The organism is Streptomyces fungicidicus (assembly GCF_003665435.1).
GTDB lineage: Bacteria > Actinomycetota > Actinomycetes > Streptomycetales > Streptomycetaceae > Streptomyces > Streptomyces fungicidicus.
On sequence record NZ_CP023407.1, the window covers coordinates 3566961 to 3797646 of the forward strand.

General features: G+C 71.5%; 203 protein-coding genes, 14 tRNA genes, 3 rRNA genes, 1 other RNA gene, 1 pseudogene and 1 riboswitch (2 of these 223 only partly in view). Of the genes and pseudogenes, 113 read left to right on the top strand and 109 right to left on the bottom strand.

The genetic code is table 11. From position 1 onward, the window contains the following. The 3 genes in view from CNQ36_RS16145 to CNQ36_RS16155 are tightly spaced (at most 41 nt apart) and all read right to left on the bottom strand, a layout consistent with a single transcriptional unit that may run on beyond the window. Positions 1-170: the 5' end (the start) of a hypothetical protein gene (locus tag CNQ36_RS16145; RefSeq protein ID WP_121546531.1), read on the bottom strand. It extends 835 nt beyond the left edge of the window; 170 of the gene's 1005 nt are visible here — the first part of the coding sequence; the start codon lies at positions 168-170; the stop codon falls past the left edge of the window. Between the two features lie 3 nt (positions 171-173). Beyond that, a complete protein-coding gene (locus tag CNQ36_RS16150; RefSeq protein ID WP_004929770.1) occupies positions 174-434 on the bottom strand; it encodes a MoaD/ThiS family protein in 261 nt (86 codons plus the stop codon). Between the two features lie 41 nt (positions 435-475). Further along, on the bottom strand, positions 476-1366 hold the full coding sequence (locus CNQ36_RS16155; protein ID WP_206278464.1) for an alpha/beta hydrolase: 891 nt from the start codon (positions 1364-1366) through the stop codon (positions 476-478). Positions 1367-1595: 229 nt separating this feature from the next. On the opposite strand from CNQ36_RS16155, the gene CNQ36_RS16160 reads away from it, so the two are divergent. The 7 genes from CNQ36_RS16160 (at position 1596) to CNQ36_RS16190 (ending at position 10996) form a co-directional block, all read left to right on the top strand. After that, positions 1596-2360 (top strand): response regulator transcription factor, encoded by a 765-nt coding sequence (locus tag CNQ36_RS16160; protein WP_004929768.1) that lies wholly within the window; start codon positions 1596-1598, stop codon positions 2358-2360. Between the two features lie 43 nt (positions 2361-2403). Beyond that, entirely contained in the window at positions 2404-3432 is a 1029-nt protein-coding gene (locus CNQ36_RS16165) for a LacI family DNA-binding transcriptional regulator (RefSeq protein WP_121546533.1), read from the top strand. 125 nt (positions 3433-3557) lie between these two features. Continuing rightward, positions 3558-4550: a S1C family serine protease gene (locus tag CNQ36_RS16170; protein ID WP_163013277.1), complete on the top strand. Its 993-nt coding sequence runs from the start codon at positions 3558-3560 to the stop codon at positions 4548-4550. 70 nt (positions 4551-4620) lie between these two features. After that, a complete protein-coding gene (locus tag CNQ36_RS16175) occupies positions 4621-5355 on the top strand; it encodes a response regulator transcription factor (protein ID WP_121546535.1) in 735 nt (244 codons plus the stop codon). Next, a complete protein-coding gene (locus CNQ36_RS16180; protein WP_004929761.1) occupies positions 5352-6773 on the top strand; it encodes a sensor histidine kinase in 1422 nt (473 codons plus the stop codon). The genes CNQ36_RS16175 and CNQ36_RS16180 overlap by 4 nt, the downstream gene beginning before the upstream one ends. A 69-nt stretch (positions 6774-6842) precedes the next feature. Then, complete coding sequence (locus tag CNQ36_RS16185) at positions 6843-8912, top strand: pectinesterase family protein (protein WP_121546536.1); 2070 nt, start codon at positions 6843-6845, stop codon at positions 8910-8912. Between the two features lie 176 nt (positions 8913-9088). Continuing rightward, the gene (locus CNQ36_RS16190) at positions 9089-10996 is read left to right on the top strand and encodes an FG-GAP-like repeat-containing protein (RefSeq protein ID WP_121546537.1); all 1908 of its coding nucleotides are present in this window, start codon (positions 9089-9091) and stop codon (positions 10994-10996) included. 52 nt (positions 10997-11048) lie between these two features. On the opposite strand, the gene CNQ36_RS16195 is transcribed toward CNQ36_RS16190, so the two are convergent. The 3 genes from CNQ36_RS16195 to CNQ36_RS16205 all read right to left on the bottom strand — a co-directional run bounded on the left by CNQ36_RS16195 (position 11049) and on the right by CNQ36_RS16205 (position 12963). Then, positions 11049-11849 carry a tetratricopeptide repeat protein gene (locus CNQ36_RS16195; protein WP_228312983.1) on the bottom strand — a complete coding sequence of 267 codons (801 nt, stop codon included), beginning with the start codon at positions 11847-11849 and terminating at the stop codon, positions 11049-11051. A gap of 83 nt (positions 11850-11932) precedes the next feature. Further along, on the bottom strand, positions 11933-12139 hold the full coding sequence (locus CNQ36_RS16200) for a DUF397 domain-containing protein (RefSeq protein WP_121546538.1): 207 nt from the start codon (positions 12137-12139) through the stop codon (positions 11933-11935). Continuing rightward, the gene (locus tag CNQ36_RS16205) at positions 12136-12963 is read right to left on the bottom strand and encodes a helix-turn-helix domain-containing protein (RefSeq protein WP_121546539.1); all 828 of its coding nucleotides are present in this window, start codon (positions 12961-12963) and stop codon (positions 12136-12138) included. Before CNQ36_RS16205 ends, CNQ36_RS16200 begins: the two co-directional genes overlap by 4 nt. A gap of 122 nt (positions 12964-13085) precedes the next feature. Between CNQ36_RS16205 and CNQ36_RS16210 the strand changes: the two genes are divergently transcribed. Both CNQ36_RS16210 and CNQ36_RS16215 read left to right on the top strand, forming a co-directional pair. Next, positions 13086-13367, top strand: coding sequence for a hypothetical protein (locus CNQ36_RS16210; RefSeq protein ID WP_121546540.1), 282 nt, complete (start codon positions 13086-13088; stop codon positions 13365-13367). A 21-nt stretch (positions 13368-13388) separates the two neighbouring features. Further along, positions 13389-13577: a DUF1737 domain-containing protein gene (locus CNQ36_RS16215; protein ID WP_121546541.1), complete on the top strand. Its 189-nt coding sequence runs from the start codon at positions 13389-13391 to the stop codon at positions 13575-13577. Positions 13578-13642: 65 nt separating this feature from the next. On the opposite strand, the gene CNQ36_RS16220 is transcribed toward CNQ36_RS16215, so the two are convergent. Continuing rightward, complete coding sequence (locus tag CNQ36_RS16220; protein WP_121546542.1) at positions 13643-15466, bottom strand: bifunctional metallophosphatase/5'-nucleotidase; 1824 nt, start codon at positions 15464-15466, stop codon at positions 13643-13645. 159 nt (positions 15467-15625) lie between these two features. On the opposite strand from CNQ36_RS16220, the gene mshD reads away from it, so the two are divergent. Further along, on the top strand, positions 15626-16558 hold the full coding sequence (mshD, locus tag CNQ36_RS16225) for a mycothiol synthase (protein WP_121546543.1): 933 nt from the start codon (positions 15626-15628) through the stop codon (positions 16556-16558). Here mshD and CNQ36_RS16230 read toward each other — a convergent pair. From CNQ36_RS16230 to CNQ36_RS16250, 5 genes are all read right to left on the bottom strand, one after another. After that, entirely contained in the window at positions 16518-17201 is a 684-nt protein-coding gene (locus CNQ36_RS16230) for an ABC transporter (protein WP_228312984.1), read from the bottom strand. The two genes, mshD and CNQ36_RS16230, sit on opposite strands and share 41 nt — an antisense overlap. Beyond that, complete coding sequence (locus CNQ36_RS16235) at positions 17192-18706, bottom strand: ABC transporter permease (protein ID WP_121546544.1); 1515 nt, start codon at positions 18704-18706, stop codon at positions 17192-17194. Before CNQ36_RS16235 ends, CNQ36_RS16230 begins: the two co-directional genes overlap by 10 nt. Further along, complete coding sequence (locus tag CNQ36_RS16240) at positions 18703-19563, bottom strand: ABC transporter ATP-binding protein (RefSeq protein ID WP_121546545.1); 861 nt, start codon at positions 19561-19563, stop codon at positions 18703-18705. The genes CNQ36_RS16235 and CNQ36_RS16240 overlap by 4 nt, the downstream gene beginning before the upstream one ends. 79 nt (positions 19564-19642) lie before the next feature. Continuing rightward, positions 19643-20491 carry a cupin domain-containing protein gene (locus CNQ36_RS16245; protein ID WP_121546546.1) on the bottom strand — a complete coding sequence of 283 codons (849 nt, stop codon included), beginning with the start codon at positions 20489-20491 and terminating at the stop codon, positions 19643-19645. After that, positions 20488-21039 carry an RNA polymerase sigma factor gene (locus CNQ36_RS16250; protein WP_004929746.1) on the bottom strand — a complete coding sequence of 184 codons (552 nt, stop codon included), beginning with the start codon at positions 21037-21039 and terminating at the stop codon, positions 20488-20490. Before CNQ36_RS16250 ends, CNQ36_RS16245 begins: the two co-directional genes overlap by 4 nt. A gap of 607 nt (positions 21040-21646) precedes the next feature. Here CNQ36_RS16250 and CNQ36_RS35275 point away from each other — a divergent pair. The 8 genes from CNQ36_RS35275 to pstB all read left to right on the top strand — a co-directional run bounded on the left by CNQ36_RS35275 (position 21647) and on the right by pstB (position 30734). Beyond that, positions 21647-22057 carry a hypothetical protein gene (locus CNQ36_RS35275; RefSeq protein ID WP_228312985.1) on the top strand — a complete coding sequence of 137 codons (411 nt, stop codon included), beginning with the start codon at positions 21647-21649 and terminating at the stop codon, positions 22055-22057. 147 nt (positions 22058-22204) lie between these two features. Then, positions 22205-24574 (top strand): RNA degradosome polyphosphate kinase, encoded by a 2370-nt coding sequence (locus tag CNQ36_RS16270; RefSeq protein ID WP_121546547.1) that lies wholly within the window; start codon positions 22205-22207, stop codon positions 24572-24574. 223 nt (positions 24575-24797) lie between these two features. Then, positions 24798-25913: a CHAD domain-containing protein gene (locus CNQ36_RS16275; RefSeq protein ID WP_410177133.1), complete on the top strand. Its 1116-nt coding sequence runs from the start codon at positions 24798-24800 to the stop codon at positions 25911-25913. An 11-nt stretch (positions 25914-25924) separates the two neighbouring features. Next, entirely contained in the window at positions 25925-26365 is a 441-nt protein-coding gene (locus CNQ36_RS16280) for an NUDIX hydrolase (protein ID WP_121546549.1), read from the top strand. Between the two features lie 230 nt (positions 26366-26595). Then, on the top strand, positions 26596-27726 hold the full coding sequence (gene pstS / locus CNQ36_RS16285; RefSeq protein WP_004929741.1) for a phosphate ABC transporter substrate-binding protein PstS: 1131 nt from the start codon (positions 26596-26598) through the stop codon (positions 27724-27726). A gap of 133 nt (positions 27727-27859) precedes the next feature. Further along, a complete protein-coding gene (gene pstC / locus CNQ36_RS16290) occupies positions 27860-28864 on the top strand; it encodes a phosphate ABC transporter permease subunit PstC (RefSeq protein WP_004929739.1) in 1005 nt (334 codons plus the stop codon). Beyond that, a complete protein-coding gene (gene pstA / locus CNQ36_RS16295; RefSeq protein WP_004929738.1) occupies positions 28861-29922 on the top strand; it encodes a phosphate ABC transporter permease PstA in 1062 nt (353 codons plus the stop codon). The genes pstC and pstA overlap by 4 nt, the downstream gene beginning before the upstream one ends. 35 nt (positions 29923-29957) lie before the next feature. After that, positions 29958-30734, top strand: coding sequence for a phosphate ABC transporter ATP-binding protein PstB (gene pstB, locus CNQ36_RS16300; RefSeq protein WP_004929737.1), 777 nt, complete (start codon positions 29958-29960; stop codon positions 30732-30734). A 205-nt stretch (positions 30735-30939) separates the two neighbouring features. Here the strand turns inward: pstB and pitH are convergent, their stop codons facing one another. Next, complete coding sequence (gene pitH / locus CNQ36_RS16305; protein ID WP_121546550.1) at positions 30940-31938, bottom strand: low-affinity phosphate transporter PitH; 999 nt, start codon at positions 31936-31938, stop codon at positions 30940-30942. 7 nt (positions 31939-31945) lie between these two features. Further along, positions 31946-32566, bottom strand: a complete 621-nt coding sequence (locus tag CNQ36_RS16310; RefSeq protein ID WP_004929735.1) for a DUF47 domain-containing protein — start codon at positions 32564-32566, stop codon at positions 31946-31948. Positions 32567-32805: 239 nt separating this feature from the next. Here CNQ36_RS16310 and CNQ36_RS16315 point away from each other — a divergent pair, with 239 nt between their 5' ends. Next, complete coding sequence (locus CNQ36_RS16315) at positions 32806-33219, top strand: metal-sensitive transcriptional regulator (RefSeq protein WP_004929733.1); 414 nt, start codon at positions 32806-32808, stop codon at positions 33217-33219. Between the two features lie 6 nt (positions 33220-33225). Here CNQ36_RS16315 and CNQ36_RS16320 read toward each other — a convergent pair whose 3' ends face one another. After that, positions 33226-33411 carry a hypothetical protein gene (locus CNQ36_RS16320; RefSeq protein ID WP_084828185.1) on the bottom strand — a complete coding sequence of 62 codons (186 nt, stop codon included), beginning with the start codon at positions 33409-33411 and terminating at the stop codon, positions 33226-33228. Between the two features lie 129 nt (positions 33412-33540). Continuing rightward, positions 33541-34365, bottom strand: coding sequence for a hypothetical protein (locus CNQ36_RS16325; protein WP_121546551.1), 825 nt, complete (start codon positions 34363-34365; stop codon positions 33541-33543). Positions 34366-34468: 103 nt separating this feature from the next. On the opposite strand from CNQ36_RS16325, the gene CNQ36_RS34720 reads away from it, so the two are divergent. After that, the gene (locus CNQ36_RS34720; RefSeq protein ID WP_163013278.1) at positions 34469-34630 is read left to right on the top strand and encodes a hypothetical protein; all 162 of its coding nucleotides are present in this window, start codon (positions 34469-34471) and stop codon (positions 34628-34630) included. Positions 34631-34687: 57 nt separating this feature from the next. Here CNQ36_RS34720 and CNQ36_RS16330 read toward each other — a convergent pair whose 3' ends face one another. From CNQ36_RS16330 to CNQ36_RS16340, 3 genes are all read right to left on the bottom strand, one after another. Further along, entirely contained in the window at positions 34688-35398 is a 711-nt protein-coding gene (locus CNQ36_RS16330; RefSeq protein ID WP_004929728.1) for a phosphatase PAP2 family protein, read from the bottom strand. 211 nt (positions 35399-35609) lie between these two features. Beyond that, entirely contained in the window at positions 35610-36554 is a 945-nt protein-coding gene (locus CNQ36_RS16335) for a C40 family peptidase (protein ID WP_121548481.1), read from the bottom strand. Positions 36555-36679: 125 nt separating this feature from the next. Further along, complete coding sequence (locus CNQ36_RS16340) at positions 36680-38410, bottom strand: serine/threonine-protein kinase (protein WP_163013279.1); 1731 nt, start codon at positions 38408-38410, stop codon at positions 36680-36682. Between the two features lie 297 nt (positions 38411-38707). Here CNQ36_RS16340 and CNQ36_RS16345 point away from each other — a divergent pair, with 297 nt between their 5' ends. The 6 genes from CNQ36_RS16345 to CNQ36_RS16370 all read left to right on the top strand — a co-directional run bounded on the left by CNQ36_RS16345 (position 38708) and on the right by CNQ36_RS16370 (position 45832). Further along, entirely contained in the window at positions 38708-39016 is a 309-nt protein-coding gene (locus tag CNQ36_RS16345) for a hypothetical protein (RefSeq protein WP_004929725.1), read from the top strand. Between the two features lie 210 nt (positions 39017-39226). Then, positions 39227-40030 (top strand): DUF8175 domain-containg protein, encoded by an 804-nt coding sequence (locus CNQ36_RS16350; RefSeq protein WP_121546552.1) that lies wholly within the window; start codon positions 39227-39229, stop codon positions 40028-40030. Continuing rightward, on the top strand, positions 40020-41351 hold the full coding sequence (locus tag CNQ36_RS16355; RefSeq protein ID WP_121546553.1) for a hypothetical protein: 1332 nt from the start codon (positions 40020-40022) through the stop codon (positions 41349-41351). The genes CNQ36_RS16350 and CNQ36_RS16355 overlap by 11 nt, the downstream gene beginning before the upstream one ends. Continuing rightward, complete coding sequence (locus CNQ36_RS16360; protein ID WP_040906798.1) at positions 41348-42907, top strand: SCO6880 family protein; 1560 nt, start codon at positions 41348-41350, stop codon at positions 42905-42907. The genes CNQ36_RS16355 and CNQ36_RS16360 overlap by 4 nt, the downstream gene beginning before the upstream one ends. Before the next feature lie 13 nt (positions 42908-42920). Then, positions 42921-44330: an ATP-binding protein gene (locus CNQ36_RS16365; protein ID WP_004929717.1), complete on the top strand. Its 1410-nt coding sequence runs from the start codon at positions 42921-42923 to the stop codon at positions 44328-44330. Positions 44331-44341: 11 nt separating this feature from the next. Then, a complete protein-coding gene (locus CNQ36_RS16370) occupies positions 44342-45832 on the top strand; it encodes a type IV secretory system conjugative DNA transfer family protein (protein WP_121546554.1) in 1491 nt (496 codons plus the stop codon). A gap of 9 nt (positions 45833-45841) precedes the next feature. Here the strand turns inward: CNQ36_RS16370 and CNQ36_RS16375 are convergent, their stop codons facing one another. Next, positions 45842-46408: a GNAT family N-acetyltransferase gene (locus CNQ36_RS16375; protein ID WP_228312986.1), complete on the bottom strand. Its 567-nt coding sequence runs from the start codon at positions 46406-46408 to the stop codon at positions 45842-45844. A 93-nt stretch (positions 46409-46501) separates the two neighbouring features. Between CNQ36_RS16375 and CNQ36_RS16380 the strand changes: the two genes are divergently transcribed. The 4 genes from CNQ36_RS16380 to CNQ36_RS16395 are packed head-to-tail and all read left to right on the top strand — an operon-like array spanning position 46502 to position 50180. Further along, positions 46502-47422, top strand: coding sequence for an ABC transporter ATP-binding protein (locus CNQ36_RS16380; RefSeq protein ID WP_121546555.1), 921 nt, complete (start codon positions 46502-46504; stop codon positions 47420-47422). After that, the gene (locus CNQ36_RS16385) at positions 47419-48186 is read left to right on the top strand and encodes an ABC transporter permease (RefSeq protein WP_121546556.1); all 768 of its coding nucleotides are present in this window, start codon (positions 47419-47421) and stop codon (positions 48184-48186) included. The genes CNQ36_RS16380 and CNQ36_RS16385 overlap by 4 nt, the downstream gene beginning before the upstream one ends. 45 nt (positions 48187-48231) lie before the next feature. Next, a complete protein-coding gene (locus CNQ36_RS16390; protein ID WP_206278564.1) occupies positions 48232-49503 on the top strand; it encodes a sensor histidine kinase in 1272 nt (423 codons plus the stop codon). After that, entirely contained in the window at positions 49500-50180 is a 681-nt protein-coding gene (locus CNQ36_RS16395; RefSeq protein WP_121546558.1) for a response regulator, read from the top strand. The genes CNQ36_RS16390 and CNQ36_RS16395 overlap by 4 nt, the downstream gene beginning before the upstream one ends. A gap of 49 nt (positions 50181-50229) precedes the next feature. On the opposite strand, the gene rrf is transcribed toward CNQ36_RS16395, so the two are convergent. The 4 genes from rrf to CNQ36_RS16420 all read right to left on the bottom strand — a co-directional run bounded on the left by rrf (position 50230) and on the right by CNQ36_RS16420 (position 56466). Beyond that, positions 50230-50346, bottom strand: a 5S ribosomal RNA gene (rrf, locus tag CNQ36_RS16400). An 84-nt stretch (positions 50347-50430) separates the two neighbouring features. Continuing rightward, positions 50431-53553: ribosomal RNA gene (locus tag CNQ36_RS16405) — 23S ribosomal RNA — on the bottom strand. A gap of 302 nt (positions 53554-53855) precedes the next feature. Continuing rightward, positions 53856-55381: ribosomal RNA gene (locus CNQ36_RS16410) — 16S ribosomal RNA — on the bottom strand. Together the 16S, 23S and 5S rRNA genes form the textbook arrangement of a ribosomal RNA operon. 536 nt (positions 55382-55917) lie before the next feature. Then, a complete protein-coding gene (locus CNQ36_RS16420; protein ID WP_004929697.1) occupies positions 55918-56466 on the bottom strand; it encodes a MarR family winged helix-turn-helix transcriptional regulator in 549 nt (182 codons plus the stop codon). A gap of 122 nt (positions 56467-56588) precedes the next feature. Here CNQ36_RS16420 and CNQ36_RS16425 point away from each other — a divergent pair, with 122 nt between their 5' ends. Beyond that, positions 56589-57863: an MFS transporter gene (locus CNQ36_RS16425; protein ID WP_004929696.1), complete on the top strand. Its 1275-nt coding sequence runs from the start codon at positions 56589-56591 to the stop codon at positions 57861-57863. A 38-nt stretch (positions 57864-57901) separates the two neighbouring features. Here CNQ36_RS16425 and CNQ36_RS16430 read toward each other — a convergent pair whose 3' ends face one another. Together CNQ36_RS16430 and CNQ36_RS16435 are read right to left on the bottom strand one after the other, a co-directional pair. After that, positions 57902-59551, bottom strand: coding sequence for an ATP-binding SpoIIE family protein phosphatase (locus CNQ36_RS16430; protein ID WP_121546560.1), 1650 nt, complete (start codon positions 59549-59551; stop codon positions 57902-57904). 174 nt (positions 59552-59725) lie between these two features. Then, the gene (locus CNQ36_RS16435; protein ID WP_004929694.1) at positions 59726-61105 is read right to left on the bottom strand and encodes an NAD(P)/FAD-dependent oxidoreductase; all 1380 of its coding nucleotides are present in this window, start codon (positions 61103-61105) and stop codon (positions 59726-59728) included. A gap of 377 nt (positions 61106-61482) precedes the next feature. Here CNQ36_RS16435 and CNQ36_RS16440 point away from each other — a divergent pair, with 377 nt between their 5' ends. Further along, on the top strand, positions 61483-62226 hold the full coding sequence (locus CNQ36_RS16440; RefSeq protein WP_040906790.1) for a TetR/AcrR family transcriptional regulator: 744 nt from the start codon (positions 61483-61485) through the stop codon (positions 62224-62226). A 597-nt stretch (positions 62227-62823) separates the two neighbouring features. Here CNQ36_RS16440 and CNQ36_RS16445 read toward each other — a convergent pair. Next, complete coding sequence (locus CNQ36_RS16445) at positions 62824-64947, bottom strand: asparagine synthase-related protein (RefSeq protein ID WP_121546561.1); 2124 nt, start codon at positions 64945-64947, stop codon at positions 62824-62826. Between the two features lie 718 nt (positions 64948-65665). Here CNQ36_RS16445 and CNQ36_RS16450 point away from each other — a divergent pair. The 4 genes from CNQ36_RS16450 (at position 65666) to CNQ36_RS16465 (ending at position 70899) form a co-directional block, all read left to right on the top strand. Then, the gene (locus CNQ36_RS16450; protein WP_121546562.1) at positions 65666-67090 is read left to right on the top strand and encodes an NsdA family TPR-like regulatory protein; all 1425 of its coding nucleotides are present in this window, start codon (positions 65666-65668) and stop codon (positions 67088-67090) included. A gap of 48 nt (positions 67091-67138) precedes the next feature. Beyond that, positions 67139-68398 (top strand): L-2-hydroxyglutarate oxidase, encoded by a 1260-nt coding sequence (lhgO, locus tag CNQ36_RS16455; protein ID WP_121546563.1) that lies wholly within the window; start codon positions 67139-67141, stop codon positions 68396-68398. Between the two features lie 260 nt (positions 68399-68658). Then, positions 68659-69513, top strand: coding sequence for a tRNA (guanosine(46)-N7)-methyltransferase TrmB (gene trmB, locus CNQ36_RS16460; RefSeq protein ID WP_004929687.1), 855 nt, complete (start codon positions 68659-68661; stop codon positions 69511-69513). 30 nt (positions 69514-69543) lie between these two features. Beyond that, entirely contained in the window at positions 69544-70899 is a 1356-nt protein-coding gene (locus tag CNQ36_RS16465; protein WP_121546564.1) for a PrsW family intramembrane metalloprotease, read from the top strand. 2 nt (positions 70900-70901) lie between these two features. On the opposite strand, the gene CNQ36_RS16470 is transcribed toward CNQ36_RS16465, so the two are convergent. From CNQ36_RS16470 to CNQ36_RS16490, 5 genes are all read right to left on the bottom strand, one after another. After that, a complete protein-coding gene (locus CNQ36_RS16470; protein WP_121546565.1) occupies positions 70902-71921 on the bottom strand; it encodes a M23 family metallopeptidase in 1020 nt (339 codons plus the stop codon). A gap of 9 nt (positions 71922-71930) precedes the next feature. Then, positions 71931-72087, bottom strand: a riboswitch (cyclic di-AMP (ydaO/yuaA leader). Positions 72088-72393: 306 nt separating this feature from the next. Then, positions 72394-72467: transfer RNA gene (locus CNQ36_RS16475), tRNA-Met, on the bottom strand. Between the two features lie 64 nt (positions 72468-72531). After that, positions 72532-73665, bottom strand: coding sequence for a dihydrofolate reductase family protein (locus CNQ36_RS16480; protein ID WP_121546566.1), 1134 nt, complete (start codon positions 73663-73665; stop codon positions 72532-72534). Between the two features lie 72 nt (positions 73666-73737). Continuing rightward, complete coding sequence (locus tag CNQ36_RS16485; RefSeq protein WP_040906784.1) at positions 73738-74397, bottom strand: response regulator transcription factor; 660 nt, start codon at positions 74395-74397, stop codon at positions 73738-73740. 29 nt (positions 74398-74426) lie between these two features. Continuing rightward, positions 74427-75422, bottom strand: a complete 996-nt coding sequence (locus CNQ36_RS16490) for a sensor histidine kinase (protein ID WP_121546567.1) — start codon at positions 75420-75422, stop codon at positions 74427-74429. Positions 75423-75837: 415 nt separating this feature from the next. Between CNQ36_RS16490 and CNQ36_RS16495 the strand changes: the two genes are divergently transcribed. Continuing rightward, on the top strand, positions 75838-76113 hold the full coding sequence (locus tag CNQ36_RS16495) for a DUF3040 domain-containing protein (RefSeq protein ID WP_121546568.1): 276 nt from the start codon (positions 75838-75840) through the stop codon (positions 76111-76113). A gap of 82 nt (positions 76114-76195) precedes the next feature. On the opposite strand, the gene CNQ36_RS16500 is transcribed toward CNQ36_RS16495, so the two are convergent. From CNQ36_RS16500 to CNQ36_RS16515, 4 genes are all read right to left on the bottom strand, one after another. Further along, positions 76196-76268, bottom strand: a tRNA-Lys gene (locus CNQ36_RS16500). A gap of 154 nt (positions 76269-76422) precedes the next feature. Continuing rightward, a complete protein-coding gene (locus CNQ36_RS16505; protein ID WP_121546569.1) occupies positions 76423-78558 on the bottom strand; it encodes a DEAD/DEAH box helicase in 2136 nt (711 codons plus the stop codon). A gap of 252 nt (positions 78559-78810) precedes the next feature. Beyond that, positions 78811-79344 carry a hypothetical protein gene (locus tag CNQ36_RS16510; protein ID WP_121546570.1) on the bottom strand — a complete coding sequence of 178 codons (534 nt, stop codon included), beginning with the start codon at positions 79342-79344 and terminating at the stop codon, positions 78811-78813. Between the two features lie 73 nt (positions 79345-79417). Then, positions 79418-79768, bottom strand: a complete 351-nt coding sequence (locus tag CNQ36_RS16515; RefSeq protein WP_030820428.1) for a metallopeptidase family protein — start codon at positions 79766-79768, stop codon at positions 79418-79420. A gap of 84 nt (positions 79769-79852) precedes the next feature. On the opposite strand from CNQ36_RS16515, the gene CNQ36_RS16520 reads away from it, so the two are divergent. From CNQ36_RS16520 to CNQ36_RS16545, 6 genes are all read left to right on the top strand, one after another. Continuing rightward, a complete protein-coding gene (locus CNQ36_RS16520; protein WP_121546571.1) occupies positions 79853-81448 on the top strand; it encodes a metallophosphoesterase family protein in 1596 nt (531 codons plus the stop codon). A gap of 80 nt (positions 81449-81528) precedes the next feature. After that, positions 81529-81601, top strand: a tRNA-Glu gene (locus CNQ36_RS16525). Between the two features lie 37 nt (positions 81602-81638). Then, positions 81639-81713: transfer RNA gene (locus CNQ36_RS16530), tRNA-Asp, on the top strand. Between the two features lie 24 nt (positions 81714-81737). Then, a tRNA-Phe gene (locus CNQ36_RS16535) sits at positions 81738-81811 on the top strand. A gap of 94 nt (positions 81812-81905) precedes the next feature. Continuing rightward, positions 81906-85883 (top strand): ATP-dependent RNA helicase HrpA, encoded by a 3978-nt coding sequence (gene hrpA / locus CNQ36_RS16540; protein ID WP_121546572.1) that lies wholly within the window; start codon positions 81906-81908, stop codon positions 85881-85883. 93 nt (positions 85884-85976) lie between these two features. Next, a tRNA-Asp gene (locus CNQ36_RS16545) sits at positions 85977-86051 on the top strand. A gap of 757 nt (positions 86052-86808) precedes the next feature. On the opposite strand, the gene bldC is transcribed toward CNQ36_RS16545, so the two are convergent. Beyond that, positions 86809-87015, bottom strand: coding sequence for a developmental transcriptional regulator BldC (gene bldC / locus CNQ36_RS16550; protein WP_003949541.1), 207 nt, complete (start codon positions 87013-87015; stop codon positions 86809-86811). Between the two features lie 540 nt (positions 87016-87555). Beyond that, positions 87556-88398, bottom strand: coding sequence for a DUF8083 family protein (locus tag CNQ36_RS16555; protein WP_121546573.1), 843 nt, complete (start codon positions 88396-88398; stop codon positions 87556-87558). 222 nt (positions 88399-88620) lie between these two features. Between CNQ36_RS16555 and CNQ36_RS16560 the strand changes: the two genes are divergently transcribed. Both CNQ36_RS16560 and CNQ36_RS16565 read left to right on the top strand, forming a co-directional pair. Next, positions 88621-89709 (top strand): Leu/Phe/Val dehydrogenase, encoded by a 1089-nt coding sequence (locus tag CNQ36_RS16560; protein WP_004929589.1) that lies wholly within the window; start codon positions 88621-88623, stop codon positions 89707-89709. A 326-nt stretch (positions 89710-90035) separates the two neighbouring features. After that, the gene (locus tag CNQ36_RS16565) at positions 90036-90284 is read left to right on the top strand and encodes a DUF3073 domain-containing protein (RefSeq protein ID WP_121546574.1); all 249 of its coding nucleotides are present in this window, start codon (positions 90036-90038) and stop codon (positions 90282-90284) included. A 131-nt stretch (positions 90285-90415) separates the two neighbouring features. Here the strand turns inward: CNQ36_RS16565 and purM are convergent, their stop codons facing one another. The 7 genes from purM to purS all read right to left on the bottom strand — a co-directional run bounded on the left by purM (position 90416) and on the right by purS (position 98025). Further along, the gene (gene purM, locus CNQ36_RS16570) at positions 90416-91483 is read right to left on the bottom strand and encodes a phosphoribosylformylglycinamidine cyclo-ligase (protein ID WP_004929580.1); all 1068 of its coding nucleotides are present in this window, start codon (positions 91481-91483) and stop codon (positions 90416-90418) included. A 33-nt stretch (positions 91484-91516) separates the two neighbouring features. Beyond that, positions 91517-93043, bottom strand: coding sequence for an amidophosphoribosyltransferase (gene purF / locus CNQ36_RS16575; RefSeq protein ID WP_004929577.1), 1527 nt, complete (start codon positions 93041-93043; stop codon positions 91517-91519). A gap of 62 nt (positions 93044-93105) precedes the next feature. Next, positions 93106-93891: an META domain-containing protein gene (locus tag CNQ36_RS16580; protein WP_163013280.1), complete on the bottom strand. Its 786-nt coding sequence runs from the start codon at positions 93889-93891 to the stop codon at positions 93106-93108. 49 nt (positions 93892-93940) lie between these two features. Beyond that, positions 93941-94738 (bottom strand): maleylpyruvate isomerase family mycothiol-dependent enzyme, encoded by a 798-nt coding sequence (locus CNQ36_RS16585; RefSeq protein ID WP_004929568.1) that lies wholly within the window; start codon positions 94736-94738, stop codon positions 93941-93943. Positions 94739-94829: 91 nt separating this feature from the next. Continuing rightward, positions 94830-97088, bottom strand: coding sequence for a phosphoribosylformylglycinamidine synthase subunit PurL (gene purL, locus CNQ36_RS16590; protein ID WP_121546576.1), 2259 nt, complete (start codon positions 97086-97088; stop codon positions 94830-94832). After that, positions 97085-97765 (bottom strand): phosphoribosylformylglycinamidine synthase subunit PurQ, encoded by a 681-nt coding sequence (gene purQ, locus CNQ36_RS16595; RefSeq protein WP_121546577.1) that lies wholly within the window; start codon positions 97763-97765, stop codon positions 97085-97087. Before purQ ends, purL begins: the two co-directional genes overlap by 4 nt. Next, positions 97762-98025, bottom strand: a complete 264-nt coding sequence (gene purS, locus CNQ36_RS16600; protein ID WP_010045045.1) for a phosphoribosylformylglycinamidine synthase subunit PurS — start codon at positions 98023-98025, stop codon at positions 97762-97764. The genes purQ and purS overlap by 4 nt, the downstream gene beginning before the upstream one ends. A 354-nt stretch (positions 98026-98379) precedes the next feature. Between purS and CNQ36_RS16605 the strand changes: the two genes are divergently transcribed. From CNQ36_RS16605 to CNQ36_RS16640, 8 genes are all read left to right on the top strand, one after another. Further along, positions 98380-98697 carry a histone-like nucleoid-structuring protein Lsr2 gene (locus CNQ36_RS16605; RefSeq protein WP_004929562.1) on the top strand — a complete coding sequence of 106 codons (318 nt, stop codon included), beginning with the start codon at positions 98380-98382 and terminating at the stop codon, positions 98695-98697. Between the two features lie 160 nt (positions 98698-98857). Next, positions 98858-98929: transfer RNA gene (locus CNQ36_RS16610), tRNA-Gly, on the top strand. 80 nt (positions 98930-99009) lie between these two features. Further along, positions 99010-99082, top strand: a tRNA-Gly gene (locus CNQ36_RS16615). 133 nt (positions 99083-99215) lie between these two features. Then, on the top strand, positions 99216-100178 hold the full coding sequence (locus tag CNQ36_RS16620) for an ABC transporter ATP-binding protein (protein ID WP_121546578.1): 963 nt from the start codon (positions 99216-99218) through the stop codon (positions 100176-100178). Continuing rightward, on the top strand, positions 100175-100951 hold the full coding sequence (locus CNQ36_RS16625; RefSeq protein ID WP_121546579.1) for an ABC transporter permease: 777 nt from the start codon (positions 100175-100177) through the stop codon (positions 100949-100951). Before CNQ36_RS16620 ends, CNQ36_RS16625 begins: the two co-directional genes overlap by 4 nt. Positions 100952-100979: 28 nt before the next feature. Further along, positions 100980-102239: a sensor histidine kinase gene (locus CNQ36_RS16630; protein WP_121546580.1), complete on the top strand. Its 1260-nt coding sequence runs from the start codon at positions 100980-100982 to the stop codon at positions 102237-102239. Then, positions 102236-102856 (top strand): response regulator transcription factor, encoded by a 621-nt coding sequence (locus CNQ36_RS16635; protein ID WP_121546581.1) that lies wholly within the window; start codon positions 102236-102238, stop codon positions 102854-102856. Before CNQ36_RS16630 ends, CNQ36_RS16635 begins: the two co-directional genes overlap by 4 nt. Positions 102857-102878: 22 nt before the next feature. After that, positions 102879-102954: transfer RNA gene (locus CNQ36_RS16640), tRNA-Gly, on the top strand. A gap of 42 nt (positions 102955-102996) precedes the next feature. Here CNQ36_RS16640 and CNQ36_RS16645 read toward each other — a convergent pair. From CNQ36_RS16645 to ffs, 6 genes are all read right to left on the bottom strand, one after another. After that, the gene (locus tag CNQ36_RS16645; protein ID WP_121546582.1) at positions 102997-103896 is read right to left on the bottom strand and encodes a phosphoribosylaminoimidazolesuccinocarboxamide synthase; all 900 of its coding nucleotides are present in this window, start codon (positions 103894-103896) and stop codon (positions 102997-102999) included. Between the two features lie 134 nt (positions 103897-104030). Next, positions 104031-105554, bottom strand: a complete 1524-nt coding sequence (locus CNQ36_RS16650) for a N,N-dimethylformamidase beta subunit family domain-containing protein (protein WP_121546583.1) — start codon at positions 105552-105554, stop codon at positions 104031-104033. Between the two features lie 231 nt (positions 105555-105785). Beyond that, positions 105786-107537, bottom strand: coding sequence for a M48 family metalloprotease (locus tag CNQ36_RS16655; RefSeq protein ID WP_121546584.1), 1752 nt, complete (start codon positions 107535-107537; stop codon positions 105786-105788). 290 nt (positions 107538-107827) lie between these two features. Then, positions 107828-109081 carry a phosphoribosylamine--glycine ligase gene (gene purD / locus CNQ36_RS16660; protein ID WP_004929546.1) on the bottom strand — a complete coding sequence of 418 codons (1254 nt, stop codon included), beginning with the start codon at positions 109079-109081 and terminating at the stop codon, positions 107828-107830. A 132-nt stretch (positions 109082-109213) separates the two neighbouring features. Next, entirely contained in the window at positions 109214-111463 is a 2250-nt protein-coding gene (locus CNQ36_RS16665) for a DNA polymerase III subunit gamma and tau (protein ID WP_121546585.1), read from the bottom strand. A gap of 48 nt (positions 111464-111511) precedes the next feature. Beyond that, positions 111512-111610: signal recognition particle sRNA small type (gene ffs / locus CNQ36_RS16670), an RNA gene on the bottom strand. Between the two features lie 72 nt (positions 111611-111682). On the opposite strand from ffs, the gene CNQ36_RS16675 reads away from it, so the two are divergent. Both CNQ36_RS16675 and CNQ36_RS16680 read left to right on the top strand, forming a co-directional pair. Then, positions 111683-111770, top strand: a tRNA-Ser gene (locus tag CNQ36_RS16675). A gap of 175 nt (positions 111771-111945) precedes the next feature. Then, complete coding sequence (locus CNQ36_RS16680) at positions 111946-112734, top strand: HNH endonuclease (RefSeq protein ID WP_228312987.1); 789 nt, start codon at positions 111946-111948, stop codon at positions 112732-112734. Positions 112735-112827: 93 nt separating this feature from the next. Here CNQ36_RS16680 and CNQ36_RS16685 read toward each other — a convergent pair. After that, positions 112828-113515, bottom strand: a pseudogene (locus CNQ36_RS16685) (site-specific integrase); the annotation flags it as partial. A 398-nt stretch (positions 113516-113913) separates the two neighbouring features. On the opposite strand from CNQ36_RS16685, the gene CNQ36_RS16690 reads away from it, so the two are divergent. Then, a complete protein-coding gene (locus tag CNQ36_RS16690) occupies positions 113914-114591 on the top strand; it encodes a plasmid mobilization relaxosome protein MobC (protein WP_121546587.1) in 678 nt (225 codons plus the stop codon). Next, positions 114581-116350: a relaxase/mobilization nuclease domain-containing protein gene (locus tag CNQ36_RS16695; RefSeq protein WP_121546588.1), complete on the top strand. Its 1770-nt coding sequence runs from the start codon at positions 114581-114583 to the stop codon at positions 116348-116350. Before CNQ36_RS16690 ends, CNQ36_RS16695 begins: the two co-directional genes overlap by 11 nt. Before the next feature lie 190 nt (positions 116351-116540). On the opposite strand, the gene CNQ36_RS16700 is transcribed toward CNQ36_RS16695, so the two are convergent. Further along, complete coding sequence (locus CNQ36_RS16700) at positions 116541-117068, bottom strand: GNAT family N-acetyltransferase (protein WP_121546589.1); 528 nt, start codon at positions 117066-117068, stop codon at positions 116541-116543. Next, entirely contained in the window at positions 117065-118318 is a 1254-nt protein-coding gene (locus CNQ36_RS16705; protein ID WP_121546590.1) for a helix-turn-helix domain-containing protein, read from the bottom strand. The genes CNQ36_RS16700 and CNQ36_RS16705 overlap by 4 nt, the downstream gene beginning before the upstream one ends. Positions 118319-118556: 238 nt before the next feature. Here CNQ36_RS16705 and CNQ36_RS16710 point away from each other — a divergent pair, with 238 nt between their 5' ends. The 7 genes from CNQ36_RS16710 to CNQ36_RS16740 all read left to right on the top strand — a co-directional run bounded on the left by CNQ36_RS16710 (position 118557) and on the right by CNQ36_RS16740 (position 126471). Further along, positions 118557-118982 (top strand): ATP-binding protein, encoded by a 426-nt coding sequence (locus CNQ36_RS16710; RefSeq protein WP_121548484.1) that lies wholly within the window; start codon positions 118557-118559, stop codon positions 118980-118982. After that, positions 118979-119398: a DUF6415 family natural product biosynthesis protein gene (locus CNQ36_RS16715; protein WP_121546591.1), complete on the top strand. Its 420-nt coding sequence runs from the start codon at positions 118979-118981 to the stop codon at positions 119396-119398. The genes CNQ36_RS16710 and CNQ36_RS16715 overlap by 4 nt, the downstream gene beginning before the upstream one ends. Before the next feature lie 205 nt (positions 119399-119603). After that, positions 119604-120836, top strand: coding sequence for a methyltransferase, FxLD system (gene fxlM / locus CNQ36_RS16720; protein WP_121546592.1), 1233 nt, complete (start codon positions 119604-119606; stop codon positions 120834-120836). A 52-nt stretch (positions 120837-120888) separates the two neighbouring features. Next, a complete protein-coding gene (locus CNQ36_RS16725) occupies positions 120889-121080 on the top strand; it encodes an FxLD family lanthipeptide (RefSeq protein ID WP_012380187.1) in 192 nt (63 codons plus the stop codon). 119 nt (positions 121081-121199) lie between these two features. Then, the gene (locus CNQ36_RS16730; protein ID WP_121546593.1) at positions 121200-124262 is read left to right on the top strand and encodes a lantibiotic dehydratase; all 3063 of its coding nucleotides are present in this window, start codon (positions 121200-121202) and stop codon (positions 124260-124262) included. Then, entirely contained in the window at positions 124259-125491 is a 1233-nt protein-coding gene (locus tag CNQ36_RS16735; protein WP_121546594.1) for a lanthionine synthetase C family protein, read from the top strand. The genes CNQ36_RS16730 and CNQ36_RS16735 overlap by 4 nt, the downstream gene beginning before the upstream one ends. Next, positions 125473-126471: a thiopeptide-type bacteriocin biosynthesis protein gene (locus CNQ36_RS16740; protein WP_121548485.1), complete on the top strand. Its 999-nt coding sequence runs from the start codon at positions 125473-125475 to the stop codon at positions 126469-126471. Before CNQ36_RS16735 ends, CNQ36_RS16740 begins: the two co-directional genes overlap by 19 nt. 54 nt (positions 126472-126525) lie before the next feature. Here CNQ36_RS16740 and CNQ36_RS16745 read toward each other — a convergent pair whose 3' ends face one another. Then, positions 126526-127389, bottom strand: coding sequence for an HIT family protein (locus CNQ36_RS16745; RefSeq protein ID WP_121546595.1), 864 nt, complete (start codon positions 127387-127389; stop codon positions 126526-126528). Next, positions 127383-127871: a TIR domain-containing protein gene (locus CNQ36_RS16750; protein ID WP_121546596.1), complete on the bottom strand. Its 489-nt coding sequence runs from the start codon at positions 127869-127871 to the stop codon at positions 127383-127385. Before CNQ36_RS16750 ends, CNQ36_RS16745 begins: the two co-directional genes overlap by 7 nt. 397 nt (positions 127872-128268) lie before the next feature. On the opposite strand from CNQ36_RS16750, the gene CNQ36_RS16755 reads away from it, so the two are divergent. Beyond that, positions 128269-129723 carry a toll/interleukin-1 receptor domain-containing protein gene (locus CNQ36_RS16755; RefSeq protein WP_121546597.1) on the top strand — a complete coding sequence of 485 codons (1455 nt, stop codon included), beginning with the start codon at positions 128269-128271 and terminating at the stop codon, positions 129721-129723. A gap of 83 nt (positions 129724-129806) precedes the next feature. Here the strand turns inward: CNQ36_RS16755 and CNQ36_RS16760 are convergent, their stop codons facing one another. Together CNQ36_RS16760 and CNQ36_RS16765 are read right to left on the bottom strand one after the other, a co-directional pair. Beyond that, positions 129807-130316, bottom strand: a complete 510-nt coding sequence (locus CNQ36_RS16760; protein ID WP_228312989.1) for a toll/interleukin-1 receptor domain-containing protein — start codon at positions 130314-130316, stop codon at positions 129807-129809. A 94-nt stretch (positions 130317-130410) separates the two neighbouring features. Next, entirely contained in the window at positions 130411-130725 is a 315-nt protein-coding gene (locus tag CNQ36_RS16765) for a type II toxin-antitoxin system RelE family toxin (RefSeq protein WP_121546599.1), read from the bottom strand. A 495-nt stretch (positions 130726-131220) separates the two neighbouring features. Here CNQ36_RS16765 and CNQ36_RS16775 point away from each other — a divergent pair, with 495 nt between their 5' ends. Beyond that, on the top strand, positions 131221-132090 hold the full coding sequence (locus tag CNQ36_RS16775; protein WP_228312990.1) for a calcium-binding protein: 870 nt from the start codon (positions 131221-131223) through the stop codon (positions 132088-132090). A gap of 24 nt (positions 132091-132114) precedes the next feature. Here CNQ36_RS16775 and CNQ36_RS16780 read toward each other — a convergent pair whose 3' ends face one another. The 10 genes from CNQ36_RS16780 to CNQ36_RS16825 all read right to left on the bottom strand — a co-directional run bounded on the left by CNQ36_RS16780 (position 132115) and on the right by CNQ36_RS16825 (position 144629). Then, on the bottom strand, positions 132115-132702 hold the full coding sequence (locus tag CNQ36_RS16780) for a DUF6529 family protein (protein ID WP_387912514.1): 588 nt from the start codon (positions 132700-132702) through the stop codon (positions 132115-132117). A 31-nt stretch (positions 132703-132733) separates the two neighbouring features. Beyond that, positions 132734-133246, bottom strand: coding sequence for a COG4315 family predicted lipoprotein (locus CNQ36_RS16785; RefSeq protein WP_121546600.1), 513 nt, complete (start codon positions 133244-133246; stop codon positions 132734-132736). A 141-nt stretch (positions 133247-133387) separates the two neighbouring features. Next, positions 133388-134524 (bottom strand): FUSC family protein, encoded by a 1137-nt coding sequence (locus CNQ36_RS16790; protein ID WP_228312991.1) that lies wholly within the window; start codon positions 134522-134524, stop codon positions 133388-133390. 146 nt (positions 134525-134670) lie between these two features. Beyond that, the gene (locus CNQ36_RS16795; protein ID WP_121546602.1) at positions 134671-136455 is read right to left on the bottom strand and encodes a stealth family protein; all 1785 of its coding nucleotides are present in this window, start codon (positions 136453-136455) and stop codon (positions 134671-134673) included. Positions 136456-136469: 14 nt separating this feature from the next. After that, a complete protein-coding gene (locus CNQ36_RS16800) occupies positions 136470-138167 on the bottom strand; it encodes a stealth family protein (RefSeq protein WP_121546603.1) in 1698 nt (565 codons plus the stop codon). A gap of 164 nt (positions 138168-138331) precedes the next feature. After that, the gene (locus CNQ36_RS16805; protein WP_410177134.1) at positions 138332-140095 is read right to left on the bottom strand and encodes a copper resistance CopC/CopD family protein; all 1764 of its coding nucleotides are present in this window, start codon (positions 140093-140095) and stop codon (positions 138332-138334) included. Positions 140096-140250: 155 nt separating this feature from the next. Further along, positions 140251-141024 carry an SDR family NAD(P)-dependent oxidoreductase gene (locus tag CNQ36_RS16810; protein ID WP_121546605.1) on the bottom strand — a complete coding sequence of 258 codons (774 nt, stop codon included), beginning with the start codon at positions 141022-141024 and terminating at the stop codon, positions 140251-140253. After that, complete coding sequence (locus CNQ36_RS16815) at positions 141021-141500, bottom strand: cupin domain-containing protein (RefSeq protein ID WP_121546606.1); 480 nt, start codon at positions 141498-141500, stop codon at positions 141021-141023. The genes CNQ36_RS16810 and CNQ36_RS16815 overlap by 4 nt, the downstream gene beginning before the upstream one ends. Continuing rightward, a complete protein-coding gene (locus CNQ36_RS16820; protein ID WP_121546607.1) occupies positions 141497-142105 on the bottom strand; it encodes a GNAT family N-acetyltransferase in 609 nt (202 codons plus the stop codon). Before CNQ36_RS16820 ends, CNQ36_RS16815 begins: the two co-directional genes overlap by 4 nt. Continuing rightward, positions 142098-144629, bottom strand: coding sequence for a penicillin acylase family protein (locus tag CNQ36_RS16825; protein ID WP_121546608.1), 2532 nt, complete (start codon positions 144627-144629; stop codon positions 142098-142100). Before CNQ36_RS16825 ends, CNQ36_RS16820 begins: the two co-directional genes overlap by 8 nt. Before the next feature lie 108 nt (positions 144630-144737). Here CNQ36_RS16825 and CNQ36_RS16830 point away from each other — a divergent pair, with 108 nt between their 5' ends. From CNQ36_RS16830 to CNQ36_RS16840, 3 genes are all read left to right on the top strand, one after another. Continuing rightward, the gene (locus CNQ36_RS16830) at positions 144738-145349 is read left to right on the top strand and encodes an HhH-GPD-type base excision DNA repair protein (RefSeq protein ID WP_121546609.1); all 612 of its coding nucleotides are present in this window, start codon (positions 144738-144740) and stop codon (positions 145347-145349) included. Positions 145350-145461: 112 nt separating this feature from the next. Then, positions 145462-145758, top strand: coding sequence for a type II toxin-antitoxin system VapB family antitoxin (locus tag CNQ36_RS16835; protein ID WP_004929488.1), 297 nt, complete (start codon positions 145462-145464; stop codon positions 145756-145758). A gap of 136 nt (positions 145759-145894) precedes the next feature. Then, positions 145895-146506: a LytR C-terminal domain-containing protein gene (locus CNQ36_RS16840; protein WP_004929483.1), complete on the top strand. Its 612-nt coding sequence runs from the start codon at positions 145895-145897 to the stop codon at positions 146504-146506. A gap of 36 nt (positions 146507-146542) precedes the next feature. On the opposite strand, the gene upp is transcribed toward CNQ36_RS16840, so the two are convergent. Beyond that, on the bottom strand, positions 146543-147178 hold the full coding sequence (upp, locus tag CNQ36_RS16845; RefSeq protein ID WP_004929481.1) for a uracil phosphoribosyltransferase: 636 nt from the start codon (positions 147176-147178) through the stop codon (positions 146543-146545). 137 nt (positions 147179-147315) lie between these two features. Between upp and CNQ36_RS16850 the strand changes: the two genes are divergently transcribed. From CNQ36_RS16850 to CNQ36_RS16870, 5 genes are all read left to right on the top strand, one after another. Beyond that, the gene (locus CNQ36_RS16850) at positions 147316-147519 is read left to right on the top strand and encodes a hypothetical protein (RefSeq protein ID WP_004929478.1); all 204 of its coding nucleotides are present in this window, start codon (positions 147316-147318) and stop codon (positions 147517-147519) included. 321 nt (positions 147520-147840) lie between these two features. Further along, positions 147841-148380 (top strand): tRNA adenosine deaminase-associated protein, encoded by a 540-nt coding sequence (locus CNQ36_RS16855; protein ID WP_121546610.1) that lies wholly within the window; start codon positions 147841-147843, stop codon positions 148378-148380. Between the two features lie 65 nt (positions 148381-148445). Then, entirely contained in the window at positions 148446-148877 is a 432-nt protein-coding gene (tadA, locus tag CNQ36_RS16860; protein ID WP_121548488.1) for a tRNA adenosine(34) deaminase TadA, read from the top strand. A gap of 45 nt (positions 148878-148922) precedes the next feature. Further along, positions 148923-149007: transfer RNA gene (locus CNQ36_RS16865), tRNA-Ser, on the top strand. A gap of 126 nt (positions 149008-149133) precedes the next feature. Next, complete coding sequence (locus CNQ36_RS16870; RefSeq protein WP_163013282.1) at positions 149134-149844, top strand: TIGR02391 family protein; 711 nt, start codon at positions 149134-149136, stop codon at positions 149842-149844. Positions 149845-149880: 36 nt separating this feature from the next. Here CNQ36_RS16870 and CNQ36_RS16875 read toward each other — a convergent pair whose 3' ends face one another. From CNQ36_RS16875 to CNQ36_RS16930, 12 genes are all read right to left on the bottom strand, one after another. Then, complete coding sequence (locus CNQ36_RS16875; RefSeq protein ID WP_121546612.1) at positions 149881-151149, bottom strand: tyrosine-type recombinase/integrase; 1269 nt, start codon at positions 151147-151149, stop codon at positions 149881-149883. 78 nt (positions 151150-151227) lie between these two features. Further along, on the bottom strand, positions 151228-151461 hold the full coding sequence (locus CNQ36_RS16880) for a helix-turn-helix domain-containing protein (protein WP_121546613.1): 234 nt from the start codon (positions 151459-151461) through the stop codon (positions 151228-151230). A 179-nt stretch (positions 151462-151640) separates the two neighbouring features. Continuing rightward, positions 151641-152789 (bottom strand): DUF3631 domain-containing protein, encoded by a 1149-nt coding sequence (locus CNQ36_RS16885; RefSeq protein ID WP_121546614.1) that lies wholly within the window; start codon positions 152787-152789, stop codon positions 151641-151643. Next, on the bottom strand, positions 152786-153211 hold the full coding sequence (locus CNQ36_RS16890) for a hypothetical protein (protein ID WP_410177122.1): 426 nt from the start codon (positions 153209-153211) through the stop codon (positions 152786-152788). The genes CNQ36_RS16885 and CNQ36_RS16890 overlap by 4 nt, the downstream gene beginning before the upstream one ends. Further along, on the bottom strand, positions 153208-154116 hold the full coding sequence (locus tag CNQ36_RS16895; RefSeq protein ID WP_121546616.1) for a bifunctional DNA primase/polymerase: 909 nt from the start codon (positions 154114-154116) through the stop codon (positions 153208-153210). The genes CNQ36_RS16890 and CNQ36_RS16895 overlap by 4 nt, the downstream gene beginning before the upstream one ends. An 89-nt stretch (positions 154117-154205) precedes the next feature. Continuing rightward, positions 154206-154670, bottom strand: coding sequence for a hypothetical protein (locus CNQ36_RS16900; protein ID WP_121546617.1), 465 nt, complete (start codon positions 154668-154670; stop codon positions 154206-154208). A gap of 207 nt (positions 154671-154877) precedes the next feature. Next, on the bottom strand, positions 154878-156992 hold the full coding sequence (locus tag CNQ36_RS16905; RefSeq protein ID WP_121546618.1) for an FtsK/SpoIIIE domain-containing protein: 2115 nt from the start codon (positions 156990-156992) through the stop codon (positions 154878-154880). Positions 156993-157096: 104 nt separating this feature from the next. Then, entirely contained in the window at positions 157097-157414 is a 318-nt protein-coding gene (locus tag CNQ36_RS16910) for a hypothetical protein (protein WP_121546619.1), read from the bottom strand. Beyond that, positions 157401-157760 carry an RRQRL motif-containing zinc-binding protein gene (locus CNQ36_RS16915; RefSeq protein ID WP_121548489.1) on the bottom strand — a complete coding sequence of 120 codons (360 nt, stop codon included), beginning with the start codon at positions 157758-157760 and terminating at the stop codon, positions 157401-157403. Before CNQ36_RS16915 ends, CNQ36_RS16910 begins: the two co-directional genes overlap by 14 nt. After that, the gene (locus CNQ36_RS16920; RefSeq protein ID WP_121546620.1) at positions 157760-158620 is read right to left on the bottom strand and encodes a protein spdB; all 861 of its coding nucleotides are present in this window, start codon (positions 158618-158620) and stop codon (positions 157760-157762) included. Before CNQ36_RS16920 ends, CNQ36_RS16915 begins: the two co-directional genes overlap by 1 nt. Beyond that, positions 158617-158895 carry a DUF6303 family protein gene (locus CNQ36_RS16925; protein ID WP_228312992.1) on the bottom strand — a complete coding sequence of 93 codons (279 nt, stop codon included), beginning with the start codon at positions 158893-158895 and terminating at the stop codon, positions 158617-158619. Before CNQ36_RS16925 ends, CNQ36_RS16920 begins: the two co-directional genes overlap by 4 nt. Continuing rightward, positions 158895-159164, bottom strand: coding sequence for a DUF6284 family protein (locus CNQ36_RS16930; RefSeq protein WP_121546622.1), 270 nt, complete (start codon positions 159162-159164; stop codon positions 158895-158897). Before CNQ36_RS16930 ends, CNQ36_RS16925 begins: the two co-directional genes overlap by 1 nt. 490 nt (positions 159165-159654) lie before the next feature. On the opposite strand from CNQ36_RS16930, the gene CNQ36_RS16935 reads away from it, so the two are divergent. The 6 genes from CNQ36_RS16935 (at position 159655) to CNQ36_RS16955 (ending at position 164097) form a co-directional block, all read left to right on the top strand. Next, positions 159655-160413: a GntR family transcriptional regulator gene (locus tag CNQ36_RS16935; protein ID WP_121546623.1), complete on the top strand. Its 759-nt coding sequence runs from the start codon at positions 159655-159657 to the stop codon at positions 160411-160413. Then, positions 160410-161087, top strand: a complete 678-nt coding sequence (locus CNQ36_RS16940; protein WP_121546624.1) for an AAA family ATPase — start codon at positions 160410-160412, stop codon at positions 161085-161087. The genes CNQ36_RS16935 and CNQ36_RS16940 overlap by 4 nt, the downstream gene beginning before the upstream one ends. 312 nt (positions 161088-161399) lie before the next feature. After that, positions 161400-161576, top strand: a complete 177-nt coding sequence (locus CNQ36_RS34725; RefSeq protein ID WP_040906747.1) for a hypothetical protein — start codon at positions 161400-161402, stop codon at positions 161574-161576. After that, a complete protein-coding gene (locus tag CNQ36_RS16945) occupies positions 161576-161869 on the top strand; it encodes a Dabb family protein (RefSeq protein WP_004929473.1) in 294 nt (97 codons plus the stop codon). Before CNQ36_RS34725 ends, CNQ36_RS16945 begins: the two co-directional genes overlap by 1 nt. Before the next feature lie 177 nt (positions 161870-162046). After that, the gene (locus CNQ36_RS16950) at positions 162047-162943 is read left to right on the top strand and encodes an RNA polymerase sigma factor SigF (RefSeq protein ID WP_121548490.1); all 897 of its coding nucleotides are present in this window, start codon (positions 162047-162049) and stop codon (positions 162941-162943) included. Positions 162944-163191: 248 nt separating this feature from the next. Continuing rightward, positions 163192-164097 (top strand): RNA polymerase sigma factor SigF, encoded by a 906-nt coding sequence (locus CNQ36_RS16955; RefSeq protein ID WP_121546625.1) that lies wholly within the window; start codon positions 163192-163194, stop codon positions 164095-164097. A 128-nt stretch (positions 164098-164225) separates the two neighbouring features. On the opposite strand, the gene CNQ36_RS16960 is transcribed toward CNQ36_RS16955, so the two are convergent. Continuing rightward, positions 164226-164420: a hypothetical protein gene (locus CNQ36_RS16960; RefSeq protein WP_040906745.1), complete on the bottom strand. Its 195-nt coding sequence runs from the start codon at positions 164418-164420 to the stop codon at positions 164226-164228. A gap of 255 nt (positions 164421-164675) precedes the next feature. Here CNQ36_RS16960 and CNQ36_RS16965 point away from each other — a divergent pair, with 255 nt between their 5' ends. From CNQ36_RS16965 to CNQ36_RS16975, 3 genes are all read left to right on the top strand, one after another. Continuing rightward, on the top strand, positions 164676-165167 hold the full coding sequence (locus CNQ36_RS16965; protein WP_121546626.1) for a MarR family winged helix-turn-helix transcriptional regulator: 492 nt from the start codon (positions 164676-164678) through the stop codon (positions 165165-165167). Positions 165168-165252: 85 nt separating this feature from the next. Next, positions 165253-167727, top strand: coding sequence for an MFS transporter (locus CNQ36_RS16970; protein ID WP_476756071.1), 2475 nt, complete (start codon positions 165253-165255; stop codon positions 167725-167727). A gap of 108 nt (positions 167728-167835) precedes the next feature. Then, the gene (locus CNQ36_RS16975) at positions 167836-168657 is read left to right on the top strand and encodes a YceI family protein (RefSeq protein WP_121546628.1); all 822 of its coding nucleotides are present in this window, start codon (positions 167836-167838) and stop codon (positions 168655-168657) included. 7 nt (positions 168658-168664) lie between these two features. Here CNQ36_RS16975 and CNQ36_RS16980 read toward each other — a convergent pair whose 3' ends face one another. Continuing rightward, positions 168665-169387: an ANTAR domain-containing protein gene (locus CNQ36_RS16980; RefSeq protein WP_121546629.1), complete on the bottom strand. Its 723-nt coding sequence runs from the start codon at positions 169385-169387 to the stop codon at positions 168665-168667. A gap of 208 nt (positions 169388-169595) precedes the next feature. Between CNQ36_RS16980 and CNQ36_RS16985 the strand changes: the two genes are divergently transcribed. After that, positions 169596-169991, top strand: coding sequence for an STAS domain-containing protein (locus CNQ36_RS16985; protein ID WP_121546630.1), 396 nt, complete (start codon positions 169596-169598; stop codon positions 169989-169991). A 10-nt stretch (positions 169992-170001) separates the two neighbouring features. Further along, positions 170002-170472, top strand: a complete 471-nt coding sequence (locus CNQ36_RS16990; RefSeq protein ID WP_121546631.1) for a PPOX class F420-dependent oxidoreductase — start codon at positions 170002-170004, stop codon at positions 170470-170472. 61 nt (positions 170473-170533) lie between these two features. Here the strand turns inward: CNQ36_RS16990 and CNQ36_RS16995 are convergent, their stop codons facing one another. The 6 genes from CNQ36_RS16995 to CNQ36_RS17020 all read right to left on the bottom strand — a co-directional run bounded on the left by CNQ36_RS16995 (position 170534) and on the right by CNQ36_RS17020 (position 178365). Beyond that, complete coding sequence (locus tag CNQ36_RS16995) at positions 170534-172735, bottom strand: ArnT family glycosyltransferase (protein ID WP_121546632.1); 2202 nt, start codon at positions 172733-172735, stop codon at positions 170534-170536. Next, positions 172732-174120, bottom strand: coding sequence for a bifunctional glycosyltransferase family 2/GtrA family protein (locus CNQ36_RS17000; RefSeq protein WP_121546633.1), 1389 nt, complete (start codon positions 174118-174120; stop codon positions 172732-172734). Before CNQ36_RS17000 ends, CNQ36_RS16995 begins: the two co-directional genes overlap by 4 nt. A gap of 14 nt (positions 174121-174134) precedes the next feature. Next, on the bottom strand, positions 174135-175706 hold the full coding sequence (locus CNQ36_RS17005) for a sensor histidine kinase (protein WP_121546634.1): 1572 nt from the start codon (positions 175704-175706) through the stop codon (positions 174135-174137). Beyond that, positions 175703-176443 carry a response regulator transcription factor gene (locus CNQ36_RS17010; protein WP_040906737.1) on the bottom strand — a complete coding sequence of 247 codons (741 nt, stop codon included), beginning with the start codon at positions 176441-176443 and terminating at the stop codon, positions 175703-175705. The genes CNQ36_RS17005 and CNQ36_RS17010 overlap by 4 nt, the downstream gene beginning before the upstream one ends. A gap of 82 nt (positions 176444-176525) precedes the next feature. Continuing rightward, the gene (locus tag CNQ36_RS17015) at positions 176526-177428 is read right to left on the bottom strand and encodes an amidohydrolase family protein (RefSeq protein WP_121548491.1); all 903 of its coding nucleotides are present in this window, start codon (positions 177426-177428) and stop codon (positions 176526-176528) included. A gap of 55 nt (positions 177429-177483) precedes the next feature. Further along, the gene (locus CNQ36_RS17020) at positions 177484-178365 is read right to left on the bottom strand and encodes a DUF2797 domain-containing protein (protein WP_121546635.1); all 882 of its coding nucleotides are present in this window, start codon (positions 178363-178365) and stop codon (positions 177484-177486) included. Positions 178366-178503: 138 nt separating this feature from the next. On the opposite strand from CNQ36_RS17020, the gene CNQ36_RS17025 reads away from it, so the two are divergent. Together CNQ36_RS17025 and CNQ36_RS17030 are read left to right on the top strand one after the other, a co-directional pair. Beyond that, positions 178504-178935, top strand: a complete 432-nt coding sequence (locus CNQ36_RS17025) for a DUF7144 family membrane protein (RefSeq protein WP_121546636.1) — start codon at positions 178504-178506, stop codon at positions 178933-178935. A 65-nt stretch (positions 178936-179000) separates the two neighbouring features. After that, positions 179001-179462 (top strand): potassium channel family protein, encoded by a 462-nt coding sequence (locus CNQ36_RS17030; protein WP_163013421.1) that lies wholly within the window; start codon positions 179001-179003, stop codon positions 179460-179462. Between the two features lie 73 nt (positions 179463-179535). Here CNQ36_RS17030 and CNQ36_RS17035 read toward each other — a convergent pair whose 3' ends face one another. Further along, positions 179536-180057: an SRPBCC family protein gene (locus CNQ36_RS17035; RefSeq protein ID WP_163013284.1), complete on the bottom strand. Its 522-nt coding sequence runs from the start codon at positions 180055-180057 to the stop codon at positions 179536-179538. Between the two features lie 55 nt (positions 180058-180112). Here CNQ36_RS17035 and CNQ36_RS17040 point away from each other — a divergent pair, with 55 nt between their 5' ends. Beyond that, positions 180113-180280: a hypothetical protein gene (locus CNQ36_RS17040; RefSeq protein WP_163013285.1), complete on the top strand. Its 168-nt coding sequence runs from the start codon at positions 180113-180115 to the stop codon at positions 180278-180280. A 6-nt stretch (positions 180281-180286) separates the two neighbouring features. Here the strand turns inward: CNQ36_RS17040 and CNQ36_RS17045 are convergent. Both CNQ36_RS17045 and CNQ36_RS17050 read right to left on the bottom strand, forming a co-directional pair. Continuing rightward, positions 180287-180359: transfer RNA gene (locus CNQ36_RS17045), tRNA-Arg, on the bottom strand. Positions 180360-180563: 204 nt separating this feature from the next. Beyond that, a tRNA-Ser gene (locus tag CNQ36_RS17050) sits at positions 180564-180654 on the bottom strand. Between the two features lie 204 nt (positions 180655-180858). Here CNQ36_RS17050 and CNQ36_RS17055 point away from each other — a divergent pair. Together CNQ36_RS17055 and CNQ36_RS17060 are read left to right on the top strand one after the other, a co-directional pair. Next, on the top strand, positions 180859-181332 hold the full coding sequence (locus CNQ36_RS17055; RefSeq protein ID WP_121548493.1) for an SSI family serine proteinase inhibitor: 474 nt from the start codon (positions 180859-180861) through the stop codon (positions 181330-181332). A 276-nt stretch (positions 181333-181608) separates the two neighbouring features. Beyond that, complete coding sequence (locus tag CNQ36_RS17060) at positions 181609-186300, top strand: PAS domain-containing protein (RefSeq protein WP_121546639.1); 4692 nt, start codon at positions 181609-181611, stop codon at positions 186298-186300. Between the two features lie 91 nt (positions 186301-186391). On the opposite strand, the gene CNQ36_RS17065 is transcribed toward CNQ36_RS17060, so the two are convergent. From CNQ36_RS17065 to CNQ36_RS17075, 3 genes are all read right to left on the bottom strand, one after another. Continuing rightward, a complete protein-coding gene (locus tag CNQ36_RS17065; RefSeq protein ID WP_121548494.1) occupies positions 186392-188035 on the bottom strand; it encodes a long-chain fatty acid--CoA ligase in 1644 nt (547 codons plus the stop codon). Between the two features lie 137 nt (positions 188036-188172). Beyond that, positions 188173-188736, bottom strand: a complete 564-nt coding sequence (locus tag CNQ36_RS17070; protein ID WP_004929421.1) for a SigE family RNA polymerase sigma factor — start codon at positions 188734-188736, stop codon at positions 188173-188175. 244 nt (positions 188737-188980) lie between these two features. Then, positions 188981-189304 carry a hypothetical protein gene (locus CNQ36_RS17075; protein WP_121546640.1) on the bottom strand — a complete coding sequence of 108 codons (324 nt, stop codon included), beginning with the start codon at positions 189302-189304 and terminating at the stop codon, positions 188981-188983. Between the two features lie 367 nt (positions 189305-189671). Between CNQ36_RS17075 and CNQ36_RS17080 the strand changes: the two genes are divergently transcribed. The 3 genes from CNQ36_RS17080 to CNQ36_RS17090 are packed head-to-tail and all read left to right on the top strand — an operon-like array spanning position 189672 to position 191576. After that, positions 189672-190544 carry a bifunctional DNA primase/polymerase gene (locus tag CNQ36_RS17080; protein ID WP_121546641.1) on the top strand — a complete coding sequence of 291 codons (873 nt, stop codon included), beginning with the start codon at positions 189672-189674 and terminating at the stop codon, positions 190542-190544. A gap of 58 nt (positions 190545-190602) precedes the next feature. Further along, a complete protein-coding gene (locus CNQ36_RS17085; RefSeq protein ID WP_121546642.1) occupies positions 190603-191034 on the top strand; it encodes a hypothetical protein in 432 nt (143 codons plus the stop codon). A 29-nt stretch (positions 191035-191063) separates the two neighbouring features. Further along, complete coding sequence (locus CNQ36_RS17090; protein ID WP_121546643.1) at positions 191064-191576, top strand: DinB family protein; 513 nt, start codon at positions 191064-191066, stop codon at positions 191574-191576. Between the two features lie 6 nt (positions 191577-191582). Here CNQ36_RS17090 and CNQ36_RS17095 read toward each other — a convergent pair whose 3' ends face one another. Beyond that, positions 191583-192443 (bottom strand): GNAT family N-acetyltransferase, encoded by an 861-nt coding sequence (locus CNQ36_RS17095; protein ID WP_121546644.1) that lies wholly within the window; start codon positions 192441-192443, stop codon positions 191583-191585. Positions 192444-192634: 191 nt separating this feature from the next. Between CNQ36_RS17095 and CNQ36_RS17100 the strand changes: the two genes are divergently transcribed. After that, positions 192635-193210 carry a hypothetical protein gene (locus CNQ36_RS17100; protein WP_121546645.1) on the top strand — a complete coding sequence of 192 codons (576 nt, stop codon included), beginning with the start codon at positions 192635-192637 and terminating at the stop codon, positions 193208-193210. Between the two features lie 906 nt (positions 193211-194116). Here the strand turns inward: CNQ36_RS17100 and CNQ36_RS17110 are convergent. Further along, a tRNA-Ser gene (locus tag CNQ36_RS17110) sits at positions 194117-194203 on the bottom strand. A 64-nt stretch (positions 194204-194267) separates the two neighbouring features. Further along, entirely contained in the window at positions 194268-195800 is a 1533-nt protein-coding gene (locus tag CNQ36_RS17115) for a S1C family serine protease (protein ID WP_121546647.1), read from the bottom strand. A gap of 288 nt (positions 195801-196088) precedes the next feature. On the opposite strand from CNQ36_RS17115, the gene CNQ36_RS17125 reads away from it, so the two are divergent. From CNQ36_RS17125 to CNQ36_RS17135, 3 genes are all read left to right on the top strand, one after another. Further along, positions 196089-196919: a glycerophosphodiester phosphodiesterase gene (locus CNQ36_RS17125; protein WP_121546648.1), complete on the top strand. Its 831-nt coding sequence runs from the start codon at positions 196089-196091 to the stop codon at positions 196917-196919. A gap of 179 nt (positions 196920-197098) precedes the next feature. Further along, positions 197099-197743 carry an ATP-binding protein gene (locus CNQ36_RS17130; protein ID WP_004929375.1) on the top strand — a complete coding sequence of 215 codons (645 nt, stop codon included), beginning with the start codon at positions 197099-197101 and terminating at the stop codon, positions 197741-197743. A 151-nt stretch (positions 197744-197894) separates the two neighbouring features. Next, positions 197895-198860 (top strand): DUF5926 family protein, encoded by a 966-nt coding sequence (locus CNQ36_RS17135; protein ID WP_121546649.1) that lies wholly within the window; start codon positions 197895-197897, stop codon positions 198858-198860. Between the two features lie 294 nt (positions 198861-199154). On the opposite strand, the gene CNQ36_RS17140 is transcribed toward CNQ36_RS17135, so the two are convergent. Continuing rightward, positions 199155-199820 (bottom strand): bifunctional DNA primase/polymerase, encoded by a 666-nt coding sequence (locus CNQ36_RS17140; protein WP_004929371.1) that lies wholly within the window; start codon positions 199818-199820, stop codon positions 199155-199157. A 504-nt stretch (positions 199821-200324) separates the two neighbouring features. Between CNQ36_RS17140 and CNQ36_RS17145 the strand changes: the two genes are divergently transcribed. Both CNQ36_RS17145 and CNQ36_RS17150 read left to right on the top strand, forming a co-directional pair. Next, positions 200325-201839, top strand: coding sequence for a PP2C family protein-serine/threonine phosphatase (locus CNQ36_RS17145; RefSeq protein WP_121546650.1), 1515 nt, complete (start codon positions 200325-200327; stop codon positions 201837-201839). Positions 201840-201964: 125 nt separating this feature from the next. Beyond that, positions 201965-203422 (top strand): aminopeptidase P family protein, encoded by a 1458-nt coding sequence (locus tag CNQ36_RS17150; RefSeq protein WP_121548495.1) that lies wholly within the window; start codon positions 201965-201967, stop codon positions 203420-203422. A gap of 43 nt (positions 203423-203465) precedes the next feature. Here the strand turns inward: CNQ36_RS17150 and CNQ36_RS17155 are convergent, their stop codons facing one another. Beyond that, entirely contained in the window at positions 203466-203930 is a 465-nt protein-coding gene (locus CNQ36_RS17155) for an ATP-binding protein (RefSeq protein ID WP_121546651.1), read from the bottom strand. A 241-nt stretch (positions 203931-204171) separates the two neighbouring features. Between CNQ36_RS17155 and CNQ36_RS17165 the strand changes: the two genes are divergently transcribed. The 9 genes from CNQ36_RS17165 to CNQ36_RS17205 all read left to right on the top strand — a co-directional run bounded on the left by CNQ36_RS17165 (position 204172) and on the right by CNQ36_RS17205 (position 214015). Then, on the top strand, positions 204172-204981 hold the full coding sequence (locus CNQ36_RS17165; RefSeq protein ID WP_121546652.1) for a hypothetical protein: 810 nt from the start codon (positions 204172-204174) through the stop codon (positions 204979-204981). 235 nt (positions 204982-205216) lie between these two features. Then, a complete protein-coding gene (locus tag CNQ36_RS17170) occupies positions 205217-205972 on the top strand; it encodes a YcnI family copper-binding membrane protein (protein WP_121546653.1) in 756 nt (251 codons plus the stop codon). A gap of 90 nt (positions 205973-206062) precedes the next feature. After that, complete coding sequence (locus tag CNQ36_RS17175) at positions 206063-206719, top strand: SCO family protein (RefSeq protein WP_004929358.1); 657 nt, start codon at positions 206063-206065, stop codon at positions 206717-206719. Further along, positions 206716-207168, top strand: a complete 453-nt coding sequence (locus tag CNQ36_RS17180) for a copper chaperone PCu(A)C (protein ID WP_121546654.1) — start codon at positions 206716-206718, stop codon at positions 207166-207168. Before CNQ36_RS17175 ends, CNQ36_RS17180 begins: the two co-directional genes overlap by 4 nt. A gap of 13 nt (positions 207169-207181) precedes the next feature. After that, positions 207182-209080, top strand: coding sequence for a copper resistance CopC/CopD family protein (locus tag CNQ36_RS17185; RefSeq protein ID WP_121546655.1), 1899 nt, complete (start codon positions 207182-207184; stop codon positions 209078-209080). 6 nt (positions 209081-209086) lie between these two features. Next, positions 209087-210373, top strand: a complete 1287-nt coding sequence (gene efeB, locus CNQ36_RS17190) for an iron uptake transporter deferrochelatase/peroxidase subunit (protein WP_121546656.1) — start codon at positions 209087-209089, stop codon at positions 210371-210373. Positions 210374-210444: 71 nt separating this feature from the next. Beyond that, positions 210445-211377, top strand: coding sequence for a prephenate dehydratase (gene pheA / locus CNQ36_RS17195; protein WP_121546657.1), 933 nt, complete (start codon positions 210445-210447; stop codon positions 211375-211377). A 551-nt stretch (positions 211378-211928) separates the two neighbouring features. Beyond that, positions 211929-213206, top strand: coding sequence for a serine--tRNA ligase (serS, locus tag CNQ36_RS17200; RefSeq protein WP_121546658.1), 1278 nt, complete (start codon positions 211929-211931; stop codon positions 213204-213206). Continuing rightward, on the top strand, positions 213203-214015 hold the full coding sequence (locus tag CNQ36_RS17205) for an HAD family hydrolase (RefSeq protein ID WP_121546659.1): 813 nt from the start codon (positions 213203-213205) through the stop codon (positions 214013-214015). The genes serS and CNQ36_RS17205 overlap by 4 nt, the downstream gene beginning before the upstream one ends. A gap of 331 nt (positions 214016-214346) precedes the next feature. Here CNQ36_RS17205 and CNQ36_RS17210 read toward each other — a convergent pair whose 3' ends face one another. The 4 genes from CNQ36_RS17210 to CNQ36_RS17225 are packed head-to-tail and all read right to left on the bottom strand — an operon-like array spanning position 214347 to position 217875. Further along, complete coding sequence (locus CNQ36_RS17210; RefSeq protein ID WP_004929343.1) at positions 214347-215066, bottom strand: ABC transporter permease subunit; 720 nt, start codon at positions 215064-215066, stop codon at positions 214347-214349. Positions 215067-215076: 10 nt separating this feature from the next. Beyond that, positions 215077-215988 (bottom strand): ABC transporter ATP-binding protein, encoded by a 912-nt coding sequence (locus CNQ36_RS17215; protein WP_004929340.1) that lies wholly within the window; start codon positions 215986-215988, stop codon positions 215077-215079. Beyond that, positions 215985-216899, bottom strand: a complete 915-nt coding sequence (locus CNQ36_RS17220) for an ABC transporter permease subunit (RefSeq protein WP_121546660.1) — start codon at positions 216897-216899, stop codon at positions 215985-215987. The genes CNQ36_RS17215 and CNQ36_RS17220 overlap by 4 nt, the downstream gene beginning before the upstream one ends. Next, on the bottom strand, positions 216889-217875 hold the full coding sequence (locus CNQ36_RS17225) for an ABC transporter ATP-binding protein (RefSeq protein ID WP_121546661.1): 987 nt from the start codon (positions 217873-217875) through the stop codon (positions 216889-216891). Before CNQ36_RS17225 ends, CNQ36_RS17220 begins: the two co-directional genes overlap by 11 nt. Positions 217876-218049: 174 nt before the next feature. Here CNQ36_RS17225 and CNQ36_RS17230 point away from each other — a divergent pair, with 174 nt between their 5' ends. From CNQ36_RS17230 to CNQ36_RS17250, 5 genes are all read left to right on the top strand, one after another. Beyond that, positions 218050-219807, top strand: coding sequence for an SDR family oxidoreductase (locus CNQ36_RS17230; RefSeq protein WP_121546662.1), 1758 nt, complete (start codon positions 218050-218052; stop codon positions 219805-219807). Between the two features lie 128 nt (positions 219808-219935). Continuing rightward, positions 219936-220484, top strand: coding sequence for an RNA 2'-phosphotransferase (locus CNQ36_RS17235; RefSeq protein ID WP_004929331.1), 549 nt, complete (start codon positions 219936-219938; stop codon positions 220482-220484). An 18-nt stretch (positions 220485-220502) separates the two neighbouring features. After that, positions 220503-220778 carry a hypothetical protein gene (locus CNQ36_RS17240; RefSeq protein ID WP_410177123.1) on the top strand — a complete coding sequence of 92 codons (276 nt, stop codon included), beginning with the start codon at positions 220503-220505 and terminating at the stop codon, positions 220776-220778. 10 nt (positions 220779-220788) lie between these two features. Continuing rightward, the gene (locus CNQ36_RS17245) at positions 220789-221691 is read left to right on the top strand and encodes an LLM class flavin-dependent oxidoreductase (RefSeq protein ID WP_121546663.1); all 903 of its coding nucleotides are present in this window, start codon (positions 220789-220791) and stop codon (positions 221689-221691) included. A gap of 110 nt (positions 221692-221801) precedes the next feature. Further along, positions 221802-222689, top strand: a complete 888-nt coding sequence (locus CNQ36_RS17250) for a Cof-type HAD-IIB family hydrolase (RefSeq protein ID WP_004929322.1) — start codon at positions 221802-221804, stop codon at positions 222687-222689. A gap of 13 nt (positions 222690-222702) precedes the next feature. On the opposite strand, the gene CNQ36_RS17255 is transcribed toward CNQ36_RS17250, so the two are convergent. From CNQ36_RS17255 to hisC, 5 genes are all read right to left on the bottom strand, one after another. Further along, on the bottom strand, positions 222703-223764 hold the full coding sequence (locus CNQ36_RS17255) for a M23 family metallopeptidase (RefSeq protein ID WP_121546665.1): 1062 nt from the start codon (positions 223762-223764) through the stop codon (positions 222703-222705). 170 nt (positions 223765-223934) lie between these two features. Then, positions 223935-227432: a thiol reductant ABC exporter subunit CydD gene (cydD, locus tag CNQ36_RS17260; RefSeq protein WP_121546666.1), complete on the bottom strand. Its 3498-nt coding sequence runs from the start codon at positions 227430-227432 to the stop codon at positions 223935-223937. 13 nt (positions 227433-227445) lie between these two features. Further along, positions 227446-228450 carry a cytochrome d ubiquinol oxidase subunit II gene (gene cydB / locus CNQ36_RS17265; RefSeq protein WP_121546667.1) on the bottom strand — a complete coding sequence of 335 codons (1005 nt, stop codon included), beginning with the start codon at positions 228448-228450 and terminating at the stop codon, positions 227446-227448. Between the two features lie 20 nt (positions 228451-228470). Next, positions 228471-229976 carry a cytochrome ubiquinol oxidase subunit I gene (locus tag CNQ36_RS17270; protein ID WP_121546668.1) on the bottom strand — a complete coding sequence of 502 codons (1506 nt, stop codon included), beginning with the start codon at positions 229974-229976 and terminating at the stop codon, positions 228471-228473. Positions 229977-230240: 264 nt separating this feature from the next. Next, on the bottom strand, positions 230241-230686 hold the 3' end of the coding sequence (hisC, locus tag CNQ36_RS17275; RefSeq protein ID WP_121546669.1) for a histidinol-phosphate transaminase. Its footprint extends 634 nt past the window's final position; 446 of the gene's 1080 nt are visible here — the last part of the coding sequence; its start codon lies off the right edge, out of view — the gene reads right to left on this strand; it ends in the stop codon at positions 230241-230243.

Below are 230686 nucleotides of genomic sequence, written 5' to 3' on the forward strand. Positions count from 1 at the left end.
CACGTCTGCCCCTGCCACTGCTGCGTGTACTGCTGATCCGCGTACGGATCCACATAAGCCTGGTTCTCAGGCCAAGCCTGCCCCTGCCCCTGCGCAGGCCCCTGACCTTGAGCCTGCGGCTCCTGGTACGGCTCGTACGAGCCGTACCCCCCGTACGGCTGGTTCGTCATCGCTCACCCTCCTGCGAACGGCGGAAGCACCTCGACGGTGCCCCCGTCGGCCAGCCGTACCGTCTCATGCGCGCGGGTCCCCGCGGGATCACCGTCGACGAGGAACGAGCTCCGCTGCAGCACCCGGGCGAGTTCCCCGGACTCCCCGTGCCGCCCGCGCACCGCGCCGAGCGCCTCGGCGAGCGTGGCCGCCTCGTACGGCTCCTCGGCCACCCCGGCCGCGGCCTTGGCTGCGGCCCAGTACCGCACCGTGACCTTTGCCATCTGCTGGTTCCTCATTCGGTTCGACGGTGAACACCGTCAGGCTAGCCCGCCCGGGCGACCGCCCAGTCCCCGATCCGCCCCAGCAACGCGTCAGGCGCCGCGTTCTCCGCGTGCCCCATCCCCTCCTCGACCCACAGCTCCCCGTGCTCCCCGGCGGCGGCCGCCAGCATCCGGGGATGGTCCAGCGGGAAGTACCCGTCCTGGTCCCCGTGCACGATCAGCAGCGGAGTCGGCGCGATCCGCGGCACCGCCTCGACGGGCGACAGCGGCACCGGGTCCCACTGCCGGTGATGGATCCGGGTACGCAGCCCGTACCGCCCCACCAGCCGCCCGGAGGGCCGGGTCACCAGCCAGTGCAGCCGCCGCATGGGCGCGGTCCCCCGGTAGAACCACCGAGCCGGCGCACTGACGGAAACAACGGCGTCCACACCACCCTCACCACCCTCACCGCCCCCACCGACCGCCGCATGCCGAAGCACCACGGACCCGCCCATGGAGAACCCCACGGTCACCACCCGCTCATGCCCCAGCTCCCGCGCCCACGCCACCGCCGCCGCGAGGTCGAGCACCTCCCGGTCCCCCACCGTCGACCGCCCGCCCGACGCCCCGTGCCCCCGGAAGGAGAACGTCACCACGGCCCCGTACCGCGCGAGCACCCGGGCCACCCGCCGTATGTGCGGCCGGTCCGCCTCCCCGGTGAACCCGTGCGCGACGACGAACACCGGTTCCGGCACGGACCGGGCCGCCCCCGAATCCCCGTCGTACACAACCGATCCGCTCTCGTATACGGAATCAATCTCCACCCCGTCCGCGGTGCGCAAAAACGTCCGCAATCGCGTCCCCCCGCTTGCTACATCGCGCGAAACGGAGTGCGTCTCGGAATACGGACGGGAGGTGGATCGCGCCACATGACCTGCCGGACGGGTGCTCATGTCGGCTATTCTGCTGCGAAGAGGACTCGGGCAGCGAAGCCCCCGGGTCCTTTTGTGCTTTCGGAAGCGTTGTATACGACGCGGGAAACCGCCGGTGGTACGGGCCGTCGAACGCACGCAGCAATGCCGTAAACGTCCTCGCAGGGACCGAGGAGGAACCAGACGTTATGGGCGAGCGAACCGTGCACGAGCGAACGACGACGACGACAACCGGGGCAGGTGGGGCGCGATGAGTTCCCTGCTGCTCCTGACCAACGCGCTGCAGCCGTCGACGGAGGTGCTCCCCGCCCTCGGCCTGCTCCTGCACAACGTGCGGGTGGCCCCGGCGGAGGGCCCGGCCCTCGTCGACACCCCCGGCGCCGACGTCATCCTGGTCGACGGCCGGCGTGACCTCCCGCAGGTCCGCAGCCTGTGCCAGCTGCTGCGCTCCACCGGCCCCGGCTGTCCCCTGGTGCTGGTGGTGACCGAGGGCGGCCTGGCCGCCGTCACCGCGGACTGGGGCATCGACGACGTCCTGCTGGACACGGCGGGACCGGCCGAGGTGGAGGCCCGGCTGCGCCTCGCGATGGGCCGCCAGCAGATCGTCAACGACGATTCCCCGATGGAGATCCGCAACGGCGACCTGTCGGTCGACGAGGCGACCTACTCCGCGAAACTCAAGGGCCGGGTCCTCGACCTGACCTTCAAGGAATTCGAGCTGCTGAAATACCTCGCGCAGCACCCCGGCCGCGTCTTCACCCGCGCCCAGCTGCTGCAGGAGGTGTGGGGCTACGACTACTTCGGCGGCACCCGCACGGTCGACGTGCACGTACGGCGGCTGCGCGCCAAGCTCGGCCCCGAGCACGAGTCGCTGATCGGCACCGTCCGCAACGTCGGCTACCGGTTCGTCACTCCCGAGAAGCCCGAGAAGCCGGCCCGCGCCGCGGAGGACGCCAAGTCCGAGAAGTCCGCGGAGAAGGCGGACAGCACGGAAGCGGCGCCGACCAAGGTGTGACACGACCTGCCCGGAGCCGGGTATATCCGCGTAGACTCCGCGCGTGGCCAAGGTAACCAGGGATGATGTGGCGCGGCTGGCGGGCACGTCCACCGCCGTCGTCAGCTATGTCATCAACAACGGACCCCGGCCGGTCGCCCCGGCCACGCGCGAGCGCGTCCTCGCCGCGATCAAGGAGCTGGGGTACCGGCCGGACCGGGTCGCCCAGGCGATGGCCTCGCGGCGCACGGACCTCATAGGCCTGATCATCCCGGACGCCCGCCAGCCCTTCTTCGGGGAAATGGCGCACGCGGTCGAGCAGGCCGCCTCCGAGCGCGGGAAGATGGTCCTGGTCGGCAACACGGACTACATCGCCGAGCGCGAGGTCCACTATCTGCGGGCCTTCCTCGGGATGCGGGTCTCGGGCCTGATCCTGGTCAGCCACGCGCTGAACGACCTGGCCGCCGCGGAGATCGACGCGTGGGACGCCCGGGTCGTCCTGCTGCACGAGCGCCCGGAGGCGATCGACGACGTCGCCGTCGTCACCGACGACCTCGGCGGCGCCCAGCTCGCCGTGCGCCACCTGCTGGAGCACGGCAACGCGTACGTGGCCTGTGTCGGCGGCACCGCGGACACCCCCGCCGTCGGCGACCCGGTCTCCGACCACGTCGAGGGCTGGCGGCGCGCGATGAAGGAGGCCGGCATCCCGACCGAGGGCCGCCTCTTCGAAGCCCCGTACAACCGCTACGACGCGTACCGCGTGGGCCTGGACATCCTCTCCGGCCCGGACCGCCCGCCGGCCATCTTCTGCTCCACCGACGACCAGGCGATCGGCATCCTGCGCGCCGCGCGCGAGCTGCGCATCGACGTGCCGGGCGAGCTCGCGGTCGCCGGGTTCGACGACATCAAGGAGGCGGCGCTCGCCGACCCGCCGATGACCACGGTCGCCTCCGACCGCCCGGCGATGGCCCGCGCGGCGGTCGACCTCGTCCTCGACGACGGCCTGCGGGTGGCGGGCTCCCGCCGGGAGCGCCTGAAGGTGTTCCCGTCCCGCCTGGTGGTCCGCCACTCCTGCGGCTGCGCCCAGCCTTAAGCACACCCGCACCCGCACCCGCACCCGCACCGCACCCGGGCCTTTATATCGGGCATACGAGGTTCTGTCGGGCTTCTCAGCGCGCACTCAGGATGCTCTCATCGTCGGGCGCGAGGCTCATGTTCATGACCGAGAGCCACCGCCCCAGCGGCGAGTACGCGAGCCCCGTCCAGGTGAACCCCGAGTGGCCGCCCCCGCCGGCGTACGCGCCGCCCGCACCCCAGGCGGCCGCGAGGAGGAAGCGCACCCGCGGCCCGGCCGCCCTGCTCGCCGCCGTGGCGATCGTCGCGGCGACCGTGGGCGGCGCCACCGCCTACGGAGTGCAGGAGCTGACCGGCGACGGCACCGTCGCCTCCTCCGCCTCCACCGCGACCAGCGTCGTGCCGGCCGGCCAGAAGGGCACCGTGTCCGGCGTCGCCCGGGCGGTCAGCCCCAGCATCGTCGAGATCAACGCGACCTCGAACTCCGGCTCCTCCACCGGCTCCGGCGTGATCATCACCTCTGACGGGGAGATCGTCACCAACAACCACGTCGTCGCCGGCGCCTCCTCGATCAAGGTGAGCACCGACGACGGCAAGACGTACTCGGCGCGGGTCGTCGGCACCGACAGCTCCAAGGACCTGGCGCTGATCAAGCTGGAGAACGCCTCCGGCCTGCAGGCGGCCTCCCTCGGCGACTCCGACGGCGTCCAGGTCGGCGACCAGGTCGTGGCGATCGGCTCCCCCGAGGGCCTCACCGGCACGGTGACCAGCGGCATCGTCTCCGCCCTCGACCGTGACGTCACCGTCTCCACGGACGAGAGCCAGGGGCAGCAGCAGGGCCAGGGCGGCGGCTGGCCGTTCGAGTACGGCGGCCGGCAGTTCAACGGCGACACCGGCGGCTCCACGACCACCTACAAGGCGATACAGACCGACGCCTCCCTGAACCCGGGCAACTCCGGCGGCGCGCTGATCGACATGAACGGCAACATCATCGGCATCAACTCGGCGATGTACTCGGCGAGCGGCGGCAGCGGCTCGTCCTCGTCCGACGCGGGCAGTGTCGGCCTGGGCTTCGCCATCCCGGTCGACACGGTCAAGGCCGACCTGTCGGCGCTGCGCTCCGGCGCGACGAACTGACCCACCGCCCCGAAGCCGTGCGAGGCTGAAGGCCTGAGACCCGCAGAGAGCCGTGAGGAACCCCGAGCCCATGAGTCCCGCAGATGGCGACCGTGACCCCCAGCGCATCCTGATCGTCGACGACGAGCCGGCGGTGCGTGAGGCGCTGCAGCGCAGCCTGGCCTTCGAGGGGTACGGCACGGAGGTCGCCGTCGACGGCGCGGACGCCCTGGAGAAGGCGGCGGCGTACCGGCCCGACCTGGTCGTCCTCGACATCCAGATGCCGCGCATGGACGGTCTGACCGCCGCCCGCCGCATCCGCGCCACCGGCGACACCACGCCCATCCTGATGCTGACCGCCCGGGACACGGTCGGCGACCGGGTGACCGGGCTGGACGCGGGGGCGGACGACTACCTGGTCAAACCGTTCGAGCTGGACGAGCTGTTCGCCCGGATCCGCGCCCTGCTGCGCCGCAGCTCGTACGCGGCGGCCGTGGCCGGGGCCGCCGAGGAGAACGACGTCCTCGCCTTCGCCGACCTGCGCATGGACCTGGCGACCCGCGAGGTCACCCGGGGCTCCCGGCAGGTGGAGCTGACCCGTACGGAGTTCACGCTCCTGGAGATGTTCATGGCCCACCCGCGTCAGGTGCTCACCCGTGAGCAGATCCTGAAGGCGGTGTGGGGCTTCGACTTCGAGCCGTCCTCCAACTCGCTCGACGTGTACGTCATGTACCTGCGCCGCAAGACCGAGGCGGCCGGCGAGCCGCGCCTGGTGCACACGGTGCGGGGGGTGGGGTACGTACTGCGGCAGGGCGGCGCGGAGTGAGCGGGCTGGTCCGACGCGTCCGCGCCCTGCCCATCCGGGCCCGGCTGTCGCTGCTGGTGGCGGCGGCGGTGGCGTTCGCCGTGGCGGTGGTGGCGGTGGCCTGCTGGTTCGTGGTGAAGAGCGTGCTGGTGAGCTCGCTGGACGAGGCCCTGAAGGCGAACCGCATGGACGGGCAGCAGGTGAGCAGGTACCTCGACCTGCGCACGGGCCTGTGCGCCCACGATCCCGTCACGCACGAGCAGAACCCCTTCGGTTCCTCGGTGCAGCTCGTGGACCGCAAGGGCGGGAGCTGCCTCATCATCGGCACGGAGGAGGTCCCGCTCACCGGCGCCGACCGCGCCGTCGCCGAGGGGGCGTCCACCGACGCGCTGCACGACGCGACGGGCTCCGACGGCGGGCGGTACCGGGTCTTCACCTACTCCGTGCCCGGCCTCTCGGGCGTCGCCGTGTCCGCCGCACGGCCGCTGAGCGAGGTGAACGACTCCCTCAACAACCTGGCGCTGGTCCTGGTCTTCGTCGCGGGCGCGGGGGTCGTGGGCGCCGCCGCCGCCGGCCTCTGGGTGGCCCGGACCGCCCTGCGCCCCGTGGACGAGCTGACCCAAGCCGTGGAGCACGTGGCCCGGACCGAGGACCTCACCGTCCGCATCCCCGTCGACGACGCGGGCGAGGACGAGATCGCCCGTCTCTCCCGCTCCTTCAACTCCATGACGTCCGCCCTGGCCAGCTCCCGTGACCTGCAGCAGCAGCTGATCGCGGACGCCGGCCACGAGCTGCGCACCCCGCTCACCTCGCTGCGCACCAACATCGAACTCCTCACCCGCAGCGAGGAGACGGGCCGCCCGATCCCGGAGGCCGACCGCAGGGCGCTGCTCGCCTCCGTGAAGGCGCAGATGACGGAACTGGCCGCGCTCATCGGCGACCTGCAGGAGCTGTCCCGCCCGGACACCGGCCAGGGCGAGGGGCGGGCGGGGATCGTCGCCTGGCAGGACGTCGTCGAGTCGGCGCTGCGCCGTGCCCGGCTGCGCGGGCCCGAGCTGACCATCACGGCGGACCTCCACCCCTGGTACGTGCGGGCGGAGCCGGCCGCGCTGGAGCGGGCGGTGGTCAACGTCCTGGACAACGCGGTGAAGTTCAGTCCGGAGAGCGGCACGGTCGAGGTGCGCCTGGCCGACGGCGTCCTCACCGTCCGCGACCACGGCCCCGGCATCGCCGCGGACGAACTCCCGCACGTCTTCGACCGGTTCTGGCGCTCGCCGAGCGCCCGCGCGCTGCCCGGCTCGGGCCTCGGCCTGTCGATCGTGGCCCGCACGGTGCAGCAGGCGGGCGGCGAGGTGTCCCTGACCCGGGCGGAGGGCGGCGGCACGACGGCCACGCTCCGCCTGCCGGGCGCCCCGACCCCACCGCCCGGGACACCCTAGGGCGGCAACCTTTCCGTGCCGGGCGGCGACCGATCGGCGTCCCCTCCCCCACACGGATCGGATCGCCGCATGAGCGAGCACCGCAGCACGTCCCGCCACCGCGGGTCCCGGAAGTTCCTGGCCGTCGGCCTCCCCGTGGCCCTGACCACCGCCGGACTCCTGGTCAACGGCGTCGGCCTGGCCCCCCAGCAGGCGTCGGCCGCGACGGCGGCCGCCGCGGCCCCCGCCTGGGCCACCGCCACCGCCGACGGCTTCGCCTCCGTCGACGCGCTCGGCCAGAACGGCACGTACGGCGGCCGGGACGGTCGGATCGTCACCGTGCGGACCCAGGCGGACCTGGAGAAGTACGCCACGGCCGCCGAGCCGTACGTCATCGTCGTGGCCGGGACGATCACGATGAACCCGGTCGGCAAGGAGATCAAGGTCGCCTCCGACAAGACGATCGTGGGGTCCGGCACCTCCGGCCACATCGTCGGCGGGGGCTTCTTCCTCGGCCAGGGCGTGCACAACGTGATCATCCGCAACCTGACGATCCGGGACGCCTACCAGGGCGTCTGGAACGACAAGGAGCACGACTTCGACGCGGTCCAGATGGACGGCGCGCACCACGTCTGGATCGACCACAACGACCTGCGGAACATGGCGGACGGACTGATCGACGTCCGCAAGGACAGCACGTACGTGACGGTCTCCTGGAACGAGCTGAGCCAGAACAACAAGACCTTCGGCATCGGCTGGACCGAGAACGTCACCACGGACATCACGATCCACCACAACTGGTTCCGCGAGACCGAGCAGCGCAACCCGTCCACCGACAACGCCGCCCACGCGCACCTCTACAACAACTTCCTCGAGGACGTCGCGGGCACGAGCATCAACTCCTCGTACGGCAACTACTCGCGCGGCGGCACCCGGATGGTCCTGGAGAACAGCTACTTCCAGGGCATGAAGAACCCGGTCATCAAGGACGCGACGGCGACCCTCGTGCAGCGCGGCAACGTCTTCTCGGGCACGTCGGGCCGCAACGAGAGCGGCGGTACGGCGTTCGACCCCAGGACGTACTACGCGTACACGCTCGACAAGGCGGCGGACGTGCCGGCGCTGCTGAGGTCGGGCACGGGCCCGCGCACGACCATCGGCACGACGGCGGCGACGGACGTCACGGCGAAGGCGGCGGCGGCCACGACGCTCACCGTCGCCAAGGACGGCACCGGCCAGTACAAGACCGTCCAGGCGGCGGTGAACGCGGTCCCCGCGAACAACCCCTCCCGCGTCGTCGTCTCCATCAAGCCGGGCACGTACCGCGAGACGGTCAAAGTCCCGTCCAACAAGCCGCACGTCACCTTCCAGGGCACCGGCGGCAGCCGCAAGGACACGGTGATCGTCTACAACAACGCGGCGGGCACCCGGAAGCCGGACGGCTCGGGCACCTACGGCACCTCGGGCAGCGCGACGGTCGCCGTCGAGGCCGACGACTTCCAGGCCCGCAACCTGACGGTCTCCAACGACTTCGACGAGGGCGCCAACCAGTCCCTCTCCGGCCACCAGGCGGTCGCCCTGCGCACCGCGGCCGACAAGGTCTTCCTGGACGGCGTGATCGTCGAGGGCGACCAGGACACCCTCCTGCTCGACACGGCCGCCAAGGACAGGCTGGGCCGGGTCTACGTCACCAACTCCTACGTCGTCGGCAACGTCGACTTCGTCTTCGGCCGGGCGACCGCGGTGCTCGACCGCTCCGTCATCACCCTGAAGAAGCGCTGGGACGGCTCCTCGGCCGGATACATCACGGCCCCGAGCACGGCCGCGAACCGCAAGGGCTTCCTCATCGCCAACTCGACGGTGAACGGCGACGTCTCCGACCGCACCTTCTACCTCGGCCGCCCCTGGCACGCCGGCGGCGACGCGTCCCTCGACCCGCAGACCACGGTCCGCAACACCACCCTGAGCGCCGCGATCCGCACCACACCGTGGACCGACATGAGCGGCTTCTCCTGGAAGGACGACCGCTTCGCCGAGTACCGGAACACCGGCTCCGGCTCCGGCTCGGCGAGCAGCAACCGCCCCCACCTGACCGACGCCCAGGCGGCCGACCAGGAGGTCGCGGACTGGCTGGCGGGCTGGACGCCCACGGCGTCCTGAACCCTGGAAGGCCGAACGAACCGGTGTTCTAATGAGCGATGGCTCGGCCGGTGTGAAGTGTGCTCGTGGACGGGGGAGTTGAAGACATCCGGGCACCTCGCACGACACAGCGCTGCGCGCCCCTCGCACGAGGGGCGCGCATCTCTCGTTCATGGACAAGGGGTTCGGACAACCGAATGAAGAAACGTTTTGGTCTCATATGCACCACTGTGGTGTGCGCCGTCCTCGGCCTGCACCTGGGCACCGGCAACGCCACCGCCGCGGACGCCCGGACCGTGCGGCACGACTACAACGGCGACGGTCGCAGCGACATCGCCGCCTGGTACGACTACGGCGACGGCCACGACGCCGTGCGCACCTTCCTCGCCGGCACCGACGGCGGTTTCCCGGCGCCGGGCGTGGGCTGGGAGACGGGCGCCGGCAACTTCTGGGCCGACCACATGAAGCGCCTCACCGGCGACTTCGACGGAGACGGCATCGGTGACATCGCCGCGTTCTACGGGTACGACGACGGGCGGGTCACCGCGTTCACCTGGCTCGGCAGGGGCGACGGCACCTTCGCCGGCCACTTCTCCTCGTGGACCGCCGCCCCCGGCAACTGGACCTTCGCGAACATGACCGCCGAGGCGGGCGACTTCAACGGCGACGGCCGCGACGACATCGCCGTCTGGTACGACTACGACAACGGCGACGACAAGCTCTTCACCCTCCTCGCCCGGGCCGACGGCGGCTTCAGCAGCCACTTCTCCTCCTTCGAGCGCACCGAGGCCGACGGCTGGGACGTCAAGCGCATGAAGTTCGCCACCGGCGACTTCGACGGCGACGGCCGCGACGACCTCGCCGCCCTGTACGGCTACGCCTCCGGCACCGTGAAGACGATGGCCTTCACCGCCAAGCCCGACGGCGGCTTCAACGAGCCCGTCCGGGGCTGGGAGTCGGACGGCTGGAACTTCAGCCGGGCGACCGTGCACGCCGGTGACTTCGACGGCGACGGCCGCGACGACCTCGCCGCCTGGTACGACTACGCCGACGGCCACGACGCCGTGATCGGCTTCGAGCTGGACGCGGACGGCAAGTTCGGCAACCGGCGCGAGATCCTGAACCTCACCACGGCCGCCGGGTACGACCGGGACCGCATGAAGATCGTCACCGGTGATTACAACGGTGACGGCCACGACGACCTCGCCACGCTCTACGGCTACAGCGACGGGCGGGTGAAGACCATCACCTTCACCGCCAAGGCCGACGGCAGCCTCAACGGCTCCCTGCACAGCTGGGAGTCGACCGGCGACAACTGGACCTTCGACCGGGTCCACCCGATCGAGCGCTACAGCAGCCACCCCGGACTGCCCCTCTGCCCGACCGTCTTCGGGCACGGCGGCTATCCCACCGGGGCGAACGCCTGGGAACGGGACCAGGTGCGCCAGCCGAACCATCCGGCGGGCCTCGCCCAGCAGAAGAGCTGGGGCGCGGACGGCGTGGAGGCCGACCTCCAGCTCACCAAGGACGGCACCAAGGGGGTGATGTGGCACAACACCACGACCCGCGGGCTGACGGGTACGAGCCGGAACATCACGGACATCTGGTGGGCGTCCGGCTCCGACCAGCTCAAGGGACGCACGATCGACCGCGGCCCGTACACCGGGGAGACCGTCTACACGTTCCGGGAATGGCTCGACAGCGCCAAGGCCCAGAACATGATCCCCCTGGTGGAACTCAAGGGCGAGGCCAAGCAGTCGCTGCTCAACAGCGACTCGTCCATCCGTGAGGCGGCATGGAACGAGGTCATCGCGCCCATCTCGGAGCGCATCGCCTCACAGGAGATCATGATCTCCACGGGTGACGCCACGCTGAAGCCCGAGCTCGAGAAGCGCCTCAAGGCGGCGGGGCTGGGCGCCACGTTCACCGGCCACCCCGTCTGGGTCGACGACATCGGCTGGGAGGAGCCCGCTCCGTCGGCCTCCGGCAACTACGGCGGATGGCAGCAGGACCTGAACCGCTACGGCTCCACCACCAGGTCGGTCCGCATGGCCACCACGTGGACGAAGGACTTCACGTCCTGGCTGAACGGCAAGTGCGCCTGACGCTCGCAACAGGGCGGGAAACTGAGCGATCCGCTTCCCCCCTTCCGGCCGGTCAGCCGTGCGCTGCCTCTTCGTCCGACGGCTCCGGTGGACCGTCCGAGGTGAGGCGGGCCAGCATTGTGCGGACTTCCCGGATGCGGGGGTGGTCGGGGTGCAGGGACTTCTCGCAGTCGGCGAGTGCCTCACGGACCGCTGCCTCCGCCTCGCCGCGCCGTCCCAGACCGTGCAGGGCGACGGCCGTGCCCATGCCCAGGCTCCCGGCCAGGGCCCGGTCCCACCCCGGAGTGAACCGGCGCGCCTCGGCGAGCGCCTCGTCGTACCGCCCCTGCCCGTTCAGGCTGCGCACCAGGCCGCAGTGCAGAGCGGCGACCGTGCCCCCTGCGGCCCGGGGCAGATTCCCCCGGGCGACGGCCTCGGCCTCCTCGTGGCGGGCCTGCCCGCACAGGGCGTCGACCAGGTTGTCCAGCACGCACAACTCGATGTCCCACACCGGTGTCAGATGCTTGAGGCGGGTCAGGTCGCGCAGGACCTCAAGGCCTTCGGCCTCGGCCTCCGCGTAGCGGCCCACGCTGTTGAGGGCCAGCATGTGGTTGCAACGGATCACCAGCAGCAGCCTTCGCCCGGACCCTGCCGTCCCACTCAACTCCGCCGTTAGAGATTCCAGTTCGGCCAGCACCTGCGCCCCGCGCCCATGGGCACAGGCCACCGCCGTGGCCAGCGTCTTGGCGTGCCACGCCACGGAGACGCCCCGGCCTCGCTTGCGCAGACGCCCCGCTTCCGCCTCGAGCGCCCGGGCCCCGGCCTCGGCCTCCTCGAACCTGCCTTCCCACAGCAGCAGATGGAGCTGCTTCAAGGTGGCCGCTTCCCGCGAGCTGCCCCGTATCAACCGTGCGATCCTCACAGCCCGTGAGGTTACGTCGAAGCCCCAGGCCAGGACTACCGTCGGCGGCTGCCGAGCTCCATGACGAAGGACGTCCACGAGGCCGCGCCGAAGACGAGCACGGGGCCGTGCGGGACCTTGCTGTCCCGCACGGGGACGTGGTCGGCGTGGCCGTCGGCCACCTCGACGCAGTTGTTCGCCCCGCCGTCGCTGTAGCTCGACTTGCGCCAGGTCGCCGTGCTGAGGTCGGAGGTGGCCTTCATGATCGGAGCTCCTTGAGTACGTCCCTGATGAACCTCAGTGAGTCTGACGGAGACAGTGCCAGATCGCGGAGCTGATCGTAGGACAAGCGGTGTCTCAGAACGTCCTCCGGATCTTCCATCAGCAGGCCGCTGCTGTCTCCCTCGGTGTAGGCGACGGCACTGCCGTCCCCCTGCCAGAGGAGGGTCAGCGATCCCTTGGCCACGAGGGGGTGGACTCCGGCTGAGAACGGCAGCACCTGAACCACGATATTGGGCCACTGCGCCATGGCCTCGACGTGCACCATCTGGTTCTCCCAGGTCACCGCGCTGGCAGAAGGCCGACGGAGCCCCGACTCGTCGACGATGAAGCGGACGCCAGGCACTGGAGACCTGCCCAACAGAAGCTGCCGTCCCAGACGGGCGGCCACCTGTTCGTCGACGGCTTCGGCTTCCTGTTGCGTTGCCCGAGGTCCTGACAACACCTCCCGGGCGAACTCCTCGGTCTGCAGCAGCCCCGGGACATCCGGTGTGTACACCCACAGGGCCCGAGCCGTCGCCTCAAGTCGCATGTACGCCTGGTACTTGTTCTTGAACGCCTCGTACCGCGCAATCTTCCACAGGCTAACCAGCAGGCCGTCGGATCCGTAGTAGGTGTCCAAGTCCTCCATCACCGTCACCTTGGAGAGTCGTTGGCCCGACTCCAGGCGGCTCAGGTAGCTCTTGTCGTACCCAGTCTCGTCGGCCAGCCGACCGAGGGACCTCCCCTCTTTGTCCCGGAGGAACTTCAGGGTCCGCCCGAGGACGGCGCGTCCCGACTCTCGCTGTCCTTCCGCCGATTCGATCACGTCGCCCCTCCTCGTTGCCCTGGGCCGGGGTCAACGCCAGCCCTCTTCCGCAGAGTACGCGCAGTCAGTGACGACTGAAGCACGTTCCGTAACAGCACCTCGTCACAGGAAGCACCGCCACCATGGATCTCCGTCTCCTGCCCTGGACCACCCCCGAAGGCAACCCCTGCTACCTCAGCACCGACAGCGACGACAGTCGGCTCTCGCGGCTCGCCGACGACATCGAGGCGGCCCAACTGGACTCCGGCCGGCTGGTGCTCGCCGGCTCGCGGGCCGTGCTGGCCGATCCCGAGGCCGGTGAGCGGGCCGTGCGCTTCGCGCTCACCAGGGCGACGGAGTCGCTGGAGGAGATGCTGCGCGTCGCGGTCAGCCGGGGAGCGCGCATTCCCTGCCCGCTCGAGTGAGCCGTGTGGCACGGTGGGCGCATGTCGACACCACCGGACGGGCTGCCCGTCTACCGCGTACTGACCGGGCCCGACGACGCCGCGTTCTGCCGCCGGGTGAGCGAGGCCCTGGCGCTGGGGTACCGCCTGCACGAGGGGCCGTCGGTGACGTTCGACGGGGAGCGGGTGATCGTCGCTCAGGCGGTGGTGTGGGGCGACATGGGGGATTGAGACATGCCTCGGGGCCGGTACGAGGCGGTGAACGCGCCTCGTACCGGCCCCGGCCACTCGGAAGGTCAGCTCACGATCGTGATGCGGTCCGCCTTCGGCGGGGCGATCGGGGAGGTGGCCGTGGAGTTGGCGGTCAGGTACTGCTCGAGGGCCGCCAGGTCGTCGAGTCCGACCAGGTCGTTCGTGCCCTCGCCCAGGGTCGGGAAGCCGTCGCCGCCGCCCGCGAGGAAGCTGTTCGTCGCGACGCGGTAGGTGGCGGCCGGGTCGATCGCGGAGCCGTTCAGCCTGATCGAGTCCGTGACCACGCGGTCCGCGCCCGTCTTCGTCAGATCCAGGGTGTAGGTCAGGCCGGAGGAGATCTGCAGGATCTTCGGGGCCGCCGCGTTCGGGCCGCTGACCTGCTCCTTCAGCGCCTGGATGACCTGCGCGCCGGTGAAGTCCTGGAGGTTGACCGTGTTGGCGAAGGGCTGGACGGTGAAGCCCTCGGCGAAGGTCACCACGCCGTCGCCCTCGCCGGCCGCGGCCGCGTAGGTGAGGGAGGCGCGGATGCCGCCGGGGTTCATCAGCGCCAGGTCGGTCTCCGCGTCCAGCGACCTGCCGTGCGCCAGCTGGGCGTCGGCGATGAGGTCGCCGAGCGGGGACTCCGTGCCGTCGCGGACGATGTCGCCGGAGATGTAGCCGATCGGGCGGCTGCCGATCGGAGCGGCCAGGGTGTTCCACTTGTCGATCAGGCGGGTCATGTCCGGGGCCTTCGGGACGTCCCGGGTGACGACGTGGTTCGCGGACTTCACGGCCGTACGGGCGATGTCACCCGTGGCGCGGTCGTAGGTCAGCGTGGTGTCCGTGTAGAGGCGGCCGAAGGACGCGGCCGAGGTGACCATGCGGGGCTTGCCCGCCGGGTCGGGGATCGTGCACACGTACGCGTTGTGGGTGTGACCGGTGACCAGCGCGTCCACCTGCGGCGAGACGTTCTTCGCGATGTCCGCGATCGGGCCGGAGATGCCGTCGCCGGCGCCCGGGGAGTCGCAGTCGTAGTTGTACGAGGAGGACGCCGGGAAGCCGCCCTCGTGGATCAGCGCGACGATCGACTTCACGCCCTGGCGCTGGAGCTCCTTGGCGTACTTGTTGATCGTCTCGACCTCGTCCTTGAAGGCGAGGCCCCTCACGCCCTCCGCGGAGACGATGTTCGGGGTGCCCTCGAGGGTCACGCCGATGAAGCCGACCTTGACGCCCTGCTTCTTCCACACCCAGTAGGGCTTGAGGACGGGCCTCTTGGTCTTCTCGTCCAGGACGTTCGCCGCGAGGTACGGGAAGTCGGCGCCCTGGAACTCCTCGTCGGTGTAGCAGCCCTCGGTGGGGTGGCAGCCGCCGTTCTGGAGGCGTCCCAGCTCGGCCGCGCCCTCGTCGAACTCGTGGTTGCCGACGCTCGTCACGTCGAGGTCGAGCTTGTTCAGCGCCTCGATGGTGGGCTCGTCGTGGAAGAGGCCCGAGATGAGCGGGGACGCTCCGACCATGTCGCCGCCGGCGGCGGTGACGGAGTAGCGGTTGCCCTCGCGCGCCTCGCGCAGATGGGTGGCGAGGTACTCCACGCCGCCCGCGTCGACGGTCTTCGTCGTGCCGTCGGGCTGGAGTTCGGTGACCCGGCCGGAGGAGCCGGACGGGGGCTCCAGGTTGCCGTGCAGGTCGTTGAAGGACAGCAGTTGCACGTCCTGGTAGCGGCCGGGGTGGTGGGACTTGCCCTTGTCGCCGTGGTTCTCGCCCGCGCTCGCCGACCCGGGCAGGGCGGCGGCGGCCAGCGCGCCGGCGGTGAGCACACCGGCGGCGGTCGCGAGGAGACGGTTGGTGCGGCGTCTGCGGCGCTGGTGGTGCGCCGGGGATGTGGCTGGCATGCGCCCCCCTGAGGGTCCGTGTGGGTACCGGCGCAGCCTAGAGTCAACGCGCGTAGCGCGACAGGGTGTTCCTGGTTACATCCTGGTTTATCTTTCACCGGCGCCACCGGCGTCCGTTTTGCGGCGTCCTCCCCGCGCGGTCCCCTTACCCTCGTACGCATGACCAGCGACGACTTCGCACGGACCGGCCGACCCCGCTCGCTCCAGACCTACGCCGCGCTCGACGAGGAGCAGACCGGGGCGGTCCTCGCCCTGCTCGCCGAGGCCGCCCTGACCGACGGCCAGCAGGCGGTGTCCGAGCAGGGGCGGCTGCAGCTGCGCGGCGGGGAGCGGGAGGGGATCTCGCATCTGCTGCTCTCCGTCGACGACGAGCTCGTCGGGTACGCCCAGTTGGAGGACACCGATCCGGTGGAGCCGCCGGCCGCCGAGCTGGTGGTGCACCCCTCCTACCGGGGGAACGGGCACGGCCGGGCGCTCGGTTCGGCGCTGCTCGCCGCCTCCGGGAAGCGGCTGCGGGTGTGGGCGCACGGCGGCCACTCCGCCGCCCGCCATCTCGCCCAGGTCCTCGGGCTGACGCTGTTCCGGGAACTGCGGCAGATGCGGCGGCCGTTGGAGGGGATGGACCTGCCCGACCCGGTGCTGCCCCAGGGCGTGACCGTACGCACCTTCGTGCCCGGCCGGGACGAGACGGCGTGGCTGGCGCTGAACGCCGCCGCCTTCGCCCACCACCCCGAGCAGGGCTCCCTCAGCCGACGCGACCTCGACGACCGCATGGCCGAGTCGTGGTTCGACCCCGAGGGGTTCTTCCTCGCCGAGGCGGCGGACACCGGCCGGCTCCTCGGCTTCCACTGGACCAAGGAACACGCCGCCGAACGCCTGGGCGAGGTGTACGTCCTCGGGGTGAGCCCCGACGCCCAGGGCGGCGGCCTCGGCAAGTCCCTCACCACGATCGGGCTGCGGCACCTCGCGGGCCGGGGCCTGCCGACGGCCATGCTCTACGTCGACGCCGACAACAAGGCGGCGGTATCCGTCTACGAGCGGCTGGGCTTCGTCACGCACGAGACGGACCTGATGTACCGGACGGAGACCTGAGCCCCCGCCGGCCGAGGCGGCGCCGCGGTTCCGTGGCGCACACCACCGCCACCGCCACCGCCGCGCACAGCAGCACCGCCCAGCGGTCGTGCGCCGCCGCCCACCGCTCGTCGTCCGGGGGGACGAACAGGGCCCAGTGCCCGGGGGCGAACAGGGGACCCAGGACCGCCCCGGCGAGGAGACCTCCGGCGACCGCCCGGCCCGGCCGGGCGCCGTCCCCGCGGTGCACCGCCAGCGCCGCCCCGGCGAGGGCGAGGGCGAGGGCCGTCGCCGCCTCGACGGTGATCCCGGCGACCGGGGGGCGTACGGGGGCGGGCACCAGGAGCAGCGCGGCGGTCCACCACACTGCGGCGACCGGCACCACCAGGAGGACCCGCAGTCCGTGGCGGACGGCCCGCCGGGTGGGCACCGCGGCGGTGGTGTGCCGGGCCGGGTCGTCCAGCGCGAAGGCCGCGCCCAGCGCGAAGGCCAGGGCGGAGGCCCGCAGCACGGTCAGCGCGTACCAGCCGTCCGCCTGATCGCCGGTCAGCCGCGGGGCGGCGGCGAGCAGCAGGCCCAGGACGCCCGCGGCCCCGACGGCTCTCCAGGGCATGGTCCGCGCCACCGGTCGCAGGAGCTCCACGGCCACGGGCCTCACAGACACTCGTCCTTCTCCTCCGGCTCGTCCAGGCCCAGCAGCGCGGCGACCTGGTCCGACGTCACCTTCGGGGCGGTCAGCCCCGCCCACTCGGCCTTCACCTTCGCGGCGACCTCCCGCTCCGGGCGGCGCAGCAGCTCGCGCACCAGTTCCGTCTGGGCGGCGGTCATCTGCAGCGGTTCCGTCTGCGAGAGGACGATCGCCGAGCCCCGGTCGCTGTCGTCCAGCCGCACCCGGCGCAGGTCGGCCACGGGGTCGGGCCGGCCGGCGAGCGCCATCCACATGACGGTGACCATGCGGCCGTCGCACATCGCGCCCGCCTTCGCCTCGGTGCCCGCGACCAGCACCCCGGCCACGGCGGCGGTGAACTCCGGGACGCGGTTGCCGCCCCAGGCCGTGCCGACGGTCACCTGGCCGGGCCGGGTGGCCGGGGCGATCGCCGCGTCGCCGTCCAGGCCGTACCGTGCCTCGATCCGCTGCCGTACGAGGAGCGGCCGGTCCCGCTCGGTGCCGCCCGCGAGGGAGCGCACGCCGGCGACGGCCTCCGCCCAGTCGTCGGTGCGGGCCGTCCACTCCGGGAAGACGCAGTACGTCGTGCCGTCCCGTTCGGCGCACTTCTGCTCCTTCTCGGGGGCGGCGGAGGCCCGGACGCGCGCCTCGGTCGTCTCCCGGGACACGCCCTGGCCCTGCGCCACCGCGCCCACCAGGGTCAGCGCCACCGCGCCGACGACGCCCGCCCGCACGGTCCGCAGACGGGCGCCCCCGGAGACCAGCACCGCGAGCAGGGCGGCGGTCAGCGCCAGGCCGGTGAGGTAGAGGGCGTGCCAGCCGGCGGGGCGGCCCAGCAGGTCGGACGGCAGGGTGGTGGCGGTGTTCTCACCGACCGTCAGCACCAGCCACCGCACGGTCCGCCCGTTGTCGGGGGCCGTGGCCACCGTGTGGAGGAAGAAGAGCAGGACGATCAGCAGCGGGGCCGCGAACGGGGAGGTCAGCAGCCTGGCCAGCAGCACACCGATCGTCCCGAGCACCAGCACGGACAGCGGCCCGGCCAGCAGTTCGCCCGGCGAGCCGTGCCCGACGGCGCCCGGCTTGAGCGCCTCCCAGGTGAACTGGCCCGCCACGCACACCCCGGTGAGCAGCGCCGCCGCGGCGACCGACAGCAGGTGCGCGACCGTGCGTCGCCAGGGCTGGACCACCAGCACGTCGAGGTGCCGGTCGGTGTCGTGCCGCCGGGAGCGCAGCACGGCGTGGTTGGCGCAGAACAGCACCGCGAGGCCGACGAGCAGCGGGCCGCCCTGGGTGGCGCGGTCGGCGTCCTGCAGCGCGGGGAAGCCGTCCCAGGAGGTGCGGGTCCTCCACACCGTCCAGCCGATGTACACGGCGAAGGCGGCGAGCACCGGCGCCCGCAGCAGCAGCCGGCGGGTCTCGAAGCGGGCCAGGGCGATCACGGCCGCCCCTGAGGCGCGGGGCACCGCGGTCACCGCGGCCGGGGTCCCGGTCGTGAGGGTCACGCCGTCACCTCCGTGTCCGCGCCGTCGAGGGTGAGCAGATAGCCGTCCTCCAGGGTGGGTTCGAGCAGGTCCGCGCCGGCGGGCGGGTCGCCCACGTTGCGGAAGGTGCCGAGTCCGGTGCGCCAGCCGGCCTTCGCTCCGGGGTCGCGTTCGGCGCTGCTCCACACCCGCTCCGCGGCCCGTGCGGTGAGCTCGGCGGGGGTGCCGTCGAAGCGGACGGTGCCCTCGGCGAGGACCACCACCCGGTGGCAGAGCATCGCCACGTCCTCGGTCTGGTGGGTGGACAGCAGCACGGTGCGGCCCTCCCCGGCCCGGGCGATCAGCTCCCGGAAGCGCATCCGCTGCTCGGGGTCGAGGCCGACGGTGGGCTCGTCGAGGACGAGGAACGCGGGGTCGCCGACGAGCGCGGCCGCCAGCGCGACCCGCTGGCGCATCCCGCCGGACAGCTTGCGGATCCGCCTGCCGCGCACATCGCCGAGGCCGGCCTCGTCCAGCACCCTGCGCACCTCGCGGTGGCGGGCGGCGCGGTCGGTGTGTTCCTTGAGGATCGCGACGTAGTCCACGAACTCGCAGGCGGTGAAGTCGGGGTGGAAGCCGGGGGTCTGCGGCAGATAGCCGAGGTTGCGCCGCAGTTCCTGCCGCCCGCGCGAGGTGCCCGGGTCGTGGCCGAGCACCGTGAAGGCGCCCCGGTCGGCCGGTACGGCGGTGGCGAGCACCCGCAGCAGCGTGGTCTTGCCCGCGCCGTTGGGCCCGAGCAGCCCGGTGACACCGGTGGACAGCCGCAGCGACACGTCGTCGAGGGCGCGGGTGCCGCCGTAGCGCAGGCTCAGCCCGGAGGCGGAGACGGTGGGGGTCATACGGGACTCCGTACAGGTAGGGAAGGGAGGGCGCCCGGCCGGGAAGGGGCCGGATGCGGGCGGGCGGAAACCGGGCCGGTCAGGCGGTGTCGCCCCGGCTGAGGTCGAAGCGGTCCCGGAGGCGGACGAGCAGTCCGGCGGCGAGCAGGGCGACCGCCGCCGACACGCCCTGCCCCGCCGCGGTGAACGGGGCGAGCGGGTCGTCGCCGGTCCGGGCGGCGTCCGCGGTGAGCAGCAGCGCGATCCAGCCGCCGCCGACCAGGGACGGCGCGCGCACCGGGCCGAGCCGGGCCGTCAGCGCGAGCGCGGACGCGGTGAGCGCGAGGGCGGGCAGCAGCCAGGCCAGGGCGCGCAGTCCGTACCCGGGCAGGGCGAGGGTGGCCAGCCCGTTGAGGCCGAGCCCGGCGGCGAGCACCACCACCGTGCGGATCATCAGCAGCCGGAAGCCGTGCATCGGCGCGACCACCGCCATCTCGTACGTCGGGTCCAGCGCGGGCCCGTAGGACAGCGCGACCCCGGCCAGCGGGAGCAGCGGGGCGAGGGCGAGGAACAGGGTGGGCGTGCCGGTGGCGCCGTGCGCGACGGTGACGGCCGCGGTGAGCAGCAGGACGGCGGTGACCGCGCCCAGCCAGGAGCGGCGCAGCGCCGGGGTGGCCGCCAGCAGCCGCGCGGTGTGGTCGGCGACCCCGCACCGCAGCAGCAGGGACTCCAGGAGTCCCGGACGGGGCGCGTCCAGTTCGGCGTCGAGCCGGTCCCATCCGGCGTCCAGGGCGGCCGGGCCGGCGGCCTCGGCGAGGACGGCCCGGCAGTGGGCGCACGCGGTGAGGTGGGTGTCGGCCGACCACAGCAGGGGCGGCTCCAGTTCGGCGCGCGCGTAGGCCCGCAGATCGGCTTCCGGCACGTGCCAGCCGGTGCTTCCGTTCGTCATGCCAGCGCCTCCCGGAGTTGCTTGCGGGCTCTCATCGCCCGCGTCTTGACCGTGCCCGGCGGTATGCCGAGCAGGACGGCCGCCTCACGGGTGGTCAGCCCGTCGACGACCGTGGCCTGGAGCACCGCGCGCAGCTCCGGTGACAGCCGGACCAGCGCCCCGGCGAGGTCCCCGTGCTCCACCCCCGCGAGCACGCGCTCCTCCGCCGACGCCTCGTCCCGGTGCCGCAGCCGCGCCAGCGCCTGGCGCAGCCGGCCGCGCGCCCCGGCGCCGCGCAGCGCGTCGACCAGCCGGCGCGAGGCGATCCGCCACAGCCAGCCGGCGGCGTCCGCGCCCACCGCGTCCGGCCGGTAGCGGGCCGTGCCGCGCCACACCGCGAGGAACGTCTCCTGGACGACGTCGTCGACGAGCCCGGGGTCGGCGCACCGGCCGCGCATCCGGGCGGTCAGCCAGGGCGCGTACCGCCGGTACAGCTCCTCGAAGGCGCGCCGGTCCTGGTCCGCCGCGACGGCACGCAGCAGTTCCCCGTCGCTTCTCGTTTCGCTCACGCCCCCTCATCGGACGGCCCCGCGCGATCGGTTCACGGGTGCACGGATGACGTGCGGGCAGCCCGGCCCGCGGGTGGTCCGCGCCCCGCCACCTGCTCCGGCTCGGCGGGCCGCTCACCGACGCCGCGGCGGCGGCCTTGAAGCAGTACAACGCCTGCGGCTTCACCCCCGCGCCGCAGGTACGACCAGGGCGCGATCCTGCTCTACAAGGACGTCCACACCTACACGACGATCGCCTGGCCGCTCCAGCCGGCCGGCACCGGCATCCTGCTCCTCGTCGCCGCGCTGTCGGCCCTCGCCGCGTTCCGGCTGCTGCGTCACCGCACCGGGAAGGCCGCCGGATGAGCGGTACGGCCACGGGGGCCCGGGCGCGGCTGTCCCGCACGGTGCTGCGGGTGCACCGCACGGCACTGACCGCCTGGGGCGCCCTCGTGGCGGGACTTCCCCACCTGCTACAGCTTCCTCGCCGTCGCCGCGTTCAGCGGCGGCGCGCTGATCGGCCGCGAGCTGGAGTCCGGCACCGCGAGGCCGGCGTGGACGCAGGGCGTCACCCCGGCCCGCCGGCCGGCCGCCGGGCCGCAGGGGGTGGTCGGCGCACCGGGACCTCATGGGGGACCACTGGGCCTTCGCCGACGTGTTCGTGGCACGCGGGCCGGCGACGGTGGCGTACGGGCTGTGCGCCCTCGCCGTGGGGGCGCTCACCGCGCTGCTCCTGCGGCGCGCGTTGCCCGCGCTCGCCGTGTCGGTCGCCGCGATGTGGCTGCTCAACCTGGTCCTGGAGCGCTGCCGCGCCTCCCTGTGGCCGCCGGTCACCCGGACCTCCGGCACCCGGTTCGAGCTGCCGGAGAGCGCCTGGCAACTGGAGTGGGGCCGCACCGCCTCCGGCGGCCACCGGGCCACGTACCACCCGCCCTCGCACTTCTGGCCCCTGCACCTGGTGGAGACCGGCATCGTCCTCGCCGTCACCGCCCTCGCCACGGCCGCCGCGTTCGCCCTGCTGAACCGCCGCACCGCCTGACGCCCGCCCCGGTACGTCCCTTCCCAGCCGGGGAGGGACGTACCATGCTCCCCGCCCGCGCCGTGTACCCCCGTGGGCCGCCGCCCGATATCCCGGACGTCATGTCTCCGTAACCGGCGATTCAGACGGGCTTGCGACGCTCGGCCAATGAATCCCGCCGTGCCAGAGCCCTCGCCACCCCGCAGGGGGAACGGGGGGAACGGGGACGCCTCAGGGCCACCACCGCTCCCACCCGCTTTTTCCGACGCGCCCGTGACGCTCATGGCGCGGAAGAATGGGGCCATGAGCCAGTCCGACGCCCAGGCACAGGTACAGCACCCGCAGCCCTCCGTGGGCTCCATCGCCGCCCACCGGCCGCATACCGTGGCCGGGGTGGTCTCCGACCTGGAACCCGACATCGACGCGGACCTCGACGGCTACGAGGAGTCGCAGCCGGACGGCGCCGCCCCGCTCCCGCAGGGCCGCTTCCTCGACCGGGAGCGCAGCTGGCTCGCGTTCAACGAACGCGTCCTCGAACTCGCCGAGGACCCGGACACCCCGCTGCTGGAGCGCGCCAACTTCCTCGCGATCTTCGCCAGCAACCTGGACGAGTTCTTCATGGTCCGGGTGGCCGGACTGAAGCGCCGCATCGCCACCGGCGTCGCCACCCGCTCCGCGTCCGGGCTCCAGCCCCGCGAGGTGCTGGAGATGATCTGGGCCCGCTCCCGCGAGCTGATGGCCCGGCACGCCGCCTGCTATCACGAGGACGTCGCCCCCGCGCTGGCGGAGGAGGGCATCCACCTGGTCCGCTGGAGCGAGCTGACGGAGAAGGAGCAGGCCCGCCTGTTCACCCTCTTCCGGCACCAGATCTTCCCGGTCCTCACCCCCCTCGCCGTCGACCCCGCGCACCCCTTCCCGTACATCTCGGGCCTGTCGCTGAACCTGGCCGTCGTCGTGCGCAACCCGGTCACCGGGCACAGGCACTTCGCGCGGGTCAAGGTGCCGCCGCTGCTGTCCCGTTTCCTGGAGAGCTCCCCGGGCCGCTACGTCCCCATCGAGGACGTCATCGCCGCCCACCTGGAGGAGCTGTTCCCGGGCATGGAGGTGCTGGAGCACCACGCCTTCCGCCTCACCCGCAACGAGGACCTCGAGGTCGAGGAGGACGACGCGGAGAACCTGCTCCAGGCCCTGGAGAAGGAGCTCATGCGGCGCCGCTTCGGCCCGCCGGTGCGGCTGGAGGTCGAGGAGTCCATCGACCGCGAGGTGCTGGACCTCCTGGTGCGCGAGCTGAAGATCGGCGAGGCCGAGGTGTACCCGCTGCCGGGCCCGCTCGACCTCACCGGCCTCTTCCGCATCCACGGCCTGGACCGGCCCGAGCTGAAGTACCCGAAGTTCATCGCCGGCACGCACCGCGACCTGGCGGAGGTCGAGACGGCCTCCCAGCCCGACATCTTCGCCGCGCTGCGCAGCCGCGACGTGCTGCTGCACCACCCGTACGACTCGTTCTCCACGTCGGTGCAGGCGTTCCTGCAGCAGGCCGCCGAGGACCCCGACGTCCTCGCCATCAAGCAGACTCTGTACCGGACTTCGGGCGACTCCCCCATAGTCGACGCGCTCATCGACGCAGCCGAGGCCGGCAAGCAGGTCCTGGTGCTGGTCGAGATCAAGGCGCGCTTCGACGAGCACGCGAACATCAAGTGGGCGCGCAAGCTGGAGGAGGCCGGCTGCCACGTCGTGTACGGCCTGGTCGGTCTGAAGACCCACTGCAAGCTGTCCCTGGTGGTCCGTCAGGAGGGCGAGACGCTACGGCGTTACAGCCACGTCGGCACCGGCAACTACCACCCGAAGACGGCCCGCCTCTACGAGGACCTGGGGCTGCTCACCTCGGACCAGCAGGTCGGCGCGGACCTGTCCGACCTGTTCAACCGGCTCTCCGGCTACTCCCGCCGGGAGACCTACCGGCGGCTGCTGGTGGCCCCCAAGTCCCTGCGGGACGGCCTGGTCTCCCGCATCGAGAAGGAGGCCCAGCACCATCGCGCCGGGCGCCCCGCCTTCGTCCGCATCAAGGTCAACTCGATGGTCGACGAGGCCGTCATCGACGCCTGCTACCGGGCGTCGCAGGCGGGCGTCCCGGTGGACATCTGGGTGCGCGGCATCTGCGCGATCCGGCCCGGCGTGACGGGCCTGTCGGAGAACGTCCGGGTACGGTCCGTCCTCGGCCGCTTCCTCGAGCACTCCCGGGTGTTCTCCTTCGGCAACGGCGGTGAGCCCGAGGTGTGGATCGGCAGCGCGGACATGATGCACCGCAACCTCGACCGCCGGATAGAGGCGCTGGTGCGGGTCACCGACCCGGCCCACCGGGCGGCCCTGAACCGGCTGCTGGAGACCGGCATGTCGGACACCACGCAGTCCTGGCACCTCACCGCGGACGGCGAGTGGACCCGGCACGCGACGGACGCGGACGGCCAGCCCCTGCGCAACGTCCAGGAGATGCTCATAGACGCCCGGAGGCGCCGGCGTGGCACAGCGACACCTTGATCCGACGGCCGGTCCGGTGCCGGCGGACGCCCTGGCCGGCTATCTGCGGGCCCAGGCGACCGAATTCCTCCGCGCGCTGCGCCTCCACCGGGAGACCGGTGCGGGCGCGGCCGCGTCGGAGGGCTCCGTCGAGGCGGCCCGTGCGCTGCGCCGCGCGGCGCGCCGCGTCAGCGGCAGCCTGCACACCTTCCAGCCGGTCCTGGACCCCGACTGGTCGGAGGCGATGCGCCCCGAACTGGCCTGGGTCTCGGGCACGCTGGCCCTGGAACACGCCCACGCCTCCCGGCTGCAGCAACTCCTGCTGGCCCTGCACCGCCTGTCGGGCGCGGCACCGTTCCCGCCCCAGGGACCCGCGGCGGGCACCACCGCGCGCACGGCCGCCCCGCCGCTCCCCCGCGACCGCCCCGCCCCCGCCGGGTCCGCCCCGGCGACCGTGCCGGCGGGCGCGACGGGCACGGCCCCCGGACGTACCGGCACCGCGCCCTGCGACACTCCCGCACCGGCCGACGGGACACCCGGGACGACGGACACGGCCGGGCGCGCCACCACGGGCCGCACCACCCCGGCCCGCGCCACCCCCGTGACCGCGGGCGCGGCCGCCGTCCGCACCGGCACCATGACGGACGCCCCCGGCCGTGGGTCCACCGCGACCGCCGCCGCGGGGACCCGCGGCAGCGCGCTCGCCGTCGCCGCCGGTGGGGCGGTGCCCGCGCCGGACCGCGGGAACCTGACCGTCGGGGCCGCCAAGGCCGGGGCCCTGCTGGACCGGCAGCTGACCCTCGCGCGGACCCGGGCGCACTCCACCGCGCTGCAGGCCCTCGGCTCCTCCCGGTTCCACGCGGTCGCCGACAAGGTGGCCGTGCTCGCCAGCGAGGTGCCGCTGTCCCCGGCGGCGGCCGGCGCCGATCTCCGCCCGCTCGCCGACGCCGCCCGCGACCGGCTCACCGACGCCGTCGCCGCGCTGCCGCTGCTCACCGCGGGCAGCCCGTACAACGCCGAGGCGCTGATCCACGGGCTCTCCCCGGACCCCGCCCCGCATCCGCAGGACGCCCCCTGGCACCAGGTCCGTCTCCTGCTGCGCCTGCACCGCTACGCCCTCGAGGTCGTGCACGCCGGCCGGCACCCGGGCAGCCTGCTCGACGCCGGGGAGGCACTGGACCGGCACCGCGACGCCGCCGAGGCGGCGGCCGCCGCGGCGCAGGCCGCCCGCACCCCGCGGATCGCCCCGGCCACGGCGTACGCCCTTGGCGTGCTCCACGCCGACCAGCGGCATGAGGTGGAGGCGGCGCGGTACGCGTTCCAGCGCTGCTGGCAGAAGGAAGTCATCGGCACGTTATAGGGAGGCACCCGGTGAGCACCCCGCGTCCCGCCGAGCACCGCACCCTCACCGTCCAGGCGGCCGGCTGCGTCCTGTGGCGCCGCTCCCCCGTCACCGGCGAACTGGAGCTCTGTCTGGTGCACCGGCCGAAGTACGACGACTGGTCCTGGCCCAAGGGCAAGCTCAAACGGGGCGAGGACCCGCTGGCCGGCGCCCTGCGCGAGGTCGCCGAGGAGACCGGCCACACCGCCGTCCCGGCCGCCGAGCTGCCCAGCGCGCTCTATCCGGCGAACGGCCGCCCGAAGCGGGTCCGCTACTGGGCGGCCGAAGCCGTCTCCGGCGCCTTCGCCCCGAACGACGAGGTCGACCGGATCCTCTGGCTCCGCCCGGAGGCCGCCCGCCTCCGCCTCACCGAGCGCCGCGACGCCGAGCTGGTGGACGCCCTGCTGTCCACCCTCCGCCCGGGGCAGTGAGCACCCCTTCCCGCCCGGTATCGCGCTGTGTCCTCGACGTGAGCGTTCCGTGACCTCACCGCACCGACCACAGGGGTTCACCCCTCGTTCATTTACGGCCATCGGCGGCTTCACCTGTTCTGCCTAATTTCGGCCTTACGCGATGCGGACCGCCCGGAGAACCGGGCAACGCATCACCCACACTTCGCACGCCGCCGAATTCAGGACGGCGGCCACTGGAAGGAACTCAAGTGAAGCTTCAGCGCAAGAACCGGCGGGCCCTCGCTCTCGGTGCTCTCGCCGTCTCCGGCGCCCTGGCCCTCACGGCGTGCGGCTCCGACGACACCGGCGGCAAGTCCGGCGGCGGTGACTCCTCCGCCGCCGCGCAGGCCGGCAACATCGACTGCGGCGACGCCAAGGGCCAGCTCCAGGCCTCCGGCTCTTCCGCCCAGAAGAACGCGATCGACGCCTGGGTCAAGCAGTACTCGGCGGCGTGCAAGGGCGTCCAGGTCAACTACAACCCGACCGGTTCGGGTGCGGGCGTCACCGCGTTCCTGCAGGGCCAGACCGCGTTCGCCGGTTCGGACTCCGCGCTGGAGGCCGAGGAGATCGAGCAGTCCAAGAAGATCTGCTCCGGCGGCCAGGCCATCGACCTGCCCATGGTCGGCGGCCCGATCGCGGTCGGCTACAACGTGCCCGGCGTCGACAACCTCGTCCTGGACGCGCCGACCCTCGCCAAGATCTTCGACAGCAAGATCACCAACTGGAACGACGAGGCGATCGCCAAGCTCAACCCCGACGCCAAGCTTCCCGACCTGAAGATCCAGGCCTTCCACCGCTCGGACGAGTCCGGCACCACGGACAACTTCACCACCTACCTGCAGGCCGCCGCGCCCAAGGACTGGACGTACGAGCCGAGCAAGTCCTGGGAGGCCAAGGGCGGCCAGTCCGCGCAGGGCTCCTCCGGTGTCGCCCAGCAGGTCAAGCAGGTCTCCGGCGCGATCTCCTACATGGAGCTGTCCTACGCGAAGGACGGCATGAGCACCGTCTCCGTCAAGACCGAGGCCGCCGAGCCGGTCGAGGCCACCGTCGAGAACGCCACCGCCGCCATCGGCGCCGCGAAGGTCGTCGGCACCGGCAAGGACCTCGCGCTGGAGCTGGACTACACCCCGTCGGCCGACGGCGCCTACCCGATCGTCCTGGTCACCTACGAGATCGTCTGCGACAAGGGCAACAAGGCCGAGACCCTGCCGGCCGCCAAGTCCTTCCTGAACTACATGGCCTCCGAGGACGGTCAGGGCCAGCTGGCCGAGGCCGGCTACGCCCCGATGCCCGAGGAGATCATCACCAAGGTCCGCGAGACCCTTTCCAGCCTCGCCTGACCCGAGAGTGCGGGCCGGCTCCCACCACGGGGCCGGTCCGCACCGTCCGGTGCACCGCCATCAGGAGCCCCCGGCCCCCGGACGGCTCCGACCGAGCCGCCCGCCCCGGCGGCTCCGCAGACCGGAGAACCCGATGGACACCACCACACAGCAGACCACCGCTCCCCCAGCACCCGCACCGACCACGCCCGAGAGCAAGCGCGCCGCACGCGGCGCCACCCGCCCCGGCGACCGGATCTTCCTGGGACTCTCCCGTGGATCCGGCATCTTCGTGCTGGTCCTCATGGCCGCCATCGCGGCCTTCCTGACGTACCGCGCCTCCATAGCCATCAGCAAGGACGAGGCGAACTTCTTCACCACCTTCGAGTGGAACCCCAGCGGCCTCCCGCCGGAGTTCGGCATCGCGGTCCTGGCCTTCGGCACCATCGTGTCGTCGGTCATCGCCATGGTCATCGCCGTGCCGGTCTCGGTGGGCATCGCGCTGTTCATCACGCACTACGCCCCGCGCCGCCTCGGCGGCCTCATCGGCTACGTGATCGACCTGCTCGCCGCCGTCCCGTCCATCGTCTACGGCCTGTGGGGCGCCCTCTTCCTCGTCCCGCACCTGCAGGGCCTGTACGGCTGGCTGGACGACTACCTCGGCTGGACCGGGATCTTCGAGTGGAACGACGGCGCCCCGCGCTCGCTGTTCACCGTCGGCATCCTGCTCGCCATCATGATCCTGCCGATCATCACCAACGTGAGCCGCGAGGTCTTCCGGCAGGTCCCGCGCATGCACGAGGAGGCGGCCCTCGCCCTCGGCGCCACGCGCTGGGAGGTCATCCGCATGTCGGTGCTGCCCTTCGGCCGCTCCGGCGTCATCTCCGCCTCGATGCTGGGCCTCGGCCGCGCGCTCGGCGAGACGATGGCCGTGGCGATGGTGCTCTCCTCGAGCTTCGACATCAACCTCAGCCTGCTCGACACCGGCGGCGGCACCTTCGCGCAGAACATCGCCAGCAAGTTCAACGAGGCCACCGAGATGGGCCGGGACGCGCTGATCGCCTCCGGTCTCGTCCTCTTCGTCATCACCCTGCTGGTCAACGGCGCGGCCCGGCTGATCATCGCCCGCCGCAAGGAGTACTCGGGGGCCAACGCATGAGCCACGCAACCCTTACCCCCAAGCCCAGCTCGCTGCGCGGCGCGACCCTGCCGAAGTGGTTCCCGTGGGCGGTCGCCGCGGGCGCCGTCGTGCTGGGCCTGGGCATCAGCACCGCGGCCGGCCTGCAGAGCGACATCCAGTGGGCGCTGATCGCGTCCCTGCTGTTCGTCCTCGGCTCGTACGGCATCTCCGCGAAGGTCGAGGGCCGTCGCCAGGCCAGGGACCGCACCGCGACCAGCCTGGTCTGGGTCGCCTTCCTCATGGCCCTGATCCCGCTGGCGTCCCTGATCTGGGAGACGGTCAAGCGCGGTGTGAAGGTGCTCGACGGCTACTTCCTCACCCACTCGATGGGCGTGGTCGCCGACACCGAGCCCGGCGGCGGCATCTACCACGCCATCATCGGCACCCTGGAGCAGGTCGGCCTCGCGACCCTGATCTCCGTGCCGATCGGCGTGCTGACCGCGATCTACCTCGTCGAGTACGGGCGCGGCCGGCTCGCGCAGGCCGTCACCTTCTTCGTCGACGTGATGACGGGCATCCCGTCCATCGTCGCCGGTCTCTTCGTCCTCAGCGTGTGGATCCTGCTGCTGGACATGGGCCCCTCCGGCTTCGCCGGCTCCATGGCCCTGTCCATCCTGATGATCCCGGTGGTCGTGCGCTCCACGGAGGAGATGCTCAAGCTCGTCCCGAACGAGCTGCGCGAGGCGTCCCTCGCCCTGGGCGTGCCGAAGTGGCGCACGATCCTGAAGGTGGTCCTGCCGACCTCCATCGGCGGCATCACCACCGGCGTCATGCTCGCGATCGCCCGCATCACGGGTGAGACCGCCCCCGTCCTGCTGCTGGTCTGGGTCACGAACTTCATCAACACCAACCCGTTCTCCGACCCGCAGGCGTCCCTGCCGATGTACATCTATCTGCAGTTCGCCAACAGCGGCGGCTCCGGCGCGGCCTACGACCGTGCCTGGGCGGCAGCCCTGACGCTCATCGCGTTCATCATGATCCTCAACCTGGTGGCCCGCGGCATCGCCCGCTGGAAGGCCCCGAAGACCGGTCGCTGAAGGCCTCCCCGGACTCGAAAGAAGAAGTGATACCCATGGCCAAGCGCATCGACGTCAGCGGCCTCAACGCCTACTACGGCTCCTTCCTGGCCATCGAGGACATCTCGATGACCGTGGAGCCCCGCTCCGTGACGGCCTTCATCGGCCCCTCCGGCTGCGGCAAGTCCACCTTCCTGCGCACGCTCAACCGCATGCACGAGGTGACCCCGGGCGGCAGGGTCGACGGCAAGGTCATGCTCGACGACGAGAACCTGTACGGCGCGGGCATCGACCCGGTCGCCGTGCGGCGTGAGGTCGGCATGGTCTTCCAGCGCCCGAACCCGTTCCCCACCATGTCGGTCTACGACAACGTGGCGGCGGGCCTGCGCCTGAACGGCAAGTACAAGAAGTCCCAGCTGGACGACGTCGTCGAGAAGTCCCTCAGGGGCGCCAACCTCTGGAACGAGGTCAAGGACCGGCTGAACAAGCCGGGCTCGGGCCTGTCCGGCGGCCAGCAGCAGCGCCTGTGCATCGCCCGCGCCATCGCGGTCGAGCCGAACGTGCTGCTCATGGACGAGCCCTGCTCCGCCCTGGACCCGATCTCCACCCTCGCGATCGAGGACCTGATCGGTGAGCTGAAGGAGCGCTTCACGATCGTCATCGTGACGCACAACATGCAGCAGGCGGCGCGGGTCTCCGACCGTACGGCGTTCTTCAACCTGGCGGCCGTCGGCCAGCCCGGCAAGCTGATCGAGATCGACGACACGGAGCGCATCTTCTCCAACCCGTCGGTCCAGGCCACGGAGGACTACATCTCCGGCCGCTTCGGCTGAGCCGACCGAGCTCCTCGCGGTGCTGCATGGCGGTGCCACCGCGAGGCCGAAGGGCCCGCCCCCAAACTCCCGGGGGCGGGCCCTTCCACATCCACCTACGCAGCTGCGGGCAGTCGTGCCGCGGGGCGGCACGGGTGGGCGCAGCGGCACCTCGCGACGCCGAGCAGCGAAAACACCCCCCGCCCAGCGCAGACACAGGTACCGGCTACAGCACAGCCAGATTCACCAGCCAGAACGACAACGCGGCCACAAGGGCAGCCGCCGGCATGGTGATGAACCACCCGAGAACGATGTTCTTGGCGACCCCCCACCGCACGGCCTTGACCCGCCTCGTCGCCCCCACACCCATGATCGCCGAAGTGATCACATGCGTCGTGGAGATCGGCGCGTGGAACAGGAACGCCGACCCGAACATGATCGACGCCCCCGTCGTCTCCGCCGCGAACCCCTGAGGCGGATCCAGCTCGATGATCTTCCGCCCCAGCGTCCGCATGATGCGCCAGCCGCCCGCGTACGTCCCCGCGGACAGCATCACCGCACAGGCGATCTTCACCCACACCGGGATCGGATCGCCGTAGTCCTCGACATCCGCGATGACCAGCGCCATCACCACGATGCCCATCGTCTTCTGCGCGTCCTGCAGACCGTGCCCCAGCGCCATGCCCGCCGCGGAGACCGTCTGCGCGATCCGGAACCCGCGCTTGGCCTTGTGCGGATTGGCCCGCCGGAAGAGCCACATGATCAGGGTCATCACCAGATAACCGGCCAGCAGACCGACCACCGGCGACACGAACATCGGGATGACGACCTTGTCGACCACCCCGTTCCAGTACACCGTGGTGCCGCCGGCCAGCGCGGCCCCGACCATGCCGCCGAACAGCGCGTGGGACGAGGACGACGGCAGTCCGAAGTACCAGGTGATCAGGTTCCAGACGATCGCGCCCACCAGCGCGGCGAAGAGGATGCCCATCCCCTTCGACCCTTCGGGCGTCTGGATCAGCCCCTCACTGACGGTCTTGGCGACACCGGAGCCCATGAACGCGCCGGCCAGGTTCATCACGGCCGCCATCGCCAGCGCCGCCCGGGGGGTCAGCGCACGCGTCGACACGGACGTGGCGATCGCGTTCGCCGAGTCGTGGAAGCCGTTGGTGTAGGTGAAGAAGAGCGCGACGCCGATGGTCACGACCAGAGCGAAGGTGTCCATAAAAGGCTCAGGACTCCTTGACGGCGATGGTCTCCACCGTGTTCGCCACGTGCTCGAAGGCGTCCGCCGCCTCCTCGAGTACGTCCACGACCTGCTTGAGCTTCAGCACCTCGATCGCGTCGTACTTGCCGTTGAAGAGGTGGGCCAGCAGCTTGCGGTGGATCTGGTCGGCCTGGTTCTCGAGCCGGTTGACCTCGATCCAGTACTCCGTGAGGTTCTCCATGGTCCGCAGGTGCGGCATGGCCTCCGCGGTCAGCTCCGCCGCCCGCGCCAGGACCTCGATCTGCTGCTCGACGCCCTTGGGCAGTTCCTCGATGCTGTAGAGGACGACCAGGTCGACGGCCTCCTCCATGAAGTCCATGATGTCGTCGAGGGACGACGCGAGGGAGTAGATGTCCTCACGGTCGAACGGCGTGATGAACGAGGAGTTCAGCTGGTGGAAGATCGCATGCGTGGCGTCGTCACCGGCGTGTTCCGCGGCCCGCATACGCTCTGCGATCTCGGCCCTGGCGGAGGGGTCCGCCCCGAGCAGTTCCATCAGGAGTTTCGAGCCCGTGACGATGTTGTCCGCGGACGCGGCGAACATGTCGTAGAAGCTCGTCTCCCTGGGGGTCAGACGAAAGCGCACGTGGGGTCCTCGGTATGCATCGGTTTCGGTCAGGCTGATGCTAGGCGCACCACCCGGCCACGACTAACGGGCCGCCCACCAGTGTCGCCCATCGGGCAGAGTGATGGATACGGGGGCGGTCCGCGGTCTGTTTCCGGCCGTCGCGCTCGGCATCGGCCAAGAGGCCTCTACCCAGCAAAGTTCGGTACCATATACCCACCAGGGGTATATGTCGCCCGCCAGTGCACCAGGAGGACGCGATGACGACCACCGAGACCGGCGCGAACGCGCCCTCCACCCCCGACACGACCGATGTAACGGAAGCAACAGGCGCAACCGACGTGCGGGACGTGTCCGACACGACGGACATCGTGACCGATCACGACCGCGGCATCCACGGCTACCACAAGCAGAAGCAGGAACACCTCAAGCGCCTTCGCCGCATCGAGGGACAGATCCGCGGTCTGCAGCGGATGGTCGACGAGGACGTCTACTGCATCGACATACTCACCCAGGTGTCCGCCTCCACCAAGGCCCTGCAGTCGTTCGCGCTGCAGCTGCTGGAGGAGCACCTGCGCCACTGCGTCGCGGACGCGGCCGTCAAGGGCGGCGACGAGATCGACGCGAAGGTCAAGGAAGCCACGCAGGCCATCGCCCGGATGCTGCGGACCTGAGCGGCCTCACGCCCCGGCGGACTCGGCGCGCGTCTCGGCCACCCTCAGCACCTCGTCGATGCTCTCCAGGCTGAGCCGCTCCTCGGCGTTGGACGCGGCGATGATCAACTCGCCGCACAGCTCGATCTCGGCGAGCGCCACGTGATCCTGAACAGGAACCGTCCCACCGCCGAGCGGGGCCACGCGCCTCACCTCACCTCTGTCGTCACCGACTTCCTAGGGTAGGGAGCGCCCCACGCACCGCGCATGGCACGGAAGGGCTAGTTCAGGCCGGTCACTCCGCGCCGCACGCCGGGCTCACCGCTCGGCTCACCGCACGGCTCACTGCTCGGCGATCCGGCCCGCGTAGATGTCCTCGTCCTCGGGAAGCCGCACGTCGGCCGGGGCCCCGAAGCCGTACAGCAGGGTGGTCGAGGAGACCGCGACGGGCTCGTCCTGCCGGCCGTTGACGAAGCTGAAGCGGTGCCGCACCTTGCGCAGCCGCCCCTGGTCGTCGAGGTAGGCGTCGAACGGCACCCGGGCGGTGGCGAACCCTTTCGCCGCCGCGGCCAGCGCCTTCCGGTTCGCGTCCGAGGCCCCCCGCGCGGCCTGCCCCAGGTCGGCGGTCCCCCGGTAGTGGCGCACCGCCGTCCCCCCGACCTCGGTGCGCTCCACGAACGTCGCCGAGCGCGTACCGCGCAGCACCTCGGCGGCGGCGAACGGGTCGGTGGCCCCGCCGGTGACGAGGTTCCCGTCGGACAGCGTCCCGGTGTCCACCCGCACCCACTTGTCGGCGGGCACCCCGGCCCCCCGGTTCTTCATGAACAGCGCCCCGGGAGCGAGCAGTTCGGTGATGGGCAGCCGTGCGGTGTCCCCCGCCGGGTCCTGCGGCAGCAGCACCTCGAGCCGGCCGAGCCGCTTCCGGTAGTCGTACACGCCCTCGCCCCGGATGGTGACCCGGGTGCCGCCGGTGGCCATCTCCAGGGACGTGCGCGCCCGGGACGTCCCGGTCTCCACGAGCGCTTCGGCCGCCTGACGGAGCACCCGCACCGGATCCCCGGCGGGAACTCCCCGGGTCGCGGCGTCGCTCCGCGCGCAGCCCACACTGCCGAATCCCAGACAGCACACGGCCGTGATCCCGGCCACCACGCCACGCATCCGAGCCATGCCTGCTACCCCCGCTCCGTCCGACACGGGCCGCCTGTCGTGTCGGTTAACGACGGGTAAGTGACCCCGTCACGCCGACACGCCGAGCGATACCGTTGTCGGCGTGACCGACCAGGAGGGCCCGGTACTGCCCGGGGACCACACCACGACCACCACCGAACAGGGCCGCTTCTGCACGGCCCGCTGCACCTGTGGCTGGCGGGGCCCGGCCCGGAGGGCCAGAAGTCAGGCGAGAAAGGACGCCCAGAACCACACGGGCGGGTGACGCGCCCCCCTCAGGGGCCGGCGCGAGGGTGTGCGGTGGTGGGGACGGCCCGGCGGCTCAGGCCGCCAGATCCCGTTCCTCGGAGGTCCCCTGCGCACCGTTCCGGGCGCCCGGGGCGACCCGGCCCTCCTCGACGTGGTGCCGCCCCCGGGCCGTGATGAGCCACCCGGCCCGCGGGGACCGCTCGATCGCTCGCGTCAGCGGCGTCAGCAACGCCATGGCGAGCGGCGAGAGCAGCAGCGCGACGGCCGTACCGAGCGCGAGCCCGCCCACCACGTCCGTCGGGTAGTGCACGCCCATGTAGACGCGGCAGAAGCCTTCGAGAAGGGCGATCACGAGCCCGACGAGCCCGAACTTCCGGTTGGCGACGAAGAGCCCGACCGCGAGCGCCATGGTGATCGTCGCGTGGTCACTGACGAACGAGTAGTCGGTCTTGCCCTGCACCAGGACTTCGAGGCCCTGATGGTCGTTGAACGGCCGGGGCCGCTCCACGAACCCCCGGATCGGCACGTTCACCAGCACCGCGACACCGGCCGCGAGCGGCGCCCACGCCAGGGCGGCGACGGACGGCGCCGCGTCCTCTCCGCCCCGCCGGCGCACACCCCACCAGCACCACAGCACCAGCAGCACCATGGCGAAGAGCAGCCCGTACTCGCCGACGAACTCCATGATCCGGTCGAACCACGGCGGCGCGTCCTTGGCGAGGCCATTGATGTCATAGAGCAGGTCGACGTCGGGGTTCGACCCGGAATCGGCGAGTCCAGCCATGGTGCTGCGGCCCCTTCGTCATATCTTCCGGCGCACGGTGCGCACGCCGCTCCTGCCACCCCCGTGGTTTGTAGACCCGCTCGTCCGCTCGGCTACGACAACAGGAACGCACGGCTCCCGTTGATACGTTCCACACTCCACCGAATGATCACGCAGACGTTATCGAAGAGAGATGCATCTCCGCAGCTCAGGGGGAGAGTTAACGCTCCGCTCACACGGTCGTGGGGAGCGCTTTCGCGCCATCTTCGGTCACCCGGGTGGCACCAAAGTAGTCAGGTGTGTCGATCGGGTCGAATCGGATCACGGCACCGGTCCGGGGCGCGTCGATCATGTACCCGCCGCCGACATAAATGCCCACATGCCGGATGGCGCGGGAATTGGTCAGGTCGTCCGAGAAGAACACCAGATCGCCGGGCAGCAGTTCGCTCCGCTCAGGGTGCGGCCCCGCGTTGTACTGGTCGTTCGCCACCCGCGGCAGGGTGATCCCCACACTCTCGTACGCCGCCTTGGTCAGCCCCGAACAGTCGAACCGTCCGCCCTGGTCAGCGGTACCGTTACCGCCCCACAGATACAGCGTCCCGAGCTTCTTCTGCGCAAACGCGATGGCCCCCGCCGCCTGCCGCGAAGGATCCACCCGCCCCACCGGCGCAGCAAAACTCTCCTCCAACGCCCGAATCCGCTCGACGTAGTTCTGGGTCTCGGTGATCGCGGGTACCCCGCCCGACTTGATGACCCGGTATGCACCGGCGTTGTACGCGGCGAGCATGTTGTTCGTTGTGTCCCCGGGTACGTCCTTCACGTACTTCGCGAGTTCGCAGTCGTACGACGCCGCCGATGGAATCGCGTCATTCGGGTCCCAGATGTCACGGTCGCCGTCGCCGTCCCCGTCGATGCCGTGGGCAGCCCAGGTTCCGGGAATGAACTGGGCGATGCCCCGCGCGTCAGCGTGGCTGACGACGTCCGGGTCCCACCCGCTCTCCTGATAGAGCTGCGCGGCGAGCAACGCCGGGTTGATGGCCGGGCAGAGGTTGCCCCACTTCTGAACGAGCGTCTGGTATGCGGCGGGGACCGACCCCTTGGCGAGCGCCTTGCCTGCACCGCCCACCCCGTTGACGAGGTTGCCGGCGACGACGTAGACGCCGACGACGAGCAGCATGACGAAGCTCAGTCCCAACCCGATGGCGGCGCCACCGGCCACCCATACCTTCCGCACGCTCCAACTCTCCCCTATCGCACCCCGGTTTATGGGTCATTTACCAGCCTGATGGGCGTCCGTGTGAGCTACTTCGCGACAAATCCGTGACAGGCGATACTGGCGTACTGCTTGGGCCCCTGGACGTGCAGGAAGAGCACGGTCCAGTCACCGGGGTCGTTCTCGATCGGGATGGCATCGCTGTACTTCTTGCCACGGACGAACTTCTGGAAGTCGTCGGGGTATGTCAGTTCCACGCCCTGGCTGATCTCGTCGCTGCTGTGCCCCTCGTACAGGTCGATCGGCTCGCTCGTGTAGCCCAGGTCCAGGTTCTGCTGCAGGCCGCCCTCGTACGGCCGGCCGGTCTCCGGATCGATCTCGTGCGGCGGTTTGACCGAGACAGCCACGAAGTAGGACTCCCCCGCCTCTGGCGCTGCGTATTTCAGGCGGAAGGAGATACGCCCTTGGCCCGAGGTGTACGGCTCGTTGGAACCCGCTGCCGCGATTCCGAACTGGAAGTGCTCGTTACGCTCCTCCGCGGGCAGCTGGCAGGCGCCTTCGCCGTACTGCGAGTCCGCCTGGCCCGTCCAGTAGTCCCGGGACGGATTCGTCTGCTCCACGTACATCGGCGGCTGGATCTTCGGCTCCTCGCTTCCTGCGTGCGTGGGGGCCTTCGACGTGACACCGGGCTGTGCGGTCCCGCTCGTCTCCTTGCCATCCGTGCCTTGATCGTCCTTGCCCTGACTGGATAGCAGGACGAACGCCGCCGTCACCACGCCGGTCACCAACCCCGCCGCCACGGCAATGAGCCAGGCGGGACGACGCCGCCCCGGTGGAACAAGAGGATTCGCCTGTGTGGGCGTATAGCCGGAAACGTATGGCGACGGGGACGTCGGTAGGGCATGCAGTCCCACCGTCGGCGACTGCGCCGGTTGCGGCGGTAGGCCGACATCGCCGACCGTCGGCACCGCCTCGGCCAAGGTCGTCAGTCCCGCATAGAACACGTCCTCAACGAGTGCAGCCGCGACCCGGCATCGAGCGATCACCTCGTCGAGTCGCGGGCGCGCCGCCGGGTCCTTGGCCACACAGTGCTGGATCAGCCCCGCCAGTTCGGGCTCCACGCCGGAGAGATCGATTGGCTGGTGCACCGCGCGATAGCTGACCGCGGCAGCCTCGCCGACGCCGAAGGGAGGCCTGCCCGTCGCGGCGTACGCGATCGTCGCCCCGAGCGCGAACACATCGGCCGCGGGCCCGACCTCATTGCGCATCAGCACCTCGGGCGCGGTGAAGCCGGGTGTGCCCGGGGCGGATCCCGCCTCGGTGAGTGCCGTCTGCCCGACTCCGCGGGCGATGCCGAAGTCGATCAGCTGCGGCCCCTGCGCGGCGAGCAGTACGTTCTGGGGCTTGAGGTCCCGGTGCGTGACCCCCTGCCCGTGCACGGCCGCGAGCCCTTCCGCCAGCGCCGCGAACAGGCGGCGGCAGGTCTCGGGCGGCATCTGCCCGCGCACCCCCACCGCCTTGCTCAACGTCGGGCCCGACACGTACTCGGTCGCCAGCCAGTGGGGGGACGAGTCCAGCGACGCGTCTATCAGGTTCGCGGTGTACGCACTCCGGACCAGACGCACCGTCTCCACCTCGCGTCTGAACCGGGCGAGCGCCTCCGGATGATCCGTGATCTCGTCACGGATCACCTTGATCGCCACCAGCCGGCCGCCGGGTGACCGCCCGAGATACACCTGCCCCATCCCGCCCGCGCCGAGGCGGGCCAGCACCGTGTACGCGCCTATCCGCGCGGGGTCTTGAGCTCGCAGTGCGTCCACGTCGACCGACCTTGCCACACGAATTGGTCCACGTGGAGGCACCTTTGGAACGGGCGACGCCCGTGCACGTGCCCGCACCCCCCACCCGCGCCCCCTCGCCCTCAAGAAGGAGCCCCGCTTCGTTGCTCGGCGTTACTCCGTGTGATACACAGAGTGACGATACGGCTATTCGTACGAAACCTTCTAACGGATGACGCCAAGTCGACATGCGGCAGCGTCATTTTCAGCGACAATGATGCCTGACCTCTGCACGACCGCAGGGGAAGTGGAACTACCCATACAGGGGCGGTGACTTACATGTTCTTCGCGGCCGACGAGGGAGACATCAACACCATCATCGGCGGGATCGCTCCGGATTGGGGCCCCTTCGGCAGCCTGGGCAACGAGGCCAAGATCATGATCGAGGTGGTCATGGCTGTCGCCATCCTGCTCTGCCTGGGCATCGCCATCTGGGGGGCGGCCAAACAGCGCATCGGCGCCACCGCGTTGAGGGACACGTTCAGTGCCGAACAGGGCAAGGGCCTCATCATCGCGGGGCTCACGGGCGTCTTCATCATCGGATCGCTGGGCACGCTGTTCACCATCGTGTACGGCATGGCCGTATAGCCCCGCTCAGCCCCGCTCCACCGCTCCCGACCGGGCACGCCCGGCACCCCCTCCATCCCACCCGCCCGTCGTGCCCACCGGCTGAGGTTGCGTTTCCCTGATGTCCAGTCACCACACCGCGCCCGCGCGGGGACCAGCACGGCTACCGTCGTACATGGAGTACACGGAGCACGAGGTGTTTCCGCACGACGCTGAGGGGGCGTACGCGGCATGAGTCCCGGAGACGACGCGGGTCAGACCCGCACCCGCCTGCCCGAAGGGGGCGGCGATCCGTACGGCGGTGCGCGCAGAGGCGGCCGTTCGTCGTCGCGCAGCCTCGTGACGGTGGTCGGCGTGGTGGTCCTCCTCATCGCGGCGATCGCCTTCGCGAACCGTGGAGGCGGCGATTCCGCCGCGGAGGAGGGGGGCGGCGACTCCCCCAAGTCGGCGGCGACGGCCCCCTCCGGCGAGAAGCCCGTCAAGGCCGAGTCCGCCGGCATCCCGTCGGGCTACGCCCACGACCGCCAGGGAGCGGAGAGCGCGGCGGCGAATTACGCGGTGGCGCTGGGCTCCGCCGAGATGTTCAGCAAGGCTCGGCGAGACGTCATCCTGCAATCGATCATCGTCCCCGCGCGCGTCGCGGACTTCGAGGAGACCCTGGACAGGGCATACACCCCGGAGTTCAACAAGAACGTAGGCCTGACCGACGACGGCACTGCGCCGAAGGGCTTCACGTTCGTCTCGCGCACCAGTCCGATCGGTACCAAGGTCACCTCGTCATCCGCCGACGCGGCGACAGTGGAGGTCTGGTGCAGCGGCCTTCTGGGGCTGGCGGGCGAGAGTTCCACCAACCCGGTCACCAACAGCTGGTTCACCATCACCATGCAGCTTGAGTGGACCACTGACGACTGGAAGATCGTGACCCACTCGCAGAAGGACGGCCCCACGCCTGTCCCGGGTGACGAGCGGGCCTCCAGCGCCGACGAGATGGCGAAGGCCGTCGAGGAGTACGGAGGGTTCACGTATGCCCGCTAACCGCCGCCTGCTCAAACTGACCGGTGCCGTCGCGGCCGTACAGGCGGCTGCGGTCGTCTTCGCCACGCGGTCCTTCGCCGCGCCCACACCGACGCCTACGCCGACGCCGACACCGTCGGGCAGCAATGACCCCTGTGACCTAATCCACGGCCCCGCCAAGGACTACTGCGAACGCGGCAGAGGAAGCGAAGGCGGAGGGGCCTCCACCCTCAACGACCCCACCTCCACCCTCGACCCCCTCGCCTCCCTCGCCCAGGGCTGTGCCGACGCCGCGTCCTGGACCGTCGACAAGCTCAGTGACGCCGTCAACGAGACGGCGAACGTCGACTTCACCAACGACACGTTCCTCCAGCAGTACGCCGTCGTCTTCGCCGCGTCGACGATCCTCACGCTGCTGCTCTGGCTGCTCGCGGTCGCCAAGCGCGCGGTGCGGGGCGTGCCCCTGTCCACCGCGCTCTCCGAGGCGATCGGGTTCCTCTGGCTCACCGTGCTCGCCTCCGCCTTCACCCCGCTGATCCTGTACACCGTGGTGTCCGCCACCGACGGCGTCACGGAGGTCCTGGCCAAGGCGACGGGCGACCAGACGGACACGTTCTTCGGCACGTTCTCCGCCGCCCTCGAAAAGGGCGACAACATCGGCGGCGGACCGATCATGCTGATCGTCGTCTCCCTCGTGTCGATCCTCGCCGCCGGCGTCCTCTGGCTGGAGCTGGTCATCCGCGCCGCCCTGCTCTACGTCGGCGCCCTCCTCGGCACCGTCGTCTACGCGGGCCTCGTGGACAAGAACCTGTGGGGCCACGTCCGCCGCTGGGCGGGCATCATGATCGCCGTGATCCTCGTGAAGCCCGTCATCGTGATCGTCCTCGGCCTCGCCGGGGCGCTCTCCGCCGAGGACGGGCCCGACGCCTTCTCCGCCGTGGTGTCCGGACTGGCGATCATCCTGCTCGCCATCTTCGCCTCCGCGATGATCTACCGCTTCGTCCCCGGCTTCGGCGACGAGATCGCCGGCTCCCGCAACAACCGCATCATGCAGGGCGCCGAGGGCAAGGCCGCCGCCGTCATCAGCTCCCCGGCGACCCTGGTCGCCCAGGGCATCAAGACCCACAGCACCCGCGCCGACAACCACGGCGGCGGCCAGTCCTCCGGCGCCCGCCCCTCGAACCCCGCCTCCGGCGGTGTCGCCGCGCACAGCTCGCGCGGGTCCAACGGCGGCGGATCCGGCGCCGCCCCCGCGCCCCGCTCGAGCAGCCCGGTGAACACGCCCCACGCCAGCAACAACCGCAACAGCAGTACCAACCGCACGGGAGGTGAAGGGCGTTGACGACCGAGTCCCATCTGTCCCATCCGATCACGCCCCGCCGTACGTATCTGATCGGCCGCGCCCGGCCGAACGCGATCGTCGGCCGCAATCGCGAGACCGGAGAGATCGCGCTGATCGTCGTGGGCGCGTTCCTCGGCATGATGTGCGGGCTCCTCGTCCCCGTCCTGTCCGCGCGGATCGTCCTCCTCGTCGGCTTCCCGATGCTGGCGCTGGCCGCGGTGTACGTGCCGTACAAGCACCGCACGTTCTACAAGTGGTTCGAGATCAACCGCAGCTACAAGCGCACCGTGCGCCGCAACGTCACCTACCGCTCCAGCGCCGTCGAGGCCGGCACCCGGCTGGACGGACGCGAGGTGGAGATCGGGCCGCCGCCCGGCATCGGCAGGATCACCTGGCTCGCCGCGCCGTTCGGCCCCGACGAGATCGCCGTACTGCTGCACGCGGACCGCAAGACCGTCACCGCCGCCATCGAGATCGAGGGCCCCGGCGTCGGTCTGCGCGACAGCGAGGACCAGGAGGCCCTCGTCGACCGCTTCGGCACCCTCCTCAAGCACGTCGCCAACGGCGACGGCTTCGTCACCCGCATCCAGATGCTCGCCCGCACCCTGCCCGCCGACCCCGACGCCCACGCCAAGGACGTCGCCGTCCGCGGGGACGACAAGTCGCCGCCGTGGCTGCAGCAGTCGTACGACCAGCTGCAGTCGATGGTGTCGACCAGCAGCGAGCAGCACCGCGCCTACCTCGTCGCCTGCATGCACTACACGCGCGAGCTCGCCGCCGAGGCCAACACCATGGCCCGCGCCATGCGCAGCCAGGGCGGCGGCAAGGTGGACCGGGACGCGGGACTCGCCGTCGTCATGGCCCGTGAGCTGACCGACATCTGCTCCCGGCTCCAGGAGGCCGACATCCGCGTACGGCAGCCGCTCGGCCAGAGCAGACTGTCCTCGCTGATCCACTCCATGTACGACCCGGACCACCCGATCGACCACATCCAGGCGATGACGCAGCGCAACGCCTGGCCGGCCGAGCTGGACGCCATGGAGCCCACCTACCTCCAGGCCAAGACCCGCGAGTCCGCCACCCGCGCCCCCTGGTGCCACGCCACGGCCTGGGTGAAGGAGTGGCCGATGACCCCGGTGGGCGTCAACTTCCTCGCCCCGCTCCTCGTCCACACCCCGGACGTGATCCGCACCGTCGCCGTCACGATGGACCTCGAACCCACCGAGGTCGCCATCGAGCGGATGCTGACCGAGAAGACCAACGACGAGGCCGAGGCGTCCCGCGCCGCCAAGATGAACCGCACCGTCGACCCGCGCGACATCGCCGCCCACGGCCGCCTCGACCAGCGCGGCGAGGACCTCGCCAGCGGCGCGGCCGGCGTCAACCTGGTCGGCTACATCACCGTCTCCTCCCGCAATCCCGAGGCCCTGGCCCGCGACAAGCGGACCATACGGGCGTCGGCCGGAAAGTCGTACCTGAAGCTGGAGTGGTGCGACCGCGAGCACCACCGCGCGTTCGTGAACACACTCCCGTTCGCCACCGGCATTCGAAGGTAGGGGCTGAGCCGATATGCGGGATCCGCTGTCCGTCGTCACCGACGCCTTCACGTCCTTCCTGTTCGGGAAGGTCGAGACGACACGGCTGCCGGTGCGCACGTCCACGGGCCAGGCACAGGCCGTGTACCTGCCGACCGCCGCGCCCGGCCTCGGCGACTCCGGCGTCATCATCGGCCGCGAGGTCTACTCCGGCAAGGGCTACATCTACGACCCCTTCCAGCTCTACGGCCAGCAGCTCCCCGCCCCCCACTGGCTGGTCCTCGGGGAGTCCGGGAACGGCAAGTCGGCCCTGGAGAAGACGTACGTCCTGCGGCAGCTGCGTTTCCGCGACCGCCAGGTCGTCGTCCTGGACGCCCAGGGCGAGGACGGCGTCGGCGAGTGGAACCTGGTCGCGCAGGAGCTGGGCATCACCCCCATCCGGCTGGACCCGATGGCCGCCCTCGACCACGGCATCCGGCTCAACCCGCTCGACCCGTCGATCACCACGACCGGCCAGCTCGCCCTGCTGCGCACCATCATCGAGGTCGCGCTGGGGCACGGCCTGGACGAGCGTTCCGGCTTCGCCCTCAAGGTCGCGCACGCCTACGTCAACGAGTCCGTCGTCGAGCGCCAGCCGGTCCTCTCCGACATCGTCGAGCGGCTGCGCCACCCCGAACCCGAGTCGGCGGAGGCGATGAACGTCGCCATAGACGACGTCCGGGCGTGGGGCCTGGACGTCGCCCTGGTCCTGGACCGGCTGGTCGACGGCGACCTGCGCGGCATGTTCGACGGCCCGACCACCGTCGGCATCGACCTGGACGCGCCGCTCATCGTCTTCGACCTGTCCCACATCGACCGCAACTCCATCGCGATGCCGATCCTCATGGCGATCGTCGGCGTGTGGCTGGAGCACACCTGGATCCGCCCCGACCGGAAGAAGCGCATCTTCCTGGTCGAGGAGGCCTGGCACATCATCAACAGCCCCTTCGTCGCCCAGCTGTTCCAGCGGCTGCTGAAGTTCGGACGACGGCTCGGTCTGTCGTTCGTCGCGGTCGTCCACCATCTGTCCGACGTGGTGGACGGGGCGGCGGCGAAGGAGGCCGCGGCCATCCTGAAGATGGCGTCGACCCGGACCATCTACGCCCAGAAGGCCGACGAGGCCAGAGCGACCGGCCGGGTCCTCGGCCTGCCCAGGTGGGCGGTGGAGATCATCCCGACGCTCACCCCCGGCATCGCCGTCTGGGACGTCAACGGCAACGTCCAGGTGGTCAAACACCTGGTCACCGAGACGGAACGCCCACTGGTCTTCACCGACCGCGCGATGACCGAGTCCTCCGCCGACCTCTCCGACGACGCCCTGCGCGCCGCCGAACGGGAGGCGGAGGAGCGGGCGGCGGCCTTCGTGGAACAGCACGTCGGCGACTCCGAATCGACGGTGGCGTAGGGGGAGAACGCGTGAGACCGGACGATCACCGTGCGCAGGGCCGGGCCGGCGGCATCCCCGACGGGCTGCTGATCGGCATCCTCGCGTTCCTCCTCGGCATGACCACGATGGTGTGGACGGCCACGGGACTCGCGGGCCTCTTCGCCCACGGCCACTGGCCGTCCGGCGTCGCCTTCACCCGCACCCCCCTGGCCATGCGCCACCTCGCCTCCGACCCCCACGACCTCCCCGGGGCCTGGCCGGAGACCCCTCAGGGCGCCCTCTCCGGCTACGGCCTCTTCTGGGGCCTGCTCATCGGCCAGCTGATGATCCTCGTCGTCCTGACGGTGTTCGCCCTGGGCACGGTGGCCCGCTGGAGAGCGGTACGGGCCCGGCGGCGGGAGGCGCGACCGGCGGACGCACCGAAGCCCCGGCCCGAGCCGGGGCACGAACGGCGTCCGGAACCCGAGCCGAAGCAGCTCCACGAGGTGCCGACGCCGAGGGCGCCCGAGGAGGAGACACCCGAGCGGCAGGAACCCGTGGCCGCACACCCGTCCGGCACCGGGCAGCCGGGCGGCCGGGAAGCACCCCGCGCCGAGGCCGCGGGCCTGCACTACGGCCCCCCGGCCACCCGCCGCACCACCGCCGCCCAGGCCGTACGCGACGCGGAGGGCCCCGCCCTGGTCATCACCTCAAACCCGGCCCTCTGGCACGACACCAAGGACGCCCGGGCCAAGCTGGGCCCCACCCACCTCTACGACCCCACGCACCTCTGCGACACCCCGGCCCGCCTCCACTGGTCGCCGACAGCCGGCTGCGAGGACAAGGACACGGCCAAGGCCAGGGCGGCCGCACTGCTCGCCCCCGTCCGCCCCACCTCCCGCCTCGACCAGGCGGTCAGCGACACCGCCGAGACCCTGCTCCGCAGCTACGTCCACGCCGCCGCCGTCGACGGCCGCACCGTCCGCCACGTCCACCGCTGGTCCCAGGGCATCCAGGTGCACGACGCCGTACGCATCCTCCGCACCAGCCCCAAGGCCGCCCCCGGCGCCGCCGGCGAACTCGAGGCGGCCCTCACGGCGCACCCCGAACGCCGGGACATGGCCCAGCAGCTGACCACCCGTGCCCTGGCCGCGCTCTCCACGGTCAATGTCCGTGAGGCCTGCACTCCCAACCGAACCGATGCCCTCGCCTTGGATTCCTTCGTCCACGAAGGGGGCACGCTTTATGTCGTGGGTGAATCCATCGAGGACCCCCGTACCAGCCCGGGCGCGATGCCCCTGCTGACGGCCCTCGCCTCACACGTGGTCGAGCACGGCCGGCGCATGGCCGCACGGTCATCCTCCGGTCGGCTCGACCCACCACTCACCCTCGTCCTGGACGACGTGGCGGCCGTGGCCCCGCTCCCCCAGCTCCCGGAACTCCTCGCCACCGGCGCGGACCACGGCATGCCCACCCTGGCCCTGCTCCGCTCCCGCGAACAGGGCAGGGCCCGCTGGCCCCACGACGAACTGCCGGTGTGACCGCGGGCGTCACCGCTCCACGGCCATCTCCAGCTCCCGCTCGTCCGGATTGCCCGCGAGCGGCCAGGTCACCCCGCTCTCCTCGAACCCGGCCTTGCGGTAGAACGCCCGCGCCCGCCCGTTGCCGGGGTGCACGATGAGCCGCACCCGCTCCGCCCCGCGGCCCCAAGCCCACTCCAGCCCGACCTCGAACAGCGCCTTCGTCAGCCCGCTGCCCCGGTGCCCGGGCGCCACGTACACCCCCACCAGATGCCCCTGCGGCCGCTCGACGGGGAACCCGGCCCAGTCCGTCGACCCGGCCTCCTCCAGCAGCACGGCCACATTGCCGACCCAGCTCCCGTCCCCCGCCTCGGCGATGAACTGCCGCGCCCCGTCCGCGCCCTCCGCGCCCTTCGCCGTGCGCTCCCGCCACCACGAGTCGGGCCGGGCCACGGCCTCCTCGTAGGTGTCGAGATAGGCGAGGTGTGCCACCGGGTCCCGCAGCGAGCGGAGCCGCAGCTCCTTCGCCGCCTCCCACTCCTCCGCCCGCACCGGCCGGATCACACAGTCCCCGAAGGGCACGACACTGGCACTCATGGCCGCCACGGTAGTACCGGGGTACCACCGCGCTCACCCCGATTACGGCCCCGGTCCGACGCCCGCCGCCGCCCCGCGGACGAGCATCGGAGCATGATTAAGGCTCAGCACCTCACCAAACGCTACGGCGACCGGACCGTCGTCACCGACCTGTCCTTCACCGTCCGCCCCGGCACCGTCACCGGCTTCCTCGGCCCGAACGGCGCCGGCAAGTCCACCACCATGCGGATGATCCTCGGCCTGGACGCCCCCACCCGCGGCCACGCCACCGTCGGCGGCCGCTCCTACGCCGCCCACCCCGCCCCGCTCACCGAGGTCGGCGCGCTGCTGGAGGCCCGCTCCGTCCACCCCGGCCGCACCGCCCGCCACCATCTGCGCGCCCTCGCCCACACCCACGGCATCCCGGGGAGCCGCGTCGCACACGTCCTGGGCCTCACCGGCCTGACCGAGGTGGCGGACCGCCGGGTCAAGGGCTTCTCCCTCGGCATGGGCCAGCGCCTCGGCATCGCCGCCGCCCTCCTCGGCGACCCGGCCGCCGTCATCCTCGACGAGCCGGTCAACGGCCTCGACCCGGAGGGCGTCCTGTGGATCCGCACCCTGCTCAAGTCGCTGGCCGCCGAGGGCCGTACGGTCCTGGTCTCCTCGCACCTGATGAGCGAGATGGCCCTCACCGCCGACCACCTGGTCGTCATCGGCCGCGGCCGGCTCCTCGCCGACACCACGGTCACCGACTTCGTACGCCACGCCGGCACGGGCGCCGTCAAGGTCGTCACCCCGGACGCCTCCGCTCTCGTACACCGGCTCACCGCCCCCGGCGTCACCGTCACCGCCGAGGCCCCCGGCCACCTCACCGTGCGCGGCACCGACGCCGAGCACATCGGCCGCACGGCCGCCGCCCACGGCATCCCGCTCTCCGAGCTCACCCCGAGCGCGGCCTCCCTGGAAGAGGCGTTCATGGACCTCACCCACGACGCCGTCGAGTACCCCGCCACCCTGGAAGGAACAGCCGCGTGACCACCGCCGCCCAGCTCCACCGCGTGACCCCGGCGCGCGTCCTGCGCTCCGAGTGGCACAAGCTGTGGACGCTCCGCTCCACCTGGATCAACCTCGCCGCCACCGCCGCCCTCACCCTCGCCATGGGCGCCGGCATCAGCGCCGCCTACGACGGCACCGGCGAGGGTCACCTCGACACCGTGGTCTTCGTCCTCCTCGGCACCCAGTTCGCCACCGTCAACCTGGCCGTCCTGGGCATCCTGGCCACCGCGGGCGAGTACTCCACCGGTCAGATCCGCGCGACCATGACGGCCGTCCCGCGCCGCCTGCCCGTGCTGTGGTCCAAGGCTGCCGTCCTCGCCGCGGTCGCCTTCCCGCTGTGCCTGTGGACCAACCTGCTCACCTTCCCCGCGGCCCAGGCCTTCCTCGACGGCACCGACCAGTCCGCCGCCCTCGGCGACCCCGGCGTCCTGCGCGGCCTGGTGGGCAACGCGGCCGGGCTCACCCTCCTCGCGGTGACGGCCCTCGGCATCGGCGCCGTGACCCGTTCCGTCCCCCTGGCCATCGGCGCGTACATCGGCCTCGTCATGATCGTGCCGGAACTCCTGAAGATGCTCCCCCACGATGTCGTCCGCGACGCCGTCGACCACTTCCCCGCGCAGGCCCTCCAGTCGCTCACCGCCACCGACAGCGCCTCCCCCGGCACCTCCCTGCTCGCCCTCACCCTGTGGGCGGCGGCCGCCCTCACCGCGGCCGCGGTGACCCTGCGCCGCCGGGACGTCTGACCCATGACACCGACCCTGTTCCGGCCGGACGACGGAGCCACCACCATGGACTCCGTGACGAACGACCAGGTGGCCCGGACCACGGGGGCGCGGACGGCGGAGCCCCTCACCCAGTACACGCAACGCGTCAACCAGCGGGTGCGCGCCTTCGACCGGCGCCACCCGCTGCCGTGGGACCTGCACGTCACCGGTTTCTGGGTGACGGCCGCCCTCATCGACTACGCCGGCGGCGGCTGGCGCAACGTCACCCAGAACCCGGACACCGCCGGATGGCTCGTGCTCGTCCTGAGCCTGGGCCTGTCCGTCCCCCTGCTGTGGCGCCGCACCCACCCCGTGACGGTCCTGCTCGCCATGGCCCCGTTCGCCGTGGTCAACGCCTGGTCCGGCGCCACCCTCCAGGCGGCGCTGCTCCAGCTCCTCGTCATCTACCACATCGCCCTGCGGACCCCGCTGCGCAACCTGTGGTGGGCGGCCGCCCTGATGCTCACCCCGGTGGTGGTCTCCACGGCCCGCCACGGCGAGGGCGAGTGGAACCAGCAGATCGGCTCCCAGCTGACCTCGATCGTGGTGGCCGTCCTCATCGGCGTCACGGTCCGCACCCGGCAGAACTACACCGAGGCCCTGGAGGACCGCGCCCGCCGCCTGGAGGTCGAACGCGACCAGCAGGCCCAGCTGGCGGCGGCCGCCGAACGCGCCCGCATCGCCCGCGAGATGCACGACATCATCGGCCACAACCTCTCCGTCATCACGGGCCTCGCCGACGGCGGCGCCTACGCGGCCGCCAAGTCCCCGGAACGCGCCGCGCAGGCCCTGGACGCCATCGCCACCACCAGCCGCCAGGCCCTCGGCGAGCTCCGCCGCCTGCTGGACGTCCTGAGGGACGAGGGATCGGCGCACCACCCCGCCGAGCTCACCCCGCAGCCCGCCCTCACCGACCTCGACGGGCTCGTCGACGGCGTCCGCAACGCGGGCCTGCCCGTGCACACCACCGTCGAGGGCAGCGCCGACCTCCCCGCGGGCCGCCAGCTCACGGTGTACCGGGTCATCCAGGAGGCCCTCACCAACACCCTCAAGCACGCCGGCCCCGACGCGTCCTGCGAGATCACCCTCGCCTACGGCGACCGGGGCGCCGTCACGGCCACCATCACCGACACCGGACACGGCACCCCGCCCTCCGCCGTGTCCGAGGGCCGCGGCCTTCCCGGTATGCGTGAACGAACAGCCCTGTACGGGGGCACACTTGAGGCCGGCCCACGCCCGCATCCCGAGCAGGGCTGGCGCGTCCGTCTGCGACTCCCGGAGGAATCCCCGCAGTGACCACCGTCCTCATCGCCGACGACCAGCCCCTCCAGCGCTTCGGCTTCCGGATGCTCCTGGAGAGCCAGGACGACCTCACGGTCCTCGGCGAGGCGGCGAACGGCGCGGAAGCGATCCGCATGACGGCGGAGCTGAGCCCCGACGTGGTCCTGATGGACGTCCGCATGCCGGGCCTGGACGGGATCGAGGCCACCCGCCGCATCGTCGCCACGGGCGACCGCACCCGCGTCCTCATCCTCACCACGTTCGACCTCGACGAGTACGCCTACGCCGGCCTCCGTGCGGGCGCCTCCGGCTTCCTGGTCAAGGACGCCCAGCCGGAGGAACTCCTCTCCGGCATCCGCTCCGTGGCGAGCGGGGACGCGGTCGTCGCCCCCAGCCTGACCCGCCGCCTCCTCGACGCGTACGCCCGGCATCTGCCGACGCCCGGCCCCGACTCCGACGCCCCCACGGCCGGCCACACCGATGTCCGCCTGGACGCCCTCACCGAACGCGAACGCGAGATCCTCACGGTCGTCGGCAGGGGCTGGACCAACACCGAGATCGCCACCCGCCTCCATCTGGCCGAGTCCACGGTGAAGACCCATGTGGGCCGGATACTCGCGAAGACCGGTTCACGGGACCGTATCCAGGCGGTGATCCTGGCGTACGACACGAAACTGGTGGAGCCGTCCTGAAACGCAGAAAGCCCCCGTGCCGAATGGCACGGGGGCTTTCTCAATATTTGTTCGGCGGCGTCCTACTCTCCCACAGGGTCCCCCCTGCAGTACCATCGGCGCTGTAAGGCTTAGCTTCCGGGTTCGGAATGTAACCGGGCGTTTCCCCTACGCTATGACCACCGAAACACTATGAAACTGACAACCGCACCATGTGTGGCACATGGGGTTGTTCGTGGTTTCAGAACCAACACAGTGGACGCGAGCAACTGAGGACAAGCCCTCGGCCTATTAGTACCGGTCAACTCCACACGTTACCGTGCTTCCATATCCGGCCTATCAACCCAGTCGTCTACTGGGAGCCTTACCCTCTCTAGGAGGTGGGAGTCCTCATCTCGAAGCAGGCTTCCCGCTTAGATGCTTTCAGCGGTTATCCCTCCCGAACGTAGCCAACCAGCCATGCCCTTGGCAGAACAACTGGCACACCAGAGGTTCGTCCGTCCCGGTCCTCTCGTACTAGGGACAGCCCTTCTCAAGACTCCTACGCGCACAGCGGATAGGGACCGAACTGTCTCACGACGTTCTAAACCCAGCTCGCGTACCGCTTTAATGGGCGAACAGCCCAACCCTTGGGACCGACTCCAGCCCCAGGATGCGACGAGCCGACATCGAGGTGCCAAACCATCCCGTCGATATGGACTCTTGGGGAAGATCAGCCTGTTATCCCCGGGGTACCTTTTATCCGTTGAGCGACGGCGCTTCCACAAGCCACCGCCGGATCACTAGTCCCGACTTTCGTCCCTGCTCGACCCGTCGGTCTCACAGTCAAGCTCCCTTGTGCACTTACACTCAACACCTGATTGCCAACCAGGCTGAGGGAACCTTTGGGCGCCTCCGTTACTCTTTAGGAGGCAACCGCCCCAGTTAAACTACCCATCAGACACTGTCCCTGATCCGGATCACGGACCCAGGTTAGACATCCAGCACGACCAGACTGGTATTTCAACGACGACTCCCCCTGAACTGGCGTCCAGAGTTCAAAGTCTCCCAGCTATCCTACACAAGCCGAACCGAACACCAATATCAAACTGTAGTAAAGGTCCCGGGGTCTTTCCGTCCTGCTGCGCGAAACGAGCATCTTTACTCGTAGTGCAATTTCACCGGGCCTATGGTTGAGACAGTCGAGAAGTCGTTACGCCATTCGTGCAGGTCGGAACTTACCCGACAAGGAATTTCGCTACCTTAGGATGGTTATAGTTACCACCGCCGTTTACTGGCGCTTAAGTTCTCAGCTTCGCCCACCCGAAAGTGAGCTAACCGGTCCCCTTAACGTTCCAGCACCGGGCAGGCGTCAGTCCGTATACATCGCCTTACGGCTTCGCACGGACCTGTGTTTTTAGTAAACAGTCGCTTCTCGCTGGTCTCTGCGGCCACCCCCAGCTCGAGCAGCAAGTGCTCTAACCAGACGTGGCCCCCCTTCTCCCGAAGTTACGGGGGCATTTTGCCGAGTTCCTTAACCATAGTTCACCCGAACGCCTCGGTATTCTCTACCTGACCACCTGAGTCGGTTTAGGGTACGGGCCGCCATGAAACTCGCTAGAGGCTTTTCTCGACAGCATAGGATCATCCACTTCACCACAATCGGCTCGGCATCAGGTCTCAGCCTTAATGAACGGCGGATTTACCTACCGTCCGGCCTACACCCTTACCCCGGGACAACCACCGCCCGGGATGGACTACCTTCCTGCGTCACCCCATCACTCACCTACTACCAGCTCGGGTCACCGGCTCCACCACTCCGACCTCGTCCGAAGACTCAGCCGGCGGCTTCACGGGCTTAGCATCACTGGATTCGATGTTTGACGCTTCACAGCGGGTACCGGAATATCAACCGGTTATCCATCGACTACGCCTGTCGGCCTCGCCTTAGGTCCCGACTTACCCTGGGCAGATCAGCTTGACCCAGGAACCCTTAGTCAATCGGCGCACACGTTTCTCACGTGTGAATCGCTACTCATGCCTGCATTCTCACTCGTGAACCGTCCACAACTGCCTTCCGGCGCTGCTTCACCCGGCACACGACGCTCCCCTACCCATCCACACAGGCGTTGGCCCTATTGTGTGAATGACACGACTTCGGCGGTACGCTTGAGCCCCGCTACATTGTCGGCGCGGAATCACTAGACCAGTGAGCTATTACGCACTCTTTCAAGGGTGGCTGCTTCTAAGCCAACCTCCTGGTTGTCTGTGCGACTCCACATCCTTTCCCACTTAGCGTACGCTTAGGGGCCTTAGTCGATGCTCTGGGCTGTTTCCCTCTCGACCATGGAGCTTATCCCCCACAGTCTCACTGCCGCGCTCTCACTTACCGGCATTCGGAGTTTGGCTAAGGTCAGTAACCCGGTAGGGCCCATCGCCTATCCAGTGCTCTACCTCCGGCAAGAAACACACGACGCTGCACCTAAATGCATTTCGGGGAGAACCAGCTATCACGGAGTTTGATTGGCCTTTCACCCCTAACCACAGGTCATCCCCCAGGTTTTCAACCCTGGTGGGTTCGGTCCTCCACGAAGTCTTACCTCCGCTTCAACCTGCCCATGGCTAGATCACTCCGCTTCGGGTCTTGAGCGTGCTACTGAAACGCCCTATTCGGACTCGCTTTCGCTACGGCTTCCCCACCCGGGTTAACCTCGCAACACACCGCAAACTCGCAGGCTCATTCTTCAAAAGGCACGCAGTCACGAGGTAGGAACAAGTTCCTACCCGACGCTCCCACGGCTTGTAGGCACACGGTTTCAGGTACTATTTCACTCCGCTCCCGCGGTACTTTTCACCATTCCCTCACGGTACTATCCGCTATCGGTCACCAGGGAATATTTAGGCTTAGCGGGTGGTCCCGCCAGATTCACACGGGATTTCTCGGGCCCCGTGCTACTTGGGTGTCTCTCAAACGAGCCGCTGATGTTTCGACTACGGGGGTCTTACCCTCTACGCCGGACCTTTCGCATGTCCTTCGCCTACATCAACGGTTTCTGACTCGCCCTACGGCCGGCAGACCGTAGAAGAGAGATCCCACAACCCCGTATGCGCAACCCCTGCCGGGTCTCACACGCATACGGTTTGGCCTCATCCGGTTTCGCTCGCCACTACTCCCGGAATCACGGTTGTTTTCTCTTCCTGCGGGTACTGAGATGTTTCACTTCCCCGCGTTCCCTCCACTTGCCCTATGTGTTCAGGCAAGGGTGACAGCCCATGACGACTGCCGGGTTTCCCCATTCGGAAACCCCCGGATCAAAGCCTGGTTGACGACTCCCCGGGGACTATCGTGGCCTCCCACGTCCTTCATCGGTTCCTGGTGCCAAGGCATCCACCGTGCGCCCTTAAAAACTTGGCCACAGATGCTCGCGTCCACTGTGCAGTTCTCAAACAACGACCAACCACCCGTCACACACCACTTACGCGATGCTTCACCGGGGTCGGCGACTGAGGAATTTCATTCCCTCAGACACCCAACAGCGTGCCCGACCGTGTCCCGTCCGGAGATCATGCGTTCCACGCCCTTGCGAGCAGTACTAGCAGCCTCCGACCCGTGAATCCGGCCGAATAATCAACGTTCCACCCATGAGCAACCAGCATCAGACATTCGCTGATGTACTGGCCTCTGACCGGGCAAACCCGGTAAGAAGTGCTCCTTAGAAAGGAGGTGATCCAGCCGCACCTTCCGGTACGGCTACCTTGTTACGACTTCGTCCCAATCGCCAGTCCCACCTTCGACAGCTCCCTCCCACAAGGGGTTGGGCCACCGGCTTCGGGTGTTACCAACTTTCGTGACGTGACGGGCGGTGTGTACAAGGCCCGGGAACGTATTCACCGCAGCAATGCTGATCTGCGATTACTAGCAACTCCGACTTCATGGGGTCGAGTTGCAGACCCCAATCCGAACTGAGACCGGCTTTTTGAGATTCGCTCCACCTCACGGTTTCGCAGCTCATTGTACCGGCCATTGTAGCACGTGTGCAGCCCAAGACATAAGGGGCATGATGACTTGACGTCGTCCCCACCTTCCTCCGAGTTGACCCCGGCGGTCTCCTGTGAGTCCCCATCACCCCGAAGGGCATGCTGGCAACACAGGACAAGGGTTGCGCTCGTTGCGGGACTTAACCCAACATCTCACGACACGAGCTGACGACAGCCATGCACCACCTGTACACCGACCACAAGGGGGGCACTATCTCTAATGCTTTCCGGTGTATGTCAAGCCTTGGTAAGGTTCTTCGCGTTGCGTCGAATTAAGCCACATGCTCCGCTGCTTGTGCGGGCCCCCGTCAATTCCTTTGAGTTTTAGCCTTGCGGCCGTACTCCCCAGGCGGGGAACTTAATGCGTTAGCTGCGGCACCGACGACGTGGAATGTCGCCAACACCTAGTTCCCACCGTTTACGGCGTGGACTACCAGGGTATCTAATCCTGTTCGCTCCCCACGCTTTCGCTCCTCAGCGTCAGTAATGGCCCAGAGATCCGCCTTCGCCACCGGTGTTCCTCCTGATATCTGCGCATTTCACCGCTACACCAGGAATTCCGATCTCCCCTACCACACTCTAGCTAGCCCGTATCGAATGCAGACCCGGGGTTAAGCCCCGGGCTTTCACACCCGACGTGACAAGCCGCCTACGAGCTCTTTACGCCCAATAATTCCGGACAACGCTCGCGCCCTACGTATTACCGCGGCTGCTGGCACGTAGTTAGCCGGCGCTTCTTCTGCAGGTACCGTCACTTTCGCTTCTTCCCTGCTGAAAGAGGTTTACAACCCGAAGGCCGTCATCCCTCACGCGGCGTCGCTGCATCAGGCTTTCGCCCATTGTGCAATATTCCCCACTGCTGCCTCCCGTAGGAGTCTGGGCCGTGTCTCAGTCCCAGTGTGGCCGGTCGCCCTCTCAGGCCGGCTACCCGTCGTCGCCTTGGTGAGCCATTACCTCACCAACAAGCTGATAGGCCGCGGGCTCATCCTTCACCGCCGGAGCTTTCAACCCCTACAGATGCCTGCAGGAGTGATATCCGGTATTAGACCCCGTTTCCAGGGCTTGTCCCAGAGTGAAGGGCAGATTGCCCACGTGTTACTCACCCGTTCGCCACTAATCCCCACCGAAGTGGTTCATCGTTCGACTTGCATGTGTTAAGCACGCCGCCAGCGTTCGTCCTGAGCCAGGATCAAACTCTCCGTGAATGTTTACCGGTAATCCGGTGCACACACACGAGAGCGGAACCACCGGAGGAATAGTCCGGCGGTTCACAGCGTCCTCGCTGTGTTTTTTCAAAGGAACCTCGACCATCCGAACCGGATGGACGGGGTATCAACATATCTGGCGTTGATTTTTGGCACGCTGTTGAGTTCTCAAGGAACGGTCGCTTCCTTTGTACTCACCCTCTCGGGCTTTCCTCCGGGCGCTTCCCTTCGGTCTTGCGTTTCCGACTCTATCAGATCCTTTTCTCGACCTGATCCCCAGTCAGCGGGGTTTGTCTTCCCGGCCGTTGGGCCGTTCCGACGTCTCAAACCTTAGCGGCTCTCTCCGTGTTTCCCAAATCGGGGGGTCGGAATGAATTCGGGCACGCCGAAATCTTTCCCACCGGGAGGTCGTGCTGGGGTTTTGAGTGCCGCTCATGCGGCGGAAGTGCTGCCGCAGAACCGTTACGGCCCCGTGGCAACTCGAAGAACCTTACGGATCGGGGAGGTGGCTGTCAACCACCTCGCCCCAAGATCTTTCAGTCCAGGTCGCTGAGGCGTCCGCCGGCGTCCGGCTGGGCGTGCTCCACCCGGCGCAGCAGACGGGTGAGGACCTCGCCGAGCGTCACCCGCTCCTCGGGGGAGAGGTCCTGGAGAAGGTCCTCCTCGAAGACCGACGCGAGCCGCATCGCCTCGAGCCACTTCTCACGGCCGGCGGAGGTCAGCTCCACGATCACGCGGACCCGGTTGTTCTCGTCCCGCTCCCGGTTGACCAGCCCCTCGGCGACCATGCGGTCGATGCGGTGGGTCATGGCGGCCGGGGTCAGGCCCAGCCGCTTGGCGAGGTCGCTGGGACCCATGCGGTACGGGGCGCCCGACAGCACGAGTGCCTTGAGGACCTCCCAGTCGGCGTTGGTGATGCCGAGCTCGGCGGTCTGCCGCCCGTAGGCGACGTTCATGCGGCGGTTCAGCCGGGACAGCGCGTTCACGATCTTCTCGACCTGCGGGTCGAGGTCCTGGAACTCGCGCTGGTACGCGGCGATCTGCTCTTCGAGGGTCGGCTCGCCGAGGCCGGAGGTGTCGCCCATGGCCGCAGTATGGCACGCATTCTCTTTGCCTTGAAGTCCTTCACTGTGTACTCTTCATCATCGAACTTTAGCTTCTAAGTCTTCACTCCTAACTCGTGAGAGAGGTGAACGTGACCAGGGCGATGGGCGCAGCGATGCGCCGGATCCACGTGGGCAACGCACTCAGCGCATTCGGGCTGGGCTTCACGGTCCCGTATCTGTACGTCTATGTGGCGCAGGTGCGAGGACTGGGAGCCATGACGGCGGGTCTCGTGCTCGCCGTCTTCGCCGTGGCGGCGCTGATCGTGCTTCCGTTCGCCGGGCGGGCCATCGTCCGGCGGGGCCCGCTGCCGGTGCTGCTCGTCGCCCTGGTCACGGCCTCGGCGGGCGCACTGAGCCTGGGCCTGTCGAGCGCCGCGGCGACCGTACTGCTGTCGGCGGCCGCCCTGGGCGCCGGCCAGGCGGTGACGCAGCCCGCGCTCGCGACGATGATCGTGGACTGCTCGACCGCGGAGACCCGGTCACGGGCCTTCGCCACCCAGTTCTTCCTGCAGAACCTCGGGCTCGGTGTCGGCGGACTCATCGGCGGCCACCTCGTGGACACCACGAAAGCGGCCTCCTTCACGCTGCTGTTCGCGCTCGAGGCGGCGATGTTCCTGCTGCTGGTCGTGGTGATGGCGACGGTGCGCATGCCGCGCGCGCCGCACATCGGGGGCGCTCCCGCGCAGTCCGCCAAGGGCAGCTGGAAGCAGCTGCTGGGCAACCGGGCCATGGTGCAGCTGTGCGTGCTGGGCTTCGTGCTGTTCTTCGCCTGCTACGGGCAGTTCGAGTCGGGGCTGAGCGCGTACGGCGTCGAGGCGGCCGGGATCTCGACCTCGGCGCTGGGCACGGCGCTGGCGGCGAACACGCTGGTGATCGTGGTCGCGCAGTTCGCGGTGCTGCGGTTCGTCGAGCGCCGCAAGCGCTCGCGGGTGATCGCGTCCGTGGGGCTGATCTGGGCCGTGGCGTGGGCCGTGGCCGGGTACGCGGGGCTGGGCAACGGGAGCCAGACGATGGCGACCGCCGCGTTCATCTCGACGTACGCGCTCTTCGGGCTCGGTGAGGCGATGCTGTCGCCGACGCTCGCGCCGCTGGTCGCCGATCTCGCGCCGACCGGGATGGCGGGGCAGTACAACTCGGCGTTCGCCCTGGTGAAGCAGCTCGCGCTGGCCGTGGGGCCGGCGGTGGGCGGGCCGCTGGGCGCCTCGCTGCACGCGCCGTACGTCGTGATCTTCCTGCTGTTCTCGCTGGGCATCACCGTTCTGGCGGTGCGGCTGGGGCGGCAGCTCACGGATGTGCAGAACCAGCCGTCGGTCGCGCGGAGCCGTGTCGTGGTGCAGGGTGGCGCGTCCGCGGGGCAGGCCCCGGCGCACGCCTGACCCTGCCCGTCCCCTGCCCTTGCCGAAGCCCGCCGGCGCTACGAGCCGGCGGGCTTCGGCAGCAGGAACTCGCACCAGACCGCCTTGCCGCCGCCCGGGGTGCGTCTGCTGCCCCAGCCCGAGGCGATCGTCGCGACGATGGCGATGCCCCGGCCGGACTCGTCGCCGGGCTCCGCGCGGCGGCGTCTGGGCAGGTGGTCGTCGCCGTCGGTGACCTCGATGATCAGCCGGCGGTCGGTGCGGCGCAGCCGCAGGCGCATGGGGGGCGTGCCGTGCTGGAGGGAGTTGGCGACCAGTTCGCTGGTCGCCAGGACGCCCAGGTCGTGCAGTTCGGCCGGGAAGCGCCAGCTGGTCAGCACTCCCGAGGCGAAGGCACGCGCGCGGGGGGCCGCTTCGACACCGCCGAGCAGTTCCAGCGCGGCGTTGCGGAAGAGTTCGCCCTCCGCTCCCTTGCGGGCGGGGTGCTGGAGGACCAGGACGGCGACGTCGTCGTCGTGGTCCGGGGTGACGCCGGCCGAGCGGACCAGTCGGTCGCAGACGACCTGGGGGCCGCCCGTCGCGCCGGCGAGCGCGCGTTCCAGGGCGGCGATGCCCTCGTCCAGGTCCTCGTTCCTCCGTTCGACCAGACCGTCCGTGTAGAGGACGGCGGTGGAACCGGGGCCGAGGGGCACCGATCCCGACGAGTGCATCCAGCCGCCGGTGCCGAGCGGCGGGCCGGTCGGTTCGTCGGCGCGCCGGACGGTGCCGTTCTCGTCGCGGACCAGGATCGGCAGATGGCCCGCGGAGGCGTACACCAGACGGCCCTCGTTGGGGTCGTGGATGGCGTAGGCGCAGGTGGCGATCTGGTTGGCGTCGATCTCCATGGCGAGTCCGTCGAGTAGCTGGAGCACCTCGTGCGGCGGGAGATCGAGCCGCGCGTAGGCCCGTACGGCCGTACGGAGCTGGCCCATCACCGCGGCGGCCCGGACTCCCCTGCCCATGACGTCTCCGATGACCAGGGCGGTGCGGCCGCCGCCCAGGGTGATCACGTCGTACCAGTCGCCGCCGACGGCGGCCTCGGTGCCGCCGGGGTGGTAGGTGGCGGCGACGCGCAGGTCGTCGGGCTCCTCGAGCCCCTGCGGGAGGAGGGAGCGCTGCAGGGTGACGGCGGTCTCGCGCTGGCGGCGCTCGCTGGCGCGCAGGCGTTCGGCGGCCTCGGCGTGGTCGGTGACGTCGGTGGCGAAGACCAGCACTCCCCGGCCCCCGCCCTCGGTGACGGGGGTGCAGGTGAACGTGTAGGAGCGGCCGTCGGGGGCCTTGCGGGACTTCACCGTGCGGGGCTTGCTGCTGCGCAGCACCTGGTCGAGGAGGGGCAGCAGACCGAGTGCCTCGAGCTCGGGGAGGGCCCCGCGGGCGGGGGCGCCGAGCGGGCGGGGGCCGAAGGCGGCCGTGTAGGCGTCGTTGACGTAGGCGATGCGGTGGTCCGGGCCGTGGACCAGGGCGACGAGGCAGGGGACGCGGTCGAGGACCTCGCGCACCGCGAGCTCGTCGACGGCGGGCACGGGCGGCACGTCGTCGGTGAGCCGTTCGGCGCGGGCGGCGGGTACGGAACTCTCTCCCCGCCGGTCCGGGGAGACCGTGTGCTCGGTCCGCGCTGCCGCGCGGCGCTGCGTACCGGGGAGCCGGGCGCTCCAGCGCGTGAAGTTCACGAATCCTTGCCTCGTGTAGTTGTCGGCGGCCGGAAACCGGGACCGGCCGGGGTCCCGAGGGACCGCACCGGGGTGGGCCGGGGCCCGCCCGCGGTGGTGGACCAGTCTGGCAGGGTGCCGACCGGGCCGACATCCGTCAGACGCCGGGCCGGCCGCTGGAGTTCCTGGGTCGGGTCAGGACGACCCCTTCGGGTCGTGCGGGGGGTCCTGGGAAGGCTTTCCACCGGCAGCCAGTTCGAACTCCGCACGGGGGTGTTCGAGTGACCCTAGCGAGACGATCTCCCGTTTGAAGAGCCCCGCGAGCGTCCACTCGGCGGCCACCCGCGCCTTGCGGTTGAAGGTCGGGACCCGGCTGAGGTGATAGGTACGGTGCATGAACCAGGCGGGGAAGCCCTTGAGCCTGCGTCCGTAGACCTGTGCGACGCCCTTGTGCAGTCCCAGTGAGGCGACGCTCCCGGCGTACTTGTGGGCGTACGTCTCCAGCGGTTCGCCGCGCAGGGAGTGGACGACGTTGTCCCCGAGGACCCGCGCCTGGCGGAGGGCGTGCTGCGCGTTGGGGGCGCACTCCCGGCCCGGCTCCCCCGCGGTGAGGTCGGGGACGGCGGCGGCGTCCCCCGCGGCCCACGCGTGCGCGGCGCCGTCGACGGCCAGCTCGGCGGTGCACTTCAACCGCCCCCGCCCGTTCAGCGGGAGGTCGGTGGCCGCCAGCACGGGGTGCGGCTTGACCCCGGCGGTCCACACGACCGTACGGGTGGGGAAGCGGGATCCGTCGCTGAGTACGGCCACCCGGTCGGCGCAGGACTCCAGCCGGGTCTCCAGACGTATGTCGATGTTGCGCCGGCGCAGCTCGCTGACGGTGTACCGCCCCATCTCCTCCCCGACCTCGGGCAGGATCCGGCCCGACGCCTCGACCAGGATCCACTTCATGTCCTCGGGCCGGATGTTGTGGTAGTACCGCGCGGCGTAGCGGGCCATGTCCTCCAGCTCGCCGAGCGCCTCGACGCCCGCGTAGCCGCCGCCGACGAAGACGAAGGTCAGGGCGGCGTCGCGGACGGCGGGATCGCGGGTGGAGGAGGCGATGTCCATCTGTTCGAGGACGTGGTTGCGCAGCCCGATGGCCTCCTCCACCGTCTTGAAGCCGATGGCGTGCTCGGCGAGTCCGGGGATCGGCAGGGTGCGCGCCACGGAACCGGGCGCGAGCACCAGCTCGTCGTAGGCGATCCGCAGCCCTCCGGTGCCCTCCTCCTCGGTGGCGAGGGTGCGGACGGTGGCGGTGCGCGCCGCGTGGTCGACACCGGTGGCCTCGCCGATGACGATGTGGCACCGGTCGAGGACACGACGCAGCGGTACGACGACATGCCGAGGGGAGATGGCACCGGCGGCCGCCTCGGGCAGGAAGGGCTGGTACGTCATGTACGGATCGGGGGTGACGACCATGATCTCGGCCTCGCCCCGCCCGAGTTCCCGTTTCAGCTTCCGCTGGAGGCGCAGGGCCGTGTACATCCCGACGTAGCCGCCGCCGACAACGAGAATGCGCGCACGTTCCTTCACCATCCCATGACGCACCCGTCGCTTCCGTTTGTCCACAGCCCCGACGAATTGTGTGACCGGAAGGCCCACGCGCCCCGGGTTGGCCGATTCACCGGCCCTCCTGGAATTCCCACAGGTCAGCCACGGTGCACCGGCCCCGCCCAGGGGTACATTCAGGACGTATACGACCCGCACTCCGATCGAGGGGCGCTCCGTGCGGAACGTGCCTCTTCCGAATATGACTGCCGCTCAACTATGTTCGTGTGTCGACGGGGTGTAGGGGGATGCGCTCACCGGGACCGCGACGGGCGGAACCGGCGAACCGGGCCCGTCCCCACGCCCCGGCCATCAATGGCGGGGAGAAGTCTCCGGGGGGAGACGTCATTACCGGGGGAAAGCGTATGCATGTTCAGGATTCTCATTGGTCTTCCGCTCTCGCGGCCGGCGCGGCGATGAGCACGCCCACGGGCGGCGGACGCCCGGATGGCGCGCGTTCGACGCCGCTGCGCGTGGACGCCCAGCGCAATCTGGAGCACGTGCTGCGTGCCGCGCGCGAGGTGTTCGGCGAGCTGGGGTACGGCGCGCCGATGGAGGACGTGGCGCGGCGGGCACGGGTCGGTGTGGGCACGGTGTACCGGCGCTTCCCGAGCAAGGACGTCCTGGTCCGGCGGATCGCCGAGGAGGAGACCTCCCGGCTGACCGAACAGGCGCGTGCGGCGCTGGGGCAGGAGGACGAGCCGTGGTCGGCGCTGTCCCGCTTCCTGCGCACGTCGGTCGCCTCCGGCGCGGGGCGGCTGCTGCCGCCGCAGGTGCTGCGGGTGGGGGTGGCGGAGGAGCGCGGGCTGCCGGAGCACGCGCGGTTGCCGCAGCAGCGGACGCAGCCGGCGGGGGAGTTGCGGCTGGTGCCGGAGGCGCCGGTGGCGGTGGCGGATGACGCGGGGGCTGCGGAACTGCTCGAAGTCGTGGGGCAGTTGGTCGAGCGGGCGCGGGACGCGGGGGAGTTGCGGACGGATGTGTCCGTGTCGGACGTGCTGCTGGTGATCGCCACGGCGGCGCCGTCGTTGCCGGATGCGGCGCAGCAGGCTGCGGCGGCTTCGCGGTTGCTGGACATTCTGCTGGAGGGCCTGCGCTCCCGCCCCGCATAGCCCCCGGCACGCTGCCACCCCAGCGGCTTCACAGCCAGGCCCCCCTGCAGGGCGCCCGGCGCGGGCGGACTTGGGGTGGCTTTACAGCGAGGCGCGTCCGCAGGGTGCCCAGCGCGAGCTCACCGGGGGCAGCTTCACAGCTGGGCGCGTCTGCAGAGTGCCCTGCGGGGGTGTGATCCGGGGGTGCCTTTTCGCTAGGCGCGTCTGCAGGGTGCCCGGCGTGAGTGCGGGCCGGGGCGGGGTGTGCGCAACCCGGCGACAGCGGGGTGCCGTCGCGCCCACCCGTGCCGCCCCAGCGGCACGACTGCCCGCGGAGGGCGGGAGGGTGCGGCGGGCCGGCCGCGGAGGGCGGAGAGCGGCGGGGCGGGCTGGCCGCGGAGGGTGCGACGGCTGCCCGCGGAGAGCGGAGGCGCGGCTGCCTGCGGAGGGCACCGGTGCGACGGGGGGTCGCGTACGGCGCGGAGGGGACGGGGCGGGGGTGGTCGCCCGCAGTGGCTGGCGCGTCCGCGCCCCCGACGTATTCCAGCGGGGTCAGTCGCGCCAGTCCGAGGACGGCCACCCCCGACCCGGCCCCGACCCACCCACCACCCCTGGGCGTCAGCGGCCGGCCGCGCCGGCGCCCAGGGCGCCGCGTTGCGGAGCGATCCCGCCCGGCACCGCTCGCTGCCGCGCCGGGGTCCCCGTCCAGCAGGTGCCCCGGCGGGCCAGCAGCCGCCGCAGCCACACCTCCAGCGCCACCAGGTCCGCCAGCCCGTCCAGCGGCAGCGGCTCCCCCTCCGCGGCCCCCCGCAGCGCCTTGCGCACCACCCTCGCCTCGACCAGCCCCGCCTCCGCCAGCAACGGCGTGTCGAACAGCGCCACCAGCGAGTCCGCGGCCACCCGCAACCCCGTCCGCGCCGCACCCCCGGACGTGGCGGCCCCCGGCGCCCCCCACCCCGCCGGCAGCTCCCGCACCCCCGCCCCCTCCAGCACCGACCGCAGGATCGACGCCCGCGCCCCCGGCTGCACCCGCAGTGCCTCCGGCAGCTCCCGGCACGCCCGCACGACCTGGTTGTCGAGGAACGGCGCGTGCAGCCGCTGCGACCGGATCTCCGCCGCCTGCTCCAGCACCCGCAGATCCGCCGCCTGCCGCGCCAGCGCCGCCCGTGCCCGGAAGTCACCGGGCCGCTGCCCGGGACCCACGTCGGACCGCCGCGTCGACGCCTGCAGACGAACCGATACTTCAGCCAACGCCTCCCCGGTCAGCCAGCGCGCCGCCGGCCCGGGTCTGCCCCAGGTCAGCGCCGCCAGCGAGGCATCCGCCGCACCCCCGGGCCCGTCGTCGTCCAGCCGTCGGTGCAGCAGCCGCTCCGCGAGGGACTCCAGCCCCTCCCGGTACGGCGTGCGCGCCAGCCGCCGGGCCGCCGCGTACACCCGCGCGGGAACCATCACGGACCCGTCGGCCTTCGCCAGGGCGGCGACCGGCCGCACCAGGTGCCGCCGCTTGCGGTCCATCAGCAGATCGGCCAGCCGCGCCGGATGCGCGTCCAGCACCTGCTTCGCCCCGTACCCCGTGAAGTGGTCCGCGCTGCCCGCCGCCAGCCGAGCCCGGTGCCGGGCCGCGGACACCAGCGAAGGGCCGGGCTCGTCCGTCAGCGGCCCGTCCAGCTCGACGTACGGCAGCGTCTCCTCCGCACCGGCCACCACCACATGGTGGAACCGCGGGTTCGCCGCCAGCGCCCCGGCCCGTGACAGCTCCTCGTCGTCCCGCCCGCCCGCCGCGCCCCCGCCCGCGAGGTCGTTGAAGGTGACGGCCAGCAGCCGCTCCCCCGCCCCCGTGCCGTGCCCCAGCACGGTCCCCGGCATCCCGGGCAGCCCCGCCGCCAGCAGGGCGAGCGCCCCGGAGGCGGGCCCGCCGGACAGGTCGGCCCCGATGCCCGGCACCGGAGTCCCGCGCGCCGCACGCCGTTCGGCGGGCCCCATGCCCGGCACGGGCCCGGGGTCGATGCCGGTGCCCGGAACGTGCCGGGGCGCGGCCAGGCGCGTGCGCACGGCTTCCACGAGCGCGTCCCGCACGGCGTCCACCGCGTGGCCGGGGTCGGCGGGCGGGGCAGCGACGGCGAGCGAGGCGACGGGTTCGTACCCGGCGATCTCCCGCGCCCCCGCGCGCAGGATCAGCGCGTGCCCCGGCGGCACGCGCTTCACGCCGTCGTACGGCGTGGAGTCGTGCAGCGCGGCCGGTACGCCGGGGGCGGCGAGCAGCGCCGCGAGGTGCCCGAAGTCGAGGTTGGCCTCGATGAGGTCGGCGAGCGGCAGCGCGGCGGTCGCATAGGCCGTGCCGCCCGCCCAGGGGGTGTGGAAGACGGGCCGGGCGCCCGCGAGGTCGCCGCACACGGTGATCCGGCGCCCCACCTGCACGACGGCGGTGTAGCTGCCGGGCCAGGCGGTCAGGTGCCGCAGCGCTCCGCCCCGCGCGGCGAACAGCGAGACGCGCAACTGCTCGTCGGAGGCCCCGCAGGTGCCGAGGACGGCGATCCGGGTCTGTTCGTCGGCGCTGACCACCCGTACCTCGTCGGGGCGCCAGTCGCCGACCGCCCACAGCGGATCGGGGTCGCCCCAGAGCGGCTGGGATCCCACGGGGTGCACGCTCTCACCGTCGACACCGGTGGCGCCGGCGGAGCCGGAGGGGCCGAATCCCCGGGCGCCCGCGGCGGTGCTGCTCCATCCCACCAACCACCGCATCGCCGCCTCCACAGGCTGTGGACAACCAGTGCACCGCATGAACCGGTCCCCATGCTGCCATGAAGGAAGCGCCCAGGAGGGGTGCCGGAGCCGCATGCGCTCCGTCGAACGCGCCCCGGCGGATCCGCCCGCCCGGCCTCGAACGGGCGCCCGCGGCAAAGGAATCACCGTACCGGCGCCCCACAACCGGCCACGCCTCCGCGACGCGAATGCGCCCCCGTCGCGCGCCCCAAAGACCCCTAACGCGCCGTCAACCACCAGGGGAGAAGGGGCGCTACGCCGGAAAGAGCAGGGGTCGATTTTCGGCCAAATCGAAGCGGTGAGGCCACTCTCGAACACGCTCCGTACAGGCTTTGCGCACCGCTGGACGGTCGCGCAGTCCGGGAGACGGAGCACGCCTCCCGGACCGTTCCGCCGCCCGCGGGGATGAAGGCGGCGGTGTCCCCCAGCCCACTGGATCCAGTACAGCGGGCCGACCCACGCACCGCCCATGGAACCGCTCCCCCGGATGGCCGGAGAAGAGCGCACGCACGGGCGCACGGCCACACGCCGGGAGCACGCCGCAACTGCGCGTATGGGAACCGTACTTCAGTACGGACCACAATCCCGCCATCCGGAAGAATGCCCCTTAACGCTTGGGATGCGGCGAACTACGCTGGGTTTACGAATGCCGCGTGGTTATGCCAGCGCGGCAGCCGTCTGTGTCGAGGGGTGGCGCATGTCCAGGGAGCAACGCGGGCCGAACGAAAAGCTCGGCACCGTTCTCGCCCTCGCGGGAATCTCCAACGCGGGTCTCGCACGGCGCGTCAACGATCTTGGCGCCCAGCGAGGTCTGACGCTTCGCTATGACAAGACGTCGGTGGCGCGCTGGGTGTCGAAGGGCATGGTGCCGCAGGGCGCGGCTCCGCACCTGATCGCCGCCGCCATAGGCCAGAAGCTGGGCCGGCCCGTGCCGCTCCACGAGATCGGCCTGGCGGACGCGGACCCCGCACCCGAGGTGGGCCTCGCCTTCCCCCGGGACGTCGGACAGGCGGTGCGCTCCGCGACGGAGCTGTACCGGCTGGACCTCGCCGGCCGCAGAGCCGGATCGGGCGGCATCTGGCAGTCGCTCGCCGGGTCGTTCGCGGTGAGCGCCTACGCCACACCCGCCTCCCGCTGGCTGATAACCCCGGCCGACAGCTCGGTGGCGCGTGACGCGAACCCCGCCGACGGCTCCGGCGCACCGTCCAAAGTCGGCCACAGCGATGTGCGGAAACTGCGGGAGGCCGCCGAGGACGCGAGGCGCTGGGACTCCAAGTACGGCGGAGGGGACTGGCGTTCGTCGATGGTCCCGGAGTGCCTCCGGGTGGAGGCGGCCCCGCTGCTGCTCGGCTCGTACTCGGACGACGTCGGCCGCTCCCTCTTCGGCGCGGCGGCCGAACTCACCCGGCTGGCCGGCTGGATGGCGTTCGACACCGGCCAGCAGGAGGCCGCCCAGCGCTACTACATCCAGGCCCTGCGCCTGGCCCGCGCGGCGGCCGACGTGCCCCTCGGCGGCTATGTGCTGGCCTCCATGTCCCTCCAGGCGACCTACCGCGGCTTCGGCGACGAGGGCGTGGACCTCGCGCAGGCCGCGCTGGAGCGCAACCGGGGCCTGGCCACCGCACGCACCCTGAGCTTCTTCCGACTGGTCGAGGCGCGCGCGCACGCACGCGCCGGGGACGCCCAGGCGGCCGGCGGCGCGCTGAAGGCGGCGGAGAGCTGGCTGGAGCGCTCACGGCCGGGCGACAGCGACCCGTCCTGGCTGGGCTTCTACTCCTACGACCGTTTCGCCGCCGACGCCGCGGAGTGCTACCGCGACCTGAAGGCGCCCCGACAGGTCCGCCGCTTCACCGAGCAGGCGCTGTCGAAACCGACGGAGGAGTTCGTGCGCTCGCACGGACTGCGGCTCGTCGTCTCGGCGGTCGCCGAACTGGAGTCGGGCAACCTGGACGCGGCCTGCGAGCAGGGCGTCCGCGCGGTGGAGGTGGCCGGCCGCATCTCGTCGGCCCGCACCACCGAGTACGTCAGGGACCTCCTGCACCGTCTGGAGCCCTACGGCGACGAGCCCCGCGTGGTCGAACTGCGCGAACGCGCCCGCCCGCTGCTGATGACGACGGCATGACGGCCCGAACCGCCCCCTCCCGGGTTTGAAGGCGCTGTCAGTGGCGCAGTGCACTATCGGAACCGGGAGGTGGTGCGGGTGACGGGGCGTTCCCGTTCCTACGACTGCGACGTGCTGGTGATCGGCGGCGGGATCGTCGGCCTGTCGACGGCGTACGCGCTCACCCGCGCGGCGCCGGGCACGCGGGTCACGGTGCTGGAGAAGGAGTCCGGCCCCGCCCGGCACCAGACGGGCCGCAACAGCGGCGTCATCCACAGCGGCGTCTACTACCGCCCCGGCTCGCTGAAGGCGCGGTACGCGGTGTCGGGCGCCGCGGAGATGGTCAAGTTCTGCGCGGAGTACGACATCCCGCACGCCGTGACCGGCAAGCTGATCGTCGCCACGTCCCGCGACGAGCTCCCCCGGCTGCACGCCCTGGCCCAGCGCGGCCGGGAGAACGGCATCGCGGTCCGCGAGCTGAGCGGCGCGCAGATCGCGGAGTACGAGCAGGAGGTGGACGGCCTGGCGGCCATCCACGTCGGCACCACCGGCATCTGCGACTTCGGCGCGGTCGCCGGCAGGCTCGCGGAGGCCGCGGAGGCGTCGGGTGCGGAGATCCGGTACGGGGCGCGGGTGACCCGGGTGGACCGCCGCCCCGACCGGGGGGTCACCGTCCTCACCGCCGGCGGAGACGTCGTGCGCGGCCGGGTCCTGGTGAACTGCGCGGGTCTGCGCTGCGACGAGATCGCCCGCCTCACCGGTGACGAGCCCGGTGCCCGGATCGTGCCCTTCCGTGGCGAGTACTACGAGCTGGCGCGGCCGGAACTGGTGCGCGGGCTGGTGTACCCGGTGCCCGACCCGGCGTTCCCCTTCCTCGGTGTGCACCTCACCCGGGGCATCGACGGCGGGGTCCACGTCGGCCCCAACGCGGTGCCGGCGCTGGCCCGCGAGGGCTACGACTGGGGCACGGTGCGGCCGCGCGAGCTGGGGGCGACCCTGGCGTGGCCGGGTTCCTGGCGGCTGGCCCGCCGCCACTGGCGGTACGGCACCGGGGAGCTGCACCGCTCGCTGTCGAAGGAGGCCTTCACCCGGGCGGTACGCCGGCTGCTGCCCGCGGTGCGGGAGGACGACCTGGTACCGGCGGCGGCCGGGGTGCGGGCCCAGGCGGTGCTGCGGGACGGCACCCTGGTCGACGACTTCCTCATCCAGGAGACCCCCCGCGCGGTCCACGTACTCAACGCCCCCTCCCCCGCGGCGACGGCATCCCTCCCGATCGGCCGCGAGGTGGCCCGCCGAGCCCTGGAGGCACTGCCCCCACCGACACCCTGACGCCGAGGTGCACCCCCGCGCCACCGACGACGCCGTCCAACCAAGCAGCCGCAGCGGGACGCCACCCCCGCACCCGGACGCTCCCAGGCGGCACCCCGGCCGCTGCGGGGCACTGCCCCGGGGGAACCCCGCCGAACGGCAGCAGGGCCGTCCGGGGCGCCCCGACGCGGCGGGATGCTCGGAGCCGGGGGCAGGGTTGGAGGACCCGGGTGCTGCCCCCGGACGGGTGAGGGGCGGGTCGCCGTAAAATCGGAAGCACTGTGTCTGACACCGTTAACGCCTCCGCAGCCCTTCCCCCCGCTTCCGGCCAGGACGCGCCGCACACGCCCGGGGTGCCCGTCCGCCATACCCGGGCCAAGGGCGAGCCACGGTTCCCGGACGGCCCCAAGGCCGATCCCGCCGGCTCGCACTTCGAGCGGCGGATCCGCAGCTTCCAGCCGCGCCGCAGCCGGGTGACCGCCGGCCAGGCGGACGCCCTGCAGCGGCTCTGGCCCGCCTGGGGCTTCGACATCGACGGCAGCCGGCGCCTCGACCTCGCCGAGTTCTTCGGCAACGGCAACCCCGTCGTCCTGGAGATCGGCTTCGGCATGGGCGAGGCGACCGCGGCCATGGCCGCCGCCGACCCGGCCACCAACATCCTCGCCGTGGACGTCCACACCCCCGGCCAGGGCAATCTGCTCAACCTCGCCGACCAGCGCGGGCTGACCAACGTACGGGTCGGCAACGGCGACGCGATCATCCTCCTGCGGGAGATGCTCGCCCCCGGCTCGCTCGGCGGGCTCCGCGTCTACTTCCCCGACCCCTGGCCGAAGAAGCGGCACCACAAGCGTCGGCTGATCCAGCCGGAGTTCCTCACCCTCGCCGCGACCCGTCTCGCACCGGGGGCGGTACTGCACTGCGCCACCGACTGGGAGCCGTACGCGGAGCAGATGCTGGAGGTGCTCACCGCGCACCCCGGCTTCGAGAACACGCAGGCCGACGGCGGTTTCGCGCCGCGTCCCGGGTTCCGGCCGCTCACCCGTTTCGAGGGCCAGGGACTGGAGAAGGGACATGTGGTGAACGACCTGCTCTTCCGGCGCGTACGGCAGGACGAGCAGGCGGAAGACCGAGCCTGATACAGCCCCCGCCTCGTTAGGGTCGATCCCGTGGCCACCAGCCCTCCGCACCCGGCGCGTCCCGGAGCAGCCTCCGGAGGATCACCGCGGCATGCGCACTGGTGGCGGCGGCCCTGGGTGCGCTACGGCGCGCTGATCACGCTGCTCGCCCTGTCCGGCCTTGTGATCCTGGCGCTGGTGCGGGAGCAGACCGGCACACAGGGGTTCCTGGTCGGGCTCGGCCTCGCCGTGCTGCCGGTGCCGCTGCTCGTCGCCGCCTTCCGGTGGCTGGACCGGGTCGAGCCCGGGCCCTGGCGGAATCTGCTGTTCTCCTTCGCCTGGGGGGCGTGCGCGGCGGCGCTGATCGCGATCGTCGCGAACAGCTTCGCGACCCGCTGGATAGCCACCGCGACCGCGGATCCGACCGGCGCCGACACCCTCGGGGCGACGGTCATAGCGCCGGTGGTGGAGGAGTCCGCGAAGGCCGCCGCCGTGCTGCTGGTCTTCCTGTTCCGCAGACGCGACTTCACCGGGATCCTCGACGGCGTGGTGATAGCCGGGGTCACCGCCACCGGCTTCGCGTTCACCGAGAACATCCTCTACCTCGGCACCGCCTTCGGCACCGACCAGATCACCGGCGACAGCGGAGTCGCCTCGGTCACGGCGGCGACCTTCTTCGTGCGCATCGTGATGTCGCCGTTCGCGCACCCCTTGTTCACCGTGCTCACCGGGATCGGTTTCGGCGCCGCCGCGCTGTCCGCGGGCCGCCGGCGGGTGCGCCGGATGCTGCTGCCGCTGGGCGGGCTGCTCCTCGCGATGGGCATGCACGCACTGTGGAACGGCTCGTCGACGCTCGGCCGGTACGGCTTCTTCGCGGTGTACGCGGCGTTCATGGTGCCGGCGTTCGGGGTGCTGACCTGGCTGATGGTGTGGACGCGGCAGCGTGAGCTGCGGACCGTGCGGGAGGAACTGCCCGCGTACGCGGCCGCCGGGTGGCTCGGCCCGGCGGAGCCGTTCGCGCTGGGCTCGATGCGGGCGCGGCGCGTCGCCCGGCAGTACGCGCGCCGGTACGGCGGGAAGGCGGCGGCACGCTCGGTCGCCGCCTACGAGGCGTACGCGACGTCGCTGGCGTTCCTGCGGCACCGGGGGCGGCTCGGGCGGGCCGGGCCGGACTTCGTCACACGGGAACGGGAGCTGCTGCTGGAGCTGTGGCACCGGCGGGCCCCGGCCCGTCCGGCGCTGGAGCACGCCGCCCGCGCCACCGCGCCACCCGTACCGCTCACGGCGGCGCCGTGGGCGGTGTACGGGGGACACGCGGGGCACGCGGGATACGGGCACGGCTACGGCTACGGCTACGGCCATCCGTACGCGGGGCACGCCCCGCACACACCCGACCGGCAGCCCTGACGTCAGACGGTGAGGCCCTTGCCGCGCAGCCAGGCCAGCGGGTCGATGCCCGAGGAGGAGCCGCCGGGGTGCACCTCGAGGTGGAGGTGGGCGCCGGTGACGTTGCCGGTGGCGCCGACGCGGCCGATCACATCGCCGGTGTTGACCTTCTGGCCGACGCTGACGCTGATGGACGACTGGTGGGCGTACCAGATCTCGGTGCCGTCCTCGAGGGTCAGCACGGTCTTGTAGCCGTAGGAGCCGTCCCAGCCGGCGGAGGTGATCGTGCCGGTGTGGACGGCCTTGAGCAGCGTGCCCGTGGGGGCGGCGAAGTCGAGGCCGGTGTGGTAGCCGGAGGACCAGTAGGCGCCGGCCTGGCCGAAGGTGGAGGAGAGGGTGTACGAGGAGGTCGGCACCGCGTACTGCCTGGCCAGCTCGGCGAGGCGCTCGGCCTCGGCCTTCTTCGCGGCTTCCTCCTCCGCCTTCTTCTTGGCGGCGGCGGCCTTGGCCTTGGCTTCCTTCTCCGCCTTGGCGGCGGCGTCGGCGGCCGCCTTCTCGGCGGCGGCGACGGCCTCGGCCTCGGCCTGGGTCTCGGCCTGGTCCTGCTGCTGCTCGACCTGCGCCATGATCCGGGCGCGCAGCGCCTCACCGGCGTCGGCGGTGCCCTGCTCGTTGTCGGCGGTGGTCATGCCGATGCTGCTGAGGGGGGTGGCCGAGCCCTTGGGGGTTTCCTCGTCGGAGAGGAGGGAACCCACGCTGGGAAGGTCCGGGACGGAGATCGAGACCGGGGGCTTGCCGGTCTGGGCGCTGGCCATGCCGCCGGCGCCGACGGCCGCTATGACACCGACGCCCAGCACGGTGGAGCTGCGGGCGAGTCCTCCGCCGCGCTGCTTGGAGACGCGGTGCCGGCCCCGTACGGGGCGGAGCGTCTCCGCGGTGGGGTTCCACTCCTCGAAGGGGCCCTCGTCGGTGCTTGCCGCGCCGTAGGCGAAGGTGTCGCTCGGCTTGAAGGGGGCCTCGGGGGCAGGCGGGTTGGACGCCACGTGGGCGCACTCCTTTCCTTCCTTCGCCTACCGGGTTAGCTGACGGGTTCGGAGCAGGAAGGTCTCCTACGCGCGTATACGTGCCGTGTCGCCACGGCGGTATCCGCGTGATTCACCCCAAGTGGTGGTTCCCCGGTTCCCTTGCGGGATTCGGCGCGTGCGCACGGAGCCGACTTCTGTGACGGCTGGGACGACCGCGCTGCGTTATCGAACGTTAATAGACGCGAGGGCGTGATTCCAAGCTGTTCCCCTTGATCATTAACGAATCCCGGGGGGACTTAAGCGTCACCGACGGTCAAAAACGGGCGAGTTGACCGCACCTCGAACGACATCGAGAAACTGACGGTGTGTCAGTTGTTATGCGCTGCGAGACGCTCCGCTCACGCTGGGTGAGAGTGAAGGGAAAGGGTGGAGGGGGAGGGGAAAACACCGAGGGCCGGAATCCTTATGGATTCCGGCCCTCGGCCTTCAGTAGCGGGGACAGGATTTGAACCTGCGACCTCTGGGTTATGAGCCCAGCGAGCTACCGAGCTGCTCCACCCCGCGTCGGTAGACACCAGTGTACGCCATGCGCGGGACATGCCGCACACCCATTACCGGCGGGCCCGTCTCAGCGGCCGAGCAGATGGCCGTTGGGCGCCTTGGCGCGGTCCTCGTGCTCGGGCAGCACCACGACGGTGGCGCCCCCGGACTCCAGTACGCCGCTGCCGTCGGCGCCCTCGACGAAGGTGTCCGGCTCCCGCCAGGCCGTGACCACCCGCCGCACCCCCGCGTCCAGGATCAGCCGGACGCAGGACGCGGGGCGGGACGCTCGGCGGGCGCACGGCTCCAGGCTGGAGTACACGGTGGCGGTGGCGAGCCGGGGGTCCGTGGGATCGGCCTTGGCGAGCGCCGCCTCCTCCGCGTGCACCACCGGGTCCCCGCCCTCCCGGGAGTGACCGCGCGCCAGCTCCGTGCCGTCGGCGGCCACGACGACCGCGCCCACGCTGAACGCCGTCGCGGACGGCGGGCACAGGGCGGCCAGCTCGCAGGCCAGGGCCAGCCAGTGGTGGTCGGCGGCGGACGGCAGCGGGCCGGTGCCGGGGGCGGTGGGCTCGTAGCGCATCAGGACGACGTCGCCGACCTGGCGGGTCCCGGTCAGCCGCAGCCTGCCGCCCTGGTAGGCGCCGGGGCCGAAGAGGCGGGGGGCCTCCGGGTCGCCCACGAACAGCGGGGCGACGGCGAGCTGCAGTTCGTCGGCGAGGCCCTGGGTGATCAGCTGGGTGTGGATCAGTCCGCCGCCCTCGACCATGAGCCGCCGGACCCCGCGCGCGGCGTGCAGATGCTCCAGCAGCCGCCGCCAGTCCAGTTCGGCGCCGAGCGGGACGACGTCGGCGGCGATCCCCAGGACGCGGGCCCGCTCGGCGCCCTCGTCGGTGGTGTAGAGGACCTTCTCGCCGCCGGTGTGCCAGAACCGGGCCGCCGGGTCCAGCTCTCCCGAGCCGCTGACGGTGACCTTGAGCGGGTACTCGGTCCGGCCCTCGGCCAGGCGGGCGGCGCGCCGCTCGGGCGAGTTGACCAGCAGCCGCGGGTTGTCGGCGCGCAGGGTGCCGGCGCCGACCAGGATGGCGTCCACGGACGCCCGTACCTCGTCGACCCGGTCGAAGTCGGCCGGGCCGGACAGCAGCAGCCGTTCGGGGCCGGTGTCGTCCAGGTAGCCGTCGAGGGAGACGGCGGCGGACAGCAGGACGTAGGGGTGCGGCATCGGTTCCTACTCCGGGTGGGCGGGCTCGGGGGTGCCCAGTCTGGCAACACTCCCGGCGGGCCCGTGCGCCGGTCAGGGTTCGATGAGCCCCACGCGGATGGCGTAGCGGGTGAGTTCGAGGCGGTCCCGGAGGCCGAGCTTGGCCAGCAGGTTGGCGCGGTGCCGCTCCACCGTCTTGGGGCTGATCACCAGGAGGCCCGCGATCTGCTGCGAGGTGTGGCCCTCGGCGACGAGCTTGAGGATCTCCTCCTCGCGGTCGGTGATCGCCTTGGCCGGCAGGGCGCGGCCCTCCCTCGCCAGGTCGAGGTAGTTGTGGATGAGGGCGTTGACGGCGCCGGGATAGAGGAACGGCTCCCCGCGCATGGTGGCGTGGCATGCCTCGACGAGGTCGCGGTCGGCGACGGACTTCAGGACGTAGCCCGAGGCGCCGGCGGCGAGGGCCTCGAAGAAGAACTGCTCGTTGTCGTACATGGTCAGGATGAGGATGCGGGTCTCCGGCAGGGTGCGGGAGAGCTCACGGGCCGCCTGGAGACCGGTCTGGCGGGGCATCGCGATGTCGAGGATGGCCAGGTCGGGGCGGTGCTCACGGGCCTGCTCGAGGGCTTCGGCACCGTCGGCGGCCTCGGCCACGACGGTCAGATCCGGCTCACCGTCGAGGATGAGGCGAACCCCCCGGCGGACCAGCGCGTGGTCGTCGGCGAGCAGGATGCGGGTGGGGGCCGGGTCTGTCATGTTCAGCGTTTCCGGTCGAGGGGCGTCGGTCACGGTGGCGGAGCGTGCGCGGTCTCCCGTGCGGGGACGAGGGCGTGCGCGGGGAAACGGGCGGGGACGGGGACGGTCAGGCGGACCTCGGTACCGCCGCCGGCGGCCCGGTCCACGGTGAGCCGGGCGCCGACGAGCAGGGCGCGTTCGCGCATCCCGCGGATGCCGGCGCCCTCCGGCGCGGCGCCGGTGCCCCGGCCGTCGTCCCGGACGAGGAGTTCGACCCCGCCGGGCGCGCGGCGCAGGGCCAGCTCGGCGCGACGGGCCCCGGCGTGGCGGGCGGTGTTGGTGAGGCCCTCCTGGGCGACCCGGTAGATGACCAGTTCCGTCTCCTGGTCCAGCTCGGGCAGGTCCGCGGCGGGGGAGTGCTGGACGCTCAGGCCGGAGCCGCCGTACTCGTTGGCGAGGGCCTTGAGCGCGCTGGCCAGTCCCAGCTCGTCCAGCACGCCGGGACGCAGTCGGCGGGCGATGCGCCGGATCTCCTCCAGACTGGCCCGGGTGGTCTCCTGCACCTGGCGCAGCTCCTCGCCCAGTCCGGGCGGGGCGTGGTCGGCGGCGCGCTTGAGCTGGAGCAGTACGGCGGTGAGGGACTGGCCGACCTCGTCGTGCAGTTCCCGGGCGACCCGGCGGCGTTCGGCCTCCTGCGCGGACAGGGCGCGGGCGCTGCTCGTGGCGCGCTCGTCCTCCAGCCGGTCCAGCATCGTGTTGTACGTGGTGATCAGCTCGGCGATCTCGCCGCGCCCGCCGACCGCGGGGCGGTCTCCGGGGCGGAGCAGGTCGGTCGTGGTCATCGCCCGGGTCAGCCGTTGCAGCGGGGCGAGGCCGACGCGGAGCAGCAGGGCGTTGGCGACCAGCATGGCGGCCAGCCCCACGGTGAGGACCGCGGCCTCGGTGAGCAGGACCGGCGTGGATACGGTGACGGGTCCCAGCAGAAGGGCCGTGGCCACGATGAGCACGACGGCGTTCAGCAGGAAGATCCGCCAGAACAGGGGCACCCCGTACCGCCTCCTCGCCGTGGGCCGCTCGCCGCGGGCCCCCGTGTGCGCGGGAGCCCGACGGCCCGCTGTCCGGGGGCGCGGCGCGGGCCGTCATCCCCAGCGTGGGCGCTGAGCGGGCCCCGCGCCATCGGTGACAACCCCCATTTCGCACACCGGGCCCCGGCCGGCCCGGGGGTCCCGTACACGCCGTCCCCCACCGGGGATGGGGGCCGCGACGGATGGCCCCGGCGGGTGCCGGTGGGCGAGGCTGGAGTCTCCGTACCGGGCGGGTGACGAGGTCGGTGCAAGGGCAAACTCCTTTGTACCGGGCCGAGTTCGCGACAGGCCGACGGTCACCCCTGAAGCCCCGGCAGCACGGAGCAAGGGCCGTCCGCGGTGTCACCGGGCGGCCGCCCCCTGGAAAGGAGGAGCCGTGCCCCAGTCCGACGACGAGCGTCCGATCGACCTCGCGGCCCGTGTCGAGCACGAGGATCCCCGTGTCGCCCGCTCCCCGTCCGCCGGACGGCCGGCCGGCCCCCGCGACCACCGGCGCACCGGCGCCTGGTGGGCGCTGGTCATCGGTGTGACGATGCTGATCGCGGGGGTGATCGTCCCCGACGGACTGCTGATCGCCGCGGGCCTGGTCCTCGCCGGGATCGCCGTCCAGCTCCTCGACCCCGCCCGGCGGCAACGCGACGTCCGCCCCTGACATGACGCGGCGCCCGAACCGGCTGAGGCCGGTCCGGGCGCCGTGCGGCAGGCCGGCGACGTCGCGCCGGCGCTACCAGGGGTAGGCCCTGTGGGACTCGAACCCACAACCAATGGATTAAAAGTCCACTGCTCTGCCAATTGAGCTAAGGGCCCCTGGCGATGTTGCCTCCCCGAGCATAGCGGGACGCGGCCGGGACTCCGATCGGGTATCCGGCGGGCGGGTCCGTGCGTGTCCCGGGAGGAAACGCGGGAGGGCCCGCACGACGGGTGTCGTGCGGGCCCTCCCGGCCGGCCGGGTGAGGCCGTGTCAGCCGTTGCGCTTCCAGCGGGGCTTGTCGTCGCGGCGGCCGAAGGAGCCGCCACCGCGGTGGTCGTCACGACGGCCGTTGGGGCGGTCGTGGGAGCCGGAGCGGAAGCCCGGACGGTCGCCCTGGCGGTCGCGGTTGAACGGGCGGTCGCTGCCACGGTGGCCGCCCCGGTCGTCACGGCGGAAGCCGCCGCGGTCCCGGTCGCGGTCGCGGTTGAAGCCGCCACGGTCGTCACGACGCTCGAACGAACGCCCACCGCGGTCACCACGGTCGTCACGACGCTCGAAGGAACGGCCGCCACGGTCGTCACGGCGGTCGTCACGGCGGAAGCCGCCACGGTCGTCACGACGCTCGAACGAACGCCCGCCACGGTCACCACGGTCGTCACGACGCTCGAAGGAACGGCCGCCACGGTCGTCACGGCGGTCGTCACGGCGGAAGCCGCCGCGGTCCCGGTCGCGGTCGCGGTTGAAACCGCCACGGTCGTCACGACGCTCGAACGAACGCCCCCCGCGGTCACCACGGTCGTCACGACGCTCGAAGGAACGGCCGCCACGGTCGTCACGGCGCTCGCGCCGCTCGTACGGCGCCGGGGCGTCCGTACGCTCCACGCGCTCGGTCCGCTCGACGTCCCGCGCGGTCGGCTGCTCGGGCAGCGTGACCTCGGCCTCGTCCGACGCCGCGGCGGCCACCTCGGCCACCACCGTCTCGACGTCCTCGCCGCGCTCCCGCGCGACCCGGGCCACCAGACGGTCGGCCTCGTCACGCAGCTCCGAGGCACGGCGCTGCGCCCGCTCCAGCTCCTTGGCGAGCTGGGCGACCTCGCGCTCGGCCTGCTGCGCCGCGTTGCCCGCGGACTCGGCCTGCACCTCGGTCATCGACCGGGCGCCGGTGATCTCGGCGACCTCCGGGTCGAAGGCGGCACCGCCCTGGATGATGTGGCGCGTGGCGTCGACGCCCGCGTCCTCCATCAGCCGGAAGATCTGGCGGCGCTGGTGCGGCAGCGAAAGGGAGACGACCGTGCCGGTGCGGCCGGCCCGCGCCGTGCGGCCGGCCCGGTGCAGGTAGTCCTTGTGGTCGCCGGCCGGGTCCACGTTCAGGACCAGGTCGATGCCGTCGACGTGGATGCCGCGCGCCGCGACGTCCGTGGCGACGAGGACGTTGACGTAACCGTCCTTGAAGTCGGCCAGCGTGCGGGTACGGGCGCCCTGGGTCATGCCGCCGTGCAGCGCGTCCGCCTTGGCGCCGGCGTCGCGCAGCTGCTCGGCGACGCGGTCGGCGCCCAGCTGGGTGCGGACGAAGATGATGGTGCGGCCCTTGCGGGAGGCGATGGCCGCGGTGACCGGCGCCTTGTCCTTGGGCTTCACGACGAGGATGTGGTGCGACATGGTCGTCACCGCGCCCTGCGCCGCGTCCACCTCGTGGCTGACCGGGTCCTTCAGGTACCGGTCGACGAGGGTCTTGATCTCGTTCTCCATGGTGGCGGAGAACAGCATCCGCTGACCGCCCGGCGGCACCTGGTCGAGCAGTTCGGTGACCTCGGGCATGAAACCGAGGTCGGACATCTGGTCGGCCTCGTCGAGGACGGCGATCTGCACGTTCTCCAGCGAGCAGGCGCCGCGGTTGATGATGTCGCGCAGTCGGCCCGGGGTGGCGACCAGGATGTCGACGCCCCGCTCCAGGGCGTAGATCTGGTTGCCCATGGAGGTGCCGCCGCAGACGACCTTCATCCGCAGGCCGACGACGTCGCCGTAGGGCTGGAGGGCGTCGGCGACCTGCATGGCCAGCTCACGCGTCGGCGTCAGGATGACGGCGCGCGGCTTGTGCTTCTCGGTGCGGCCGCCGGCCAGCGTGGCCAGCGTCGGCAGACCGAAGGAGAGGGTCTTGCCGGAGCCGGTGCGGCCGCGGCCGAGGATGTCCTTGCCGGCCAGGGCGTCCGGGATGGTCGCGGCCTGGATCGGGAAGGGGGTGGTCACGCCGTTCTGCGCGAGCTTGCGCACGACGCCCTCGGGCAGGCCGAGGTCGGCGAAGGTGGTCTCGGGGGCCGCCACCTCGGTGGTGGCGTCGATGTCGGTGTCCGTCACGTTCTCGGCGTTCTCGGGCACGACGACGTGATCAGTACTGGCGATGGGCATACGAATGCGAAACCTTCCGGAGTCTCTTCGGCACGCGCCCGTCAACTCCGTGATTCGCGATTCGCAAAACGACCGCCTCGATGCGGTCCACCACGGTAAGGGAGAGTACGCGCCACACGGCGCGCTCTGCAGTGGCGCCGAGCAAATAGGATCAAACGATCTGCCACCATACGCACCCTGGCACCCCGAAAGCAAACCGGCAGGTGAGCGAGGGGGTCGGTGTGCGAGGAAGCACGTATGCAGTGTAAGGGCTCAGACCGGTGCCCCCGCTTCCGGCGCGGGCTCCCGGTGCGCCAGCTGGGTCTCGGGCGGCTCGTGCGCCGACGAGGACGGCTCCGCCTGTGTCGGCTCCGGCGGGGCCGAGGGCTCGGGCGGCGTCGGCGTGGGCTCCGGCTCCGGGGTCCGCGACGGCTGCGGCGGAACGGGCCGGTCGTCGGGGGTGGGTCCCGCGGGCCCGTCCGGCCCGCCGCCGGCCGGCGTGGAGCGGCTCGCCCCCGCGGACGGCGAGGCCTCGGCGGAGGCGCCCTTCTTCTTCCCGTCCTTCTCCCCCTCGCCGCCGCGCCCGGCGCCGCCCCCGCGCTCCCCGTCGGCCGTCACGGCGCCGTACCCGCCGCCCCCCGACACCGTCGCGCCGCCGTCCGGCGCCTCACCGTGCCGCTTCTCCGTGGAGTGCGACGGTCCGGCGCCCGGGCCCGCACCGTCCTCACCCACGCTCATGCAGCCTGCGGCAGCGGCGACGGCCACGACGGTGGCGGCCAGGCGGACGGTTACGTACAAGCGGCGCACGGAGCCACCTCCGATGGGAGTACGGGGTCAACAACCCCAACTCCCGCCACCCGCAAGAAGACACGCGCACGGCCTACCCGTAGCCGAGCGCGTGCAGCCGGGCGTCGTCGATCCCGAAGTGGTGTGCGATCTCGTGCACCACCGTGATCTCCGTCTCGGCGACGACGTCCTCCCGGGACTCGCACATCCGCAGCGTCGGCCCCCGGTAGATGGTGATCCGGTCCGGCAGCACCCCCGCGTACCACTCGCCCCGCTCCGTCAGCGGAGTGCCCTCGTACAGCCCGAGCAGCTCCGGGTCGTCCGCCGGCGGCTCGTCCTCCACGAACACCGCGACGTTGTCCATCAGTCGGGTCAGCTCCGGCGGGATCCGGTCCAGCGCCTCGGCGACCAGCTCCTCGAACGTCTCGCGCGTCATCTCCAGCACAGAGCCATTGTCGGGCACGAGCCGTCCGTACGAGTCGCGCCCGGCCCCCGCATATCCGGCCGCCGGCTTGGGCATACGGGACCAATGGTCCGCGTCCCCTCCCCCGTGACGAACGTCCTCCACCGCATCCGACGGGTCCCGCGGGCCCTCGCCCGCCCGGGCCGCCGGCCCCCGGCTCCGGCGCTCGGCCTGGCCCCGCAGCCGCGCCCCTGGGTGCGCGCGGCCGGCCTGGTCGCCGTGGTCGTCCTCGGCGCCTGGCTGGGACTGCTGGTCGTGGGGAACGTGCATGTCCCCGTGGGCCCGATGAACACGACCATGACCCTGCGCCCCTCCGTCACCGGCGGCACGAAGATCAACATCTCGCCCCTGGGCGCCCTCCAGCTCGACAGCCACATCGCCCCCGTCCGCCTGGACGTCAACGTCGACCAACTGGACCCCGAGCGCTCCCAGGCGCTGGTCGACCACCCGGAACGCCTCTCCGGCCTGCAGGACGAGGTCACCCAGGACATCGCCCACGGCACCGCCGACCTCGCCGTGCGCTCCTGTGTCGCGGTGGTCACCGGCGCCACCGCGCTCGGCCTCGCCGTCTACCGCCGCCCCCGCAGGGCCCTCGCCGCCGGCGGCCTCGCCCTCGGCCTGCTGGCCGCCTCCGGCGGAACGGCCTACGCCACCTGGAAGCCCGACTCCGTGCTCGAGCCGAAGTTCTCCGGTCTGCTCTCCTCGGCGCCCTCGCTGGTCGGCGACGCCCGCAGCATCGTCACCGAGTTCGACGTCTACCAGAAGGAGCTGGCGCGTCTGGTCACCAACGTGACCAAGCTCTACGACGCCACCTCCACGCTGCCCGCCTACCGGCCCGACCCGACCACCATCCGGGTGCTCCACGTCTCCGACATCCACCTCAATCCGGCCAGCTGGAAGATCATCGCCTCGCTGGTGGAGCAGTACCAGGTGGACGTGATCGTCGACTCGGGCGACACGATGGACCACGGCAGCGCCGCCGAGAACGGCTTCCTGGACCCCATCGAGGACCTGGGCGCCCCCTACGTCTGGGTCCGCGGCAACCACGACTCGCGCGTCACCCAGCGCTATCTCACCGGCCTGAAGAACGTCCACGTCCTCGACGACGGCAGGGCCACGACCATCGCGGGGCTGCGCTTCGCCGGCATCGGCGATCCGCAGTTCACCCCGGACCGCTCGGAGAAGACGGGGGCCGAGCAGTCCCAGGAACTGGCGGGCGCCCGCCTCGCCTCGGCCCTGCGCGACCAGCGGGCCGCGGGCACGCCGGTGGACGTGGCGATCGCGCACGAGCCCTCCGCGGCCCGCGAGGTCGACGGCACAGTGCCGCTGGTCCTGGCGGGCCACATCCACCACGAGAAGACGGAGACGATGAAGTACGGCACCCGGCTCCGCGTCGAGGGCTCCACCGGCGGCAGCGGTCTGCGCGCCATCGAGGGCAAGTACCCGGACCCGATCGAGACGTCGATCCTCTACTTCGACCGCGACACACGCCGGCTCCAGGCCTGGGACTCCATCGAACTGGGCGGCCTCGGCCTGACCACGGCGGAGGTGAGCCGCCACATCCCCAAGGAGAACCAGCCGGGCGCGCCGACCTCGCCGTCGCCCTCCTCCCCCGGCTCCTCCAGGACCCCCTCGGACAGGCCCTCGAGCCCCGCGCCGTAAACCGTTTTGGCGAACGCTCCCGCCATCCCATATGCTTCTCACGTCCCCGACGCGCTGAGAAGCGCGCAGGCGGGCCGATAGCCCTCATCGTCTAGCGGCCTAGGACGCCGCCCTTTCAAGGCGGTAGCACGGGTTCGAATCCCGTTGGGGGCACGCACCACCCTGTGCGACACTGTCGTACGACACGCTTGGTCCTGTGGAGCAGTTTGGAGTGCTCGCCACCCTGTCAAGGTGGAGGCCGCGGGTTCAAATCCCGTCAGGACCGCTGGTGTTTCACGTGAAACACCGCGGCTGGGTAGCTCAGTTGGTACGAGCGATCGCCTGAAAAGCGATAGGTCGCCGGTTCGACCCCGGCCCCAGCCACAGCAAAGGCCCCGATCCTCGATCGGGGCCTTGTTGTGTGCCCCGGCAAAATCATTGGCCGCGAATTTCCGCGGGATGAGATCCTGGAGTCCGTATGTCTACGCACTCTGCCCCCGCTCTCGACTCCCTCGCCCCCCGCCTCGCCGAGCTGTCCCTGCGCGACGCGCACCGGCTCGGCCGACGGCTCGAGGGCGCCCGCAGGATCCGCAAGCCGGAGGCCCGCTCCGCCGTGCTGGCGGAGATCGAGGCCGAGGTCGCCGGGGCCGAGGAGCGGATGGCCGGGCGGCGCGCCCGGGTCCCCGCGGTCACGTATCCCGAGCAGCTGCCGGTCAGCCAGAAGAAGGACGCGATCGCCGAGGCGATCCGTGACCACCAGGTCGTGATCGTCGCCGGTGAGACCGGTTCCGGCAAGACCACCCAGATCCCGAAGATCTGCATGGAGCTGGGCCGGGGCGTGCGGGGCATGATCGGGCACACCCAGCCCCGGCGCATCGCCGCCCGCACGGTGGCCGAGCGGGTCGCCGAGGAGCTGGACACCCCGCTCGGGGAGGCCGTCGGCTGGAAGGTCCGCTTCACCGACCAGGTGAATCCGAACGCGACGTTCGTGAAGCTGATGACCGACGGCATCCTGCTCGCGGAGATCCAGACCGACCGCGAGCTGCGCGCCTACGACACGATCATCATCGACGAGGCCCACGAGCGGTCGCTCAACATCGACTTCCTGCTCGGCTATCTCTCCCAGCTGCTGCCGAAGCGTCCGGACCTCAAGGTCGTCATCACCTCGGCGACCATCGACCCCGAGCGTTTCTCCCGGCATTTCGGCGACGCGCCGATCATCGAGGTCAGCGGGCGCACGTACCCGGTGGAGGTGCGCTACCGGCCGCTGCTGGAGGAGGACTCCGACGAGGCCGACCGCGACCAGATCACCGCGATCACGGACGCCGTCGAGGAGCTGATGGCGGAGGGACCCGGCGACATCCTGGTCTTCCTCTCCGGTGAGCGGGAGATCCGGGACACGGCCGACGCGCTGACCAGGAAGCGGTACCGGTCGACAGAGGTGCTGCCGCTGTACGCCCGGCTGTCGCACGCCGAGCAGCACCGGGTGTTCCAGCAGCACAGCGGCCGCCGCATCGTGCTGGCGACCAACGTCGCCGAGACGTCCCTCACCGTGCCGGGCATCAAGTACGTCATCGATCCCGGGTTCGCCCGGATCTCCCGCTACAGCCACCGCACGAAGGTGCAGCGGCTGCCGATCGAGCCGGTGTCGCAGGCCAGCGCCAACCAGCGCAAGGGCCGCTGCGGCCGTACCTCGGACGGTATCTGCGTCCGGCTGTACAGCGAGGACGACTTCCTGTCCCGTCCGGAGTTCACGGACGCGGAGATCCTGCGGACCAACCTCGCCTCGGTCATCCTGCAGATGACGGCGGCCGGCCTGGGCGAGATCGAGAAGTTCCCGTTCATCGACCCGCCGGACCACCGCAACATCCGCGACGGTGTGCAGCTGCTGCAGGAGCTGGGCGCGCTGGACGCCGCGCAGAAGGACCCCCGCAAGCGGCTGACGCAGACCGGGCGGAAGCTGGCCCAGCTGCCGGTGGACCCGCGGCTGGCCCGCATGGTGCTGGAGGCGGACCGCAACGGCTGTGTCCGCGAGGTGATGGTGATAGCCGCCGCGCTGTCCATCCAGGACCCGCGGGAGCGGCCCGCCGACAAGCAGGCCCAGGCGGACCAGCAGCATGCCCGGTTCCGGGACGAGTCGAGTGACTTCCTCGCGTACCTGAACCTGTGGCGGTACGTCCGCGAGCAGCAGAAGGAGCGCGGTTCCTCGTCGTTCCGGCGGATGTGCAAGCAGGAGTACCTGAACTTCCTGCGGATCCGCGAGTGGCAGGACATCTACACGCAGCTGCGCACGGTCGCCAAGCAGATGGGCATCCATCTGAACGAGGAGGACGCCCCCGAGGACCGTGTCCACGTCTCCCTGCTCGCCGGTCTGCTGTCGCACGTCGGCATGAAGGACGTGAAGGAGTCCAAGGACTCGGGCGCGGCGGGCCGCAAGGACGGCGGGCGGAACGAGTACCTGGGTGCGCGGAACGCCAAGTTCGCGATCTTCCCGGGTTCGGCGCTGTTCAAGAAGCCGCCGCGGTTCGTGATGTCGGCCGAGCTGGTGGAGACGTCCCGGCTCTGGGCGCGGGTCAACGCGAAGATCGAGCCGGAGTGGGTGGAGCCGCTGGCGGAGCACCTGCTCAAGCGGACCTACAGCGAGCCGCACTGGGAGAAGGACCAGGCGGCCGTGATGGCGTACGAGAAGGTGACGCTGTACGGCGTGCCGATCGTGGCGCAGCGCAAGGTGAACTACGGCCGGATCGACCCGGAGGTCTCCCGGGAGCTGTTCATCCGCAACGCGCTGGTCGAGGGCGACTGGCGCACGCACCACAAGTTCTACGCCGACAACCGGCGGCTGCTGACCGAGGTCGAGGAGCTGGAGCACCGGGCGCGGCGCCGGGACATCCTGGTCGACGACGAGACCCTGTTCGACTTCTACGAGCAGCGGATCCCCGAACACGTGGTGTCGGGGGCGCACTTCGACTCGTGGTGGAAGCACAAGCGGCACGAGCAGCCGGACTTCCTCGACTTCGAGCGCGAGATGCTGATCCGTGAGTCGGCGGAGGCGGTCACCAAGGCGGACTATCCGGACTCCTGGCGGCAGGGCCCGCTCAAGTTCCGGGTGACGTACCAGTTCGAGCCGGGCGCGGACGCCGACGGTGTGACGGTCCATGTGCCGCTGCAGGTGCTGAACCAGGTCACGGACGAGGGGTTCGACTGGCAGATCCCGGGGCTGCGGGAGGAGGTCGTCACGGAGCTGATCCGTTCGCTTCCCAAGCCGATCCGGCGGAACTACGTGCCGGCGCCGAACTTCGCCAAGGCGTTCCTGGAGCGTGCGGTGCCGCTGCAGGAGCCGCTGACCGTCACGATGGCCCGTGAGCTGAAGCGGATGGTCGGGGTGCCGTTCGAGGCGGAGGACTTCGACTGGTCCCGGGTGCCCGACCACTTGCGGGTGACGTTCCGGATCGTCGACGAGCGGCGCCGCAAGCTGGCCGAGGACAAGGATCTCGAGGCGCTGAAGCTCCGGCTGCGGCCGAAGGCCCGCCAGGCGCTGTCCCAGGCGGCCGCCGCGACCGCGCAGCGTCAGGGCGGTGAGTCGCTGGAGCGCAAGGGGCTGACGGACTGGACGATCGGTTCACTCACCCAGGTGTTCGAGACCCGGCGTGCCGGTCAGCCGGTGAAGGCGTATCCGGCGCTGGTGGACGACGGCGCGACGGTCTCGGTCCGGCTGTTCGACTCGGAGGTCGAACAGGCGGAGGCGATGTGGAAGGGCACGCGCCGGCTGATCCTGCTCGGGATTCCGGTGAACCCCGCGAAGTTCGCTTCCGAGAAGCTGACGAACGCGCAGAAGCTGGCGCTGTCCGCGAATCCGCACGGTTCGGTGCAGGCCCTGTTCGACGACTGCGCGACGGCCGCGGCGGACAGGCTGATCGCCGACTTCGGCGGTCCGGTGTGGGACGAGGAGTCCTACCGGAAGCTGTACGACAAGGTCCGCGCGGAGATCGTGGACACCACGGTCCGTGCGGTGGGCCAGGTGCAGCAGGTGCTGGCGGCGTGGCAGGCCTGTGAGCGCCGTCTGAAGGGCGTACGGAGCGCCGCGCTGCTCCCGAACCTCCAGGACGTGCGCGGGCAGCTGGACGGGCTCGTACGGCCCGGCTTCGTCACGGAGGCGGGGCTGCGGCGGCTGCCGGACCTGATGCGGTATCTGGTGGCCGCGGACCGGCGGCTGCAGCAGATGCCGGCGAACGTGCAGCGGGACACCACGCGCATGGCGAAGGTCCACGAGATGCGGGACGAGTACGCGTGGCTGCTGGAGCAGATGCCGCAGGGGCGGCCGGTGCCGCAGCCGGTGCGGGACATCCGCTGGATGATCGAGGAGCTGCGGGTCAGCTACTTCGCCCACGCGCTCGGCACGGCGTACCCGGTGTCGGACAAGCGGATCGTGAAGGCGATCGACGCCGCGGCACCGTGACGACCCCTTCACTGAGGGTGAGTTCGACCAGCGGGCTCACCCTCCTGTACAGTCCTTCTCGCAGCGCAACGCAGGAATGGCGCCGCGAAACCTGGTCCTGTGGAGCAGTTTGGAGTGCTCGCCACCCTGTCAAGGTGGAGGCCGCGGGTTCAAATCCCGTCAGGACCGCAACAACCAGAAGGCCCGCTTCCCTTGGGAAGCGGGCCTTCTGCGTGCGAGCCCACCACCCGTCAGAGCCCGCCCGGTGCCCCGCGACACTCAGCGCCGCTGTGCCGCCTTGACGGGCACGCGGCCGCTCGGTACTCCAGGAAGCACGACACGGCCCTCCCGGGCCCCTGGAGGTGGCGTATGGCGGCACAGGCCGGGCACGGGGCGCGGACGCCGCCCCGCGCCCATCCGGCCCGTCACCACCCCGCCCGCCGGCGCCCCCGGCGGCCGGCGGGAGGCAACTCCCTTTCCCTCTAGCGCATATGCCGCAGACTCGACAAGCCGACTGGTATGTGACGGGTGTCACCGCATGAGTTTTGAGAAGTGCCGCCCTTACACCTCTCCTACAACAGATCAATTTAATATGTGCAATTGCACCTCTGGGAGAGGTCCGCACCCGCCGGCGCACAGCTGATCCCACAACCGCCCCCAGAGTCCGACAAGCCCGCGCACAGAGCACCCTCCGGGTGCGTTCGGAGGTCCACCGGGGCCGGGCCGCCACACGTGTCGGCGCACGTGTCGGCGCACAAAAAAGATCGCGCTGGACCCGGCGGAGTCCAGCGCGATCGACGACGCACCCTTGTTCAGTTGCCCGGAAAGCTCTGATCTGCTGGGGCGAGGGGCCTGTTGGGGCAGTCCCCGCGTCGCTTGGAGCAAGGGTTCCCGGGCGCCTCAGCCGGTGGGGGACCGGCCGCTGCCACCCGGATCATGCAGTTGTTCAGGCCTCGCTGCGCTGCTGCGGAATGCCCGCGAGCAGTGCGCGGACCTCGGCTTCGCGGTAGCGGCGGTGCCCGCCGAGCGTGCGGATCGACGTGAGCTTGCCTGCCTTCGCCCAGCGCGTGACCGTCTTCGGGTCGACGCGGAACATGGTGGCAACCTCAGCCGGGGTCAGCAGCGGCTCGGCATCAGGGGTGCGAGCGGTCATGAGCGGCCTCCTCGGGAGAACCGAACCTTCTCGGTTCTTTCCTCTAAATTCTGCACCTTGACCCGCGTTGCCCGAAATGGCGGACGCGAGTCGAGTCGGTTATAGGACGAACGGCTTGTCCTCGGCACTACAACTACACCATCTGTCCAGCCACGTCGGCCAAACCGATGGAATTGCCCTCCCAGGTGTTCATCAGCCGCGGAAGCCGATGGACCATGCCATAGCGGACAGTCACGCTGGTGTGACGATCAGTCACACCAGCGCGCAGGAGTCACCGGACCCCCCAAAGCGTGCAATGCTGAGATTCCGCCCATAGTCGAGCACAGCAGGACGGAGGAGTCCTCCCCGGACTCCTTGTCCTATTTTGGCATGAAGAGGGGCAAGCGGCGCAAGGGCCGCGTAAGTGCGGTCCGTCACGCTTGGCGCTCTTGGGACATACGCCCGGATCGGCGGCTACGTCCGTTGTAGGACCCGCGCTGACAGGACCTCAGAACACCTCAGGGCGATGACAAAACCCCAAGAACGGCGTTTGGTCAAACGTCAGTTCGCCGAACGCAGGTCGCGCACCGCGCGCCAGCGCTCCACGAGGCGCCCGTAGGCGGCCCCGGCGCCCTCCCCGTCGCCCCTGCGCAGCGCCGCGATCCCCTCGGCCACGTCGGCCGCCGAGTGGTCGTCCTGGAGCGTCTCGGCCGGCAGGGCGTGCACCAGTCCGCCGTAGTCCAGCTCGACCAGCGAGCGCGGATGGAACTCCTCCAGCCAGCGCCCGACGTCCACCAGGCCGTCGATCAGCGGGCTCTCGTCCACGGCCTCCCGCAGCGCCCGCAGCCCCCGCGCCACCCGGCGTCGGGCCTGCACCATCGGGGTCCGGTAGCGCAGCACGGTCGCCTCGTCGGCGGAGCCCTTGACGTACTCCCGCTCGTCGTCGGAGAAGAGCACGAACCAGTTGATCGGCACCTGCCAGGTCGAGGTGCGGATCCACGGCCGGGCGTCGGGGTTGTCGGCCAGCCAGCGCTCGTAGTCCTGGGTCGCCCGGCGCCGTACGGCCGGGGGCAGCAGCACGTCCAGGACCGGCAGCGGGAAGTCCTCCGCGAGCTCCCCCAGGGCCTGCCAGCCGCGCAGCCGGGTGCGCCAGGGGCAGACGCAGACCACGCCGTCGTTCTCCAGCACGAACGCGTCGTCGCTCTCGCGCGCCGGCACCGGGGCCGTCGGGGTGGACGCCAGACCGGTCAGCGCCCGGCGGAGTTCGTCCTGGTAGGAGGGGCGGCCGGGGCGGCGGGCGTAACGGGCCCAGTGGCCGCGTTCCGGTTCCGGGAAGGCGGCCAGCGGTTCGTACACGCGCAGGTAGGTCGCGTAGGGGACGATCACCGAGAACACCTTGGGCACGCCTGCTCCCTCCCCCGCGCACCGCCGGGAAAACCTGCAAGGTCCCCGCCCGGACGGGTGGTAAACCCGAGCAAATCGTCGCACGGCGGTACTCCGGTCGGAGGTGATCCGCGACACGGTGCCGCCGACGGACGGGTAAGGATCTACTCTCGTGCCACGCGGCTCCCGCCACCTCTACGGGCGCCGTCCCCACCCGCCGCTACTGACTCAGGAGTCACCACAGTGACCGACGTATCTGACGGCGTCCTGCACACCCTGTTCCACTCGGACCAGGGGGGCCACGAGCAAGTCGTGCTCTGTCAGGACCGCGCCAGCGGCCTCAAGGCCGTCATCGCCCTCCACTCCACCGCGCTGGGCCCCGCCCTCGGCGGCACGCGCTTCTACCCGTACGCCTCCGAGGAGGAGGCCGTCGCGGACGCGCTGAACCTCGCGCGCGGGATGTCGTACAAGAACGCCATGGCCGGGCTCGACCACGGCGGCGGCAAGGCCGTGATCATCGGCGACCCGGAGCGGATCAAGTCCGAGGAGCTGCTGCTGGCCTACGGCCGGTTCGTGGCCTCGCTCGGCGGCCGGTACGTCACCGCCTGCGACGTCGGCACCTATGTCGCCGACATGGACGTGGTGGCCCGCGAGTGCCGCTGGACCACCGGCCGCTCCCCCGAGAACGGCGGCGCGGGCGACTCCTCCGTGCTCACCTCCTTCGGCGTCTACCAGGGCATGCGCGCCGCCGCCCAGCACCTGTGGGGCGACCCCTCGCTGCGCGACCGCAAGGTCGGCGTCGCGGGCGTCGGCAAGGTCGGCCACCACCTGGTGGAGCACCTGCGCGCCGAGGGCGCCGAGGTCGTGATCACCGATGTGCGCGAGGACGCCGTGCGGCGGATCCTCGACCGGCACCCGCAGGGCGTGTCCGCCGTCGCCGACACCGAGGCGCTGATCCGCACCGAGGGCCTGGACGTCTACGCCCCGTGCGCGCTCGGCGGGGCGCTGAACGACGACACCGTGCCGGTGCTCACCGCCAGGGTGGTCTGCGGCGCCGCCAACAACCAGCTCGCCCACCCGGGCGTCGAGAAGGACCTCGCGGACCGCGGCATCCTCTACGCGCCGGACTACGTGGTGAACGCCGGCGGTGTCATCCAGGTCGCCGACGAGCTGCACGGCTTCGACTTCGACCGGTGCAAGGCGAAGGCGTCGAAGATCTTCGACACCACGCTCGCCATATTCGCACGTGCGAAGGAGGACGGGATTCCGCCGGCCGCCGCGGCCGACCGGATCGCCGAGCAGCGGATGGCGGAGGCACGCCCGGCGCGCTGACCGCGACGACAGGAACGGGGCCGCCCCGCCCGGGGCGTTCTCGTACATGTGAGCGGTACCCGTCGGCGGGCACGTGGAGAGAACTCTCACTTCTCCCGGCGGGTCGACCGTCGATAAGTGGTTAAAATCGCGTCTGACCAGCGAGGACAGGGCGCCTCGAGGGTCCTGGGCGCGGGCACGTCATGCGGGCGACGTACCGTATGGGCGCGGGCTCAGGTACCGTGGAAGCCCTACGGACCGGACTCTCCGCGGAGAGTCCGTTCTGGACCATGAACGCGTGTCAAGACTCTGGGGCCGTCGAGCCCCGTCGTTGAGGGGGTCGAGCCATGGGGCGCGGCCGGGCCAAGGCCAAGCAGACGAAGGTCGCCCGCCAGCTGAAGTACAACAGCGGTGGGACTGACCTCTCACGCCTGGCCGAGGAGCTGGGTGCATCGCCTTCGAATCAGCCACCGAACGGTGAGCCTTTGGAGGACGATGAGCAAGACGACGACCTGTACGCACGGTACGCCGACCTCTATGAGGACGACGACGAGGACGACGACGGACCGTCCTCGCAACATCGTCGCGGCGCTTGACCCTGCGCCGACCACCAGCCCGGTAGGTGACCCCGGTCACCTACCGGGTTTAGTGCTGCCCATGCCGGGCGGACCGCCTCCGTGGACGGTGCTGCCCGCCGGTCACCGCGCGGGCAGCACCTTCCGCGTGCTCAGTTCGCGTAGTCACCGACAAGCGCCGCGCCCGTGGTGTGCTCGCCGCGGTCGGTGATCTCACCGGCCACCCAGGCGTCCACCCCGCGGTCGGCCAGCGTCGCCAGCGCCACGTCGACGGACTCCTGCGGCACGATCGCGATCATGCCGACGCCCATGTTCAGGGTCTTCTCCAGCTCCAGCCGCTCGACCGAGCCGGTCCGCCCGACCAGCTCGAACACCGGCGCGGGCGTCCAGCTGGAGCGGTCCACCGTGGCGTGCAGCCCGTCGGGGATCACCCGGGCCAGGTTGGCCGCGAGCCCGCCGCCGGTGACGTGGCTGAACGCGTGCACCTCGGTGGTGCGCATCAGCGCCAGGCAGTCCAGCGAGTAGATCTTGGTGGGCTCCAGCAGCTCCTCGCCGAGGGTGCGGCCCAGTTCGTCGATCCGGGCCTCCAGGGCGAGCCCCGCCCGGTCGAGCAGGACGTGCCGGACGAGGGAGTAGCCGTTCGAGTGCAGGCCGGAGGAGGCCATGGCGATCACCGCGTCACCCGTACGGATGCGCTCCGGGCCGAGCAGCCGGTCAGCCTCCACGACGCCCGTACCGGCCCCGGCGACGTCGAAGTCGTCCGGACCCAGCAGACCGGGGTGTTCGGCCGTCTCGCCGCCGACCAGGGCGCATCCGGCCAGCACACAGCCCTCGGCGATGCCCTTGACGATCGCGGCGACGCGCTCGGGGTGGACCTTGCCGACGCAGATGTAGTCGGTCATGAACAGCGGCTCGGCGCCGCACACCACGATGTCGTCCATGACCATGGCGACCAGGTCGTGGCCGATGGAGTCGTAGACACCCATCCGGCGCGCGACGTCGACCTTGGTGCCGACGCCGTCCGTGGCGGAGGCGAGCAGCGGCCGCTCGTAATTCTTGAGGGCGGAGGCGTCGAAGAGGCCGGCGAACCCGCCGAGGCCGCCGAGGACCTCGGGGCGGCGGGTCTTCCTCACCCATTCCTTCATCAGCTCGACGGCGCGGTCGCCCGCCTCGATGTCGACGCCCGCCGCGGCGTAGCTGGCACCAGTGTTCTGGGACATGACTGTGAGAGCTTTCGTGTCGTCCGTCAGGGCTTACGGGCGGCGGATCGCGTCGACCGCGGCCGGAGCGGCGGTGCCCGCGGCCAGCTCGGTCTCCAGGAGCTGCTTGCCGAGGAGCTCGGGGTCGGGCAGCTCCATCGGGTACTCGCCGTCGAAGCAGGCGCGGCACAGGTTCGGCTTGGCGATGGTGGTCGCCTCGATCATGCCGTCGATGGAGATGTACGAGAGGGAGTCGGCTCCCAGCGAGGTGCCGATCTCGTCGATGGTCATGCCGTTGGCGATCAGCTCGGCGCGGGTCGCGAAGTCGATGCCGAAGAAGCACGGCCACTTCACGGGCGGCGAGGAGATCCGGATGTGGACCTCGGCGGCGCCCGCCTCGCGGAGCATGCGGACCAGGGCGCGCTGGGTGTTGCCGCGGACGATCGAGTCGTCGACCACGACCAGGCGCTTGCCCTTGATGACTTCCTTGAGCGGGTTCAGCTTCAGGCGGATGCCGAGCTGCCGGATGGTCTGCGACGGCTGGATGAACGTACGTCCGACGTACGCGTTCTTGACCAGGCCGGCGCCGAACGGGATGCCGGACGCCTCCGCGTAGCCGATGGCGGCCGGGGTGCCCGATTCCGGGGTCGCTATGACCAGGTCGGCGTCGACCGGGGCTTCCTTCGCCAGCTTGCGGCCCATCTCGACACGCGAGAGGTACACGTTCCGGCCGGCGATGTCGGTGTCCGGGCGGGCCAGGTACACGTACTCGAAGACACAGCCCTTGGGCTTCGCTTCCGCGAATCGGGAGGTGCGAAGACCGTTCTGGTCGATGGCGACGAACTCGCCCGGCTCGATCTCGCGCACATAGCTCGCGCCGCAGATGTCGAGGGCGGCGGACTCGGAGGCGACGACCCAGCCGCGCTCCAGCCGGCCGAGGACCAGCGGGCGGATGCCCTGCGGGTCACGGGCCGCGTACAGGGTGTTCTCGTCCATGAAAACGAGGCTGAAGGCGCCCCTGACCTTGGGCAGGACCGCGTGCGCGGCCTGCTCCACGGTCACCGGCTCGCCGTCGGCGGCGCGCTGGCCGGCCAGCAGGGCGGTGATCAGGTCGGTGTCGTTGGTGGCCGCGACCTTGGGCGCGCGGCCGTTCTCCTTGGGGAGTTCGGCGACCATGTCGGCGAGCTGCGCCGTGTTGACCAGGTTGCCGTTGTGGCCGAGCGCGATGGATCCGTGCGCGGTGGCGCGGAACGTCGGCTGGGCGTTCTCCCAGACGGAGGCGCCGGTGGTCGAGTAGCGGGCGTGTCCGACCGCGATATGACCCTGGAGCGAACCGAGAGAGGTCTCGTCGAAGACCTGGGAAACCAGGCCCATGTCCTTGAAGACGAGGATCTGGGAGCCGTTGCTGACCGCGATTCCCGCGGATTCCTGGCCCCGATGCTGGAGGGCGTAGAGCCCGAAGTACGTGAGCTTGGCGACCTCTTCGCCCGGAGCCCAGACACCGAAGACGCCGCAAGCGTCCTGGGGGCCCTTCTCTCCGGGGAGCAGGTCGTGGTTGAGTCGTCCGTCACCACGTGGCACGCCTCCGAGTGTAGGCGAGGTCGACCACTGGTCCGAATGCGGGATGAGCCCTCAAAGCCGCATCAGCGCTGTGCGACGGCCCGCACACTGGTTCCGTTTCCGCTGGTCAGCGTCAGGGTCCTGCCATCGATCTGGTAGTCCACCGTGCCGTTGAACAGCTTGGTCAGGGCCTTCTCGCCGTCCATGAGTGAGTCTTCGCACATCATGCGGGTCATGCCCGGCACGCCGAGGGTGATATGGCCGTCGCGCACCGTGGCGTCCGCGTTCACCTGGTTGCAGCCGAGGCTGCCGGCGACGGTGCCCTTCTCCTTGTCGAAGGTGAGGTGGGCGCGCTTGCCGAGGGCCGGGGTGGTGACCGTCCAGGTGGTGCCGTACAGCGGGCTGTCCTCGGTCCTGCTCAGACGCACGGTGTCGCCGGACTCGGTGGTGAGGGTGAGGCGGTCCTCGGTCACGTCGGCCGTGAGGGCGCCGTCGCCGAGGGTGCGGGCCACGGTGCTCTCGACCTCCATGACCTGCTCGGAGCAGGCCTTCTTCGTGCTCTCCCGGCCGCCGAACCGCACACGGTCGCCCTCGAAGGTGGCGCGGCCCCTGAACAGGTTGCAGCCGTAGCTGCCCTCGACGCCGCCGCTGTCGTCGACGGTGAGGTTCGCCCCGTCGGGGGCGCGGCGGGTGGTGCCGTCGACGGTGACGCTGTCGAGGGTCCAGCGGACACCCGCGAGGGGTTTCTCCGCCTTCGCGGTGCCGCTGCCGGCGCCCGCCTTCTCGCTGCCACAGGCCGCCGCGAGCGGGACGGCGAGCAGGGCGACTGCCGTCAGGGTCATGCGCTGCTTGTGCTTCTGCCTGTACATGCCCATTCGACGGGGACGGGGAGCAAGTGGTTCCCCTTGTGTTCCCGGCTCACCCCAGCAGTGGCAGCCAGGACCCGAGGTCCGCCCTCTCCCCACGGGCGCTCACCCGGGCGTCGGCCACGGCGTCCGCCCAGGCCGTCCGCCCGGCGGCCAGCCGGATCCAGGTCAGGGGGTCGGTCTCGACGACGTTCGGCGGAGTGCCGCGGGTGTGCCGGGGCCCCTCCACGCACTGCACGACCGCGTACGGCGGGATCCGTACCTCCGTGGAGCCGCCGGGCGCCTTCGCGGCGAGCGCGTCGGCCAGCAGCCGGACGCAGGCGGCGAGCGCCTGGCGGTCGAAGGGGATGCCGAGGCCGGGCACGGCGGCGTTCAGGTCGTCGGTGTGGACGACGAGCTCCACGGTGCGGGTGACCACGTAGTCGGCCAGCGGCAGCGCGCCCGCGCTGGTGGGGAGCAGCCGGCCGCCGGGACGGGTGTCGAGGCGGGCGGTGAAGCGCTGCTCGGCCTCCGCGAGGCGGGCGTCCAGGTCGGGGTGGTCCGCCGCGTGCCGGCGTGCGGTCGCGGCGATGGCGTCCGCGTCGGCGGCGATGGCGGACGGCCAGTCGAGCAGGTGCCCGTCCTGCCGCGCGGGCTCCGGCTCGTCGAGCAGCCGGTCCACCGCCGTGAGCGCCGTCCCGATGTGCGCCACCAGTTCCCGTACGGTCCAGTCGCCGAGCCGGGTGGGCAGGGCGAGCTGCTCCGGGGTGAGGGTGCGCACGGCCGCCCGTACGTTGCCGAACTGCGCCAGTACGGCGGCGCGGGTCCTGCCGGGATCGTAGGAACGGGTGCGCTTCTTGGCCGGTGGCATGGCGGAAGCCTATGCGGCGGCGGGTGCGCCGAAGCCCCCGGCCGGCGGACCGGGCGGGGGCTTCGTCTCCGTGCGGGAGAGGGGCGGGGGATCAGGCCAGCAGCGCCGGGATCGTGCCCTCGTGCACCTCGCGCAGTTCGGCGAGGGAGAGCGCGAACTCGCCCTGGACCTCGACCGTGTCGCCGTCGACGACTCCGACGCGGGTGGCCGGGAGGCCGCGCGCGCCGCACATGTCGTTGAAGCGGAGCTCCTCCGAGCGCGGCACGGCGACGACGGCGCGGCCGGCCGACTCGGAGAACAGGAAGGTGAAGGCGTCGAGCCCGTCCGGTACGACCAGCCGCGCGCCCTTCCGCCCGAGCAGCGCCGACTCGACGACCGCCTGGACCAGACCGCCGTCGGACAGGTCGTGCGCGGAGTCGATCATGCCGTCGCGGGAGGCGGAGATCAGGATCTCGGCGAGCAGCCGCTCCCGCTCGAGGTCGACCTTGGGCGGCAGGCCGCCGAGGTGGTCGTGGACGACCTGGGACCAGGCCGAGCCGCCGAACTCCTCACGGGTGTCGCCGAGGAGGTACAGCAGCTGGCCCTCCTCCTGGAAGGCGACCGGCGTGCGGCGGGCCACGTCGTCGATGACGCCGAGGACCGCGACGACCGGGGTCGGGTGGATGGCGGCCTCGCCCGTCTGGTTGTACAGGGAGACGTTGCCGCCGGTCACCGGGGTGCCGAGCTGCTGACAGCCGTCGGCCAGACCGCGGACGGCCTCGGCGAACTGCCACATGACCGCCGGGTCCTCGGGCGAGCCGAAGTTCAGGCAGTCGGAGACCGCGAGGGGCTTGGCGCCGGTGGTCGCCACGTTGCGGTAGGCCTCGGCGAGGGCCAGCTGGGCGCCCGTGTACGGGTCGAGCTTGGCGTACCGGCCGTTGCCGTCGGTGGCGATCGCGACACCGAGGCCGGACGCCTCGTCGATGCGGATCATGCCGGAGTCCTCCGGCTGCGCGAGCACGGTGTTGCCCTGCACGAAGTGGTCGTACTGCTGGGTGATCCACTGCTTGGACGCCTGGTTGGGCGAGCCCACCAGCTTCAGGACCTGGTCCTTCAGCTCCTCGGACGTCTCCGGGCGCGGCAGCTTGCCCGCGTCGTCCGCCTGGAGCGCGTCCTGCCAGGACGGGCGGGCGTACGGGCGCTCGTAGGTCGGGCCCTCGTGGGCGACGGTGCGCGGGTCCACGTCGACGATCTTGCCGCCGTGCCAGAAGATCTCCAGGCGGTCGCCGTCGGTCACCTCACCGATGACGGTGGCGATGACGTCCCACTTGTCGCAGATCTCGAGGAAGCGGTCGACCTTCTCCGGCTCCACGACCGCGCACATGCGCTCCTGCGACTCGCTCATGAGGATTTCCTCGGGAGACAGGGTCGAGTCGCGCAGCGGGACGTCGTCCAGCGTCACCCGCATGCCGCCGGAGCCGTTGGAGGCCAGCTCGCTGGTCGCGCAGGACAGGCCCGCGGCTCCCAGGTCCTGGATGCCGACGACCAGCTTCTCCCGGAACGCCTCCAGGGTGCACTCGATGAGGAGCTTCTCCTGGAAGGGGTCGCCGACCTGGACGGCCGGGCGCTTGGAGGGCTTGGCGTCGTCGAAGGTCTCGCTGGCCAGGATCGACGCGCCGCCGATGCCGTCGCCGCCGGTGCGGGCCCCGTACAGGATGACCTTGTTGCCCGCGCCGGACGCCTTCGCGAGGTGGATGTCCTCGTGCCGCATGACGCCGATGGCACCGGCGTTGACCAGCGGATTGCCCTGGTAGCAGGCGTCGAAGACGACCTCGCCGCCGATGTTGGGCAGGCCCAGGCAGTTGCCGTAGCCGCCGATGCCGGCGACGACGCCGGGCAGCACGCGCTTGGTGTCGGGGTGGTCGGCCGCGCCGAAGCGGAGCGGGTCGACCACGGCGACCGGGCGGGCGCCCATCGCGATGATGTCGCGGACGATGCCGCCGACACCCGTGGCCGCGCCCTGGTAGGGCTCGACGTACGACGGGTGGTTGTGCGACTCGACCTTGAAGGTGACCGCGTAGCCCTGGCCGACGTCGACCACGCCGGCGTTCTCGCCGATGCCGACGAGCAGGGCGTCGCTCTCCGGGGCCTTCTCGCCGAACTGGCGGAGGTGGACCTTGGAGGACTTGTACGAGCAGTGCTCGGACCACATCACCGAGTACATGGCGAGCTCGGCGCCGGTCGGGCGGCGGCCGAGGATCTCCACCACCCGCTCGTACTCGTCCTTCTTCAGGCCCAGCTCGGCCCAGGGCAGCTCGACGTCGGGGGTCCCGGCCGCGTGCTCGACCGTGTCCAGAGGCGTCCGGCTCATGCGTTGACCAGCTTCTTGAGGATCGAGGTGAAGAACGGGAGGCCGTCGGTGCGACCGGTGCCGATCAGCGACTCGACGGCGTGCTCGGGGTGCGGCATGAGGCCGACGACGTTGCCCGCGGCGTTGGTGATGCCGGCGATGTCGTTGAGCGAGCCGTTGGGGTTGACGTCCAGGTAGCGGAAGGCGACCCGGCCCTCGGCCTCCAGCTCGTCCAGCGTCCGCCGGTCGGCGACGTACCGGCCGTCCATGTTCTTCAGCGGGATGTGGATCTCCTGGCCGGCCGTGTAGTCGGTGGTCCAGGCGGTGTCCGCGTTCTCCACCCGCAGCTTCTGGTCGCGGCAGATGAAGTGCAGGTGGTCGTTGCCCAGCATGCCGCCGGGGAGCAGGTGCGCCTCGGTGAGGATCTGGAAGCCGTTGCAGATGCCGAGGACCGGGAGGCCGGCCTTGGCCTGCTCGATGACGGTGTCCATGACCGGCGAGAAGCGGGCGATGGCGCCGGCGCGCAGATAGTCGCCGTACGAGAAACCACCGCAGAGCACCACGGCGTCGACCTGCTTGAGGTCCTTGTCCTTGTGCCAGAGGGAGACGGGTTCGGCGCCCGCCACGCTGATCGCGCGCTGCGTGTCCCGGTCGTCCAGACTGCCGGGGAAAGTGACGACGCCAATACGAGCGGTCACTTCACGGCCTCCGCGACTTCCTCGACGCGCACGGTGAAGTCCTCGATCACGGTGTTGGCGAGGAAGGATTCCGCAAGATCGTGGATACGGGCGAGCGCGGCCTCGTCGACCGGCCCGTCAACTTCCAGTTCGAATCGCTTTCCCTGGCGGACGTCCGAGATCCCTTCGAAACCCAGTCGCGGCAGTGCGCGCTGCACCGCCTGGCCCTGGGGGTCGAGGATCTCCGGCTTGAGCATGACGTCGACTACGACGCGTGCCACTGGCACTCCCGGTGTGTGGTGCTGAGCAGGTTCCTTCAGACTACCCGTACAAAATTTCTACGCGAGTAGAGTTGTAGGAATCTACGTGAGCGCGGTCACGATCCGGCCTCGCCGGGAGACTCCTGGGAAAAGATCCGGGAAAGATCCGCGTTCACTCGCACATCGCTATTGCGCCCCGGACACGCGGACAGATTTAGTCGGGCTTCACAATGCAATGCCGGGCACTGTACAAATGAATTGTCATTAGCAGATACTTTGCCCGATTACAGGCGGACGGCCGACATCTCGGCGACGTCCCGGCACGTCGTCACGGACGCGCCGGACGACAGGTGCCGCACGAAGGGACCGATATTCGTGGCGCAGAAGGTCGTAGTCACTCTCTTTGACGACATCGACGGCTCGGAAGCGGCGGAAACGATCGCCTTCGGCCTTGACGGCAAGTCGTACGAGATCGACCTCAATGAAACCAACGCGGGCGAACTGCGGAAGGCGCTCGCGCCCTACGTGGACGCCGGACGCAAGCGGTCACGCTCCGGCAAGGCGTACCGGCAGACGGAGGTCGCCCCCGACCCGGCCGCCGTGCGCGCCTGGGCGCAGGCGAACCGGATGGACGTGCCCGCGCGGGGACGGATCCCCAAGAAGGTCTACGAGGCGTTCGCGGCGGCGCAGTGAGCCGGCCGCGCGACGGCCGCCGGGGCCGGTCGGGTGATCCGTGCCGACGGCCGGTCACCCGCCCCTCCCGGCAACCGACTTGCGCAGCACCCCCGCTGATCAGCTAGAGTCTGGAGCACGCCGAGGGGCGAGGCCGAAAGGCCCCGGCTCACGGAGACTTGCGGGTGTAGTTCAGTAGTAGAACATCCCCCTTCCAGGGGGAAGGCGCAGTGTGCAATTCCTGTCACCCGCTCCGCACCGCCGTACCGGGAACCCTTGTGGATCAGGTAGGCTGGTGCCCGCGCCGATCGGTGAGAGCCGGTCGGAGGCAATGCGGACGTAGCTCAGTTGGTAGAGCGCAACCTTGCCAAGGTTGAGGTCGCGAGTTCGAGCCTCGTCGTCCGCTCGGGAAATGAGACCCCGGTCCCTCGGACCGGGGTCTTTTCGTGTGCCGTGCGAGCACCCCGTCTGACATATGTCATGCCCCGCGATGACAGCGCGCACTGCCCCGGCGCCCCGGCCGCCGGGATGCTCGGAGCATGGAAGCGAACGAACACGAACACGTGATTGAGGTCACCGGCCTGCGACGTGTCTACGGGGGCGGGTTCGAGGCGGTGCGCGGGATCGACTTCTCCGTGCGGCGCGGGGAGGTCTTCGCCCTGCTGGGCACCAACGGAGCGGGCAAGACCTCCACCGTCGAACTGCTGGAAGGACTCGCCGCCCCGGCCGGCGGGCAGGTCCGGGTGCTCGGCCACGACCCGTACACCGAACGCGCCGCCATCCGGCCCCGCACCGGCGTCATGCTCCAGGAAGGGGGCTTCCCCTCCGAGTTGACCGTCGCCGAGACCGCCCGGATGTGGGCGGGATGCGTCAGCGGGGCCCGCCCCGAGCGGGAGGTGCTGGCCCTGGTCGGGCTGGAGTCGAAGGCCGGAGTCCGGGTGAAGCAGCTGTCCGGCGGCCAGCGGCGCCGGCTGGACCTGGCGCTCGCGCTGCTCGGCGACCCCGAGGTGCTGTTCCTCGACGAACCCACCACCGGGCTCGACGCCGAGGGCCGCCGGGACACCTGGGAGCTGGTCGGCGCGCTGCGCGACGGCGGGACGACCGTGCTGCTCACCACGCACTACCTGGAGGAGGCCGAGAACCTCGCCGACCGGCTCGCGATCATGCACGAGGGCCGGATCGCGATCACCGGCACCCCCGCCGAGGTGACCGCCACCGAACCGTCCCGGATCACCTTCGAGCTGCCGGACGGCTATTTCGTCGGCGATCTGCCGCCGCTCGCCGAACTGGGCGTGAGCGACCACACGGTGGACGGCAGGACCGTCCGGCTGCGCACCCGTGAACTGCAGCGCGCCGCCACCGGACTGCTGACGTGGGCGCAGGGCGCCGGAGTGGATCTGCGCCGGCTGGACGTGCGGTCGGCGTCACTGGAGGAGGCGTTCCTCGGGATCGCCAAGGACGCGTCGGCGGGCGCGACGACGCCGAAGGAGTACGCGGCATGAGCACCACCACGACCACACCGATGAGCCGGATGACCTCGCTCGCCCGCGCCGAACTGACGCTCCTGGGACGCAGCAAGGGCACGCTCGTCGCCGCCCTGTTCGTGCCGCTGGTGCTGCCGCTCAGCGTGCGGTCGGCGGCCGAGGAGATGGACCTCGCCGAGGCGGGACTGACCCCCGGCACCGTCGTCCTGCCCGCCGCCGTCGGCTTCTCCCTGCTGTTCGCCGTGTACTCCGCGCTCGTCGGCATCTTCGTGGTCCGCCGCGAGGAGCTCGTCCTCAAGCGGCTGCGCACGGGCGAGCTGCGGGACGCCGAGATCCTCGGCGGGTCCGCGCTGCCGGCCGTCCTCACCGGGCTGGCGCAGTGCCTGCTGCTGACGGTGGGCTGCTCCGTGCTGCTCGACCTGCCCGCGCCGTCCGCCCCGCACCTGGCCGTCCTCGGCCTGCTGCTGGGCCTGGTGATGTGCGCCGCGCTCGCGGCGGTCACCGCGAGCCACACCCGGACCGGGGAGAGCGCGCAGGTCACCCCGATGCCGCTGATGTTCGTCTCGATGCTCGGCTCCGGCATGTTCGTCCCGCTGGAGCTGCTCCCCGACCGGCTGGCCTCCTTCTGCGAGCTGCTGCCGCTCACCCCGGTCGTCACCCTGGTGCGCGGCGGCTGGACCGGCGACCTGTCGGCGGCCGAGGCGCTGGGCGCCGTCGCGGCGGCGGTGGCCTGGACCGTTCTGGCGGTGTTTGCTGTACGCCGGTGGTTCCGGTGGGAACCGCGGCGCTGACACGGACGAGGGCAGGGAGACACGGCGGATGAGCGGCCCGGGCGGCTGGTGGCGGCGCAAGAGCACACCGGCGAAGATCGAGACGTACACACGGTGGTCGTTCCACTCGTTCGCGGGGATCGAGTTCGTCTCGGCCGGCGCTCCGGTGTTCGGCCAGGTGGGACCCCGGCTGGCGACCCTGCTGATGTCCCTGGCCGCCGTGCACAGCGTGCTCTGCGCCGTGACCGCCTCCCGCGCCCTGGACTGGCTGCGCGGCGGGCGCGAGCAGCCCGTCCGCACCCTGTGGACGCTCGGCGCCGCCACCACGGTGACCGCCGTCGCCGCCCTCCTCGTCGCCGCGCACGGGCCCGCGGGGGAGAACGTCGACGGGGCGGCCGGCGGGGTCTTCGCCGTGGTGGTGACCTTCGGCGCCGGCGCGGTCGCCATCGGCGTCCGCGGCCGGCGGCGGGTGCTCACCTCCGTGGCGGGGTTCGCGGCGGGCACGCTGGCCGTGGCCGCCGCCCTGGGCATGCCCGTCGTGGTCGCCCTGTTCACCGCCCTGGTCGTGCTGGTCGGCGGCGGGTTCTTCGCCTTCACCTACCTCTTCTCCGGCTGGCTGCTCAACGCCGTCTACGAACTGGACGAGGCCCGGGAGACCCGCGCCCGGCTCGCCGTCGCCGAGGAGCGGCTCCGGTTCGGGCGCGACCTGCACGACGTGGTGGGGCGCAACCTCACCGTGATCGCGCTGAAGAGCGAGCTGGCCGTGCAACTGGCCCAGCGGGGGCGCCCGGAGGCCGTGACGCAGATGGTCGAGGTGCAGCGCCTCGCGCACGAGACCCAGAAGGAGGTGCGCGACGTCGTGCGCGGTTACCGCGAGGCCGACCTGGCCGGCGAGCTCGCGGGCGCCCAGGGCGTGCTGACGGCGGCCGGCATCGAGTGCACGGTCATCGGACCCACGGCCGGGCTGCCGGCCCCCGTGCAGGCGGCCCTCGGCTGGGCGGTGCGGGAGGCGGCCACCAACGTGCTGCGGCACGGGGACGCCCGGCGGTGCACGGTGAGCGTGCGGGTGCTGGCGGGACGGGTGGTGCTGACGGTGGAGAACGACGGGGCTCCGGACGGCGGCGGCACGGGCCGGGGCTCCGGGCTCGTCGGACTGCGGGAGCGGCTGGCGGAGATCGGCGGGACCCTGCGGGCCGGACCCGCCGGGAGCAGGATGTTCCGGCTGACGGCCGAGGTCCCGCTGCCGTCGGACGCCGGCCACGCCGCCGCCGTACCCGCCCCTCGCGAAGCGAACGAGGTCGCCTCATGACGTCATCCGGACCCCTGCGCGTGCTGCTGGCCGACGACGAGCACCTGATCCGGGGCGCGCTGGTCGCACTGTTGTCGCTCGAGGGCGATCTGACGGTCGTCGCCGAGGCGGCCTCCGGACCGGAGGCACTGGCCATGGCGCGGGCGCACACCCCCGACGTCGCCGTACTGGACCTGCAGATGCCCGGCGCGGACGGTGTGAAGGTCGCCACATCCCTGCGGGCGGAGCTGCCCGGCTGCCGGGTGCTGATCGTGACCGGACACGGGCGGCCGGGACATCTGAAGCGGGCGCTCGCGGCGGGTGTGCGCGGGTTCGTCCCCAAGACCGTCAGCGCGCAGCGGCTCGCGGAGATCATCCGCACGGTCCACGCCGGAAACCGCTACGTCGACCCCGAGTTGGCCGCCGACGCGATCGCCGCCGGCGACTCCCCGCTGACCGCGCGGGAGGCCGAAGTGCTGGAGCTGGCGGCGGACGGCGCGCCCGTCGCGGAGATCGCCGAGCGGGCCGCGCTGTCCCAGGGGACCGTGCGGAACTACCTCTCCTCGGCCGTGACGAAGCTCGGGGCGGAGAACCGTCACGCGGCGGTCCGTCTCGCACGGGAGCGAGGTTGGGTATAGTGGTTCTCGCGCCACGGCGCATGCGAACGTAGCTCAGTTGGTAGAGCGCAACCTTGCCAAGGTTGAGGTCGCGAGTTCGAACCTCGTCGTTCGCTCCACATCGGGGCCCCGGTCGATCGACCGGGGCCTTCGTCGTGCGCTCAGCTCCAGCCGGTGCCGGTCAGCAGCTCGTACGCCTCCACGTACTTGGTGCGGGTGGCGTCCACGACGTGCTGCGGCAGCGGCGGCGGGGGCTGCTCGCTGCTGCGGTCCCAGCCGGACTCGGCCGAGGTCAGCCAGTCCCGCACATACTGCTTGTCGTACGACGGCTGGGCGCGGCCCGGCTGCCACTGCCCGGCCGGCCAGAAGCGGGAGGAGTCCGGGGTGAGCACCTCGTCGGCGAGGACCAGGGTGTCGCCGTCGAAGCCGAACTCGAACTTTGTGTCGGCGAGGACGATGCCCCGCTCGCGGGCGATGTCCCGGGCGCGGGAGTAGGCGGCGAGGGTCGCCTGGCGCAGCTGGGCGGCGGTCTCCGCGCCGACCTGGCGGGCGACCTCCTCGTAGGAGACGTTCTCATCGTGCTCGCCGACGGCGGCCTTGGTGGCCGGGGTGAAGATCGGGGCGGGCAGCTCCGAGCCGTCCACCAGGCCCTCGGGCAGGGCGAGGCCGCAGACGGTGCGGGTGTCGTCGTACTCGACGAGGCCCGAGCCGGTGAGGTAGCCGCGGGCCACGCACTCCACCGGGACCATGTTCAGGGACTTGCAGACGAGGGTGCGGCCCTCCCACTCGGCGGGGGCGCCGGCCGGCAGCTCGGTGCTCAGGACGTGGTTGGGGAGCAGGTCGGCGAGCTGGTCGAACCACCACAGGGAGAGCTGGGTGAGGACCCGGCCCTTGTCCGGGATCTCGGTCGGCAGCACCCAGTCGTAGGCGGAGATGCGGTCGCTGGCGACCATCACGAGGTCGCCCGCCTCGTTGCGGTACAGCTCGCGCACCTTGCCTGTGTGCAGATGCACCAGGCCCGGAACCTGCAGCGGTTCGGGCTTTTCGACGAATCCGGACACGGTGCCTCCCCGTGGGGTTGAACAAAGGGTGCGCCCGCAGGGCTCCCACTGGGTGGTGGCGGGAGAGGGCGGGCCGAGTACGTCGATTCTCCCGTATGCGCGGGAAGGTTTCCGTACGGGGTGGCGCGGAGGGGTCAGTCGCGTTTGCAGATGCGGTCCAGGAGGTTGGCGGTGGCCCGCTGGACGCGGGCGTCGACGTGGCCCGGGCGGTCAAGGGCGGGTGACCAGGCGAAGGTGCCGGAGGCGAAGACCCAGGCGCCGGAGGGGGCCCGGTAGAGGGAGGTCTCCTGGTGGCGGCGGGCGCCCTCGCGGTCGGTGTACGGGGAGTGGGCGAGCAGCACCCGCTCCTCGTGCTCGGGCAGCGGGGTGCGCGGGTAGTAGCGGTCGGCCTCGGCCGCGACCAAGCCGTCGATGCCGTCGCCCTCGTGCGCGCCGGTCGCCTCCCACATCCAGTGTCCGGCGTTGCGCACGATCAGCGGATGGGGCTGCGGGACGGGGCCGGCGTACTGGATGCCGAGCAGTTGCTGCTCGGCGCGGTCCTGCTCCCGCCAGAGCGTCGGCCTGCCGGGGCCCTGGCGTTTGCGGCAGGTCAGCAGGCGGCCTGGGCCTGCCGGGGAGGGGGCGAGCTCCACCTGCCAGTACAGGGTGTTGGCGGAGAGGAAGACCAGGGACGTGCCGTGCGCGCGGGCGCGTTCCACGGCGGTGCGCATGGGCGCCGACCAGTACTCGTCGTGGCCGGGAAAGACCAGGCCCCGGTAGCGGGTGGGGTCGATCCGGCCGGCGTGCAGGTCGCGGGCGTCGGCGTAGGCGAGGTCGTAGCCGTAGCGCTCGGCCCAGCGGATGACGTCGTAGGCGTGGCCGACGTGCAGCGGGAGACCGGCGCCCGCGTACGGGCGGTCGAAGGAGACGGTGGTGGCGGCCCCGGACTCGCCGAGCAGCCGGCCCTCCTCGTCCCAGGCGTGGTAGAGGCTCGCGCCGGTGCGGCCGTCCTCCGGGTAGAGGTTGTAGGCCTGCCAGGTCACGTCGGGCAGGACCAGGAGGAGGTCGGCCGGACGGTTGTCGCGGACGGTGAACGGGATGTGCGAGCGGTAGCCGTCGGCGGTGGTGAGGACGGCGACGTACGCGCCGACGCTCCAGTACGACGGGACCGGCAGCCGCCAGGACAGCCACCAGTGGTGGCAGGAGACGGTGCGGTCGGCGGTGAGCGGCGGCGGCTGCACGATGCCGGAGAGACGGGGACTGGAGGTGATCTTGGTGGCGCCGTCGCCCTGGTAGTGGCCGATCCGGTAGACGTCCACGTCGAACGCCTGGGGCGGGTCGACGGTGATGTGGAAGTCGATGGACTCGCCGGGGGCGACCCCTCCGGTGGAGGCGAAGCCCTTGATCTGGCGGCGCACGTCGTCGGCCGCGCGGGGCCCGACGGAGCCGGACGCGCGAGGACCGGGGACCGTGCGCCCGCCCTGCCGCGGGATGCGGACGGCGGACCGCGCCGGGTCCGGGCAGGGATCCGGGTCGACGTACCAGGGGACGACCTGGCCGGTGTCGCCGAAGTACGTCTCGCTGCCGCGCAGCCAGGGGAGGGGGCCGAGCCCGAAGGGATCGTTCACTGCGTGCGCGAGTGCTCCCGACTCCCAGCGGCGGGTCTGCTCCGAACCCATGATCGCTCCCCTCCCTCGCGCCCCCGTCGCGATGCGGTGCGTGGTGCTGCCCGGCAGTCGGCCGGCGGATGACACCTGCCGCCAGTTATGTGTTTGTCGTATGTCGCGCGCTCTTGCCAGGGGGCGCGAACGGTCCCAGCACATCACATTTCGCACGTACTCCGTCACCGTTCGTCGTGAATTGACTGAAAGCGGAAGAGTCAGCTCCGGAGTGCGCGGGCGGGCGTGGGCTCAGACGAGCCGTACGGGCTTCTCCGGGCGTATGCCCTGCCGGGTCAGCCACTGTCCGAGGGCGGACGGGTCGCCGTCCTCGATCAGGGTCATGACCTGCGGGGACAGGTCCGGGACGCGTGCGCCGCCGAGGAGGAGGGCGGGGCCGTCGAGCCAGTCGAGGCCGGGGGTGGCGCCCGCCGTGTCCATCGCGGCGCAGCAGACCATCGCCGCGATGTGGTCGGCGAGCAGGTCACGGCCGGTGCGCGGGGGCTGGAGCGGGAAGAGGGAAAGCTCGCCGCCGTCCCCGGGGAGGGCGGGCTCGGCGCCCTGGGGGGCGGGCCCGGTGGCCGCGGCCTCCTCGCGGGCCAGCTCGGCGGTGAGCCGGGCGGCGAGGGCGGCGCTGCGGTCGGTGGCGACGGCGGCGTCGGCGTCGGCGTCGTCTTCCGCGGCACCGGGCGGGACGGGTCCGGCGGGCGGGGGCGGTGCGCCGGTCAGGTGCGTGAGGACCCGGGAGAGGGTGGGCCCTCCGGGGGGCGCGGTCCCACCGGGGGCCGGGGGCACATGGAGGGCGTCCAGGACCCGGTGGAGGCGGGCGGCGTCGGTGCGCCACTTGCGGTCGACGACCTCGTCCGGGTAGTCGCCCCAGTGGACCGGGGACCAGTCCGGTCCCCGCTCCGCGGGCCCGCCGTGGAAGAGGCGGGCGGCGAGCAGCGAGGCGGCCTCGTCCACCGCGCCGGGCTCCTCCAGCAGGTCGCAGGCGGGGCGCTCGCCGAGGCGGGAGGTGAAGCCCTCCGCCAGCCGGTCCCGGCGGGACAGCTCGGTGAGCGCCGCGACCACCCCCGCGTTGAGCCGCGAGGGCCAGCGGCCCATCCGCCAGGCGGGCAGCGCCACCCGGGTGAGCAGCCGGTCCCAGCCCGCGTACGCCAGCCCCACCTGTTCCTGGGCGACGATCCGCGGCCCGTAGTCCACGGCCTGCGCACGGTCGGCCGCCGCCGCGGCGACCCCGCGCTCCATCTCGGCGGCATGCCCCCGGCAGCCGCGCAGCAACAGCCGGGTGACCCGGCCGACGCCCGCGAGGACACCCCGGGCCACCGGCCCGCGCCCGGGCGCCGAGGTCACGGCCACCGCGGCGTCCAGTCCCCGCATGAAACGCCGGGCGGCGGCTATGTCCGGGTGCGCCGAGGGTCCCGTGCCGGCGACGACCGGGGCGAGCACGGCGCGCAGCTCGCCCACTCGCATCCACCACAGGAACGGGGAGCCGATCACCAGCACGGGGGCGGCGGCGGTCCGCCCGCGCACGGGATGCCCGCCGGCGGCCATGTCGCCGTGCTCCTCGGCGGACGGGGGGCCGTGCGCCGGGTGGGTGCGGTCCTCCAGCCAGCTGTCGCAGTCCGGGGTGAGCGCTATCGCGGAGGGAGCGGGGACGTTGAGCCGGTCGGCGAGGTCACGCACCATCCGGTACAGGTCCGGGGCGGCCTCCTCGGCGACCGGGACGGTGGGGCTCATGGCGGGCCGGGCCCGGGCGACGACCAGGGCGACACCGGCGGCGGCGAGCAGGACGAGCACCGCGACGGGGGTGAGGAACCGGCGGGCGAGGTCCCAGCCGGCGCCCGGCAGATGGCCGGTGGAGCCGCCGACGAGCAGCACCACCGCGACGGCGGCCGGGAGCAGCGCGACCGCCAGTGCCCGGCTGCGGATCCGCAGAACGGCCAGCGCGTGCGACCGCGCGGACCGTGCTCCGGTGTCCGCACCCCTACCGCTTCCGCTCATGGCCCGACCTCACCCTCCCCCCGCTACGGTTCCGACGCTGTCCCGGCGTTGTCCATGCCCCCACTGTGGCAGCCGCCACTGACATCGCAATGCCGGTGGGCCAAGTGCCGGAGCGCTTGCGCGGCACCCTAGTTGGGGCCCCGGTCCACGTCAGCCGGATGGCGCATCGCTCACTCGATGGAATGGCTTTGGGGAAAGGTGGATGACGGACGGCAAGGGTCAGGCCCCGGATCCTGTGACGGATCCGGGGCCCGTGGGTTCGTCGTCGCCGGGCGGGCGCGCCCGTGCGGCTACGCCTCCCGCGCGGCCTTCGCCGCGATGTCCGTGCGGTGCTGGGAGCCGTCGAGGCGGATGCGGGCGACCGCGCGGTAGGCCCGGTCGCGGGCCTCGGTGAGGTCCTTGCCGGTCGCCGTGACGGACAGCACGCGCCCGCCCGCGCTGACGACGGCGTCGCCCTCGCGCCTCGTCCCCGCGTGCAGCACGTACGCGTGCGGGGCGTCCTCGGCGGCGACCTCGTCCAGGCCGGTGATCGGGTCGCCGGTGCGCGGGGTGGCGGGGTAGTTGTGCGAGGCGACGACCACGGTGACCGCGGCCTCGTCGCTCCAGCGGGTCGGCTCCAGATGGGCGAGGTTGCCGGTGGCGGCGGCCATCAGCAGCCCGGCCAGCGGGGTCTTCAGCCGGGCCAGCACCACCTGGGTCTCGGGGTCGCCGAAGCGGGCGTTGAACTCGATCACGCGGACACCGCGCGAGGTGATCGCGAGGCCCGCGTAGAGCAGCCCGGAGAACGGGGTGCCGCGGCGGCGCATCTCGTCCACGGTCGGCTGGAGGACGGTCTGCACGACCTCGTCGACCAGCTTGGGGTCGGCCCACGGCAGCGGGGAGTACGCCCCCATGCCGCCGGTGTTCGGCCCCTCGTCGCCGTCCAGCGCGCGCTTGAAGTCCTGGGCGGGCTGCAGGGGGACCACGGTCTCGCCGTCGGTGATCGCGAAGAGGGAGACCTCGGGGCCGTCGAGGAACTCCTCGACGACCACGCGATCACAGGCGCCCGCGTGCGCGCGGGCCGCCTCGACGTCGTCGGTGACGACGACGCCCTTGCCGGCGGCGAGTCCGTCGTCCTTGACGACGTAGGGCGCGCCGAACGCGCCGAACGCCGCGTCGGCCTCCTCGGGCGTCGTGCAGACGTAACTGCGGGCGGTGGGCACGCCGGCCGCCGCCATCACGTCCTTGGCGAAGGCCTTGGAGCCCTCGAGCCGGGCGGCCTCCTTGGAGGGGCCGAAGACCGGGATGCCCGCGTCGCGCACGGCGTCGGCGACACCGGCGACGAGCGGCGCCTCGGGGCCGACCACCACGAGGTCCGCGCCGAGGCTCCGGGCCAGCGCGGAGACGGCCGCGCCGTCGAGGGCGTCGACCTGGTGCAGCTCGGCGACCCCGGCGATGCCGGCGTTGCCGGGCGCGCAGTGCAGCGCGGTGACGTCGGGATCGAGGGACAGGGAGTGGCACAGGGCGTGTTCGCGGGCGCCGCTGCCGATGACGAGGACCTTCACGGGGGTCAGCCTAACGGCAGACGGCGGCTTCCCCTTGTGCGGGCTTCCGAAGGGGCGGGAGGGGAACCTTTGTGGCTTCCTCCAGACGCCCTCGCCTCCGCCCGGTGCGCCGAGGCCCGGTGGGCGTGCGGCTCACTCGTTGGTGAACTCCTCGACGACCGTCGCGCCGAGCTCCCGCACCAGCAGGTCCTGACCGGAGAGGGCGGACTCGTCCAGGTCCGGGTCGTCGTCCTCCGGGGTGTCGTCCTCGGGCGAGACGGGAGGCGGCGGCTCCGGGGCGGACGGGCGGGGCGCCGGCGCGGAGGCGGGCGCGGGTGCGGAGGGGCCGCCGCCGGCCGGCCGGGCGGGCGCGGCGGGCGGTGCCGCCGGCTGGGGAGCGGGGGGACGCCCGCCGCCACCGGCGCCGGGACCGCCGTACCCGCCGCCACCGCCGTGGCCACCGCCGCCGGACCATCCGCCGGGTGGTCCGGCCGGGGCCGGGGCCGGTGTGCCGCCGCCGGACGGGTCGACGACCGCCTCGATCTTCCACTGCACGCTGAACTGCTCGGCCAGCGCCTGGCGCAGCACGTCCTCGCTGCCGCTGCTGAGGAAGTTGTCCCGCGCGCCGGCGTTGACGAAGCCGATCTGGAGGGTCGTGCCGTCGAAGCCGGTCACCTGGGCGTTCTGGCTGAGCAGGATCCAGGTGAAGCGGCGACGGTTCTTCACCGTCTCCAGGATGTTGGGCCAGAGCATGCGGGGGTCGAGCCCACCGCCGCCGCCACCCGAGGGCGCCGGGGCCGCAGGGACCGTCTGGGGCGCGGGGGTGGGGGTGGGGGTGGGCGTCGGGGCGGCCGCGGGGGACTGGCCGGCGCCCGTCGGGGCGGCCGTGGGCCAGCCGCCGGGCCGGCGGCCGCCGCCCGCGGGGGCCGCGGTGGGCCAGGCGCCGGGGGCGTTCGGCGCGGGCGGCGCGTCGGCCGCCGGGGGCTGCTGGGCCGCCGGAGCGGGAGCGGCCGGAGCGGCCGGAGGTGCCGGAGCGGCGGGTGCGGGCGTGGGCGCGAGGGCAGGCGCGGGGGCGGGCGGTGCCGGGGCGGGAGCCGGGCCGGGTCCCCGAACCGCCGCCCGGGCCGCGGCGGGGCCGCCTCCCGGCTCGACGGGGCCCTGCCCCTGGGCTCCCCCGTGAACCTCCGGAGCGGGCACGTACCCCATGGGGGGCGTGCCCGCGGCGGCGCCGCCCGCGGAGAAGTTGACGCCGCGCTCGACGCGGTCCAGGCGGGCCATGACCGAGCGCTCGTCGCCGTAGGCCGCGGGGAGCAGCACGCGCGCGCAGATCAGTTCGAGCTGGAGGCGGGGCGCGTGGGCGCCGCGCATCTCGGTGAGCCCCTGGTTGACGAGGTCGGCGGCGCGGCTCAGCTCGGCGGCCCCGAAGGTGCCGGCCTGGGCCTGCATCCGCTCGATGACGTCGGCGGGCGCGTCGATGAGCCCCTTCTCGGCGGCGTCCGGCACGGCGGCGAGGATCACCAGGTCCCGCAGCCGCTCCAGCAGATCGGCGACGAACCGGCGGGGGTCGTTGCCCCCCTCGATCACCCGGTCGACGACCTCGAAGGCGGCGGCGCCGTCACCGGTCGCGAAGGCCTCGACGACGGAGTCCAGCAGGGAGCCGTCGGTGTACCCGAGCAGGGAGGTGGCCATGGCGTACGTCACACCCTGCTCGCCCGCACCGGCGAGCAGCTGGTCCATGACGGACATCGAGTCACGCACGGATCCCGCGCCGGCCCGCACGACGAGCGGCAGGACGCCCTCCTCGACGGGGATCTCCTCCTTGCCGCACACCTCGCCGAGGTACTCCCGCAGGGTGCCGGGCGGCACGAGACGGAACGGGTAGTGGTGCGTGCGCGACCGGATGGTCCCGATGACCTTCTCGGGCTCGGTGGTGGCGAAGATGAACTTGAGGTGCTCCGGGGGCTCCTCGACGACCTTGAGCAGCGCGTTGAAACCGGCCGACGTGACCATGTGGGCCTCGTCGATGATGTAGATCTTGTAGCGGCTGCCCGCGGGCCCGAAGAACGCCTTCTCGCGCAGGTCACGGGCGTCGTCCACACCACCGTGCGAGGCCGCGTCGATCTCGATGACGTCGATCGAACCGGGCCCGTTGCGCGCGAGGTCCTGGCAGGACTGGCACTCCCCGCACGGCGTGGGCGTGGGGCCCTTCTCGCAGTTCAGACAGCGCGCGAGGATGCGCGCGCTGGTCGTCTTGCCGCAGCCGCGCGGACCGCTGAACAGGTACGCGTGATTGACCCGGTTGTTCCGCAGCGCCTGCTGCAACGGGTCAGTGACATGCTCCTGCCCGATGACCTCGGCGAAGGACTCCGGGCGGTAACGGCGGTAGAGCGCGAGAGACGACACGCATACGAGGTTATAGGCGCCCACCGACAACCGGACCGGACGCCCGGACACGCAAGCGCCCCCCACGCACCCGCCAGAGCCGACCTACCCTTGCTGCCTTCCGGCCCTGGGGGAGTTCAGTCAGATAGCGCCGCGTGAGGGGCTACGCAGAGGCTACCCCATGTCCGGGGCCGGGAACGAGTTCGCGAGCACTCCTCTCGGTCATGTAATGTTCCCAGCGGAGGATTCGCCTAGAGGCCTAGGGCGCACGCTTGGAAAGCGTGTTGGGGGCAACCCCTCACGAGTTCGAATCTCGTATCCTCCGCCAGTGCCTCACCGGGCACGATGTCGAAGGGCCCCACCGCTTGCGGTGGGGCCCTTCGACGTTGAGGGTTGCAGTTCGGGTTGCAGTTGCCGCGATCCGGCGGTGACGGCTCCCTGCGCGCAGAAGTAGCTGGCCTGGTTCTTCTGCGCCGACCTGAACTTCTGGCAAGGTGCCACGCATGGGGGTCTCCGAGAAGACGCGCAAGATTGTGTGGGCTGAAGCCGGCGGGAGATGTTCAATCTGCCGTGGCGAGGTGATCACCCCAGGGACGGACTGTGATGATCCGTCTGTGTTCGGCGAAGAGGCACACATCGTGGCTCGTTCCAAAGGCGGTCCGCGGGCGGGGGACCTGGACGACGCCTCCAAGCACAGCCATACGAATCTGCTGCTGTTGTGCAGTAGGCACCACAAGCAGGTCGATGATCAACCAGCCCACTTCACGGTTGAGCGACTCAGGGAGATCAAGGAGCAGCATGCCGCTTGGGTCCGGCGCTCACTGGACGACGGTGCCTCAGGCGGCGTGAAGCTCGTTCCCGACCCGGCTTTCCCGCAGCCCCGGGCGTTGGCACTGATCACCCGGGGAAACCCTCTATGGAACATGATCAAGACAAGTGTGGCGTTCGAGTACGCCCTGCCGGACGGTCTTCCTGACGACGAAGAGTCCTTGATCGTGGAGTTCCTGGACCTGCTCCGGGACTACCTGGACATCGCCCCAGAGCTTCACAGTGTGCGTGACAACCGGGACGCGGAGAAGACACTTGAGGGCTACGTCCACGAGCTCGCCGAACGGGATTTCCTCGTGGGCGCCTACGTGCGTCACCTGCTCTACGTCGATGGTCGTGGCGATCCCCTGGCATGGCCCATGCTCCGGGTCGAGGTTCTGCCCACGTCAGTCGCCGTCATCACGGACCAGGCTGGTCGGCCCTACACCACCGAGCGAAGCGAAGAGCAGCTCGCCGAAGAGTAGGACTTCGGTGGGCGTGCACAGCCAGCTCGATGGGGTCGGCCCGAACGCCGATGCGTTCGGGCCGACCCCTTGCCGGCCTGGGACCAGAGCCGGTCAACCAGCAGGAGGCTCCTCAGGCAGCGGCCAGAGGAGGCCGCCGATCTTGTCGGCGGTGTCCGTGAGCACCCGGTTGGTGAGGTGCTGGTAGCGGCGACGCATCCGGGCGGACTTGCCGGGCTCCCAGCCCATGATTGCGTCAACGACCGTGTCCGGTACGCCGAGGATCAGCAGGACGGTCGCCGCCGTGTGACGGGCGTCGTGGAGGCGGCCCGAGCGTAGGCCCGCCGCCTTGAGGAGATCCTTCCACTCATGGTGGTCGGTGTTCGGGTTGAGGGGCTCGCCAGTCGGGGAGGCGAAGACGTACCCCTTCTCCGTCCAGAGGTCGCCGGCCAGTCGCCGTTCGCGCTCCTGCTCACGCCGGTGCTGGAGCAGGAGCTGTACCAGCGGGTCGGGGATGCCGATCGGCCGGCGTCCGGCGCGAGACTTGGTGTCCTTGGTCTCGCGGCGGATGTTGACCTTCTGCGGGCAGAAGCCGGGCTTGCGCCCGCAGCGGTCGCCGCAGCCGTGCTCGTACCGTGGCCGCAGCCGGTTGCGGTGGACCGTCATGACCCGCAGCTCGAAGTCGACGTCCGTCCCACTTGAGACCGAGGACCTCGCCCTGGCGCAGCCCGAGTGCCAGGGATATGACCCAGCGCGCCGGGTGCCGGGTCTTGTTGGCCAGGTCGAGGAGCTTCTGCACTTCCTAAAGCGATGGCCCTGGTGCGGGAGGGCACCGACGCCCGTCCGCACCTGGTCGACTGACCTTCATCGCAAGGCGTTGCCCGGAACCGAACCGATTCCGGGCAACGCCCTCTTCCCGGTCCACTACACGAGATGCCTGGCTGGGCCAAGCCGTCGAGTCCCCGGGCACTCGCCTCGCCCACTCCACACCACACACAGGCAGGAGCCTCCAAACTTCCCGTGAGCCGTAATCCGTTCTCCCGCAAGGCCAAGCCCGCCAAGTCCGCGCCGCCCCGTAGCCTCCTCGCAGCGCACCCGCCCACGCCCGACCAGGGCTTTGACGGGGTCGCCCTCCACCCGACAGCGGAGCGAGCTGGGGCGAAGTCCGCATCGCCTGGGGGCGATGCGGACTTCGCGCTCGTGTCCGCTCCGGCGGGGGCGGAGGCCGGCCCGGCCCACGGGGCCGGGACAGAGACGGGCGGGGAGGCCGAGCGCGGCCTCCACCAGAACACGCAGCCGCCCGCCGAGCCGAGCGAGCCAACCGCCGCCCCTGCCGTACGCATCGCGCCGACCGTGAACACCGACGTGTTCATGCACCACGGTGTCGCCGCCAACGATGTCCCTGCCCCCGCTCACGCCGACACCGCACCCGGCGCCGAGCGCCGCCGGCACCTGAGCGAAGTCCTCTACCGGCCTCGCTCCGGGACCAAACGCACTCTGCAACTGACCTGCTCGGCCGAACCAGCGGAGCGCGCCTTCATCGACCTCGCCGCCCGTAAGGCGAAGCGCTCCCGCTCGGCCTACCTCATGGACTGCGCCCTCACCTTCGCCCACGCCTACCTGTCCGACCGCCGTCCCGAAGGCATCGCCCCGCTCCCGTCCCCACAGGCCACCCAGGACCTGATGATTCTGTTCGGCAGGCTGATCAGGGAGTTCGGCCGCACCGGGAGCAACCTCAACCAGCTCGTCCGGGCTGTCCACCAAGGAGAGCTGCCCGACCGAGCCGAAGAGATCCTCAACGAGCTTCACCAGGTCGCCCAGCGCACCCGTCTGCTGCTGGACCAGACCCTGGCCGGAGGTGGTCACCGTGGTGCCTGACGTCTCCACCGGCGACCGCAGCCGCGGCCTCCTCTCCTACCTCTTCGGCCCCGGCCGCCGTAACGAGCACACCGACCCGCACATCGTCGCCGCGTTCGCGATGCCCGGCATCAACGACCCCGGCCGCATTCCCCTCGACCAACACCACGACGCTCTCAGCGAACTGGCCGACTACCTCGACCAGCCGGTGAAGCTTCGCGAACAGCGGCTGGGCAAGAAGGTGCCGCAGCACATGTGGCACTGCCCCGTCCGCACCGCACCGGGCGACCGCTACCTCACCGACGAAGAGTGGGCCGAGGTCGCCCGCCGCATCGTCCACGCCACTGGCATCGCCGAACACGGTGACGACGCGGCCTGCAGGTGGATCGCCGTACGGCACGCCGAGGACCATATTCACATCATGGCGACCGGTGTCCGAGAAGACGGCCGCCGCCCCCGCAACAAGGGTGACGGCCGACGGGCCCAGGCCGAATGCCGCAGAATCGAGGCAGAACTCGGCCTGCGCCGGCTGAAGTCCGGTGACGCGACAGCGCCGAAGACGCCGACCGGGCCGGAGGTCGCCAAGGCCGAGCGGCAGGGCCACAAGAACACAGCACGGGTCTGGCTTCGCGAGCACGCCTACGCCGCCGCAGCGGCAGCCCGCGACGAGGACGAGTTCTTCGCCGTGCTGACGTCTCTCGGGCTCAAGGTCCGACCCCGTCTCGGTCCCGTCACCGGGGAAGTCACCGGCTACAGCCTCGCCACCGCCGACGACACCGATGCCAAGGGCGAGCCCATCTTCTACAGCGGCTCCGCACTCGCTCCGGACCTGTCCCTGAACCGGCTCCGCGAGCGCTTCGGTCCGGCCGAAGGCGAGGCTGCAGGGCAGGCCACAGCGTTGCACGCGAGCCGGGCAGAGGCAGGCGACTCCTGGCGGCACGCTGATGGGAAGCTGCGCACCGCCTATGCGCTCGTCACCAGGGCCAACGGCGAAACGGCAGGAGGTGAAGTCGATGCCCAAGTGCAGGCTCAGGTTGCGGCATTCGCCAAGCTGCTGCGCAACACCGCAGTCTCGGCGCCGCGCCAGCTCCGGGCTGAACTGCAAGCGGCAGCCATCGCCTTCAACCGCGCCAACCGCTCCGCCATCCGAGCCGAGCACCGGGCCGCCGACGCCCTGCGTCAGGCCGGAAGGACGCTGCTGACCGCACCCACCGGCAAGGACGGCGACTTCGTCGCTGCGGCGCTCGCCTCAGCCGTCTTCCTACTCATCGCCCTCACCGAGTGGCACGCCCAGCGCGGTCACGAGCAGCAGGCGGCAGCCGCCCAGCAGTCCCTCGTCCACCTCCGGGCCGCCCGACAGCAGGTTGCCCGGCCGGCCCTTGCTCAGCTCGCCGCACGCGCCCCGAGTCCCCAAGCACAGGATCGGCTCGCGGCAGCCGTCCGAGCTACGATCCCCGAGCACGCACACCGCATCCTGGCCGACCCGGCTTGGCCCGCGCTGGCCACCGCCCTCGCCCAGGCCGAGTCCGCTGGCACCCCGACCCGCCGGGCCTTGGCCGACCTGTCCGGGCAACGGGAACTCGACACCGCGGACCGACCGGCCGAGATCCTGGTCTGGCGTCTGCGTAACGCCACCGCCGAGCGAGTCAGCCAGCGGGTGCGGAGCGCGGCCACCCGCAGTGCTCGCAGCACCCACCTGCCGCCGGACACGGGTGCACCCGCTGTTCCGGTCGTGCAGCCGCAACCGGCGGACGTGAACCGCCGACGTCCGAGCCGCTGACGTGACCCTTCCCATGCTGGAAGCTGCCGTCGTGCTTCAGCAGGAGCACGACGGCAGCATGTTTCCCGGACACTTCGACCTGCTTCTGGCGAGAGCGCGGCATGCGGGGGTGCTGGCCACGACCTCGCGGAGGACGGTGATAACGAGCCTGGCCGGCACGTAACGCCGTACGTGGGGCAGGCAAGGCCCCTTAGGGGTGCAATCTCTTCACCATGACCGCGTACACCGGGGAGTCGGCGAAGGGCTGCTGCTCGCCCACCTTCTCGTAGCCCCACGTCTCGTACAGGTCCTGCACCTTCGGGTGCGCCACATCGACCAGGAGCACCGCGAGATCTTCACTGCGCTCCTTCAGCAGGGCTTCGTGGAGCCGCTCCGAGATCCCCTGCTTCCGCCACCGAGGGCGCACCATGACCTCGGAGACGGCGTAGGTCGCGGTGTACCCGTTGATCGGCTCGAATGCGGTGGAACGCCACCACTCACGGCCGGGCTGGAGGGGGGCGCCGTACGCGAAGCCGGTCGGCTCGTCGCCGTCGAAGGCGACGACGCAGGTGAAGCCATTCATCCCTGACCAGTGATCGACGAACCACGGAAACCGCTGGTTGAACTCGTCGTCCATCGCATCGGCGTAGGCGTCGGCGTGCACATCGATCAGCATCTGCCTGAAGCCCTCGGGGAGGTTCTCCTGGGCGTAGTGCCGCAGGTCGATCACCCTGGTCACGTTCGACTCCATTCATCTCGCATTCGGTCTGCCCAGTCGCGTGCGTACGTCGTCGACGGCGCCAGCCGGAACAGGTCTCGGTGGAAGTCTCCGATCAGGGTGCGCATGCGCCCCGGTAATGGAGCGCCCTCCATGATCGTGAAGACGGTGGCCGCGGTCGCTGTGGCCTGCTCGGGCTCTCCCTGGCGGAGTTGTGCCAGCGCGAGTTGGCAGGTGGCCAGCGCGCGGTTGCGCTGGAACTCCGCCGGGATTTTCGCCAGGGCTCGGTGCGCCATCGCCTCGGCTTCGGCGGGTTCTCCGTTGCGGTTGAGGATGATCGCCGCGAGGTGGTTGAGTTCGGCGGGCCCGTAGAACGCGGTCCACCGGGGACGCTCGTCCTCGGCCGCCTTCCGAAAGGTCTCTTGCGCTGTGCCCAGGGCCCGCCGAGCGGCTCGCAGGTCCCCCAGTGACGAATGGGCGAGCGCGAGGCGGACGCGGCCCATGGAGCCGAAGAACGGATCCCTGCGGGCGGCGGGGGAGGCGTTGGCCGCCTGCGCTGCCGCGAGCTGTTCCGGCCAGTTCTTCCGCTGGTAGGCGAGCATGGCCATGTTGACCCACATGCGCATGCCCGTGGGCGGGTCCTGGGAGAGGCCGGCGAACGTGGACGACTCGTGCAGGTACGTCTGGGCCGTGTCCAGATCGCGTAGGTCGATGCACGACCAGGCGGCGATGGTGGTGAACTCGGCCGCAAGCGCGTACAGGGCGCGGCGCACGCGTTCGCTGGCGTTCCGTTGCTGAAGCTCCAGCACCTTGGCGCGAGCTTCGAGGGCTGCGGTCGCCAGGGAGACGTGTCCGCCCTGGCGGTCGTCGGCCTCCACCAGCTGGTTCATGCTGGCCGAGGCGCGGGCTACGTCCGCCATGCCTACCGACCGACGTTGCTTGACGACCGGAACGGCTGCGGCTGCCGTTCCGGTGGTGGAAACGATGAAGTCGCGACGCCGCACGGGGCCCTCCGGAGGATGTTGCATGGAGCTGGGTGCGCTGAACCCTAAGTCCGCCACGGGGCAGCCGAACACACGCTCAAGTGCGGCGCAAGTGCGTCCGATTGGACGTCGGCTCGATCCGTTGAGCAGGTTACGGACCGTCCGGGAGGAGATTTCACCGGGCCGACCGGTGATCTCCTGCAGGGCAGCGTTCAGTCGATCCGCCAACTCCTCCTGCGTAAAACCGAGTTGAGCCAATCGACGCTGAAGAACGAGATTCGCTCCCATGTACCGAACGTAGTACCACCGTCACTCTGATGCCCAGACCTCAGGTAATGGGAACGCAAAGTCTTCCGGTTGGTGGGCATGCACGAATCCGGGACCCTTCCTGTTGCGCGCGGCATGTCGCTCGTTGACTGGTCATCGGTCGCCGAGTCGAGTTCGGCACGGCGGCACGGAGGAAAGCCCGGCCCTGCCTCCTCATCAGGGCCGGGCACCCCACGCCGGAGGGAAAGACCTCGTGACCATGACCGTCGCTAAACCGAATGCGATCGGCGCCCCGGGTTACACCACGGAGCTGCCCTGCGTCCGCGAGTCCGTGAGCCGCGCCCGCGCTCTCGTCTCCAATGTACTGGCGGCCTGGGGCATGGACGACGACGTGGCCGACTGCGGAAAGATCATCGTCACCGAACTGCTGGCCAACGCCGTCGAGCACACCGATACCCCGGTGTCGAAGATCCTCATCGAGCGTCCGAGTAACGGTGCCGTCCGCATCGGAGTCTCCGACCGCTCGCACGGCGCGCCCCACCTGAAGACGGCCGACCCGAACGCTGAGAGCGGCCGGGGTCTGAGTCTGGTCGCGACGATGAGTTCGCGGTGGGGCTACGACACACACCCGTGGGGCAAGGTCACCTGGGCTGTGGTCGAGGCTTCGGTGGGGAAAGAGCAGTGAGCACCACAGTGGCTCCGAAACGCCCAGCCGAGGAGTGGAAGCCACCGCTCGACGCAGACGGCTTACGGCTCGTGCTGGACCGATTCCGAGTCTGGAAGCCGCTCGACATCGAAGAGGTCTTCGACGATCTCGACGCGGTGATTGGCGATCACTCCCCGCCCGTTGCGACGACCGTCGCCCTGGTCGACCGCCTCCGCAGCCACCTGAAGCAGCTCAGCGACATCACGGTGGCTGACGACAGGTTTCCGCCCACCGCCGAGATGACCCGACTCGTCGAGCGAGCGCGCCCCCTGCGGGAGGAGTGCACGCCGGCCGCCCATCAGCAGGCTGTCGGACTCGCCCGGCGTTTCGCCTTCGTGACCGCTGACCTGATCGAAGAGTTGATCGAGGCCCGCTACATCAAGGGGACCGAGTGATCCACGCCTCCACCCACCCGCGTGCCGCTCGGCGGGCTGGTCACCACGCACCGGCCCTCTGCGGGCGTGGGCCTCCCAGCTCGCCGTCCAGCACACCGCCCCGTTGGTGAGCTGACAAGAACGGAGAACGTTCGCCCCCAGCCTCCCGGCCCATCCGGCACACGAACCGGCCTGCATCCCCAACACGTACGACCGAAGGAAGCCCATGACGAACACGACCGTCGAGCCCGACGAGGCGACCCGCCTGCGGAACAAGGTGGTGGACGAGCTGTGCGCGGACGGCAACATCTCCTCCCCGGAGGTCGAAGCCGTGATGCGCAAGGTGCCCCGCCACGCGTTCATCCCCGACACCCCGCTCGACAGGGCGTACGAGACGTACGCCGCGGTGATCACCAAGACCGACGAACACGGGGTGCAGCTCAGCTCCGTTTCCGCCCCGCAGATCCAGGCCATGATGCTGGAGCAGGCCCAGGTGGAGTCCGGGATGCGGGTGCTGGAGGTCGGCTCGGGCGGACTGAACGCGGCCTATCTCGCCGAACTCGTCGGCCCGTCCGGCGAAGTCATCACCGTGGACATCGACTCCTCCGTCACCGACCGCGCGTCCCGTCTCCTGGAGGAGAACGGCTACGACAAGGTCCGCGTCGTCACCGCCGACGCGGCCGAACCCCTCCCCATCGGGGAGGTCGATGTCGTCATGGTGACCGCCGGGGCCTGGGACATCGCCCCGGCGTGGATCGCGCAGCTCGAGCAGGGCGGCCGTCTCGTGGTGCCGCTGCGGATGTGCGGCCTGACCCGTTCGATCGCCTTCACCCAGGTCACGGGCGAGCGCGGCCCTTACCTGGAGAGCGAGTCGGCACGGATCTGCGGCTTCGTCCCGATGCAGGGCTCCACCGCCCACCGCGAAGAACTCCTCCTGGTCAACGGAACCCCGGAGATCGGGCTGAAGTTCGATGACGGTCTGCCGGCCGATCCGCACCGGCTGGACAACGCGGTCACGTTCCCGCGCCACGAGCGGTGGACCGGCGTCATCATCGGCCTCTCCGAACTCATCGACACCCTCCAGATGGCCATGGCGATCGGCCTGCCCGGCTTCTGCACCATGGCGGTCGATGACGACCTGGACACGGGTCTGGTCGCACCCGTGAACAAGCGGTTCTCCCTCGCCGCCGTCGACGACGACACCTTCGCCTACCTCGTCACCCGCCGCACTGAGGACAACAAGCACATCGAGTACGGCGTGCACGCCCTCGGCCCGAACGCGAAGCAGCTCGCCGGCAAGGTCGCCGACATGCTGCGCGACTGGGAGGCCAACCGGCGCGGCGGCCCCAGCCCGGTCATCCGGGTCTATCCGGCCGACACCCCCGATGACCAGATCCCGGCCGACCGGATCATCGACAAGGTGCACAGCCGGATCTCGCTCTCCTGGCCTCCGGCGTAACGCCGGGAGCCAGGTCGTCCCGCACCATCCGAACAAGAGGAAGGGCATCACCATGACGAGCGCCACCCTGGCCCCGCCCGCCCCGCTGGCGGGCCTGGACGACGACTTCGCGCCCCTGGACGTGAAGGTCGTCATCGCCGAGCACGCGTACGGCAAGCTCATGTGCTCAACGGGCGACGGCTGCGGCACCACCTGCGCGACCGGCGCCTCCGCCTGCGGCTCCTTCACGGAGGACCCCGCCTGATCCGCGGCTCCTTCACAGAGGACTGGGCCTGATTGCAGGCCGTTCCCTGCCGGTGAGCCGGGCGAAGTGCTTCGCCCGGCTCATCGGCCCCTCACCTGCCCCGCCAGACGGAGGGCACCATGGCTTCCCGAACAGTCGCCGACTACCAGTGGCAGGGCGCCGCTCTGCTGCGCGCCACCACCAGCCCCGGGCCGGCAGACATCCCCCGCATCCTCGACCTGGACATGGCCGTCACCCGCGGGTGGCTGAACCGCATCTGGCAGCGCGAGGACTTCCGCAGCGCGCTGGGGCTGGCCACCCCCGTCCTGTCCGACGCCATCGAGGCAGTCGTCCAGGGCCGGCAGACCGAGCCCCGTCACGTCCGCCGCACCGCCGTATCGACGGTTTCCTACCTCCTGCGGTGGCAGCACCGGCCCACCCCGCTCGGGCTGTTCGCCGGCACCGGTCCCGTGACGGTCGGGCCCCGGGCGACCGCGCGGTGGCGCGACAAGCACCGCGTGCTGATCCGGCCGGACTCCGAGTGGGTCACCGACCTGGTCCTCCGGCTCCAGCGCACCCCCGCGTTACTGAAGCGGCTCCCGCTCGTCGCCAACAATGCCGCCCACACTCGGGGCGATCGGCTCGTGGCGCCGGGCCCGCCCTCCGATGGCTACGCCGTCCTTCTGGCCCCGGTCGAGATATCTGTCCGCAACGCCCGACCGGTGGCCGCCGCGATGAGCGCGGCCCGAACCCCCATCCCCTACGGCAATCTTCACGGCCACCTGCGCGACGGCTTCCCGCAGGCCGCCCCGGAGCAGATCGACGCTCTTCTCACAAGCCTGGTCGAGCAGCAGTTCCTCATCACCAGCCTGTGGGCGCCCATGACCACGGTGGACGCCTTCCAGCACCTGTGCCACGAGCTGGAACGGCACGGCGCGGACGGCATCCCCGAGGTGCGGGACCTGGTCCACGAGCTGTACGCGCTGCGCGACGAAATGTCCGCCCACCAGCCGACGCTCTCCGACACCAACGTGAGCGCCACCGCCGCGCGGATGCGCGCCCTCACCCCCGTCACGCGGACACCGCTGCTCATTGACACCGCCCTCGACTGCGAGACCCAGCTCCCGCAGGCCGTGATTGCGGAAGCGCAGGCAGCCGTGTCGGCCCTCTACCGGACCACCCCACAGCCCTACGGCTACCAGCACTGGCGCGACTACCACCGCCGGTTCCGGGCCCGGTACGGCGTCGGCGCCCTCGTACCGGTGATGGACCTGGTTGCCGACAGCGGCCTCGGGCTCCCCGCCGGATACATCGGCTCCGAACGCGGGGCCGCCCTGAAGGTGCGCACCGAACGCGACGAACTGCTGCTCGCGCTGATGCAGCAAGTCCTCCTCGATGGCCGTGACGAACTGCGGCTGACGGACGACATGGTCAACGCCCTGGAGAAGGCCGCCGGAGCGGACGAGCGGCTGTTCGTGCCCCGGGTGGAGGCCGCCTTCGAGGTCCACGCCCCCAGCACCCGGGCGCTGTCCAACGGCACCTTCGACCTCCTGCTCACCGCGGCACCCCGCCCCGGCAGCAGCATGGCGGGCCGGTTCGCCCACGTCCTGCCGCCCGAGCACCAAGACGCCCTCGCCACCACTTATCGAGGGGCGCCGGATGGCCTCACGGCACAGCTCGTGTTCCCGCCGCGCCGACACCGCAACGAGAACGTCACCCGCACACCGCGGCTGCTGTCGCACGTCATCGAGTTGTCCGGCCACCAAGAGAGCAACGAGACGACGGTCCGGCTCGCCGACATCGCCGTTACCGCTGACCCGCGCAGTTTCCAGCTCGTGCAGCTCTCCACCGGCCGGCGCATCGACGTGCGGGTCCTGCACGCCCTGGAAGGCGGGACCCAGACCCCGCCGCTGGCCCGGTTCCTCGCCGAGGTGGCACACGGGCGGTACGCCGCCTACAAGCCGTTCGATTTCGGCGCCGGCTCCCGGCTCCCGTTCCTCCCCCGGGTCCGCTACCGCCGCACCATCCTCATGCAGGCCCGATGGCTGCTGATGGCCAACGACCTGCCCGGGCGGAAGGCTCCGCGGCAGGAGTGGGAGGACGCCTTCACCGCCTGGCAGGAGCGGCTGCGGGTTCCGATGCAGGTCGCTGTCATCGAGTACGACCAGCGCCTCCCCCTCGACCTGTGCCACCCGGTCCACCTCCGGGTCCTTCGCGCCCATCTCGACAACGCCCGGCGCGTGGAGCTGCGCGAGGTTTCGGACGCAGACGCCCACGGCTGGATCGGGCGGGCGCACGAGATCTGGCTCTCCCTGGGCCGGGCCGAGCCGGACACCCCCTACGTGCCCCGGCCGCTCCCCGCCACAGTGACGGCCACCAGGAGGCACTTCCCGGGGGCCGGCGGCGTCCTTCTCGCGCAGCTCCACGCCCACCCGCGCCGCTACGACGAGATCCTGAGCTACCACCTCCCCCACCTGCTCGCCGCGTTCGGGGAGGAGCCGCCGACCTGGTGGTTCACCCGTCACCGGGAGATGGCCCGGCCGGACGCCGACCAGCACCTCGACCTCACGCTGCACCTGCCACCGGACACACACGGGGCCAGCTCACAGTACGTCCGCGCCTGGGCGGACAACCTGCACAGGATGGGTCTGGCGTCCGGGCTCGTCCTGGGCCCGTACCAGCCGCAGACAGGGCGCTTCGGCCACGGGCCGGTCATGGACGCCGCGCACCAGGTGTTCGCCGCGGACTCTGCCGCCGCCCTTGCGCAGATCCAGCTCACCGAGCGCCCCGACGCCTTCGCCCCGCAGGCCCTCGCCGCCGCCAGCGCCCTGCGCCTCGTCACACCCCTGGCACCGGACGCTGCGGCGGCCGAAGAGTGGCTGGTGCGCAGCCTCCCCCAGGGCACCGGACGGTTAAGCCGGACCCTGCGCAGCCAGGTACTCGAACTCGCCGCGCCGAACGGCACCTCCGCGCTCGCGGCCCTCCCCGGCGGCCCACAGGTCACCGAAGCGTGGCGTGCCCGCGCGACTGCCGTGGACACCTACCGGACGGCCTTGGCCGGTGAGCGTGATCCGCTCGATGTCGCCCGGTCGCTGCTGCACCAGCACCACGTCCGGGCTCTGGGCGTCGATCCGCGCACCGAGGAGACCACGATCCGGCTCGTGCGAACGGCGGCCCTCCAGCACCGGATGGCAGCCCGATGACCACACTGGCCGCCACCGCCGCAGCGATCCTGGAGCAGTACACCGCCCATCTGGCGGAACCCCCTCCCTCGCCCCCGGAGGAGCCCTGGGCGGTGCAGTCGCTCGCCGACGGCGCCGCCGGAATCAGCCTGCTGCACATCGAGACGGCCAGCCGGTACGGCGGCTCCTGGCTTTCCGCCCACCGATGGATCACGAGCGCGGCCTCCGGGCCCATCAGCGCGGCCGACCAGACGGGCCTGTTCCTCGGCGCCCCGGCCGTCGGCTTCCTCCTTAGCGCCGTCCCTCCGGCCTACCAGCATCTGTACGCTTCGGCGCGCACGATCCTGCACCAGCACATCACTGACCTCGCCAACCGCCGCGTGGACGCCGCGCTCGCCCGCATCGACAGGGGAGACCTTCCGACCTTCGCGGAGTACGACCTCTTCTACGGCCTCACGGGGATCGGCGCCTACCTCCTGCGCACCGAGCCCGCGGGCCCAGCCCTGGAGAGGATCTTGCAGTACCTCGTCGCCCTGACCCGGCCGCTCGCCCCCAAAGGGCGAGGGCTCCCCGGCTGGTGGGTCCGCCACGACCCGGCACGCGGCGAGTCCCCCCACTTCCCCGGCGGACACGGCAACTTCGGTGCCGCGCACGGCATCACTGGCCCGCTCCTCCTCCTGGCCCAGGCCCTGCGCCGCGGCATCACCGTCCACGGCCACCAGGACGCCATGTTCACCATCTGCGCCCACCTCGACGCCTGGTGCCAGCACGGTGACTCCGGCCCCTGGTGGCCCGAACACATCTCGCGGCGCGATTTCGACCGCGGACGCCCCCACCACGACGCCCCCGCCCGTCCGAGCTGGTGCTACGGCACGACAGGCATTGCACGGGCCGGCCAGCTCGCCGGGCTCGCCCTGCGCTCGCCCACGCTCCAGAAGTTCCACGAGCACGCCCTGTACCGGGCCTTGTGCGATCCCGCGCAACTCGCCCTGGTCACCGACAACGGCCTCTGCCACGGATGGGCGGGCATCTATCAGACCGCTCACCGCGCGGCCGCAGACGCGCTCGACCCACGGCTGCACGCCCTCCCGGAACGCCTTGGTGACACCCTCACCGCATCCGGCCAGCCCGGCTCCTCACCGGCTCCCGGCCTGATCAACGGTGCCGCCGGCACCGCGCTCGCTCTCACCACCTTCGCCTCGCAGCAGGCGCCGAGCACTGGATGGGACGCATGTCTTTTGATCAACTGACTCAGGCAGCCGAGCCGAGCCCGACGCAGCACGCCGTCCTCGCCGTCCTGACTGGCCTGCCGCTCGCCGACGCAGCACAGCAGTACCGGATGGACCCCGTGGTCCTCTCCGACGCGGTCGCGGTCTACGACCAGGCCGGCCGGGAAGCGCTGGCCTGCCACGCGGCCACCACCGACTGGTGGCAGACGTACCTCCACTTCACCGACTGGCCGAACGCCGACACCACCTTCATCACGCACGTCCTGCCCATCCTGCGCGAAGCGGAGACCGCTGGCGCGATCGACGGTTGGTGGTACACCAGAAAGCACCCCTGCTGGCGTCTGCGCCTCCGGGTCCAGCCTGCGGGCGGCGCCAAGCTGGCAGTCGGGGACGGCTTCGACCGCCTAGTCTCCGACGGGCACCTTCAGCGCTGGTGGCCCGGTATCTACGAGCCTGAGACGCCAGCGTTCGGCGGGAAGACCAGCATGACGGCTGCGCACGCCCTGTTCGTCACCGACAGCCGACAGATCCAGGAGTTGTGCCAGCGCGACGATCTCACCGTCGGGCCCAGGGAGCTGTCCGTCCTGCTGTGCACGATCATGATGCGCGCCGCCCGGTTGGAGTGGTACGAGCAGGGCGATGTCTGGGACCGCGTCATCACGACGGAACACCGCTCGGCCATCAGCGACGTTCCGCCGGACCGTCTCAACGCCCGAGCCCGCGAGATCCGTCCTCTCCTTCTCGCCGACAGCGACGTCCTGCTTCGCTTCGACGGCCCGCTGGAGCCCGTCGCCGAGTGGGCTGGCGCGTTCCGCAGCGCCGGCCAAGCACTCGCCCACGGCGTCCAGGACGGGTCACTGGATCGCGGGCTGCGACAGGTGCTCAGCTATCACATGATCTTCCACTGGAACCGGCTCGGGTTGTCCATGCGAGGGCAGAGCATCCTGGCCTGGGCGGCCAGGACAGCGATCCTGCACGGCGATGGGCACAAGGGAGGCTGACACGCATGGCGATGATGCCTTTCCCAGGTTCGTCGAAGCGGTCAATTCACTACCTCAACGGTAGAGCAGCCAGGCTCCTATACCCATCCCCGCAAGCAGCAAGGGTCCATAAACAGGAGCAACCGCCCACGATCTAATATCGGGCCAATCGGGCCAATAGTTGACTCTGGAACCCGCTGGCGATGCCAGAGCAGGATTCAAGGAGAATGCAGGAATTGAACGACCGGCCGCCACCTCGTCATAGAGCTTTCGAAAGGCACGCTCCTGCTTTAGATAATTAGCATCAAGGACACCAAAGACAAGTACCGCCAAAAGGCCGAGAAGCGCCACGAAAATCGAACTCTTCGTGATCGCGTATCCGTAAGTCGCGGTTACAATCGGAAGCAGCCACGCCTTCGAGGATGACGACGCCTGCGACATGCGCGTAATTATCGCTTGGATAAATGCCAAGTGCTGCCGACGATCCTCTGGCCCAACCACGCTCACTTCGTTGAAAAGCGCAGACTGAATCGCGGCGAGAGTCTGACTTTGGGCTTGACCATCTTCGGCCGCACCCGCGGGCCATCTAAGCACCATGCGATCCCCCGACCATCGGGGCACGAGGTGAAAATGCACGTGAGGTACGGTTTGAGTGGCGGCTGCCCCAGTCGACTGAATCACGTTCAAACCATCCGGAGCTAGGGCCGAGCGGATCGCATGTGCTGCCCTGAGGAGCGCTTCACCCAAATCACGGCCCTCAACAGCGTTGAGATCTGTCAGGTCTGAAACATGACGGTTCGGCACTACCAAAGTGTGGCCGCGAGTGGCTTGTTCCAATGGAAAGAATGCGGTGACCTCTTGGGTGCGATACACCAGCCTCGCACTGGAGTCGCCCCCTGCAACAATCACGCAAAAGGGGCATGCAGATTGATCTACCATGACCGCCTAATCACCCCCTGCTCCGACCAAGACTCCAAGTTGTCACGCAGTTTGTTATAGGTCGCCTTACTGTCGGTCTTTCCCGACCAATCCTGCATCGCGGGATCAAATACCGGCACTACCCCTGCACCAATAGCCTTGGCAAATGGGTCGGAACCCGCACTATCAACGCTCCCCAGTGCCGAGAGTCCATGGATTCGGATCCCTAGCAGCGGCTTCTTGTCAGCCCATGCCTTCTTAATCTCATACATGACCCAGGGTCGACTTGCCGTGCACTTTCCGATCAAGACGATGACGGCCTTCTTGTACGCCATCTGCTTGTGAATCCAATTCTTGATTGCCTCGTCTCCACGCCTACGCACCTGCTCCCAGTCCTGAGAGTTCAACAGTGGCTGCGCTTCGAGCGCGTTAATATTGCGAACCAACTGGACGCGGTGGACATCTTGTTCGTAGTGGAAGCTGTAGAAGACTGTCTTGGCCATGGAAACGTCAATCGAGAGTGCCGATGCGAACGACTGCGACTCTAGCTGCGACCTCCGACAACTTGTACGAGAACGCAAGAAGTCATGCCCTTGTGGGCGAGGTGGTCACGCAAGGCAGCTCTGACGCGGATCGCAACCGCAAGCAGCCGGGCCACCTCCGTCAGCGCCATGGCCCAGAAGTCCAGCACGCGGATCCGGGGCGCCCCCAGGTGCGTGGTCAAGGGTCGCCGACCGCGGCGGGCAGAGCATCACAGTGTGTCCCCCCTCGAAGATCATCCACCCTGGCCGCAGCCGACTGCGTGCATTGACGTCCTGACCTCCGCGATTCTGAGTGATCAGAAGCATGACCCAGCCACCACCCTGACAGAAGGAACGGACGAGGAGGAGCTACACCGCCATGGGGGGCGTCTTCATCAACTACCGCAGGAGTCCGCGTGCCACAGATGCGGTGCACCGGCTGCGTGATCGGCTCAGCCGTCACTTCGGTGACGCACAAGTCTTCCTCGACACGTCGTCGATGCTGCCGGGTAACCGCTACCCAGACGACCTCAGAGGCCGAGTGCATGACTGCGAGGTTCTGCTCGTCACCATTTCGGAAGGCTGGTTGGAGGCGCGGGACCCGTCGGGCGCGCGATCCCTCGACCGCGCGGGCGACTGGGTGCGGCACGAGATCGAACTGGCGCTTGCCGCTGGGAAGACCGTGATCCCCCTGCTCCTTGACGCCGTAGAGCCACCGTCGCCCGAGTTGCTTCCCGCGTCGATCCGCGATCTCTCCCTTCGCCAGGCACATCGGATCCCCGCAGATGGCTGGGACGCGGCCGTTGAGGAGCTGATCGCCACGCTGGAGACCCTGGTGGCACCGGAGTGGGTGCCAGCAGTCCTGTCTGAAGTACGGCCGCCACGACGGCCCGGCCGACTGCTCGGCTGGGCCACCGGTCTCCTCGCCGCCGCACTCTGCGTTCTCGTGCCGTGGGCAGCAACGGCGACCGGGTCGCCTCCAGAGCCGGGCGACGACCCGGTCGCTCTGCTGCTGGCCCTGGCGTCCCTTGGGCTGATGGGCTTCGTTCTAATCGCTGTACTGCTGTCCTGCGGCCTCATGCGCCGCCCCGTTCAGGCGTGGGAACGTGACCTGCAGGACGCCACGCAGGAGAACTACCTTCGGGCAACCTATCCGGTGCCGGCCTTTCTCCTGCTGTTCGCAATAGTGCTCGTGATTCAAGTGTGGGGGCGGAGTCCCGGCTTCGCCGTCGTACTGATGCTGGGCATGTGTACCGCCGTCGGCCCGATGGCCGCCCGTTTCGTGCGCTCCCTCAAGGACGACCGCGAACGGTGGGTGCAGTGGCCGGAGGCGATGCCCTCGGCAGCCCCGATGGCGGTGGTACGGCGGGAGATCGCTCGGCTTGACGTGCGTACACAAGAGTGGGGCGCGCCTATCCGGCGAGAGCAGCGGGACCGAGCACGGTTCGCGCTCGAAGAACTGGCAGGGGCGGTGGCGGCTCAGGGGCGGGCGGCGGAACGTGGGCGGTTGCGATGGCTGTGTGAGGCGCAGCCCTGGATCTTCAGCGGGTACTTCCTGTGGTTGGCGCTCACCGTCGCCCTCACGCTCGCCTGGACTTTGCCCCTCGGAGTCGAAGGCGGGGGTGGGCCGCGGCTCTACGCGGCACCCGTGGCCACTGGGGTCGTGGGGCTCTTGCTGGCCTGGACGACCATGGAGTGCGCTTACCGCTACCAGCGGTGGCAGAGTCGGATGTTTCACGCGGAGGCGGTGCGACGGCTCGCTCTGATAGGGGCGCGGGTCGACACGCTCAGTTTCCCGTCGCGTACGCGGCTGACGACAGCGACGGAACGCTAGGCGGGACGGGTGAAGCGGCACAGGGCCTGAGCTTGACTATTAACCCCACCAAGATCGTTTCTTGGTGGGGTTAATAGTCAAGCTCAGTTCGCCGCGAGCTGGTCGTCCTCAACGGCCACCAGCTCTGCGATCTTGATGGCAACTACTGCCATCGAATCCTCAGCCGTGTCCAACCCGTTTCGGGATGCAAGTAGGGGGCTGACGTCCCGGAGTTCGCTGTAGGTCGTCTCGTGTATGACGGGGAGCAGCAGGTCACGTGCAAGGAGCTCCGAGAGCTCCTTGTCAGAGACGCCACCGCGCTTGAGGCGTGTCAGTAGCGCAGGGGTGACCAGAACGAGACCCGTACGCGACCTCGCCAGCCCTCTGTCGATTTCCCGCATGAACGGCAGGCCGAGCGCGATGTCCTTCTCGCTCAACCAGACCGACACGCCCTCTGCTTCCAGCAGGTCGCACAACTCCGTGGCAGCACCGCGCCGGTCATCCCACGCGTGGCAGAGGAAGACATCGCGAAGGTCAGGCTGTTGACGCGCGCGCAACACGGCGGCGTCGCGAACAGGAGCCAGACCCTTCACCTCGCCAGGCGTGTAGATCACGGAGGAGGTGCTCGGTGACCAAGGCGCCCGCATTTTGCCGCTACTGGAGCTGCCGCTACTGGTCGCACCGCCCCCGCAATTCGTGTGACTACTGTTAGGTGGCGTTATCGCAAGGAAAAGACGGCTGAGTACAGTTCAGCCCGTTTGGGTCGCCAACGTTACCAATGGCCAAGGTCCACGCGACCAGTTGTCCGTCCTCGACGGTGTAGACGACCTGGTAGTCGCCAATCCTCAGCCGCCAACGGGTGCTTTGCCCCTGGAGGGCCTTGATGTCGAACGCCGCGACATCCCCGACGTCCATCGCCTTCTGGAGTTCGGCGATGCGGTACAGAATCCGCAGGGCGTCCGGGCGCTCAACCTTGAGCATGTCCCGCTGGGCATGCGGCGTGAAACGAGTGACGTAGCCCATGGCCGATCAGCCTTGGCCGGCACGGAGCGGGGCAGCCATCTCTTCGAGAGAGACCGACCGCTCAACGCCTTCGGACTCCGCTTCGTCGGCCAGCTCGATCAAGGGATCACCGGGGTTGCAGTTCGGGTTGCATTCACCCCCATTCAGCACCGTCCGCTCCCTGGCGATCGCAGCGACCGGCCGCAGGTCAGGACGGTGGCGGACGACCATGAATCGCCGGACGAACAGTTGGAAAGCGTGTTGGGGGCAACCCCTCACGAGTTCGAATCTCGTATCCTCCGCCAGTGCCTCACCGGGCACGATGTCGAAGGGCCCCCTGGAAACAGGGGGCCCTTCGACGTATCCCGGACCGCGACTCGATCGGCGCGTTGACCGGACGGGGCAACGATCGGGCCGGTTCGGCAGTCGTAGGGGGTGACACACGTCGGTCTCCCGCGATCGCCGCCAACGGCCCGCGCGGTGTGGTCGGTAGGCCTGTCATCCCTGGGAGGACCAATGAGCCGCTTCGCCGCACCACCCGGCACCGGACAAGGAGGCGGGCGCGACACGGCCCCGTCCGTCGCCGCCGCACGCGCCGTACGGCGCAGGCCCGTCGGCCGCGCCACGAGCCGCGGGGTCGTGGTGGGGGCCGTCGCCGTCCTGCTGGCGGGGGCCGGCACCTCGGTCGGGGCCGCGGCCGGAACCGCGTCCGGCGACCCGGTGGTCAGCGGCGCCACCGTCAACTCCGGACGCGACGTCATCGTGGGCATCACGCACGACGTGCGGTTCTCGGTGACGGTCACCGGGTCGGACGACTCCGGTCTGTCCTTCGCCGACGTGGATCTGAAGGGGCCGCACGGCGGTTTCTACACGACCGACGCGTACTGCGAGACCCCGACGGCATGCACGACGGGGTTCACCGTCAACGCTCACCCGGCTCCGGGCAGCGACGACTGGGTGGACCTGGCCAACGCCAACGCGGGGACATGGTCGGTCGACGCCCTGGTCGACGCCGGCGACGGCGATTCCCGCTTCGCCCCCGGCGTGGGGTCCTTCGGCCTCAAACGTGCCGCGCGGCTCACGGTCGACGCCTCACCGGAACCGGTGGCCAAGGGCGCGCGCCTCACCGTCACCGGCAAGCTCGTGCGGGCCAACTGGGACACCTACCGGTACGCGGGATACGTGGGCCAGGCCGTGAAGCTGCAGTTCCGCCCGAAGAACAGCAGCACCTACACCACGGTGGCCATGGTGAACACCAACAGCACCGGCAACCTTCGCACCACGGTCAAGGCGGTCAAGGACGGCTACTGGCGGTGGAACTTCACCGGCACCGCGACGACCGGCCCGGCCAAGGCCGCCGGCGACTACGTCGACGTGCGTCCCTGATCCCGTCTCCGGGCGGGTCCGCCCTCACAGGCCCGGGGCGTCGGATCCGTTGAGGGCCCACAGCGCGCCGGAGTACCAGAGCAGGCCGATGGCCACGAAGAGGGCGCTTCCGGCGGCCGGGAGCGTCCAGCCGGGGAGCCGGCGGCTGCGCACCACCAGCACCTTGGCGACGAACGCCCCGTAGAGCGCGCAGCCCGCGACCGAGTGCAGCTGGACACGGGCGCTGGTGGTCTCGACGCCGTACGTGCGGACGCAGTGGAAGGCGATGGGCACCGACAGCAGGAAGGCGACCCACCCGACCACGCGGTGGGCGACGCGGACCGCGCGGGGCGCGGCCGCGACGCGCGGGAGCCGCCCGTACATCCACAGGGCCAGGCCCAGCTGGACGAGCGCCAGGCCGAACAGGGCGCTGCCCATGCGGGCCTTGAGGGTGACCGCGTCGGCGCCCCGGGCGCCGAACAGGTCCGTCGTGTACTGGGGCGTGTGGTTCCGGCCGATCACCCAGATCGCCACCGCCACGCCCGCCGACAGGGCGGCGATCAGCACCAGCAGTGCGCCCGCCCGCGCGAGAGAGGGCCGCCCGGGGGCGGCGTGGCGTGGAGGTGTCGTCACGTCGGCCGTCCCGTCCCGTGGTCGTCGCCGGTCAGCTCTTGGCGACCTTGTCGCCGGCGGTGTCGAGCACGTACCACTTGGCGCCGAACTGGTTCAGCGCCTGGCCGTTGGTGTCGCCCGGCTTGGAGTCCCCGGCGTATCCGTAGACCGGGTGCCCGTGGTACGTGACCTGCGTCTTGCCGTCGGACCGCTTCGACGTGCCCAGCAGATCCGACTTCACCGAGCCGCCGGCGGTGGGCGCCCCGGAGGTCAGCAGCGGCGGCCAGGCCGAGGCGCACGCCCCGTCGCAGGTCGAGGTCGTCGACTTGTCCGCCTCGAACAGATAGAGGGTGTGGCCCTTCCCGTCGACCAGGATCGTGCCGAGATCGCCGGCCGAGGCGGTCTTCACCATGGCGGGGGCACCGGCCGACGCGCTGCTCGGTGCCTTGCTCGACGGCGTCGAGTAGGAGGACGAGCCGCCGCCGCCGTCATCGGAGCAGCCACTCGCGGCAGCGATCGACACAAGGGCGGCGGTCCACAGGACGGCCTGACGGAGTCGCCTCATCACACGTTCCGTTCGAGGTGAGGGCCCGACATCTGGCGGGGCCGGTGCATCCATGCCTGCCACGGTCGTGTGCGCCGTGCGCCGTGTCGCCCCCGGTTTCACCGGGATGGCAGACCCGCCCCGGACCCGGCGGCCGCCGGCTCAGGACGGAGGGTGCGGTGCTCCGGTGGCGCGCCTGGTGAGCAGGCCCGCGAGCAGCAGGACGAGCAGGGCCAGCCCCGCGCCGCACAGCGTCCACAGCACCCGGTAGCCCTCGGCGGCGTAGTCGGAGGGCTGCGGGAGGCCCACCAGGATGAGCGCTCCCGCGGCGATGGCCGCGGAGTAGAGCGCATAGTTCCAGAACCGGATCACCACCCCGTGCATGAACAGGACGAGCGCGACGACTTCGAGTCCGCGCTCGGTCACCACCAGCCTGAACCCGCTCAACGCGGTGGGCACCAGCAGCAGCAGCGCGGCGGCGACGGCCCCGATCAGCGCGCCGGTGAGGCGCTGCGCGGAGACCAGCGCGGCCTGCCGCAGGCTCGGCTTCATCGCGACGACGGCCGCGATCGGCATCCAGTAGCCGTGCGACAGCTCCAGTCCGAACGCCAGGGCGACGGTCCCGGCGATGGTCAGGGCGCGGATCAGCGCGAACACGGCCAGCGGAGGTGTCAGCCTCTTCCGCGAGGTGTCCCCGGGGATCTCCGCGATCGGCTGGGGGCGTTCGCCGCGCCCGTGGATCAGCCACTCGACGAGGCCCATCACGATCCACAGCGCCGCCCCGCCGGTCCAGGCGAGCACCTGTGCCCAGGTGAGGCTGCTGACGCGGCCGGAGTGATGCAAGCCGAACGCGAGCGCGAGGGCGATGACGAACCAGACGTCGAGCAGCAGCGCGGCGGCGAACCTGCGGGCTCCGAACACGGCGGCCAGGCCCGCGGTCAGCGTCACCGCGAAGACCACGAGCGTCAGCCAGTACCAGGCCACTCCCCCCAGGGCGAACGCCGCCGCGGTCAGCCCCGCGCCGAGGAGCGCGAAGGCGGCCGAGCGGGACACGCGCTGTCCGAGGCCGCCCCCGGGGTCGGCGAGCAACGTGAACAGCAGGCCGAACAGCGCGCTGGGAAGGTACACCTGGTGGCCGACCGCCCAGAAGACGATCAGCGGCACCAGGGCGAGGTCCAGGAACAGCACCCCGCGCGGCCAGCGGAGTCCCTCGGGTGCGAGCGCGAACACCCTCGCCGACAGGCCCCTGGCCTTTCCTCCGTGACCGGCCCGTCCGACTGCTCCGCTCGCACTGGCCATGGCCGCCCTCGCTCGCCCCGGTCGTCGCGTATGCCGCTTCCGGTGCCGCATTCTGCGGTGCCCGCGTGATCAGCGCGGCGCGACCCCGCGAGGCTCCGCCGAAGACGGCGCATCCCTCAGCCGTCCGGCGCAATGGGTGCGGGTGCTCAGTCGCGCAGCTGGGGTTCGGGGCGGGGCGGGCGGGCCGCGGTGAGAGGGGTGACCGGGCGGGGGGCGGCCTCGAAGCGGCTGGGGAACGGGTACTTCTGCTCCAGGAAGCCCTGCAGGGCGCTCCGGGCCCCGGGCCTGGCCGCCTCGGTGGTGTCCACGTCGTTGAGGCAGAAGAAGTCGACGTCCTCGCCGGCCGCGAGGCGGGCCAGGCGGCGCCGCATGTCCGGGGTGCCCAGCTGCACGTAGCGGAAGCGGTAGTCGGCGGGGACGGCCCGGCCGGTCGCGATCGCCCAGTGGTGGTGGAGCGTGGACGCCGGGGCGACGTCCGCGACGGAGCGGAAACGGGAGTACGACGTGCGTTCCAGTTCCGCGATCCCGAGATCCTCCATCTCGCGCATCACCGACAGCAGTTGGGGGTGCGGGGTGTGCAGCGACTTGTGGGTGGGGTACCGGCCGTGGAAGCGGCGGACCACCTCGCGGGCGTTCTTGCCTGCGGAGTTCGGGGCCGGTTCGAGCGGGTGCGGGGCGCCTACGCCGAGCTTCAGCGGGGACAGCGGGATGCGGGCGATGCCGTTGCCGTGGAAGAAGTGCTCGGCGGCCACCGGGCGGTTGATGAAGACGTCGTCGTTGAAGTAGAGGTAGTGCTCCGACAGGCCCGGTATGTGGTGCAGCCGGCTCTCGATCGCGTGCGAGTTGAAGACGGGCAGCGCGTCCGGCGGGAGGATCTCCCGGTGGTCGACGACGGTCAGGCCCTCCGCGTCCGGGTCCAGCCAGGCGGGGACCTGGGAGTCGGTGACGAGGTAGACGCGCCGTACGAACCCGGCGTACATCTCCAGTGAGCGCAGCGCGTACCTGAGCTCGTCGTGGCTGGTGTAGCGGGAGGCGCCGGTCTCGCGCGGGGCGATGAGGCCGCCGGAGAGCGCCCGGTGGGCGCGGCGCTTCGCGGCCAGCGCCGGATCGTCCCCGTCGACCCAGGTGTACACGGCGTCGACCGGGAAGCACACCTCGTCGATGCCCGGCTCAGCGAACGGCTCGAAGGTCGGCACGCTGCGGCGGCGGCGCGTCACCGCGGCCGGCCGCCGCGCCGCCGGCGGGAGCACCTCCGAGACGGGGTTGCGGCGCGGGGCGACGAGTGCCGGACCGAAGACGTCCGGCAGCCGGCCGCCCGGCACGGTGAGCCAGGAGGGGTCGGCGCCGAACTCCCGGCCAGGCCGCCAGAACTCGATGTCGCACCCCGCCTCCAGACCGGTGAGCACCTGCCCGCAGGGGCCGAGGCGGACCGTGCCGGTGCGCAGCACCGCGGCCCGTCCGAGCGCCCGCGGCAGCCTCCCGTCGGCCCACAGCACCGCCGTCGTCACGGCGCCGTCCGGCCCCACGGCGCCGACGTACCCGCAGGTGCCGGCCAGGCGGTGGGCGGCCCGGGCGAGTACCGCGTCGCGGTAGGTCTCCTCGACGCCGACGACCTGGCGGGGCGCGCTGTGCCCGTGGTCGGCGGGGACCAGGAAGTAGGGGACGCCGAGCTCCTCCAGCAGGGAGCACACCCGTTCGAGGTCGGTCTCGACGGCGTCCGCGGCGGTGTAGCCGGTGACCGTGCTCCCGTACAGCCGGGTCGCTCCGAAGGTGACCCGGCGCAGTCCGGGGACTGCGGCCCGCAGCCGCCGCCGGGCCGGGGCCGTGCGCAGCGCCCAGAGCAGGGCCGCCGGCCAGGGCCGCAGACGTGCCAGCAGGTCCCGGGCGGCCCGCACGCCCGCGGGGGCCGGGACGCGATGACGGATGTCCATGCTCCCGGCTCCCTTCACTGCCGCTTCTCGAAGGGGCTCGGGAAGGGGAAGTAGTGCTCCAGGAACTCGTTCATCCGGGCGCCGACCCGCTCCCGCTCCTCGGGCGCCACGTCGACGTCGTTGAGGCAGAAGAAGTCGAAGCGGCGGCTGCGGCGCAGGTCGGCCAGGCGCTCCCCGGCGTCCGGGCGGCTGATGTTGACGTACCGGTAGCTGAACCTCCCGGGTACGCCGCGGCCGGTGGTCAGGGCGTACTGGTAGAGCAGCGGGGCCGTCATCGCGATGTCCTGCGGCGAGCGGAAGCGGGACGCGGTGGTGCGGGCGATGTCCTGCGGGAAGAGCTCCTCCAGCTCCCGCAGGGTGTCCCGCCGCTGCGGCAGCGGGGTGTGCAGGAAGTTGTTCGTGGTCATCCGCCCGAACCGCTCCAGCAGCAGCCGGCGGACGTTCTTGCTCGCGGAGTTGGTGGCCGTCTCCTCGGCGTGCGGTTTTCCGACGCCTATCTTCAGCGGCGAGACCGGGATCTTCATCAGGCCGCTGCCGTGAAAGAAGTGCTCCGCGGTGATCCGGCGTCCGACGAACACGTCGTCGTTGAAGTAGAGGTAGTGCTCGGACAGGCCGGGAATGTGGTGCAGCCGGGTCTCGATGGCGTGCGAGTTGAACACCGGGAGCACGTCCGGCGGGAAGATGTCGCGGTGGTCGACGACCGTGATGCCCGGGGCTCCGTCGTCGAGCCAGTGCGGCTTCTGGCCGTCGGTCACGAGGTAGACGTGCCGGACGAAGTCGGCGTACATCGCGAGCGAGCGCAGCGAGTACTTCAGCTCGTCGTGGCTGGTGTAGCGGGAGGCGTTGGTCTCCTTGTCCAGGATCTCGGCGATGCCGCCGCGCTGGTGCCGGGCCCGCTTGGCGCGCATCTCCGGCTCCTCACCGTCGACCCAGGTGTAGACGACGTCGACGGGGAAGGTCACGTCGTGCAGGGTCGGCAGGGTGAGCGGGGCGAAGGTCGGCAGCTCCCGGTCGCCGACGCGTAACGTGGCCGGTGTCTGCTCGGCCGCCGGGAGGACGTCGGTGATGCCGTTGTTGCGCGGTGCGACGAGGGACTCGGCGAAAACGTCCTCGGACGCCTGCGGCTGCACCTTGGCCAGCCGGCGGGGCCCGTCGGCGGAGGCCAGGAGCTGCGCCCCGTCCTCCCAGAACTCGACGTCACAGGCGAGCTCCGGTCCGGCGAGCAGCTGGCCCGAGGGGCCCAGGTGGTTCTCCCCGATCCGCAGGACGGGGGAGGTGCGCAGCGCGGCCGGCAGCACGCCGTCCATGAACAGCGCGGGGTGCTTCAGCTGCCCGCCGGGCAGCGGCCGTCCGATGAACACCGGCTGCCCGGCGTTGCGGGCCTCCAGGGCGGTGAGGAGGCGCTCCCGGTCCACGGCGTTCACCCCGACCGTGTGGCGGGTGCGCGAGGCCGGCACCAGGAAGTAGGGAATGCCTTCCTGTTCCAGTGCGGCGACGACCAGGCCGAGGTTGGCGGCCGCCGCGTCGGCGGCCCTGAACCGGGTCACGACCCGTCCGTAGAGCCGCTGGCCGCGGACCGCCACCGGGCGGAACCCCGGTTCCGTGACCGCCGCCGTGCGGCGCCGCCGCATCGTACGCAGCTGCCACACCCGTTCGGCGGCCTTCCGCTCGACTCGCGGCCCCACCCGCCGGACGAAAGAACGCATGGTCACGTTTCCGAGCTCCTCTTCATGGACCCCAACACCCCTGCGATCAGCCAGACATGCGCACGCAACGGAAGGTTGTAGAGGAATTCCCGAAGAATTAACGGACCATATTTTTCGATCTTGATTACTTGATCTTGAGTTTTTGATTTCGATCTTGAAAGCCGGTGGAATCAGCGGGTGATCCGCACCTGCCGGACCTCGCTCACCTGGTCCACCTCGGAGACCCGGATCGTGAGTTTCATCGTCCAGGAGCCCTCGAGGGGCAGGTTGAGGTCGTTGGTGGCCCAGTAACCGCCGCGGTCGGTCGCCTTCGCGTCGATGGGGCCGATGTCCTTCGCCTCGAGGGTGAAGGAGATACGGAGCTCCGGTACGAAGGTCAGGCCGCCGTCGGCGCCGAAGACCACCGCCTGGAGGCCGTTCTCACCCACCCGGCCCGGGTCCATCGTGATCTGCACCGTGCCCCGGTCGCCGGGCGTGCCCACGTCGTAGGGGACCGTGAACGCCGACGCACCGGGCAGGCCCGCCACCTGCGGCTCGGGCGCCCTGGCCGCCTCGGCCTCCGCACGGGCCGGGAGGGTGCCGGTCAGCACCGTGGTGACCAGCAGGACGACCACCGCCACGACGACCTCGGCCAGTACGGAACGGCGCAGGGCACGGCGGCGGAGGGCGTCCGGACCGTCCGGCGGCGGGGCGGCCCATCTCGGCGGCGCCGGCGGGGTCCCGGGCGCGCCCACCGGTTCCGGTACCCGCGCCTCGGCCACCGCCGTCGCGGGTCGCGCGAGAAGGGCCGTCCAGCGGCGGGACAGCGCCGCCGCCGCCAGCAGGAAGACGGTGACGGCGAGCTTCACGGTCAGGGTGCGTCCGTACGACGTCTCGGTGAGGGCCGACCAGGAGCCGAGGCCGCGCCACGACTGGTAGACGCCGGTCACGACCAGGACGGTCACCGAGGCGAAGGCCAGCCGGGAGAAGCGGGCGACCGTGGCGGCCGGCGGCGGGGTCCCGGCGCGGTACAGGGTCAGGAGCAGGGCCGTCAGACCGCCGAGCCAGCACGCCGTCGCCAGCAGGTGGAGCACGGACGACGCCATCGCCACCGGGACCTGGATGCCGGCGGAGGCGTGCTCGGCCGCCGCCCAGGTCAGCGCCAGGGCGAGGGCGAGTGCCGCGCCGGCGGCCAGGCGGACCCGGGGGGCGGCGCGCCGGACGGGCGGTGCCAGCAGGGCCGCCGCCGCGAGCAGCAGCAGGGCCAGACGGGTCAGCAGGGCCAGTCCGGGGCGGCCGGTGAGGGCGTCGGCGAACGCCGGGAGGTCGAGGGCGGTCGCGGGCGAGGCGCCCTTCTCGTACGGGGCGCGCAGGACGAGGAGGCCGGTCGTCGCCGTCAGCAGCGTCCACCAGCCGGTGAGCAGCGGCAGCCGCAGCGGGGCCGGGTCCGGCGGCCGGCACAGCGCCGCGAACGCCGCCGTGCCGATGAGCAGCGCGGCGGCGATGTACGCGAGATAGCGGCCGGTGTCGTAGAGGCTCTTGGTGACCGGGTGTTCGGCGTGGTCCGCGGGCGCGGCCGGCGGTGTCGGCGAGGGCTTGCCGACGGAGAAGGTGAAGGCGCCGGAGACCGGGTGGCTGTCGGCGGAGACCACCCGCCACGCCACCGTGTAGGTGCCGTCGGCGAGGCCGCCGGGCAGCTCGGTGCGGGCGGTGTCGGAGCCGCCGTCCGCGTGCCGCGGCTCGCCCAGGTGGACCCGGCGGTTGTCGGGGCCGTAGACGCGGAAGGAGTCGTCGAGCAGCCCTACGGACTCCGTGAACGTCAGGGTGAGGTGCCGGGGCGCGGACTTGACGACGCTTCCGTCCTCGGGGTCGCTGCCGCGGAGGGCGGCGTGGGCGCTCGCCGGGGCCGCGCCGCCGAAGAGGAGCAGGACCAGCACGGCGCCCAGCAGCGCCAGCCCTTGAAGTCGCCGGGTGCGGCGGCCGCCCCGGGCCCCGTCCCCCGCGCCGTCGCCCGTCGCCCCGCTCCCGCGTCCCCGCACGTCGTCCCCGCCTTCCGGCAATCCGGCCCTACGGGAGGGGTACGGACGCGGGGCGCGGTGTGCTCACCGGTTCACCAGGTGGGCCGGGCCGAGGCCCCTCCGTCCACCACGAGGTCGTGGCCCGTCACCCAGGACGCCAGCCGGGAGGCCAGGAACACGCAGGCGTCGCCGACGTCCTCCGGGCGGCCGAGCCGGCCCACGGCGGACGCCCGCCGCCAGCGGCGTACGCCCTCCGGCCAGGCCTCGGCCAGGCCCTCCCGCTCGACGAGGCCGGGCGAGACGGAGTTGACCCGCACGCCCCACGGGCCGTACTCCTGCGCCGCCGAGCGGGCGTGGGTCACCACCGCCGCCTTGGAGGCGCAGTAGTGGGCGTGGGCCGGGGCCGGGTGGCGGGCCTCGACCGAGGCGATGTGGGTGACGGTGCCGCCGCCGTCCTGGCCGCGCATCAGCAGTGCCGCCGCCTGGGTGCAGGCGAAGACGCCGGTGAGGTTGGTGTCCACGACCCGGCGCCACTCGGCCGCGGTCATCCCGGCGAGTTCCTGGACCGGCTGGACGCCCGCGTTGTTGACGAGCGCGGTCAGCCGGCCGCCACCCCACTCGGCCGCCTCGGCGACCAGGCGGTGGCAGTCGTCCTCGTCGGTGAGGTCGGCCCGCAGGACGACGGCCGCGCCGCCCGCCCGCCGGATGCGCCCGGCGGTCTCCCGCGCGGACGCCGTCGACGTACGGCAGTGCAGCGCGACGGCCGCGCCCTCCTCGGCGAACCGCCGCGCGATGCCCCGGCCGATGCCGCCGCCCGCGCCGGTGACCAGGGCGACCTGGCCGTGCAGCAGGCCCGGCCCGCTCATGGGCGGGACAGTTCCGCGATGAGCGCCGCCCGTTCGGGGTGACGTGCGGTCAGTTCCGCCCGGTCGCCGTGCTCGTAGTCCTCGTAGGTGAAGCCGGGGGCCATGGTGCAGCCGAAGAACGACCAGGCGCCGCCGGCCGCCACCCGGGCGCCCATCCAGGTGCCGGCGGGCACCGTGAGCTGGAGGTGCTGGCCGCCGAGGACGTCCGGGCCGAGCACCGGCTCGCGGGCGGTGCCGTCGGGGGCGAGGAGGAGCAGCCGGAGCGGGTCGCCGAGGTAGAAGTGCCAGATCTCGTCGGCGGGCAGCCGGTGCAGGGCGGAGAAGTCGCCGGGGGCGTCGGTGAGCAGCGCGACGATGGCGGTGCCCTCGGGGCGACCGTCGGGGCGTGCGGGACCGGACCAGGTCTGCCGGAACCGGCCGCCCTCGCGGGGGATCGGCTCCAGTCCGTAGTGGGCGACGAGATCGTCGGGGGTCACCCGCCGAAGGCTACCTCCCGGGTGAGGAAGAGGAGCCGCGCCTTCTTCTCGGGCAGGTACACGTCGGGGAGGTCGATCTCCGGCAGTACCACCTCGGGGCCCGCGGTGAAGCCCTGCCGGAGGAAGCGGGCGACGGCCTTCTCGTTGGCCACGTCCGGGTCGGCCACCACGCGGGTGCGGCCCAGTCCGCGCAGGACGAACCCGGCGACGGCGTCCATCAGGGCGGCGGTCCAGCCGGAGCGCGGGCCCCCGGCGCCGGCCGGGGCGAGCAGCAGGTGGATGCCGATGTCGCCGGGCGCCACGGGGTAGCAGTCGCCGACCCGGTCGGCCTCCGGTTCGTACGTCTGGAGCAGCGCGGCGGGCGCGCCGTCCTTGAGGAGGAGGTACGCGTGGTGGGTGCCGAGGGTGTCCATGTGGGCGTAGATCTCGGCGACCTGCCGGCCGGTGAGGCCGTTCATGCCCCAGAAGACTGCGCGTTCCTCACTCACCCAGCGGTGCAGCAGGGGCGCGTCGGCGGCGGGGTCCAGCGGCAGTACGCGTACGGTGCCGAAGCCGTCGTTCCGCTCCTCGTGGACGGACGGGCGGGAGGCGTACGGGTCAGACATCGGTCTCCTTCGTCAGCTGCGCCCAGTCGGTGACGACCGGGACCAGGTCCCCGGCCAGCCACAGGGGCTGCTGGTCGCGGTGATGGGGTGAACCGGGCACTCCGGAGGCGCCCAGCGGCACCACCCAGCGGCTGTCCTCGCGCCGGGCCAGGTCCCAGACGTACCGGGCCGCCGGGCCGCGCGCGGCGAGGTCGGTGAGGCCGGGCACGGGGGAGGTGCACAGCACGCAGTCGTGGTCGCCGGACAGGCCGGGCTCGTCGTACGGCGTCGTCGGCGGCAGCGCCCGCCAGGGGGCCAGGCGGTGGGTGTCGCCCCAGGTGCCGGCGGGCGGCCGGGCGGCCACCTCCTCCAGCGCCTCGCGGACCACCTCCCGGCGGTCGATGCCGAACAGTTCCTCGGCGGACAGCAGGTGCTCGAGCGCGTGGCCGACGCGCGGCACCAGCGCGAGCCAGGGGCGGAAGATCTCCGGGTACGGGGGCGGCACGGCCGCCCCGGCGAAGGCGGGGTGCGCGGCGAGCCGGCGCACGACGGCACCGCGCACCGCCGCGAAGTGCGCCGCGTCGGCGCTCCCGGCATCCATCCGCCGGTCCCACCCCACCAACCGCTCCCGCAGAGCAGCGGCGGCCTCACTGAGCGCGGGCCCGCTCGGCACCGGCCCGTCGGCCCCGGCCGTGGAGCCCGCCGAAGGCGAACCCTCCGGTACGACACCGGAACAGTCGGCCGGTTGGCCGCCGGCCGCGGCAGCGGGCTCCGCCGCGGCGTCGCGCGTCGCGCCGGGGCCGTTCGGCGCCGGGACATCGGGGTCGGCCGTGGGGCCTGCGAGGGGCAAACCCTCGGGCACGACACCCGACCCGCCGGCCGGGTCGCTCGATCCCGCACCGCCGACTGCGGCGGTGGAGCCTGCCGAGGACGAGCCCTCGGGCACGACACCGGGCGCCCGGCCGCCGACACGGTCGCTCGAGACCGCACCGCCGACTGCGGCAGCAGGCTCCGCCACCGCGTCGCGCGTGGCGCCGGGGCGCGGAGCCGGGGTGCCCGGGTTGCCTGGGGTGGTCGGCGGGACGCCGAGGGTGGTCAGGTGGGTGAGGAGGGGGGTGGCGGAGGCCAGGTGGGTGTCCATGTGGATGGCGGGCATGTCGGCGGCGGACCAGCGCTGCCGCCGCGACAGGAGTTCCGTGATGCGGTCGGCCCGGTGCGGCGGGGCGAACTCGACGCCCAGCGGGCTCGCCGGGCCGCGCTGGTTCGCCATCACGGCGACGCCGTCGGCCAGGCCGGCGCGGGGCGGCTCGTGCCAGCCCCGCCACTCGTACCCGGGCTCCCACGCCGGCACCAGACGGGTCCCGTTGGCCGCGGAACGGACCGGGACCCGGCCGGCCACCCGGTGCAGGGTGCCGCCCTCGGTGTCCGCGGCCATGATCACGTTGACCGGCTCGGCCCACCGGTCGACGGCCCGGTCCACGTCGGCCACCCGGCGGGCCCGCAGCAGCGGCAGCAGCGCGCCGAAGCCGAGGTCGCCGGTGACCCGGGGCGGGTACCGGAGGACGACGGCCGACGGCGGCTCGCCGGGCTCGGGCACGCCGTCGTCGAGGCCCTCGGGGCCGCCGATGACGACGGGGCCCCGGTCGGTCTCGACGACCTCGACCTCGACCGGCTCCTCGCCCGCCACCTCGATGGTCTCGGTGTGCCGGGCGGCCCGCCGCCACGTCCCGTCAGGACCGAGCGCCTCCACCCCGGCGCCGGTCCGCCGCAGCCGCTCGCGGTAGAGATCCTGGTAGTCGGCCATGGCGTTGGTGATGGCCCAGGCGACCGAGCCCGTGTGGCCGAAGTGGGCGATGCCGGGGACGCCCGGCACGGCGAGGCCGACCACGTCGAACTCCGGGCAGGACAGACGGATCTGCTGGTACACGCCCGGGTCCTCGATGAAGCGGTGCGGGTCACCGGCGAGGACCGCGTGCCCGGTGACCGTGCGGTCCCCGGCGACCAGCCAGCCGTTGCTGCCCGCGGTGCCGGGGCCGTCCGCGGCGAACAGGCCGACGGCGTCCGCGCCGAGCCGGCTGGTGATGTGCTCGCGCCAGAGCTTGGCGGGGAAGCCGGCGAAGAGGATGTGGGTGGAGAGCCACACCGCGAGCGGGGTCCAGGGCTCCCAGCGGCCGGGGACGAGGCCCGTACGGGTGAATTCGGGGGCGTCGGCGGAGCGCAGCCCTTCGTTCACGCCGGTCACGTACGCCCGTACCCACTCCGCCGTTCCGGGGTCGGTCCGCTCCAGCTCGTCCCAGCAGCGGCGGGCCGTGTCGGACAGGCGGGCGCGGCGGACGAAGCGGTCCCAGGGGAGCGCCTCGGGGCCGAGGAAGGACGCCGAGGTGCCCTGGGCGCGGTGCCGTTCGACCTCGAGCTGCCAGGCCCGGTCGAGCGCGGTGACCCGGCCCTGGACGTGCGCGAGCCCGTTCGCGTCGTCCGCGCGCAGATGGGGAATGCCCCAGGGATCCCGGAAGATCTCGCCGACCACTGCACCCTCATTTCCCATCAGGTTAGGCTCCCCTAAGTAAGCCGTGCCGAGATCCTACGCGAAAGGGGTCCGGGCGCCAGGGGGCACCGGCGCGCGGGCCGGGCCGCGACGCGCGATCATCGGGGCATGGACGTCACTCTGCACCTCGCCCAGGACCCCGACGCCGACGCGCTGCTGGGCCGCAGCCCGCTCGCCGCGCTGACCGGGATGCTGCTGGACCAGCAGATCCCGATGGAGTGGGCGTTCAAGGGACCGGCGACGATCGCCCGGCGGCTCGGCGGGGAGGACCTGGACGCGCACGAGATCGCCGCGTACGACCCCGAGGCGTTCGCCGCGCTGCTCGCCGAGAAGCCGGCCGTGCACCGCTACCCCGGCTCGATGGCGGGCCGCGTCCAGCAGCTGTGCCGTTACCTCGTCGAGCACTACGACGGTGACGCGGAGGCGGTCTGGCGGGGCGTCACCGACGGCGGGGACCTGCTGAAGCGGCTGCGGGAACTCCCCGGCTTCGGCGAGCAGAAGGCCCGGATCTTCCTCGCCCTGCTGGGCAAGCAGCTCGGCGTGCGGCCCACGGGATGGCGGGAGGCCGCGGGCGCCTACGGCGAGGAGAAATCCTTCCGCTCCGTCGCCGACATCACCGGCCCGGAGTCGCTGGCCAAGGTGCGGGCGCACAAGCAGGAGCAGAAGGCGGCGACGAAGGCCGCGAAGTCGGCGAAGGCCGCGGGGGGTTCGGGGAAGTAGGCGGCCCTACCAGAACGGCGTTCCCGTTTCATCCCGTATTCGGGTGCCTTTTCGGTGTCGCACTGCGTCGCCATGGCTGCGCCCGGAACGCGTTGACCGGTAGGCTTTCCGTGTGATCTTCAAGCGCATCGGAAACGGCCGGCCGTACCCCGACCACGGCCGGGAGAGCACCCGGCAGTGGGCGGACGTCGCACCGCGCCCGGTCCGCCTCGATCAGCTCGTGACGACCAAGCAGCAGCTCGACCTCGAGACCCTCCTCGCCGAGGACTCGACCTTCTACGGCGACCTCTTCGCGCACGTCGTGAAGTGGCGGGGCGACCTGTACCTGGAGGACGGACTGCACCGGGCGGTGCGGGCCGCGCTCCAGCAGCGCCAGGTGCTGCACGCCCGCGTCCTCGAACTGGACTGACGCACGTCCGACGGCCCCTTCCGAGGCCCTTCTTGGCCCTTTCGGGTTGGACTGCACCCAGTCGGATGATCATCTGGTAGGCATTGCCGCCGGAGCGCACTACGCTGCGCTCATGAGCATGCTCACTCCTCCCGGCATGGGCGGCCAGTACCGGATCACGGGTGACAGGTACCCGCGGATGCGCAGGCCCCGACGGCGCGGCAGGCTCGTCGTCATGGCCGTCGCCTCCGTCGCCGTGCTCGGCGTGGGCGGCTGGGGAACGCTCCAGCTCATCGACGTGTTCACCGGCGGCGGCGACTCCGCGTCGGCGGCCGGCACCAAGGCGGCCTGCGCCGACAGGGCGAGCCGTACGGCAGCCCCGAAGGCACTGCCCGCGCCCGGGACCATCAAGGTCAACGTCCTCAACGCCACGACCCGCAGCGGCCTCGCGCAGAAGACCGCCGACGAGCTGAAGAAGCGCGGCTTCAAGATCGGCGAGGTCACCAACGCGACCAAGGAGTACGACAAGAAGGTCAAGGGCACCGGTGTGCTGCTCGGCCCCGCCGCCGCCCTCGACACCTCGCTGCCGGTGCTCGGTGCCCAGCTCGCCGGCGCCGAACGCCGTACCGACCCGGCCCGCAAGGGCGGCGAGGTCGACCTGATCATCGGCGACGGCTTCCGGGCCCTGACGAAGAAGGCGGACGCCGACAAGGCCCTGGCCGTACTGGCCGAGCCCAAGCCGGCGCCCACCTCGAAGAAGAACTGCTGAGGGCGGACGAACCGCCGGGACCGCGGGGCGCGGGTCCTACTCCGCCGCCCCGTACATCCGGTCGCCCGCGTCGCCGAGGCCCGGCACGATGTAGCCCTGCTCGTTCAGACGCTCGTCGACCGAGGCCGTCACGACCGTCACCGGCGTGCCGGCCAGCTCGCGCTCCATGACCTCGACGCCCTCGGGCGCGGCCAGCAGCACCACGGCGGTCACGTCGTCGGCGCCGCGCCTGATCAGCTCCTGGATCGCCGCGACCAGCGTGCCGCCGGTGGCGAGCATCGGGTCCAGGACGTACACCTGACGTCCGGAGAGGTCCTCCGGCATCCGGGTGGCGTACGTCGAGGCCTGCAGCGTCTCCTCGTTGCGGATCATGCCGAGGAAGCCCACCTCGGCGGTCGGCAGCAGCCGGACCATGCCGTCCAGCATGCCGAGACCGGCCCGCAGGATCGGCACCACCAGCGGGCGCGGGTGGGAGAGCTTGACCCCCGTGGTCCGCTCCACCGGCGTCTGGATGTCGACCTGCTCCGTGCGCACGTCGCGCGTGGCCTCGTAGGCGAGCAGGGTGACCAGCTCGTCGGCCAGACGGCGGAAGGTCGCGGAATCGGTGCGCTGGTCGCGCAGCGTGGTGAGCTTGTGGGCGACCAGAGGGTGGTCGACGACGTGGAGACGCATGTCGTCAACAGTAACCGGGCCCGGCAGGCCCGGCGTCCCCGCACACGGCAAGCACCCCGCACCCCGGTCACTCCTTCGCTGGCGTCAAACCGCCCGTCCGGGGGAAAGTGGGAGGGACGGACTGGGGTGGTGAACCGATGCCTGAGCAGGACGACCGAGACGCTCCGTCACCGCGCGGAACCCCCGACCCGGCGGAGACGGAGGCCGAGCGGCGACGGCGCCGCGCCCGGTTCCTGCGCGAACTCGCCGAGGCACGGGCACTGCGCGACCGGGTCCAGCCGCGCCGCGCCAAGGCGGCCCGGCTGCGCCACGCGATGCGGATGCGCACGTTCCGCTGGTAGGCGGCACCGGGAAAATCCACCCGGCTGCGGGAAGATCGCGCCACGCGGACGCGTTTGCCGAAGTGCCCTTGCTCAGACGCCGGGTGGCTCCGCGTACGATCCGCACGTGGCGGTGACAGTCGCGCCGGCGGGTCCTTCGTGGGCGCATTCGGCGCACCGCGGTCGAAACTGCCGGACACAGGGAGCCGAAGACGTCCCCTGACGGCATTGTTTCTGCCACGATTCCGAGTGGGTGGGACCCGGAGCACCGTCTCCCCGCCCTCGACACCTCCGCCGGGGGGACCTCCAACCGGCACGCCTATGACCAGTGGGAGAGTCACGGTGTACTTCGCCGCACTGCTCGCGCGCACCGAAGACGGGTGGGAAGCGAGCGACACGGAGCTCGACGATGTGGAGACCCTGTCGGATCTCGCCGACCTGGCACGGGAGGCCTCTCCCGACGAGGACACGGTGCTCGTGCTGATCGAGCAGGACGACGGCTGGTTCGGCGTCGTCCGCGTGGACGGGGAGGAGGACCCCCGGGTCTACATCTCCGACGCCGCCGCAGCCGCCCGCAGCAGCTACGGCGAGATCCTGCTCACCGACGAGCTGCTCGGCCGTGAGCCCGGGGACGACGGCGCCGACCTGGACGCCCTCGACCTCGACGGCACGGAGGACGGCGAACCGGACGACGAGGACGCCGGCGACGGCCCCGCGGTCGCCGGTTCCGCCGACTCCGTGCCGCGCGGACCGGTCGGCGACGCGCGGATCCTGGAGGATCTGGGCGTGGCCGAGAAGGAGCTGCGTTCCATGACCGAGGACGCCGTCAGCGGGATCGCCGAGGTGCTGGGCGCCTCGGAGGTCCTGGAGACCGTCCGCTGACCGTGCCGGCCGCCACCCCGCCCTCCGGGCCGCCGGAACCGGTGCGCGACCCCTGGCGGGCGGCGATGCGGCTCGCCCTGGACGAGGCCGCGGGTGCCGTCCGGGGCGGCGACGTCCCCGTCGGCGCCGTCGTGCTCGCCCCGGACGGCACCACCGTGCTGGCCGCCGCCCACAACGAGCGGGAGGCGGCCGGCGACCCCACGGCGCACGCGGAGGTGCTCGCCCTGCGGCGGGCCGCCGCGGAACTCGGGGAGTGGCGGCTGGCCGGCTGCACCCTGGTGGTGACGCTGGAGCCGTGCACGATGTGCGCGGGCGCGATCCAGCAGTCACGGGTGGACCGGGTCGTCTACGGCGCCCGCGACGAGAAGGCCGGCGCGGTCGGCTCCCTCTGGGACCTCGTCCGCGACCGGCGGCTCAACCACCGGCCCGAAGTGATCGAGGGCGTCCTCTCCGAGGAGTGCGCCCGGCTGCTCACGGAGTTCTTCCGGGAGCGCTGAATACGGATTTCAAACCACGCCCCACCTTGCTGTAAGGTCTCCCTCGGTAGCGTGTCCGAGCGGCCGAAGGAGCTCGCCTCGAAAGCGAGTGTGGCGCAAGTCACCGAGGGTTCAAATCCCTCCGCTACCGCTGGTAGACGAGGGGCCCGGTCCGATGGACCGGGCCCCTCGTTGTACTCCGTCTCAGTTTCCGTCTCACTTGCCCGATCCCCGAAAAGCTGCCCGCCCTCGACACCTCGCGATCTACGCTCGGTGAGTGGATCGCGACTGGATGCGTCGTCGGCTCGTCTCGTTTGACGAAACAGCTAAGCAGTACTGGAGTGTTCGGCAGGCCCAGGACTCCGGTGACATGGAACGAAGATGGCTGTTCGAGGCTGAGCCCACAGTCATGAAGATCTTGAGCATGTTGGGTCTCCCCGCAGGGGAAACCACGGTGCTCACAACAAGCGACTGGGGCGGCCTGGATATCAACCTGGATCCAGTCCAACGCGGCATCGGCATGCTGGCCGATATGGAGGATTGGGCCACTCATCTAGCCCCTGATTCCCCCTCTCTGCTGGCCGACCAGATGCATCCATGGGTCTGGGATGCTGCTCGAACGCTGTGGGAGTCAGCCCACTATCGCGCTGCCGTTCACGCGGCGGCCACTTCGATCAACGCGCACTTGCAGAACAAGCTGAGCCGACGGGACCTCTCGGATGCGAAGTTGATTCAAGAGGCTCTGAGCGACAAGGCGCCGGAGCCGAGTAAGCCCCGATTGCGCATACCTGGGGACCAGTCAGACCCAGGGGTTCAAACACGGCAACGCGGAGCCCTGCAGCTCGGCCAGGGAGCCTACTTTGCGCTCCGCAATCCAGCAGCACACGAAATGGGTGAGCTGTCAGAGCAGGAGGCCCTAGAACAGTTGGCCACGTTCAGCATCGTGGCGCGGTTCATCGATCAGTGCCAGGTAGTGACCGCTGCGTGATGGGGGCAGGACCACACCCTGCCCCCTGCCGTTTCGTCAGATCACGAGCGGTCCTGCCACGCCGTCGTCATCGCCCTGAGCGCCTCCGTCCGGCTTCCAGATAAGTCCGTCGACCTGTCGGGCGACGTCGCTGCGGACGGAGTCCACCATGTGTTGGTACCGCGCGGCCATGGCCGTGGTGGACCAGCCCATGAGCCCCATGACGGCTCGCTCCGACACTCCGAGGATCAGCAGGACCGTAGCGGCGGTGTGTCGGGCGTCGTGCAGCCGGCCGTCTCGGACTTTTGCGTCGTCAAGCAACTGCTTCCAGTCGTCGTAGTCCGTCCGGGGCGATGTGCCTTGCCCAGTCGGCGTAGCGAAGAGCCATCCTTCGTCCGTCCAATCGGCACCAGCCGCCGCACGTTCGACCTGTTGCCTGGCCTGGTGAGTGCGCAGCAGGTCTACGAGCTGTGAGGGCAGCCCCACGGCTCGCCGTCCAGCGCGAGACTTCGTATCGGCCGTCTCCGGGTTGGTTCGCTGGCGCTGCGGGCAGTACCCGGCTTTCCTGCCGCAGGTGTCCCCACAGCCGTGGGCGTAGCGCGGTCGGCGACGGCTCCGCCGGACCATCAGGACACGCCGGTCAAGGTCAACGTCCGCCCACTTGAGACCGAGGGCCTCGCCCTGTCGGAGTCCGAGGGCGAGCGCGACGGCCCACCGTGCGGAGTTCCGGCGGGCGTCAGCCGCCCGCAACAGCCGCTGCACCTCCTCGACGGTGTACGGCTCGATCTCCTCCTCGCTGAGGCGAGGCGCCTTGGCGAGTTGGACGGGGTTCCGGGCGAGGTGGCCGCGCCGTACCGCTTCATTCAGCGCGGTCCGAAACGTGCGGTGAATCTGGTGGATCGTCCCCGCCTTACGGCCGTCGGCCACCATGCGCCCGTAGAAGTTCTCGATGTACTCCGGCTTGAGCTTGTCCAGCCGGTGAGCACCGAGGGCGGGGATCAAGTGCTTCCGCACGGCGACGCCGTACCCGACCATCGTGTTCTCGTTGACGGCGAGCGGGGCGATGTTCTCCACCCAGTGAGTCAGCCACGTCTTGACCGTCCACGGTCGGCCGGCCTTCCGGATGCTCTTGGCGTCACGCTGGCGCTCCAACTCACGAACAGCCGCGGCCACCTCGGCGCGGGTCTTCCGTTCAACGTGACGACGGTCCGGCTTGCCGTCGTCACGGATGCCGACGGTCACGCGGCCGTGCCACTTGCCGTCCTTGCCCAGGTAGATGGAGCTGCGGCCGTTGGGTTGCCGAGTGCGCTTCTTCTCTTCCGCCACAGGCGGGCTCCTTCGGGTTAGGTGAGGAAGCAGCCGGGACGCCACCTCATGGCGAGGTGGCGTCCCGGTGCGAGGTGATCAGGCAGCGCGTTGCTCGGCGCGGCGGCGTGCGAGGTAGGCGGCCGGAGCGTCGGCGGGGACGCGCCGGAGTCCGCCGATGGTCAGGGACTCCAGCTGTCCGGTGCGGATGAGGGCGAAGCAGGTGGTGCGACCGATGCGGAGGCAGCGGGCGGCCTCCTCGACGGTCAGGAGAACGGGGGCCGGGTCGCCGGCCTCAGCGAGCGGTGCGACGTCCACGATGGCGATGCTCATGAAAGGTCTCCTCTAGGACTGTCCGTCGGGGGTCCCTCTGAGGGGCGCTACTTCCGCTACCGCCGCTACCGCGCAGGTCAGGGGCCTGCGGGAGGTAGCGGGAAGGGGTAGCGGTAGCGGATGGGTAGCGGCGGGGTAGCGGCAAGTTTCGGTGCTTGCCGCTACCCCGTTGTGGCTGGTCAGGCAGCGTTTTCAGTGCCCGGTAGCGGAAGTAGCGGACTTTCCGGGGGTGGGGGGCAGTAGCGCTGCCACGCGTCGTGCAGATCGGTGGCGTAGTAGCCCTTCAGCACGCTCCCGGCGGTCTTGATGTTGCGGGATGCGATCGGCTCGTTGTCGGCCGTCATGTACTCCGCGAGCATCCGCGACAGCCGCCGGTTGTCGAGCGGCTTGCCGTTCAGGTCGGCCCATGGGGCATCGTCCAGGGCGTTGAGCCGGTCGAGGATGGCGACGGTGGGAAGGCGGTCGATGCCGACCATGACGTGGTCGCGCAGGTCGGTCAGCAGCCGGACCCCGAGACTGCCTTTGTCGTTGACCTTGGATGCCTTGACCAGGGTCACGCAGGCTTCGCGGGCCCGGTCGGGCCAGTGGCCGCCGATGGCGTCGGCGACGGCGAGCAGGGGTTCCCACACGTCCGCCGGCCGGTCGCTCACCCCGTCGGGCATGTCCGGCCACGCCCCCATGACGCGGTCGCGTGCCTGCTCGGCCCATGTGGCGAGCCGGTCACGCAGGGCGTGTCCCTCGGCCTCGTGGATGCGGGCCCGGAAGGGTTCGACCTTCTCGTTCCTCGCGCGGCGGCGCATGCGGATGACGACCGAGCGGGACAGGATCGTGTCCGGCAGGGAGCCGAGACCGGCGACCGCGACCGCGCAGTACGACGGGAACGCCTGAACGGTCTGCTGTCCGCCGTCGCCGATGCACCGGTAGGTCACCCCGGTCCGGCGGTGCCCGGCGTTGAGGAATCCGCGCAACTCCTCGTTGTCCCCGGCCTTGGGTCCGAAGACGGTGTCGATCTCGTCGAACAGGATGGTCGGCTTGCCGGTACCGGCGGAGACGGACCGGAACAGGGCGGCGGCGGACGCGTTGACGGCCGTCATGGGCTGCGGCACCAGCGTCTCCACGATCTCCAGCGCGCGCGTCTTGCCGGACCCCGGTTCGGGGGACAGGAAGGCGATGCGGGGGGTGGAGTCGAAGCAGTCGAGCAGGTGCGCGTGAGCGTCCCACAGGGCGACGGCGACGAACGCGGCCTCGGTGGGGAAGACGTTGAACCGTCGGTGGAAGGCTTCCACCTCGTCCAGCAGCGCGGCCCCGTCAATGGTGGTGGGGGTCATGCGGCGTTCCTCCGTTCGGTGCCCAGGGCGGGCGTGCCGGTGCAGAAGTGCTTGTGCGCGGCGTACTCGGTGACCAGTGCGGCCACGGCGTCCTGCCCGCGGGCGGTGCCGGTGTGCCCGCAGGGGCAGGCGTAGGCGGCGGTGGGGATGCCGCCGTGCCGTGTGGACCAGCGGGCCCCGTCGTAGTGGTGGCGGTAGACCGGCGGGGCGTAGATGCGGAGACCGGGCCGCTCCGGGGTCGGGTCGGCACTCGGGTGCGCTCCGTCGGCGGGGAACCGGTTCGAGCGAGGAAGAGCAGTGACGACGCCCTGACGGGCGGCGCCTTTCGGCTCGCCCACGGCCGGCCGTGCGCTGCTCGGTTCGGCGGCGCGCGGGCCGGTCGGGGTACGGGTGATGCTCTTAGAGGGGGGAGGGTTGGTCATGCCGCCCGCCCGCGTGCGGGGTTGTGGGCGATGGACCAGTCCAGCCCGCGACGGATCACGTCGTCGTAGTAGTGCTGCGGCTGTGTCGCGTTGCCCGCCGCCGCCTCCCTAAGAGCCTGCTCGACCTGGACGCGGGTGAGGTCGCCGGATGCGATCAGCCGTCCCAGGGCGCGGGCGGCGCGCAGCAGCGTGGCGTTACGGGTCCCGTCGGCGGCGGTGGCCACGTTCCGCACCTCGTTGGCAAGCGCTACGTCCGCGTATCGGCGTGATTGCCCCGTGACGGGGGCCGTGTGGGCCTGTACGGGCTTGGGGGCCGGTCGCAGGATGCTCAGCAGCCATCCGGGCAGCGGAGCGGCCACAGGGGCGCACAGCGCTTCGTACGGTCCGGCGGTCGTGATGCTGCCCGCTGCGACGACGTACCCGCCGCACGCACGGGTGTCGACCAACGGGCCGATGCTCCCTGCCGTGTTGGACAGCCGGACTCCGGCCGGGGCGGTGAAGTACAGGTGTGTTCCGCCGCTCGCGGTCCGGGTCCGGTAGGTACCGGGGACGGTGTGGCCGGCGCGCTCGCAGAGCGCTGCAAAGGTTGCCGCGCCGTCAGGCGCGTCCGAACTGCCCTTGTCCTTGGGCACGTCCAGGTCGACCACGACCAGCCCCGACGGGCCCGTCGCGATACCGACGTTGAACGGGGCCTTCGACCACGCCGACCGGATGCGGTCCGGGTCGGTGGTGGCGCGCTGCTCCCACTTCCGATGGCCGGCCGCGCACGGCCCGGTGCCGGTGCACGTCTTCTCACCGTGCAGGGCGGGCCGCTTGGTGCCGGGGCGTAACGGAAAGACGTGCCAGCCGCGTTCTGCGGCGTCCAGCGCTGCGCGCAGCAGCGCGGATCGGGGGTCTTGGGTCATGCTGGAGGTCTCCAGTTCCTTGACGGGTGCTGGTTGGGCAAGGGCGGCCCCGCGGCTTTGGCGAGACGAGGGGGCCGCCCTTGGCGTAGCTAGCCGTGGAAGTGGTTGCGCTTGAACACCGCGCGGCGGATGTTCACCGTGGTCCCGCCCTTGTGGCCGCCCGCTCCGAGCACCTGGACGGCGATCCAGCCGCCGAAGATGACGGCCGCGAGGGTGATGAGCTGACCGATGAACGCCGTCAGAGCCGCGATGAACGAGGTGAGCAGCAGCAGTCCGCCACACACCGCGAGGAACCCGACGCCTCCGAGGGCGACGTTCACCGCCGTGCAGGAAACGGCCGGCTTCGCGGCGACCGGCTCCGGGCGGACGGCGTCGATGGCGTAGCCGGTGACGATCCGCCCGTCCGGCAGCACGACGCTCGCCACCGCCGGAACGGTGCCCGGCTGCACCGGCATGACCGGTGCCGGGTGGACGGCGGCGGGCTGTATCGGGGTGGGCTGGTAGGTGGTGACGGCCCGTTCGGTGGGCGCGTGGTGGACGGGTTCGGGGTACATGCGGAATCCCTTCCGGCGCATGGTTAGGGAGGCGGAGGCACCCCCTTGGGGGTGCCGTGTGGAGGGGGTGTTCGGGGGTGTGGCCTGCGTGCCTCCCTGCCTCCCTGGACGATCATTCGTGCAGGTCAGATGCAGGGAGGCGGGTCAGGGAGGGGTTCAGGGAGTTCTCCCTGTCTCCCTGACCCGCAGCGGTTCGGCTCCCTGCCGTCATTCGGCGGAAGCGGAACCCTCGCTGTCGCGGCCGGCGAGGGCGCGGGCGACGCGGTCGCGGGCGACGACCATCACGCCGTCGGACTTGTACGGCCCGGCGCCGGCATCGTCCAGGACACGCTTGAGGTCGAGGAACGACCAACCGCCGTAGGCGTCGGCGTTGCGTGCGGCGAGCCGGGCGAGGACGTCCTTGGTGCGGACGCGGGGCGCGTCGCCGATGACGGCGGCGATGTCGGCGAGCGGGTCGTGGTCGGTGTCCCGCTCGATGGCGTGCAGGGTGGTCACCCCGTCGCGCAGTGCCTTGGCCCGGTCGGTGATGGCGGTGGCGGCGTCGTCGTCGATGTAGTGCGTGCGCACCGTGATGGACGACTGTCCGGCCGGGATAGTGATCCCGTCGGACGCGACGACCAGCGTCCCCCGGTCCAGACCCGGCCGGAGCAAGTTCGGCGCGGCGCCGCCGTCGACGGCCTTGTCTCCCAGCGCCATGCGGGCCTGCGACTCCGTGCCGAGGGCGAGGGACGCGCGGGTGTGCGCACCCTCGCGCACGAGCTTGGGCAGGTTCTCGTTGGTGGGGTCCTGGGTGCCCTGCCACATCAGCACGTTCACCGCCCGCCCCTGGTTGTGGATTTTGCGGACGGCCATGAAGTACCGGGAGTTGGCCTTGGAGCCGCCGTAGGGGCGCTTGTCGGCGTCCTTGGCCGGGCACATGAACGCGACCTGCGCTTCGTCGACCAGCACGATGAGCGGCGGGAACGTCGTTCCGGGCGGGGCCTGGATGCGGCGGTTCATCTCGTCCACCGCGCCTTCGACCATCTCGGTCACCTGGATGACGTGCTCATCGGTGGGGCCCTGGATGAGGGTGGTGGCGAGTCCGTCGAACATGGCCCAGTCGCCGACGCCCTTGAGGTCGCCCATGAGGAACTGGACCGACCGGTCCAGCGACAGCCACAGGGCCAGCGAGCGCAGGGCCACGGTCTTGCCCTGATTCGACAACCCCGTGATGAGCAGGTGGCGCTGGTACAGGCTCAGCGCGGCGGCGTCGCCGCGCAGGTCCTGGCCCCATGGGGCGCGGCCCTTGGTGTAGTCGGCGGTCATCGTGTCGTCGGTGACCAGCGGCGACGGGCCGATCGGCTCGTCCAACGCGCCGGAGTCGGCGATCCACAGCCGCACCGTGCGGGCGGCGGTCGGGATGGTGATGAACACCTCGTGCTCGTGCCGGGTCAGGTTCTCGGCGAGCTTGCGCCGCTTGTTCTGCACCTCGTTCGTCGACACCCCCGAGGGCAGCGTGACGTCGACCTCCACGCCGCATCCGGCGATGGTGATCGGCCCGAGCATGGACGCGCCGGCGTCGCCCATCTCCTTGATGGCGCGGGCCAGGGCGGGCACTCCGAGGTCGCGGAGGGCCTTGACGACGATGGACGGGGTGATCGGCTCACCCTCCCCCGTGCGGACGTTCGCGGGCAGCGCCCAGGCGGGGGCGGCGTGCTGCTTGCGGCCCACGGACCACAGGGCCAGCAGGGCGAGGAACGGGCCGATCGTGATCGCGGGGCCCCACACCACCTGGACGATGCGGATGAGCAGGGCGATGAAGTCGACGGTGGCGGACAGCGGGGTGATGACGTGTCCGGCGTCCTCGGTGCTGATGGCCATGACGATGCCGAGGGCGACCAGCAGACCGACGCTCATGCCCGCGCCCACGGCGACGCCCTTGGCGGCGTCGACCGGGGAGTGAAGGAGGTCCATGCGGCGGTGGTGGCGGGCGGCGCGGAAGCGCTGCAACCGCTCCTCCCACTCCTCCGCCGCCTCGAGGTTGCCCGCGGCTTCCGCCGCTCGGATCATCCGCTCGTAGCGGGAGCCGGTGCGGCCGTCCCATGCACGACGGGCCGCGATCCGCCCGCCGTTGAACGTGTAGAGGGTGTGCCGGGCCAGCGAGCGGCCGGCGGACCGGGTGCGCTCGTGCGTGGCGGCGGTCTTCACCGCGTGCCCGGAGCGCACCCACAGCGGCACCGGCCGGGCGGGCGGCGCGTCGGGGACCACGGTGAGGGTGGTCACGGCCGCCGTGTCGGCGGGCGGGTCGGTGTGCTTGTGGAGGGGGACGACGTTCTCAGACATGCTGGGATTGCTCCTGACTGCCCCGTGAGGGGCGGGAGTTTGGGAGTGCCGGGGTGGCCGGGTCCGTGGAAAGAGCGGCCACCCCGGCGCGGTGGGTTGGCTGGTCACCACCAGCCGGAGGACTTCTTGGCGGCCTTGGTGCGGGCGGCTTCGGTGACGATCCGCTGTCGCTCGCCGTGCAGCGCGGTCAGCTCAGCGGTCAGTCGCATCTCGGCGGCGCTGCCGGTGGACTCGATCTGCTGCTCCGCGCGGCCGGTGCTGCGGCCCCGCATGGTGCGGTAGGCACCGCCGGTGACGGCGCGGGCCATGGCGCGGCGCTCGCGGCCGTTCAGCGGCCACAACTCCCCCCGCCGCACGGCCTCCAACTTCTTCGCCGTCAGCCTGATCTCGCGGTCCAGACGGCGCAGGTCAGCACTGCTCACGGATGCTCCCATCGGACCCGTTCGGGCCGGGGTAGGCGCAGGGCACGCACGTGCCCAGCGCGGCGGGGATGACGTAACCGGCATCGCGCCGGCACGCGGGACAGAGCCGGCGGGCGGCGTTGGCCTTGGCGAGCGCCGCCCTGCGGGCCGGGGTCATGGGGCGGACCGGCACGGCCAGGTCGACGCGGTACAGGTAGGCGACCAGCGGCCCCCGCCGCCGGCGGGGGCGCTCCAACTGCGCGGCCACGTCCTGCCCACCGGGCCGCAGCCCTTGGGCGCGCAACTGTCGGCGAGTGGCGTAGCCGTCCGGGGCCAAACGCCACCGGAACACCGGCAGCGCCCCCATCACGCGACGCGCTTCCATGCGGCCCGCAAGCGGACCTCGGAGGCGGAGTGCCCGGCGGCCCGGAAGCGGGCGGCCATCTCCCGGTAGGACAGAGCCGGGGTTTCGCTGGTGCGGATGTCGTCGACGATGACGTCCAGGGCGTCATCGGTGAGCGCCGGAGCAGCCTCCAACGAGCGGCCCGCAACCGGCTCCGTCGGGCCCCACACGGGGAGTTCCCAGCGGGGTGTGACACCGGGTGTGACGCGGGTCGTCACGCTGGTGAGCGCCCTGCCGGTGTCCTCACCCTGGCGGGCCGTCTCCAGCGTCGACCACGCCGACGAGAGGGTCTGCGCGGTGCGTGCCTGGACGCGTGCGACGCGGGCCCCGGCCTCCGTCACGGCCGTCAAACGGGTCTCCTCGGTCGCCGCTTCCGCGCGTAGTCGGGCGCGGGCTACGGCCGCCTCGTCGCGGGCTTCCTGCTGGATACCGCGGATTGCGTCCAGGGCGACCGGGGTGAGCGCGGTGCGCTCCCACATGCCGTGGACCAGCCACAGGGCCTTCGCTGCGAGCGGCAGCCACGCCACGGCCAGCCACGCGCCGGCGGAGTGCTCGACGCTCAGCGCGTGCGCGACCAGAACGGCGGTGGCGAGGACGCCGAACGACCAGCCCACGGCGGTCACCGTGCGGTTGTGGTCACCCTGCGCGGCCAGACGACGCTCATAGGCGAGGGTGGCCAGCCAACCGCCGTCGATCCCGAGACCGACGACCAGCGCGACCAGCCACGGCATCGCCGCGCCCAGCCACATCACCACCACGGCCAGGGTGAGCACCATGGACACCGCCGTCATCGCGACGGCCGGCAAAACGGTCTTGGCCCTCATGCGGTCGCCCCTTCCTGGTCGCGCACCGCGACGGCCGCGATCAGGACGACCGGGGTGGAGTCGTTGTCCGGGTCCCGGCTGTCCTCCGTCCAGGACCACACCGCACCCTTCGCCACCTCGTAGCCGAGGGCGGCCAGCGCCTCCCGGCGCTCCGCCCCGGTGGGCACCGGCCCGGACCGCTCCCAACGGAACGTGGGCCAGTCCGGCACTCCGTACAGCACGACGTACAGGCGCCACGCGCTGCCGTCGCTCGACATCTGCGCGGTCAGCGTCATCACGCCGCACCTCCCGGCAGGCTCACGCCGGCGGTGCGGTTGAGCAGCGCGACGCGGGCGGCCAGCGCGCGGCGGCGGGCCCGACGGATGCGCCGGTTGTCCAGCTCGGTCGGCGTGCGGTCGAGGGTGACGATGTGCGCGTCCAGCAGCTCGACGTCCGCCAGGATGACGGGCATCTCCCGCTCGATCGCGTCCAGCTCAGCGTTCGTCGGCTCCATGAAGTCGGCGAACGCGGTAACAGCTTCCTGAACAGTGACGATGTGGTCCATGGGTCGTGGTCTCCCTAGCAGGTGAAACGGCCCGAACAGCGCCCCCGGTGTTCCAGCACCGGGGGCGCGCGCCGTTGTGGGTGATCAGCCGCGCGAGATGCGCGGCACGGCCACATGGAGCGGCCGGAGTGCCCCGGGCGAGATTCGATCTCGCGCCCTTCACGGCTGATTGCCGGGGCAGCGTGCATGTCTCCTTCGCGGGTGCCGCGCCCGTATCAGGTAGCGCGGCATGACCCCGTTGTAGGCGTATGGAGACGTGACCTTTCGGTCTAAGCCCTCCCGAATGACAAGGGTCGGGTGCGCCCTCGGCCCGCTCTGTCCCGGGCCCCTTGACCCCGAATGAGCCCTGGATCAGGGCGCATTGAGGTCCGGCACCCGCTTGCCGGATGAACCGACCGGCGGGCACATCCCTAAGGTTCCCTAGGGTTCCCTGCGGTGTCAAGCGGTAAGCTAGGGAACCTCAGGGAAGTGACGAAAGGGAGCAAGCGACATGGCAGGCCAGGCCGACAATCGGGCCCCGTACGCGAAGATTGCCGCCCACTACATGGAGCTGATTTCGTCCGGTGAGCTACAGCCGGGGACGCTCCTGCCGAGCATCAAGAACCTGTCGGAAGAGTGGAAGGTCAGCACCGCGACAGCCGAAAAGGCGCTTCGCAAGCTCCGCAACGAGGGGCTTGTGCGCGGCATCCACGGCATCGGCACCGAAGTGCTGGACCGACCGGCCCCGATGTCTTCGGGTGCCCAGCGACAGGACCGGGGACGCCGTACCGGGTCGAGCTGGGGGGCGGGCGAACGATCCGACTCGCACCAAGCCGCCGTGGTGCCGGCACCCGCCGAAGTGGCACAGGCACTGGACATCGAGCCCGGCTCGGACGTTGTCCGGCGTAGCCGGGTGTACAGGGACCGGCACGGCATCGTGGCTCACAGCACCTCTTGGATCCCCGCCCGGTACGGCAAGCTGATCCCGCAGCTAGCAGCGAGCGAGCGCCTGACGGGGGGCACCTCACTTCAGCTCATCGCCCAGGCGACCGGCCACCCGATCAGTCACCGCATCGACACGGCGTCCGCCCGCACACTGACGCCGGAGTACGCACGGCTCTTGGAACTGGACCCTGACAACCCGCCTGCGGAGCCGGTGGTTGTGATGACCGCGAAGTTCGTCGACAGCGAGGGCAGCATCGTGGAGTACGGCGTCGACCTCGGAGGGCCGGGGCGTACATGGCGCACAGAATCGGAGGTCACCCTGTGACAGTCGCGGACGACACGCTCGTGAGCGTGCTCGAAGACCGACTAGATGCACTGCTTGTGGCCAGCCGGACTGGCACAATCACGCCGGAAGCCGAAGCAGAGGTGGCCACCATCTCCCGAGCCATAACGGGTGCCATGTCCCCACGCCCCCCGTTCTGCGTCCTGATGGCCGGACTTCCCGGGTCAGGCAAGACGACGCTTTCCCGCGCCCTCACGGACCGCGGGTTCGTACGCCTGTGCCCGGATGAGGAGATGTACCGCCGGCATGGCGTCTACGGGGTCGACTTTCCCCGGGGCACCTTCCCCACCCTCGAACGGCCGGTCCTGGAAGACGTGGCCGTCGAACTTCGGGAACACCTGAAGGCCGGACACGACGTCGTCGTTGACCACGGCTTTTGGACTCCCGAGGATCGGGCCAAATGGCAGGCGATCGCCACCGACGCTGGGGCAGCCCCCGTACTCGTCTACCTTGCCGCCAGCCATGAGGAACTGTGGGCGAGGATCAGCAAGCGCAACGAGTTCCACGCGGACGATCCGAACGCGATCTACTTCGCGGAGAGCGACCTCCAGCGGTACCGGGGCCGGTTCATACCCCCCACGGCAGAGGAGCCCCACTTGTTGTACGAGGGTGACCCCGCCGTCGTGATCGCGGCCGTAGAAGGGTCCGACCACTGACAGTTCCAGGGGTAGACGCGCAGGTCAGCCGTGCCGCTCTCCGTCTCAGTTTCCGTCTCATTCAACCCCGTTCGACACCGTCCGGAGCCGTTCACGCAACGCGCGAGGAACCGGGAACGGACGGGATTGAACGACGCTGAACAACCCCCTGACCAGCACGAACAGACCTCGAAAGCGAGTGTGGCGCAAGTCACCGAGGGTTCAAATCCCTCCGCTACCGCCGGTGAAGGGCCTCGTCGTCAGACGGGGCCCTTCGTGCGATCATGGGGCTCGCTCGATGCGCGTGTGACACCAGTGACAGGGGAGGCCGCGATGGCGGTGAATGCCAAGAAGGTCGCCGTCTTCGTCGTCGTGGGGTTCGCGCTATATCTGATCATCACGGATCCGGAGAGGTCGACCGAGTACGTTGGGATAGGTTTCGAGGGCGTCTCGGACGCCGCGAAAGCCATCGGCGACTTCATGACCTGGGTCGCCGACGGAGGAAAGTGATGATCCGCCACCTGGTGCTCTTCCGGCTGAACGAGGGCGTCGGACGCGACGACCCGAGGGTCGTGGCGGGCGAGGCGGCCTTCCGCGCGCTCGACGGCAGGATCCCGGAGATCCGCTTCTGGGAGTGCGCTTGGAACATCAGCGACCGCCCCATCGCCTACGACTTCGCCATCAACTCCGCGTTCGAGGACGCCGAGGCGCTGCGCCGGTACGTGGAGCACCCGGAGCACCAGGCGGGCGTCGGACTGTGGCGCGAGTTCGCCACGTGGGTGATCGCCGACTACGAGTTCTGACCCTCCGTCCACCCCGACCCCCTGCCGTGACAGCGGGGGGTTTCGTCGTGTCGTACCCCCTTGTCCGGCGCTCAACACGGAATATGCGGTGCTTGCACACAGTGAGTCAGTCTTGTGATGCTATGACCGCTTTTGACGGATGAGTTGACGGACGATGTGAGCGACGAAGAGGTGGCGTTGACCGTGCCGGCCAGTACTGCGCCGCCCCAGGACGAGGTGTCCCCCGACGCGGCCCAGGCCCCGGCCACCGCCGAGTCCCCTCCCGCCCAGGACTCCCCCGACGCCGACCAGCCGGTGAGCCCGGCCAAGCGGCGCGGCGCCGACACCCGGGCCCTGACCCAGCTGCTCTTCGGACAGCTCAAGGAACTGGTTCCGGGCACGCCGGAGCACGCCCGCGTGCGCGCCGCGCTCATCGAGGCGAACCTGCCCCTGGTGCGCTACGCCGCCGCCCGGTTCCGCTCCCGCAACGAGCCGATGGAGGACGTCGTCCAGGTCGGCACCATCGGGCTGATCAACGCCATCGACCGCTTCGACCCGGAGCGGGGCGTGCAGTTCCCGACGTTCGCGATGCCGACCGTGGTCGGCGAGATCAAGCGGTACTTCCGGGACAACGTCCGCACCGTCCACGTCCCGCGCCGGCTGCACGAGCTGTGGGTGCAGGTAAACAGCGCGACCGAGGACCTGACGACCGCCTTCGGGCGCTCCCCCTCGACCGCCGAGATCGCCGAACGGCTGCGCATCTCCGAGGACGAGGTGCTGTCCTGCATCGAGGCGGGGCGGTCGTACCACGCCACCTCGCTGGAGGCCGCCCAGGAGGGCGACGGCATGCCCGGACTGCTGGACCGGCTGGGTTACGAGGACCCCGCCCTGGACGGCGTCGAGCACCGCGACCTGGTCCGGCACCTGCTCGTCCAGCTGCCCGAGCGGGAGCAGCGCATCCTGCTGCTGCGTTACTACAGCAATCTCACCCAGTCGCAGATCAGTGCCGAGCTCGGCGTCTCGCAGATGCACGTGTCCCGGCTACTGGCGCGCAGCTTCCAGCGGCTGCGGTCCGCAAACAGGATCGAGGCGTAACCGGAAAGAGCGATTCGACCAAGAGTGGCGTTCTGCGCATTTCTAGGCCGAAAGACCGTCAGACCGCTTGTTTCCAGGGCTGATTCGCATCTTGGATGTCGACATGTCACTACAGCGCGTTGCCGACATGTGACATTCTGCCGGAAGCGCGTTTGCCGGAGCCTCGGCGCCGGTATTCCAGGTGATGGCTGCGTTCCTCAAAACGGGGGGCGTCCGCCACGACCGTCCCGCGACCCAAAGGGGGTGGCATGTCCGCAGAACAGGGCAGCTCGAAGGTGCTCACGCTCGCGGAGAGCGACACAGCTCCCCATGCTCTCGACGCACTCGGCCCGATCGACGAAGGGCCGGCCCTCGCGGCCGCACCCGCTCCGGAACTCCCGGACACGGCGGCCCTCGACACCCGCACCCTGTCCCGCTCCCTGTTCCTGCGGCTCGCCGTGCTCGGCGAGGACAGCCCGGAGCGCGCCTACGTCCGGGACACCCTGATCGAGCTCAACCTCCCGCTGGTGCGGTACGCGGCGGCGCGGTTCCGCTCGCGCAACGAGCCGATGGAGGACATCGTCCAGGTCGGCACCATCGGCCTGATCAAGGCGATCGACCGCTTCGACTGCGAACGGGGCGTGGAGTTCCCGACGTTCGCGATGCCGACGGTGGTCGGCGAGATCAAGCGGTTCTTCCGCGACACGTCGTGGTCGGTGCGGGTGCCGCGCCGGCTGCAGGAGCTGCGCCTGGCGCTGACGAAGGCCAGCGACGAGCTCTCCCAGAAGCTGGACCGCTCCCCGACCGTCCCCGAACTCGCCGCCGTGCTGGGCGTGTCGGAGGAGGACGTCGTCGACGGCCTCGCGGTCGGCAACGCGTACACGGCGTCCTCGCTGGACTCCCCCGCCCCCGAGGACGACGGCGGCGAGGGCTCGCTCGCGGACCGCCTCGGCTACGAGGACACGGCGCTGGAGGGCGTGGAGTACCGGGAGTCGCTCAAGCCGCTGCTGGCCAAGCTGCCGCCCCGGGAGCGGCAGATCATCATGCTGCGCTTCTTCGCCAACATGACCCAGTCGCAGATCGGCGAGGAGGTGGGCATCTCCCAGATGCACGTCTCGCGGCTGCTCACGCGGACGCTCGCCCAGCTGCGGGAGGGCCTCATCTCGGAGGACTGAGGCACGGCACGGGGCGTCGGCGGGACGCTCCGTGCGAGGTCAGCGGTTTCGTGGCCGCCGGGGCGCCCAGGGCGCAACGGCGGCCGCCGCCTTTCCGGCCGGCCGGATCCCGGCCGTGCCGGTTCCCGCTACTTCAGCGCGAGCCAGGCCACCGCCGCGACGACCGCCACGGCGACGACGATGCCGACGATCAGGCCGACCCGCGGACCGCCGCCGGTCGTCGCGGCCTGCGGGCTCTGGGGCGCGTCGTCGACGAACGCGCGGAACATCTGGGTGCTGCCGGCGGGGTCGTGGTTGCCCTGCGGGCCCTGGGTGTTAGCCATGGGCCGAGACACTAGCGAATGCCCGGTGGGCGGCCCAAGTGGGGTCCTGGGCAAGGGAGGACGGCGGGACGGCTTCCGGGCCGTCTCCCGCTTGCGATCAGGGCCCTTCCTGCGGGCGATCAGGGCCCTCTCCTGCGGGTTTACTTTCGTGATTACTTGCCTTTGCCAAGTTTTTGAGCCGGAGACCCTCTTCTTGTTTGCCTGTGGCAACCATCGTTTTTTATGGTTGCTCTAAGCAACGAAATGGGAGGTGTCATGGCCGAGCAGGCGCACTACGAGGAGCTGGTGCGACAGTTCAGCGCCTTCGGCGCCGTCAAGCGGGAGATGAACCGGATGATGCCGGCCGACTGCCACAGCGGCTCCGCCGCCGTGCTGACGCTGCTCAGCCGCCACGGCGACATGCGCATGAGCAGACTCGCCGAGCTGCTGTCGGTGGACATGTCGGTCACCAGCCGCCACGTCGCCCATCTCGCCGAGCGCGAGTGGATCGAGCGCTCCCCGGACCCCGCCGACAAACGGTCCCGCATCCTGCGCCTGACCCCGGCCGGCCGGGAACAGCTCGACGAGCTGTTCCGCCGGTCCACCCAGCTCCTCGCCGAGCGCCTGAACGACTGGTCCGACGACGAGGTCGACCGGCTCGCCGAGCTGATGGCCCGGCTCAGGGACAGCTTCGGCGACTCCCGCACGGTGCCCCGACCGGCATCTCCCGCTCTCGAACAGACCACCCGTACACCCGCAAGCACATAAGAGAAGGAAGTCCATGGCAACGACCACACCCAACGGTGTGCGGGCTCATGCCAAGCACGGGGGAGGCTCCTCCGCAGACGCTCCGATGACCCATCGGCAGATCATGGAGGCGCTGTCCGGGCTGCTGCTCGGCATGTTCTGCGCCATCCTGTCGTCCACCATCGTCACCAACGCCCTGCCCGAGATCGTCTCCGACCTCGGCGGCGGACAGAGCGCCTACACCTGGGTCGTCACCGCCTCGCTGCTGACGATGACCGCCTCCACCCCGCTGTGGGGCAAGCTCGCCGACCTGACCAGCAAGAAGGTCCTGGTCCAGTCAGCCCTGATCATCTTCGTCATCGGCTCCGTGGTGGCCGGTCTGGCGCAGAACTCCGCGATGCTGATCACCGCCCGCGCCATCCAGGGCCTCGGCGGCGGCGGTCTGTCCGCGCTGGCGCAGATCATCATGGCCGCGATGATCTCCCCGCGTGAGCGCGGGCGCTACTCCGGCTACCTGGGCGCGACCTTCGCCGTCGCGACAGTCGGCGGTCCGCTGCTCGGCGGCGTCATCACCGACACCAGCTGGCTCGGCTGGCGCTGGTGCCTTTACGTCGGCGTGCCCTTCGCGATCATCGCCCTGATCGTGCTGCAGAAGACGCTGAACCTGCCCGTGGTCAAGCGGAAGGTCAAGGTCGACTGGGCCGGCGCCTTCTTCGTCACCGCGGCCGTCAGCCTGCTGCTGATCTGGGTCACCTTCGCCGACGACAAGTACTCCTGGATGTCGTGGCAGACCGGCGTCATGGTCGGCGGCGCGATCGCCCTGACCCTGGTCTTCCTGCTCGTCGAGTCGAAGGCCAGTGAGCCGATCATCCCGCTGCGGCTGTTCCGCAACCGCACCATCACCCTGGCCTCGCTGGCCTCGCTGTTCGTCGGCATCGCGATGTTCGCGGGCACCGTCTACTTCAGCCAGTACTTCCAGCTGGCCCGGGACAAGTCCCCGACGATGTCCGGCGTCATGACCATTCCGATGATCGGCGGACTGTTCATATCGTCCACGGTCTCCGGCATCATCATCACCAGGACCGGCCGGTGGAAGGGCTGGCTGCTGTCCGGGGGCGTGCTGCTGACGGCGGGCCTGGGCCTGCTCAGCACGATGCGCTACGACACCCCGTACTGGCACATCGGCGTCTTCATGGCCCTGATGGGCCTCGGCGTCGGCATGATGATGCAGAACCTGGTGCTCTGCACGCAGAACCAGGTGGCCCCCGGCGACCTGGGCGCCGCCTCCTCCGTGGTGACCTTCTTCCGGTCCCTCGGCGGCGCGGTGGGCGTCTCCGTGCTCGGCTCGGTGATGTCGAGCCGGATCAGCCACTACGCCTCGGACACCATCGGCTCGCTCAGCCCGCAGGAGCAGGCGGCGGCCGCCAAGTCCTCCGGCAGCGGCACCATCCCCGACATGGACCTGCTGCCCCCGGGCATCCGCACCTGGCTGGAGAGCGCCTACGGGCACGGCATCGCCGACATCTTCCTGTACGTCGCGCCGGTCGCCCTGCTCGCCTTCCTGGTGACGCTGTTCATCAAGGAGGTCCCGCTGCGGACCTCGGGCGCGCTGGCCCAGGCGGCGGAGGCCGCCGCCGAGACCGCCCCGCCGGCCGCACCGGCCCCCGCCGAGGCCGCCCGCGTCGCCGACGAGCCGGTTCCGGCCGGTGCGGTGGCGGCCACGACGGCCACCCCGGACGCCTCGGGAGCCGCGGCGGCCCAGCGGCTCGCCGCCACCGCCACGGCGACCGGCTCCGGTGAACCGGGGGCGCCCGCCTCCGGCTCCGTCCCGGTGCGCGGTCATGTCCGGGGCGCCGACGGCGCGCCGGTCCCGCAGGCGGCCGTCACGCTGATCTCGCTGGGCGGGCGTCAGCTGGGCCGCTCGGTGGCACAGGCCGACGGCGCCTACGCGCTGGACGCCCCGGGTGCCGGGTCGTACGTCCTGATCGCCTCCGCCGACGGCCACCAGCCGCAGGCGTCCACGGTCGTGGTGAACGGCGAACCGCTCGCCCACGACATCCTGCTCAGCGGCACCAGCGGGCTGACCGGACTGGTCCGCAGCGCCGGCACCGGGCTGCCGGTGCCGGACGCGATGGTGATCGTCACCGATGTGCGCGGGGACCTGCTGGCCACCGGGAGCACCGGTGAGCAGGGCGAGTTCTCCTTCACCGAGCTGGTGCCGGGCACGGTGACCGTCGCGGTGAACGCCGCCGGGTACCGGCCGCGCGCCCTGCCCGTCGAGGTCGGCGGCACCGGGGTCACCCGGGTCGAGGCCGAACTCGAGACCGGCGCCCGGGTGCGCGGGGTGATCCGCGCCCCGCACGGGCCGCTGGCCGACGCCCGGGTCACCCTGGTCGACGCGGCGGGCAACGTGGCCGGCACGGCGACGACCGGCGCGGACGGGGCGTACGCCTTCGCCGACCTGGACGGCGGCGAGTACACCGTGATCGCCACGGGTTACCCGCCGGTGGCCACCGCGCTGACGGTCACCGGCGGCGGCGCCGACGACCACGACATCGAGCTCGCTCACCCGGGCGAGTGACCCAACCCCGGCCCGTGGCGGGCCCGCGCGTCCTGTAGCGGAGACGCGCCCCGCCACGGGCCGGTCTTCTCATGACCATTTTGTACGCATGTGCAGGGAGAAAACGGGATGCCACTGACCGCCAGGATCCGTACCCGGGACGGATGGGCCGTGTCGCACGCGGTCGTCACGGTGACCGACGGGACCGGTACGCAGGTGCTGCGCGCCGAGGCGGACGCCGAGGGCGCCGTCCGTGACGCCACCGCGCTGGCACCGGGGGCGTACACCGTCGTCATCACCGCGATCGGGTACGCGCCCGCGGCCGCCAGCGCACTGGTCACGGCGAGCGGACGGGCCGAGGTCGGGACGGTGACGCTGGCCCGGCAGGGCGGCACCGAACTGCCGCCGCCGGGGCCCTGGACCGTCGACCCCGCGCACTCCTCCGTGGCCGCCGTCGCCCAGCACCTGGGCATCTCCAGCGTGCGGGGCCGCTTCACCGAGTTCGCGGCCACCGTGGAGATCGCGCCGGACGACGTCACCAAGTCCAGGGTGGAGGCGGTGATCCGGGCGGCGTCCATCGACACCGGCAACGGGACGCGCGACACCCATCTGCGGTCCGCGGACTTCCTGGACACCGAGCGGCACCCCGAGATCACCTACCGGTCCGGCGGACTGACGGAGAACGGCTCCGACCGCTGGACGGTCCACGGCGAGCTGGCCATGTGCGGGGTGGTCCGCCCCGTCGACCTGGACCTGGCCTACCTCGGCACCGGTGCGGACCCCTGGGGCGGCACCCGCGCGGCGTTCCGCGCCACGGCCGAACTGCGCCGCGAGGACTTCGCGATGAACTACAACCAGGTCGTCCAGGCCGGCATCGCGGCCATCGGCACCACGCTCCGGGTGGAGCTGGACGTTCAGGCCGTCCAGGGGGAGTCGCTGCCGGCCGTGTGAGGCCGTCTCAGGGGGCGCTGTGGGCGTCGACGATGCGGCGGGCGAGGTCGCGCAGTTTCACGTTCTCCCGCTGCGAGGCCCGTACCAGGCTGTCGAAGGCGCCCGCCGCGTCGATGTCCAGGCGTTCCATGAGGATGCCGGTCGCCTGGCCGATCAGGTCCCGGGTGCGCATGGCCTCGGTGAGCTGTTCGCGCACGGTGGCGGAGTCGAGGGCGATGCCGACGTGGGCGGTGAACAGCCGGCCGACCCGCAGCGCCGCCTCGTCGAAGGCGCGCGGCTTGCGCGCGTAGACGGTGAGCACGGTCAGCCGGCGGCGGTCGGCCCGCAGCCGCAGCGACAGCGCGGAGCGCAGGCCCAGTCCGGCCAGCGTGTCCTCGCCCGCGCCGTTCTCGGTGTCCTCGGCCTCGGCCACCGGGGCGGCCCACAGCCGGTGCCAGTACGGCTGGTGCCCCTCCCCGGGCCGGCTCTCCTCGGCGGTGCGGACGACGTCGTCGGTGCAGGCCAGTGTGGAGCGCGCGTTGTCCTTGTCTATGACGCTGATGCCCGCGTGGCCCGCGCCGGGCACGAGGTCCACGGCGAGACGGACCGCGATGTCCAGGGTGCTGTCCGGCGTGGACGTCTCGTGAAGTCGCCGTGCAGCCGCCGTGAGCGCTTCCGCCAGGTCCAACCCATCCGGAAAACGGGGCAAATCAGAAAACCGGGACGCAGCCACTACGAACCTCTTCGGCATGCACGGCGACCACGGCCGTGCGCAGGAGAGCTCCGCAGCACATTCCTGACTGCGAGCACAGGACGCACAGAATCTTATCTGTTCGGTTGCGATGAGGTGACGCCCGGACCTGCGGTGTTCGGGGCGCGGCCCGATCACCCTCCCGGCGGGCGTGCTTCCGCGCCGGCCTCCACCGTGGTTCCATGGGCCTATGGGTCAGGAAGCGGCCTTGCCGGAAATCCGGACGACCGTCTGCCAGGTGAACGCCGTGCCCTTCCCGCCGAACCCCTCCGAGCCGCGAGACCCGTCCGCACACGCACTGCTCAGCTTCCCCACGGAGATCGACTTCTCCAACGCGGGGGACATGCTCGGGCGTGTCATGTCCGAGGCCCGCCCCGGTGACGGCCCGTGGGCCCGGATCGTGGTCCTCGACTTCACCGCGACCGAATTCATGGACTCCCAGGGCGTCCGCCTCATCAACGACGCCCGCCGGCTGCTGCGCCCCGCCACCCGCGTCCACGTGGTGGTCCGCCCGGACGGCGTCGCGAGCCGGGTGCTCGAAGTGACCGGCCTGCGCCGCGACGTGCCCGTGTACGACAACCTTCCGGAGGCCCTGGCCGCCTAGGGTGACGCCCATGGCACCCAACATCGCGACGAACACCCGTGTCTCCCTCGACGAGCTGCTGGACTTCGTACGGCCCCGGCACCGGGCGATCCTGCTGACCCGGCGGGCCGACGGCGGTCCCCAGGGGTCGCCGCTGACCTGCGGGGTCGACGACTCGGGCCGGATCGTGGTCTCCACCTACCCCGAGCGCGCCAAGACGCGGAACGCCAAGCGGGACGACCGGGTGAGCCTGATCGTCCTCAGCGACGAGTGGAACGGGCCGTGGGTGCAGATCGACGGCACCGCCGAGGTGGTGGACGCGCCCGAGTCCGTGGAGCCGCTGGTGGAGTACTACCGGAACATCGCCGGGGAGCACCCTGACTGGGACGAGTACCGCGCGGCCATGGCCAGGCAGGGCAAGTCGCTCATCCGTGTCACCCCGGAGCGCTGGGGGCCGGTGGCGACCGGCGGCTTCCCGGCGCGGCTGGCCGAGGGGGAGTAGGAAGGAGTGAGGGCGGTGGCACCGTGGTGCCACCGCCCTCTCACGCGCCGTCAGGGTGCCGTCAGCCGGTGGCCGTCTTCTGCGTGAGGTCGTAGAAGGTGGCCGAGCCGGCCGTCACCTCCTTGAAGTTCTCCTGCACCCAGGTGGAGATCTGTGCGGAGCTGCCGGAGTCGCCGCCCATGCCACCGCCCATGCCGCCGCCGGCGACGAAGTAGTGGATCTTCCCTTCCTCCACGTACTTCTTGAACTGGTCGAGCGTCGGGGACGGGTCGGTGCCGTTGAAGCCGCCGATCGCCATCACGGGTTCGCCGGTGGCGAGCTGGTAACTCGCGGCGTTCTGGGCGCCGATGGCCGCGGCGGCCCAGGTGTGGTCGCCGGCGCCGGCCTCCAGCAGCTCCTTCGCCTCGGAGTCGACGTCCGCCCCGCCGAGCAGACCGCCCATGCCGCCGCCGGGCATACCGCCCTCGGCGCTGTTGCCGGTGCCGTTCCGCGGGGCGCCCTGGCCGTTCTGGCTCCCCTGGCCGCCCTGACTTCCCTGGCCACCCTGGCCGTTCTGGCCCATGGGCCCGCCGCCGGGGAAGCCGCCGCCGCCGTTGCCGCCCGCGCCGGGCGGGGTCTGGCCCTGCCCCTGACCCTGGCCCTGCTGTCCGGGCCCACCGCCGGGGAAGCCACCGCCGCCGCCTCCCGGACCGCCGCCCATGCTCGCCCCCGCCGGACCGGCGGTGACGATGGAACCGCTGTGCCCCTCCTGCACGGTGCTCAGCGTGTACGCCGTCGGGCCGGCCAGCGCGGCCGCCAGGCCCAGCCCCGCCGCCGCGAGCGCCACCCGGCGCCCCACCCGGCCCGCGAAGACCAGCCCGAGGGCGGCCACCAGCCCGCCCACCAGGACCAGCCACTTCAGCCACGGCAGATAGTCGGGCGTGCGGTCGAGCAGCACATACCCCCAGGCGGCCGTGGCCGTGGCGGCGGCCGCGAGGGCGAGCGAGGCCCAGGGCACGTGCCGCTTCTCCCACAGCGCCGCCGCGCCCATGCCGACCACCGCAGCGAGGTAGGGGGCGAGGGCCACCGTGTAGTACTGGTGGAAGATGCCGGCCATGTAGCTGAAGACCGCCGCGGTCATCAGCAGCGAGCCGCCCCACACCAGGAACGAGGCACGGGCGAGGTCGGTCCGCGCGGCCTTGCGGGTGAGGACCAGACCGGCGGCCAGCAGGATCAGCGCGGCGGGCAGCAGCCAGGAGATCTGACCGCCGATCTCGGAGTTGAACATCCGGTCCCAGCCGGTCTCGCCCCACTGTCCGCCGCCCATGCCGCCGCCACCGCCGCCGACGCTGCCGGTCTCCTCGCCGCTGAGCCGGCCGAGACCGTTGTAGCCGAAGGTCAGCTCCAGGAAGCTGTTGTTCTGCGAGCCGCCGACGTACGGGCGGGACGACGCCGGCCACAGCTCGACGACCGCCACCCACCAGCCGCCGGAGACGACCAGCGCGAGGGCCGCCAGGGCCAGCTGGCCCAGCCGCTTCCGCAGCCGGACCGGCGCGCAGACGCCATAGGCCAGCGCCAGGGGCGGGAGGATCAGGAACGCCTGGAGGGTCTTGGCGAGGAACGCGAAACCGATCACGGCCCCGGCCCACACCAGCCACTTCGTACGGCCGTCCTCCAAGCCCCGGACGACGAGGTAACAGGCGACGGACATCAGCAGTGCCAGCATCGCGTCCGGGTTGTTGAACCGGAACATCAGCGCCGCGACCGGGGTGAGCGCGAGGACCGCGCCGGCGATCAGACCGGCCGCGGGGCCGAACCGCCGGCGTACGGCGGCGTACACCACGGCGACCGTGCCGACGCCCATGAGCACCTCGGGCACGAGGATCGCCCAGGAGTTCAGGCCGAAGATCCGCACCGAGAGCTCCATCGGCCACAGCGAGGCCGGGGGCTTGTCCACGGTGATGGCGTTGGCCGCGTCCAGCGAGCCGAAGAAGAACGCCTTCCAGGACTCGCTGCCCGCCTGGACGGCCGCCGAGTAGAAGGAGTTGGCGTATCCGGAGGCGCTCAGGTCGTACAGATAGAGCAGCCCGGTCGCCAGCAGCAGGCCGAGGAAGGCGGGGCGCACCCAGCGGGGGTCCCCGGGCCGGCCGCGCCACGCTCTGCGGGCGAGGGCCCCCCGGGGTTCGCCCGGCCCGGGGGCGGCGTGGCGGGCCGCCGACGGGGAGGGGGGTTCCCAGGCGGCGGGGCCCGCCGGGGGACTCGTCGGGTCGTACTGCGTGGTCATCGGTGGTCCCTCTGGTCGGGAACGGAAGGGCGGGACGCGCGGGTGGGCAGCGGCGAGCGGACCGGCTGGAGCGGCATGGTCGCGTCCTGCCAGGCGGCGGTGACCGCGGCGTCCTGCCTGGAGGGGACGGCGGCCTCGTGCGGCTGGTCGTGGTCCGGGAACACCCACGCCCGGAAGAGCAGGAACCGCAGCACCGTCGCCGCGAGGTTGGCCGCGACCAGGACCGCCAGCTCGGTGGAGTGCGCGGGGTCGCTGCTGGCCGCGTTCAGGGCGGCCAGCGAGCCGCTGGTCAGGGCGAGCCCGATGCCGAAGACGACGAGGCCCTGCGCCTGGTGCCGTACGGCTCCGCCGCGCCCCCGCACCCCGAAGGTGAGCCGCCGGTTGGCGGCGGTGTTGGCGACGGCCGAGACCAGCAGGGCGAGGCCGTTGGCGGTCTGGGAGCCGGTGAAGGTGCGGAAGCCGCTGTAGAGCAGCAGGTAGAAGAGGGTGGACAGGACGCCGACGACACAGAAGCCGACCAGTTGGCGGGCCAGGCCCTGCGGCACGTCCGTGAGGTTCCGGTCGCGCGGGTCGTCGCCGAAGGGCCGGGCGAGCCGGTCCAGCGGCAGCGAGCCGGTGGCCAGGGCCCTGCCGACCCGCCAGACGCCCTTGAGGTCGTCCGTCGCCGTCCTCACGATGTGCACGGTGGAGTCGGGGTCGTCGACCCAGTCGACCGGCACCTCGTGGATCCGCAGTCCCGCCCGCTCGGAGAGGACCAGCAGCTCGGTGTCGAAGAACCAGCCGCTGTCCTCCACCAGCGGCAGCAGCACCTGCGCCACGTCACGGCGGATCGCCTTGAACCCGCACTGCGCGTCCGAGAAGCGGGCCTGGAGCGAGCCGCGCAGGATCAGGTTGTACGAGCGGCTGATGAACTCCCGTTTGGCGCCCCGCACCACGCGTGAGCTGCGGCTGAGCCGGGAGCCGATGGCGAGGTCGGAGTGGCCGGAGATCAGCGGGGCGACCAGCGGCAGCAGCGCGTTCAGGTCGGTGGACAGGTCCACGTCCATGTAGGCGAGGACGGGGGCGTCCGAGGCGGACCAGACGGTCCGCAGCGCCCGCCCTCGGCCCTTCTGCTCCAGCCGCACGTACCGCACCTCCGGGAACCGCTCCGTCAGCCGGGCCGCCACCTGCGGGGTGCTGTCCGTGGAGGCGTTGTCGGCGATCGTGACGCGGAACGCGTAGGGGAAGGTGCGGCCGAGGTGCTCGTGCAGTCTGCGGACGCACGGCTTGAGGTCCTTCTCCTCGTTGTAGACGGGGATCACTACGTCCAGGACCGGCGTACCGGCTCCGGCGGCCGGGAGGTGCTCCCGCGCCGGCAGGGTGCCGGGAGAAGAATCGCTTCGCATGGCACCGACTCTGCTCAGCCGCCCTGTCGTGCCCATGTGGTGAGGCTGTGCCGTGACTGTGAGTGCGGCTCGGGCAGCAACTCCGGTGCCATCGCGGGGAGATGGAGCGTGAACGCGGTCCGTCCCGGCACGCTGTCGACGGTCACGGCGCCGCCGTGCGCGGCCGCCACGGCCTGCACGATGGCCAGGCCGAGGCCGGTGGATCCGGTGGCACGGGTGCGCGCCGAGTCGCCGCGCGCGAACCGTTCGAAGACGCGCGGGAGCAGTCCGGGCGGGATGCCCGGCCCGTCGTCCAGCACGTCCACGCAGAGCCAGGGGCCGTCGCGGCGGACCCGGGCGGTGACGGTGGTGCCCGGCGGGGTGTGGTTGCGGGCGTTGCCGAGCAGGTTGACGAGCACCTGCTGGAGCCGGGCGGCGTCGGCGCACACCGGCGCGGGTTCGTCGGGCAGTTCGAGGCGCCAGACGTGGTCCTGGCCGGCGGCGCGGGCGTCGCTGATGGTGTCCACGACGAGCGGGACGAGGTCGGTCTCCTCGAACTGCAGGGGCCGCCCGGCGTCCAGGCGGGCGAGCAGCAGCAGGTCCTCCACGAGCAGGGTCATCCGGCCCGCCTCGGACTCGATGCGGCGCAGCGCGTGCCGGGTGTCGGGGCCGACCTGTTCCCGGCCGCGCCGGGTGAGTTCGGCGTAGCCCCGGATGGAGGCGAGCGGCGTCCGCAGCTCGTGGCTGGCGTCCGCGACGAACTGCCGTACCCGGGTCTCGCTCTCCTGGCGTGCGCGCAGCGCCCCGTGGATGTGGTCGAGCATCCGGTTCAGCGCGGCGCCGACCCGGCCGACCTCGGTGTGCGGATCGCACTCGGACTCCGGGACCCGCTCCTCGAGGTTGACCTCGCCGCTGTGCAGGGGCAGTTCGGAGACCCGGGTGGCGGTGGCGGCGACCCTGCGCAGGGGGCGGGTGGCGACGCCGACGATGACGGCCCCGGCGAGGGAGGCGGCGATGAGACCGGCGGCGGTGACGCTGATCTCGACCAGGATCAGCGTGTTGACCGTGTTGTCCGCGTCCGCGGTGGGCAGGGCGACGTAGAACTCGCCGTTGCGGCCGCTCTCGTACTTCACCCGGTACTCGCCCAGGCCCGGGATGTCCACGGTGTGCGGGCGCAGGTCGCGGGGGACGGTGGCGACGGCCGCGAGCTGGGCCGAGCCGAGCGGGGTCGCCTGGGACGTCGGGACCCCGTCCTGCGTCTTGCGCTCGCTGACGATCCCGTCGGTGGCCTCGCCGTCCTCGACGGTGACGCCGATGGTGCCGATGCCCTGCGGGCCCATGGTGACGAAGTCCAGGGGCCCGTCGTCCCCCGGGAACCGGGGGAGCGGCTCGTCCTTGGCGGGGCCGCCCGCCGCGCGCTTGGCCACCTCCGCCACCTGCCCGTCGAGCTGCTCGTACAGGTGCGAGCGCAGCGCCAGGGTGGTCACGGTGCCGATCACCGCGCACACCACCGCGATCAGCGCCACGGACGCGACGACGAGCCGCGTCCGCAGGGTGCGCGGGGAGCCCGCTCGCCGCCGGGGACGCGGTCGCCGCCGTCCGCTCACGAGACCGCGGGCTTGATCAGGTAGCCGGCGCCGCGCCGGGTGTGGATCATCGGTTCCCGGCCCGCGTCGATCTTCCGGCGCAGATACGAGATGTACAGCTCGACCACGTTGGCCTGCCCGCCGAAGTCGTACGACCAGACCCGGTCGAGTATCTGCGCCTTGCTGAGCACGCGCCGCGGGTTGCGCATGAGGAAGCGCAGCAGCTCGAACTCGGTCGCGGTGAGGTGGATGCCGTCGCCGCCCCGGGTGACCTCGTGGCTGTCCTCGTCGAGGGTGAGGTCACCGACGACCAGCATCGACTCGGAGCGGCGGTCGGCCGCGCCGGAGCGCCGGATCAGCCCGCGCAGCCGCGCGACGACCTCCTCCAGGCTGAACGGCTTGGTGACGTAGTCGTCGCCGCCCGCGGTGAGCCCGGCGATACGGTCCTCGACGGCGTCCTTGGCGGTCAGGAACAGCACGGGCACGTCCGGCAGTTCGCGGCGCAGCCGGCCGAGGATGGCCAGGCCGTCCATGTCGGGCAGCATCATGTCCAGGACGACGGCGTCGGGCCGGAACTCGCGCGCGGTCCGCAGGGCGCCCTGGCCGTCCCCCGCGCTGCGGATCTGCCAGCCCTCGTAGCGCAGGGCCATGGAGAGCAGTTCGGTGATCGACTGCTCGTCGTCCACCACAAGCACGCGGACGGGGCTCCCGTCCGGCCTCAGCAGTTCGGTGCGCCCCTGGGGCGAGATCGTGGTCATGCCGTACACGTTGTCCGGCGCCTCTGAGAACGTCCTTTCGGCAACCTGTGTTTTCCCTGAGAAACCCCCGGGCCCTTCCCCGTCAGCCGGGGAGGCCGAAGAGCCGGGCCGCGTTGTCGTGGCAGACCGCCCGCAGCCACTCCTCCCCTAGGTCCAGGCGCTCCAGGGCGTGCAGCTGGTGGAGGTACGGATACGGGATGTTGGGGAAGTCGGTGCCGAGCAGGACGCGGTCGCCGAGGGCGGCCAGCCGGGGCAGGGACTGGCGGGGGAACGGCGCCATGCGTTCGCTGAAGTCGGTGAACGCCATCGTGGTGTCCAGCCGCACCTCCCCGTACCGCTGGGCGAGGTCCAGGAAGTCCTCGTACTCGGGCATCCCCATGTGCGCCACCACCAGCCGCAGCCGGGGGTGCCGGGCCAGCACCCGGGCGACCGGCCCGGGGCCGGTGTGCTTGCCGGGCGCAGGGCCGGACCCGCAGTGGATCACCACCGGGACACCAGCCTCGGCGAGCAGCCCCCAGGCCGCGTCGAGCGCCTCGTCGGCCGGGTCGTACGCGCCCACCTGCACATGCGCCTTGAAGACCCGCGCGCCCGCCTCGACCGCTTCCCGGACGTAACCGGCGACACCGGGTTCGGGGAAGAGCGTCGCGGTGTGCAGAGAGTCGGGGGTGCGGCCCGCGAAGCCGGCCGCCCAGCCGTTCAGCCAGCGTGCCATGCCCGGCTTGTGCGGGTAGAGCATGGCGGTGAACGCCCGCACGCCGAACTCCCGCAACAGCGCGGCCCGCTCGTCCTCCTCCTCGCGGTAGGTGATCGGCCACTCGACGCCGCCGGTCAGCGGTCCGAGCGCGTCGAAGTAGGCCCACACCTTGCGCAGCACCCGCTCCGGCATGAAGTGCGTGTGCACGTCGACGAGCCCGGGCAGCCCGAGCCCCTCCCAGAAGCGGCGTATGCCGTCGGCTTCGGCGCGGGCGCCGGGGTGATCGCTCATGCCGCCCACGATCACCCGCGACCGCGCCCGGGGTCCAGAGGGGGCAGGGCCCCGGTCAGAACAGCCCGTCCTGTGCCGCCGCCGCCCGGTCCCTGACCGCCCGGACCGGCACCGAGAACTCCCCGCCCGCGGCCGGGAGCAGCCCCCACCCCGTCAGCAGCCGGGTGTCCAGCACCACCACGCCCTGCCCGGTCCCCGTCGCCAGATGCAGATCCGGCCCGGCCGCGGCCACCAGCTCCCCGCTGACCGTGCCCCCGGCGACCAGCTCGCGCACCTCCGCCGCGGCGGCCGTCGCCCCCGCCAGCCCGAACACCCCGACGTGGTCGACGGGCCGGAACGGCTCACGGGCGAGCGACTCCGGCCATCCGGTCAGGGCCACCGCCCGCGCGTGCAGGTCGGCGAGCTCCGCGGCCCGCTCCCCGTCCCCCGCGGGGAGGACCGCCCGCACCGCCCGCTTGTCGGCGTAGGGGATCCGGTCGGGCACCCGGAGCGCGGCGCGCAGCAGTTCCTCGGTGCGCCGCGCCGCCATCAGCGGCCCCGTCCCCAGCCAGCTGAAGCAGACCGCCCCCTGCTCCAGCAGCCGCGCCGGCCCGCGCCGCACCGCGGTGATCCCCACCTTGGCCATCCCGGGCCCGAACCACGCCAGATACACGCGGTAGGGCCGCGGGTCGTCCGCGAGGGTGTCGGCCGCCACCGAGTGCGCCCGGTCCAGCCGGGCGCACTCCTCGCAGCGGGCCCCCGTGCTCCGCCCCGGGACCGCCGCCCCCAGCGGACAGGCGTGCCCCCGTGCCCCCACGCATGTCCGCACTCCCCCTTCCGCGACCCCGAACGCCACCCGTTTCCCCCAGGTCAGCGCGGAACAGCGGCCGCCCTCCCAGGCCAGCACGGGGCCGTCGGCCGACCACCGCAGCCCCGAGCATCTCCACGCCTGTGCCATCCCTCACGAGCGTAGGGGCCGCCACTGACAACGGCCTCTGTTCCAGGCGGGGGTGCGGTACCGCCGAGGTGCTGAGCGCGGGCCGGAGTGCCAACCTGGTGAGGGGGCCTGCTCGGGGACAGCCGAAAGGTCGGACACATGGCGAGCAATGTCGGCGGTACCCGCCACCACCAGGCAGGGTGGGAGGCCAAGAGCCCTTGGGCCACCAGCTGGACGGCCGCGGCGGCGGTTCTGATGACGTTCGGCGGCATCATGGCGATCTTCCAGGGCATCTCCGCCATCGCCCAGGACAACGTCTTCGTCACCACTCAGAACTTCACCTACGAGTTCAGCCTGACCGGCTGGGGCTGGATCCACCTGATCCTCGGCGCCCTGGTGACCGCCGCGGGTCTCGCCCTGTTCACGGGGGCCGCCTGGGCACGGGTGGTGGGCATCGTGCTGGCCGGGCTCAGCATGGTCGCCAACTTCGTGTGGCTGCCCCACGCACCGGTCTGGTCGGTCGCCCTCCTCATCATCGACGGCTTCATCATCTGGGCCCTGTGCGCACCGCGTCGCGAGTCCCGCGTCTGACACGCGCGTCCGCGGTCTGGAAGACCTTCTGGCCCGGACTGGTGGGGGCGGCGGGTGTGGCGGCGATGGTCACCGCCTTCTTCCTGCTGCCCCTGGACGGGCTGGGCCCGCACCGGCCGGCCCTGAGCTGGACCCTCTTCATCCTGGCCCTGGTGCTGGTGGCCATCCTGCTGCTGCGGCAGGTGGTGCACGTCATGCTCGGCCTCCCGAACATACGTCCGGGGCTGGTCATCCCCCTGCTGATGACCCTGTCCATCCTGGTGTTCGCGTCCACCTACCTGTCCCTGGCCCAGCTCCCCGGCGAGCTCGTCGGACTCGACACCCGCCTCGACGCCCTGTACTTCACCCTGGTCACCCTCGCCACCATCGGCTACGGCGACATCACCCCGCACGGGCAGACGGCGCGCCTGGTCACCATCCTGCAGATCGTCTACTCCTTCATCTTCCTCACGGCTGCGGCCACCGCCCTGACCAATTACTTCCGCACCACGCTCAGTCACCGCGAGAAGCCCCGCCGTCCCCAGTGACGTCCCATGCCGCGCACGGACATGACCGACGGCACGCACACTTGTGGGCGGCCCGTCGGGACGCGGGACCGAGTCAGGCCTCGCGGGGAGCGCTGCGCTCGGCGGGTAGGCCCCGCTTGACGCGCAGCCGGCGCACCCACGGACTCCACCGTGCGGGCCGCTCCGGGGGCGTGCCCATCAACTCACGGTGGCAGCGGTCCAGCGCGTCCTCGACCACGGCGTCGTGCACCCAGCGGGTGATCAGCGGCCACATCCACACCATCCGCCCGTGGACGCGGGCGGATGCCTCGTGCCGCACCACCGTCCCGGCGTGCCCCCCGCGCGTCTGCGGCTCGACGACGAAGCGGTGGTGGCCGCGCAGGCCCAGTCCGGGAGTGAGCTCGAAGGTGACCATCCGCCCCGGCGTGTAGGCCACGACGGTGTAGGTCATGCTCCCGTGGCCTCCGGTCGCGCCCACCCCGAGGGGCCGGTCGAACGTCATCGGGGGCCAGTCGTCCACCGGCCACAGCCGGTCGTTCTCGGAGGCGAGCGAGTCGAGCAGCGGGGCGACCTTCTCGGGAGCCACCGGCCACCAACGCTCATGAGTGTTACGCACGTTGCATTTCCCCCTCGGCACGAGCGCGCTTGGCCCGGCCTCGCTCCGGCCGGCCATGGCCGTGCACGCTAGCAAGGCGGGGGCCGCCGCCGACCGCACGGCGCAGGAACAGGAACGCAGGCTCGCGGGGCCGAAGCGGAAGTCGACGGACGGGCAGGCGGACGACGCCGATGTCACCCACCGACGCCAGAGGCCCCGCCGGATGATCCGGCGGGGCCTCTGAACTGTGTGCACTCGGCAGGATTCGAACCTGCAACCTTCTGATCCGTAGTCAGATGCTCTATCCGTTAAGCTACGAGTGCTTGTCTCTTCAGTTTTCTCGCCGCTCCCCGGCCTTTCCGGCCCGCTCGCGGCGACAGGAAGAACATTACATGACTGCCGCCGCCATGTGAAATCCGTTTGGCCCACCCCTTGTGACCTGCGCGAACGCGGATTCCTGGCTGGTGGGCGGCCGGGGGCCGCAACGACGAAGCCCCGGCCGCAGGGGCCGGGGCTTCGTGTGGCTGCGGAGGCGGAGGGATTTGAACCCTCGATGGGCTTTAAGACCCAAACCGCATTAGCAGTGCGGCGCCATAGACCGGACTAGGCGACGCCTCCCCGCACAGACCTTCCGCGCGCGAGCGCGGGTCGATCGGTGCGTGCCGATGATGACACAACCGCTTGGGGTGTCACCAATCGACCCCCACGGTACTAGGCGGAGAGCCCGCAGGGCAAAGCACTTCCGGCCGTCGCGTCGGCGTGCCGCAACGTCTCGCGCTCCGGCGCGTTGGTCAGGTCATGTCGCAGGTCATGTCGCAGTTCATGTCACAGGTCGTCCCGCAGGTCGTCTCGCGGATCAGGTCCCGGCTCGTCGCCGGCGCCGCCGCCTCCGCGGCCGCACTCGCCGCACTGTCCGCCGCACCGCCCGCGGCGCACGCCCAGGAACCGTCCCCGTCCGGTGACCGCCTCACCGTCACCGTGCGGGACGCGGGCGGTGGGACGGACGGGACGTTCGAGATCCACTGCCGGCCGAGCGGCGGCAGCCATCCCGACCCGGCCGGGGCGTGCGCGGCCGTCGAGCGGAACACGCGGTGGGGGAAGGACGTCTTCGCCCCCGCGCCCCGGGACGCCGTCTGCACCATGCAGTACGGCGGGGCCGCCACCGCCCGTGTCACCGGCACCTGGGCCGGCCGCCCCGTCGACGCGGCGTACAGCAGGAAGAACGGGTGCGAGATCGCCCGCTGGGACCGGCTCGTGCCGCTGCTGCCCGAAGCGCGCGGCGCGGGGCGCCCCTGAGGAGGAGACGGGGCGCGGTGGGGGGCGCGCGGCGGCGAGTCGGGGCACAGGGGGCGTAAAGGTCCCGCGAAGGTTCCGGACGCGTCGGCGCAGGCAGTCACGGGTTCCGGGAGCACCCGGCGTCACATCGCCGTCACTTCCTCGTGCGATGTCCGTCCCATCCGGCGTCGCGAGCGCAACCCCAGCGCTTAGAATCCCTCGCGTGACACGTTGCGGGCAGGTTGGCAAGATGGCCCGAGCGGTCGGCAGGTCGCGGTAACAGGGAGGAAGCGTCTCGTGAGCAGCAGGCCATCCCGAGGCGCTGCTCGCCTCGCAGCCATACTGGACGCGCTTCCCGACGCCCTGGTGCTGGTCAACGCCAACGGGACCGTCGTCAACGCCAACACCATCGCCCTCGAGGCGTTCGAGACCCCGGGCACGGCCCTGGTGGGCCGGGGGCTGCTGGATCTGCTGCCCGAGTTCGACAGCAAGCTCATCCCGGGGTCGATGCGGCGGCCCGACCACGTCGACCCCGCGCGCACCAAGCCGACCCGGATGACCGCCCGGCGGACCGACGGGACCGAGTTCCCGGTCGAGGTCACCAGTGCGAATCTGGAGAACAGCCAGCAGACGTACGACAGTTACGGCTACACCGGCAACGAGCTGCTGATGCTCGTCGTCCGCGACCTCTCCGGCACGGTGGACACCGAGGCCGAGCTCGCGCGTTCGCAGCGGCAGACGGAGATGATCCTGCGCGCCGCCTCCGAGGGCGTCGTGGGGACCGACACCGACGGACGGATCGTCCTCGTCAACCCGGCCGCCGCCCAGATACTGGGCTACCGGGCCGGCGAACTCGGCGGGCGCGAACTGCACACCCTGGTCCTGCACTCGCGCGCCGACGGCGCCCCCTTCCCGTACGACGAGTCCCCGCTCGCCGACACCCTGCGCTCCGGGCGCAAGCACCGGGTGCGGGGGCAGGTGCTGTACGCCAAGAACGGCGACCAGGTGCCGGTCGACCTGACCACCGCGCCGGTGCGCGACGGCGACCAGCTCGTCGGCGCCGTGATGACCTTCGCCGACCGGCGCACCTACGACGCGCTCGTCGCCGAGAAGGAGGACGCCGAGCGCAAGGGCGCCGAGGAGCTGGAGCGGCTCGCCGAGGAGCACGCCTCCGAGCTCACCGCGCTGCGCCAGAGCCATGTCACGGAGCTGGAGGAGCTGCGGGAGCGGCACGCGGAGGAACTCGCCGCGAACGAGGAGCGGTACGCCGCGCTCGGCGAGCGGGAGAAGGACCGCTACGAGGCCCTCGCCGCCCGGCACGACCAGCTGCTCACCCTGCTGGGGCGGTCCCTGCGGGGCCCGCTGGACGAGCTGCGCCGTGAGCTGTCCGCGCTGGCCGCCGACGACGCCGGACAGCTGTGGCCCGAGGCGAACCAGGTGCTCCATCACCTGTCCGCCGGCTACGCCCGGATCACCACCCTCATCGACAACGTCCTCGGCTACCAGCAGCTCGACGCCGGCGGCGGGCAGGTCGCCCGCACGAAGGTGATGCTCGACGCGGTCGTCGCCGCCGGTGTCGACGGGGCCGTGGAGCTCGTCGGGCCCGGCCGGGTGCAGTTCGCGGTGCACGCGCCGCCCATCGAGGCCGAGGTGGAGCCGCGACTGCTCGCGACCGCCCTCGCGCACCTCGTCGCGGACGTCGCGGGCGTCGACGCCACCGGAAACACACCCGTGGCGGCGGCGGGCGGTTATCTGGACAACACGGTCGTGGTCGCGGCGGCGCAGCGCGGCGAGGTCGTACGCATCGAGGTGCGCGGGCCCTACGGCGGCGGCGACCCGGTGCACCAGCCGATCGTGCGCGGGATCGTCCGGGCGCACGGCGGTGTGCTGCAGACGCACGAGGTGCCGGGGATGAGCGGCAGCGCGTACGTCCTCGAGGTGCCGATCGGGGGCGGGGCGGGCGCCGTGGCGGCCCCGCCGGCCAGCCAGGACGTGGCGGTTCCGGCCGAGGAGGCCGCTCCCGCCGAGCCGGCCACGAGCGGTGGCCGGCGGCGGGCGCGGCGTTCCTCCGTGGACGCCTTCCTGGAGAGCGAGATGCCGGGCGCGGACGACGGCGGCTCCGACGGCACGGACACCGCGCCCACCGGCCGGCGCAGGCGCCGGGCGGCCGAGGCCGCGGCCGCCGCCGAGGCCGCGGTCGCGACGGCCGCCGAGCCGGTTCGGGCACAGCTTCCGGCGCAGGCGTCCGGCGGCACCGGGCGGCGGCGTGGCCGGCCGGCCGAGGACGCGACGGGCGCGGTGGGCGCCGAGGTCGAGCTCGCCGGGGCGGCCGGGGTGTCCGAGGGTGCCGTCGTCACCGCCGCCGAGCACGCGGCGGGGGCCGCCGCGTCGAACACCGGGCTGGGCGGGACCGTACCGCCGCAGGGGGTGCCCGCACCGTCCGGGCGGCGCGCCCGGCACGGGTCCGGTGAGCAGCAGGCGCTGCCGGCGGCGCTGCCCGCGCCGTCCGGCGGGGACGGGGCGGCCGACGCGCCCCAGGCCGGGGTCGCCGTGCACGTTCCCGCCCAGGCTTCGGGGCAGCAGCAGCCGACGGGACGGCGCAGGCGTGCGCTGGCCGCCGCCACCGAGCGGGCGGCGGCGCAGGAGGCCGCGCCTCGCACGGTGTTCGCGCTGCCTCCGGCCGAGGCGGACCAGGAGCAGCCCGCGGGGCAGCAGGCCGAGGCGGTCGGGCACGCCGGCGCCGACGAGAGCCGCCACGACGCCGTCGCGCACGACCAGGCCGAGGACCACACTCCGCCGCAGCCGCACCCCACGACCGCGCCGACCGGCCGCCGCCGGCGGGCCATGGCCCGGCCGGCCCAGCCCGACGGCACGAACGCCCAGGCCCCGGGGGCGCCCGCGCAGTGGGGGACCGCGCCGGTCCCGGCACCGGGCGCCGCGGTCCCGCCGCAGGGTGCCGCCGCCGTGTCCCCGCAGGGGAACCCCGCACCGGCGCAGGGCGCCGCCGCACCGGCCCACGGTGCATCCGTGCCCGCCCAGGGTGCGACCGCTCCGGCACAGGGGGCTCCCGTCCCGCCGCACGGCACTCCGGCACCCGCACAGGGTGCCGCCGTATCCCCGCAAGGGGCTGCCGTCCCGGCGCACGGTGGTCCCGTACCGGCGCAGGGTGCGGCAGTCCCGCCGCACGGCGGTCCCGTACCGGCTCAGAGCACTGCCGCCGTACCTCCGCACGACGGTCCCGCGCCCGCACAGGGCGCTGCCGTGCCGCCGCAAGGAGTTCCCGTCCCCGCGCACGGCGGTCCCGTACCGGCTCAGGGCGCCGCAACCACGCCGCACGGTGCTGCCGCACCGGCACCCGGTGCTTCCGTGCCCGCGCAAGGTGCTGCGGTACCTCCGCACGGTGGTCCCGTGCCGCCGCACGGTGGTCCCGTGTCCGCACAGGGCGCTGCCGTACCCCCGCAAGGGGTCCCCGTCCCCGCGCACGGCGGTCCCGTACCGGCTCAGGGCGCCGCAGCCACGCCGCAGGGTGCAGCCGTAGCCCCGCAGGGCGCTTCCGCACCCGGGCAGGGTGCTGCCCCAGCCCCGCACGGGGCTTCCGTGCCGTCCCAGGGTGTGCCCGCGCACGGTGCCGCCGTGCAGGGGGAGGGTCAGCCCTTGCCCGCTGCCCAGCCGTTGCCCGCCGAGGGCACCCCCGCTCCGCAGCAGTGGCCCGCCGCCGGTGACACCTCCGGAGCCGGGACCGCCGTTCCGGCGGGGCCGACCCCCGCCTCCGGCACCCCGCTGCCGCCCGAGGGCGCTCCGGTCCAGCGGGCCGCCCAGCCGCTGCCCGCGGAGGCCTCGGCGCCGGTGGATCCGAACTCGACGCAGGGCCGGGCGATCAGCGTGCGGACGCTGGGCCAGGGCGTGCCGTTCAACCGGCAGGCCGCCCAGGTCCAGCAGCCACTGGCGTCGGCGACGCCGCCCCCGCACCAGCCGGGCGGCTCCGGCCGCCGCCGCAAGCTCGGTACGCGTCCCGACCCGGCCGCGGGCAGCGAGCAGAACGCCCGCCCGCATCCGTCGGGCGGCGAGCCCACACCCGCCGACGCCCAGGCGCCGGCCCAGGCGCAGTCCCGGCTCGCGCCGGCGGGCGAGGCCGGACGTTCGTACGCCATAGGGGCGCCCTCCGCGGACGCCGCCGAGGGACCCGAGCCGCTGGACGGTCCGGGCGGGGCCGTCGAAGTGGCGGATCCGCCGCGTCCGCAGCCGATGGACGACGAGCTGCCGCCGGAGCCGCTGGACAACCCGCGCCGGCTGCTGGTGTGGCCCGCGCCGGACGTCACGACGCAGCAGGCGCTGAGCGACCGCGGCTACCGGCCGGTGATCGTGCACTCGCGCGAGGAGGTCGACGCGCAGATCGCGGCCTTCCCCGCCGCGCTGTTCGTGGACCCGCTGACCGGTCCGATCACCCGCACGGCGCTCCAGTCGCTGCGGCAGGCGGCGGTGGCCGCCGAGGTGCCGGTGCTCGTCACGGCCGGACTCGGTCAGGCCTCGCGCGACGCCGCGTACGGCGCCGACCCCGCCGTGCTGCTGAAGGCGCTCGCGCCGCGCGACAGCGAACAGCACCCCCCGCGGGTGCTGCTGATCGAGGAGCACGCGGAGATCGCGCTGGCGCTGACCGGCACCCTGGAACGGCGCGGCATGCAGGTCGCGCGGGCCGCGAGCGACGCCGACGCGGTGACGCTCGCGGGGCAGTTCCGGCCGAACCTGGTGGTGATGGACCTGATGCAGGTGCGGCGCCGCCAAGCCGGTTCCGCCGGGATCGTCGACTGGCTGCGGGCGAACGGGCAGCTCACCCGCACCCCGCTGGTCGTCTACACGGCCGCCGTCGACCAGGCGGACCTGCCCCGGCTGGCCTCCGGCGAGACGGTGCTGTTCCTCGCGGAGCGCTCCACCAGCGCCGAGGTGCAGGACCGGATCGTCGACCTGCTGTCACGGATCGGGACCAACTGACGGACGGGCCCCACCGCCCGCGGACGAACGGAGTGCGCCGGCCGGCGAGCGGGATGTTCCGCTCGCCGGCCGGCGCGCTGCCGTACGGGCGTCAGATCTGCGTGATGTCCAGCGAGCCCTCGGCGTACTGCCTGCGCAGCACCTTCTTGTCGAACTTGCCGACGCTGGTCTTCGGCACCGACTCGATCACCGTCCAGCGCTCCGGGAGCTGCCACTTGGCGATCCTGCCCTCCTCCTGGAGGAAGGCGCGCAGGGTGGTGAAGTCGGCGGTGGAGCCCTCCTTGAGGACGACCGTGGCCAGCGGGCGCTCCCCCCACTTGTCGTCCGGGACGGCGACCACGGCGGCCTCGGCGACGTCCGGGTGGGACATCAGCGCGTTCTCCAGCTCGACCGAGGAGATCCACTCGCCGCCGGACTTGATGACGTCCTTGGCCCGGTCGGTGAGGGTGAGGAAGCCGTCGGGGGAGATCGTGCCGACGTCGCCGGTCTTCAGCCAGCCGTCCTCGCTGAACTTGTCGGCGGGGCGCAGCGGCTCGGCGTCGGGGCCGTTGTAGTAGGCCCCTGCGATCCAGGCTCCGCGGACCTCCAGCTCACCCGCCGACTCGCCGTCCCAGGGGAGGCGTTCGCCGCCGGGGCCGGTGAGGCGGGCCTCGACGCCGGCCGGGAAGCGGCCCTGGGTCAGCCGGTAGGCGAATTCGGCGTCGGTGCCGACGGCGCCGGCCGGCGGCCGGGCGATGGTGCCGAGCGGGGAGGTCTCCGTCATGCCCCAGGCGTGGCAGACCCGCATGCCGAGCTGGTCGAACGCCTCCATCAGGGAGGGCGGACAGGCGGAGCCGCCGATGGTGACCTGGGTGAGGGAGGAGACGTCCCGGGGCTTGGCGGTCAGCTCGGCGAGCAGGCCCTGCCAGATGGTGGGGACGGCGGCGGCGTGCGTCGGCTTCTCGCCCTCGATCATCTCGGCGAGCGGGGCGGGCTGCAGGAAGCGGTCCGGCATCAGCATGTTGACGCCGGTCATGAAGGTGGCGTGCGGCAGGCCCCAGGCGTTCACGTGGAACTGCGGGACGACCACCAGGGAGGTGTCCTCGTCGGTCAGGCCCATCGACTGGGCCATGTTGACCTGCATGGAGTGCAGGTAGATCGAGCGGTGGCTGTAGACCACGCCCTTGGGGTCGCCGGTGGTGCCGGAGGTGTAGCACATGGCCGCGGCGGCGCGCTCGTCCAGCTCGGGCCAGTCGTAGGCGACGGGCTGTCCGGCGAGCAGTTCCTCGTACTCGTGCACCCGCGCGGTGGCGTTCGCCAGCGCGGAACGGTCGCCGGGTCCGGAGACGACCACGTGCTCGACGGTCTTCAGATGCGGCAGCAGCGGGGCGAGCAGGGGGATCAGCGAACCGTTGACCAGGATCACCCGGTCGGCCGCGTGGTTGACGATCCACACGAGCTGCTCGGCCGGCAGGCGGAGGTTCAGGGTGTGCAGGACCGCGCCCATGGAGGGGATCGCGAAGTACGCCTCGACGTGCTCGGCGTTGTTCCACATGAGGGTGGCGACGCGTTCGTCGCCGGTGACGCCGAGGTCGTCGCGCAGGGCGTGCGCCAGCTGGGCCGCGCGGGCGCCGATCTCCGCGTAGGAACGGCGGTGCGGTTCGCCCTCGCCGGTCCAGGTGGTCACCTGTGAGGTGCCGTGGATCGCCGACCCGTGGGTCAGGATCCTCGAGATCAGCAGCGGTACGTCCTGCATGGTGCTCAGCACGGCGTCCTCCTGGGCGACATTGCCTGCGGGGCGGTAGGGGCTGCGCTGATTCTGCGCACATACCACGCGGTATGTCACTAGGGGAGCGGATGATCGATCAGTCCGTGCCCGGCGGGCGCCGCGCCTCAGGAGCGGACGAGTCCCAGCTCGGCGTCGTCGCGGAGCTTGCCCAGCGCTCTCGACACGGCGGACTTCACCGTGCCGACCGAGACGCCGAGCACCTCGGCGGTCTGCACCTCGCTGAGGTCCTCGTAGTACCGCAGGACGACCATCGCCCGCTGCCGCGCCGGCAGCCGCATGATCGCCCGCCACATCGCGTCGCGCAGCGCCTGCCGCTCGGCCGGGTCGTCGCCGGGCACCGGGTCCGGCTCGGGCAGCTCGTCGCAGGCGAACTCGTCGACCCTGCGCTTGCGCCACTGCGAGGTCCGGGTGTTCAGCAGGGCCCTGCGCACATAGCCGTCGAGGGCTCGGTGGTCCTCTATGCGCTCCCAGGCGACGTACGTCTTGGCGAGCGCGGTCTGCAGCAGGTCCTCCGCGTCGCTCGGGTTCCCGGTCAGCGACCGGGCCGTACGCAGGAGCACCGGCTGGCGGGCCCTCATGTACGACGAGAACGACGGGTACGGGAGGGTCTGCGCCGCTGTGGCTGGAGTGGCGGCCCTCGAAGCGCTGGTGCAGACGGGTGTGGTCATGGCTCAACGCTATGAGCGGGGCCGCTCCGGCGGATCGCCCGCAGGTCCCGAAGCCGGATCCCCCTCAGGTTGTAGGGGTGGGGCCGGCCCCACCTCCTGAAGGTGGACGAGCGGGTGAGGGGTACTGCGGGTCGACCCTGAGGGGGCCGGGCCCGAGAAACGCCCGTGCGGCGGTACCGGAGTACCGCCGCCAAGACGCCTCGCACCCCCGAGAAGCACACCGGGACGGGTCAGCGCACCGGCCTCACCACAGCGGGCTGAAGCTGATGGCCACGTTGTCGTTGCCCTGGTTGACGGCCGTGAAGGCGGATCCGTTGACCTGGGCGCTGTTGCTCTGGTTGGTGGCGCCGGGCCCGTTGGCCTGCTGCTGCGAGGTGGCCGAGTTGCCGAAGTTGTCGCCGCCGACGCCGGTGCCGAGGGCGTCGGCCTGGGCGGTCGTGACCGTCGCGCTGGCTCCGTCGTCCGCGAGGGCGCCGTTGTCCGCCGCCGCGACGCCGGTGAAGAGGGCGGCGGCGAGCGGAAGGGCGGAGACCGCGGCGATGACGCGGGCGGTACGGATGCTTGCCATGTTGTTCCCTCCAGAACATGGACGCACCGGCTCATGGCCTTGTGTGCGTGAAGTACGGCTGTCACCGGGGAAGTTGTCCCCCCGCCCCGGTGTGGTGCACGACGTCGCGAGATCAGAGTTGCCCAGGGAATCCCGCCGAACCACCCCTGAAGCCGCCATTCGCACGCAAGCGTGACGACAGGCCGATAAACCCCCGCACACCCCTGGAGTCCCGTCCGTGCCCGAGGGGGGCCGTCTCCGTCCCCGTCACCGCAAGAGAGGAAGCGTTCCGCCACTTCTTCCGCTTCTGCCGCGGAACGTCTCCGTCCCGGCGCGTCGCACTTTCTCCCCCCTTCCCTTCTTCGAACATGTGTACGAACATGGAGCCATGGCCACCACCGACCGGCAGGCCACGACGCTGGCCCTCGCACACGCCCTGTCAGCCGCCGAGCGCGGGCTGGCCGTCATCCCCCTGTCCCGGACGAAGCTCCCGGCCCTGCGCTCCCCGCACCACGACGACCCGGAGCCGGCGGGACCGCCCTGCCACGGCGAGTGCGGCCGCTTCGGCCACGGCGTGCACGACGCCTCCACCGACCCCGCCCGGATCCGCGCCCTGTTCGCCGCGGCGCCCCGCGCCACCGGCTACGGCATCGCCTGCGGGCTCCCCCCGCACCATCTGATCGGCGTCGACCTGGACACCAAGACCGGCACGGACGCCCGCGCCGCCCTGCGCGAACTGGCGCTGCGTCACCTGTTCACCATCCCCGCCACGGTGGTCGTGCTGACCCCGAGCGGCGGCCGCCACCTCTGGCTGACCGGCCCGCCGGACGTCGTCGTCCCCAACTCCGCGGGCCGGCTCGCCCCCGGCATCGACATCCGGGGCGCCGGCGGCTACCTCGTCGGCCCCGGTTCCTGTACGGACCACGGCGCGTACGCCGCCGCCCCCGGCACCGCGCACCTGCCGCCGGCGCCCTGTCCGCCCGCGCTCCTGCGCCTGCTCCTGCCGGCTCCTCGCGCACACCACCCGACACCGGCGCCGGCCGGCGGACACGGCCAGGGCCTGGTCCAGTTCGTCCTCGCGGCGCACGAGGGCCAGCGCAACACCCGCCTGTTCTGGGCCGCCTGCCGCGCCTACGAGGACGGCATCGGCCCCCTCCTGGTGGACCCGCTGGTCGCCGCCGCCCGCACCACCGGCCTGTCCGAGCGTGAGGCCCGCGCGACGATCGCGTCGGCCGCGCGCATGACCGCCCACCGCTCCTGACGCCTGCTCCACCGAAATTCGAAAGCCCCGGATGCGCCACCGCCCTAAAGTGCCGACCATGGCACTCGCCCGCGTCGTCCTCGCCTCCGGGCGTCCGATCGACCTCTCCGACCTGCGCATGTCGTCCACGTACGGCGGACTGCTCGAGGGCTACCCCTGCAAGCCCCTCAACGACGCGAGGATCGACGGACTGCTGCGCTCCGCCGAACGCGCCTTCCCAGGAGCCCCGGTGCACCTGGTCACGCCGCCGCGCGAGTACCCCGACCAGTACGCGGGCGCCTTCGGCCCGGTGGAGGTGCTGCCCGCCGTGACCTGCGTCGGCAGCTTCCGCTCCACCTCCCTCGAACCGGCCCACGACCGCGCCCTGTACCGCTCCCGTCTGACCGTCGTCTGGTTCCAGCCCACCGCTCACGTCCCGTCCGGCCACGACGCGGAGATTGGCCTGCTGGACGTGGCGTGGGAGCGGCTGGCGACGGACGAGGAACTCTGACCCGCACGCCCCGAGAAAGGCGCCCCCGAATGGACACCTCGCTCCTGCGGTGGCAGTTCGAGCTGACCTGGTCCCTGTTCGAGTACCACCTGGAGCGGCTGGAGCCGGACGACTTCCTGTGGGAACCCGGCCCCCACTGCTGGACGGTGCGCCGGTCCCCCGACGGCACCTGGGTCCCCGACTGGGCGGAGACCGAACCCGACCCCGTACCCGTGCCCACCATCGCCTGGGTGAGCTGGCACATGGGCTGGTGGTGGAGCGTGACGCTGGACCACGCCCGGGGCCACCGGCCCCGCGAGCGGACCGAGGTCACCTGGCCCGGCGAGGGGCGGGCGACGACCGACTGGCTGCGCACCCTGCACGCGGAATGGCTGACGGTCCTGGACGACCTCACCGAGGCGGACCTGAACGCCACCGCCCCCTTCCCCTGGCCGAACGACCCGGCGCACACCAAGGCCCACATGGTCGCCTGGGTGAACGCGGAACTGATGAAGAACGTCACGGAGATCGGCCAGCTCCGGCTGCTGCGGGCCGCGTCCTGAGCGCGCTCACCCGAAGTCGTACACCGACCAGTCGGTGAGCGTGCGGTAACCGAGCCGCTGGTACAGGGCGTTGCTGGCGGGGTTGGACCGGTCCGCGAACAGCACGACCTCCTCCGCCCCCGCCTCCAGCGCGGCCCGGCTCACCTCCGCCGTGACGGCGGCGGCGTAGCCCCGGCCGCGCAGCGGGGCCGGCGTGTAGACGACGTCCACCTGCACCTGACCGCCGATCAGCGGATTCCTGCCGGCGACGGAGACGGGGGTGCCGTCCGGCGTCTCCCAGAGCGTGTAGCGCTTGTCGGCATAGCGGCTCCCGGCCCAGGTGCCGGCGTCCAGGGTGACGTCCTCCCCCACGGCGGCGGCGAACTCCCCGCACCAGAACATCGCCTGTTCCAGGTCCTGCTCCCCCAGCTCACGACCCCGTCCGGCCGGGAGCGGCTCCGGCGGGGTGAGAGTGCCGAGGCGGTACAGCCGGAGCCGGGTGTCGCGGAGCTTCGGCGTGGCCCCGGTGCATTCCTGCCATGCCTCGGCGAAGGCGGTGGCGGTGCCGTGATCGGCGCTGACGCGGGAGAGGGAGTGCCCGAGGGCGGCCAGACGGGCGGCGAGGGAGCCCGCCTGCTCCGGGGTGAGCGGGGAGAGGCCCAGCGCGCGGGGCGGGAGCCGGTAGAAGGTGGCCTGCACCTCGCCCGCCCGCTCCAGCACGCCGAAGCGCGGCGCTTCGGCCCCGAACGCCTCCGCTCCCCGCGTGCGCACCCGCTCGGCCCAGGTCGACTGCATGACGTGCGCGCCGGGCCGCGAACGCAGGAAGCCCTCCGCCCGGGCGAGGAAGTCGTCGACGTCTTCGGTCAGATACCAGCCGTCCACTCGCATGCCTCATTCTCCACCCGACCCGCCCCGTCCAGGACCCCGTCGGCCGGCACCGCGGTCAGTCGCCAGCCGGAAGCGACGGATGCTCGTGGCATCGTGTTCCTGTGAAAACACCCATGGCTGATCCACCCCGACCGCTTTCGGCATGCTGGCTCCATTGGATCGCTGTGCCGAGCGGGGATCAGTCCGGGATCATGAGCATCCTGCGGCTGACGGATCCCGCGCCCGTCTCCTTCAGCTCCGCTCAGGAGGCCATCGACGCGAACAGTCACAACGCCGCCGACGGCTTTACCCGGGTGTACGTGAGCCCGGAACTCGACGGGTGGACCCTGGTCGTCGGCCGGTGGTGCGATCCGTGTGACAGAAAGCGTTCGGACAGTGTGCTGCGCATGTGCGAGGAACTCAGCGCCCGGTACGGCCAGGCACATGCCTACTACTACGGCGCTCAGGGCACCGGCTCGGCCTGGCTGATCGCGGAGCGTGGGACGGCAGTACGCCGCTACTGCGAAACCGACGAGGCTGAAGACCACTACCTGACGCTCGGTGAGCCGCTGCCGTATGAACGGCACCGTCGCCAGGAACTGGGACTGTCCCCGGACTGGGACGCGGCGACCGAGAGCCAGGAGGACGAGGACGAATGGGCCTGGGTCGCCAACGACCTGGCCCCCGAGATCGCCGCCGAGCTCGGAGTCAGCCCGCTCACCCTCACAGCGGAAACCACTGTGTCCGGCACCGGAGTGCTGGCGCGGACCCCCTACCCCCAGTTCTGAATCCGCAGGGAAAGCCGGGGAGCCGCAAGGGCCGTTCTCATTGCTCTCAGCGCGGAGGCGGTGGGCCGCTCCGCCGACCTGGTTGTTCCTGCTCGTGACGTCCATCGCCCTGCACATGAGGCCAGAGGGAAGAGTATTCGTGACTTGGGTACGGGTGGCGTGGGACTTGGTCTTCGCAGCCGTCTGCGTGATCGTGGCATGCAACCTTCGCGACTCTGCGTGGCGCATACACGGCTACGCGGCGCATCGCATCGGGGTGAGCCGTCTCTTCACCCCCACGACCGTGAGGATCACGTTCGGCGTTCTCGGCGCCATCGTGATCACAGAAGCAGCAGTTCGACTGTGATGACGCGGGCATCTGTCAAGGGGGCCTGAGCTCCTGACATCAGCGGCTGACACCAACGAGCGCGAACCGCGAGGGTCATCGCCGAACCTCAGTGGCTGGCCAGCAGGGGCCCGAAGCGGGTCATGGGTGGCCGCAGCGTCCCCGTGATCGACCTGATGTACAGCAGCGAAGTACAGCAACCGCAGGACCCGACCTCACCCGATAGCGTCCCTTCAGGGCAGTAGAGCGGCCGGTACGACCGTTCGCGACCGATCCACATGGAGCTACGGATCAGAAGGTGATGAGGGGGTGGGTTCGGAGCCATTCGGCATCCCGGGGCCACTGTGGATCCGGGGACGCCTATCCGGCCACCCCCCTTGGCCGCCGTGTTCCGGAGCAGAACACCGAACCGGCCCATCACTGGACCGGAAGCCAACACCCGCCACTGACATCGACCGTGCCCCAGCCGTGCCCCACCGAGCGGGCAACCACGGGGAACGGCAAGAAGTCCCGGAGTCCGGGCAAGCGAACGGCCCCCGCCCAGATAACCAGGCCGGGGGCCGTTCTCATTGCGCTCAGCGCGGAGGCGGTGGGATTTGAACCCACGGTGACATCGCTGCCACGACGGTTTTCAAGACCGTTCCCTTCGGCCGCTCGGGCACGCCTCCCCGCGCCGGCCGGTGATCGGCGGCGCGGGGACAAGGGTAACGGGTTCGGGGTGCGCGGGTGAGGTCAGCTGTCGCCCACGCGGGAGCCCAGGGTGAGTTCCGTGGTCTGGTCCTTGCCGCCGCGTTCGTAGGTGATCGTGACCTCGTCGCCCGGCTTGTGGGTCCAGATCTCGCCGATCAGGGTCGGGCCGGAGTCGATGACCCGGTCGTCGAGCTTGGTGATCACGTCGCCGGGCTTGAGGCCGGCCTTGTCGGCGGGGCCGCCCGGGTCGACCGGCTCGGAGCCGCCCGCGCCCTGGTCGGTGATCTTCGCGCCGCCCGTCGTGTCCTCCAGGGAGACGGACGCGCCGATCTTGGCGTACACCGGCTTGCCCGTCTTGATCAGTTCCTGGGCGACGTACTTGGCCTGGTTGATCGGGATGGCGAAGCCCAGGCCGATGGAGCCGGCCTGCCCGGTGCCGAAGCCGCCGTTGCTGGTGGACTGGATCGCGGAGTTGATGCCGATGACGTTGCCCTGGGCGTCCAGCAGCGGGCCGCCGGAGTTGCCCGGGTTGATGGACGCGTCGGTCTGCAGGGCGCTCATGTACGAGGCCTGGCTGCCGGTGCCGTCGCTGGAGGCCACCGGACGGTTCATCGCGCTGATGATGCCCGTCGTCACCGTGTTGGAGAGGCCGAAGGGCGCGCCGATCGCGATCGTGGAGTCGCCGACGGCCACGTCGTCGGAGTTGCCGAGGGTGAGCGGCTTCAGGTCGGAGGGGGCGCTCTTCAGCTTGATGACCGCGACGTCGTAGCCCTGCGCGTGGCCGACCACCTCGGCGTCGTACTTCTTGCCGTTGGGGAAGGTCGCCGATAGCTTGCCGCCGTCGACGGCGTCCGCCACCACGTGGTTGTTGGTGACGATGTGGCCCTGGGTGTCGAAGACGAAGCCGGTGCCGGTGCCGCCCTCGCCGCTGCTGCTCTCGGCCGAGATGGTGACGGTGCTGGGCAGCGCCTTGGCGGCCACGCCGGCGACCGTGCCCGGGTCGCGCTTCACGTTGCCGCCGCTGGTGGAGGAGGAGACGGTCGTCGAGCCGTTGCTGTCGTTCTCCTTGGCCAGCGTGTAGCCGAGGCCGCCGCCCAGGCCGCCCGCGACCAGCGCGGCCACCAGGACCCCGGCGATCATCCGGCCGCGCCCGCCGCCGTTCTTCGGCGCCGGCTGCTGGTACGAGGAACCCCAGCCGCCACCGCCGTGCCCGCCGTCGCCGCCACCGTGTCCGCCGCCGTACGACGGGGTGGACGGCGGCGGGGGCGGGGGCCAGGAGGCGTCGGGAGCGGACGAGGGCCCGCCCGCCGGGGCACCGCCGTGGGCCGCGCCGCCGTGGGCCGCGCCGCCCTGGGGGTCCGCGCCGCCCTGGGGGCCCTGGCTCGCGTGGGCGGCCTGCGGGCCGTAGGGGCTCTCACCGCCCGCCGGGGCGGCCCCGTATCCCTGCCCCGGACCCGGAGCCGCGCCCTGGGCCGGGTACCCCTGGTGCGCCGAAGCAGCGGGAGCATCCACCGGCGCGGGCGGCGGTGCGGAGGGGGCCGGGGGTACCGCGGTGCCCTCGTTCTCGGTGCTCACAGCTTCTCTCCTCGATCCACGGCTGTCGTTCTTGGTCGCACTCGGTCATGCTCGCTCACGCTCGTCCACGAGCCCGGCGCGATGCAGCTGTGCATGTCACTTTGTATGTCGTCAGCTTTTCCCACGGGCCGTCAGGGCACGATAAGGCGTTCCTGTGGGTCCGGGGCCATTCTTTATATAGGGCATTACTCATGTAAGGCACGCCACTCGATGGCTCCGACCGGACGGCCGCACCGTTCACTCAACTCCGAGCGCACGTCTACCCGCGCGCGGTGGCACCATGACGCGGTGACCCACGCACGGCAGCACCTGACCCAAGTCGTCGCGCACCGCGGAGCCTCCGAGGACGCCCCCGAGCACACCCTGGCCGCGTATCGCAAAGCGATCGAGGACGGCGCGGACGCGCTCGAATGTGATGTACGTCTGACTGCCGACGGTCATCTCGTGTGCGTGCACGACCGCCGCGTCAACCGTACGTCCAACGGCCGCGGAGCGGTGTCGGCGCTCGAGCTCTCCGATCTGGCGGCCCTGGACTTCGGCTCCTGGAAGAGCCGCGACGCCTTCGGGGGGCCGCGCGTGGAGGAACCCGACTGGGAACACCGCCCGGAGGACCGCGAGGACACCTCCGTCCTCACCCTGGAACGGCTGCTGGGCCTGGTCTCCGACGCCGGCCGCCGGGTCGAGCTGGCGATCGAGACGAAGCACCCCACGCGCTGGGCGGGACAGGTGGAGGAGCGGCTGCTGCTCCTGCTCAAGCGGTACGGGCTCGACGCGCCCGCCTCCCCCGGGGACTCGCCGGTACGGGTGATGAGCTTCTCCGCGCGGTCGCTGCACCGGGTGCGCGCCGCGGCCCCGACGGTGCCCACGGTCTACCTGACGCAGTTCGTCTCGCCCCGGCTGCGCGACGGGCGGCTGCCCCCCGGCGTGCGGATCGCGGGGCCCTCCCTCCGCATCGTGCGCAGCCACCCCGCGTACATCGAGCGGCTGAAGCAGTCCGGGCACCAGGTGCACGTGTGGACCGTGAACGAACCGGCGGACGTGGACCTCTGCGTGCGCCTCGGCGTGGACGCCATCATCACCAACCGTCCCCGCGCGGTGCTCGACCAGCTCGGCCGCTGACCCGCGCGGAAAGCCCTCCGACGTCACATCCGCCCCATCCGCCCCACATGACACGTGCAGGAGTCTTGACCCGGCGACATGTCCCGGAGCATCCTCACATCTCGGCCACAGCGACGACATCCAGCCACACGGCTACGGGGAGTGCTCCGGCGCGTTCGGTGCGTATTCGTTCGTTTCGAGTGCGTCACCGCTCGCGGATTGGCCGGTTTCCGGTTCAGGCCAATGGGGCATCCACACCGTGGCGTGGGGCGAAGGAGGTCTCGGGGGTGGCGTTGGTGGTGGCACAGGAGGTGCCCACGTCGTCGTGCATGGCCGTACCCCATGGCCCTGCGGGCGTGGGGAAGGCGAGGCGCCGCATGCGTGCGCAGCTGCGCGACGGCGGCGTGGCGGACACGGTCATCGACGATGCCGTACTGATCCTTTCCGAACTGCTGAGCAACGCGTGCAGACACGGCCGGCCCCTCGGTGACGCGCCCGCGGGCGACGGGGACGTACGCGCCGCCTGGCAGGTCGATCCGCGCGGCCGGCTGGTCGTCGAGGTCACGGACGGCGGCGGCCCGACCCGTCCGGCGCCCGCCACCCCGTCGGTGACGGCGCACGGCGGCCGGGGGCTGAACATCATCACCGCGCTGGCCGACGACTGGGGCGTACGCGACGAGGTGCCGGGCGAGGTCACGGTGTGGGTCGTCGTCCACGACGACGTGTACGACCCGGACGCCCGGGCCGGGCACCGGCGGGAGGACTTCGCCGCGCGGGTGACGGCCCCGGCGGTCTCCCGCATGCCGGGCCTCGACTTCGCGGACGTCTTCGACGACCTGGACTGACGGCGCCCCCGGGCGGGGGAGGGCGGGCACCACGGCGGAGTGTCCGCGGTGTCCACGGGTCGGCACGTTGTCCACAGGTTCCCGTCGGTCGAGGTGTGAACGGCTAGGCTCGCGCCCGTACCAGAAGCGCCGTAACCGGGAGACACCCACGATGGCCAAGAAGCGACCCCAGACGAAGGCCAAGCGCCCGCAGCTCACGGACGGGCAGATCCCGGTCGTCGGTGCCCGCGAGCCCTGCCCGTGCGGCAGCGGCCGCCGCTACAAGGCCTGCCACGGCCGTGCCGCCGCGCACGCGGCGACCGAGCTGGTGCACCGGCCGTTCGAGGGCCTGCCGGGCGAGTGCGACTGGGTGGCGCTGCGCGAGCTGGTGCCGGCCGCCACCGCCGGACTGACCCTGAAGGGCGGCCTGCCCGACGGCGTCCCCTCGGTCACGCTGGCCACGGTGCTGCCGATGGCCTGGCCCGCCCTGCGCCGCGACGACGGCTCGGTCCTGCTCGGCCTGCAGAACGACACGTCCTCCGGCGACATCAGCCGCGACCTGGCCGACACCCTGCAGCGCGCGCTCACCGCCGACCCGGGCACGCCGGTGCAGTCCCGGCGCGCTCCCGCCGACGGCCCCCGGCTGCAGGACCTGCTCGACCCCGAGGGCGCTTTCGAGCCGGTCGTGCACAGCGGGTTCGAGTTCTGGGTCCCGGACCCGGAGAACGCCACGGCGGACGTCACCGCCTCCCTGGAGCGGGCCAACGCGGCGGCCATCCCGACGGTCAAGCTGTCGGGCGTGGACTCCGCGTATTGGTGCGAGACGCCCGAGAAGAACCATCTGCGGTGGGTCATGCCGTATCCCGAGGAGCAGCTTCTGGACGCTCTCGCGCGGCTGCACGCGGCGGGCGGGTCCTCCCTCGGCGAGGGCACCCGTCTGGTGGGCTCCTTCCGCGCTCACGGGCTCACCGTGCCGGTCTGGGACCTGCCCAGCGGGGTCGGCGCCGAGGACGTGGAGAAGCCGGCCGCCGAGTTCGCCGAGCGGCTCGCCCCCGCGCTGGCCTCGGACGCGCCGCTCACCGCGGACGAGCGACGGGCGCGCGGCGGCCTGACGAACCGCCAGGTCACGCTCAGCTGAGGCGCCCGGTTCCGCCGGCGGACGGCCGGCGGAACCGTCCCGCCACACAGCACCCGCCCCACGGGCAACTCCGGTCGCGGACAAGCCAGTCGGTGACCGGAAAGCCGAGTTCGAATTTGCGAACCGCCGATCTCTTGTTACCGTTCCCATAGCCCGGTTGCTGGTGCATCCCCCGTCGCCAGCAACCGGGTCTTTGTGTGCCCGCCGCCGTTCACGGACCGCGGTCGCACGCCAACTGCCCGTCGCCGCAGTGGAGTTGGCAGCGAGGGCGCGACGGACGGGGTGACGGCGCCGCTACAGCTCGGGCGCGCTCACACCCGTGCGGGTCAGCGCTTCGACCACGGCGTCCACGACGGCCTCGACGCCCGGCACCCAGGGCGAGGCCGAGCCGGGCAGCGGCGCGCGCTCCCAGCGGATCCCGCCCTGCGCGGTCTCCGACGGCGGCAGCGCGAGATAGCCGCCCTCACCGTGGAAGCGCAGGGAGCCGGGGACGAAGTCCTTGGCGTACAGCAGCTCGCCCAGCTGCTCCATGGAGTACGGCTTCACCAGGATCGACCAGCGGGCCGGCGAGGCGACCACCGGACCGAGCCGCATGCCGCGCCGGTCCAGCGCGGCGAGGGCCTGGGCGGCCGCGAGGGCGGGCAGGGACACCGCGCAGGGCGCCCGGCCGCCGGTGGCGAGGATGACGGGCGCCGCGGGCCGGTTGCCCCACCACCAGCGCACCATGCGCGCGTCGGTGGTGGCGGCGAGGAGGCCGGGGTCGAACGGATGCGCGCCCGGCACCGTGCAGTCGGGGTCGGGACAGCCGCAGCGCGAACCGCCCTGCGGGTCCGCCGCCACGCCCGGGAGTACGGGCCACTGCCAGTCCGTGGCGAAGGTCAGGGCCGCGCCGAGCAGGTCAGGCCCTCCGTCGCCGCGCCGGGTCAGGAGCCTGCGTCGCCTTCCGAGGATCTCGCGCATGAGCGCTCGTTCCTTTCCGTTGCACGCCTGGCAACACCGTGGGTCCACATCACGTCATGTGTCGGTCACTTCACTGTGCGTACCTGTTGGCGCATCACACCCCCGCGCCGGGCAGGGGGAACCCCGTGGGCCGGGCTTGGGCAGCCTCCGCGGCCGTTCCACCCGTACTGCGTCTATCAGAAGAACGGGCGTGGCGTGGGGGTGGCGAAGTCTGGCGTTTACCGTCGCGCGTGTTTCTCTCCGCCTCCGCCACGGGAGGATGGGGCACGGTCGTCGGTGGTTAAGACGCCCGGGTCCGTCGCCAGGTTCCCGAGCGGTTCGCAACCACCCCTGGCCTTCACCGAGTACGTACCCATCACAACCGTTGTGACGCTCCGTCGAGCGAGGCCAGTCGACCGCAATAGGCCTCACCCTGAGGCAGTTTCAAGCCAACTTCGCATTTGAGCAAGGGGTATGCGGGGAGTTCCCGCAGACCCCACGGACACCAGGAATCCCAGCAGGACAATGCTGGACATCTCCTCACGAGTACGTGTACATGTGGAGACACTGCCGGCGACGCAGAATGACATGGGGGTTTGCGATGCTTTTGAGCAGTTCGTACCGGTCCGAAAGCCGGACACCATGACGGCCCCGCACCCTCCGAAAGTGGCCGGAATCGATTCAACGGTTCCCGCCCCCGCACACACTGCCGCGTCCGTCGCCGCGGGTACCTCGCCGGCTCCCCCGGCAAACTCCCCCACCGCGCCGGGCGCGCTGCTCCAGGACCGGCTCGCCGGCTGGGTCTCCGATCTCACGACCCTCCAGGAGCTCACCGAACGCCTGGTCCGCGCGAGCACCCTCGAGGAGGCCCTCCAGGAGATGCTGCGCGCGGGATCCGTCCTGGTGGGCGCGCGGCGCGGACTCGTCGCGCTGGAACCCGCCGACGGTCTCGGCCCGGCCTCCACCACCGGCCTCGGACTGGCCCGCGCGGACCTCGGCCACATGGAGACGGTGCCGCGCGGCTCCCTGCCGTACGGCAGGATCCTCGACGGACTGCCCGGCGCCGAGGACGGCGTCGCGGAGCCCGACCTCCTCGCCGAGCAGGGGCTCGACCCCCGGCACCGCGAGGTCGCCGCCCGCCTCGGCTACGCCGCCAGCTACGCCCTCCCCCTCACCTCCAGGACCACAGGGCGCCTGGGCGCCGCCGCGTGGCTCTACGACGAGCCCGCCGAACCGTCGGCGCACCAGCGGCACCTCGTCGGCCTCTACGTCCGGCACGCCGCGGAGCACCTGGCCCGGCTCCTCGAACTCGAGCACACCCGCGCGTGCATGGCCACGCTGGCCGAGGAACTGCTGCCCTCCCGGCTGCCCCGGGTGGCCGGCGTCCGGCTCGCCGCGCGGCACCTCACCTCCCCGCGCGGGGGCGGCGACTGGTACGACGCGCTGCCGCTGCCGGACGCCGCGCTCGGCCTCGCCGTGGGGTCCGTCACCGGCTCGGGGCCCAGCGCGGTCGCCGCCATGGGCCGGCTGCGGGCGTCGCTGCGCGCCTACGCCGTGATGGAGGGCGAGGACCCGGTCGCCGTGCTGTCCGACCTGGAGCTGCTGCTCCGGCTCACCGAACCCGCGCGCTCCGCCACCGCCCTGTTCGGCTACTGCGACCCGGCGCTGCGCCGGATCACGCTCGCCGGGGCCGGACACAGTCCGCCGCTGCTGCTCGGCGAGCGCCGCACCGAGTTCGTGGAGACCTCGGTCTCCGCCCCGCTGGGCATGCTCGCCTGCTGGGAGGCGCCGAGCGTGGAGGTCACCGCGGAGCCGGGGGAGACGGTCCTCCTCTACACCGACGGGCTGCTGCACCGCACCGGCGATCCGACCGACCGCGCCTTCGCGCGGCTGCACGCGGCGGCGGCCGGGGTGCCGAGGGCCCTGCGCCACGACCCGGGCGCCGTCGCCGACCACGTCCTGCGCGCGGTGCTGCCGGAGGGCGCGGACACCGCCGACTCCGGGGAGGACGTCGTGCTGCTGGCGGCGCGGTTCGCGTAGCCGCGGGCGGCACCGCGGCCCGGTCACCTCACGTGCGCCACAGGTAACGGGCACTTCCCCGGTTCGTCCGTTTCCGCACGACCGTACGATGGGGGTGGTCCAGTGCCGTATCGAGGAGGATGACCGTGGCCGAGGAGCTGCCGGAGACCCCGGAGACCGCCGAGGAAGAGCCCGTCAAGCAGCGCAAGAACGGCCTGTACCCGGGTGTGTCCGACGAGCTGGCCGAGAGCATGCGGACCGGCTGGGCCGACACCGAGCTGCACGACCTGCGGCCGATCCCCCAGGCCGCGCAGGCGGCCGCCCGCCGCGCCGCGCTGTCCGCCCGCTTCCCGGGTGAACGCCTGGTCGTCCCCGCGGGCAACCTGAAGACGCGTTCGAACGACACGGAGTACTCCTTCCGCGCGTCGGTCGAGTACGCCTACCTCACCGGCAACCAGACGGAGGACGGCGTCCTCGTCCTGGAGCCCACGGCCGACGGCCACCGGGAGACGATCTACCTTCTGCCCCGCTCCGACCGCGAGAACGGCGAGTTCTGGCTGGACGGCCAGGGCGAGCTGTGGGTCGGCCGCCGGCACTCCCTCGCCGAGGCCGGGACGCTGTACGGCATCCCCGCCTCCGACGTCCGCGAGCTGGCCGCCGCGCTGCGCGAGGCCACCGGCCCGGTGCGCGTGGTGCGCGGGTACGACGCCGGGATCGAGGCGGCGCTGACCGACAAGGTCACCGCCGAGCGCGACGAGGAGCTGCGCGTCTTCCTCTCCGAGATGCGGCTGGTCAAGGACGACTTCGAGATCGGCGAGCTGCAGAAGGCCGTCGACTCCACGGTGCGCGGCTTCGAGGACGTCGTGAAGGTCCTCGACAAGGCCGAGGCGACGTCCGAACGCTACATCGAGGGAACGTTCTTCCTGCGTGCCCGCGTGGAGGGCAACGACGTCGGCTACGGCTCCATCTGCGCCGCCGGCCCGCACGCCTGCACGCTGCACTGGGTGCGCAACGACGGCCCGGTCCGCTCCGGCGAGCTGCTGCTGCTGGACGCGGGCGTGGAGACGCACACGTACTACACCGCCGACGTCACGCGCACGCTGCCGATCGACGGCACGTACAACGCGCTGCAGAAGAAGATCTACGACGCGGTGTACGACGCCCAGGAGGCCGGCATCGCCGCGGTGAAGCCGGGCGCCAAGTACCGGGACTTCCACGACGCCGCCCAGCGGGTGCTGGCCGAGCGGCTCGTCGAGTGGGGCCTGGTCGAGGGCCCGGTGGAGCGGGTGCTCGAGCTGGGCCTGCAGCGCCGCTGGACGCTGCACGGCACCGGTCACATGCTCGGCATGGACGTCCACGACTGCGCCGTCGCGCGGACCGAGACGTACGTCGACGGCACGCTGGAGCCCGGCATGGTGCTGACCGTCGAGCCCGGCCTGTACTTCCAGACCGACGACCTGACCGTGCCCGAGGAGTACCGGGGCATCGGCGTCCGCATCGAGGACGACATCCTGGTCACCGAGGACGGCAACCGGAACCTGTCCGCCGGGCTGCCCCGCCGGTCCGACGAGGTCGAGGCGTGGATGGCCGGCCTGAAGGGCTGACGCGTCGCACGAGGGCCGGGTACGCGCGCGTGCCCGGCCCTCGCTACACCGCGACGAGCGGGGCGTCCTCGCGCCACTTGAGGATCTTGTCGAAGCTCACCACCGCGCCGCCCCGGCCCGGCTTGTTGCCGATGTGGACGTGGTCGGCGAGCTCCCGGATGAGCCACAGGCCCCGGCCGTGCTCCGCGTCCGACGGCACCGCCCGGGCCGGCGGACGGGAGCGGTTCCCGGCCGTGCCGGGGAAGCCGGGCCCCGCGTCGGCCACCTCGATGCGGCACTTCTCCCCGTCGAGGTAGGCGGTCACCCGGTACGCCTCCGCGGTTCCGCCCCGCGCGGTGTCCCCGCCGTACTCCACGGCGTTTGCGCAGGCCTCGCTGAGGGCGACGGACAGGTCGTAGGAGATGTCGGGGTCCACGCCCGCGGTCTCCATGGCGCCGAGCAGCAGGCGCCGGGCGAGCGGCACGCTGGCGGCGTCGCGCCGCAGATGGAGTGACCACCAGATGCTCATGCTCCAGCCTCCTGGCTGCGGCTCGACATACCGTTACGTATTGCCCTGAGTGCCGGTCGGTAAGCGTGCAGTTGACGTGACGCCGCCCATATGGCGGGTGTGTCGTGGATCCTGCCGGTGTATGCGGGCAGGCCGTGCGGTGTATGTGGGCAGGCCGTGGCAGATGTGATCTTCCGGTCGTACCTCACCTTGCGGACCTGCCGTACGGCGGCCGGTGGGCTGGTGCGATGATGAGGCCGCCATGACTGCCCCCCACCCGCGCACGGCGCGCTCCGGACGAGGGCTCCGGATCCTGCGGGCCGCGGTGTTCGCCGCGGTCTGCGTCGTGCTGGCCGGGGCCGGGCACACGCTCGCCTCCCGCGCCGCCGTTCCGCTGTGGACGCTGGGCGCGGGATTCCTCGTCGTGGTCGCGGTCGCCGCGCCGCTCGCCGGACGCGCGCGGTCGCTGCCGGCGATCACGGCGCTGCTGGTGTGCGGGCAGACGGCACTGCACACGCTGTTCGGCCTCGGGCAGCACACCGCGCCCGCCACCGGCTCGCCGTCCGCGCTCTCCGACGCCGCGCTGGTCCAGCGGGCGGCGCGGCTGCTGTGCGGGACCACCGCTGCGGAGATCAGTCCGGCCCGGGCCGAGCGCATCCTCACCGACGCGCGGATCCACCCCGGTGACACCGGCGCCCACACGGGTCACGCCCTGTCGGCCGCGGCGGACTCACCGATGTCCGTGCTGCCGTCGCTGCCGATGCTGCTCGGCCACGTCCTCGCGGCGCTGGCGGCGGGATGGCTGCTGCGTCGCGGTGATCTGGCCGTGCTGCGGCTGGCCGAACTGTCGGCGCACGGTGTCGCCGAGGGCTCGCTCGTACGGTCGCTCCGCGCGGCGCTCGCCCTGGTGCGTGCCCTGCGCGCGGGGCTCCCGGGAGCACCGGAAGAGGCTCCGCGCATGGCGCGCACCGCGCTGCTGGTCCCGCTTCCGCCGCGGTCCGTGGGACTGCGGCACACGGTGATCCGCCGGGGTCCGCCGGCCGGCGCCGCCGCATTCTCGCTCGCCGCTTAGACGCGAGGCGACCACCGCACTCCGCCACCGCCGGACCTTCGGGCTCCTGGGCTTTCGGGCTCCGGGCTCCCGGCTCCTGGGCTTTCGGCTGCGGAGAGGGGCGCCGGCGTGCGGCACGCGCGTGCGGCCGTTCTCCGTGTGCGCCCGGCCGTCCCCAGGGGGACCAGGTCCGGCCGTACGCGCGGCACATCCCTCACCGTCAGTGAAAACCGAACCGAAGCGGAGTGCTTCTGCCATGAAGGCTTCCCGTATCGCCGTCGCCGGCGCCGTCGCCGGTGTCGCCGTCCTCGCCCTGTCCTCCCCCGCCCTCGCGCACGTCAGCGTGCAGCCCGAGGGCGAGGCCGCGAAGGGCGGCTACGCGGTCCTCGGCTTCAAGGTCCCCAACGAGCGGGACGACGCCTCGACCACCAAGCTCGAGATCACCTTCCCCACGGACCACCCGCTGGCGTCCGTGATGCCCCAGCCGGTCGAGGGCTGGGACGTCAAGGTGACCAGGTCCAAGCTGGACAAGCCGCTGGAGATGCACGGCGAGAAGATCAACGAGGCCGTCTCCAAGGTCACCTGGACCGCCAAGGGCGACGGCATCGAGCCCGGCTTCTTCCAGAAGTTCCCGGTCTCCGTCGGCACACTGCCCGAGGACGCCGACGAACTCGTCTTCAAGGCCCTGCAGACGTACTCCAACAAGGAGGTCGTCCGCTGGATCGAGGTGCCGCAGGAGGGCCAGGACGAGCCCGAGCACCCGGCGCCCGTGCTCGCCCTGTCCGCGGCCTCCGAGGACGGCCACTCGCACGGCGCCGCCGACGACGACAAGGCCTCCGAGGACACCGGGTCGGCCGAGAAGGCCTCCGCCGAAACCTCCGCCGCCTCCGGCGACGGCGACTCCGGCGGCACCGACACCACCGCCCGCGTCCTGGGCGTCGTCGGCATCGTGGTCGGCGCCGCGGGCGTCGCCTACGGCGTACTCGCCGGGCGTCGGCGCACCACCGCCTGACCCCCTTCCGCACCACGGCGCGCACCGGGCCGCTCACGGCCCACGTGACCTCCCGGTGCGCGCCGGAACACTCACCTCTCAGGACCATTCATGCGCAAGAAGACCTTCATGGCGGCGGGCCTGCTCGCCGTCGCCTCCCTCACCCTCTCCGCCTGCGGCGGCGGGGACGGCGACAGCGGCAACCCCGTCGCCGTGGTGTCCGAGGACGCCGGCTCCCAGCAGGCGGCCACCGTCCTCGACAAGCCGTTCGAGAAGCCGGACCTCGTCCTCACCGACACCGACGGCAAGGAGTACGACCTCCGCGAGGAGACCGCGGGCAGGCCCACGCTGATCTACTTCGGCTACACCCACTGCCCCGACGTCTGCCCGCTGACGATGAACAACCTCGCCGTGGCCAAGAAGCAGCTGCCCAAGGAGCAGCAGGACGAGCTGCGGGTCGTCTTCGTCACCACCGACCCGGAACGGGACACCTCCGCCGCGCTGGGCAAGTGGCTCAAGGGCATCGACTCCCAGGTCGTCGGCCTGACCGGCGAGTTCGACACCATCCAGGCCGGCGCCCGCACGCTCGGCATCTCGATCGAGCCGCCGCGCAAGGACGACAACGGCAAGACCGTCTCCGACCACGGCACCCAGGTCATCGCCTTCTCGCCGAAGACCGACGGCGGTTACGTCCTCTACGGCGAGGACGCCACCGTCGAGGACTACACCAAGGACCTTCCGAAGATCATCAAGGGCGAGAACCCGTGAGGCGCCGGGCGGCCGCGGCCGTCACCGCCGCCGCGGCGCTGGCCCTGGCCGGCTGCGGCGGCGCGGACTCCGGCAGCGGGGCCGAGCTGTCCGTCGGCTCGGCGTACATGCCGCAGCCGGTGTCGGACATGGCCGCCGGCTTCCTCACCATCACCAACGACGGCGGCACCGCGGACCGGCTGACCTCGGTCAGCAGCGACGCCGCCGGCGAGGTCACCGTGCACGAGACCGTCGACGGAACCATGCGGCAGGCCGAGTCCCTCGACATCCCGGCCCACGGCAGCCTGGTGCTGGAGAGCGGCGGCAACCATCTGATGTTCGAGCAGCTGAAGCGGAAGCCGAAGCAGGGTCAGAAGGTCTCCGTCGAGCTGCGCTTCGACCGGTCCGACCCCGTCACGGTCGAGATCCCGGTGAAATCGGCCACCTACGTCCCGAAGACCGGACACTGAGGGAGACACCCCTGTGACCCAGACCATCGCCCCCCGCGTGCGGACCCTGGTGCTGCTGCTCCTGGCCGTCACCGGCGCGCTCCTCGCCGGAGCCGCTCCCGCCTCCGCGCACGCCGCGCTGACCGGCAGCGACCCCGGGCAGGGGGCGGTGGTCGAGACGGCGCCGGCCCAGGTCTCGCTCACCTTCTCCGAGCAGATCGCGGTGAGCGACGACGCCGTGCGCGTGCTCGACCCCAAGGGCGAGCGCGTCGACAAGGGCGACCCGGCCAACCCCAGCGGCACCACGTACACCGTGCGGCTGCTGAGCGGGCTGCCCGACGGCACGTACACCGTCGCCTACCAGGTGGTCTCCGCGGACAGCCATCCCGTCGCCGGTGCCTTCACCTTCTCGATCGGGGCACCCTCCGAGACCACCGTCTCCGCCTCCGCGCAGGCGTCCGACGACGGCCTGGTGGGCATGCTGTACGGCTTCGGCCGCTATGTGTCCTACGCGGGCTTCGTCGTCATGGCCGGCGGGGCCGCCTTCGTGCTCGCCTGCTGGGAACGCGGGTCCGGGGTGCGGGCGGTGCAGCGGCTGGTCGTCTCCGGGTGGCTGGCGCTCACCGCGGCCACGCTCGGGCTGCTGCTCCTGCGCGGCTCCTACACCGGTTCCGGGAAGGCCGCCGACATCTTCGACCTGTCGCTGCTCGGTGAGGTGCTCCAGACCAAGACGGGCGCGGCACTCGTCTCCCGGCTGCTGCTGCTCGCGGCGGCGGCGCTGTTCATCGCGGTGCTCTTCGGGGCCTATGACAAACGGGAGGACGAGGAGAAGCGGGACCTGACGTTCGGGCTGGCGATCGGCGGGACGGTCGTGGCGGCCGGGATCGCCGCGAGCTGGGCCATGTCCGAGCACGCCTCCCAGGGGCTCCAGCCGGGTGTCGCCATGCCCGTCGACGTGCTGCATCTGCTCGCGGTCGCCGCCTGGCTCGGCGGCCTCACCGCGCTGCTCGTCGCGCTCTACCGGGCGCCCGCCTCCACTCCGCTCGGCCGGGACGCCGTCCAGCGGTTCTCACGGCTCGCCTTCGGCAGCGTGGTGACGCTCGTCGTCACCGGCGTCTACCAGAGCTGGCGGCAGCTCGGCTCCTGGTCCGCGTTCACCGACACCCGGTACGGGCAGCTGCTGCTCGGCAAGATCGGGCTCATGGTGGTGCTCGTCGGGATCGCGTCGTTCTCGCGGCGCTGGACGGCACGGCTGGCCGAGGCAGCGGTCCCCGAGGCGCGCGAGGAGGAGAAGCAGCCGGCGGGGGCGGTGTCCGGAGCGGACGGCGCCGGGGAGGGCGGCGAGGAACGGGCGGCCCAGCTCGCCCGGCAGCGGGCCGCGGTGGAGAGCGCGCGCCAGAAGCGGCTGCGGGACGCCGACCCGGGCCGTTCCGGGCTGCGCCGCTCGGTACTCGCCGAGGCGGGCGTCGCCGTCGTCCTGCTCGCCGTGACCACCGTGCTGACCCAGACCGAGCCGGGACGCACCGAGCAGGAGGCCAGGGCGGCCTCCTCCACCGCCTCCCCGGCGGCCGCGCCGACCGGTCAGGGCACGGCCGCGGTGACCCTGAACATGCCCTTCGACACCGGCGGCGAGAAGGGCAAGGGCGTCGTCACGGTCGACCTCGACCCGGCACGGGCCGGCGACAACGACGTGCACGTCTACGTCGAGGGCCCGGACGGGCAGCCGGTCGACATCCCCGAGGTGAAGCTCTCCTTCACCCTCTCCGCCAAGGACATCGGGCCGCTGCCCGTCGTCCCCGACCGCATCACCACCGGACACTGGTCGGCGAGCGGAGTACAGATCCCCATGACGGGCGACTGGAAGGTCGAGGTGACCGTGCGGACCTCCGACATCGACCAGGTGACCGTCTCGAAGAACGCGAAGATCGGCTGAACCACCATGGCTGACCAGTCCATTTCACGGGCGCGGACCGCCCCGGCCGCCCAGGAGGGCGCCACCGGCCAAACCACCGGGCACGGCGTCTCACGGCGTCGGCTGCTCGGCACGGCCGGCGTCACCGGGCTCGTGCTCGGCACGGCGGGCGGCGCCGTGGGATACGCCTCGGCGCCCGCCGGAGCCACCCCGCTGACGTCGGTGGGCGACGGCCGGGTGCCGTTTCACGTGAAACACCAGCCGGGCATCACCCAGCCGCTCCAGGCCCGCGGCCATCTGATCGCCTTCGACCTCGCCCCCGGCGCGGGACGCAAGGAGGCGGCCGCACTGCTGCGCCGCTGGTCGGACACCGCCCGCCGGCTGATGGCGGGCGAGCCCACCGCACAGGACGACACCGGTGTGGCCGACGACGCCGGCCCCTCCTCGCTCACCCTCACCTTCGGCTTCGGCCACAGCTTCTTCACCCGCGCCGGCCTGGAGAAGCAGCGCCCGGTCGCCCTGGACCCGCTGCCGGACTTCTCCTCCGACCGGCTCGACAAGGCGCGCAGCAACGGGGACCTGTGGGTGCAGATCGGCGCCGACGACGCACTCGTCGCCTTCCACGCCCTGCGTGCCGTCCAGAAGGACGCGGGCTCGGCGGCCAGGGTGCGCTGGCAGATGAACGGCTTCAACCGCTCGCCGGGGGCCACCGCCCACCCCATGACCGCCCGCAACCTGATGGGCCAGGTCGACGGCACCCGCAATCCCAAGCCCGCCGACTCCGACTTCGACCGGCGGATCTTCGTCCCGGAGAAGGGCGAGCCCGCCTGGATGGCGAACGGCTCCTACGTCGTCGTACGCCGTATCCGCATGCTGCTGGACGACTGGGAGAAGCTGCCGGTCGAGGAGCAGGAGAGCGTCATCGGCCGCCGCAAGTCCGACGGGGCGCCGCTGTCCGGGGGCACCGAGACCTCCGAGATGGACCTGGAGAAGACGGATTCCAAGGGCGGTCTGGTCGTCCCCTTCAACGCCCACGCGAGGATCACCCGGCCCGACCAGAACGGCGGGGCGGCCATGCTGCGCCGTCCGTTCTCGTACCACGACGGCATGGACACGGACGGGGTGCCGGACGCGGGGCTGCTGTTCGTCTGCTGGCAGGCGGATCCGCTGCGCGGCTTCGTGCCGGTGCAGCGCAAGCTCGACCGGGGCGACGCCCTGACGCCGTTCGTCCGCCACGAGGCGAGCGGGCTGTTCGCGGTCCCGGGCGGGGCCGCGGAGGGCGAGTATGTGGGGCAGCGACTGCTGGAGGGATGAGAACCGCCCCGCTTCACCCCCTGAGGACATTTCCGGGACCACCTCCGGCCGGGGCCCATTAGGGTGAGGTCATGCCAGCGAGCTATGCGTATCTCGGCCCTGAGGGCACTTTCACCGAAGTCGCCCTGCGCACGCTTCCCGAGGCGGCCACCCGTGAGCTGACGCCGTACGTCTCCGTGCAGTCCGCGCTCGACGCGGTGCGTGTGGGCGAGGCCGAGGCCGCGTTCGTCCCGATCGAGAACTCGGTCGAGGGCGGCATCACGACCACCCTCGACGAGCTGGTCGCGGGCACCCCGCTGATGATCTACCGCGAGGTGCTGCTGTCGATCACCTTCGCGCTGCTCGTCCGTCCCGGCATCAAGCTGTCGGACATCAAGACGGTCACCGCGCACCCGGCCGCCCAGCCGCAGGTCCGCAACTGGCTGAAGACGCATCTGCCGGACGCCGTCTGGGAGTCGGCCGCCTCCAACGCGGACGGCGCGCGGCTGGTCCAGGAGGGCCGGTACGACGCCGCGTTCGCCGGTGAGTTCGCCGCCGCCCGGTACGGCCTGGAGGCGCTGGAGACGGGCATCCACGACGCGGAGAACGCCCAGACGCGGTTCGTGCTGGTGGGCCGCCCCGCCCGGCCCGCGGCGCCCACCGGCGCCGACAAGACCTCCGTCGTGCTGTGGCAGAACGACGACCATCCCGGTGGTCTGCGCGACCTGCTGGGCGAGTTCGCGACGCGCGGCATCAACCTGATGCTGCTCCAGTCCCGGCCGACCGGTGCCGGCATCGGCAATTACTGCTTCTGCGTGGACGCCGAGGGTCATATCTCGGACCGCCGGATGTCCGAGGCGCTGATGGGGCTCAAGCGGATCTGTCTGCAGGTGCGCTACCTGGGCTCGTACCCGCGTGCCGATGTGCGCCCCGGAGAGGTGCTGACGCCGTTCCCCGGGACGTCGGACGAGGAGTTCGCCGGGGCCGCGGACTGGGTGGCGCGGTGCCAGGACGGGCGGTTCTGACCGGTGCGGTGAGGGCCGGGGCCCGGTCCTACCTGCTGATTTTCGTTGTCCACAGAAGTTATCCACAGGTCCGCTTCTCTACCTGGGGACAAGTCGACACCGAGACGGCATTCCGTCGACAAATCGGCTCATGCATCATGATCCCGTTCATCGCCCCGCACATCGCCCTTCGTCCACCCTTTTCCTTTGGTCAACCCTTTGGGGTGAGCGCTTTCCACTCAAAAGTGGTGGCGAAGGGGGTTTGTCCTGGGATTCCTCGGCTCCGTTCGAGCGTTTCGGAGTGATCAATTCCGACGTCCACAGATTTTCCCCACACCCTGTGGATAACTTGCGCGAGGGCCTGGATGCCTGTGGACAACCAAAGCCCAAGTTCCCTTCGCCGCAAGGGATTCCAGTCAACCCGCACCCCGTGAACTGACCCGTTCCAGGGGAAGTGTTCCCTTTATTGACTTCACGGAACACAATGCGCAATTCACCCATAACGGAACGTGAGCCGCCGCACCGCAATAGTGAGTCGTGAGGCGTCACCGCGCACCGGTAGCCTTGGCCGCGTGATTGACCTTCGCCTGCTTCGTGAGGACCCCGACCGTGTGCGCGCTTCCCAGCGTGCCCGTGGAGAGGACGTCGCGCTCGTCGACGCCCTCCTGTCTGCCGACGAACGGCGCAGGTCGTCCGGCGTCCGCTTCGACGAGCTGCGCGCCGAGCAGAAGTCGCTCGGCAAGCTCATCCCCAAGGCGGCCGGCGACGAGAAGGCCGAGCTGCTCGAGCGGACCGGCCGGCTCGCCGCCGACGTCAAGGCGGCCGACGCCGACCGCGACGCCGCGGCGAGCGAGACCCAGGACCTGCTGCTCAAGCTGAGCAACCTCGTCCACCCCGACGTCCCCGTCGGCGGCGAGGAGGACTTCGTCACGCTGGAGACGCACGGCACCATCCGCGACTTCGACGCCGAGGGCTTCGCTCCCAAGGACCACCTGGAGCTCGGCCAGCTGCTCGCCGCCATCGACGTCGAGCGCGGCGCCAAGGTCTCGGGCTCCCGCTTCTACTTCCTGACCGGCGTCGGCGCGCTGCTCGAGCTCGCCCTGGTGAACGCCGCGATGGCGCAGGCCACGGCCGCCGGCTTCACGCCGATGCTGACCCCCGCGCTGGTCCGCCCCCAGTCGATGGCGGGCACCGGCTTCCTCGGCCAGGCGGCCCAGGACGTCTACCACCTCGACAAGGACGACCTCTACCTGGTCGGCACGTCCGAGGTGGCGCTGGCCGCCTACCACATGGACGAGATCATCGACGCCGACCGGCTGCCGCTGCGGTACGCGGGCTTCTCGCCCTGCTTCCGCCGCGAGGCCGGCTCGCACGGCAAGGACACCCGGGGCATCTTCCGTGTGCACCAGTTCGACAAGGTCGAGATGTTCTCGTACGTCTCCCCGGAGGACTCGCAGGCGGAGCACCAGCGGCTGCTGGAGTGGGAGAAGCAGTGGCTGACCTCGCTCGAGCTGCCGTTCCGCGTGATCGACGTCGCCTCCGGCGACCTGGGCTCCTCGGCCGCGCGTAAGTACGACTGCGAGGCGTGGATCCCGACCCAGGGCAAGTACCGCGAGCTGACCTCGACCTCGGACTGCACCGAGTACCAGTCCCGCCGGCTGTCGATCCGCCTCCGTGAGGACAAGAAGGTGCGGCCGCTGGCCACGCTCAACGGCACGCTCTGCGCCGTCCCGCGCACGATCGTCGCGATCCTGGAGAACCACCAGCAGGCCGACGGCTCCGTGCGCGTGCCGGAGGTGCTGCGTCCGTACCTGGGCGGCCGGGAGCTCCTGGAGCCGGTCACCAAGTGAGCGCCGCCCCCTCGCCCTTCCCCTACCGGCTCGTCGCCACCGACCTCGACGGCACGCTGCTGCGGGACGACCACTCGGTCTCCCGCCGCACCCGTGACGCGCTCGCCGCGGCCACCGCGGCGGGCGCCGCGCACATCGTCGTCACCGGCCGCGCGGTGCCCTGGACCCGGCCCATACTCGACGACCTCGGCTACCGGGGCCTCGCCGTCTGCGGCCAGGGCGCACAGGTGTACGACGCCGGAGCGCACCGCCTGCTGACGTCGGTCACCCTGGACCGGCAGCTGGCCGGAGTGGCGCTGGCCAAGATCGAGGCGGAGGTCGGTCCGCTGCACCTGGCCGCCAGCCGTGACGGACTGGAAGGCGAGGTGCTGGTCGGTCCCGGTTACGAGGTCGTGGGCGGACTGCCCGCGACGCCGTTCACCGACGCGTCGGACCTGTGGAGCGCGCCCCTCAACAAGCTGTACATCCAGCACCCCACCCTCACCACGGACGAGCTCGCCGACGCGGCGAACGGCGCGGCGGGCGGGTTCGTCACCGTCACGATGGCGGGCGAGGGCATCGTGGAGCTCCTCCCGCTCGGCCTGTCCAAGGCCACCGGGCTGTCCCTCGCGGCGCGCCGGCTGGGCGTGAGGTCCACGGACACGATCGCCTTCGGCGACATGCCCAACGACCTCCCGATGTTCGCCTGGTCCGCCCGCGGTGTGGCCATGGCCAACGCCCACCAGGAGCTGAAGGCGGTGGCGGACGAGGTGACGGCCTCCAACGAGGAGGACGGCATCGCGGCGGTTCTGGAACGCTTCCTGAAGTAGCCGCGCGGCCCGCCCCGCACCGGCTCGGAGCACCGCCTCCGGGGAGGCGGAAGCAGGGAGGGGCGGCCCACGCGACGCGAGTGCGCGTGCTCGAAGCGGCCGCCCCCGGGCAGCTCCCCGTGCGGGCGGACTCGACGGAGCCGTGGGGATGGCTCCGGAGTCCGCCACGGGCTGCCCCGACGGGAGCGGACGTGCCGTGCGACGGGCACCGTCCCGCTCCCTCTCCCAGCAGGTGACGCCGGACTTTCCCGGCGATGCGGACACTCTCACTCTGCCCGCCGGGCCGGCCGGACGCCACCGAATAAAACGGGACGTCCCGGCCGGCCGGGTGTCACTCCTCGCCGGCCAGCGTCAGCGAACGCAGCTTCTGCCCGGCGTACCAGGTGGCCAGCACGGTCACCGTGGCCAGCAGCACCGTCGCGGTCGTCAGGCCGACGTCCGAGGTGATCAGTTCACCGCCGGAGACCTTCTGCGCCACGGCCAGCGACCACTGCTGGACGCTCAGCGTGCGCGCGCCGGGCACCAGGGAGCCGAACAGCGCCTCCCAGACCAGCGCGTAGACCAGCCCGAACACCACCGCGTGCCGCGAGACCGTGCCGAGCAGCAGGAAGAGCGCCGCGTACGCGATCGAGGCGACCAGGGCCGCCACCGTGTAGGCGACGGCGACCTGTTGGCCGTTGCCGTTCAGGACGAAGCCCGCGATCAGCGTCGGCACCGCCGAGAACACCATGGTCACGGCGATCGCGACGATCAGCTTGGTGTAGATGATCGTGGACCGCTTGATCGGCTTGGACAGCAGGTACACCACGGAGCCGTCGTCGATCTCGGGCCCGATCGCGCCCGTGCCGGCGATGACGCCGATGATCGGCACCATGGTGGCGAGCGCGAACCCCCCGAGCACGTCGGCCGCCGTCTGGTCGTCGACGCCGCTGAGGGCGCGCACGGCCACGGAGATCACGATCAGCAGCAGGGGCAGGGCGCCCAGGATAAGGGCCCGGCGACGGCCGAGCAGGGCCCGGTAGGTGAGCCGGGCGACTGTGGGGTCGTACATGTTCGGCCTCCTACGCCGCGACGAGATACGAGAAGACGGACTCGAGGGACTCGTCGGACGGCGAGACCGTGAGCAGGCGGATGCCGTGCTCCTTGGCGACCTTGGGGAGCAGGGCGGTGAAGCGGCCGAAGTCGACGGCCTGGATACGCAGGGCGCCCTCCGCCAGGTCCACCTCGATGCCGGAGGTCGACGGATCGGCGATCAGCGCGGCCGCGAGGGCGCGGTCGTCGCTGGAGCGCACCAGGTAGCGGTGCGGGCGGTCCGTCATCAGGCGGCGGATCCTGCGGAAGTCGCCGCTGGCCGCGTGCCGGCCGGCGACCACCACCTCGATGTGCCAGGCGAGCTGTTCGACCTCCTCGAGGATGTGTGAGGAGAACAGCACGGTGCGGCCCTCGTCGCCCATGCGCCGCAGCAGGTCCATCAGCTGCATCCGCTGACGCGGGTCCATGCCGTTGAAGGGCTCGTCCAGCAGGAGCAGCGACGGCTGGTGGACCAGCGCGGACGCCATCTTCACGCGCTGCCGCATGCCCTTGGAGTACGTGGCGATCTTCCGGTCCTGCGCGTACTCCATCTCGACCGTGGCCAGCGCCTGCTGGGCGGCCTTGGCGCCGAGGCCGTGCAGTTCCGCGTTGGCGAGGACGAACTCGCGGCCGGTGAGGAAGTCGTACATCGCCTCGCGCTCGGGGACGATGCCGATGTGCCGGTAGATGGCCTCGTTGCGCCACACCTGCTGTCCGTCGAGGGTGACGGTGCCGGTGGAGGGGGCGAGGAAGCCGCCCATCATGTTGATGAGGGTGGACTTTCCGGCTCCGTTGGGGCCGAGCAGGCCGGTGACGCCGGGCCCGATGGTCATCGTGATGTCGTTGACGGCGACCACGTTGCCGAACCAGCGGGAGACGTGGTCGATGCTGAGCGTGGTCACATTCCCACCTTCTTGTAGCGGCGCACCAGGAGGCCGTAGCTGGCCGCGATCAGGCCGAGGCTGAGCAGGACGTAGACCACGCCCTCGCCGTTGCCCGGTCCCACGCCGCCGGGGAAGGCGGAGCTCGCGCCGAGGAAGGCGGACTGCACTCCGTCGATGAGGGTGATCGGCGAGAACAGGCCGATCCAGGCGATGGCGTCGCCGCCGCTCTGGACCTCCGCGATCGCCTGGAGCGTGGAGACCGCGCCGTAGGAGATGGTCAGGACGGCGATCACCGCGGCGATGCCGAAGCCGCGGCGCGGGGTGACCGACGCGACGACCAGGCCGATGCCGGCGAAGAGCAGCGAGAGCAGTGCCACGGAGACGAGTCCCTGTGCGAATCCCTTGGTCTGGTCGGTGAAGTCGAGCTTGGCCAGCAGCGCCCCGACGTACAGCACGAGCAGGGGTGCGGCGGTGAGGATGAACAGGGCCGAGGCCAGCGCCGCGAACTTGGCGCGGACGTAGTCGGCGGTCTCGATGGGCCGCGAGAAGTACAGCGGCACGGTCTTGAAGCGCAGGTCGCGCGAGACGGACTGGGGCGCCTGCGAGGCGACGTACAGGCTGATGACGGCCTGCATGACGATCGCGTAGCGCGTGTAGTCGAGCGGCAGGTCCTTGGCCTTGGTGGCGACGGCGACGGCCACCATGATGGCGGCGGGCACGCACATCACCACGAACAGCAGCATCGGCAGGACCTTGGACTTCACCGAGCGGCCGAGGCCGTAGGCGCCGCGCAGGGACTGCGAGTACAGCGAGAGCCTGGCGTAGGAACGGCCGAGGCGGGGGCCGTCGTAGGAGCGGTAGCCGATGTTGTGGATACGGGTGTCGCCCGACGCGGTGGCCGGTGTCCGCAGGGACTGCTCAGTTGCCATGGCCGACCGCCTCCTTCCGCTGTTCGCCGCCGTTCGCCGCGGTGCCGTCTTCGTCGTTCCTGAAGACCTCGGCGATGTGGTGCCGGCGCTGTTCCATGCGCACCAGCCCGAGGCCGAGGTCCGCGATGACGTCCCGGACCAGGTCGTAGGTGTCCTCGCCGCGCGCGGTGAGCAGCAGGATGTGCCCGGCGCCCGGCAGCCCGCTGCCGTCCTCGACGGTCACTCCGCGCGCCCGGAGCGCCTCGCGCACCGCGCGGGTGCCGTCGGGGTGTTCGTCGGTGTCGGTGACCTCGACCGCGAGCGTCGTGGTCGTCTGGGTGAAGTCCGTGGTGGAGCTGGAGCGCAGCAGCTTGCCGCCGTCGACGACCACGACGTGGTCGCAGGTGCGCTCGAGTTCGCCCAGCAGGTGCGAGGTGACCAGCACGGAGATGCCGAAGTCGGTGTGGATGCGGCGGATCAGGCCCAGCATCTCGTCGCGGCCGACCGGGTCGAGGCCGTTGGTGGGCTCGTCCAGGAAGACCAGCTGGGGGTCGTGCACCAGGGCCTGCGCGAGTTTCACGCGCTGCTTCATGCCCGTGGAGTAGCCGCCGATGGGGCGGTAGCGCTCCTCGTACAGGCCGACGTGGCGCAGGGTGTCCGCGGTGCGCTCCCGCGCGGCGGTGGGCGGCAGGCCGGACATGCGTGCCATGTGGACGACGAACTCGGTGGCCGAGACGTCCGGTGGCAGGCAGTCGTGCTCCGGCATGTAGCCGACCCGCTCGCGGATGGCGGCGCCCTTGGTGGCGACGTCGAGCCCGAGCACTTCGGCTCGGCCCTCGGTGGCGGGGGACAGACCCAGCAGGATCTTGATCAGTGTGGACTTGCCGGCTCCATTGGCTCCGACGAGTCCGGTCACACCGGGCCCGACGTCCACGGAGAGCCGGTCAAGAGCGGTCACCCGGGGGAACCGCTTGCTCAGGCTTTCGGTCACGATCACAGTCACGTCCTAGACGGTAGTGACCCGCACCACTGCGGTCGTCAGACCGGAGAGCCGTCTTGGGGTCCGTCTGGAGTCGTACGGGCCCGTAGGGGAGCCCTGCCCGAGGGGCACTCACCGGCCCCCCGGCAGGCGCTGTTGACGATCCGTCTCACTACTGCCACATTCGCCGGTGTGACGGGACTGAGTGGCGCGCGGGAGCGCCGGGTGCGTACGGGCGGGGTCGAACTGTGCGTGGCCGAGCTGGGCGATCCCGGGCGGCCGACGGTCGTCCTGGTGCACGGCTATCCGGACAGCAAGGAGGTGTGGTCCGAGGTCGCGCCCCGGCTGGCCGAGCGGTTCCACGTGGTGGCGTACGACGTCCGCGGCCACGGCCGGTCCACGGCGCCGCGTCCGCTGCGCGGCGGGTTCACCCTGGAGAAGCTGACCGACGACTTCCTGGCCGTCGCCGACGCGGTCAGCCCGGACCGTCCGGTGCACCTGGTGGGGCACGACTGGGGCTCGGTGCAGTGCTGGGAGTTCGTCACGGTGGGGCGCACCGCGGGGCGGATCGCCTCCTTCACCTCGATGTCGGGGCCGTCCCTCGACCACTTCGGGCACTGGATCAACAGCCGGCTGAAGCGGCCCACCCCGCGCCGGGTCGGCCAACTGCTCGGCCAGGGCGCCAAGTCCTGGTACGTCTACCTGCTGCACACTCCGGTGCTGCCCGAACTGGCCTGGCGCGGCCCGCTCGGCAGGCGCTGGCCGCGGATACTGGAGCGCGTCGAGAAGGTGCCCGGCGGCGGCTATCCCACCCCGTCACTGCCCTCGGACGCGGCGCACGGCGCCTGGCTGTACCGGGACAACGTGCGGCCCCGGCTGCGCGCTCCGCGCGCAGACGCCTACGCGCACGCGCCCGTGCAGCTCATCACGCCCCTGGACGACGCGTTCCTCTCGGAGCGGCTCTACGAGGATCTGGAGCTGTGGGTGCCGCGGCTGACCCGGCGGACGCTGCGGGCCCGGCACTGGGTCCCGCGCACCCGCCCCGACCAGCTGGCGGCGTGGACAGGCGACTTCGTGACGTCCGTGGAGGAGGGCCGCCCGGAGGTGCCGGCTCGGGGCCGGTACGCCGACCGGTTCGGCGGGCGGCTGGTCCTGGTCACGGGGGCGGGCAGCGGCATCGGGCGGGCGACCGCGCTGGCGTTCGCCGAGGCGGGCGCGCGGGTCCTGGCGGTCGACCGGGACGCCGGGGCGGCGGCCCGCACCGCCGGAGAGGCCCGTGACCGCGGTGCGGCGGCCGCCTGGGCGGAGACGGCGGACGTGTCCGACGAGCGGGCCATGGAGAAGCTCGCCGAGCGGGTCACCGCCGAGCACGGCGTGGTGGACGTGCTGGTGAACAACGCCGGCGTCGGGCTGGGCGGCCCCTTCCTCGACACCACCGCGGAGGAATGGCGGAAGGTGCTAGACGTCAACCTGTGGGGTGTGATCCACGGCTGCCGGCTCTTCGGGAGCCGGATGGCCGAGCGGGGGCAGGGCGGCCACATCGTCAACGTCGCCTCGGCGGCGGCGTTCCAGCCGTCGAGGGCGCTGCCCGCGTACGGCACGTCGAAGGCGGCGGTGCTGATGCTGAGCGAGTGCCTGCGCGCGGAACTGGCGGAGCGGGACATCGGCGTGACCGCGGTCTGCCCCGGGTTCGTCGACACCCCCATCACCTCCACCGCGCGCTTCGCGGGCGCGGACGCCGAGGAGGAACGGCGGCTGCGGAAGCGGGCGGCCCGCCTGTACGGGCTACGCGGCTACCCGCCGGAGAAGGTCGCCGCCGCGATCCTGCGGGCGGTGGCGCGTGACGAGGCGGTGGTGCCGGTCACGCCGGAGGCGCGCACCGCGTACGCGTTGTCGCGATGGCTGCCGGGGGCGTCGCGGCGGATCGCGCGGGTGAAGCCGCCGGTGTGAGGCGGTGGAGCGCTTGTTTGTCCACAACGAGGGCCAATTCCTCTGTGGATAAACGCACTTGGCTGTGGATCAAACCTGTGGAGCAAAATCGATCGCGTGACGCGCGTCTCTCCCGGCAGTCTGAGGGGATGGACGAAGAACGCACCGTGAAGGTGTCGAAGTACCTCGCCAGGCATCTGCGTCACCAGCCCGCGAGGATCGGGCTGACCCTCGACGAGGGCGGCTGGGTCGAGATCGGCACACTGATCGCCGCGGCGTCCGCGCACGGCTTCCGGTTCTCCCGGGAGGAACTGGACCATGTCGTCGCCACCAACGACAAGCGGCGCTTCGCCGTGGAGGGCACCCGGATCCGCGCCAGCCAGGGCCACACCGTCGAGGTCGACCTGGGACTGGCCCCGGCCGTCCCGCCGCCGTACCTCTACCACGGCACCGTCGCCCGCAATCTGGAGGCGATCCGAGCCGAGGGGCTGCGGGCCATGGACCGGCACGACGTGCACCTCTCCGCGGACCGCGCGACCGCGACCCGTGTCGGCGCCCGCCGGGGCCGCCCCGTGGTGCTGTCGGTGGACGCGGCCGCCATGCACCGCGACGGCCATGTCTTCCGGGTGAGCGCGAACGGTGTCTGGCTGACCGGGTCCGTTCCCGGCCGCTACCTGCGCTTTCCCGCGGGCCACTGAGGCCGCGTGATCGGCGGCATGGAACACCTGCCCAGCACCGAGGCCGCCGTCACCGCCCTCCGGGCGCTCGCCGGCGTCCACGGGCGCGAGATGGTGGTCACCCAGGGCATCGGCGCGGAACGGACCTCGCGCGCCACCGCCGCGGGCGTCGGCGTCACCGTCGACCCCGACGGCTCCCTGCCCCACGAGGCCCACGTCGAGGTGCCGGCCTTTCACTCCGTGGCTGCACGCGCACGCCTGGTGACCGGAACACGAACCCCGATCGTTTCACGTGAAACGTCCCTCGCCGCATAGGCTCGGCAGTATGACTCTGCGTCTGAGCACCGTGATCCTCCCGTACCGCCGCTGGCACGAGGGCAGCCGTTCGGCGTGGGTGCGCGCCGAGGAACTCGGCTTCCACACGGGGTACACCTACGACCACCTGTCCTGGCGCAGCTTCCGGGACGGCCCCTGGTTCGGCGCCGTCCCGACGCTGACCGCGGCCGCGGGGGTGACCGAGCGGATGCGGCTGGGCACCCTCGTGACCTCGCCGAACTTCCGGCACCCGGTGACCCTCGCCAAGGAGCTCATCACCCTCGACGACATCTCCGGCGGGCGCGTCACGCTGGGGATAGGCGCGGGCGGCACCGGCTTCGACGCCACCGCGCTCGGCCAGGAGCCCTGGACGCCCCGCGAGCGCGCCGACCGCTTCGCCGAGTTCGTCCCGCTGCTCGACCGGCTGCTCACCGAGGACTCCGTGTCGTACGAGGGCGACTTCTACGCGGCCCACGAGGCCCGCAACATCCCGGGCTGTGTGCAGCGGCCCCGGCTGCCGTTCGCCGTGGCGGCCACCGGGCCCCGCGGGCTGCGGCTCGCGGCCCGGCACGGGCAGGCGTGGGTGACCACCGGCGACCCCCGGCTGTACGAGAACGGAACCCCCGAGCAGTCGGTTCAGGCCATTCGCGGCCAGGCGGAGAGGCTGGCGGACGCCTGCGCCGAGCTGGGCCGGGACGTGACCGAACTGGACAAGATCCTGCTCACCGGGTTCACCCCGGACCGGGGCCGTCCGCTGGAGTCCCTGGACGCCTTCGTCGACTTCGCGGGACGCCACGCCGAGCTGGGATTCACCGAGATCGTGATCCACTGGCCCATTCCGGAGTCGGACTTCGCCGCGGACCAGAAGGTCGTCGAACGGATCGCCATGGAAGCCCCGGCGCAACTGCGGTGAGCCGGGAGCGTCCGCGCGCGGCCCCCGCTCCCTCCACGGGGGCGGGTGAGGCCGTCAGTGACGTGGATAACCACTCAGATGTGCGGACTCCCGCACGGCCGTGCGGGCATATGCGGGACAATGACCCGGTGACCTCAGCGACCCGACAGCCCGAGACCAGGACAGCCACCACCCCGCCGCGGCTCATCGCCACCGACCTCGACGGCACCCTGCTGCGCGACGACAAGTCGGTGTCCCCGCGCACCATCGCCGCGCTGGCCGCCGCCGAGGAGGCGGGCATCGAGGTCTTCTTCGTCACCGGCCGCCCGGCCCGCTGGATGGACGTCGTCAGCGACCACGTCCACGGCCACGGCCTCGCCATCTGCGGCAACGGCGCGGCCGTCGTCGACCTGCACGGCGGCCCCGGCGCCCACCGCTTCGTGAAGGTGCGCGAGCTGGCCCGGGAGAACGCGCTGGACGCCGTAGGGCTACTGCGCGACGCCGCACCGGGCACGGTGTACGCCGTCGAGCAGACCTACGGGTTCCACCAGGAGCCGGCGTACCCGAAGCTGCACATGGAGGTCCCGGACGGGTTCGCACCCGCCGAGGAGCTGCTGGCCCCGGACTCCCACACCGCGGGTGAGCCGGTGCTCAAGATCCTCGCCCACCACCCGGCGCTCGATCCCGACGCCTTCCTCACCCTGGCCCGGCTCGCGATCGGCGACCGCGCCACCGTCACCCGTTCCAGCCCCAGCGCCCTGCTGGAGATCAGCGGCCCCGACGTGTCCAAGGCCAGCACCCTCGCCCTGTGCTGCGCCGAACGCGGCATCTCGCACGAGGAGGTCGTCGCCTTCGGCGACATGCCGAACGACGTCGAGATGCTCACCTGGGCGGGCCGCTCCTACGCGATGGGCAACGCCCACCCGGACGTGCTGGCCGCCGCCTCGGGCCGCACGGTCGCCAACAACGACGACGGGGTGGCCGTGGTGATCGAGCGGTTGCTGGACGAGCGCCGCTAGCCGCGGCGGCATGTCAGCCCAGCGGTACCTCACGCCGCGCCAGCCACGGCACCGGGTCCACCGCCGAGCCCATCTCCGGGGTGACCCGCACCTCGAAGTGCAGGTGCGGACCGGTGGAGTTGCCGCTGGTGCCGGACTGCCCGATCCACTGCCCGGTCGCGACCCGCTCGCCCTGGTCGACGGCGACGGCGGCGAGATGGGCGTACTGCGTGTAGTAGCCGCCCGCGTGCCGGACCACGATCTCGACACCGAAGGCGCCGCCGCAGGACACCCGCACCACCTTCCCGGCGCCCACGGCCCGCACCGGCGTGCCGATCGGCACCGCGAAGTCCTGCCCGGTGTGCCGGTGCGCCCACCGCGCGCCGCCGCTGCCGTAGGAGGCGGACAGCTCGTACGTCTCCACCGGCGCCACCCAGGAGGTGGTGAACCGTGTCTCCGGCTGGTCGAGGCGGACCGCTCCCCGGCAAGCGCCGGCCGCGACCGACGAGTCCGCCTCGCCCTGGAGCTTCCAGCGCGCCGCTTCGAGCTTGCGCTCGATGCCCTGTCTCAGAGTGGCCAGCTCGGTGTTGCGCGCCTCGAGCCGCTTCCACGCCGCCGCGGCCCTCGCCTCGTCGCCGGCCAGCCGGGCCTCGGCGCGCTCGCTCAGGCCGACCGCCTTGTCGAGCGACACCTCCGCCTGACGCACGACCCGCTGACCGCGCATCAGCTCCTCCGGGTCGTGCGCGAGGAGCATGTGCGCCGTGAGCGGCAGGCCGCCGCCGTCCCGGTACTGGGAGCTGGCGAGCCGCCCCAGGTCCTCGTGCAGGCCGGCCAGCTCCCGCCGTTCGCGGTCGAGCCGCTCCTCCAGCCGCCGTGCCTTCGCCCGTTGCCTATCGGCCTCGCGCCGGCCGGCCTCGTACCGCTCGGTCGCCGCCGCCGCCTCCTCGTACAGCCGCGCCACCTCCGCGCCGACGCCGGAGGCGGAGCCGTGGCCGGGGGCGTGATCGCCGTCGCCGTCGGCGGGCCGGGCGGCGAGCACGGCGAGCGCGCACAGCAGCACGGCGGTGAGCAGCGGATGGCGGCGGGTGAAGCGCATGACTGCGATCCTGGACCCCGTCCCCGCATACGGCCCTGTTCATGTCGTACACATGGGGGACCACGCACCCCGTACGGACCAGCGATACCACCGAACAGCGGCCCGCCCGTCAACGCTTGACGTCCCGTCACCCGGCACCGGGACCGCGGGGCGGTCGTCGGCCCCGCGGGCTAACGCACCGCCACCAGCAGTCCGGCCTCCTCCTCCCGGCGAGCCATCGCCCGCAACTCGCCCGGCACCGAGACGAGTTCCGCGTACGGCCCGCGCTGCACCACCCGGCCCTCGTCGAGCACGACGACCTCGTCCACCGCCTCCAGGCCCGCCAGCCGGTGGGTGATGAGCAGCGTCGTACGGCCCTCCGTGGCGTCCAGCAGGTCCGCCGTGAGGGCGTCGGCGGTCGGCAGGTCGAGGTGTTCCGCCGGCTCGTCCAGCACCAGCACCGGGAAGTCCGCGAGCAGCGCCCGCGCCAGCGCCAGCCGCTGCCGCTGTCCGCCGGACAGCCACGCCCCGTGCTCGCCGACGAGCGTGTCGAGCCCCTCGGGCAGACCGTCGGCCCACTCCAGGAGCCGGGCCCGGCCCAGCGCGTCGCGCAGCGCGTCCTCGGTCGCGTCCTTCCTGGCGAGCAGCAGGTTCTCCCGTACCGAGCTGTTGAAGAGGTGGGCGTCCTGCGCGCACAGTCCGACCAGCCGCCGTACGTCGTCGCCGTCCAGGGCGTACGCGTCCACCCCGGCCAGCGTGTACGAGCCCGTGTCCGGATCCAGGAACCGCAGCAGCGCCTGCGCGAGCGTCGTCTTGCCGGAGCCGGACGGCCCCACCACGGCGATCCGGCGGCCCCGCTCCAAGGTGAGGTCCACCCCGGCCAGCGCGTCCCGGTCCTGCCCCGGGTGGCGGGCGACCAGCCCCCTGACCACCAGCGGGAACGGCGACGCGGGCGCCTGCCGGGGCGACTCCGGCTCCCTTACGGGCGCCGGGGCGTCCAGGACCTCGTACACACGCTCGGCGCTGCGGCGCACCCGCTGCCGGTACTGTACGGCGAGCGGCATTCCGAGGACGGCCTCGAACGCGGCCAGCGGGGTGAGGATCACCACCGCCAGCGCCACGCCGTCCAGCCGGCCGGAGGCCACGCCCTGGACCCCGGCGAGCGCGGCTGCCGCGACGGTCAGGCCTGAGATCAGCGCGGTGAGCCCGTCGCCGAGCGCCGTGGCGGTGGCGGCACGCGAGGCGATCCGGGTGAGCACGCCGTCGGCCCGCCGCGCCTCGGCCGTCCGCGCGGGCAGGGCACCGGCGACGGTCAGCTCCGCGGTGCCGGTGAGCAGATCGGTCACCCGGGTCGCGAGCGCGCCCCGGGCCGGTGCCAGCCTGCGTTCCGCACGGCGCGCCACGGCGCCGGTCAGCAGGGGCACACCGGCGCCCGCCGCGAGCAGTCCGGCCGCCAGCACGGCCCCGGCCTCGGGCAGCAGCCAGGCGGTGAAGCCGACGGACAGGGCGGAGACGGCGACGGCCGCACCGGCCGGCAGCAGCCACCGCAGCCAGTAGTCCTGGAGCGCGTCCACGTCGGAGACCAGCCGGGAGAGCAGGTCGCCCCGGCGGGCGCCGCGCAGTCCGGCGGGCGCCAGCCGCTCCAGCCGCCGGTACACCGCGACCCGGGTGTCGGCCAGCATGCGCAGGACGGCGTCGTGCGACACGAGCCGCTCGGCGTACCGGAACACCGCCCGGCCGATGCCGAAGGCCCGGGTCGCCGTCACGGCCACCATCAGATACAGCACCGGCGGCTGCTCCGAGGCCCGGGAGATGAGCCAGCCGGACGTCGCCATGAGCCCGACGGCACTGCCCAGGGCGAGGGTGCCCAGCAGCAGGGCGAGGGTGATCCTCCCCCGCCGGGCGCCGGACAGCGCACGGACGCGGGTGAGGACGCCGCCCGGGACGGGCTCGGCGTCCCCGGGAGCGGCGGGACCGCTGCCGGGCAGGAGGCCGGTTTCCACGGGTGTCGCGGTGCCGGGCTGCTCCCGGCGCGGAGCCTCCCCCTGGTCGGCGGGAGCCGGTTCCGCCAGCCGCACGACGCGGTCGGCGAGGGCCAGCAGCGCCGGCCGGTGCACCACGAGCAGCACCGTCCGCCCGGCCGCCAGCCGCCGTACCGCCGCCACGATCCCGGCCTCGGTGGCACCGTCCAGCGCCGCCGTCGGCTCGTCGAGCAGCAGGACGGGCCGGTCCGCGAGGAAGGCGCGGGCCAGCGCGAGCCGCTGCCGCTGTCCGGCCGACAGTCCCGCTCCGTCCTCGCCGAGCACGGTCCCGGCGCCCTCAGGGAGCGCCTCCACGAACTCCAGCGCCCCGGCGTCCCGCAGGGCGCGCCGCACTGCGTCGTCGTCCGCGCCGGGGCGGGCCAGCCGTACGTTCTCCGTGATCGTCCCGGCGTACAGGTGCGGCCGCTGCGGCACCCAGGCGACACGGTCGTGCCATGCGGCGAGGTCGAGTCCGGCGAGATCCGCTCCCCCGATCCGCACCCGCCCCCCGGTGGGCCGGACGAATCCCAGCAGCGCGTGCAGCAGGGTCGACTTGCCCGCCCCGCTCGGCCCGACGAGCGCGACCGTCTCCCCGGGGCCGACGGTGAAGGACACGTCCGTCACGGCGTCCGCGGTACGGCCCGGATAGCGGACCGTCACCTCCTCGAAGGAGAGGGCGCCCTCCGGCACCGTGCCCGTTCCCGGCGTGGGCGCGGGTGTCTCCAGCACGGAGAAGATCTCCTCGGCCGCCCCGAGGCCCTCCGCGGCCGCGTGGTACTGGGCGCCGACCTGACGCAGCGGCAGATAGGCCTCGGGCGCCAGGATCAGGATGACCAGTCCGGTGTAGAGGTCCATGTCGCCGTACACCAGCCGCATGCCGATCGTCACGGCGACCAGGGCCACCGAGAGCGTGGCGAGCAGTTCCAGGGCGAAGGAGGAGATGAAGGCGATCCGCAGCGTCCGCATGGTCGCCCGCCGGTAGTCGGCGGTGATCCGGCGGATGGACTCCGCCTGCGCCTTGGCCCGTCCGAAGACCTTCAGGGTCGGCAGCCCGGCGACGACGTCCAGGAAGTGGCCGGACAGCCGGGACAGCAGCAGCCACTGCCGGTCCATCCGGGACTGGGTGGCCCAGCCGATCAGCGCCATGAAGAGGGGGATCAGCGGCAGGGTGCCGACGATGATCGCCGCCGAGACCCACTCCTCGGTGACGATCCGCGCCAGCACCGCCACCGGGACGACCACCGCGAGGCCCAGCTGGGGGAGGTAGCGCGAGAAGTAGCCGTCGAGGGCGTCGACTCCCCGGGTGGCCAGCGCGACCAGTGACCCGGTGCGCTGCCCGTCCAGCCAGCCCGGTCCGAGTGCCGTCGCCCGCTCCAGCAGCCGCCCCCGCAGCTCCGACTTCACCGCGGCGCTCGCCCGGTGGGCGGCCAGCTCGGTCAGCCAGCCGACCAGCCCGCGGCCGGCCGCGACGGCGGCGAGCAGCACCAGGGGAGTGGTGAGGTCACCGGCGGACAGACCGTCCTCGAACGCGCCCACCACGATCTCGGCGATGAGCATGGCCTGGGCGATGACCAGCACCGCGCCGACGGCCCCCAGGGCGACGACCGCCGCCAGGAAGCCGCGGGTGGCCCGTGCGTACCGGAGGAGTCGCGGGTCGATCGGTTTCACGTGAAACACACCCTCAGTGCACGGGATCGGCGATGTGCTGGGTGCCGATCCGCTTGCGGAACACCCAGTAGGTCCAGCCCTGGTAGAGCATCACCAGCGGGGTGGCGATCACCGCGAGCCAGGTCATGATCTTCAGGGTGTAGGGGCTGGAGGAGGCGTTGGTGACGGTCAGGCTCCAGTCCGCGTCGAGCGTGGACGGCATGACGTTCGGGAACAGCGTCAGGAAGAGCATCGCCACGGCAGCCACGATGGTGACGCCGGAGAGGGCGAACGACCAGCCCTCGCGTCCCGCCTGGTTCGCCGCCAGCGCGGCGACCAGTGCGGCGACCGCCACGGCCATCGCGACCAGGCTGGTGCCGTCACCGCGGTCGGCCTGCGTCCACAGCAGGAACACCAGCGCCAGCACGGCGGTGACCAGACCCACGCGCAGGGCCAGCTTCCGCGCCCGTGCCCGGATCTCCCCGACCGTCTTCAGCGCGGTGAACACCGTGCCGTGGAAGGTGAAGAGCGACAGGGTGACCAGTCCGCCCAGCAGGGCGTACGGGTTGAGCAGGTCCCAGACGGTGCCCACGTACTCGAACTCGGCGTCGATCTTCACGCCGCGGACGATGTTCCCGAAGGCCACGCCCCACAGGAAGGCCGGGATCAGCGAGGTCCAGAAGATCGCCGTCTCCCAGTTGCGCTGCCAGTGCTCCTCCGGCCGCTTCGCCCGGTACTCGAAGGCGACACCGCGGACGATCAGGCAGACCAGGATGACCAGCAGCGGGAGGTAGAAGCCGGAGAAGAGCGTGGCGTACCACTCGGGGAAGGCGGCGAAGGTGGCACCGCCCGCGGTGAGCAGCCACACCTCGTTGCCGTCCCACACGGGGCCGATGGTGTTGATCAGCACCCGCTTCTCGGCCCGGTCGCGGGCGAGCAGCCGGGTGAGGACGCCGACCCCGAAGTCGAACCCCTCCAGGAAGAAGTAGCCGATCCACAGGACGGCGATCAGTACGAACCAGACGTCGTGCAGTTCCATGACGGTGCAGCTCCCTCGGCCTAGTACGAGAAGGCCATCGGCTTGTCGGCGTCACGGTGGTCGCCGCCGAGCTTCGTGGGCGGGTTGAGGTCGGACTCACCGAGCTCGGGCGGGCCCGCCTTGACGTACTTGGCGAGCAGCTTGACCTCGATGACGGCCAGGACCGCGTAGAGCAGGGTGAAGACGGACATCGAGGTGATGACCTCGGCCGTGGACACACCGGGGGAGACCGCGTCCCTGGTCTGCATCACGCCGTAGACCACCCAGGGCTGCCGGCCCATCTCGGTGAAGATCCATCCCCAGGAGTTGGCGATCAGCGGGAACGCCATGGTCCACAGGGCCAGCAGCCAGTACAGCCGGGTGAGCCGCGAGCCGAGCGGCTGCTTCAGCAGCACCAGGAGCGGCACCTCGTCCTCACCGGTGCGGTGGGCGGCCGGCAGCAGGAACCTCTTCCGGGTGAGCCAGAGCCCGAGGAGGCCGAGCGAGAAGGACGCCATGCCGAAGCCGATCATCCAGCGGAAGCCCCAGTAGGCGACGGGGACGATGGGCTTGTAGTCACCGGGGCCGAACTTCTCCCGCAGGGCCTCGTTGGTGTCGTTGATGCCGGGCACGTACGACTCGAAGTCGCTGTGTGCGAGGAAGGACAGCAGGCCGGGGATCTCCAGGGCGACCTTGTTGTGTCCCTCGTCGACGTCGCCGTAGGCGAACACGGAGAAGGGCGCCGGTTCCTCGCCGTCCCACAGGGCCTCGGCGGCGGCCATCTTCATCGGCTGCTGCTCGTACATGACCTTGCCGAGGGTGTCGCCGCTGACCGCGGTGAACAGGCCGCCGACCGCCAGGGTGACGAGGCCGAGCCGGAGCGAGGTACGCATCACCGGGATGTGCTTCTTGCGCATCAGGTGGAAGGCGGCGATGCCGACCATGAAGGCGCCGCCGGTCAGGAAGGCCGCCGAGAAGCTGTGGAAGACCTGGTTGAGGGTGGTGTTCTGGGTGAGCACCAGCCAGAAGTCGGTGAGCTCGGCGCGGCCCTTCTCCTCGTTGATGCGGTAGCCGACCGGGTGCTGCATCCAGGAGTTGGCGGCGAGGATGAAGTACGCCGACAGCAGGGTGCCGATCGAGACCATCCAGATGCAGGCCAGGTGGATCTTCTTGGGCAGCTTGTCCCAGCCGAAGATCCACAGGCCGATGAAGGTGGACTCGAAGAAGAAGGCGATCAGGGCCTCGAAGGCGAGCGGGGCTCCGAAGACGTCACCGACGAACCGCGAGTAGTCGGACCAGTTCATGCCGAACTGGAACTCCTGCACGATTCCGGTGACCACACCCATCGCGATGTTGATCAGGAAGAGCTTGCCCCAGAACTTCGTCGCCCTGAGGTACTTCTCCTTCTCCGTACGCACCCAGGCGGTCTGCAGCCCGGCGACGAGGGCGGCGAGCGAGATCGTCAGGGGAACGAAGAGGAAGTGGTAGACGGTGGTGATACCGAACTGCCATCGCGCCAGGGTCTCCGGCGCCAGAGCCAGATCCACGTCGTCGCTCCTTACTTCGCCGTGGTCACGGCGTCCTGCCTTGATCCCGTTCGTCCCCGACATCTCGGAGCAAACGGGATGCGCTTGTGAACGCGTTCACATTCACAAGCAATTATGACCTACCGCTTTTCCGACCGGAAAGGGGGGTCCACTGTGACGTCAACCCCTTTGTGTCGACCTGTCGGCGCGCACACGACGGCGGCCGACGGATCACCGTCGGCCGCCTGAACGTTTCGGCTGGTCGGAGCCCCTGGGGCGCCCGGCTCAGAGATCCTTGCGGAAGCCCTCCGCCACCTTCAGGAAGATGTCGTTCGCCTCGGTCTCGCCGACCGTGACCCGCACACCCTCCCCGGCGAACGGCCGGACGACCGCACCCGCCTGCTCGCACGCCTGCGCGAACGGCACGGTGCTCTCCCCCAGCCGCAGCCACACGAAGTTGGCCTGTGTGTCGGGCACCGTCCAGCCCTGGCCGCGCAGCGCGTCCATCACACGGTTGCGCTCGCACACCAGTGAGCCGACCCGGCCGATCAGCTCGTCCTCGGCCCGCAGCGAGGCGATCGCCGCGTCCTGCGCGATCTGGCTCACGCCGAACGGCACCGCCGTCTTGCGCAGTGCCGCCGCCACCGGCTCGTGGGCGATGGCGAAACCGACGCGCAACCCCGCCAGGCCGTACGCCTTGGAGAAGGTCCGCAGCACGCAGACGTTGGGCC

Bases quoted from the DNA above. Each gene is read 5' to 3' on its own strand.
- CNQ36_RS16240 (WP_121546545.1), bottom strand. From the start codon at position 19,563: ATGACCCCCACCGTCTCCGCCTCCGGGCTGAGCCTGCGCTACGGCGGC.
- CNQ36_RS16485 (WP_040906784.1), bottom strand. From the start codon at position 74,397: ATGACAGACCCGGCCCCCACCCGCATCCTGCTCGCCGACGACCACGCG.
- CNQ36_RS17090 (WP_121546643.1), top strand. From the start codon at position 191,064: ATGGACACCTCGCTCCTGCGGTGGCAGTTCGAGCTGACCTGGTCCCTG.
- CNQ36_RS16850 (WP_004929478.1), top strand. From the start codon at position 147,316: ATGCCTGAGCAGGACGACCGAGACGCTCCGTCACCGCGCGGAACCCCC.
- CNQ36_RS16935 (WP_121546623.1), top strand. From the start codon at position 159,655: ATGGCAGGCCAGGCCGACAATCGGGCCCCGTACGCGAAGATTGCCGCC.
- CNQ36_RS16925 (WP_228312992.1), bottom strand. From the start codon at position 158,895: ATGACGCTGACCGCGCAGATGTCGAGCGACGGCAGCGCGTGGCGCCTG.
- CNQ36_RS16920 (WP_121546620.1), bottom strand. From the start codon at position 158,620: ATGAGGGCCAAGACCGTTTTGCCGGCCGTCGCGATGACGGCGGTGTCC.
- CNQ36_RS16885 (WP_121546614.1), bottom strand. From the start codon at position 152,789: ATGACCCCCACCACCATTGACGGGGCCGCGCTGCTGGACGAGGTGGAA.
- pitH (WP_121546550.1), bottom strand. From the start codon at position 31,938: ATGGACACCTTCGCTCTGGTCGTGACCATCGGCGTCGCGCTCTTCTTC.
- CNQ36_RS16330 (WP_004929728.1), bottom strand. From the start codon at position 35,398: ATGGCTGGACTCGCCGATTCCGGGTCGAACCCCGACGTCGACCTGCTC.
- CNQ36_RS16975 (WP_121546628.1), top strand. From the start codon at position 167,836: ATGCCACTGACCGCCAGGATCCGTACCCGGGACGGATGGGCCGTGTCG.
- CNQ36_RS16915 (WP_121548489.1), bottom strand. From the start codon at position 157,760: ATGGGGGCGCTGCCGGTGTTCCGGTGGCGTTTGGCCCCGGACGGCTAC.
- hrpA (WP_121546572.1), top strand. From the start codon at position 81,906: ATGTCTACGCACTCTGCCCCCGCTCTCGACTCCCTCGCCCCCCGCCTC.
- CNQ36_RS16880 (WP_121546613.1), bottom strand. From the start codon at position 151,461: ATGAGCATCGCCATCGTGGACGTCGCACCGCTCGCTGAGGCCGGCGAC.
- CNQ36_RS16775 (WP_228312990.1), top strand. From the start codon at position 131,221: ATGAGCCGCTTCGCCGCACCACCCGGCACCGGACAAGGAGGCGGGCGC.
- CNQ36_RS16650 (WP_121546583.1), bottom strand. From the start codon at position 105,554: ATGGGTTCGGAGCAGACCCGCCGCTGGGAGTCGGGAGCACTCGCGCAC.
- CNQ36_RS16655 (WP_121546584.1), bottom strand. From the start codon at position 107,537: ATGAGCGGAAGCGGTAGGGGTGCGGACACCGGAGCACGGTCCGCGCGG.
- CNQ36_RS16210 (WP_121546540.1), top strand. From the start codon at position 13,086: ATGGATCTCCGTCTCCTGCCCTGGACCACCCCCGAAGGCAACCCCTGC.
- CNQ36_RS16620 (WP_121546578.1), top strand. From the start codon at position 99,216: ATGGAAGCGAACGAACACGAACACGTGATTGAGGTCACCGGCCTGCGA.
- upp (WP_004929481.1), bottom strand. From the start codon at position 147,178: ATGCGTCTCCACGTCGTCGACCACCCTCTGGTCGCCCACAAGCTCACC.
- CNQ36_RS16585 (WP_004929568.1), bottom strand. From the start codon at position 94,738: ATGCCACCGGCCAAGAAGCGCACCCGTTCCTACGATCCCGGCAGGACC.
- CNQ36_RS34725 (WP_040906747.1), top strand. From the start codon at position 161,400: ATGGCGGTGAATGCCAAGAAGGTCGCCGTCTTCGTCGTCGTGGGGTTC.
- CNQ36_RS17170 (WP_121546653.1), top strand. From the start codon at position 205,217: ATGAAGGCTTCCCGTATCGCCGTCGCCGGCGCCGTCGCCGGTGTCGCC.
- CNQ36_RS16580 (WP_163013280.1), bottom strand. From the start codon at position 93,891: ATGTACAGGCAGAAGCACAAGCAGCGCATGACCCTGACGGCAGTCGCC.
- CNQ36_RS16785 (WP_121546600.1), bottom strand. From the start codon at position 133,246: ATGAGGCGACTCCGTCAGGCCGTCCTGTGGACCGCCGCCCTTGTGTCG.
- CNQ36_RS16420 (WP_004929697.1), bottom strand. From the start codon at position 56,466: ATGGGCGACACCTCCGGCCTCGGCGAGCCGACCCTCGAAGAGCAGATC.
- CNQ36_RS16970 (WP_476756071.1), top strand. From the start codon at position 165,253: ATGACCCATCGGCAGATCATGGAGGCGCTGTCCGGGCTGCTGCTCGGC.
- CNQ36_RS16520 (WP_121546571.1), top strand. From the start codon at position 79,853: ATGGTCCGCGTCCCCTCCCCCGTGACGAACGTCCTCCACCGCATCCGA.
- CNQ36_RS16810 (WP_121546605.1), bottom strand. From the start codon at position 141,024: ATGAGCGGGCCGGGCCTGCTGCACGGCCAGGTCGCCCTGGTCACCGGC.
- CNQ36_RS16160 (WP_004929768.1), top strand. From the start codon at position 1,596: ATGAGTTCCCTGCTGCTCCTGACCAACGCGCTGCAGCCGTCGACGGAG.
- CNQ36_RS17085 (WP_121546642.1), top strand. From the start codon at position 190,603: ATGGCACTCGCCCGCGTCGTCCTCGCCTCCGGGCGTCCGATCGACCTC.
- CNQ36_RS17155 (WP_121546651.1), bottom strand. From the start codon at position 203,930: ATGAGCATCTGGTGGTCACTCCATCTGCGGCGCGACGCCGCCAGCGTG.
- CNQ36_RS35275 (WP_228312985.1), top strand. From the start codon at position 21,647: ATGGGGGACCACTGGGCCTTCGCCGACGTGTTCGTGGCACGCGGGCCG.
- CNQ36_RS16730 (WP_121546593.1), top strand. From the start codon at position 121,200: ATGGCTTCCCGAACAGTCGCCGACTACCAGTGGCAGGGCGCCGCTCTG.
- CNQ36_RS16980 (WP_121546629.1), bottom strand. From the start codon at position 169,387: ATGCCGAAGAGGTTCGTAGTGGCTGCGTCCCGGTTTTCTGATTTGCCC.
- CNQ36_RS16245 (WP_121546546.1), bottom strand. From the start codon at position 20,491: ATGACGAACGGAAGCACCGGCTGGCACGTGCCGGAAGCCGATCTGCGG.
- CNQ36_RS17025 (WP_121546636.1), top strand. From the start codon at position 178,504: ATGGCGAGCAATGTCGGCGGTACCCGCCACCACCAGGCAGGGTGGGAG.
- CNQ36_RS17235 (WP_004929331.1), top strand. From the start codon at position 219,936: ATGGACGAAGAACGCACCGTGAAGGTGTCGAAGTACCTCGCCAGGCAT.
- CNQ36_RS16375 (WP_228312986.1), bottom strand. From the start codon at position 46,408: ATGAGTGCCAGTGTCGTGCCCTTCGGGGACTGTGTGATCCGGCCGGTG.
- CNQ36_RS16790 (WP_228312991.1), bottom strand. From the start codon at position 134,524: ATGGCCAGTGCGAGCGGAGCAGTCGGACGGGCCGGTCACGGAGGAAAG.
- CNQ36_RS17055 (WP_121548493.1), top strand. From the start codon at position 180,859: ATGTCACAGGTCGTCCCGCAGGTCGTCTCGCGGATCAGGTCCCGGCTC.
- CNQ36_RS16945 (WP_004929473.1), top strand. From the start codon at position 161,576: ATGATCCGCCACCTGGTGCTCTTCCGGCTGAACGAGGGCGTCGGACGC.
- CNQ36_RS17220 (WP_121546660.1), bottom strand. From the start codon at position 216,899: ATGGCAACTGAGCAGTCCCTGCGGACACCGGCCACCGCGTCGGGCGAC.
- CNQ36_RS16900 (WP_121546617.1), bottom strand. From the start codon at position 154,670: ATGTACCCCGAACCCGTCCACCACGCGCCCACCGAACGGGCCGTCACC.
- CNQ36_RS16175 (WP_121546535.1), top strand. From the start codon at position 4,621: ATGAGTCCCGCAGATGGCGACCGTGACCCCCAGCGCATCCTGATCGTC.
- CNQ36_RS16965 (WP_121546626.1), top strand. From the start codon at position 164,676: ATGGCCGAGCAGGCGCACTACGAGGAGCTGGTGCGACAGTTCAGCGCC.
- CNQ36_RS16345 (WP_004929725.1), top strand. From the start codon at position 38,708: ATGTTCTTCGCGGCCGACGAGGGAGACATCAACACCATCATCGGCGGG.
- pheA (WP_121546657.1), top strand. From the start codon at position 210,445: ATGCCAGCGAGCTATGCGTATCTCGGCCCTGAGGGCACTTTCACCGAA.
- CNQ36_RS17250 (WP_004929322.1), top strand. From the start codon at position 221,802: ATGCGGGACAATGACCCGGTGACCTCAGCGACCCGACAGCCCGAGACC.
- CNQ36_RS17140 (WP_004929371.1), bottom strand. From the start codon at position 199,820: ATGCGCGAGATCCTCGGAAGGCGACGCAGGCTCCTGACCCGGCGCGGC.
- CNQ36_RS17070 (WP_004929421.1), bottom strand. From the start codon at position 188,736: ATGACCACACCCGTCTGCACCAGCGCTTCGAGGGCCGCCACTCCAGCC.
- CNQ36_RS17245 (WP_121546663.1), top strand. From the start codon at position 220,789: ATGACTCTGCGTCTGAGCACCGTGATCCTCCCGTACCGCCGCTGGCAC.
- CNQ36_RS16635 (WP_121546581.1), top strand. From the start codon at position 102,236: ATGACGTCATCCGGACCCCTGCGCGTGCTGCTGGCCGACGACGAGCAC.
- pstB (WP_004929737.1), top strand. From the start codon at position 29,958: ATGGCCAAGCGCATCGACGTCAGCGGCCTCAACGCCTACTACGGCTCC.
- CNQ36_RS16170 (WP_163013277.1), top strand. From the start codon at position 3,558: ATGACCGAGAGCCACCGCCCCAGCGGCGAGTACGCGAGCCCCGTCCAG.
- CNQ36_RS16445 (WP_121546561.1), bottom strand. From the start codon at position 64,947: ATGCGGTGGTTGGTGGGATGGAGCAGCACCGCCGCGGGCGCCCGGGGA.
- efeB (WP_121546656.1), top strand. From the start codon at position 209,087: ATGGCTGACCAGTCCATTTCACGGGCGCGGACCGCCCCGGCCGCCCAG.
- CNQ36_RS16365 (WP_004929717.1), top strand. From the start codon at position 42,921: ATGCGGGATCCGCTGTCCGTCGTCACCGACGCCTTCACGTCCTTCCTG.
- CNQ36_RS16755 (WP_121546597.1), top strand. From the start codon at position 128,269: ATGGGGGGCGTCTTCATCAACTACCGCAGGAGTCCGCGTGCCACAGAT.
- bldC (WP_003949541.1), bottom strand. From the start codon at position 87,015: ATGACCGCTCGCACCCCTGATGCCGAGCCGCTGCTGACCCCGGCTGAG.
- CNQ36_RS16735 (WP_121546594.1), top strand. From the start codon at position 124,259: ATGACCACACTGGCCGCCACCGCCGCAGCGATCCTGGAGCAGTACACC.
- CNQ36_RS17100 (WP_121546645.1), top strand. From the start codon at position 192,635: ATGAGCATCCTGCGGCTGACGGATCCCGCGCCCGTCTCCTTCAGCTCC.
- CNQ36_RS16380 (WP_121546555.1), top strand. From the start codon at position 46,502: ATGATTAAGGCTCAGCACCTCACCAAACGCTACGGCGACCGGACCGTC.
- CNQ36_RS16155 (WP_206278464.1), bottom strand. From the start codon at position 1,366: ATGAGCACCCGTCCGGCAGGTCATGTGGCGCGATCCACCTCCCGTCCG.
- CNQ36_RS17065 (WP_121548494.1), bottom strand. From the start codon at position 188,035: ATGCAGGACGTACCGCTGCTGATCTCGAGGATCCTGACCCACGGGTCG.
- CNQ36_RS16440 (WP_040906790.1), top strand. From the start codon at position 61,483: ATGCATGTTCAGGATTCTCATTGGTCTTCCGCTCTCGCGGCCGGCGCG.
- CNQ36_RS16185 (WP_121546536.1), top strand. From the start codon at position 6,843: ATGAGCGAGCACCGCAGCACGTCCCGCCACCGCGGGTCCCGGAAGTTC.
- CNQ36_RS16190 (WP_121546537.1), top strand. From the start codon at position 9,089: ATGAAGAAACGTTTTGGTCTCATATGCACCACTGTGGTGTGCGCCGTC.
- CNQ36_RS16220 (WP_121546542.1), bottom strand. From the start codon at position 15,466: ATGCCAGCCACATCCCCGGCGCACCACCAGCGCCGCAGACGCCGCACC.
- CNQ36_RS16325 (WP_121546551.1), bottom strand. From the start codon at position 34,365: ATGGCTCGGATGCGTGGCGTGGTGGCCGGGATCACGGCCGTGTGCTGT.
- CNQ36_RS16350 (WP_121546552.1), top strand. From the start codon at position 39,227: ATGAGTCCCGGAGACGACGCGGGTCAGACCCGCACCCGCCTGCCCGAA.
- CNQ36_RS16335 (WP_121548481.1), bottom strand. From the start codon at position 36,554: ATGCTGCTCGTCGTCGGCGTCTACGTCGTCGCCGGCAACCTCGTCAAC.
- CNQ36_RS16705 (WP_121546590.1), bottom strand. From the start codon at position 118,318: ATGGGAGCGAATCTCGTTCTTCAGCGTCGATTGGCTCAACTCGGTTTT.
- CNQ36_RS16895 (WP_121546616.1), bottom strand. From the start codon at position 154,116: ATGACCCAAGACCCCCGATCCGCGCTGCTGCGCGCAGCGCTGGACGCC.
- CNQ36_RS16795 (WP_121546602.1), bottom strand. From the start codon at position 136,455: ATGGACATCCGTCATCGCGTCCCGGCCCCCGCGGGCGTGCGGGCCGCC.
- CNQ36_RS16355 (WP_121546553.1), top strand. From the start codon at position 40,020: ATGCCCGCTAACCGCCGCCTGCTCAAACTGACCGGTGCCGTCGCGGCC.
- CNQ36_RS16820 (WP_121546607.1), bottom strand. From the start codon at position 142,105: ATGTCTGACCCGTACGCCTCCCGCCCGTCCGTCCACGAGGAGCGGAAC.
- CNQ36_RS16830 (WP_121546609.1), top strand. From the start codon at position 144,738: ATGGACGTCACTCTGCACCTCGCCCAGGACCCCGACGCCGACGCGCTG.
- CNQ36_RS16215 (WP_121546541.1), top strand. From the start codon at position 13,389: ATGTCGACACCACCGGACGGGCTGCCCGTCTACCGCGTACTGACCGGG.
- CNQ36_RS17255 (WP_121546665.1), bottom strand. From the start codon at position 223,764: ATGCGCTTCACCCGCCGCCATCCGCTGCTCACCGCCGTGCTGCTGTGC.
- CNQ36_RS16725 (WP_012380187.1), top strand. From the start codon at position 120,889: ATGACGAGCGCCACCCTGGCCCCGCCCGCCCCGCTGGCGGGCCTGGAC.
- CNQ36_RS16930 (WP_121546622.1), bottom strand. From the start codon at position 159,164: ATGGACCACATCGTCACTGTTCAGGAAGCTGTTACCGCGTTCGCCGAC.
- CNQ36_RS17210 (WP_004929343.1), bottom strand. From the start codon at position 215,066: ATGTACGACCCCACAGTCGCCCGGCTCACCTACCGGGCCCTGCTCGGC.
- CNQ36_RS16270 (WP_121546547.1), top strand. From the start codon at position 22,205: ATGAATCCCGCCGTGCCAGAGCCCTCGCCACCCCGCAGGGGGAACGGG.
- CNQ36_RS16890 (WP_410177122.1), bottom strand. From the start codon at position 153,211: ATGACCAACCCTCCCCCCTCTAAGAGCATCACCCGTACCCCGACCGGC.
- purL (WP_121546576.1), bottom strand. From the start codon at position 97,088: ATGAGCCGGACGCCTCTGGACACGGTCGAGCACGCGGCCGGGACCCCC.
- CNQ36_RS16825 (WP_121546608.1), bottom strand. From the start codon at position 144,629: ATGGGAAATGAGGGTGCAGTGGTCGGCGAGATCTTCCGGGATCCCTGG.
- CNQ36_RS16315 (WP_004929733.1), top strand. From the start codon at position 32,806: ATGACGACCACCGAGACCGGCGCGAACGCGCCCTCCACCCCCGACACG.
- CNQ36_RS16425 (WP_004929696.1), top strand. From the start codon at position 56,589: ATGGGCGCAGCGATGCGCCGGATCCACGTGGGCAACGCACTCAGCGCA.
- CNQ36_RS16450 (WP_121546562.1), top strand. From the start codon at position 65,666: ATGTCCAGGGAGCAACGCGGGCCGAACGAAAAGCTCGGCACCGTTCTC.
- CNQ36_RS16990 (WP_121546631.1), top strand. From the start codon at position 170,002: ATGGCACCCAACATCGCGACGAACACCCGTGTCTCCCTCGACGAGCTG.
- CNQ36_RS16905 (WP_121546618.1), bottom strand. From the start codon at position 156,992: ATGTCTGAGAACGTCGTCCCCCTCCACAAGCACACCGACCCGCCCGCC.
- CNQ36_RS16680 (WP_228312987.1), top strand. From the start codon at position 111,946: ATGGGGGTCTCCGAGAAGACGCGCAAGATTGTGTGGGCTGAAGCCGGC.
- CNQ36_RS17240 (WP_410177123.1), top strand. From the start codon at position 220,503: ATGGAACACCTGCCCAGCACCGAGGCCGCCGTCACCGCCCTCCGGGCG.
- CNQ36_RS16480 (WP_121546566.1), bottom strand. From the start codon at position 73,665: ATGCCGCACCCCTACGTCCTGCTGTCCGCCGCCGTCTCCCTCGACGGC.
- CNQ36_RS17175 (WP_004929358.1), top strand. From the start codon at position 206,063: ATGCGCAAGAAGACCTTCATGGCGGCGGGCCTGCTCGCCGTCGCCTCC.
- CNQ36_RS16625 (WP_121546579.1), top strand. From the start codon at position 100,175: ATGAGCACCACCACGACCACACCGATGAGCCGGATGACCTCGCTCGCC.
- CNQ36_RS17145 (WP_121546650.1), top strand. From the start codon at position 200,325: ATGCTGGACATCTCCTCACGAGTACGTGTACATGTGGAGACACTGCCG.
- CNQ36_RS16955 (WP_121546625.1), top strand. From the start codon at position 163,192: ATGTCCGCAGAACAGGGCAGCTCGAAGGTGCTCACGCTCGCGGAGAGC.
- cydB (WP_121546667.1), bottom strand. From the start codon at position 228,450: ATGGAACTGCACGACGTCTGGTTCGTACTGATCGCCGTCCTGTGGATC.
- CNQ36_RS16750 (WP_121546596.1), bottom strand. From the start codon at position 127,871: ATGGCCAAGACAGTCTTCTACAGCTTCCACTACGAACAAGATGTCCAC.
- CNQ36_RS16150 (WP_004929770.1), bottom strand. From the start codon at position 434: ATGGCAAAGGTCACGGTGCGGTACTGGGCCGCAGCCAAGGCCGCGGCC.
- CNQ36_RS17080 (WP_121546641.1), top strand. From the start codon at position 189,672: ATGGCCACCACCGACCGGCAGGCCACGACGCTGGCCCTCGCACACGCC.
- fxlM (WP_121546592.1), top strand. From the start codon at position 119,604: ATGACGAACACGACCGTCGAGCCCGACGAGGCGACCCGCCTGCGGAAC.
- CNQ36_RS16390 (WP_206278564.1), top strand. From the start codon at position 48,232: ATGGACTCCGTGACGAACGACCAGGTGGCCCGGACCACGGGGGCGCGG.
- CNQ36_RS17030 (WP_163013421.1), top strand. From the start codon at position 179,001: ATGGTCACCGCCTTCTTCCTGCTGCCCCTGGACGGGCTGGGCCCGCAC.
- CNQ36_RS16565 (WP_121546574.1), top strand. From the start codon at position 90,036: ATGGGGCGCGGCCGGGCCAAGGCCAAGCAGACGAAGGTCGCCCGCCAG.
- CNQ36_RS16740 (WP_121548485.1), top strand. From the start codon at position 125,473: ATGTCTTTTGATCAACTGACTCAGGCAGCCGAGCCGAGCCCGACGCAG.
- CNQ36_RS17010 (WP_040906737.1), bottom strand. From the start codon at position 176,443: ATGACCACGATCTCGCCCCAGGGGCGCACCGAACTGCTGAGGCCGGAC.
- pstC (WP_004929739.1), top strand. From the start codon at position 27,860: ATGGACACCACCACACAGCAGACCACCGCTCCCCCAGCACCCGCACCG.
- pstA (WP_004929738.1), top strand. From the start codon at position 28,861: ATGAGCCACGCAACCCTTACCCCCAAGCCCAGCTCGCTGCGCGGCGCG.
- CNQ36_RS17040 (WP_163013285.1), top strand. From the start codon at position 180,113: ATGGCCGTGCACGCTAGCAAGGCGGGGGCCGCCGCCGACCGCACGGCG.
- CNQ36_RS16200 (WP_121546538.1), bottom strand. From the start codon at position 12,139: ATGAAGGCCACCTCCGACCTCAGCACGGCGACCTGGCGCAAGTCGAGC.
- CNQ36_RS16435 (WP_004929694.1), bottom strand. From the start codon at position 61,105: ATGGTGAAGGAACGTGCGCGCATTCTCGTTGTCGGCGGCGGCTACGTC.
- CNQ36_RS16960 (WP_040906745.1), bottom strand. From the start codon at position 164,420: ATGGCTAACACCCAGGGCCCGCAGGGCAACCACGACCCCGCCGGCAGC.
- CNQ36_RS16745 (WP_121546595.1), bottom strand. From the start codon at position 127,389: ATGGTAGATCAATCTGCATGCCCCTTTTGCGTGATTGTTGCAGGGGGC.
- CNQ36_RS17000 (WP_121546633.1), bottom strand. From the start codon at position 174,120: ATGCGAAGCGATTCTTCTCCCGGCACCCTGCCGGCGCGGGAGCACCTC.
- CNQ36_RS17165 (WP_121546652.1), top strand. From the start codon at position 204,172: ATGACTGCCCCCCACCCGCGCACGGCGCGCTCCGGACGAGGGCTCCGG.
- purM (WP_004929580.1), bottom strand. From the start codon at position 91,483: ATGTCCCAGAACACTGGTGCCAGCTACGCCGCGGCGGGCGTCGACATC.
- tadA (WP_121548488.1), top strand. From the start codon at position 148,446: ATGCGGCTCGCCCTGGACGAGGCCGCGGGTGCCGTCCGGGGCGGCGAC.
- CNQ36_RS16840 (WP_004929483.1), top strand. From the start codon at position 145,895: ATGGGCGGCCAGTACCGGATCACGGGTGACAGGTACCCGCGGATGCGC.
- CNQ36_RS16710 (WP_121548484.1), top strand. From the start codon at position 118,557: ATGACCGTCGCTAAACCGAATGCGATCGGCGCCCCGGGTTACACCACG.
- CNQ36_RS17135 (WP_121546649.1), top strand. From the start codon at position 197,895: ATGGCCAAGAAGCGACCCCAGACGAAGGCCAAGCGCCCGCAGCTCACG.
- CNQ36_RS16995 (WP_121546632.1), bottom strand. From the start codon at position 172,735: ATGACCACGCAGTACGACCCGACGAGTCCCCCGGCGGGCCCCGCCGCC.
- CNQ36_RS17015 (WP_121548491.1), bottom strand. From the start codon at position 177,428: ATGAGCGATCACCCCGGCGCCCGCGCCGAAGCCGACGGCATACGCCGC.
- CNQ36_RS16275 (WP_410177133.1), top strand. From the start codon at position 24,798: ATGCGCCCCGAACTGGCCTGGGTCTCGGGCACGCTGGCCCTGGAACAC.
- CNQ36_RS16630 (WP_121546580.1), top strand. From the start codon at position 100,980: ATGAGCGGCCCGGGCGGCTGGTGGCGGCGCAAGAGCACACCGGCGAAG.
- CNQ36_RS17020 (WP_121546635.1), bottom strand. From the start codon at position 178,365: ATGGCACAGGCGTGGAGATGCTCGGGGCTGCGGTGGTCGGCCGACGGC.
- CNQ36_RS16505 (WP_121546569.1), bottom strand. From the start codon at position 78,558: ATGCCCATCGCCAGTACTGATCACGTCGTCGTGCCCGAGAACGCCGAG.
- CNQ36_RS17095 (WP_121546644.1), bottom strand. From the start codon at position 192,443: ATGCGAGTGGACGGCTGGTATCTGACCGAAGACGTCGACGACTTCCTC.
- CNQ36_RS16765 (WP_121546599.1), bottom strand. From the start codon at position 130,725: ATGGGCTACGTCACTCGTTTCACGCCGCATGCCCAGCGGGACATGCTC.
- CNQ36_RS17075 (WP_121546640.1), bottom strand. From the start codon at position 189,304: ATGGCAAGCATCCGTACCGCCCGCGTCATCGCCGCGGTCTCCGCCCTT.
- mshD (WP_121546543.1), top strand. From the start codon at position 15,626: ATGACCAGCGACGACTTCGCACGGACCGGCCGACCCCGCTCGCTCCAG.